This window comes from Kitasatospora sp. NPDC093102, from assembly GCF_040683915.1.
GTDB lineage: Bacteria > Actinomycetota > Actinomycetes > Streptomycetales > Streptomycetaceae > Kitasatospora.
In genome coordinates, this window is the sequence record NZ_JBFBFA010000011.1 from 1 (window position 1) to 214,991 (window position 214,991).

Here is a 214,991-nt window from a genome sequence, read left to right on the forward strand (position 1 = left end):
CCGCCTCCACCGCACCCGGAAACGCCAGATCCGGGTAGTAGGTGAGGTACGCCGCACTCACACCCTCCAGCGCCCCCTCCCACGTCCCCTCGTCATGCCAGTCGAACGGCACCGCACCCGAACGCGAACCCACCCGCACCTCGTAGCCCCGGGCCGCCAGCCGGTCCGCCACCCGACGACCCGTCTTCCCCGTCCCACCGACCACCAGCACGACACCGGACTCGACCGCGAGATCCACCACACCAGCCATCACAAACACCCTCACTCGGAGTAGGAACCTGTTCTCGGATCGTCGGACCCGCCGGGGTTCCGTGAACCCTGCGCGTCCGTCCTCGTGTCCACCAGTCAAGGCCACTCCGGGCCGGCGAACCATAGCCTCCGCACTCAGTTCCATGCGCGAGCGTCTACGCACCGCCGCGCCCCCTCCGCCCTCCACGAGAACACACCCAAGCCACCACGAACCACCCGACTCGACCCGGTCTCCAGCGGCCCTTGAGCACCCGGCCGCGGAGCGGAACGGTGAGGCGGGCGGTGTCGCGGGGCGCCATGCTCCCCGGCGATGACCACTCACGCTGCTCACAGAATGGGGGTCCCGTCCGCGAAGAGTGCGTGCTGATGCCCACTCACCCCGCGCACGGGAACGACTCCCGCCTCTCCCTCTGGCGGCGCGTACGCGAGTACGCCGTGCCGCCCTCCATGATCGAAACCTCCACCGCCCGCCGCCTGACCGGCGACTGGGCCGGGGCCTGCGCCGCCCCGCCCCGCCGCACGGTGGTCGGCCTCTTCCCGAGGCCGAGCCGGTACGACGAGGGCCGGGAGGACCACCGCCCGGACAGCCCGCCGGAGTGGGCCCGCGTGGTGACCATCGGCTGAGCGCCCGGTGCCGGCCGGGGCGTCGAGGAGTGGGGTGGTCGGCTCAGGGACGGGCGCTTCAGCGGAAGGCTGCGATGTTCTCGGAGACCCAGCGGTGGAACGGCCTGGCGCAGGCTCCGGTGACCCTTTCGACGGTGTCGCGCACCTCCAGCAGCCCCTCGTTGACATCCCCGCCCGTGACATCCAGCACCGCATCCGCGGCCTCCGCTCCCAGGACCGTGGACATCTGCCGGTGGGCCTCCTCCCGGCCGATCCCCGCGAGGGACACCTCCCGCCCCAGGGCCGCCGCGATGGCCTCCAGCTGCTGTCGGGCCGTCACCCGCTCCGGTCCGGTCAGCGCGTACGTCCGTCCACGGTGGCCGGGCTCGGTCAACACCACACGCGCCACCGCAGCGATGTCCGCGGGATGGATCGTGGGCAGCCCGGTGTCCGCGTACGGCACGCGGACCGTCCGGCGTTCGCGGATCGACTCCGCCCACCACAGGGCGTTCGAGGCGAACTGCGTCGGGCGGAGAACCGTCCACGCCATGCCGTCGTCCTTGAGCAACTGCTCGACGGTCGCGTTCTCGCGGGCCGGGCCCAGGTGCGGATGCGTCTGGACGGTGATGGACGACACCAGCACCACGTGCTCGACACCTGCCCGCCGGGCGGCGTCGAGGATGTCGGCGTCGGAGCCGATCCGCGACACCAGAAACAGCGAGCGCACCCCGTCGAGGGCGCGCTCCAGGGAGGCCGGGTCGGCGAAGTCGCCCTCGCACACCTCCACCCCCTCGGGGAACAGGGCCCGAGCGCCGTCACGGGTGAGGCCCCGGACGGGGCCCGCACCACACGTCGCCAGTTCCCCGAGCAGATCCCGTCCGATGTTCCCGGTGGCTCCCGTCACAAGAATCATGCGTCCAATCCCGCCATCTGATGGATCATCGGGAAAGGCTAGGACTTCAAGCGGAGTTGAGGTCAAGAAGATCGCGGAGGAGGACCCGGATGCAGCCGTGCGAGGATGGGGAAGGTGAAGGCCACTGGTCCTCCCTGGCCACGGCAGGACGGAAGAGGATACCTCGGTGACCGAGACAGGAACGGCCGACGCGGAAGGCTTCGAGCCGGACGAGCACGTGCGGTTCGCGCGGTACCGCCAGGCCTTCGCGGAGGTCTCGCCCGAGGACGCGGCGGGCCTCACCGCCCGGATCCTCACCGACCCCGAGTCCTCGATGGCCGGCAGCGCGGTCTGCGAGTACCTGGACCGGCGGGCGGCGGAGCTGCTGACGGACCCGGGCTTCCCGGCCTGGCACCGGGAGCTGGCGGGCGTCGTGGCGGCCGACGCCTTCTCCGTGCGGCGCCTGCGGGACTGGGCACTGCTGCGGGCGATGACCCTGGACGAGCCGTGGGAGGAGGGGCAGTTGCTCACGGCGGAGAACTGGCTCCAGGAGCACCTCGCCGAGAACTCGCCCACCCGGGCCGTCGTGAGCCTCCTCGCCGAGAGCGGCCGCACCCGGCGCAGCCGCAACATCGCGGCCTCCCGGCTGCGGAAGCTCCGGTAGTGCGGGCGGAGGAGGCCGGCAGCCCGGACTCCTCCGCCCGCGACGGGGTTCAGCGGACCATGGCCGCCAGGACGCTCCGCCAGTCCTCGCCGGGTTCGGGGGCGAGTGGGCCGGCCAGGGTGTCCGCCCGGTAGTGCCAGGGGCGGCGGAGTTCCTCGTCGGCGTCGGAGGTGGCGCCGACCGGGCTGCCGGAGCCGAGCAGACGGACCAGTTCGGCGGTGAACTCGGCCCAGGAGACGTGTCCGCTCACCGCGTTGACGACCCGGCCGGCGGCGGGGTGGTCCGGGGAGAGGCAGGCCGTGAGGGCGCGGGCCAGGGCGGCGGCGTGCACCCAGGAGGCGCCGCACCACTCGTCGGCGGCCGGCAGGCCGATCGGTCGGCCGGCCAGGGCGGCCTGGTAGAGGGCGCCGGTGGAGCCCCAGCGGAGCTGGTCGCGCAGGCGGTGGTGCGGGCCCCAGACGATCGGGGCGCGGACGGCGGTGGCCGGGCCGCGGCCGGCGGCGGCGGCCTCGAAGAGGATCCGCTCGCAGTCCAGCTTGGCCTGCCCGTACGGGGTGACGGCCGCGCCGCTGGGGCTGCCCTCGGCAACCTCGGTGCCCGTCGGGCGGCCGTACGCGTCGATGCTGCTGACGAAGACGAACGGGCCGCCCCGCCAGCCGTCGACCAGCGCGCGCATCGCGGCGAGGTCGGTGGCGTGGTCGGTGAAGGTGCAGGCGGAGTGGATGACGGCATCGGCGCCCTCGACCGCCCGGCGCAGGCTGTCGACGTCGCCGAGGTCGCCCTCCACCACCTCGGCGCCGTTCAGCGCGGGCAGGTGCGCGGACTCGGGCCGGACCAGCACCCGGACCGGCCGCCCCTGGGCCATCAGCTCCTGGAGCACGGCCGCACCGACCCCGCCGGTGGCGCCGGTGAGCAGGACGGTGCCGGTGCGGGCACCGGTGGCCTGCGGCCGGGCGCCGGCCCGGGCGAGCGCGGCGCGGCGCTCGTCGGCGCGGATGGCGAGCAGGACGGCCAGGGCGCGCGGGGTGCGCTGTTCCAGGATGTCGAGACCGGTGAGCGGCAGCCCGGTGCGGGTGCGCAGGCGTTCGGCGAGCTGGACGGCGACCAGGGAGTGGCCGCCGAGGGCGAAGAAGTCGCCGTCGGCGGGCGGGGTCGCGCCGAGCAGTTCGCCGAACGCCTTCCGTACGGCGTCCAGCGGGCCGTCCTGCGGCGGGGCGTCGTTTCGGAGGCCGTCGCTCCGCGGGGCGGCGCCGGGCAGCCGGTCACGGTCGGGGGATCCGTCGGGGCGGCGGGGCAGCCGGTCCACCAGGGTGACCGCGAGCGGCAGTTCGGCGGCCGGGAGGAGTCCGCGCAGGGCGGCCCGCAGGACGGCGCCGCTCGGGGCGGCCGGCCCGCACACCACCGCGTAGGCGAGCGGCGGGCCGTCGGGGTTCTCGACCACGGCCGCCTCGATCACCGCCGGGTCGGCCGACAGGGCCGCCACGACCGGGTGTTCGACACCGGTCAGCCGCTCGCCGGGCAGGTCGGACAGCGGCCGGTCCGGGTCGCCGGCCACGGCGGTGAGCACCGCGGCGAAGGCGTCGGCGAGCCGGGCGGCGGTGGTCTCGTCCAGCACGTCCCGGTCGTGCTGGACCAGGACGCGCGGCTTCGGACCGTCCTCCAGCAGCAGCGCCAGGCCGAACTTGGCCAGCCCCAGGTCGAGTTCGACGCTCTCGGCGGCCAGGCCGGGCAGCGCGAGCGGCTCGACCGGGTGGACGAGGTCGCAGCTGACCGAGAGCAGCGGGGTTCCGTCCGCCCCGCGCGAGGCCGCGCCGAGCCGCTCGACCACGAGGTCGAAGGGCACCTCGTGGTGCTGCTGGGCGTCGAGCAGGGCGGTACGCACCAGTGCGAGCAGCTCCGCGAAGGTCGGGTCGCCGACCGGATCCGCCCGTACGGCCAGGGTGTTGACGCCGAGGCCGACGGTCCGCCGCAGATCGGGGCGGGCCCGGTGGCCGCTGGCACAGCCGAGGACCAGGTCGCCCTGCCCGGAGGCGGTGCGCAGCACGGCGAACGCGGCGGCCAGCACGACAGTGAACAGCGTGGCGCCGTACCGCGAGCCGAGGGCGCGCAGCTCCGTCACCACGGCGGGGTCCAGCACGGCGGCGTGCAGGGCGGCGCGGCGCTCGCGCGTGCCGGGCGGGACGGGCCGCAGCAGCGGCAGCGGGCGGGCTCCGGACAGCCGGGCGGCGAGGATGTCGGCGGCGGCCGTCAGCTCGGCTTCCCGGGCGCGCTCCTGGCGCGCGTACTGCGCGTACGAGGTTCCAGGCGGCGGGAGTTGGGGCTCGGCACCGTCCCGTTCGGCGCGGTACAGCGCGGCGAGGTCGGCGGCGAGCACGGGCAGCGATCCGCCGTCTACGGCGATGTGATGGATCGTCAGCAGCAGCGTGTGATCCTCCGGCCCGTGCCGTAGCAGCAGGGTGCGCAGCACCGGGCCGGCGGCGAGGTCGAACGGGCGCGCCGCCTCGGCGGCGAGCTGCTCCGGGGCGGCGGCGTCCAGCACGGGCAGCGGCACCGGGGCGACCGGGTCGATCTGCTGGTACGGCTGGTCGCCCAGGCGCGGGTAGCGGGTGCGCAGGACGGCGTGCCGCTCGGTCAGGCCGGTGATCGCGGCGGCAAGGGCTGCATGGTCGAGCGGGCCGCGCAGCCGGGTGGCGAGCGGCACGTTGTAGAGGGCGCCGCCCTCCCCGAGGTGGTCCATCAGCCACATCCGCTGCTGGGCGTGCGAGAGCGGGGCCGGGCCGCTGGGCACGGTGGGAGCGGCCTCCGGCGCGGGAGCAACGGCGGTGGCGGCACGGCGGTTGCGGGCGCGGCGCAGCAGGTCGGTCTGGTCGACGGTGCTCATCGGTCGCCTCCCGGGGTGTCGTCGGCGGCCCGCAGGGCGCGCTCCAGCAGCTCGGCCTGGGCGGCGACGGTCGGGTGGCCGAGGAAGTCGGCGAGCGACAGCTCGACCCCGAGGTCCTCGCGCAGGTCGTCCACCACCCACATGGCGAGCAGCGAGTGGCCGCCCTCGGCGAGGAAGTCGGCGGCCGGGTCGGTGATCGGGCGTTCCAGGGCCCGGCTCCACGCCTCGGCGACGACCTGTTGGATCGGGCCGAGCTCGGCGTCGGCGGACGGCTGCGCCTCGGCCGGCTCGTCGGCGGCCAGCGTCCGCCGGTCCACCTTTCCGCTGCCGGTCAGCGGCAGCGTGGCGAGCACGGTCCAGGCGGTGGGCACCAGGTGGGCGGGCAGTTGCTCGGCCAGACGGGTGCGCAGTGCCTCGACGGCCGGGCGGGCGCCTTCGGCGAGCACCAGGCAGGCGGTGAGGGCGGCGTCGGCCTGCCCGGCCCGGCGGACCACGACCGCCGCCTCGGCGACCTCGGGCAGCTGGAGCAGCGCGTGCTCGACCTCGCCGGGTTCGATCCGGAAACCGCGCACCTTGACCTGGTCGTCGGTGCGCCCGTGGCACTCCAGTGAGCCGTCCGGCAGCCGGCGGACCCGGTCGCCGCTGCGGTAGGCGCGGCCGATGCCCGGCAGCTCGCGGAAGCGGTCGGCGGTCAGCTCCGGCCGGCCGAGGTAGCCGAGGGCCAGCCGGTCGCCGGCGATCCACAGTTCGCCGACGATGCCCGGCGCCACCGGCGCGAGTTGCTCGTCCAGGACGTACGCGCGGGCGCCGCCGAAGGTCCGGCCGATCGGGACGGAGCCGGCGCAGTCGGCCTGGGTGACCCGGTGCAGGGTGGTGAAGGTGGTGGCCTCGGTCGGCCCGTAGACGTTGACCAGTTCGAGCCAGGGGAAGGCCCGCAGCACGGTGCCCGCGTGCTCGGAGGAGATCGCCTCGCCGCCGACGGCCAGGGTGCGCAGCACGCCGAAGACCCGGGAGCGCCGGGCGGCCAGGTGGTGGAAGAGCGCGGTGGTGAGGAAGACGGTGGTGACGCCGAAGCGCTCGATGTCACGGACCAGGTCCTCGGCACTGGGCCGCTCGCTCGGGGAGACGGCCACGGCGGCGCCGCGGGCGAGCGGGGCCCACAGTTCGAAGGTGGCGGCGTCGAAGGAGACGGTGGAGTGGAAGAGCACCCGGTCGCGCGGGCCGAGGGCGATCGCGTCCTCGGCGGTGACCAGGTCGGCGACGGCGCTGTGCGGGACGAGGACGCCCTTGGGGCGGCCGGTGGAGCCGGAGGTGTAGTAGAGCAGGGCGGGCGCGGCCGGGTCGGCGGCTTCGGGTGCCGTGCCGTCGGTGGCCTCGGTGCCGCGCTCGGTCAGCACCAGGGTGCGCTCCTCGGGGAGCCCGGACTCGGCGAGCAGGCCCTTGTCGCCGAGGACGAGCCGGACGTCCGCGTCGGCGGTCATCTCGGCGATCCGCGGGCGCGGGTAGGCCGGGTCGAGCGGGACGACCAGTGCGCCGGTCCGCCAGACGGCGAGCTGGGCGACGACGAGCCGGGTCGAGCGGGCGCACAGCAGGCCGACGGCGTTGCCGGGGCCGATCCCCCGGGCAGCCAGGACGGCGGACAACCGGTTTGCGGCGTCGGAGAGTTCGCGGTAGGTCAGGGCGGTGGAGCCGTCGGTCACGGCGAGCGCGTCGGGCCGGATTTCGGCCTGCCGGGCGATCAGGGCGGGCAGCACGGGCAGGGCCTCGGCGGTCCGGTCGGACGGGGTCGCGGAGGCCGCGGGGTTCGTGGTGGTCGCGGGGTTCGTGGTGGTCGCGGCGGACGTGGTCGCGGCGGACGTGGTCGCGGTGGTCATGGTGGTTCCCTTCCGGGCGCCCCGGCCGGGTGGGCCGGGGCGCCCCGCTGAGGAGGTTGGGACGGGCTCAGGCGGTCGCGACCAGGGCGGCCACCCGCTCCTCGACCAGCCGGACGACGGCCCGCAGGTCCGGCTGGCGCAGCACCAGGGGGGCGCGCAGCCGTACGCCGTACTCGTTCTCCAGGGCCTCCAGGAATCTCGCCGCGGCGAGCGAATTGCCGCCCGCGGCCAGGAAGTTGTCCTCCGGGCCGAGGTCGGTGCGGCCGATCAGCTCGCGGCAGAGCTTCAGCACGGTGCGCTCGACCAGGGTGCCCCCCTCGCCCGTCGGGGCCTCCTCGCCCGGGTCGGCCGCCGCCGCGTCGGCCAGCAGGGCCTGGCGGTCCACCTTGCCGTTGGCGTCCAGCGGGAAGCGCTCCACCAGCCGGACGACGGAGGGCACGGCCTGCTCGGGCAGCCAGGGGCGGACGGCGTCGAGCAGCGCAGCGGGATCGGCACCGCCCTCGGCCTGGACGAAGGCGAGCAGCCGGGCCCCACCGGTCGGCGCCTGCTCGGCGGCGACCACCGCCCGGCGCACCGCCGGGTCGCGTTCGAAGGCGGCCTCGACCTCGGCCGGCTCGATCCGCACGCCGCTGACCTTGACCTGGTCGTCGAGGCGGCCGTGGAACTCCAGCACGCCGTCCGGCCGCATGACCACCCGGTCGCCGGTACGGTAGACCCGGTCGGTGCCGACCACGCCGGCGGGCGCGTCGACGAAGCGGCGAGCGGTCAGCTCGGGGTCGAGGTACCCGGCGGCCAGGCCGCGGCCGCCGATCCGCAGCTCGCCGGCCGTGCCGCGCGGCACCGGGCGGCCGTCCTCGTCGGTGACCAGGACGACGGCGCCGTCGATCGGCAGGCCGATCGGCGGGGCGCCGGCGCCGTGGTCGCCACCGGGGGGCATGGTGTGCGTGGTGGTGGTGACGGTGGCCTCGGCCGGGCCGTAGGCGTTGTGGACGGTCGCGGTGACGTCGGGCCCGGGGGCGCGGCGCAGCCGGTCTCCGCCGATCACCAGGTGGCGCAGCGCCAGGCCGGCGGGCCAGGGCCGGCCGAGGACGGGCTCGGCCAGCGGGGTGGGCAGGATGGACACGGTGACGCCGGCTTCGTACCACCAGTCGGTGAGCGCGCCGGTGTCCCAGCGGACCGCCTCGGGAGCGACGACCAGGGCCGCGCCGGAGGTGAGGCCTGCCCACAGCTCCAGGACGTGCGGGTCGAAGGCGACGCCGATCAGCAGGCTGTGCCGCTCGCCCGGGCCGAGGCCGGTCAGTTCGCGGTACCACTGCAACAGTGCGCCGAGCGCGGGCTCGGTGACGGCGACGGCCTTCGGGGTGCCGGTGGAGCCGGAGGTGAGCACCGCATAGTGGGTGCCGACCGGGACGTGCACCTGCTCGCCGGGGGACAGGGTGGCCACCACGCCGCCGGTGGGCAGGTCCAGCGGCAGCCGCTCGCCGCCGGGCGGCAGCAGGTCCGGCTCGCCGACCAGGCAGGCCGGGCGCAGCTGCTCGGCGACGGCGCGCAGCCGGCGCTCGCCGGGGCGCGGGCCGAGCGGCAGGTGGACGGCGCCGAGCTTGGCGGCGGCCAGGGTGACGGCGGCCAGCGAGACCGAGTGGCCGAGGCAGACGCCGAGCAGGTCCCCCGGGCCGACCTTGCCGCGCAGGGCCTCGGCCACGGTGTCGGCGAGGCGGTCGAGTTCGGCGTAGCTGTGGACCTGGTCGCCGTCGATCAGGGCGGGGGCGTCAGGGGTTCGGTGCGCCCAGGCGGTGAACAGGTCGAGCACCGCGCCGTCCTGGTGCGGACGGCCGTATCCGATGCTCGGGTTCTCCGCGCTCCGGGATTCCTTGTCAAGGTGTTCCATCATCATCTCCAGAAAGGTGACGAACCGTCAGTTCAGGCCCATGGAACGGGCGATGATCACCTTCTGGACCTCCGAGGTCCCCTCGATGATCGTGGTCATCCGGACGTAGCGGTACAGGAACTCCAGGGGGTGTCCGCGCACCCAGCCGGTGGCCCCGTGCACCTGGAGCGAGCGGTCCACCGCGCGCACGGCGGTCTCGGAGGCGGTGAGCTTGGCGAGCGCCGCGTTCTCGGGCGACTCGGTGCCCTCGTCGACCAGCCGGGCGCAGGCCAGGGTGAGCAGCTTGGAGGCCTCGACCTCGGCCCGGGTGGCGACCAGGTGCTCCTGGACGTGCTGGTACTCGCCGATCACCCGGCCGAAGGCACGGCGGTCCTTGGCGTACTCGACGCCGATCCGCAGCGCGTGTTCGGCGATGCCGTTGCACATCGCGGCGACCACCAGGCGGCCGCGCGAGAGGCTGTCGATGGCGAGGGCGGTGGCCGCGCCGACCCCCTCCTCGCCACCGATCACGGCCTCCGGGCCGACGGTGACCCCGTCCAGCAGCAGTTCGAACAGCGGCTCGCCGGACATGCCCTCGTAGCGCTGGCCGATCCGCAGCCCGGGCTGGTCCATCGGCAGCACGAAGGCGGTGGCCCCGGCCGTGGGGCCGGCCCCGTCGCCGAGGTCGGTGGCGGCGACGACCAGCGCGATCCCGGCGTGCTCGGCGTTGCTGACGAAGGTCTTGCGACCGTTCAGCACCCAGCCGTCGCCGGTGCTCACGGCGGTGGTGGTGAGGCGGAACGCGTCGGAGCCGGCGTGCGGCTCGGTGAGGGCGAGGCAGCGGGTCTGCTCGCCGCGCACCAGCGGGACGAGGTGGCGCTCGATCTGCTCGGGGGTGCCGTGGCGCAGCAGCGGGCTGGGCCCGTCGGAGCCGGCCAGCGCGTACGGGGCGAGCACGCAGCCGCTGCGCCCGGCGGCGTGGTGCAGCAGGACGACGGCGGTGAACGGCATGTCGGCGCCGCCGAGCTCCTCGGGGTAGTCGCCGGCGTAGAAGCCGAGTGCGGCGGAGCGCTTGCGGACGTAGGCCCGCAGGTCGGCCGGGACCTGGTCGACGGTCTCGGGCAACTCTGCAGCCAGCGGGACGAGTTCGCGCCGCACGAAGCTCTCGAAGGCCTCGACGAGTTCGCGGTGGCCGTCCTCCAGGACGGCGGAGGGGGCGGTCATGCTCCCACCTCGCCGCGCTCGGCAGGGGCAGTCGCCCGTGCGCACCTCTCGGTGGTCCTCTCCCAGCCTTCGGCCGGGGGGACCGCCATGCTTCGCTCGTTCACTTGGCGTCTCCTGCGGTGAGGGCGCGGGCCTGGTCGGCCAGCACGGCGTGGCGGAACAGGGTGCGCAGCGGCGGGCGGCTGCCGAGGTGCGGTTCCAGGTAGGCGGCGAGCTGGGCGGCGAGCAGCGAGTGGCCGCCGACCTCGAAGAAGTGCGAGTCCGCGGTGAAACGGTCGTGGCCGAGCACCTCGCGCCAGGCGGCCGCGATCAGCTGCTGACCGGGGTCGGTGAACTCGCTCGGCGCGCTCTCCTGCGCCTCGGGAGCTTCCGGAGCCTCCGCCGCCAGGCGGGCGAGGGCGGTCCGGTCGGGCTTGCCGCCGGGCAGGGTCGGCATCTCGGCGACGGCCGTCCAGCTCGCCGGGACGAGTCCGCCGGGCAGCCGGCGGGCGAGCGCCTCGTGCAGGGCGGCCTGGTCGGGGCGGTCGGCGCCCTCCAGGAAGCCGACCAGCCGGGGGCCGGTCCGCGGGTCGGTGTGCAGCAGCACCGCGCAGGAGCGGCCGCCGAGTTCGGCGGAGGCGGCGGCCTCGATCTCCTCCAGTTCGATCCGGTGGCCGCGCAGCTTGACCTGGTTGTCGGCGCGGCCGAGGAAGCGCAGCCGCCCGTCCAGGTCGCGGTAGCCGCGGTCGCCGGTGCGGTAGACACGGGCGCCGCCGAGCGCGGGGACGGTCACGAACCGGGCCTCGGTCGGCTCCGGCAGGCCCAGGTAGCCCTCGGCCAACAGGGCTCCGCCGACGGCGAGTTCGCCGACGCAGCCGGGGGCGAGCGGGCGCAGTGTGTCGTCCAGGACGTGGATGCGCACGCCGTCCAGTTCGGCGCCGAGCGGGATCTCGCCGTCCTCGGCGACGTCGGCGGCGGTGACCTCGTACACGGTGGAGGTGACGGTGGCCTCGGTGACGCCGTAGGCGTTCAGCACGGTGGTGGCCTCGGTCAGGCCGGCCAGTGCCCGGGCGGGCAGCCGCTCACCGCCGAGCACCAGCAGCCGGGGAGCCCAGCGGCCGTCGCGCAGTGCCTCGCACAGGTCCTCGCGGACGGCGAGCAGGTAGCTGGTCGGCAGGTTGGCGACGGTGACGCCGCGGGCGGCCAGCACGGCCACCAGCTCGGGCCCGGTGGGCACCTCGCGCTGCGGCACGACGAGGGCGGCGCCGGCCGCGAGGGCGGGCAGCACCTCCTCCAGGGCCACGTCGAAGGACGGCCGGGCGAACAGCAGCACCCGGTCGGCGGTGGTGAGTCCGTAGCGTGCGGCGATCGCGGCGACGTACCCGGCGAGGGCCTCGCGGCCGACCAGGACGGGCTTGGGCACGCCGGTGGAGCCGGAGGTGTGGATCACGTAGGCGGCGCCGTCCAGTACGGCGGCGGGCTCGGCCTTCGGGAAGGCGGGGCCGTCCAGCAGCGCCGGGGTCACGCCCTCGGCGGGCAGCGCCAGTGTGCTCTGCCGGGTGGCCAGGACGAGCGCCGGGCTCAGCCGCTCCAGCAGCAGCCCGAGCCGGGCGGCCGGGTCCTCGGTGGACAGCGGCGCGTACACGGCGCCGTGCCGCAGGCAGGCGAGCAGGGCGACCACGCTGTCCGCGCCGCGCGGCAGCACGGTGGCCACCGGCTGGCCGGGGGCCACCCCGGCGGCGCGCAGCCGCTCGACCAGCTCGGTGACCCGGCGGTCGAGTTCGCCGTAGCTGATCCGTTCGGTGCCGGCCAGCAGGGCGAGCGAGGTCGGGTCGTGGGCGGCGGCCGGGTCGAGCGCGGCCGGGGTGACCGGGGTGGCCGGTGCGGCCTCGGGCGTGGGGGCGAGTTCGGCGATCGGCGTCTGCGGGCGGTCCAGGTAGCAGCGCAGCAGTTCCAGCAGCCGCTCGGACAGCAGCACCGCCTCGGACTCGCGGAACAGGTCGGCGTCGTAGTCCCAGACCAGGGTCATTCCGGCGGCGCCGTGCTTCTCGCCGACGACCCGGCGGTCGTCGGGCAGCAGCACCAGGTCGAGGTCGAAGCGGGTGGTGCCGGTGTTGAAGCCCTCGTACAGCGAGACCTCCAGCCCGGGCGCCTGGACGTCGGGCAGCGCCGCGTCGTGCGCGCTGAACATCACGTTGAACAGCGGGTTGTCGGCGCCGGTGGTGTGCAGTCCGAGCCGGCGGGTCAGTTCCTGGACCGGCAGGTCCTGGTACGGCAGCGCGCGCAGCAGGACGTCGGTCACCTCGTCCACGGCCTCGGTGCCGGGGGCCTTCGGGTCGAGCCGCAGGCGCAGCGGGACGGTGTTGACGAACATGCCGACGGTGCCCTCGAAGCCCTCCGGGCGGTTTCCGACGGCGGTACCGATCACCAGCTCGCGGTGGCCGCTGTGCCGGCGCAGCAGTTCGGCGAACAGGGCGAGCAGGGTGCTGAACGGGGTGTGGCCGTCCGCCTTGCTGCGTTCGCGCAGCCGCTCGGCCAGGTCGGCGCCGATCGACTGGCGCAGCTGGCCGCCGCGGTGGCGCCGTTCGGCGCCCGGCCGCGCCAGTCCGGGCAGGGTGACCTCGCGCGGCGCGTCGGCCAGCTCCGTGGCCCAGAAGTCGAGTCCGCGGTCCCGGGGGAGGTCGGTGGCGGCGCGGGCGTGCTCCTCGTACGAGGGGGCTGCGGGCAGCTCGTAGGGCTCGCCGAGGACGGTGGCGCGGTAGACGGTGAACAGGTCGCGCAGCAGGATCGCGAAGGAGTGGCCGTCGTGGACGAGGTGGTGCTCGACGTGGATCAGCCGGTGGTGGTCCTCGCCGAGCCGGACCAGGTGCCAGCGCAGCACCGGCGCCCGCCCGGTGTCCAGGGGCTCCTCGGCCTCGGCGGCGAGGAGCCGGCGGAAGGCTGCCTCCGGGTCCTGCTCGGTGGCGAAGTCGCTGTGGCGAAGCTCCGGTTCGCAGCCTTCGGCGACCCGCTGGCCGGGCAGCCCCTCCGGCCTGGGCACCAACTCCAGCCGCAGACCGGGGTGGTGGGCCAGCACGGCGGCCAGGCCGGCGTGCAGGGCCTCCCGGTCGAGGGTGCCCCACAGGTCGAGGACTGCGGTGAAGTTGTAGGCGCGGCTGCCCGGCAGCATCTGTTCGTGCAGCCAGACGATCTCTTGTGACGGGGAGAGTGCGAACATGGTCAACTCCCTTGTGTGGTGGGCGTGTCGGCACTGCGTTGGCCGGAAGCGGGTGTGGGGTCCTCCCGCTCCGGCCGGTGGGCCGGGCCGCACCGGGGTGAGGTGCGGCCCGGAGCCCGGGGGGCCGTCCGGCGGCGTGTCGGACGCGCGCGGACGGGCGTGGTGGATCCGTCGTGGTGGATCCGGCGTGGGAGTTCGGGGCCCGCGGGTGCTGGCGCGCGGGCGCGGGTGTACGGGAGCGAGCGGGTGGTCAGGGGGTGGTCGAGGGGGGTGAACCGGCGGTCGGCGCCTGTTGCCGACGACGTGTTCAGGCCTGCGGGGCCAGGCTCGGCCGGGCGTGCAGGTGGTGCCGCAGCACGGCGAGCAGTTCGCCGAAGGCGGCCCGGGCGTCCGCCTCGGGGAAGCGGTCGCGGTCCCAGGCCAGCCGGATCAGCAGCTCGTCGCCGTGCGAGGCGGAGACGGCCAGCGGCGCGGCGAGCGGACGCCCGTCCAGGTGGGTCTCCCGGCCGGAGGTGCCGCCGAGCACCAGCGGCGGGCGACGGTGCAGGTCCTCCAGGGTGAGCAGGGCGTCCAGGGCGCCGGACCATGCGGCCCCGGCGGTGCGGGCGGCACGGACCACCTCGTCGAAGGGGGTGCCGGCCTGGTCCAGGTCGTCCCACCAGGCGTCCGCGAGGGCGTCCAGGTCCGCGGCCGGTCCCGAAGTGGCCGGGTGCACCAGGGTGTTGAGGAAGCAGCCGAGCGCAGCGGGAGCACCGGCCGGCCGGCCGCCCCATGGGTAGCCGAGCGCGAGCGGCCCTCCCCCGGCCTGCGGCCCGGGGGAGCCCGACGTCCGGTGCAGCCGGTGCAGGGCCGAGCCGACCGCATCCAGCAGGGCCGGGAAGACGGCGCCGCGGGCGGCGCCCCCGGCGGCGGGCAGCCGCTCGGTGAGCATGCCGGTGGACGTGGCCGCGCCGCCGCCCGCCCCGGTCAGGCCGCCCAGCCGGCGGCCCCAGTGGGCCTGCGCGGCGGGGCCGCCGGCGGCGTCCTCGGCGGCGAGCTGCAGTTCGACGGCCTGCCGGTAGTCGGCCAGCGCCTGGGGTGAGGGCCCGTCCGTCGGCGGCTCGTCCTGCTCGTACGCCGCGCTGAGCTCGGCGGTGAGCACGCCGAGCGACTGCTCGTCGCAGGCGGCGTGGTCCAGTGCGAGGGCGAGGAGTTCCTCGTCCCCGTCCGGGTCCGCGGCCACCAGCAGGCGCAGCGCGGGTCCGTCGGCGGGCCAGTCCAGCAGGGCTTCGCGCAGCGCCGCGCGCGCGGTGCCGCCGGGGGCGACGGCGATCCGCGCCGCCTCGGCCGAGGGACCGCCGGTGCGCAGCACGGGCGTGCCGCGCACCGTTGCGAAGCCGCCGCACAGCGCCGGGTGGTGGGCGGCCACCGCGGCCGCGGCGCGGGCCAGCCGGTCCAGGTCGAGGGAGCCGCGCGGGTAGGCGAAGAACAGCGGGACGACGTCGGTGCGGCTCTGCGGCGCGAGCCGGCGGGTGATCAGGAACCGTCGCTGGGCGCCGGTCAGCGGGTGCAGCTCCACCGGGGATTCGGCGGCGGCTGAGCGGTACCGGGCGAGGTAGGCGGCGGTGATGCTGGCGTGCACGGGAACGGTCTCCGGTTTCCGGTCGCGGCTCGAATCGGGGATCGGTCGGGGGATCGGCCAGGGCCTTGCCCGGTCCGGGCGGTACGGGGCCCAGTCCGGGCGGTACGGGGCTCGGTCCAGGTGGTACGGGGGCTCGGGTCCGGGTGCTACGGGCCGGCGGCCCGGTCAGGACCCGGTGGGGCTCACGGCACTCTCCTCGTCGGCGGCGTCCTCGCCCGCGGCCTGCCCGGCCGCGGGGTCGTGGCCCGGCAGCTCGCGCATCCGCCGCAGCGGCGAGAGCAGCAGCGGCAGCGGCACCAGCAGGAAGCCGGCGGCGCAGAGCCAGAGCGCGGTGCGCGGCCCGGCCGCGTCGGCGACCGCGCCGCCGACCAGGGCGCCGATCGGCAGGGTGCCCCACACCAGGAAGCGCATGGTGGCGTTCATCCTGCCGAGCAGCTCCGGCGGGCAGACGCTCTGCCGGAAGCTCACCTGGGCGACGTTGTACGCCACCGCGCCGAACAGCACCACCCCGGAGGCCAGGCCGAACAGCACCACGCCCGCGCCGCGGCCGGACAGCGGCCACAGCAGCGCGAACGGCGCCGTCACCACCGTGGACAGCCAGATCAGCCGGGCCTGCCCGATCCACCGGGCGAGCTGCCCCGCACACAGCGCGCCGGCCAGCCCGCCGACGGCGGAGACCGACAGCAGCACGCCGATGGCTCCCGGCGACAGGTCGAGCACCCGCACCCAGAACACCGTCTGCACGGCGGTCAGCACGGCGGAGAACAGGTTGGACGTGGCGGTGGCGGTCGCGATCGCCCGCAGCAGCGGGTGGCCGAGGACGAACCGCACGCCCTCCCCGACCTCGGCGCGCAGCGAGCGCCCCGGTTCGGGCTCCGGCCGCGGCTCCTCGGCCTTGATCCGGACGAGCAACAGCGCGGAGGCGAGGTAGCCGCAGGCGTCGGCCACGATGGCGAGCGGCGCCCCGAGCAGCTGGACCAGTCCGCCGCCGAGGCCCGGCCCGGCGATCTGCGCCGAGGAGCGGACCGTCTCCAGCGCGCCGTTCCCGCCGATCAGCTGCTCGCGCGGCAGGACGGCGGGCAGGAAGGACTGGTGGGCGACGTCGAAGAACACCGTCGCCACCCCGGTGACCAGCGCCACCAGATAGAGCTGCGGCATGGTCAGCACCCCGAACGCGGCGGCCGGCGGGATCGACCCCACGGCCAGGCAGCGCACCACATCGGCCCGGATCAGCACCGGCAGCTTGCGCATCCGGTCCAGCCAGGCGCCCGCCGGAAGGCCGACGAGCAGGAAGGCGGCGGTCTCGGCGGCGGTCAGCAGGCCGACCTGGAACGGCGTGGCGTCCAGCACCATCACCGCTACCAACGGCAGGGCGACCAGAGTGACCTGGCTGCCCGTCTGGGCCGCCGCGGCTCCGGTCAGCAGGAGCCGGAAGTCGCGGTGGCCGAGCAGACGGGCCTGGCGGGGGCGAGGCTTCTCGTTCATCGGTGCGACTCTCGGTCACCCCTTCGACACGGGGCAAGCACCAGGTTCGTTTCCGGACGGACCGCAGGTCGGCGGAATCCCGCCACTCCCCCGGCCTGCCCTTGCGCGCCCCTTACGGCCGTTCCCGGCACTGCCGCACCGTCCGCAACGCCCGTCGGCCAAGGCGGCACGGCCCGACGGGCACCCTGATCGCCTCCGGGTCCGCCGGTCCATTTCGCCGTCCGGTATCCGGACTCCGTCTTTCCAGCCACCGGACGGCGGCGCTCAACTTGACCGGATTCCATGAAGTGCAGCCCGACCGTCACCTCATCGTGATATCGGCGTGACCCGAGCGCGCCGTAGAAGGGGGTCCCGGGCGGGATGCGCGCCACCCCCGGACCGGCCCGGTCCGCCGCCCCCCGCCTCAGGCCCTCCGGTGATCCGCGTCCCAGGCCGGCTCCGGATCCGGCAGGCGTCGACCGTCAGCCGTCAGTCCGCTTCCGCCGCCTCTGCCCGGTGGGTGATCGCCAGCACCGCCATGTCGTCGTCCCTGGGCCCGCCGGTCCACCGCTCGACGTCCGCCACCAGCGCGTCCAGCACCTCCCCCGGCCCGGAGAACGGCCCCAGCGGGGCCAGGCCGAGCACCGGGTCGTAGAACTCCCCGGCCGCGTCGCGGGCCTCGGTGACCCCGTCCGTCACCAGCAGCAGGGTGCTCCCGGCCGGGAACGGCCGGCTCTCCGGCGCCGGACGCGTCACGCCCAGCCCGCCCATCCCCAGCGGCAGCCCCGGGTCCGCCGCGTCCAGCCGGCGCACCCGGGGCCCGGCCCCGCCCCGCCGGTACGGGCCGAGCAGGTACGGGCCGGGATGCCCGCAGTCGAGCGTGCGCACCCTCTCCTCGCCCGGCGGGAACTCCACCAGCAGCGCGGTGACGAACCCCTCCAGCCGCAGCTCCTCGCTCATCCGCTCGCTCTCCCGCCGCAGCGAACCCTCCAGCGCGTCCGCGAGCGCGGCCAGGTCCGGCAGGCGGTGGGAGTCCTCCCGGAAGGCGCCCAGCAGCACCGAGACCACCCCCACCGCGTGCAGCCCCTTGCCCCGCACGTCGGCGATCAGCCCGCGCACGCCGTACGGGGTGACCTGCAACGCGTACGCGTCCCCACCGATCAGCGCCTCGTCCTGGGCGGCCCGGTAGCAGGCCGCGACCGACAGCCGCCCCACCCTCGGGGGCGGCTCCGGCAGCACCGCACGCTGCGCCGCCTCGGCCACCGACCGCACCCGCGCCAGCCGCCGTCCGTGCCGGGCGATCACGCGGTTCACCCAGATCCCGAGCAGCGCCGCGAACACCGTGTTCGCCAGCTCCAGGTGGCCGGCCCGGGTCCCGATCGACCCGTCCTGGGTGGACAGCACCAGGATGCCGAGCACATTGGCCACCCCCACCGCGACGGTGTCCCGCAGCGCCAGCAGCGCCCCCGCCAGCACGGCGGCCGCTGCCAGCAGCGGATCGCCCCAGTAGTCGGTGGGATCCAGCGCGTTCCACGCCAGCCCGGCGGCGGTCAGCAACCACGGCGCGACCCGCACGTACGGCGGCCACTGCACGGACCTCGGGGCCATCGGAGACCTGACTTCCGTCTCACCACCATCCGGAAGGGCTTCTTCCGATCGTAGTCACGGGCCCCCGAAACCCGCACGACGGCCGCCCGGCCGCTCGTTAGGCTTCGGCCGCACCCGTCCGAGCCCCGAGGAGAACCGGATGTCCATCTTCGCCACCTGGCTGTACTTCGGCGACGACGACAGCGACGCGCCCGCCCCGAGGATCTACCAGGGCTCACACGTCAGCCCCGCCGACGACGACCGCCGCGGGGGCTGGCTGGAACTCGGCGTGATCCCCAACCACTGCCATCCCGACGTCCGGTTCGGGGACGCTCCCGAGCCCGAGGGCGGTTGGTCCCTCCCGGTGGAGTACCTCCGGCTGGGCCTCGGCCGGCCCGCCGAGGACCGCCCGGAGGGCACGGACGGCACGGACAGCCCGGACGGCACGGACAGCGCCGCGAACGGCGCGGGCTCCCGAGCGACGGTGATCCTGGACCGCGCCCAGGCCGAGCTGTTGCACGCCGCCCTCACCCAGTGGCTGAACACCGACCGCCGGTAGCGCACCGCGCGCGCCCGTCCACCGCTACGCACCGTCCGCCGTGAACCGTCCCGCGCCGGGCCCCGCCAGCAGGCCCTCCGGCAACCGGCGCCCGTACGCGAGCAGCAGCAGGTGCTCCGCCCGCCCCGCCACGGTGAGCGGCCCGTGCCCGTGGCACCAGTCGGCGTCCGTCGCCTCCAGGCGGACTCCGTCGAGCCGGGCCCCGAAGAACCGCAGCGTGCGGGGTGTGACTCCGGCCAGCAGGGCCGTCGTGCGGGCCACCGGCAACCGGGCGGGCAGACCGAGCGCCACGGTGATGTCCAGACCGTGGACGGCGTCGTGGGCGAGGGCCGCGATGCGGCCGCCGACGGGCGGGCGCCAGGGGTGGTCGGCGTGGTCGGCCATGGCGGCGACGAGTTCGCGCCCGGTCATCGCGGCGGCGTCGCGGCGGGCGATCCGGTCGGCCATGCGGTGGACGTTGCCGCCGGAACGGGCGAGTTCGAGGACCGTACGCGCCGTCGAATGCCGGAAGCCGGTGCTCATGTGCGCGGCCACCTCGCGGACCCGCCAACCCCCGCACAGCGAGGGCGAGTTCCACTGCTCCTGGGTGAGGGAGGCGAACACCTCGGCGAGTTCGCGGCGCTCGGCCGCGATCTGCTCGCGGATCCAGTGGATCTGCCCGGTGTCCTGGTCCTGCGGCACGGTTTCCATGCGTCCAGCCTGCGACCGGAACCGCACACCCGTCCAAGGCCGGGAATTTCTGGCACCTATGATCAGGAGTTATGGAACTGCGGCAGCTCCAGTACTTCGTCACCGTCGCCCAGCACGGCAGCTTCACCCGGGCAGCCCAGCTGCTGCACCTGACCCAGCCCGGGGTGAGCTCCCAGATCCGGCAGCTGGAGCGGGAACTGGGCCACCGGCTGCTCGACCGCTCGGGCCGCACCGTGCGGCTCACCCCGGTCGGCGAGGCGGTGCTGCCGCATGCCCGGGCGGCGCTCGCCTCCGCGGCCGCGGCCCGCCACACGGCCGAGGAGTTCGGCGGGCTGCGGCGCGGGCACGTGCGGCTGGGCATGGTCGCCGGCGCGGCCCTGACCCCGCCCTCCGAGCTGGGGACCTTCCCCGGGCTCGCCACCACGCTGGCCGCCTTCCGCCAGGCACACCCCGGAATCGACTTCTCGCTCACCGAGGACACCACCGCGCGGATGCTCGGCGCCCTGCGCGACGGCCGACTGGACCTCGCCGTCATCGGTCTGCCCACCCCCGCGAGCGGGCGGGAGGGCGACGACGGCTGGTCGGCCCTGGCCGGGCTCGCGCTGCACACCGTGCTGGAGGTCCCGCTGGTCGCGGCCTGTGCGGAGCGGCATCCGCTCGCGGACGGCCCCGGCTCCGGCGACTTCCCCGGCTCCGGCGACTTCCCCGATCCCGGCGACTTCCCCGGCTCCGGCGACTTCCCCGATCCCGGCCGGAACGCACTCCCGGTCGCGGCGCTCGCCGGGCACACCCTGGTGAGCACCCCGCGCGGCACCGGTCTGCGCACCGCGCTGGAGTGCGCGCTGGCCGAGGCCGGTGTCGATCCAACGGTCGGCATCGAGGCGGCCGCGCCACCACAGTTGGCCGAACTCGCCGCACACGGCCTGGGCGTGGCTGTCCTGCCGGACCCGGGCCCGGTGCCCGGTCTGCGGGTGCGCCCGCTCGCCGACCCCGTCCCCCGGGTCCGGATAGCGCTGGCCTGGCCGACCGGGCAGCCCGCCTCGCCTCCGACCGCCGCCCTGGTGGCCCACCTGCGGCAGGCCTACCCGGGGCCGGCGGCCGCTCAGTCCCCGGCCGGCACCGCCGCGCCGTCGGCGATGTGCAGCAGCGCGACCGCACCGTCGAGCACCTCCCGGCCGAGCGGGAAGTAGCCCTGCCGCGGGACGGTGTCGGTGCGCGTACGGGCGTCGGCCGGCAGCGCGATGTCCGTCAATTCCCAGAGCGCACCCCGTTCCTGAAGGTGAGCCTCGTACGTCCCCGGCGCCGGCTCGGCCAGCCCGATCGCCTCGCTGCGCCCCAGGCTCCCGGCGACGAAGGCGTACCGCTCGCCCAGCAGGGTGCCCACGATGCGGCCCGCGCCGGTCCACCGGCAGTCCAGCTCGCCCAGCGCCCAGGCGCCCGGATTGTGTTGCAGGTGCAGGTTGTGGGAGAAGACCAGGGTCGGTCCGCGCCGGGCCTCGATCGCGCGGATGTCGAGCAGGTTCTGCGCCATCAGCGCGTCCCGCACGCCGGACAGGGCGCTGATCCGGTCGCTCGGGGTGAGGCCGCGGACCGCCGACTGCGCGTGGTAGCGCAGCAGCCCGATCCCGGCGGTCAGCCGGGTGCGTACGGCGAACCACTCGGCGGACGAGGTCGCGGCGACCAACTCCGGTGCGTGCATGTGGAGTTGGAGCAGGAGGTCGTCGGCCAGGCAGCGCAGTCGCACGGCTTCGGCGGTGCCGCCCGGCGACTGGGCCGGATCCATCACCGCCTCCGTGCGGCTCCAGCGCTCGTCCTCGCCCGCCACAGCGGCCAGGTCGAGGTCGAGCCCCAGGTAGTCGCGGGCGTGTTCGAGGTAGCGGCGCGGGCTGGGGGCGCTGGTGGTCTCGCTCGGGACGTCGAAGCCGTGGAAGGCCAGCCGCTCGCCGGGCGGCCGCTCCTGGTTGAACTCCCGCATCCAGGCGACGAGTCGGCGGTTGGGCTCGAGTTCCCCGAAACCGTGGGTGAAGCCCTCCCCCATCGCCGAATCGAGGGTGCCGACACCCTCCCGGACGTAGGCGTCCACGGCGGACGCGGCCACCCGGTCGGTCTCCAGGGCGATCGACCGGAAGCCCCGGTCGACCAGCCGGGCGAACAGCTGATTGCGGACCCACCCGAACGCCGGCTCCTGGTGCGTCGGTTCCCCGAGGCCCAGAAGCTCGCACGCCGGGGTGACGAAGTCATGCATGTCCTGGTTCATGGGCCTCAAGCGTATCCTTGAAAGAACGGTTGAGACTTTTCCCTCCACTGCCGCTCAGCCGCCGCCGAAACCCTCAATCGACCCTCAAACCGCCGATCAGCTCCGAACACTCACCCGGCCCGGAACGGGAGACGACCATGCGCCCCGCCGACCTCGCGCGCGAGCACGGCATCTCGACCCAGGCGATCCGCAACTACGAGCGTGCCGGCTGCCTCCCGCCCGCCGAACGCACGCCCGCCGGGTACCGGATCTACACCGAACTGCACGCGTCCGCCCTACGCGCCTACCTCTCCCTCGTCCCGGCGTACGGGCACGCGACCGCCGGCTCGGTCATGACCGCCGTCCATGCCGAGCGGCTCGGCGACGCCCTCACCGAACTCGACCGGGGTCACGCCCAGTTGCTGCGCGACCGGGAGACCCTCGCCGCCGTCCGCGAGGCCGTCTGCCACCTCACCGACGGCGCCGCCACCGGAACCGGCCTGCCCGCGCTGCCCGGCCCCCGGTCCGTCGGCGAGGTGGCGCACCGGCTCGGCGTCACCCCCGCGACCCTGCGGGCCTGGGAGGCCGCCGGCATCCTCGCCCCCGCCCGGGACCGCGCCACCGGCCACCGCCGTTACCTCCCGGCCGACGTCCGCGACGCCGAGCTCGCCCACCTGCTCCGCCGGGGCGGCTACCCGCTGGACCGCATCGCCACCGTGCTGCGGCAGATCCGTACCGCGGGCGGCACCGGTGAGCTGGCCGCCGCCCTCGACGGCTGGCAGCAGCGCCTCACCACCCGGGGCCTGGCGATGCTCACCGCCTCGGCCCGCCTCGCCGACTACCTGACACTGCGCCCGAGGAGTCCCGACGGGCTTGACCTCAAGGGAACTTGAGGCCACAGAGTGATCCGCATGAACACCAAAGACGCAGCGAACGAGCCCGCAGACACCGAGCACGCGGACATCTCGGCCATCGAACGGGTCGTGGCCGCCGTCGAGCGCGCCCAGCGCGCCAAGGACCCGGACGCCTTCCTCGCCCTGTTCCACCCCGAGGCGCTCTGGACCACCGCGCGCGGCAAGGTCCTGATCGGCCTGGACGCGATCGCCGAGTTCACCCGAGCCGTCCTGCCCGCCGCGACCTGGGACGGCAATGTCACCTACGAGCCGGTACACATCCGGTTCCTCCGCCCCGACGTGGCCGCCGTCAAGGTCCGCCAGGTCTACCACTCGACAGCGGGCGACTCGGAGGGGGCACCGCTGTACGTCATGACCAGGCAGGACGACGGACGGTGGCTGCTGCACGCCTGTCAGAACACCGGCGTGCTCGCCGAGTAGCCACCGGTTCCGTCGCTGCCGGGCAGGCCCGGGCGCGCGCCGTCGTCGTGGCAGCGCGCCCGTCTCTCGCCGTGCACCCCGCCCCGGATCTGCCGGGCCCTTCGACGGCCGCCCCGGTCAGCCGACCCGGGTGAGGCGGGCGGGGCGGGCGCCGGCTCCGTCGGCGAGCGCGCCGGGCTGCTCCTGGTCCGACCGCTCGGGACCGGCGAGCAGGATGGAGCGCTGCAGTCGGCGCAGTGCCGCGGACGGCTCCATGCCCAATTCCCGGACCAGGGTGTTCCGCAGGCGCTGGTAGGCCTCCAGTGCCTCGCCCCGGCGGCCGGAGCGGTGCAGCGCCATCATGTACTGGCCGTGCAGGCTCTCGTGGGTGCGGTAACGGTCGACCAGGACGGTGAGTTCGGCGAGCAGCACCCGGTGCCGGCCGAGCCGCAGGTCGGCCTCGATCCGCTGGTCCAGCGCGCAGAGCCGGGTCTCCTCCAACCTCTTCGCCTCGACGGCGAGTTGGCCGCCGACTGGGACGTCCGCGAAGGCCGGGCCGCGCCACAGCGCGAGCGCGTCGCCCAACTGTCGGGCGGCGAGCGGGAAGTCGCCCCCGTCCATGGCGCGGTAACCGTGCCCGGCGAGGCGGTCGAACTCCTGGAGGTCGACCAGTCCGCCGCCGCTGTTCAGCATGTAGCCGCCGGCCGAGGTGACCAGGACGTCCTTCGCGCAGGATGCCCCCGGGCCGCCGTCGCCCTGGGCGAGCGCCCGGTCGATGAGGTCGCGCAGTTGGAGCACATAGGTCTGCACGGTGGTTCGGCTGCTGCGGGGCGGGCGGCCGGACCACAGCTCCTCGGCGAGGACACTCGCCGGGACGACCTGGTCGGCCCGTAACGCCAGCAGGGCGAGCACCTGCCGCGGCTTCGGCGCCGACGGCACCACCGACACCCCGCACAGTCGGACCCCCAAGGCCCCCAGCACCCGGATCTCCACGACGACCACCCCAAATCCAGACGGATCGGCGGCCCCGACGGCCGCCGGCCGGGCGGGCGCTCCGCTGCTCACCGTCCACGCAGGTCCACTGGACGGTCGATCGAGCACCCGGCACCATCCAAAAACAGGTCAGACGGTTTGTCAATACAAAACCGAACGCACTGTTTGTTTTTAGGCGATGCAATCCCCTGCAGAGCCGGACCCTGGACCGCCCGTCCGATCCCGAACCGGCCCCACAGAGGCCGCCCGGCCGCCCGGCCCCCCGAGGCCCGTCCGGCCCGCCGCGACTCAGGCCGGGCCGGCCCCGTCCGCACCTGCTCCGGTCACCCCGCTCGCGCCGGCCTCCGCCGCCGTCGGCTCCGCCGCCCGGGCCGCCGCCAGCTCCGCGACCACCCGGGCACCCCGGTCCGCCGCGAGGTCGAGCGTGGCCAGCACCCCGGACACTGCGATGCTCGGCATCAAGTGCTGGTACAGCGAGGCGATCCGGCGCTCCAGGTCCGCCCGGCCGGACATCTTCTGGGACTGGATCTGCACCCCCGTCCAGGCCCCGGTGACCAGCCACGCCGTCTCGGCGGGCACTACCTGGGGCAGCAGCTCACCGCGCCGACCGGCCGTTTCCAGCACGATCTCGGCCCGCTGGATCCAGCCGGGGGCCGCGCCGCCGCTGAAGTCGCCGAACATGTCCTGGCCCAGGGAGAGCCGCGCGCCCGCGCTCAGCACCGGGTCACGCGGCATGAGGTGGGCAACCACCATCCCGAGGTCCACGAACTCCTGGAGCTTGCAGTGCCGTTCGGGGATCTCGTCCCGGCCGAACTGCTCCTCCACGACCCCCTGGGCGAGCTCCCGCTTGGAGGCGAAGTGGAAGTACACCGCACCACGGGTCACCCCGGCACGGGCCACGACCTCACCGATCGTCGCCCCCTCGTACCCGTACTCGTCGAAGACCGACGCCGCCGCCTCCAGGATCAGCCGACGCGTTCGGACCGCCCGCTCCTGCCGCACCACCGCAACCACCCCACCCGAAACGCTCGGCAAACAAAACCAAACACCCCGTATCTTACCCGCCGAGGTCGGCCGGGATCCTTGCGTCCCAGGTCACATGGGGCCACCTTCGAGCGAGCCAAAACCGCGTGGACGGTATGGAACGGGCAGATGACCGACGCCTCACCGCCGGCCTTCATAACCGGAACAGCGACTCCCACTTCTCACTGGCAGGCCAACGAACGACCATGCCGCAGCAATGAACCTGCCAAGCACAGCCGCCGACGTTCTCACAGGTCAAGAAGCTTTACCAAGGGAGCCCGATCTCCGGCCCACGCACCGCGCCCACCCACCGTGCCCACCCGACCACGCTCGGCCGCCGACGAACCTTTGTTCTGGCTCCTTGAAAACCAAACCGGTAGGTACGTATCTTACGAGCCCTGAGCAGCCCACCCCGCCCGTCACGGCCCTTCGGAGCGCTCCCCATGACTCTGCTTGCCTTCCGCACGCCTGCCCCCGCCCTCGCCGCCGGCACGGACTCCGGGACGATCCCCCGCCCGGCCGCAGCAGCAGCCCCGGCGCCTCGTCTGACCAGCACCGTCGCCAAGGAGTACGTCCACCGGGCCTGCCACGCCGAGGTCTTCCTCACCGGCAGCGAGCAGCTGACCGACACCACCTTCGCCGTCACCGCACAGTGGCCGCGGGCGCACACCTTCTTCAGCACCCCGGACGGCACCCGGCACGACCCGATCCAAGCTGCTGAAACGATCCGCCAAGCCGGGCTCTACCTCGCCCACACCCGGTTCGGTGTACCGCTCGACCACAAGTTCATGATGTGGAACCTCGACTACACCACCCGGCCGCGCCAGCTGCTGATCGGTGCGGCACCGACCGACCTCACCCTGGAGGTCCGGCTCCTCGCCCAGCCGCGCCGGACCGGCACCACGATCGACTTCACGCTGGAAACCGTCGTGCGACGGGGCATTCAGCCGGCCGCAACCGGATACGCCCGCTTCACCACCGTCCCCGACTCCACCTACCAGCGGCTGCGCCGGGGACGCCACGACGCCGGGCAGCCGTCGGCGCCGGCCCTGACCGCCGAACCGCTCCCGCCGGCCCGGGTCGGCAGGCTCCGCCCGGGCGACGTCGTGCTGACCCCGGCGGACGCCCCCGGCAGCTGGCACCTCACCCCCGACTTCTGGCACCCGATCCTCTTCGACCACGCCAACGACCACATCCCCGGCATGGTGCTGCTGGAGGCGGCCCGGCAGGCGGCCAACGCGCTGAGCAGCCCGGTCACCGTCACACCGACCGCCGCGGCCACCACCTTCCACCGGTACGCCGAGCACGACGCACCCACCATGATCACCGCCCGGCACACCCCCGGCGAGGACCCGGACGCCCTCACCACCACCGTGACCGGCCACCAGCACGGCGAGCCGATCTTCACCACCGTGCTCACCGGCCACCCGGACCACCGCTGACCGGACGACCGCCGCCGCACCGACCGGGCGGCCGGTTCGACCCGAACAGCTCCCACGCTCACAGCGGCCCGCTCCCACCACCCCGCCGGCGGCCCCACCACCGGTCGCACCACCCGAACGGCCCGCCCGACCATCCCGGTCCGGCGGGCCGTCCGCGTACGGGCGGGCCGTCCGCGTGCCGACGACACTTCGCGGTGCGGCGCCCGTTCCTGGCACGTGCCGTTTCCCCGGGGCCGGCCACGGCCGGAACGCACCGGTTCCGGGCTGGCACCGGGGCGAACACCTGCGCGAGGATGTCAGCCCCTGAATCCGCGCTGCCCACAGGAGCACGCCGTGAGCGAAGTCGCTTCACAGCAGAACGAGTTGATAAGTCTGACCGACCGCCCCGGCACCGACGACGCCCCCGGCTGTGCCGGGCGGAGCGGCGGCCGGAACGTCCGGGTACGGGTACTCGGACGGCACGCACCGGGCTCCCTCCTTGGACACGACTGGCTGGACTGCGAAATCACCGTCACCGCGGACTCGGTGCGCGGACAGTTCGTCACGCTGGTGACCGACCGCCATCTCAGACAGTGGGAAACCGCCTTGGACCGACTCGGACGCGGTTCAGCCGTCCGGTGGCTGGACGAGGAACACGGCCCGGAGCTGCGGATCGAACCCGGACGGCCGGGCGGCCTCTGGGTGACCGTCTCCGACGCGGAGGAATCGGGCGTCACGCTCCGGGTCGTGCTCTCCCCCGCGCCGGGCTGGCTGGACGAGCAGCGCATCCTGCTCGGACTCGTAAGGAACGCCTATCCGTCCGAGGTCGTCGAACTGTCCCCGGGCGTCCACTCCTGGCGCGGAGAGCCGGCCGGCTGAAAGGTCCTCACGGGAGCCGCTGAGGATGTGACCGCCGGGTTTGTCGCTCGTTGGCCGGTGGGCGGGGAAGAGGGTGTCTCCTCGGTGGATCGTGTCGCACGAACTGCGGGGGCTGATCGAGCCGTTGCTGCTGCCGGAGCCCCCGAAGCCCCAGCCGGGCCGCCCGACCGGGCCCGCAAGCGGATCGAGCCCGGTCGACCGCGCGCGGCCGGTCACCGAGCAGTCGGTGACCGGCCGCCGAGGAGTTCCGCACGACTCCGACTTCGGAGCCGTGCGGTGGCTCGTCGAGCGGACCAACGCCCCGGGTCGACGGGTTCCGACGCCTGCGGGTCAGCTGGGACATCCGCCACGACATCCGCGAGGCCGGCTGTCATCACTGCTGTGGCAACGGCCTTCCCAGCCGGGCGAGCGAACGGTCGGGCAGGGTGAGGAGGAAGAGCAGAGCCGCACCGCCGAGCATGAACAGCGCGAGGTGGTGCAGCCCGCCCGTGGTGGCACCGTGCGGGAAGAAGGCCGCGTTCGCGGCCGAGGCCGCCATGGCACCGAGGTACATGAAGGTGCGCAGCAGCCCGGCCGCGGAGGCGATGACAGCCGGATCCGCCTGGTGGTAGAGGGCGCTCTGGGTGCCGAGCCCGATCAGCCCCTGCGAGACGCCCGCCAGCGCGCCGACCGCGATCAGCAGGGCGCCCGGGCTGCTCGCGTGCACCAGCAGCAGGGCGGCGCAGGCAGCGATCTGGCAGGCGGAGCCGACCAGCAGTTTGCCTCGCACGCCCGGACTGCGGCCGGTCGCCCCGGCGACCGTGAGCGCGGTCAGTGACAGCGGCAGCAGCACGAGTCCGGCGGTGGTGGCCGACAGGCCGCGCCCTTCCTCCAGCCACTGGGTGTAGCCGTAGAGGAAGGCGTAGATGGCGGTGTAGCCGAGGACCTGGCGCAGGTAGGTGGCGATCAGCGGGCGGTTTCCGGCGAGCGCCCGCAGGTCGATGAAGGGGGTGCGGGCCCGCCGCTCGCGGGCGACGAAGGCGACGGCCGCCAGGACCGCGAGCACCGGCAGGTACCAGCGCGCCGGGTCGGGCTTCATCAGGAACAGCATCAGGGCGATCAGGAGGACCGCGAACAGCGCGATCCCGGCGTGGTCGAGCCGGTCCGGGCGGCCTGGGTGGTCGCCGCGGTCGATGCGGTCGATGCGGTCGATGCGGTCGCCGCGGTCGATGCGGTCGCCGCGGTCGATGCGGTCGATGCGGTCGATGCGGTCTGAGTGATCGCCGCTGTCCGGGAGGTCGATGCGCTCGGAGCGCCGCTCGACGACGGGCAGCCGGACCGCGCCGAGCGCCAGGCAGGCCAGTGACAACGGGACGTTGACGGCGAAGACCGTCCGCCAGCCGCCCGCGCCGATCAGCAGACCGCCGAGGGTGGGCCCGACCACCGCGACGGTCTGGTTGGCGACCGCCAGCACCGTCAGTACTCCGGCGGGGCTGGACTGCCCGGTCCGCTCGGCCTCGCTGCGGGTCAGGTGCATCGCGGCGGGGTAGGCCGCGGAGGTACCCAGCCCGAGCAGCACCCGGGCGGCGATCAGCAGCCCGAGGGACGGGGCGAGCGCGCCGAGCAGTCCGGCGAGGCCGACCAGGGCCGTCCCCGCGAGGTAGAGCGGGCGCGGGCCGTGGGTGTCCACCAGCCGCCCGATCACCGGCTGGCCGACGGCGGTGGCCAGGTAGAGCGCGGTGACCAGCCAGGCGGTCTCGGCGGGTGGCGCACCGAAGGCGGTGCCCACGGGAACCAGGGCCACCGCGATCATCGACGAGTTGATCGGATTGAGCACCGAGCCGAGCACCATCGGTGCGATCAGCCGACGGTTGAACCCGCCGTCCACAGCGGGCTGCTGACGCCCGGACCGGATTCGGGCCAGCAGGGCGGCCGGGCCGGTCATCACCGGTTCAGCCGGTCCATCAGGGCCAGCGCCTCCAGCACGGTGGCGCGCTCGGCCTCCGTGTAGTGCTCCGTCATGGCACGGGTCAGCCACTCCTGGCGGGCCTGGCGGCTGTCCGCGACGTGGTCCAGGCCGGCCTCGGTGAGGCTGACCACCTGGCGGCGCCCGTCCTCGGGGTCGGGGCGGCGCCCGACCAGTCCGCGCTGTTCCAGCGCGGCGAGGGTGGCGGCCATGGACTGCGGGCGGACCCGCTCGGCGGCGGCCAGCACGCTGGCGGAGGCCGGACCGTCGTTGATCAGCCGGCTGAGCACGGCGCTCTGGGAGGGTGTCAGGTCGCTGGTGCCGCTCGCCTCCCGAAGGGTGCGGCGCAGCCGGCTGAACACGGCGCGCAGCTCCCGGGCGGCCAGCGCCGCGGTGGCGGGGACCACGGAGCCGACGGACCCCGCGGCGTCGGTCCGGGCCCCGTGGGCCGCGGTGGCGGCGGCGCGGGCTGTTCGCTTCTCGGTCATGGTTCCACGGTAATTTCGACAGGCTGAACTGTCCAGTCTGGACTGAAGTTTTTCCGAGGGCGGCCGGTCGCCTCCACCACCCGCGCCCGAGGAACGGCGGACGCGCCCGGATAATGACGTCATGATCGACAAGCAGCTCCGCGTCGTCCTCGCCGAGGACTCGGTGATCCTCCGGGACGGCATGGTCGAACTCCTCACCGCCCGCGGGTGCGCGGTGGTCGCCACCGCCGGGACGGCGCCCGAGCTGATCGCCGCCGTCACCGAGCACCGGCCCGACGTGGCCGTGGTGGACATCCGGATGCCGCCCACGCACACCGACGAGGGCATCCGGGCCGCAGTGGAGATCCGTCTCGCCCTGCCCGAGATCGGCATCCTGGTCTTCTCCCAGCACGTCGAGACCACCTGGGCAGCCCGGCTGCTGGCCGGTGGCGCTGCCGGCATCGGCTACCTGCTCAAGGAACGGGTGGCCCGCACCTCGGAGTTCGTGGACGCCCTGCACCGGATCGCCGCGGGCGGGACGGCCCTCGACCCGGAGATCGTCAACGGCCTGATGCACGGCGGGCGACGCAGCCGGGTCGACACGCTCACTCCGCGCGAGCGGGAGGTACTGGAGTTGATGGCACAGGGCCACTCCAACCGGTCGATCGCCACGCTGCTGGTGGTGTCGGAGCGGGCAGTGGAGAAGCACGTGGCCGCCGTGTTCGGGAAGTTCGACCTGCCGGCGACCAACGCCGACAACCGGCGGGTCAAGGCCGTGCTCGCCTACCTCGCGGAGAGCGGCGCCTCCTGAGGCGGCAGCCCCGAAGGCTCTGACACGACTGTCAGTCAGAGTCTCCTGGGCAGTTCGGCACTGACCTCCGTCGGCCCGCCGGCTGGGCTGTCCACCCGCAGTGTCCCGTCCACCGCCGCGAGCCGCTCGGCCAGGCCGGCCAGCCCGGTGCCCGCGCCGATCGCGGCGCCGCCGCGGCCGTCGTCGCGCACGGTCAGCCGGACCCTCCCGTCGACCGCGCTCACGCTCAGCTCCGCCGACCGCGCGCCGCTGTGCTTCGCCACGTTGGTCAGCAGCTCGGCAGCACAGAAGTAGACGGCCCGCTCGATCACCTCCTGCGGACGCTCCCGCAGATCCAGCCGGACGTCGACCGGCACCGGCGAGGTGGCGATCAGTCCCGGCACCGCCTCGGCCAGTCCGCCGTCCAGCGCCACCGGGTGGATGCCCCGGGTCAGCCGGCGCAGGCCGGTGATGGTGTCGTCGGCCTGCCCGCGGGCCCGGTCGACCAGGGCGCGCAGCCGCCTCAGGTCGGGCCCGCCCGAGCCGGCCGGTCCACCCTCGGTCGGCACGTCATCGGCCGGAACACCCTCGGCGAGTACGTCGTCGGCCAGCGACAGCGTGATGGCGAGCGCGACCAGTTGCGCCTGGGTGCCGTCGTGCAGGTCGCGTTCCAGACGCCGCAGCCGATCGGCGTTCTCGGCCAGCAGGGTGGCCCGGGCGTTCTCCAGCTGACGCACCCGCTGCTGCGAGCGCACCGGTCCGAGCAGGGTACGGGCCGACGAACGGTTCGCTGCGCCGAGCGCCCGCACCACGGCGGGGACGACGGCCAGCACCCCGAGGCCGATCGGAACCGCGCCCAGGTCCAGCAGGCCGAACGGCCGCGGGCCCGGCTCCATCATCCGGACCCAGAGCGGGAAGCCCACCAGCCAGACGCTGCTGAGCGGAAGCCCGACCACGGCCAGGAACCCGAGCACCCCCAGCGGCAGCCGCAGGAGGAGGTAGAGCAGCGCCCGCCAGGCCACCGGGTCGGTCAGCACCACCCGGCCCCGGGCGAGCACGCCGGACGGGCGCGGCAGCGGCTGCGGAGCGGGCACCTCCTCCCCGAGCAGCCGCCCGACCAGCCACCGGTGCAGCCCGCCGAGCCTCCTCGCCCCGAGCAGCGCGGCCACCACGAACGGCAGGCCCAGCACAGTGAGCGAGAGCAGCGCCCCCGCGTAGAGGACGGCGACGGCGTATGCCCCACCGAGCGCCCCGAGCGGCAACCCGAGTACCCCGAAGGCCAGTTCACCGCCGCGCACCGACCAGTACCGCCGCCGCTCAGCCACCGTCCACCTCACCACTCATCCTCCGCCCGGCCCCCAGCATCCACCAGGCATCACTGGAGCCGCCGCCCCCACCTGCCCTTCCGTCCGGACAGCCCGTCGGACAGCCCGTCGGACAGCCACGGCCTCGACCTGCGGCCCGCCGGGCGTCGACGCCTGCCGCTCCTTCCCTCCTCTCACCCCCGTTCCCCGCCCGGCGACTCCACCGCCGAGCCGCCGACCGCCCACAGCCCCGTGCCCACGATCCCCGGCACCGTGAGCACCGCCGCACCCAGCACCACCCAGGCGCACTGCGGCCCCGGCACCACCGGCACCACCGATCCCGTCACCGCCAGGCTGAAGGCCGCCGAAGCCGCGGCCGCGACCGCCGCGCCCAGCAGCACACCGATCGCCGTGGTCAGAGCCGCCTCCACGGAGAGCATCCGCAGCAGCTGCCGCCGCGTTGCCCCGACCAGGCGCAGCAGCGCGAACTCGCGGCGCCGGTCGGCGGTCAGCGCCACCAGGGTGTTGACCGTGGAGACCGCCGCGAAGCAGACCAGCAGCCCGAGCTCCATCTCGCGCAGCCAGACATCGCTCGCCTTGGTGACGCTGGTCGCGGCACCCGTTTCCCGGGCGGCGTGCTCGGCGGTGCTGGTGAGGATCAGCATGGTGCCGGAGAGCCCGACCAGCAGCGCGACCGGCACCACCGCCGAGGAGAGCCGGGCCGCGTAGCCGCGCAGATTGGCGTCCGCCAGCCAGCCCGCCCGTGGCACGAACGCCCTCGCAGGGGCGCCGAGCACGGCTGCCAGGACGCGCGCCGCCACCGGCCCCAGCAGTCCGACGGCGACCAGCAGCACCAGCGAGCCGAGCAGCGAGGCCTGCCCTGCCTTGTCCAGCTCTCCGGCCGGCCGGCTCGCCGCCAGTCGCAGTAACAGCCCACCGCCCACGAGCACCGCCGCCCCCGTCAGCAGCCGCGTCACACCCGTGCGCCGCGGCCCGCCCGCGCCTTCGGTCAGCACGACGGCCGGGGCGGGCCGGGTGATCCGGCGGGCCGCCACGGCGGTGGCCGCCAGGCCGATCAGCAGCGCCACCGCGAGCGCGACCAGCGCCGGCACCGGCGTGCCGGGTATGTGCAGCCCGGGTGCGGCCATGCCACGCCGCTGGAGTGCGGCGAGGAAGGCCCTGGCGGCGAGAAAGCCCACCAGGCCGCCCGGCACGGCCACCAGCAGGGTGGTCGCCACCACCTGCGCGCGCACCACCCGCCGTACCTGACGGGGCGTCGCCGCGACGGTGCGCAGCAGCGCCAGATCACGGTGCTGCTGCCGCAGGGTGAAGCCGAGCGCGTTGACCACGACGAACAGCGCGACCAGAACGGCGATCTCGCCGAACGCCCCGGCGATCACCACCAGGCCCGGGCCGGACACCGCCGCTCTGGTCACCGCGGCCGGCGCCGTGATCTGCGCGGCGACCAGCGAACCGAACGACGTCACCGCCGCCACCGCCAGGAACAGGGCCGTCCCCAGCCCGGCGAAGGAGGCCGGGCGGCGGCGGATCTGCCCCGCGGACAGGCTCAGCACCGGACTGCTCATCGCGCTCACCCGCCCAACCGGCTCAGCCGCTCGCCGACCTGCGCGGCCGTCGGCCTGGTGAGCTCGTCCACCAGCAGGCCGTCGGCCAGCAGCAGCACCCGGTCCGCGTACCCGGCGGCGACCGGGTCGTGGGTGACCATCACGCAGGTCTGCCCGTCGGCGTCGACGCCCGCGCGCAGCAGGTCGAGGATCTCCTGCCCGGTGGCGCGGTCCAGCGCGCCGGTCGGCTCGTCGGCGAACAGCACCTCCGGCCGGCAGACCAGTGCCCGGGCTATCGCCACCCGTTGCTGCTGACCGCCCGACAGCTGTCCCGGCCGGTGCCGCTCGCGCCCGGCCAGACCGACCCGGGCCAGCGCCTTGCGAACCCGGGCCCGTTCCGGTGGCTGCCCGGCCAGCCGCCCCGGCAGCTCGACGTTCTGCGCGACGGTCATCGCGGGCATCAGGTTGAAGGCCTGGAACACGAACCCCACCCGGGCGCGGCGCAGCTCCGCCAGCCGCCGCTCGGGCAGCCCGGACACCTCGGTGTCGCCCCACCGAACGGTGCCCCTGGTCGGGCGGTCCATCCCGGCCAGGCAGTGCAGCAGGGTGGTCTTGCCGGAGCCCGACGGCCCCATCACCGCAGTGAACGTCCCCGGCGCGAAGCCCACCGAGACCCCGCGCAACGCCCGCACGGCCGCCGCGCCGAGCCCGTACTCCCGGTGCAGCCCGGCCGCACTCAGGGCCGCGCCCGTCACCCCGTCGTACGCCGCCGTGACGGCGGTTGTCGTCATCCCGTTCATGTCCACCATCGTGGGCGTCCGGGGCCGGGAGATCGATTGTGCTGGCACCCGAATCCGGGGTTCGGAAAACCGAACCCCACAGGTGGTGCTACGTCTCCTCGTGGAGGTCGCGGTGCTGCCGGACCCGGGGCCGGACCGCGCTCGCCCCCACCCCGGTTCCCCGTTCACCCACCCGACGGGGAATCATGATCCGGTGACCATCGACCTGCTGCCCGGCCGCGGCGTTCCTCTGCCCGCCCCGGGCCACAAGCCGCGCCGTGAGGAGCCGTTCGCCTTCGACTCCGCCTCCCCCCGCGCGCCCGACCCGGAACCCGTCCGACCTGTCCGCCCCACCGAACCCGCCGAGGCCGCCGAATGATCCCGCTCCCGACCGGCACCGCCACCGGTCCGCACGACGCCGCCTTCCTCCCCCGCCGGCGGCTGTCACCGCGCCCGGCCGAGCAGCCGATCACCGCGCCGGTCCCCAAGCTCGGCGGCGAGCCGTGCTGGCTGGCCGAACCCACCTGGCCCCTCTCCCCCAGTACGGGTGAACCCCTGGTGTTCATCGGGCAGTTCCCCGTCCCGGGCGAGCCGGGTCGGCTGGCGTACCTCTTCCTGGAGGAGGACGGCGAGCTGATGGGCGGCCTCGACCCGGAGCGGGGCGACGGCCTGCTGCTCGTCCAGCCCGGCGGCCGCATCCCGCCGTTCGCCGTACTCGGCCCGCCCGGCATCCGGGGCCGTACGCTGTGGTGCTGCGAGCCCGACGGTGAGCGGACCCCGGTCGAGTGCCACCTGGACGTGGTGCCGCTGTCGGACGGCGTCGACCGGGCGATGGACCAGCGGGCCGCCTTCCAGCGGTACCTGCGCGACGAGGGCCCCGAGGTCCCCTTCCCGGACGGCGACCACGAGCACGACCACCTCGGCGGAGACCCGTCCTACCCGAACGGCCGGGCCCGGGTCCCGGCGCCCTGGCAGTTCCTCTTCGCCCTCGCGGACGCCTCGGACGAGGGCGATCCGTACTTCCTCAACTTCGGTTACGGCGGCGGCTTCGGCTTCCTCAGCCCGGACGGCCTGGAGGGTCGGTTCTTCTGGGAGGCCCCGTAGCCGCGCCCTCCGCTTCCCCATCCCTCACTCACCCACGGGAGTCACCATGACCACCACGCCCCTGACCGTCGCCGTCCTCGGCCCTGGCGGCGTCGGCGGACTGATCGGCGGGCTGCTCGCCCGCGACGGCCACCGGGTCGTCTGCCTGGCCGGCGAGGAGACCGCGGCCGTCATTGCACGGGACGGACTGCAGGTCCGCAGCGCCCGGTTCGGCGAGTTCACCGCCCGGGTGGAGGCCGCCACCGAGCTGCGCGAGCCGGTCGACGCGGCCTTCGTGACCGTCAAAGAGACGGCGCTGGCCGCCGCGCTCGACCGGATGCCCCCGGAGTCGCTCGGCGCCGGGATCGTGGTGCCGCTGCTCAACGGTCTGGACCACATGGCGCTGCTGCGCGAGCACTACCCGGCCGGGCGGGTGGTGGCCGGCACGATCCGGGTCGAGGCCACCCGGACGGCTCCCGGGCGGATCGAGCACACCAGTCCGTTCGCCGCCGTCGAGCTCGGCGCGACCGCCCGACACGCCTCCCCCGTAGCCGAGTTCGCCGAGCAGCTGCGGCATGCCGGGCTGGACGTCACGCTGTGCGAGGACGAGACGGCGATGCTGTGGAGCAAGCTCTCCTTCCTGGCCCCGTTCGCCCTGCTCACCACCCGCCACGCGAGCGGGATCGGCACCGTGCGCACCGAGCACCGGGCCGAACTCCTCGCCGTGCTGGACGAGATCAGCGCCGTCACCCGGGCGGTCGGCGCGCCGGCGGACGCGCAGAGCCTGCTCGCCTCCTTCGACCGCATCCCCGGAACGATGAAGTCCTCGATGCAGCGCGATGTGGAGGCCGGCCGACCGACCGAGCTGGACGCCATCGGCGGCGCCGTCCTGCGGGCGGCCGAGGCGCACGCGGTGGCCGTCCCGACCATCGCCCGTCTGGTCAGCGACCTGTCCGAATCCTTCGACCGGTAGTGCTCGCACGGGCGTTCACCCCGCGCTTGGCAGGCGCGGGGTGAACGCCCACCTGACTCTCGGATCAACTGACGGAACATCATCTCCCGTTACTGGAGAAGACTTTCCCGACAGTTCACGGAATCCTCCGGAACCTCCGCACGACACATCGACGTTGACACGACGGGAGGGATAGAGACATGACAAGGAAGCCGTACCGTCTGGCCGCCACCACGCTCGCACTGCTCCTCACGGCCCCGTTGTTCACCGCGTGCGACGCCGACCAGGCCCTCGACTGCGGAAAGCGGGCGATCAGCCTCACCGGCGATGTCCAGGACCTCGCGGATTCGGCGATCAACGTCGGCCAGATCACCGACGAGAGCCGCCGCAAGCACACCGTCGAGGCCCTGAAGAAGGTCGCCGACGATGCCAAGAAGATCCGCCAGGACGGCGGGGACAAGATCGACGCGGCCGCCGACAGGCTCTCCAAGGCCGTCAACAACGCCATCGACCGGGTCACCAAGGGCAAGCAGCCCGACGTCAAACCGATCACCGATGCCGCCGCCGACATAGGGAAGGCCTGCGCCGACGCCTGACGCACCGGCGCGCTCACCGCTTCCCACACCGCCCGTTGCCCACTCCACCCGCTCCCGCCCCGGGCGCCGGCCCGGGGCGGAAGCACATCCCCCGCCCCGGGTCCCGGCCTGTCGCAGCCGCACCCGCACCTCCGGACGATAGGAATGGCACCGGACCGAGCCGCACCTCGGAGGCACCGGTGAACCACCCGATCCTCGACCAGATCCAGGACCTGCGCGCCGAATTGGCGCCCGGCGACACCGCCCCCGCGCTGGTCACCGCGCTCGCCGACGGCACCGCGCCACGCTCGGCGCTGGCCGAACTCGCCGCCCAGCAGCACCGGATCATCCACTCCGACCGCCGCAGCCTGCTGCTGCTCGCCAGTCGCTGCGCGGACCGGCCGGTCGGCGCCTGGTTCGCCGCCCTGGCGGAGGGCGAGAGCACCGCGCTGCGCACCCTGCCCGCACTCGCCACCGCCGGCCTCGACCGCGGCACACCGGAGTCCCGCCCGCCACTGCCCGGCTGCCAGGCCTACCCGCACTACCTCGCCTGGCTCGCCCTGAACGGCGAGCCTGCCGCTACAGCCATCGGTCGCCAACTTCGCGGCCTGGGATGAATTTACAGGCTTCCACCTCGATCCTGCCCAGCGGAAACGCGAACGGCTCGCCAGCTACGCGCTCGTCGCATGAGCCAGGAGACCCCGCTCCGCCGGTCTTCCGAGCGAACAACGTCATCGCGCACCAGAAAGCAGAACCTTTGCCGACAGTCAGGCTCAGGTGGCCGGACCGGGGGTCTGACCACCACGGGTCAGGCCGTCGCCGTCCCAGTGGGGCTGCCGGCGGCAGAGGACGACTCGTCGGCGCGCCACGCCGCAGCGGTCAGAGCGGTGGCGCCCATCGCCGCAAAGCCCGCGAACGCGTAGAGGGCCAGGATGACGACCGCGCACCAGAAGTAGCCGACATCGGCCCAGGAGATGTCGTCGGAGCCGAAAACCGCGAGCAAGGCGTAGATGAGCGTCGCGAGGACGGCGAACAACAGCAGTAGCCCCGCCGACAGGGCCGGCAGGACGGCGGGCAGGATGCCGAGCACCGAGGTCATCTCCCGGTTGCCGGTGACGGTCAACGCGTACGCCGCCACCAGGAGCAGCGAGCAGCCGACGGTGTAGTAGCCGTTGACGCCGCCCCACCGGAGCAGATCGTGCAGGTCGCCGACCGGCGCGCCGCCGAACATGGAGCGCACGTTGGCGACGAGCACACTGATAAAGAAGTACGTCCCTGCGAGCCAAAGGGCCTGCAGGACGAGGACCGCCAGGGTCGTCAGGCTCGCGTAGAGCTTCTGGTGCCCCGGGATACGGCCCAGGTGACGGGCGCTGAAGCGGGCGGCGGCCACGACGGTGCGACCACCGGCCCGGGCCGCCCGGTAGCCCTCCCGCCCCGCCAAGTACCACATCCGCACCGCAATGAGGGTCGCGGTGACGGTGGCCGCCACGCTGCCGACGCCGAACCACGAGGTGAGGACGTCACTCACGACATCCCAGAACTGGGGAGCGCCGGGCAGGAGGCTGTCGTTGTCGGCGAGGGTCGTCACCTGGATCTCCACACATCGGTTCGGGGTCCGTCCGCAGACGGCCGGATCATCGGCTTCCGGTCGGCCGGCCGCAGCCCGGCTCGTTCACTGCGCGTCGGCGCGGCCCTCCGCCTCGGTACGGCAGCGGGGGACGGAACTCATCGGAACGCGCGGCGCGCGTGCCACGCGCCACCAGTGCCGAGCAGGACGGCGCCAGCGACCGCGAAGGCCGCCGTCACCGCCGCGGGCCAGTCTCCGTGACCAGCCCCGCGAGCGAACAGCCACCCCACCGCGGCACCGGCCCCGGCCAGACCGGCTATCTCGAAGACCGCTCCCGGCCGTCCCCCGTCCCCACCGCTCCAGCGCCGGATGATCACCGCGGGCAGCGAGACCGCCAGCGTGGCGAGCAGGGCGATGAACGGCCCCTGAACGTGCTCGGCCAGCGGGAGCGTGAACCCCAGCGTCTGCACCGCGGTGAGCGCCATGAGCAACCCCCCGATCACGGAGGTCTGCACGAGCGACAGGTACTGCTGGTGACTCTGAAGGCGCTGCGTGGCCGACTCGGTCGCGATGCGGGCCGCTTCCTTGACGCGCTCGCGCTCGACACCGAAGGTGAAGGCGTCCTCCTCCAGGACGTCCGCCAGGCGCGTCGCGCACTGCACGTCCGCGAACAGGGGACGGGGACTCGGGTCGGTGGGAGTGCTCAACGCGGCCGTCATCGCGGCGGAATGGACCCCGATCGTACGGCCCATAGTGCGCAGCTTCAGCTCCTTGTCGGCGGCCATCCCGTCCTCAAGCAGCAACCGGTGTGCCCGCTCCGCCAGTTCCTCCCAGCGGGCCAGCTCCCGCCGTGCGGCACGCCTGTGGTAGCCGCTCATCGAGAGCAGCCGGTGACAGTCCAGGAGCAGGAGCTGCCCGTCCTCCCGCAATACGGTCCTACGCCGTGTCAAGCCCGGGTCCGCGGCTTGACGGATCCGGTACTGGTCCCGGACGGCGGCGGCGTGCAACAGGTATCTGGTGACCGGCGCCATCGGGCTGCGGACGTCGAACCACGACCACGTGTCCAGCGAGGCCTCGTCGGCATCGGTGGCCCTCGTGGTGGCGACGAACGTCCGATCCGCGTGGTCCTCCCCGGCCCCTCGGGACACCACCTCCCGTATGGACAGTTCGGCCGGCAACGACAACCGTTCGGAGATCCGGTCGGTCCTGTCCGCCACGGCACCCGGCACGATCCCGGCGAGTCGGCCGACCACGACATCGGGGTCGAGGGCCGCGCCGGGACTCGCATCGGCGAGGGCTCGGAAGATGCGGACGCTGCCGATCAGCGGGTTCACAGGCCCTTGCGCCGGTGGCGTGTAGGCGCCGTCCCATGCCCGCTCCAGGTCGGCCCAGATCGTTGCCGTCTCCGCCATGCCGTGCGAGGCGCCGGTGTCCGGCGGCGCGAGCATCACGACGAGGCCCGCGATCCCGCCGAGCACGTACACCCTGGCCTCGAACACGCCGGGCCCACTGCCCCGCCGACTGCGTACGGGGCGGAAGCTCGAGCACGCGTCAATCGTGTGGGGCAGGACCATATCACCAGTCGACGGAACCGGTCGGTCCATCCCGATCCGCCCGCACGCGGACCAGAGAGCGTCCAGCACGGTCCGGCCCGGGCCGGTGAGTTGCTGAACGTCCATGAAGTAGTGGAGTTGCAGAGCCTCCCGCGCGAAGCGGACCTCAGTGCTCATCCGCGTCGTCCTGCGAACTCCCGCCCCCGTCGGCGTCCTCCAGCGTCCGGATCAGCACCCCGTGGGCTTCGAGGAGCTGCGGCGGCATGGGCTCGTTCTCCCCCTCGGCCATTGACCGGGGAGCCCGCCAGACGTCGACGAGGTCGGAGAGCCGCCCGGTCGCACGCCTGAGCGCCGTCGGGTCGCCCGCTTCGGCACCGGCTTGGAGGGCCGCCAGGCACTCCCCCACCCGGGACCACCCAAGGGTGGAGAGCCGCCACGTCGGCGCCTCGGACAACAGATCAACGGCCTGCCGACGGACCGCCCGCATGTCGTACGACATGCACCCCCCTCACCCATGAGCTCCTGATCGCCCCACAGGATAGGGCACCAACGGGCGGGCAGGCGCGGTGTACTGACGAACACTAAGATTTGCTCACTCTCCCCGAGACAGGGGCGAGAAATCGGAGACGCTCACGATGGACGTCTGGCCACGCCGACACCGGTTCTCCGTGGAACGGGGGTGGGTGCTGTTCAACAGGTACGCGGTGAACGCCGACGAGGCGCTCTTCGAGGAAGCCGTCGCGCTCTGCTCCAGCGGGCTGAGCAGATGGCGAGCCTCGCCAGATCCGGCGGGCAGCCTGGAGGTCGGCGTCCAATGGCTCCGGCTCGTCGGCAGACTCCGGCAATTACGGTACGAATTGCGGGGCCGTCTCGATGATCTCAGAAGGGCGCACGACGCCTTGGAGGAGGCTCTCGGACTGACGGTCTCCACTCAGCCGAGGAGCCGCGCTGACGTGCAGTACCACCTCGCGCAGGTTCTCCTCCACGAGTTCGACGCGTCGCTGACGTCCGACCTCACCGTGCCCGAGCGGCTGGCGCGCGAGTCGTTGGCCGTCCAGGTGCCGAGCGACCAGGACTACGGTCTCCATCTGCACCTCCATGCCGATGTACGGCGCCGACAGGGCCTCCAGACGGAGGATTCTGCGATCCTTCGGGATGCGGTGCGCCTCCTCCAGGACGCGGCGAAAGCGACGGCGACGCTTCCCTCGTTCCACTGGCAGGCTCTGAACACCCTCGCCGTGGCGCGAATGCAGCTGTATCTCGCCACCGGCGACCAGGACGAGTTGCCGTCCGCCGTCGCCGACGCCAAGCGGGCGATCACATCGGCCTCCACCCAGACGCTGTCCACCGACAACAGGGTGCGACTGTCCTCCACACTCGGCGATATCGAACGGCTCCAGTACGAGGCGACCGGTGACCCCGCACTCCTGCGCCAAGCGCTGCTCCACACGCGCGAGGCCGCGGAGGCCGCCTCCCCCGACACGGCCGCGTGGAGCACGGCCTTGTCCAACCACGCCAACGTCGTGAGCCTCTCGGATCGCCCGCAGGACCTCCGTGCGGCAGAGCAGATCCTTCGGCAGGCCATCGCAAGGAGCCGTCTCCCCGGGCTCCGCGCCCTCCTGTCGCACAACTGTGGTGTCGTCATGAGTCGCACCGCGGAGCTGACCGGGGACGGAGTGCTGATGGCGGAGGCCATCGGCCACCTGGAAGACGCGATCAGGGTGGCCGATCCCAGCGACCTCCATCAGGTCTCCTTCCAGCGGAACCTGGCCCACGCGTTGGTGAGGCTCTGGGGCATCACGTCCGATCCGGGGGCCCTCGACCGCGCGATCGACATCGTCGCCCACGCCCTCGTGGAGACTTCGCGAAGCGCCGTGCACCGTCACACGCTTCACAACCTGCAGGCCTCCCTCCTGATGGCACGGTTTCGTGACGGCCGAGATACGGACGACCTGGCCGCCGCATGCAGGGCCGCGCGCAGGGGGCTCGCGCTCGTTCCCTCCGACCACGTGACACGCCCCGCGCACCACACGCAGTACGGCGAGGCACTTTTGGCCTGGTCCGTTCACGGGAATCAGCCGGAGGCAGCGGCGGAGGCCTACCACCACTTGCGGAAAGGACTCAACGGAGGCGAGGACTCGCCCGACTGGGTGAAACGGGCGATCTTCCTCGCCGACGCGCTGGTCTCCAGCTCATCCGACTCCTCTCGTAGGGCCCGCAGGGTGCGCAAGGCAATGCGAGCCGAAGCACTGGCGCTCTATCAGCGTGCCGCCACGCACCGCTTCGGTTCACCGGCCGGACGCTGGGCGGCGTCCCTCGCCTGGGCTCATCTGATGGCCGAGGGGCAGGACGTGGACGGCGCCCTCGAAGGTCTGAGTGCGGCGATCGAGGTACTGCCGCAGCTCGCCTGGCCGGGCCTGTCCAGAGAGGACCGGCTGCGCCCGCTGGGCGGCAAGTCCGAGGCCGTCTGCGACGCGGCAGCGTTGGCCATCCTGCTGGGGAAGCCCCAACGCGCGGTGGAGCTCCTCGAACAAGGCCGGGCGCAACTCCTGTCGCACGCCCTCAACATGAACGCGGACCTCGAGGACGTCCGCGTGCTCGATCCCACGCTCGCCGAGAACCTGGAGGCCGTCCGCCGCCAGCTGACCGACAACGGCCCGTTCACCTCCGACCGGCATCTCACCGCGGAGGACGCCTTCGCCCACGACGGCCGGAGGCGTGAGCTCCACCTGCGCTGGACGGACCTGGTCGAACGGGCCCGCCGACTTCCGGGAATGGCCGGGTTCCTACGCCCGCCGTCGTTCGACGAGCTGGTTCACGCAGGCGATCACGGACCTGTCGTCCTCTTCAACATCAGCGGCGTGCGCTGTGACGCGCTCGTCCTGACGCAGGGGACCGTCGTCGTGGTGCCCCTTCCCGCGTTCGACCGTGAGAAGGCCGAGGCCCGGGCCGAGGCGCTGGCCGCGCTGTTGGAGGCGGCGGACTCCCCTATCGGCGGCGGCGTCGAGGAACTGCGGGAGTACCTGGTCGATCTCCTGGGATGGCTCTGGCAGAGCCTGATCCGGCCGGTGATGGACCGCCTCGGGAGCAGCGGGTCGCATGACGGCCGCTCTCGTCCGCCGATGCGCCAGTGGCTCTGTCCGACGGACGTCCTCAACCGCCTGCCCCTCCACGCCGCCGGCCTGCTCCCCGAGGATCCGTTCGACGGCGAGTCCGCTCCCCCCGACCTGCTCGTGGACCGCGCCATCTGTTCCTACGTCCCGACCCTCCGTTCCCTGTTGTCCGCACGAGAGGGCGGCCCGAACCGGCCCGCTCGCGCTCCACGTCTGCTGGCAATCAGCGTCGGCGGACTGGAAAACGGCACGGCCGGGCTGAGGCCCCTCACACACGTCTCCAGCGAGATCGACGCGGTCGTCGCGCGGTTCCCGGGTGCCACGCCGTTGAGAGAGCAGGAAGCGACCCGGGAGGCGGTGCGGCATGGAGTTCACCCAGCCAGCCGAGCGCGAGCGCACCTCCGGCGACCAGGGCCCCGAATTCCTTCCGGCTCAACCGGAAATGGAGACAGACGTCGGCAGAGCGCACTCGGCCCAGATGATCTTGCCCTCTGTCGTGAAGCGGGTGCCCCAGCGGTGGGCGAGTTGGGCGACGATGAACAGGCCGCGGCCGCCCTCGTCGGTGGTACGGGCATGGCGGAGGCGAGGTGCGGTGCTGTCGGTGTCGAAAACCTCGCAGATCAGGGCAGAGTGCCGGATCAGGCGCAGGCGAATCGGGCCGGGGGCATAACGGATGGCGTTGGTGACCAGCTCACTGACGATCAGCTCCAGTGCCAACTCGAGTTCGCCCAGGTCCCACTGGGCGAGTTGAGTGGTGGCGAGGGAGCGGGCGTCGGAAACGGCCGAGGGATCGGGAGACAGGTCCCAGGCGGCGACATGACTGGGCCTCAGGACCCTGGTGCGTGCTAGGAGCAGGGCGACGTCGTCGATGGGCGGTCCGGGCGGCAGGCTGTCGATCACCGTGGCGCACAGCTCGTCCAGCGGAAGATCGGTCCGGGCGAGGGTACGGCCCAGGCGGCCGAGATCGATGTCGCGGTCGAAGGTCTCGATGAGGCCGTCGGTGTACAGGGCGATGATGCTGCCCTCGGGGAGTTCCACCTCGGCGCACTCGAACGGTAGCGACCCGAGGCCGAGCGGCGGGCCGGCAGGCAGTTCGTAGAAGGTGACGGTGCCGTCCGGGGTGACCAGGGCGGGCGGGGGGTGCCCGGCTCGGGCCATCGCGCACCGCCCGGTGACCGGATCGTATACGGCGTACAAACAGGTGGCGCCCAGGACGGCTGTGGCGGCGGCCTCGTCCTCGGGCTCTTCCTCGATCAGGCGGATGACCAGGTCGTCGAGGTGGGCGAGCAACTCGTCGGGTTGCAGGTCCATGTCCGCGAGCGTGTGCACGGCGGTACGCATCCGGCCCATGGTGGCGGCTGCGGTGATGCCGTGGCCGGCGACGTCGCCGACGACGAGCGCCACGCGGGCACCGGAGAGCGGGATGACGTCGAACCAGTCGCCGCCCACGCCGCCCGCGCCACCCGGGATGCTGGTGGGAACGTAGCGGGAGGCCACCTCCAGGGCGGGGCCGCTGCTGAGGGCGTGCGGGAGCAGGCTGTGTTGGAGGGTGAGGGACGCGGTGTGCTCGCGGGTGTAGCGGCGGGCGTTGTCGACGCATACGGCCGCGCGGGTGGCGAGCTCTTCGGCGAGCAGGAGGTCGTCGGGCTCGAACGGGGCCGGGTTCAGCGATCGGACGAACGTGGCCAGGCCGAGTGTGACACCGCGCGCCCGCAGAGGTGCGACGATGAGCGAGTGGAGCCCGAACTCGCGGATCTTCGCCCCTCTGGCCGGGTGCTCGACACTCCATGCGTTCTCCTCGGCCGGGTCGAGGACCGGGACCAGCAGTGGCTCGCCCTGGACCAGGTACCGGCCACCCCGGAACGGCGGCAGCACGTTGATGGGCTCCCCGACGGCGGCGACCGCTTCGGGGCTTCCCTCACGGACCGACCGCAGCCCGGCCCGCCTCATCGCGGGCCTGATGGTGACCGACCCCGGAGCGGGCTCCTCCCCCCGGAGGACCGATTCGAGCAGGTCGACTGCGGCGAAGTCAGCGAGGCTCGGTACGGCAAGGTCGGCCAGCTCTTGGGCGGTGTGCACGATGTCCAGGGTGCTGCCGATGCGGGTGCCGGCTTCCTTGACCAAACCAAGGCGTTCCCGGGCCTTCCAACGGTCGGTGACGTCCACGGCCATGTAGCACACACCGAGCAGGTTGCCGTCGGCGTCGACCAGCCGGAAGAACGAGGTCGAGTACGCGTGCTCGCGCCGGGGTTCCGCAAGCGTCCATCCACGGTACTCGTAGTCGACAACCGGCTCACCCGTATCGAGCACCCTCCGCATCCGGGCTTCGAGCGCCTTGGTGTCCAGGCCGGGCAACGCGGTCTTCATTCGGTGCCCCAGCCGCTTGGCACGGGCGACGCCGCCCCAGCGCTCCAGGGTGTCGTTCATCCAGACGTACCGCAGGTCCGGGTCGAGCACCGCCATGCCGATCGGCGAGCGGGTGAGGAGACCTTCGAGGACCTGCCCGTTCACCGCCCACGACGGCGGCCGGGCGAGGTCGACCGCAGAGGCGAGGAAGCACTCGTGGGCGTCCAGACCGAAGGGCGGTGAGACGCGTAGTTCGACGTCGATCCGCCGCCCGTCGCGGTGCCGCAGTGCGACCAGACCGCCCCAGGTGCGGCCCGTACGGCATTGCGCGGCGGCCCGAGTCGTCCTCGAGACGTCCTCCGACGTCGCCAGCAGATCCACACCGGGCCGGCTGACCACGTCGGCTGGGCGGTAGCCGAGGAGTTCCTCGGCGGCCTGCGTCCAGCCGATGACCACACCGGTACCGTCGAGCACCGCCGTTGCGGCGCTCACCAGATCGGAATGACGCGCTGCCGCCGAGTCAAGGCCATTCGTGGGCGGTATGTCGTTCATCTCCGTGCACCACCTCTCCTCATCATCCCGCACCGTTCCGCCCAGTGCTGGACGTGCCATGAAGGGGGTGGCCGGGGTCAGTACGGTGCGTCCCGGTGGACCGCGAACGCGGCGGTGTCGTGGTCGGTGCCCACGTTGACCCAGCCGCTGTTCGCGGCCAGGTCGTAGACCCCGCAAGGGACGCCTTCCCCAACTCCCTGTCGGGGAAGGCACGGGCCAAGACCTGAACCGGTTGCCCCGCCGGCAGCCACTGCTGTCCGGCGTTCTTGTAGGCGCCGACCAGGTCCTTCTTCTTCGTGTCCACGCTGACCACCGGCTCTCCGGTGGCGATGTACCGCCTGGCCTGCTTGTTGATATAACTGAACTGCGCGTCCCGATCCGGGTGTTGGCGGCCCTCAATCGACTTGGCGTTGGCCCGCAGGCTGAAGCCCTCCCCCAAACTCGAGCTCGCCCACCGGAAGGTACGAGTTGCTGCCCTGCAAGCCCTTGACTACGCGGCATTGGGGTGCTTCATCGGTGCTGCCATGGCAGAGGTCCGGTCCCCTTCTCATGGCCCATGAGGTCATCTCCGGCAACCTTCCGCACGTTGGAGGAACCTCAACTCGACGACCATCACAGGGTCACTCGGGAAGGCACGCGCCCTCCACGTTCCCTCGGAAGCGATCCAAAGGTCTTGAGCATTGCTCGCTCGTTCGTAGCGGCTGGTGAGCCGAGGAATGACAACGACGTACCGATACACCGTGGCCGAGTTACGCGGGCAGCTGTGGCAGCCGATTCCGATCGGGGCCGTGATCGCACCAAGGCGACAGATTGGCCAGAAGGTCCACCATCCCTCGCCCCATTGGGTGATTTGTACAAAACGCAAGATCTTCACGCTGGTATTACTTTAATTTCAACTAAACTTTTACCTAGTGGATGATCTGGCGTCCGTGATAGAGATCAGGCGATCGACTCCTGGTGACGCCATAGGCCTCTTCTTCATTCAGCCGGACGCCGACGCCACTGCCGACCGGCCCACTTCCGTGACCTCGGCGAAGCCCGCGCCTTCCCCCAAGCCCAAGCCTGTAGCGGTCGGCGAGCAGGCCGAAGTGGGGCGTGATGTCGCAGAGGTCGAGGCCGAGCCCGTCGCCCGGGCGGGGCCCTGACGGCATCGGCGACAGATTCGGCTGGACCTGTCCGATGGCGCCAACGGCATGGACGAGCTGGTGGCCTTCTACGATTTCCCGGCCGAGCACTCCTCCTCGCCAGACCTCTCGCCAAGGGCCTCTGCCGCCCTGGGGAGAGGACCCGAAGCGCCGCCTCACCCTGCCCCGGATTCGGCGCGGGTTTCGCGACTTCGACGCAAGGGCCGCCCGTCCGGACCTTGGCCGTGCCGTCAGTGGGGGCGAGCTGAACAGCGCCGACAGCCCTGCGCCCTCAGCCCGCCCCCATCCGCACATCGCATGACGAACGATCTGTCGCCACCAGCAACCACCCGTCAGCGAAGCGCCGAGATCCGTCACCATGAAGTGCTGAAGTCAGTGTCTGTGGGGCGGGGCGGCCCCGACGGCTTCCGGATCGTACTGGGCGTCGGCGGTGAGCCCGCGCAGGAGAACCGGCGAAGGCTCTCACCCCGGCGGGATGTCCTCCCGCCTGACTTGGCAACGCTTCGCCCGCGTGCCGTCCCGACGGCACGCAGGTCCGGCGGACATGATCGGGACGACGTGCATCGCCCGATAACAAGCGAGAGGAGGAGGTTCCTGATGGCTGCTGCCGGATTGTCCTTCGACGTGGTGAGCATCGAGAAGCCCGATGACGTGAATGTGATCATCGGTCAGTCGCACTTCATCAAGACCGTGGAGGACCTGCACGAGGCAATGGCCGGGGTGGGCCCGCACCTGCGCTTCGGAATCGCCTTCTGCGAGGCGTCCGGCGCCTGCCTGGTCCGCCGGTCCGGCAACGACGGCGAGTTGGTGCCGCTCGCGGTACGCAACGCGCAGGCGATCGGGGCCGGCCACTCCTTCGTGATCCTGCTGCGCGGCGGCTACCCGGTCAACGTCCTCAACGCCGTCAAGCTCGTGCCCGAGCTGTGCGGCATCTTCTGCGCGACCGCCAACCCGGTCGATGTCCTGCTGGCCGTCACCGATCGGGGCCGCGGCGTGATCGGCGTGATCGACGGCGTACCACCGGTCGGAGTCGAGACCGACGAGGACGCCACGGACCGCCACAACCTGCTACGCCAGATCGGCTACAAGCTCTGAGCTTGACGTCCTGCCTCCTGCCCAGTCGTACGCCTTCGGCACCTGTACCTGGGCCCGCTGAGTGCCGCCAGGCTTCTGTCACGACATGGACGGATACTTCGGTGCTGGCAGAGCCTCTCGGCGACAGGTGGGATCTGGTCCACCCATCGCCGGGAAGCGGCTGTCGGGTGTCCCGATCTGCCGTTGGTACTGCGATGCCGGTGAACTTCTTCGTCCCGCCCCGCTGTCAGCGGTCGCTGAACCTGGGTTCTGGATCACTTTCCGGGCTCTGTCGCTGATTGAGGGGTTCCTCCTTGTTGATCAAGGTGACAGGAGGATGCGGCGTCGCAGGAGGTCGAAGTTGGCCCGGCCGTACATCTGTCTCTTCAGTAGTTTGATCCTGGTCACGTTGCCCTCGACAGCACCCGAGGTGAAGGTGGTGGTCAGGGCGGCGAGGACGGCCGCCCGGTCGCGTCGGATCCCGCCGGCCAGGGTGCGGAGTTCTCGTTGTCCGTCGAGGCGGACGTCGGCGAGCCAGACGTCGAGGGCCAGGTGCTCGCTGCGGCGCTCGCGCACCATGGTGGCCAGGCGCCGGGCGTACTCGGTGATCGTGGCCAGCGCGGGGCTGCGCTCGCACAGCTCATCGAGGCACTTGCGTTCGGTGTCGTCGAGCCGGTCGGGTCGGCGCATGATCCAGTCCGTGACGCGGCGCACAGTCAAGTGAGGAAGCGGGGTCTCTGCCGGGATCGCTCCGTTGCGGTAGGGCCTCAGGTGCCGCTGGACGGTGTTGACGTCACCGCGGTAGCCCAGCTGCTGGATCTCCCGCGTGAGCGCGGCGGCGTTCGTGCAGCCCTCCATCCACCGGTGGTGCAGGTAACGCCGGTAGTCGTCGACCAGGCTGGGGCGGTGGGTCGCGGCGACGAGGAGTTGCTCGACGTCGGCGGCTCGGGCGAAGCGCAGGACGGTGCCACGGCTGAGGCGGAGTTCGCGGGCGATGGCACGAAGGCTGTCGCCGCGTTCGATGCGTTCGTGGATCTGCTGGTGGCGCTCACGGGTCCGGGCGACCAGGGGACGCGGCCTGCCGTGGATGTCCAGCTCGTTGAGGGTGGTGGCCCCGGAACGGGACACGTCATCGTGGTCGTCTCCGATGGTGAGGGGTTCGCGCAGGTCGGCGCGGTGGCGGCCGACGACGCGTTCGACTGCCTCGGCGAGGTTGTGCAGCAGGTGCCAGGCGTCGGCCACCTGTTGGGCTTGTGGCGCACCAGCACGGGCGCCGTCGCGGAAGGAGCCGGCACGGTCTCGGCAGATGATCCGTACCTCGGGGTGGTCGCGTAGCCAGGCGGCGAAGGTGTTGGCGGTGCGGTCCGTGAAGGCGTCGACCGGGCGGTGGGTGTCCATGTCGATGAGGATCGTCGCGTAGGTGCGACCGCGGCGCACGGCGAGCTCGTCCACACCCAGACGCGGGACGAGGCCCGATGATGGGAGGGGCAGTGCTCGGATGAGGCGGAGCAGTGTGTCCCTGCAGGTGGTCATGGCCAGGCGTCCCGAGAGCCGGGCTCAGGCCCGCCCTCCCAGGAACAGGGCGATGTCAGTGAGTTGAGCGGTGAGGGCGGTCGTGCGGCGAACGTTTCGGGACGTCAGATCCGGGATCTGCTCGGCGAACGTCCCCTGCCCGCACCGGTCGTTGCCGCACGCCAGACGCCGCGCTCTCAGCTCCAGGCGCACCCGCCTGCCGGCTACGGGGCGATCTGCCAGTCGCCGCTTGTAGTAGCAGTGCAACCGCGACGATCTGTGCTCGCATCCCGGACAGGCGGCCGACGCCGCCACGGACCGTACGGCAAGGCGAACCTCGCCCTCCCCGACAATCATCTCTTCGATCTCCACCCCGACACCCGGGAAGAGCAGGTCAGCGACCCGAACTCCATCAGCCACGCCCAGGTGATGCCCACCCATCTGCGGCCCAGCGCGAACCCCTCAATCAGCGACAGAGCCCGGAAAGTGATCCAGAACCACGTTCAAAGAGCGCGGACAGACGCGTCGGCCCCGTGCTCACGGGGATTGCTCATGGAAGGTGGTGCCTACCTGCTGGTGGTCAAGGGCAACCAGCCCGAACTGCACCGCCGGCTCCGGTCGTTGCCCTGGAAGGACGTCACCGCACGCCGCTACGACCGCGAGACCGGCCACGGCCGCAAGGAGACCCGCGCGACCAGAGCCCTCACCGTCACCGACCTCGGTCTGGACTTCCCCCACGCGGTCCAGGCCGCACGCATCCTGCACTACCGCACCGACCCAAAACCGGCGCGGTCAGCCGCCAGACCATCCCAGGCCTCGCTCCAGCGCCTTGGCCAACTCGCCAGGTCGCAATGAACCATCGAGAACCGGCTGCACTTCGTCCGCGACACCACCTTCGCCGAGGACGCTCCCCCAGCCTTCGGCCGGGAGGCACCCCCACGAAGATCCGTACCGGCCGTGGACCCGAGAACATGGCGACCCTGCGGAACCTGGCAATCAACACGCTGCGGCAGCACGGGCACCGCAACATCGCCGCCGGCCTCCGGCACGCCTCCTACGAACCCTTCAGCCGCCCGCTCGACCTCCTCGGCATCGCCTGACCAGCACACTCACAAAATCACCCGACTTTGCAACAGCCCTGGCCCGAGCAGGCAGGCCTCAGCTCTCATAAGCAGACGCCGCTGCCGCTCGTCGAGATGCGGAAACAACACCTCGAACTCAGAGCGAGTTGGTCCCTGATCTCCTCTGCGATCCCCGTACCAGATCAACGAGCCGCAGGCCGGGAAGCAACACGGTGATTCTCTTCGAGCCCTTAGGCGTCTACCGCGCCTCCGGGGGAAGCCGCTGAAAGCTGGTAACAGCAAGCGACTTCCCCCGACACGAGATCTCTGAACGCGTCAGCGGCTAGGCATCCGTCAAGCGAGACCAAAAGTCAGCGACTGGTTGTGGGACAGGGGCTCCCACAACCAAACCAGCCAGCAAGGTCTCCGGAAGGACCATTCGACGGTAGAAGGTCTTGGGCCGACCGGCCGTCGCCCGGTGTTCTTGCCGAATGACACCAGATGCCTTCGCTGCTTCGATAACTCGAGGCCAAGCAGGCGTGTTGGCGATCACACTAATCGTGCCACTGTCGTCAACGCAGAGCATGTTGGAGCGCGAGTAATGCCGGGCGATCTTCTCCACCACAGCAAGCACATCTTCATCGATCTCTCTCGTATCTACTTCACGCGCATCGATTCCAAGGCCGCAGTCCTGGAGTCGGTTCAGCATTGACGAGGCACCGAAGTCTTGCTCGACACGGCCTTGGCCGTCTGCCACTCGAAGTCCGACGAAGTCCACGGAGGTGGCACCGTCGATCCCGAGCCGGGTCGTATTTGGGTCGATCAACACCAGGTGCCACGTGACGCCCTGCGCAACGCACGACTCAAATCGGGTGTTTCGTAGGTCCGAACGCTCGAAGCGGGTGTTCACAAGAGAAGCGCCGTTAACCGTGATTCCCGACGTTTCGGCGTCCGCGAACGTGACGTTCTGAACCAATAGATCCTGTTCGGCGGTGCCGCGCAGCCGTAGAACTTCCGCTGCGAGCGTGCCAGCATTGCGACCTACCACTTCCGCGAAAGAATCATTGGGGTCAACAGCCTGCGCGAGTATCGAGAGAATGCTTTGGCCGCTGGCACCAGACTCAATGACTCCGCTGACTGCTGCCCTGGCGGCTTCCACCGGAAGGTTGGCACGGCGCAGGATTGAGGCAGTCTCATGACTTCCACGAACCAGAGCCTCCTCTATTGGCTTGGCCAGGAAGAACCCGAAGAACAGGTCATGCTCGAAGGCCACGGTGCCAGGCTTGGTTCCCAACTTGAGCATGGCGCGGCTGGGCGCGGCATCGATGAGATTCTGCTGGGCTTCGGTTGGCAATTCGTGCAGTTGAGCAAAGAGTGACACTAGATCATGGAGCGTGGCCCGGTTGAGTTCGCGGGTCTTCTGTCGCCACATCTCAATGGCGATCTCTTCGAGCAGTTCGACATACTGCTCACTGCTGAGGTACTGGCCATGCTGGCCAACCAGCTTGCTGCTGACCTCTCGCTGAACATAGGCGCCTACAAGCTGTGCAAGCAGAGGGCGTCCGGTGTCGATGGACTGGTTCTGCTCCATCAGCTCGCAGGTTCGAGCGAGAAACAGCGGCTTATCCAGCAGCTGGCCTTCCACTCCGGGGCTGCGACGAAGGCGCTGCACCCGGTCTCGCACTTCCGGCGAGAAGTGCTGAAGGTACCTGTCGGACTCCGTCGTGCCCCACGGCCGCATCTCAACCGGTACCAGTGACCAAAGCAGGGTGCCGAGCTCGGAACTGCTGTTGGTCCTGGCGAGGAACTCTTGCTCGTAGTAAACACTGCGAGCGGCAGCAATCACCGAACCGCGCCCATCCAACTCCTCGATGAAGCCCGCGAGGGAACCGAACGCCTCCTCGTAGGTTCCCTGTCCGCCAATCAGCTCGTCGAAGCCATCGACGATCAGGCGTAGCCGGCCGTGCCGAACCAGCCGAGCCACCGAGTGGTATGTCATCCTGGCACGCAGGTCCTGGAGTTCGGTGGCTAGGGCCTCATTGAGCCGTGCCAGTCCCCGACCCTGGGCACTGACGTTGAGGTACAGGTAGTCGGTTTCGCCTCGCAGGTAGCGAGCCGCAGCATTGTAGGTGAGCTCGTGGAGCATTCGCGACTTTCCGGCGCCCGCGTCGCCGGTGACAAACACGATTTTCGTCGGGTCATTTTCGGGCGTAGAAGCACGCTCCACAAGCGTAGCAGCATCCTCATCTGCACTACCCGAGAGGCGGGCCCGGCCTGCGACATATCGGTCGTTGTCGCGGCCACGACCGAGGACTGTGACCATGTTCTTGGCCAGGGCCCGCAAGTCGGCAAGCTCGGGTCCAGCAACGAAGGACGCGTAGTCCATGCGCTTGCCGCCGTGCTCCACAATCCACTGCCCACGGACGCGGTCCCAGTTGACCGAGGCGTCTCGTTCATCAAAGTCATGGAACCAACGGGCGATGAGTTCGCCGTTGCGGGCCGTGATGACTGGTTCCGTCCCCGGATCCACGAAAGTCAGAAGGTCCGCCCGCATCTCCTCGGCGAACGCGGCGGTTTCGTCGTTTACCATGTCGGCCATCCTGATGCGTGACAGATCGTAATGTTCGGGTGCAGCTTGAGCCATTCATCGTTGCAAGATCCACCAAGTGGGCGCTTCCGGATCCACATCATCGTGCGCGTCGACCGGTCGGCTGCGGCCAGCAACCCGGGCAGCACGTCGTCATCGTCACTGACGAGGATGGTCGGCTTTCCTTCCAGGCTGTAGCGCAGGGAGTCGGCGACCATAAGGCCGTCAACCATCTTCTGTGCAGCCCTGTTCGGTTCCGACGCGTCGGCCTCGTACGCGGCACGAAAGGTGCCTAGGATGCGGGTACCCAGTCTCCAGGCCGAGGAATCAGCCAACTCTGGCTCAACCCGCAGACCATCGCGCCGGGTACGGAAGGCAGCAAGGTGCACCAGCGCCCACTCCCAATGCCGGGTAGACCGCCCATTTCGGGCTATCCATCCACCGTAGAGGCGGAGTTGTAAGTCGGTGATGTGGGGCCAGTGCGCCTTCAGTGCTTCGCGCACTACCCGGTCGACGGCGTCCAAGCCGTTGTACATGTCCGTATCCGAGCGCGGCCCGGGGCATAAGTTGCTGAAGTCAACAATAGCAACTGCGGACGACTCCTTGTCAGGCTGCGGAACGGCGGCCACGGCACTGCTGGTCACGGTCCGGTTCCCCTCTGCACACACCTGTTGGGCGACCCATGACCTAAGTGACGGCCTGGATGCGTGGCAACCCTCGCGGCAGCCAAATAGCAGAATAGCGCCCGAACGTCTGGGCTGACGGCCTTTGAGAGGCGACGCAAGAGTCGACCGCGGGCGCGCCAGCGGTAGCCTCACCGCCGACTTCGGCGAGCAGCATGTCCGTACGACCAATTTCGACGACGGCACAGTACCGCTCCACAGCAACGGCGGCGTGGACGGCTCACCGCCCTGCGCGAGGGCCAGGAGGAACTGGGGCTCAACCTCGCCGCTGAGAACCCCGCGGCCATCGCCAGGCGGCGCCTGGTCGCCGTCATCCACGAACAGGCCGGCACCGAGTACCCCGTGCCGGTCTGCGGTTACGTCTTCGACGGCGGCGTCCTCACGCCCGAGCAGCAGGCCCGGATCCGACTCGATCCCACCGAGCACACCGAGTGGCGGTTCGAGAGCGCCCACGACTGGCGGCAGTTCATGGAACCCGCCCGCTACCAGTGGCTCCGGCAGGTGCTGCGCGCCCACCGCTCCGGCGTCCCCCTCTACCTGGAGCGCCCCACCCCGGCCGACGACGACTTCGAGGGCGTCCTGGTCTTCGTCACCGACCCCGCGGGCCGGCTGCTGATGCACCAGCGTGAAGACAAGCCTGGCATCGCCTGGCCGGCTACCGGACTCCGATCGGCGGCTGGCGCGAGGCCGACGAGAGCGCCCGGGAGAGCGCAGTGCGCGAGGTCCGCGAGGAGGGCCGTCATCGACATCACCGGCCTGCGGCCCCTCCCCGACCCCACCACGACCTCGGCCTCCCGCTCACCCGCGTCTTGTGCGCCGCCTGGGACGGCCCCGAGACGACCTGCGGCTCGGCGACGAGGGCCTTGCCGTGCGCATGGTCCCCCTCGACGAAGTGCTCGACCTGAAGGTCCCGCCCTACATGCAGCACCACCTGCCGATGCTCGCCAAGGCAGTCGGCCTGCCGTCCGGGCAGCGAACCGCGAGCTGACCAAGACCATCAATTAGGAACCCGGGGGGACTGCATGACCAGCCGCTACGGCAGCGTCGTCGATGTCTACGTGCTGCTCCGCAGGGCCGACGGCTGCGCGCTCCTCATGGAACGCGCCAACACCGGCTACGCTGACGGGCAACTCTGCCCACCGAGCGGACACCTCGAAGAAGGAGAGTCGGTGATCGCCGGCGCTATCCGCGAGGCCACCGAGGAAGTCGGCATCGAGCTCGGCGAGACGGTGCTCGGCTTCGCCCACGTCGTCCATCATCGCAGCCCCGAAGGGCAAGGACGCATTGGATTCTTCTTCCTCGCGGACAACTGGAACGGCGAGCCCCTCAACCGCGAGCCTCACAAGTGCGCGCAGCTTCTGTGGGCAGATCCCGCAAACCCCCCGGAGAATACGGTCCCTTACACGGCCGCTGCACTCGCGCAGATCGCCAAGAACCAGCCGTTCTCCCTCGACGGCTGGGACCGCTCATTGACTGCGCAGTGACACCTTCCACCACACCTGTTGCAGAAGGCGAGCAGAGAATGCAACCTCCTGAACTGGGCAAACCCAGCACACCATCGACAGAAAAGCCTACCGAGCCCCAGAGAAGCTGGTGGCCGCTCAACGAACTCCCGAGCAACACCGTGCCCTACACCGTCCATGCCCTCGGCGAGATCGCCTTCGGCAGCATCCTGTCCACCATCGACTGGCCGGCATGACCGCACCCCACCTGCCCCAGGACTCCGACCGGCTGCTGCGCGAGACGGCAGGACGCTACGAGCTGCTGGGCGTGCGCTCCCACGACCGCGCCGGGCAGCCGAGCGTCTGGGAGGTCGTAGACGCCGACGGGCGCCGCCTGTTCGCCAAGCGCCACAAGAACACGCGCATGCCCAAGCGGGAAATCGCCGCCTACCGGCTGCTCGTACCGACCCTCGGCGAAGGCCGGTCCCCGTCCCTTCTGGCCGCCGACACCTCCTCGCTGCTCGTCATAACCACCGCGCTGCCCGGCACCCCGGTCATCAGCACCGACCTCACCACCTCCGAGGAGCAGGCAGATCCCCTGCAAGTACGACGGACCCCGCTACTTCGCCCGCACCCACGTGGACAGCGAAGTCGATATCGGCCTGCTCGTCCACTGCGGCAGGACCACTGCGTCCATCTACCAGAACGCAGACATCACCGAGCTGCTGGGCAACACCCTCATCCAGGCCGCCGAGTCCTGCGCCACCACCCAGGAGATCGAGCGCGTGCGCCATGAGGAAGCCGACGCAGCACGACAACTCGGCAAGTTGGAAGCCGCCCGGCAGGCCGGACAGGCCTACCAGCGCGGATACCCCTGCCTGGCGGCTGGCCGCTCGACCTGGCCCGAAACCTTCCCACAGCCCGTCCTGGCCGATGTCCTCACCACCCCAACGCCAGCCTTCGCGGACACGATGCTCCCTCAGAGCGGCACTACGGGACCGCGAACGCGCCTTGGGATCGTGGTGCGCTGGCGCCGTCTTCGGTGCCGGCCCTCGAGGGCCGGCCCGGCGCATCAGGCGTGCGACCCTTCGCCGGCCGCACCGGTCGGCGTCGCCCTGCAGGACGGCGTGCACGCGCGGAGCTCCACAGGTGCCGCGCGAGGTCGCGTGGACCTCGGTGATCTTCTCGGTCAGCTCCGCGTCGCGGACCGCGCGGGAGCCGGGGGTGGCGGTTCGGCGGGCGTAGAAGGCGGCTCGGGAGACCTTGAGCAGTTCACACGCCCGTTTGACGTTGTGGCCTGCCTGCTGCTCCGCCTCGATGAACGGGTGCACTGTCACCGGGTCTCCGTCGCGAAGAAAGCCGTCGCACGCTTGAGGATGTCCACGTCCTCGCGCAAGCGGCGGTTCTCCCGCCGCAGCCTGGCCAGTTCCCTGCGTGTTCTTCGACTTCTTCGCCCAACCCGCGCCCGAGCTGGAGCAACAGGCCGCCGACGCGCTGGGCCCGGACCGGCTGGACGAGCCGACCCTGGCCGCCGCACGCGAGTACGGGCTGCTGCTCCGGGCCTACGAGCACCTGTTCTGGGACACCCTGGGCGTCATCGACGCCTGAGGCCGAACCGTCCCGGGACCGAGAGGACTCAGGCCTGCCAGTGCGGCTTCCCGCTGACCATCCGGCAGTAGATCACCCGGCCACCGGCCTCGTGGGTGCTCTTGCCCAGGTCCGCGTTGCGGCAGAACTGCCCGGCCTCGTAGCAGTTGCCCGCGTTCGAGCGGATCTCGCACCCGGTGCCGGCGCCGGCCGCCGCGGGGGGTTCCGGGTCGGTCGGCGGCTGAGCGGTGGTCACCTTCGGCTGCGGCGCCTTGGTGACGGGCGGATGCGGCTGGGCGCCGGGCTGGGCCGGAGTCGCGACGGGCGGGGGCGTGGCCGCCGGCTCGGCCGGCGCAGTGCCGACCGGGGCCGGGGCCGGTGCGGCGGACGTCGCGGGCGGGGTGGGCGCCGCGGTCGTGCCGGCGGCAGCCGTGGTGACGGCGACGGTCGGCGTGGCCGAGGCGGTGGCACCGCCATCGGCCGCCGACGGGTCGCAACCGGTCAGCGCCAGGCCGACGGCGAGGACGAGTCCGGCGAATCCGGCCAGGCCGGCCCGGCGCCGACCGGGTATCCGTGAAGGCATGGGAGGAGAACGCTCCGTTCCGTTTGGATGAGTCGTGCGATTCAAGCAGGAACCGCACACGCACCGTCCACGGAATCCCCACTCGTTGGCAGATCGAGACCTTCCGGCCACCGAACGTCGCCGCCCCGCATTCACCGGCCGCCCTCACCACCCGGTCCTCGGCGCCCACGACCTGACCCTGGCCACCCGGCCGACCCCTGCCGGCCACCACCGGCCGACCCCGCCGACCCGCCGTCAGCGCAGCCCCGCCGTCCGGCCCTCGAACACCTCGGGGCGGGCGGTCTCCAGCGCCGTGGAGACCGCGCCGAGGATCACCGCCTCCTCCCCCAGGAGGCTCGGTGCGAGCGTCGGACGCATCGGGGCGAGCCGGTGCAGGGCCTGCTCCAGCGGCTCCAGGAGCAGGTCCGCGCTGCTGCCGATCCCGCCGCCCAGCACCACCAGGTCCGGATCCAGGACGGCCGACAGCACGGCCACCGCGTAGGCGAGCCGCTCGGCCTCCCACTCCACCGCCCGGACCGCCGCGGCCTCCCCGGCCCGGGCCCGCTCGAACACCTGCTTCGCCGTCAACTGCCGTGCCGCGGACTCCTCGTCCAACCCGAAGTGCCGGGCGGCACGCACCACGGCGTCCGCGGCCGCCTCCTGCTCGATGGTCGCGGCCGGTTCGCCGGCCCGCCCGGGCAGCGGGACCAGACCGATCTCGCCCAGCGCGCCGTGCGCACCGAGCAGCAGCTCGCCGTCCTTCACCACGCCCAGGCCGAGCCCGGTGCCGACCAGCAGGTAGGCGAACATCCGACTGCCCCGCCCCGCACCCAGGGTGTACTCGCCGAGCGCCGCCAGGTTGGCGTCGTTGGCCACCGAAACGGCCGTCCCCAAGCCCTCCCCGATCCGGTCGAACAGCCCCGGCTTGCCCCAGCCGGGCAGGCTGCTGGCGTAGCGCACCCCGCGCCGCTGCTCGTCCCACACCCCGGGGGTGCCGATCACCGCGTGCACGATGTCTTCAGCAGTCAGACCCGCCTCGGCGGTCGCCTCGTGCGCGGCGGCGACCACGGCGTCCGCGACGGCGTTCGCCGAGCGGCCCCGGTTGGCCACGTTCCGGCGGGCGACCACCGTCCCGGCCAGGTCCGCCACCGCCACCCGCAGCCGGGCCCGGCCGATGTCCACGCCGAGCACGTGCCCGGCCGTCGGGTCGACCTCGTACAGCACGGCGGTGCGGCCGCGCTCGGGGGCCAGCCGCCCGGCCTCACGGACCAGGCCGGCCCGCTCCAGCTCGGCCAGCGCGGCCGAGACGGTCGGCTTGGACAGGCCGGTGTCCCGGGCCAGCTGAGCGCGCGAGGAGCCACCGCCGGTGCGCAGCAGCTCCAGTAGCAGCCACTCGTTGTTGCTGCGCAGCCGCTGCCGGTTCCACGGCACCCCGGGGGCCCCGGCCGCCGGGCGACTGGTCGGCTGGTGGGGGCTCATCGGGTTCCTCCGGTCTGGATCTTCGGGCGCGGGCCGGGGCCGGTACGGCCGGGTGGGCCCGGCCCGGCCTGCGGCGTCCGGGGCCGGGCGCCGCCGCCCAAGTATGACCGGTGATCATCCGGCGTCCGCCTGCCGTATCCGTACGGCCCCGCAGGCGACCCCGTGGACGTCACGGGGAACGCCGCGCGGAGCCGGCCGCACCTCCGTTACAACACTGTCTCCGGCCAGTCAACGTTTCACCCGGGTGTGGGCGTGCCGCGCCCGGGCGCGTGATCATGGGCGTATGCACTTCCGGCACGGCAACCGAGCGAAGGACCCGCGGCCCGCGGCACCGGACTCCCGGTCCCTGGCGGCCACCGCGGCGGCCCTCGCCGCACGGCTCGGCGCGATCACCGGCGGTGACGGCGACGACGACCCGGAGCGGCTCCGCGAGGTCCTCGCCACCGCCCCGATCGGCATCGCGCTGCTCGACGAGCGGCTGCGCTGGCAGTACCTGAACGCGGCCTTCACCGCCGCCACCGGGCTACGCCGCGCGGATCTGCTCGGCCGGGCCGCCGGGACCACGGCCTTCGCCGGGGCCGTCGGCATCCTGCGCCGGGTCCTCGCCGACGGGCTCGCCCGCGAGCACGCCACCGGCGGCCCGGACGGCGCGGGCGCCCCCGTACCGCCCGGTCTGCGGGTGCGCTACCGGACACTGCGGCGCTCCGGGCGGACCACCGGGGTGATCGTCGTCGTGCTGGACGACCCCGACCCGGCCCGCGATCAGCTGCGCGAGCTGGAACAGGCCCGGGCCCGGCTCGCCCTGCTGGACGCCGCCGCCGAGCGGGTCGGCACCACCCTCGACATCGGCACCACCGGCGGCGAGCTCGCCGCCTTCGTCGTGCCCCGGCTCGCCGAGCTCGCCACCGTGGACGTGCTGCCGCCGGAAGCCGAACCCGCCCGGTCCGGCAACGGCGCGCCCCAGCGGCTGCACCGCGCCGGCGCCCGGTCCGCGCCCTCGCTGACCGCCGCCCTCGCCGCGCTGCCCCGGCCCGGCGAATCGATCCGCCACCGGGAGGGCTCGGCCGCCGCCCGCAGCCTGGCCGGCGGCATCGCCGTGCTCACCGAGCCCGGGCCCGAGGACGCCTGCCCGACCGGGACGACCTCACTGCTGGTCCTGCCGCTGGCCGCCCGGGGCCGCCTGATCGGGCTGCTGACCCTCGGCCGCACCGCCGCCACCCCGGCCTTCACCCCGGACGAGGCCGCCCTGCTCGGCGACCTCGCCGCCCGCGCTGCCACCACCCTCGACAACGCCCGCCGCTTCGCCCGTTCCCAGGGCATCGCCCTGGAACTCCAGCGGGCCCTGCTCAGCGAGCCCGGCAACCCGCACCAGAATCTCTCCCTCGCCTCCCGCTACCTGCCCTCCGGGAGCACCTCGGTGGTCGGCGGCGACTGGTTCGAGAGCGTCCGGCTGCCGTTCGGGCGCACCCTGCTGGCGATGGGCGACGTCATGGGGCACGGGGTCGAGGCCGCCGTCGACATGAGCCACTACCGCTCCGCGCTGCGCGACCTCGCCGGGATGGACCTGCCCCCGCACCGGATCCTGCGTCAGCTCGACAGCATCATCTCGGCCGACGACTCCGCCCGCCCGGCGACCTGCCTGCTGGCCCTCGCCGACCCGGGCCGCGGCCGCTGGACCCTCTCCAGCGCGGGCCACCTGCCGCCCGCCCTGATCGCCTCCGGCCGCCCGACCGAGCTGCTGCGCGTCCCCACCGGCCCGCCACTCGGCACCGGCCTCGGCGGCTACGAGCCGACCACCCACCCGCTCCTGTCGGGCGAGACCCTGCTGCTCTACACGGACGGCCTGGTCGAACGTCGGGGCGAGGACATCGACGTCTCCCTGGAGCGGCTCGCGGCCCTGAGCCTGCCTGCCACCGGCGACCTCGACGACCTGCTCGACGCCGTCCTCCACTCCCTCGTACCGCCCCCGGCCCCGGCCGCCGAGGACGACATCGCGCTCCTGGTCGCCCGGCCCCGGCAGCGCTGACGGGGGCCCGGCGCACCCGCGTACGGCACGTTCCGGAACCGGTGGCAGCTGCCCGGGTCCTCGTGCCCGCCCTGGCGGCTCCCGCTGAACTCACCCCTTGGGCTCACACCTTCGCCAGCGCCCGCTGCACGTCCGCCCAGATGTCCTGCGGGTGCTCGATGCCCACCGACACCCGCACCGTCCCCGGGCCGATGCCCGCCGCCGCCAACTCCTCGTCCGACAGCTGCCGGTGGGAGGTACTGGCCGGGTGCAGCACCAGGGTGTGCACGTCGCCCAGGGACGGGGCCAGCGAAGCGAGCCGGACGGACTCGGTGAACGTTCCGGCCGCCTCGCGGCCGCCGGCCAGGTCGAAGGCCAGGACGCCGCCGTGCCCGTCGGGGAGCAGGCGGCGGGCGAGGTCGTGGTCGGGGTGGGTGGGCAGGCCCGGGTAGTGGACGGCGGTGACCGCGGGGTGGGCGACGAGCCGGCCGGCCAGGTCGAGCGCGGTCTCGCACTGGCGACGGACCCTCAGTGCGAGGGTCTGCATGCCGCGCAGGGTCAGCCAGGCGGCGAACGGGTCGGCGGAGGCGCCGAGTTCGAGCGAGCGCTGCCAGACGCGGTGGTGCAGCTCCGGTTCGGCGAAGACGGCGATCCCGCCGAGGACGTCCGAGTGGCCGCCGAGGTACTTGGTCACGGAGTGGATCACGATGTCCGCGCCGTGCTCGATCGGGCGGCACAGCAGCGGGGTCGCGAAGGTGTTGTCCACCACGCTCACCACCCCGGCCCGCTTGGCGACGGCGATCAGCCCGGGCAGGTCGGTGACCCGGGTGGTGGGGTTGGAGACGGTTTCCAGGAGCAGCACCCGGGTGCCCGGCCGCAGCGCGGCCGCCACCCCGGCGGGGTCGTCACCGCTGACGTACGTGACCTCGACGCCCCAGCGCTCGGTGAGGTCGGTCAGCGCGCCGATGGTGCCGCCGTACAGGCTGCGCTGGGCGATCACGTGGTCGCCGGCGCGCAGCAGTGCGAGCAGCGCGGTGTTGATCGCGCCCATGCCGGAGGCGGTGGCGAGGGCGCCGGTTCCGCCCTCCAGTCCGGCGACGGCCTGCTCCAGCGAGCGGACGGTGGGGTTGCCGAAGCGGTTGTAGAAGAAGGCGCCGTCCGGTCCGCCGTGGGCCCCGGCGAGCGCGTCGCCGGTGTCGAAGGCGAACAGGTGGCCCTGGTGCAGCGGCACGCCCAGCGGACGGCTGCCGGTGACCTCGGCGAGCGGCGGGTGGACGACCCGGCTCTCGGCGCGCAGCTCGTCGTTCGTACGGGGGGTCGCGTGCGGGGCCCCATCGGGGTGGAAGTCGTTCATGGCACTCATCCTCGGGCGGCCCCGGCACCCCGACCAGGGCCAATCGCCGTCAAGTGGCCCGCCCCGGGCGGTCGTTCCGGCTCCACCGCCCGGAAGGCGGCGGCGAACGCCCGGGTCGCGGCCGTGCCCGGCCGACCCCGGCGGCCTACGGCTGCGAACGGCTACTTGCGACGGCTGAAGATCCGCTTGACGGCGTAGATGATCCCGACGATCAGCAGCACGACGAACAGGATGATCAGGATGATCATGACCAGCAGGAACTTGCCCAGCTTGGCGAAGAAGCCCGTTTTCTTCTTCTCGTCCTTGGCCAGGTGCGCGGCGTCGGCGGCGGACGCGGCGCGCGCCTCGGTGCGGACCTCCCGGTCGGCATTCGCGGCAGCCGCGCCCGTGCCCGGCGTGCCCGGGTTCGCGGCGGCGGCCGCGACGGTTCGGGGTGCGGCCACCGCCGCCGCCCCCGATGCCACGGCGGTGAGGCCGACGGCGGCCAGCAGGGCCACCAGGGCGCCGGCTATCGAGCGTGCGATCCGATCAGTCATCGTGCTCCCTCTGCACTGGTGCGGAGCAGCGCGGACCAACCGATCTGACCAATTTCTCATGGTCTGACCAGCTGGTTTTCTCATTCGCGCCTAGTATGCTCCACTGAAGTTCTACAGCGGTGTAAAAGTTTAGCGCGGGCCCTGCCCGGATCGGCCCCGGCCCCGGGCCACGCGAGCCCACCGCTTCGCCGGGGGCTCGCGTGGCAACTGTGGAGGATGACGACGTGTCTGGCCGCAAGGGTTCCCCCGAAGCCGAGAATTCGCCGCACCGGGCGGGCGGGCGCCGGGCCGCCGACCGGAGAAGCGGCAGGAACCCGGACCCTACGGACATAGCGGACGGCCGCGCGGCAAGCCGGGCCAAGAGGAAGCCCAAGCGCAGCACCAAGGAGAAGGTGCTCTGGGCGACCGCCGGCTGCACCGCCCTCGCCGTCCTCGGCGGCGGTGCCCTCTACTACCGGCTGAACAGCAACATCAGCACCTTCGACGGCGACGCCCTCAGCAAGGACCGGCCGGAGGCCTCGGCGCCGGACGCCCAGGGCCGCACCCCGGTCAACGTGCTGCTGATCGGCTCGGACAGCCGCGGCAACGGCAACAGCGACCTGGGCGGCGGCGGGGACGGCGGAGCCCGCTCGGACACCGCGATCCTGCTGCACGTCTACGCCGACCACAAGCACGCCGTCGGCATCTCCATCCCCCGCGACTCCCTGGTCACCCTCCCGCCGTGCAAGCTCCCCAACGGCAAGTGGACCAAGGAGCAGACCAATGCGATGTTCAACAGCGCCTTCTCGGTCGGCGACAGCGACCAGGGCAACCCGGCCTGCACCCAGAACGCCGTCGAGAAGCTGACCAACCTCCGCGTCGACCACACCATAGTGGTGGACTTCAACGGCTTCGCCTCGATGACCACGGCGGTCGGCGGCGTCGAGGTCTGCCTGCCGACCGACATCCACGAGGGGGACCTCAACCCCAACCTCGGCCACAAGGGGAAGCTGCTCTTCGCCAAGGGCAAGCAGAAGGTCGAGGGCCAGTCCGCACTGGACTACGTCCGGGTCCGGCACGGCATCGGCGACGGCTCCGACATCGGCCGCACCAAGCGCCAGCAGGCCTTCCTCTCCTCCCTCATCAAGGAGGTCAAGTCCCGCGGCATGGACCCGACCACGCTGCTGCCGCTCGCCGACGCGGCCACCCGGTCGCTGACCGTCGACCCCGGCCTCGGCTCGGCCGCCAAGCTGCTGTCCTTCGCCATGTCGCTCAAGGACGTGGACCTGCACGACATCAAGTTCCTGACCGTGCCCTGGCGTTACGAGGGCCCGCGGGTCGCCCTGGTGCACCCCGACGTGGACCAGCTGTGGGCAGCGCTCAAGGCCGACCGCACCATCGACGGCCAGGACGCAAGCGCGCCGGCCACCGCCGACCCGGCCGCCCCCACCACCACGCCCGCCGCCACTCCGCCGGCCACGGCCGTGCCCGACCCGACGCCCGCCTCCGCCGCCAAGGCCGCCGACGTGAAGGTCTCCGTGCTCAACGGCACCGGTGAGACCGGGCTCGGCGGCCGGGCCGCGGAGACCGTCAAGGGCGCCGGCTACACCGTCGCCGGCGTCGGCAACGCGGCCGGCAAGCCGCGCGGCACCACCGTCGTCGAGTACGGCACCGGCGAGCGCACCGCCGCCGAGGCGGTCGCCAGGCTCTTCCCCGGTGCGACCGTGCAGCCCGGCGGCCGGGGCGTCAGCGTCGTCCTCGGCCACGACTTCGCCGCCGCCAACCCGGCGAGCGCCACCGCGCCGGCGACCGGCGGTACCGCCACCGCCCCGGCCCCGCTGCCCCCCAGCGTCAGCGGCGCCGCCCGATCGGCCGACGACGACCCCTGCGCCAACCTCTCGTACGGCTGACCCGGACCCCGCCCGCACGACGGCGGGGCGCCTGCGGACCGTGGCTCCGGGGGCGCCCCGCCGCGGTGCGGGCGAGCGGTGTCAGCGCCTCGTCCCGCAGGACGGGCAGAACGCGGCACCGTCCGGGACGTCCTTGTGGCAGCTCGTGCACTGGACGGGCTGCGCCAGCCGGAAGCCGCAGCCCGGACAGAACGGCGTGCCGTGGGTCTCGGTGTGGCACTGCGGGCAGACCAGCTGTCGCGGCGCGTTGACGTCGAACTCGGCGCCGGACTGCTGACCGGACTTGTACGCACGCTCGGTGACCGTGTCGTTGAGGCCGCGGTGCTGGGCCGCCACCGCCTCGGCCGCGGTGTCCGGGGCGCAGTTGTGGCAGAGGCCCTGGGCCGGGTTGAAGCACTGGCCGCAGACGTAGTGGGTGCACCGGGCGCAGCGGTTGAAGTGCGTCTGGGCGTTGGCGATCGCGCGCTGGAACGCGGCGTCCCGCGAGGTGCCCCAGGTCTGGCCCGCCAGTCCGTCGGCGGCGTTGCTGATGGTGTTGGCGTTGCCGCCGATGAGGTTCCAGGCCGCGCTGACGCCCTTGCCTATCCAGCCGGCCATCTGACCGGTCCGGAACGGCTCGAACGGCGAACGCCAGGTGTCCGAGCAGCGGTAGCAGTAGAACTCGAACTGGAAACCCGCGCCGGTGCCGTGCTGCTCGCACAGGTCGCGATGGTTGCTGCTGAAGTAAATCTCCGAAGTCACGTCGTCCCCGGTCGCTAAGTGGCCTGTCAGCGGTCGCTCCCAGGGACGATAGGGCCCGCTGAACGGTTCCGCCAAGAAACCGCGACCGACCGGATCAGAGCCCCGAGACCGGCAACAGCAGCACCCGCGACGGGTCGAACCGCTGCCAGAGCGCGGGCTGTCCGCTGCGGCCGATCCGCAGCCGGCACCAGCGCTGCCCGGCGGCATCCTGCCACCATCCGCTGATCCGGCCGAGCGCCCAGGCGCCGTCCCCCAGGTCCACCTCGACCGGCTGGTAGACCCACTGGACGTCCCGGTCCGCCGGTTCCGTTCCCGCCGGACCTCCGGCGCCCTCGGGACTGCACTGACTCTCCATCACGGCTCCGCCTCCCGACTCCGGATCCGGCCGCCCGGCCGCCCGCTCGGGGCGACCGGGCGGCCGGGGGTGCAGCTCACCTCCTGAACTCTACAGGCGTGTAGAGTTCAGCGGGAGGAGTTCCATCGAAGACGATCGAACCGGGCCGGTCCGTCGGAGTGCGGGGGTGAACCGGCCTCAGCGGTCCTGCCGCGTCCGGGCCTTGTACGCCGATGCCGTGCGCACCGACTCCTCGCGCGCCGACCGCCGCCGCTGCCACAGGGCGAGCGGCACGATCCCGGCCAGTGCGGCGGACGCCGGCGCAGGCGGCGCCTCGAACGGTGCACCGGCCGCGCCCGCCGCCCCGGCCGGCACCTTGTCGAAGGTGTCCGGGACCGGCAGCGTGGACCAGTCGGACACCGGCCAGGCGACCACGAAGGCCCGGCCGACCACGTTGTCCACCGGCACGAAGCCGTCGCCGCTCTCGTTGTGGTGCCAGCGGGAGTCCCGCGAGTTGTTGCGGTGGTCGCCCATCACCCACAGCTTTCCCTTGGGCACGGTGACGGTGCCGACCGGGTCGTTGTCGCAGGGTGTCGAGCCGGGGAACAGGTACGGCTCGTCCAGCGCGACGCCGTTCACCTTCAGCGGCGCGCCCGCCTCGCAGACGACGGTGTCCCCGCCGACCGCGATCACCCGCTTGATCAGGTCCTTCTCGTCCGCCGAGGGCATCAGCCCGACGGTGCTGAGCGCCTTCTGGACGGTGCCCATCACGGAGCCACCGGTGGTCGTCGGGGTGCCCTCCAGCCAGCCGCCCGGATCGCGGAACACCACCACCTCGCCACGCTCGGGCTCGGCGCCGAACCACGGGGTGAACTTGTCGACCAGCACGCGGTCGCCGATCGCGAGGGTCTGCTCCATCGAGCCGGAGGGGATGGAGAAGGCCTGCACGAAGAAGGTCTTGATGCCGAGCGAGAGCACCAGCGCGATCACCAGCAGGATCGGTAGCTCCTGCCAGAACGGGCGCTTCTTCCGGGGGCGCTCGGCCTCCTCGCCGGTCTTGCCGGGAGCACCGGCGCCCGCACCCGCGGCCTCCGTCACCGCGGTGCCCGTACCCGACTGCGCCCGGCCGTCCCCGGCCTCCTCGCGCTCCCCGGCTCCGTCACTCTCGCCGGACTCCGTGCTCTGCTGCACACTCATTTCCTCGGCCCCTCCCGACGGCCTGGCGGGAGCCGGAACGAAGACCCCCTGTCAGGAACGAACCTACCGAACAGAGGTTCCCGGCCGCGCCCTGACGTGGATGCGCTCGCCCTGCGGTCCGAACAGGCTGAGGAACTCCACCGCCTGCGGGCCCGCGTTGCCGAAGGCGTGCGGCGTTCGGGTGTCGAACTCGGCGGCCTCACCGGCTGTCAGCACCAAATCGTGCGCGCCGAGCACCAGCCGCAGCCGTCCGGACAGCACGTACAGCCACTCGTACCCCTCGTGGACCTTCAGTTCCAGTTCGGGCCCGGTGTTCCGGCCCGGCGGCACGATGTGCTTGTAGGCGTGCAGCCCGCCCAGATGACGGGTGAGCGGGACGATGGTCTGGCCGTGCCTGGTCACCGGGCGCGGGTGGATCCGCGGGTCACCGGTGGCCGGGGCGCCGACCAGTTCGTCCAGCGGCACCCGGTACTCCCGGGCCAGCGGCAGCAACAGCTCCAGCGTCGGCTTGCGCTGCCCGGACTCCAGCCGGGACAGTGTGCTGAGCGAGATGCCGGTGGCGGCGGCCAGTACGGCGAGCGTGGTGCCGCGCTCCCGGCGCAGCGCCCGCAGCCGCGGGCCCACCGTGGTGAGGACGTTCTCGAACTCTTCGTCAGCCATGCCTGCCATTTGCCGCTACGGCAAGCATCGTTGTCAATCCGGCACACGGGTGAGGCCCCCGCCGTCACCCCTGCGGGTCACGGCCGCCCGGGCGCGCCCACGGGCCGGGCCTATCCTCCCGTCATGCTCATCCTCCTCACCCGGGACAGCGTCGCGGCCGGCGACGACGCCGACGCCCCCCACGCCGAGACCGTCACGCTCCCCGACGGCCTGGACACCCCGACGGCACTCACCGCCCTCGGGCTTCCCCGGCCCCGGCTCCCGCTGATCGGAGGCGGCCGCGCCACCTGGGTGGTGCGCGGCGCCGACGGCACCCCGCTGGCGGTCCTCGCCCAACAGTGGGCGCAGCCCCGTCCGCTCCCGGCCGGCCACGGCCCGCTCGACCGCCTGGCCGGCGCGGACGGCACCGTTCGGCTGCACGTCGAGTACCGGCGCCAGCTGGACCCGGACACCGAGTACGAGCGGCTGCTCGGCTGACCGCGGCTCAGGGATGCCGGTCCTTCCCCCGAGTCGTCACCGTCCGGTGAGGAACGGGGACCGCCTGGCGGCCCGCCTGCCGGTACGCACGCGGCCGCCCGGAAGTCGGCCCTCCGGGGCCCGGCCTACAGCCAGTCCCGCTTCTTGAACACCAGGTACAGCCCCGCACACACCAGTGCCATCAGCCCGACCGCGAACGGGTAGCCGAAAGCCCACCTGAGCTCCGGCATCTCCTCGAAGTTCATCCCGTACACCGTGCCGATCAGTGTCGGCGCGAAGAGGATGGCCGCCCAGGAGGAGATCTTCTTGATCTCGTCGTTCTGCGCGTGCCCCGCCTCGGCGAGCTGCTTCATCTCCTCGTTCTGCCGCTGCGAGACCAGCGTCGCGTTGACGGTCAGGATGTTCTGGAGCATCTGCCGGAAGCCGTCCACCCGCTCGGCGGCGTAGGTGGCGTGGTCGGCGACGTCGCGCAGGTAGCGCTGGAGCTCCTCGTCGGTGCCGTACTTGCCGAAGCCCGCCTCCAGGCTCCTCATGATCTCCAACAGCGGGCGGGTGGCCCGCTGGAACTCGATCACCTCGCGGGACAGCTCGTAGATGCGGCGGGAGACCTGCGGGTCGCCGCCGAACACCTCGGTCTCGATCTCGTCGATGTCGTGCTGGAGGCCGGCGATCACCGGCGCGTAGCCGTCCACCACGGCGTCCAGCACCGCGTACAGCACCGCCTCCGGGCCGAGCGCCAGCAGCTCCGGGTCGCCCTCCAGACGGCGGCGCACCGCCGACAGGTCGGGGGCCTGGGAGTGGCGGACGGTGAGCACGAAGTCGGGGCCGACGAAGAGGTGGATCTCGCCGAAGTCGACCTCCTCCGCCTCGTCCAGGTACCGGGCGGCGCGCAGCACCACGAACAGGGTGTCGCCGTAGCGCTCCAGCTTCGGCCGCTGGTGGGCGACGATGGCGTCCTCGACGGCCAGCTCGTGCAGGTCGAACCGGTCGGCGGCCTCCAGCAGCTGCGCCTCGGCGGGGCGGAAGAGGCCGATCCAGGCCATCGTGCCGGGCCGGTCGGGCAGCTTGCGGTAGATGTCGGCGAGGTCGGTGGGCGCCTCTATCCGGAGACCGTCCCGGTAGACCGCCGCGTCCACGACGGAACGTTCCAGCGTCACCGGCTCCACGGGCTGGTCCGGGCGCGGGTCCATCGAGTGCTCGGGCGCCGGCTGGGAGTCCACCGGCCGGACGACGGAACGGGAGAACGGACGCTTGCTCGCGCGCACGGCGCGCACACGCCAGTCGGACATGGCGGAGACCTCCACAGTGGATGCCCGGCCGACGTACGGGACACGGCGGACCGGAGGCGCCCGGCCGGCCGCCACGCGCACGGCGTGACCGGCGGCGCCTCGCCGGGAGGACGAGATCAGTGCCGCGCGGGAGCCGTACGGGAGGAGGTGTGCCGGGGGCCGCGAGTGGTGCGGGACAACCGGGGGCGGGGCCGACTTCGGCCCGTACTACTGCACTCCACGGCTCTCACCTCCTCGCCTCCACGCGCTCACGCACCGGGAGAGGCGCCAGCACAACCCCGTCGAGTCTAGTACCCGCACGCCCCGGGCTCGACCGGGGCCCTGCCGACACCCGTCCGGGCGGCTTCAGCCGCACGACCGCTCCTGGCCGAGATCGGCCGGTGCCCCGGTTTCCGCGTCGACCAGCACGATCCGCTGCCGACTGCCACCCTGGGCGGCGCCCTGGGGCGTGGGCACGAGTAGGGGCGCTCATGCCCACGCCCGGGGACGTCAACGGCCTTCCTGCCGGCGAGTGTTCGTCCGGAGCGAAGTGATCACGCGGAGGCGATCGCGCCATTACGCTACGTGCCATGACTTCTTCGGACGGGGCCCCGGGGCGGGGTACCGCGGTGGTGATCGGCGGCGGGCTCGCAGGGTTGGCGGCCGCATGGGCGTTGCGGGGGTTCGCCGAGCGGATCGTCGTGGTGGAACGGGACCGGTACCCGGCGGGGGCGGAGTTCCGGGCCGGGGTGCCGCAGGGCCGGCACGCGCACCTGGTGCTGGAGGCCGGGCACCGGCTGCTGGAGGAGATGATGCCGGGCATCAACCAGGAGCTGATCGCCGCGGGCGCGCGGCGGGTGGCCGCCTCGGACGTCAGGTGGCTCAGCTCCGCCGGGTGGCTGGCCGAGTACCCGGCGCGGACGGGCTTCCTCTCCTGCACCCGGCCGCTGCTGGACGCGTTCGTGCTGGACAGGGTCCGCGCCCATCCCGCGATCGAGTTCCTGGAGGGGACGGACGCGGTCGGGCTGCTCGGCTCGGCGACCGCGGTGACCGGGGTGAAGGTCCGCGAGCGCGGCCCGGAGCGCAGCGAAGTCCGTGAGATACCGGCCGAGTTGGTGGTGGACGCGACGGGCCGCTCAACCTCCGTGCCGAAGTGGCTCGCCGAGCTGGGCTGCCCGCCGGTGCCCGAGGAGCGGGTCGACGCCGGCGTCGCGTACGCCTCCCGGATGTTCCGCCGCCCGGCCGGATCCGAGCTCGGCGACCAGGCGGTCTACCTCCAGACCAAGGCGCCGGACGCGCAACGGATGGGCGTGTTGCTGCCGGTCGAGGGCGACCGCTGGATCGTCAGCCTCGCCGGGATGCGCGGCGCCGAACCAACGGCCGGCGAGAAGGGGTTCGCGGAGCACCTGGGCCTGCTGCGCGACCCGCTCCTGCGCGAGGTGCTGCGGGACGCCGAACCGGCGGGCGGGGTGCGCGGCTTCCTCCCCGGCCCGGGCGTGCGCCGACGCTACGACCGCGGCGGCCCGGACGGCCTGGTGGTGGTCGGCGACGCCGCGAGCACCTTCAACCCGGTGTACGGACAGGGTGTGACCGTCGCCCTGTTCTGTGCCCGGGAACTGCGTCGCACCGCGAAGCGGCACGGCGGCATCGGGCCTGCCACGGCGCGGGCCGCGCGGCGCGCCGTGGCGGCGGCGTCCAAGCTTCCGTGGATGATCTCCTGCGCCGAGGACGCCCGCTTCGGCGCCACCACCGGTGCACCCTCCGGCACCCTGATCGGGCTCCAGCACCGCTTCTTCGACAAGGTCCTGGCCGCCAGCACCCGGGACCCGGCGGTCACCGAGGCGTTCCACGAGGTGATGGCGCTGGTGCAGCCGCCGACGCTGCTGTTCCGGCCTTCGGTGCTCGCGTCGGTCCTGCGGGACTGAGGGGGCCGGGGTCGCCACCGGGGCGGCCGGGGGCGCTCCGGGGCAGCCCCCGGCGCTGCCGGGGCGCTGCCGGGGCGCTGCCGGGGCGCTGCGGATGCTACTCGGCGAGGTGCGCGGCGACGTACGGCAGCGCCACCTGTTCCAGGCCGCGGCGGCCGAAGGCGGGGTGGACGTTGACCTCGAAGACCACCCCGCCGCTCTCGGCGGCGAGGTCGACGCCGGCGAGGTCGAGCCCCAGGGACGCGGCCGCCGCGATGGCCGTCTCCGCGAGCCCGTCCGGCAGTTCGGTGTAGTCGAGCAGGGTGGAGACGGCGCCCCGGCTCTCGTTGCAGGGCGCGTCCGGGTCCGCCTGGACGTGTTCGACCGCCCGGACCACGCGCCCGTGCAGCACCACCACCCGGTACTGGTGGCGGCGTCCGTCCGGGAGGAGGTTCCGGGCGTCGCGGGCGATCAGCCAGTCCGTCCCCACCCGCGCGTAGTGCCGCGCAGCGGCGTCGAGCTGGCCGCGGGTGGTGATGTGGAAGACGTCGTCGCCGCCCATCCCGATGCAGGGCCGGGCCCAGACGTCGCCGCCGAGTTCCGCGAAGGCCTCGGCGGCGGCCTCCGGGCTCGGCTCGGAGAGCACGATGCTGGGCATGTGCGGCACGCCGTCCCTGACGAAGCGGGCGACGGTGATGTCCTTCTCGGTGGCCGCCCGCCACGCCTCGGCGTCGGTGCCGAGCGAGCGGGCTCCGCATCCGCGCAGCCGACGCTGACAGTCCTCGAAGGCGCGGCGTCGGTGTGGCGGGATCTCGTAGACGATCACCGTGTCGGCGGTCACCGTCCGGCCGCCCGCTTCCAACCGGAACCCGCCCGAGTCGTCGGCCTCGATCAGGCCGTTGCCTCCGGCCATGAAGTGCCGGGCGTCCAGGTGCACGGGTTCCCGGCCGGTCAGCGTCCGCGCGGCGGCGGCGAGCACCTGCCGGCTGCCTTCGGTCGAGCCGTGATCGGTCAGGAGTACGAGGTCACGTCGAGCCATGCGGACATGCAAGCGATTGCGACGTGACCACGACAAGATGGCCTCGTGCGCCAATCGCCGCGCGACGTGGCCGAAACCCCGTTGCCGGTGGGACCGCCGCCCTCCGGTCCTGCCGCCACAAGGCAGGAGTCGCCAGGGCTGCACGACCGCCCGGTCCTGTCTTCTCGGCGAGGTAGAGCTCCTGGCCGATCTGGCGGTTCGTCCTGCCCTCCCCCACCAGGGCGAGGATCTCCCGCTCGCGCGGGGTGAGCCCGGAGAGCGCGGCGTCGGTCTCGTTCTCCTCGTGGCGGCACAGGCTCTCCATCAGCTTGCGGATGGTGGCCGGATCGAGCCTCGACCGGCCGGACGCCACCGTGCGGACCGCGGCGAACAGGGCGTCGTCGTCGAAGGAGGTCGGCATCAGGCAGGCCGAACCGGGCAACGACGGTGATCGGCATTGCGGCCCGGGCGCGCGGAGGACCATGCTGAGAAAGGACCACTTGCCCGACGACCACGCGTCCGGAGCCCGCGATGCCGACCAGGATTCTGCTGGAGGGCCGCCCCGGCAGCGGGAAGACCACCGCGATCCGCCGCCTCGCGGCGCTGCTGCCGACCCGGCAGGCCGCCGGCTTCACCACGGAGGAGATCCGTACGCACGGCACCCGGGTCGGCTTCGCGCTGGAAACGCTGTCGGGTGAGCACGCCGTGCTCGCCCATGTCGACTTCCCGGGGCCACCACGGGTCGGGCGGTACGGCGTCGACCTGCGAGTCATGGAGCGTCTGGCCCTGCCGTCCCTGGTGTGGACGGCGCGCACGCTCGTGCTCATCGACGAGCTCGGACGGATGGAGTTGGCGTACCGACCGTTCGAGGACGCCGTCCGGGCCCTGTTCGCCGCCGAGGTCGACGTCGTGGCCACCGTCCAGGCGCAGCACGGCCCGTTCACCGACGCCCTCAAGCGCCGCGTCGACGTCGAGGTTCTCCGGCTCACCATGGCGAACCGGGACGCCCTCCCCGAAGGGCTGGCGGCGCGGCTGGCGTCGGCGAGACGCTGATCCCGTACGAGAGGATGCATCCGATGGCCCGCCTCGGTGGCACCGCCTCCGCGCTCACCCGACGACACGACGACCTGCTGCGCGCCTCGGCCCGATGGTCCGGGCGGGCCGAACGCTGCGCCCGCTGGACTCGCCGGGGCGTCGAGCGCTGCCGCGGCTGGGCACGCGAGGGCGCCCAACGGCCCGGCGAGCTGGCGCCCCCCTCCTGGTTCGCCATCGCCCTCCCGTTCGGCATCGCCTGGTACCGGGCCCTCGGCGGTACGGCACGGGCATGGTGCCGGATGAGCAGCGGGTCGTACCGGATCGCCGCCCGCGCGCTGAGCGGCCCGGCGCGGACCGATGGCTGAGCGGGGCGACGAGCGGCGCGGCGGCGCGGTGCGCAGAGTGGAGGTCAGTACGGCCCGAAGCGTGCGGTGATCCCGTCCGTCTCCCAGTTGCAGGGAACTTCACGCCCGCAGGGGTGACGCCGGCGCAGCCGCTGCGAGCCCTCCTGGGGCCGCACACCCCGTGGCCGCTCCACGAGGACGTCGAGCTCACCGGTGCGGACAGAGCCTTCGTCGGGGCCCGCGCCCTGGCCAGGTAGCCGACACCCACACCGGGATGACCAAGGTATGCGCCATCGCCATAGGGGTGGCACTCCGGCGACCATAGCGTGTCACGCACTGGACCTCAGTGTGGAGGAGTGGACACGGTATGTGGAGAAACGGACGTGGCAGGCGAAGAGGATTGGGCTGGGTGCTCGCGGGCGTGCTGGCGCTGATCGGTGCGGCCGTCCCGTCGGGGCCGGCCGCCGCCGCGGTGCCGTCCAACCTGACCCTGGAGGCGACCTACAGCAGCGTCGCCAACGGCTGGGACCGTGTCGAGCGGTACCTCGACACCACCCCCGGCTTCCGGCAGGAGCAGTACCCGCCGGACGGCCGCGGCAACCAGGACGGCCAGCGGCTCACCTTCTTCGGTGGCGTCAAGCAACCCTTCTCCGGCCGTTTCCTGCTCTACTCGGCCCCGGGCTGGAACACCGGCGCGCACCAGGTCCCGGTGCTGCTGGTGCACGGCGCCAACGACAACCCGGACCGGGCCTGGGCCAACCCCGGCGAGTCCGGCGGCTACGGCTGCGGCGCCGCGTCCTGCCCGAACACCGGGCTGATGCAGAAGCTGGCCGGGCAGGGCTACCGGGTCTTCGCGATCGGCTTCGCGCACAAGCAGGGCGACAACCTGATGCAGGCCCAGGAGGTCGGCGACGCGGTCGCGCTGATCCGTGCCAAGCTCGGCGTCCCGCAGGTGGACGTGGTGGGCTGGAGCAAGGGCGAGATGTCCGCGCGGGCCTACGTGTCCTCGGTCAAGCCCGCCTGGGGCCGCCCGTACGCGGGCGACGTGCGCAAGCTGATCACCCTCGGCGGCCCGAACGGCGGCTACGACTACCCGTTCGCGCACGGGTGGGCGCACGACTTCTCGATCTGGCCGCAGTGCGGCGGTGCGATCAACGCCCCTTCTCCGCACCTGCACATGACCTGCTACGGGACCTACACCGCGCACCCGGAGTTCTCCTTCACCTCCGCGAGCGGCTACGACAACTACCCCGGGCAGCGGCAGATGCTGGCCCGCTGGGACTCGGTGTTCGGCGTCGACCAGACCCAGCAGGACTGGTACACGACCTACTACGGCGGTCAGGGCTTCTACACTGACGGCGGCGGCATCCAGGCCGCGATCAACGCCGGCTCGCTGATCGGCCCGCTGCATCAGGCCGGGGTGCCCTCCTCGGTGACGGCGTACCTCCTGGCCGGCGGCACGCCCAACATCCTCGGGATCTTCAATGAGAACCGCGGTCCCAGCGACGGCGTGGTCTTCGTGTCCAGCGCGCTGGACACCACCGGCTTCGGCACCGTCGGCGGCACCGCGCTGATCGCCTTCGCCAACCACCTGGAACTCGGCTGGGACAGCGCGGCAAGCGCGCAGGTCGCCGGCTGGCTGAACTGAGGACACCCGGATGATCACCGATCGACTGATAGCAACCGACCGACTCACCGTGAACCACGCCGAGATCGAGGGCCGCACCGGGGAACCCGTGGTCCTGGTGCACGGCAACGTCTCCTCCGGCGTCTTCTGGCACTCGACGATGACCGAACTCCCCGCCCGCTACCGCCCGCTGGCACCCGACCTGCGCGGCTTCGGCGGCACCGAGCCGCTGCCGGTGGACGCCACCCGGGGTCTGCGCGACCACAGCGAGGACCTGCTCTCCTACGTCCAGGAGCTGGCACTCGGACCGGTGCACCTGGTCGGCTGGAGCATGGGCGGCGGTGTGGTGCTGCAACTGCTGCACGACCACCCGGAGCTGGTCCGCTCGCTCACCCTGGTCAACCCGGTCTCCCCCTACGGCTTCGGCGGCACCCACGGGGTGGACGGGCAGCTCAACTCGCCCGACGGCGCGGGCTCCGGCGCCGGCGGTGCGGCCCCCGAATTCGTCCGGCTGCTGCGCGAGGGCGAACTGGGCGCCGAGTCACCGTTCGCGCCGCGCTCGGTACTGAACACCGCCTACGTCAGCGAGCCGCTGGCCGAGCCGGACCACTACGTGAGCGCAATGCTGACCACCCGGACCGGGGAGGACCACTACCCGGGCGACAGCCGCGCGAGCGACGCCTGGCCGGGCTTCGGTCCCGGCGAACGCGGGGTGCTCAACTCGATGGCACCGACCCACTTCCGGATCGACGACCTGGAGCTGGTCGAGCCGAAGCCGCCGATCCTGTGGATCCGCGGCACGGCCGACGTGATCGTCTCCGACACCTCGCTCTTCGACCTGGCCCACCTGGGGGCCATCGGCGCCGTCCCGGGCTGGCCCGGCGCGGACACCTGCCCGGCACAGCCGATGGTGGCACAGACCCGCGCCGTCCTGGACCGCTACGCCGCCGCGGGCGGGCGGGTGCGCGAGGTCGCGGTCGAAGGAGCCGGGCACAGCGTTCAGTTGGAACGGCCCAAGGAGTTCGTGACGGCGCTGGTGGAGGCGCTGGACGGAGCCTGACACAGGGGCGGCGCCTGGTGATCGACACTCAGCGTCAACACTGCCGGCCCTCAGCCGGCCATCGCCAGGCGACCGTCGGCCCCCGGGATCAGTCCACTCGTCCCGGATTGGCCGTGGTCGACCGCATTGTTCCGTCGGTACGGTCCGACTCATGCGCATTCGAATCGTCGACGCCTTCACCGACCGCCCCTTCTCCGGCAACCCGGCCGGGGTCCTGCTCCTCGACCGCGACTCCTTTCCTGCGGACTCGTGGCTCCAGCAGGTGGCCGCCGAGGTCAACCTCTCGGAGACCGCCTTCGCTCACCCCCTCCCGCCGGGTGGCGAGGCGGACTGGGCGCTGCGCTGGTTCACCCCCACCACCGAGGTCGGCATCTGCGGCCACGCCACCCTGGCCGCCGCCCACGTCCTGCACACCATCGATGCCACCGCCGGCACCGTCCGGTTCGCCGCCCGCTGCGGTCTGCTGGCCACCACCGCCGAACCGGACGGCACGATCACCCTGGACTTCCCGACCTCACTCCTGACGCCCGTTCCGGTGCCGGACGGTCTGGCCGGGGCCCTGGGCACGGAGCCGGTCGCCGTCCACGACACCTCCGCCGACATCGGCGACCTGGTGGTCGAACTCGCCGACGAGACGACCGTTCGAAACCTCTCCCCGGACCTCGCGGCCCTGACCACGCCCGCCCTCCGCGACCGGGGGATCGTCGCGACCGCCGTCGCGGACAACCCCGACGGCACCTACCAGTTCGTCTCGCGCTGCTTCTTCCCCGCCATCGGCATCGACGAGGACCCGGTCACCGGGAGCGCCCACACCGCGCTCGCCCCCTACTGGTCCGCCCGCCTCGGGCGCGACGACCTGACCGGTCTCCAGGGCGGCACGCGTACCGGCCTCGTCCGCACCCGGCTGCGCGGCGAACGCACCCTGCTCACCGGCAGCGCGATCACCGTCATCGACGGCGACCTGCACGCCTGACAGCGTCATCGGGTTGACGATGGCGGAGGATCAAGAAGTCCGGCCTCGCCGACATCCCAGAGGGGATGGTGCTCTACGGACTCCGTCACTTCTTCGCGTCGAACTGCCTGGGCAACGGCATACCGATCACGGACGTGGCGGAATGGATGGGCCACGCCGGCCACCCCCTGGAGGGCGTGGCCGGCGCCGGTGAGCCGGAGCGGAGCGAATTCAGGTCACGGAAAATTCGATGGCGACCGAAGTGGCGCGGGAAATTTCGGTGATGCGGCGGGCAAATTTCCGATCAGGACCTGCTCCGCCGGTTCGTCAGAGGATCTGGATGGAGTTGACCTTCGGCGGGCGGTTCGGGAACGTGATGTCGGTCCAGCGGTTGATCCTCACCGAGTCGCCGTTGGCGTCGGAGTAGACCAGGTCGTTGTTCCCCGTGGAGATCCGGTCGACCCACCACCCGCCGAAGCCGATCGTCCCCCCGTTCGCGTAGCAGTCGACGCTGTCACGGCCGTCGAGGTGCGACCAGATCTTCAGGAAGTCATTGCGGCTCCCGTCACACTGGACGTGGTCGATGGCGAAGGCGTTGCCGGACGGCACGGCCACGGTGAGCGTGGCCGCCGCGGCGAAGGCCATGGCCATCGAGCTCACGACCTTCTTCGCTTTCGAGATCATGGATTCTCCTCAGTCGGATGAAATGTCGAATCGGAGTCCGCTTCGCAACGAGTTTCGGTTGCGTCGTGCTCGATCAGTATTCATATGGCCTTTGCGGGGGTCAATCGAACAGACCTTGACTTGACTTGTTCTCGGTCATTTCCATCCGAACTTTCGGCGAGGCGTGGGGCGCGTTGTTCTGGTGTGTCGCGAGTGGTTCCGGGGTCGGGCGGATGGACCGTTGACCGAGGGGTGTCCACTGGCCGCTCTGACGTGGGGCGATGGTCGGATCGCCGACCGCGCGCGACAGGTGTTGGGGTCACCTGGCTGGGAGAGGGGGGTGGGGCTGGCGAGTTCGCGCATGACGTGTCGCGTGTTGCCGCGAGAGGGCGGGGTGGCGTCCTCGCGCCCCGGCCGACCACCGGGGCGCGAGGATGAATCGGTCAGGCGGTGAGGTGGTCGAACTCGCCGGCCTTGGCGCCTTGGATCCAGGCGTGGAGCTTGGTGCACGTGGTGGTGATGACGGTGGTGGGGTCGTCGGACTCGCGGATGTGGACGAGGTCGCCGTCGTGCCCGGCCGGGAATCCGTACGCGCGGGGGCTGCGCAGACGCAGATGCGCGTCCTGGAAGTCCGTGGGGTCTAGCCGGCCGCAGGCCCGTTCGGCCGCGGCCCGCCGTACGTGGCGGCACAGCACAGCGATCGTCAGATCGAGGTCCGGCTCCGCGCCATGTGTCCTCCCCCTCGGTGGTCCCGAAAACCGGTACTCCGCGCCGGTACGCCCGGGCGAGGATAGCGCCATGGCGAACGATCCGGTCCCCGCGTCCCGCTCGGCGCGGTGCCGCGACCGGGCCCGGGCGCCGTGCCCACGGCCTTTCCATCGTCACTGCCGTGACCCGGCCCGGGCGTTGTGCCCAGAACGCTTCTCCCGCCCGTTCCCCGCCTGCCCCGACGCCTCCCGACTGCCGCTCACCCCAACGCCCCTGTGGAGACCCTGACACCATGGCCCAGTCCGCCCTCGGCCGTTTCTACGACGACTTCGCCGACGACTACCACCTCCTCTACGCCGACTGGAACGCCTCGCTCGCCCGCCAGGGCGCCGCGCTGGACTCCCTGATCCGCGCGGGCCTCGGCGACGGCCCCGCCGAGGTGCTGGACTGCGCCTGCGGCATCGGTACCCAGGCGATCGGCCTGGCCTCCCTCGGCCACGACGTCACCGGCACCGACCTCAGCCCGGTCTCCGCCGCCCGCGCCACCGCCGAGGCCGCCGAGCGCGGCCTCCGCCTGCCCACCGCCGCCGCCGACATGCGGGAACTCCCCTTCCCGGACGGGCGGTTCGACGTCGTCGTCTGCGCCGACAACGCGCTGCCCCACCTGCTCACGGCATCGGACGTGCGCGCCGCGCTCGGTGAGATGCGGCGGGTCCTGCGCCCGGGCGGACTGCTGCTGATCACCACGCGCCCGTACGACGAGCTGCGCCGCACCCGGCCCGGCTCCACTCCGCCGCAGACCGCCGAGCACGGCGGTCGACGGTCGGTCCTCTTCCAGCTCTGGAAGTGGCACGACAACGGCGAGCGGTACGACCTGGAACTCTTCCGGCTCCTGCCGGACGACTCCGGTCAGTGGCAGGTCGCCGTCCGCCGCTCCACCTACTGGGCACTCACCCAGGACCAGCTGAGCGACTTCGCCACCGGGGCGAGCCTGACCGACATCCGCTGGGAGCAGCCCGCCGACACCGGTTTCTTCCAGCCCGTCCTGATCGCCCGGGCACCCTGACCTCCACCGGCGAGGCGGTCCGGGGTCGCCGACCGCTGCCGGGGATCAGCCCCGCCGTATCCGGGCGCGGATGCGGCGGGGCTCTTTGCGGCCATGTTTTTGCCGACGCAGCGGCCCGTTCCCCGCCTCCCCTACCGGCCCAATGCCACCACCGCCTCCGCGACCCGGCCCGCGCCGTCCTCCTTCGCCATCGCGCGTGCCGCCTCCTGCGCCCGGTCCCGCAGCCGCTGCTGCTCGACGGCCTGACGGATGGCCTGCGCCAGCCGGTCAGCGGTGAGGTCGGCGAACCGGACGGGAGCGGTGGCGGCACCGAGCCGGGTGAGCCGACCGGCCCAGAACGGCTGGTCCGCCGTCACCGGGACCGGGACGCTCGGCACGCCCGCGCGCAGCGTCGCGGCCGCCGTGCCCGCACCCGCGTGGTGCACGACGGCCGCCATGCGGGGAAACAGCCGCGCGTGCGGCAGTTAGCCGACCGTCAGCACGTCGCCGCCCTCGCCGGCGATCCCGGCCCAGCCGGACTGCACCATGCCCCGGACGCCCGCCCGCCGCAGGGCCTCCACCGCCAGGGCGCTCAGCCGCTCGCCCTGCCCCGCCGCCATGCTGCCGAAGCCGATGAACACCGGCGGCGGCCCGGCCCGCAGGAAGTCCTCGACCTCGGCCGGGAGACAGTAGTCCTCCGCCATGTGCGGCCACCAGTTGCCGACCACCCGCAGCCCCTCCCGCCAGTCGGCCGGGCGCGGTACGACGGTCGGACTGAAACCGTGCAGCACCGGCCAGTGCGCCCGCTCCACGGCCCGCCGGCGCGCGGCCTGGGAGAGCGCCGGGAGCCCCAGCCGCGTCCGCAGCCGACGTGCGGTCTCGGCGTGCAGGCGGTCGACGACCCGCTGGCCGAGCGCCCCCGCCGCCCGGCTGCCCCAGCTCCCCAGCGAGCGGCCGCCCCCGACGACCGGCGGGAACTCCCGGGTCGGCAGCGTGGGTTGCAGGTAGACCCCCATGCTGGGAGCGTCCATCGCCTCCGCGAGGTGCCAGCCCAGCGGCGCGGTGGTGGTACTCAGCAGGAGCAGATCGGCGCCGGGCTCCGCGGCGTCCGCGAGCCCGTCGCCCAGCTGCCCGATGAACACCGCGGCCCGGGCGAGCAGTTCGGAGCGCCCACCCGTCGACTCGGTGCCCGCCCCGCGCGGATCAACAGGGAGCGGGCGGAAGTCGAGGCCGCTGCCGGCCACCAGCTCGCGGAAGGTCTCGGGCGCCGCGAGCGCGACCTCGTGCCCCGCGCGGCGCAGGTGCGCCCCGAGACCGGTGTAGGGGGCGACGTCGCCGTGCGATCCAGCGGCCATGACGAGGATCCTCATCGGGCCACCTCGTCGAGGTCGCTCTCGTTGCGCCGCTCGGCGTTGGCTCCGATGGCCGCACGGAGGTAGCCGGCCAGGCCCGGGCGCTGCTCGGCCGGCGGGACGACGAGGGCGAAGGCCCGGGCGTCCGCCTCGTAGTCGTCGGCAATCCGGCAGTGCATCTCCGGTGGGCAGGGCGTGAACCACCGGGTGATGTGCTGCCGGTGCTGCTCGGCGAGGTCCAGCACCGTCGGGTGGTCGAGCGGCAGCCCCTCGTCGAAGGCCTCCAGCAAGCGGCCGCGCCACTCGGCGGCCTCCGCCATCAGCTGCTGCCAGTCCTTCTTGGAGTGGGTGGCGGCGCGGGCCAGGGCCTCCTGGTGGCTGTCCCGCTCGCCCCACTTGAGGTGGGCGTCGGCCGCGTAGCTGAGGTCGAAGACCACGTCCCCGAAGACCTCGAAGCGCTCCTCCGGCGTCAGATCGACCCCGGTGCGCTGGACCTCGATGGCCCGTTCGGCGACGTCGACCAGCTTCTGCAATCGGGCGATCTGCTCGCTGAGGGCCCGTCGTCTCGCCAGTAGGTGGTCGAGCGCGTTGGCCTGCGGATCCGCCAGGATGTCGGCGATCTCGTCGAGTGGGAAGCCGAGCTCCCGGTAGAAGAGGATCTGTTGGAGCCTGGCGAGGTCCGCGCCGTTGTAGAGCCGGTACCCGGCCGGGCTGCGCTCACTGGGCGAGAGCAGCCCGGACCGGTCGTAGTAGTGCAGGGTCCGGATCGTGACCCCGGCGAAGCCGGAGACCTGGCCCACCGACCAGCTCATGCGTCCCTCCGATCGTCCGTGCGTTCGCTGCGGCCCCACCGTGCGGCCTGACGTGGGGTAAGGGTCAACACGCGCAGCTCAGGGGCCTGGTCCGGATGCCGAGGGGCGCCTGCGATCAGGTCTCGCGCTGCGGGTGGTAGGCGCTCTCGGGTATGCCGAAGGTCCAGGCGACCCCGGCGCGCGCGGTGCGGGTGCTCGGGGGGACGCGCAGCCAGTAGGTGCGGTGGGTGCCGTCCGGCTCGGGGGTGGAGTTGACCACCTCGACCATCACCACCGGCTCGTCGTCGGGCAGGACGATCCGCCAGAGCACACCGGTCTCGTCCCGGTGGACGGGCTCGGCGCCGGAGTCGGCCAGGTAGCGCTCGTAGCCGTAGTGCTCCAGCAGGACGCGGCGCAGCTCGGCGTTCTCCTCGGTGCGGATCCGCTCGACGGTCACCTCGGCCAGGCCGGCCAGGAACTCCGGCGGGACGGGCATACCGCGCCAGGCGTGCAGGGCGAAGCCGTCGGCGTACTCCAGGGCGGGCCCGTCCGCCCGGTCGAGCCGTCCGGCCTCGTCGCGGTGCAGGGTGGTCGGCCGCTCGCTGAGCAGGGCCACCTCCCGGTACGGCCACCACCAGCCGACCTCCCGGGCCAGTTCGGCGAGCGGTGCGACGGCGTCGGCGCTCGCCCCGGCGGCCTCGAAGGCGGCGAACCACGGCGCGTCGTGCTGGCCGCGCACGGCGTCCAGCAGTGCGAGCCGGACGGTGGTGCGACGGGCCCGGGCCTCCTCGGCCACGGCGACGTCGGCCTCCCGGTCGGCCTCCCGGTCGGCCTCGGGGGCGAGCCGGTCGAGCACGGCGTTGCGCAGTCGGTCGGCGAGCGGGGTGGTGACCGGGCCGAGCTCCCCGCCGGTGAGCGCCCAGTGGCCCGCCCACCCGGTGGCGCCGACCCGCTCGACGGCCCGTCGCCGGGCCTCCTCCCAGGGCCGGGTGCGCACGGCCTCACGTACGCTCTCCGCGCCGGCGGCCCGCAGCTCCAGCGCCGCCTCGGTCGCGGCGAGCGGCGAGCCGAACCAGCGGATCGCCTCGGGCCCGGGCAGCCCTGCCGCCCGGTAGGCGGCCCGGACAGCGTGCTCGGCCGCCGCCCGGTCGCCCGCCCCGATGGCCGCCGCGGCCGCCCGCCAACGGGCCGTCACCTCGGCCGGCCCGGGCAGCTCCCGCGCCTCCGTCCGGTCGCCGTGGACCCCGTCGTGAATCACCGTCTCCATCCCTGCTCCGTTCCCGGCCGGGCTCCCCACCCGGCCGTCCGTTCCCGTTCCGTGCCGCGGCCCCGGCCCCGGCCGCGCTCCGCCTTGATGCCCCCATCGGCCACCGCCCGCCGATCCGTCCGGTGGGCGGAGCGGTCGTCAGTCCGCGACGACGCGCACCGCGCCCGGCACGTACTCGCGCTGGCGGACCACCCGGTACCAGCCCTTGGGCAGCGGTATCGCCGCGTGCTCCTCGTGCACCACCCGGCCACCCTCGGACAGGTGCAGCCAGCCCGCGCCGAACGGTCCGGTCTCGCGGCGCAGCTCGCCGGGGCCGACCACGGCGTGCGCGTGCCCGGTGACCTCGCCGAGTGCCAGCACCATCCGGCCCCGCGCGTCCCGGGGCTGCACGGCCAGCCCGGCCACCCGCGGCGGCACCGTGCTCTCCTCGACCGGCACGATCAGCACATCGCCCTGGCGGTACATCAGTCCTCCCTCGCCGTACGGCCGGACCCCGGCGGACACCGGAACCCACGGCTCCGCCGCGCCTGCTGCGGTCACTCTCCGGAGCCAGGACCCGAACATAGAGCAAGGGTCTGACAACGCGCCCGGGCGGCGACCCGGCCACCGGATTGTCAGTCCCGGCTGGTAGACAGTTGTTCGGCCCAGACCCCAGAGGAGCAGCGCAATGACTGTCAACGAGCACATCGAGCGGTTCCACGGTCTCCCCGTCTTCGACTTCGTGGAGGCCTTGGAGGAGGCCGAGGAGAAGGGCGGATCCGGCGCCGTCCAGCTGCCGGACGCGGCCTCGGCCGCCTGGCGGATCAAGCTCGACTACGAGTCGGAGGCGACGTTCGTCGAGCGCTGGGAGCAGTTCCTCGACACCGTCGACTCGGAGCGGGTCACCGCCCTGGTGATCGGGCAGTGGGCCCCGGAGGAGCCGGACAGCTTCCGGGAGCCGATGGACGCGATCACCGCCGCGGCCGGCCGGCTGCCTGCCCTGCGCGCGCTGTTCGTCGGCGACATCACCTACGAGGAGTGCGAGATCTCCTGGATCCAGCAGTGCGACATCACGCCGCTGCTGACGGCCTTCCCGCAGCTGGCCGAGCTGGTGGTGCGCGGCGCCTCGGAGGACTGGGACGGCAAGGGCGGTCTGGCCCTGGAGCCGCTGCGGCACGAGGCGCTCAGGGCACTGCGCTTCGAGGCCGGCGGCCTGCCGGGATCGGTCGTGCGCTCGGTGGCCGGCTGCGACTTCCCGGCCCTGGAGCGGCTGGAGCTCTGGCTGGGGGTGGACAACTACGGCGGCGACGCGACGATGGCCGACGTCGCGCTGTTCCTGGACGGCACCCGCTTCCCCGCGCTGCGCCACCTCGGCCTCCAGAACAGCGAGTTCCAGGACGACATTGCGGCCGCCGTGGCGCACGCGCCCGTCGTCGCCCGGCTGGAATCGCTCAACCTCTCCATGGGCGTGCTGACCGACCAGGGCGCCACCGCCCTGCTCGAGGGCCAGCCGCTCACCCACCTGCGCTCCCTCGACCTGCACCACCACTACCTGAGCGACGCGATGCAGCAGCGCCTGCGCCAGGCCCTGACCGGAGTCGAGATCGACCTCTCCGAGCCCGGCAAGCCCGACGACCAGTGGCGCTACGTGGCCGTGGCCGAGTAGCCGTCACCTCCCGCGCACACCCACCCGACCACTCGACCCACCAGGATCCGCCATGGCCGTCTCCCGCCACATCGAACGCTTCCACGAGCTGCCGATCCATGAGTTCACGCCCGACGACGCCGGGCCGCGGCCCGCCACAGGCGCCGTCGCCTGGCGGCTGTCCCTGGGGTACGGCTCCAAGCAGGACTTCGTTCAGCTCTGGCAGTCCTTCCTGGAGAAGGTCGACCCGGCCGGCGTCCGCGCCGTGGTGATCGGTGCGTGGTGGCAGAACGACTACACGTCCGTGCGCACCGCGGTCGAGGCCGTCACAGCCGAGGCGCGGCGTCTGCCCGTCCTGGAGGCGCTGTTCCTCGGTGAGGTGACGTTCGACGAGTGCGAGATCTCCTGGCTGGAGATGGACGACGTCACCCCGTTGCTGAACGCCTTCCCCGAGTTGCGGTCGCTGGCCGTGCGCGGCGGCATGGACCTCGCCCTGGAGCCGCTGCGGCACAACCGGCTGACCAGCCTGCGCTTCGAGTCCGGCGGCCTGCCGGCCACCGTGGTGCGCGCGGTGGCCGGCTCCGAACTGCCCGCGCTGGAGCGCCTGGACCTCTGGCTCGGCGTGGACGAGTACGGCGGTGACGCGAACCTCGACGACCTGGCGCCGTTCCTGGACGGCTCCCGGCTGCCGAAGCTGCGCCACCTCGGGCTGGCCAACAGCGAACTCCAGGACGAGATCGCCGCCGCCCTCGCCCATGCCCCGGTGGTCGCCCGGCTGGAGTCGCTCGACCTCTCCATGGGCGTGCTCTCCGACGAGGGCGCCACCGCGCTGTTGGAGGGCCAGCCGCTCACCCACCTGCGTGCCCTCGACCTGCACCACCACTACCTGAGCGACGCGATGCAGGAGCGTCTGCGCCAGGCCCTGCTCGGGGTCGAGATCGACCTCAGCGAAGCCGAGGGGGACGACATGGACGACGAGGACGACCGCTACGTCTCGGTCGCCGAGTAGCCGGGTGGCGGAGACGATGACCGTGCAACTGACCGTCCTCGGCAACCCGGGGCACCGACGGGTGACGCTCTTCGCGGCCGCGGCCCGAGCCGCCGGGCTGCCCGAGCCCGCCGTCCTGCCCTGGCTGGACGTGCTGCGTGGCCGGTTCCGGCTGCCCGAGGGCGGCCTGCTGCGCATCGAGTCGCCCGGCGAGGAGCCGGAGGTCGACCGGCTGCTGCGCGGCCCGGCGCTCGGTCCCGGCTACGCACCGACCAGGGTCGAGGGCACGGCCGTCTGGTACACGGGGGTCATGGCCGCGCTGCGCGGGTTGGCCGCCCGGCCCGGCGTCCGGCTGCTCGGCGATCCGGAGGAGATCGCCGTGATGTTCGACAAGCGTCGGGCGCACGCGCTGCTGGCCGGGGCCGGGGTGCCGGTGCCCAGGGCGCTCGGCGGCGAGGTGACCGGCTGGGAGCACCTGCGCGAGCGCCTCGCCGAGGCCGGCCTGCACCGGGTCTTCGTCAAGCCCGCGCACGGCTCCTCCGCCTCCGGGGTGATCGCCCTGGAGTTCGGGCCGCGTGGCCAATTGCAGGCCACCACCTCGGTGGAGCTGGCCGACGGCCGGCTGCACAACTCGCTGCGGGTGCGCCGCTACCGCAGCGAGCAGGAGGTCGCCGCGATCGTCGACGGCCTGGCGCCGGACGGGCTGCACGTCGAGCAGTGGATCCCGAAGGCCTCGCAGTCCGGGCGCTCGGCGGACCTGCGGGTCGTGGTGGTCGCCGGCCGGGCCACCCACGCCGTGGTGCGCACCAGCACCCAGCCGATGACCAACCTGCACCTCGGCGGCGCCCGGGGCAGTATCGAGCAGGTCCGGGAGGCCGCCGGTCCGGCCTGGCCGGCCCTGCTGGAGACGGCCGAGCGCGCGGCGGCCTGCTTCCCCGGATCGCCGATGGTCGGCGTCGACGTCCTGCCCACGGCCGGCTGGCGGCGCGCCCTGGTCGGCGAGGTGAACGCCTTCGGCGACCTGCTCCCCAACCTCACCGGCCTGCCCGGCGGCCCCGCCGAGGGCCTCGACACCTACGGCGCCCAGCTGGCCGCGCTCACCGCCCTCTTCCCGTCGTCGCCCGCGGCGACGGGCCACCAGATCACGGAACCCGCTCGATGAACCACCAGACCACCGTCCCGGCCCCCGACATGAACGCCGTCGTGGGCACCCACGACCTGCTGCTCGTCACCCTCGACACGCTCCGCTTCGACGTCGCCGAGGAGCTGGCCGCCGCCGGCCGCATCCCGAACCTCGCCGCCGTCCTCCCCGACGGCCGATGGGAGCGCCGGCACTCGCCCGGCAGCTTCACGTACGCCTCCCACCAGGCGATCCTGGCCGGTTTCCTGCCGACCCCGGCCTCCCCGGACGGCCCGCACCCGCGCCTGTTCGCGGCCCGCTTCGCCGGCTCCGAGAGCACCGCCCCGCGCACCTGGGTCTTCGACGCCACCGACCTGCCGACGGCCCTGGCCGCGGCCGGGTACCGCACGGTGTGCATCGGCGGCGTCGGGTTCTTCAACAAGCAGGGCCCACTGGGCTCGGTGCTGCCCGGCCTCTTCCAGGAGAGCCACTGGGCGCCAGAACTGGGCGTGGCTTCGCCGACGTCCTTCGAGGAGCAGGTCGCACGGGCCGAGCGGGTCGCCGCCGAACAGCCCGCCGACCAGCCGCTGTTCCTGTTCCTGAACGTCTCGGCGCTGCACCAGCCGAACTGGTTCCACCTGCCCGGTGCCACCCGCGAGCACGGGGACTCCCGGGCCAGCCACGCAGCCGCCCTGGAGTACGTGGACGAGCACATCGGCCGGCTGTTCGCGGCGATGAGCGCCCGCCGCCCCTGCTTCGCGATCGTCTGCTCCGACCACGGCACGGCCTACGGCGAGGACGGCTACACCGGGCACCGGATCGGCCACGAGGTGGTCTGGACCGTCCCGTACGCGCACTTCACCCTTCCCGCCCGAGCAGCGGACGCCACCGCGACCTCCGAGGAGCGCGCATGACCACCGCACCCCCGCGCCCGGACTCGCCGTACCAGTCGTACGTCTACGCGTACCCGCACAAGACGGCCTACCGCCCGCTGACCGGGCGCCCGCCGCTGCGCGAGCTGTGGGCCGGCGAGGCGCAGCACGCGCTCTCGCTCTACCTGCACATCCCGTTCTGCGAGGTCCGCTGCGGCTTCTGCAACCTGTTCACCCGGATCGGCAGCCCCGAGGGCCTGACCACGGCCTATCTGGACGCCCTGGAGCGCCAGGCCACGGCGGTTCGCGCGGCGCTGGCCGAGGGGGCGCGGTTCGCGCTGGCCGCGTTCGGCGGTGGCACCCCGACCTATCTGACGGCCGTTGAGCTGGAGCGGCTGTGCGACATCGCCGAGCGGCGGATGGGCGCCGACCTGCGGGCGATACCGCTCTCGGTGGAGGCCTCGCCCGCCACCGCGACCGCCGACCGGCTTGAGGTGCTGGCCACCCGGGGCACCACCCGGCTGAGCCTGGGCGTGCAGTCCTTCGACGACGCCGAGGCGCGCTCCGCCGTCCGCCCGCAGAAGCGGGCCGAGGTGGAGGCCGCCCTCGGCCGGATCCGCGCGGCCGGGTTCCCGGTGCTCAACATCGACCTCATCTACGGCATCGACGGCCAGACCGAGGCGAGCTGGCTCCGCTCGCTGGACACCGCCCTCGCCTGGCAGCCCGAGGAGCTGTACCTCTACCCGTTGTACGTCCGCCCGCTGACCGGCCTGGCCCGGCGCGGCGAGCAGGAGAGCCGGTCCGCCTGGGACGCGCGCCGGCTCGCGCTCTACCGGGCCGGCCGCGACCACCTGCTCGCCCACGGCTACCGGCAGGTGTCGATGCGGATGTTCCGCCGCGCCGCCTCCCCGCAGGCCGGGGCGAGCGAGTACGCCTGCCAGACCGACGGCATGGTCGGCCTGGGCTGCGGCGCCCGCTCCTACACCTCACGGCTGCACTACTCCTTCGACTACGCGGTGAACGCCACCGAGGTGCGCGGCATCATCGACGACTACGTCGCCACAGAAGACTTCCACCGCGCCGAGGTGGGCCACTGGATGGGCGGCGCGGAGCCGCGCCGGCGCCACCTGGTGCAGTCGCTGCTCCAGGCCGAGGGCATGCCGCTGGCGGACTACCGTGCCCGGTTCTGCAGTTCACCGGCCGAGGACTTCCTGACGGAGCTGACCGAGTTCGCCGAGCGCGGCTGGCTCGCCGAGGGCGACGCGGAGTTCCTGCGGCTCAGCCCGGAGGGGCTGGCGCACTCGGACGCCGTCGGGCCGATGCTGTTCTCGCCCGAGGTCCGGTCCCTGATGGCGGCGTACGAGGCGAAATGACCTTCCTCGGTATGCCTTCCGCCTCACCGCTTCCGGAGGACGGCGCGCGGGACCTCACCCTGCTCTACCGCGGTCCGCTCGCCTCCTGCGACTACGACTGCCCGTACTGCCCGTTCGCCAAGCAGCGCGACAGCCTCGAACAACTGAGGGCCGACCGGGCCGCGTTGGAGCGCTTCACCGACTGGGCCGCCGGGCGCGCGGGTACCGGCGACACCCTGTCGCTGCTGTTCACCCCTTGGGGCGAGGGACTGGTACGGTCCTGGTACCGCCGCGCGTTGGTCGAGCTGAGCCGTCTGCCGCATGTCCGCCGCGTCGCGATCCAGACCAACCTCAGCTGCCGCACGGGCTGGCTCGCCGAGGCGGATCTCGACGCCCTCGCCCTCTGGGTCACCTTCCACCCGGGCCAGGTCACCCGCGACCGCTTCCTCGCCAAGTGCCGTGAGCTGGACGCACTCGGTGTGCGTTACAGCGTCGGCGTGGTCGGCCGGCCCGAGCACCTCGCCGAGGCCCGCCGGTTGCGCGCCGAACTCGTCGAGGACGTCTACCTGTGGGTCAACGCCGCCGAGGGCCTCGGCTACACCGACGCCGAGGCCGCGCAGTGGACCGCGCTCGACCCGCACTTCGGCTACAGCCGGCACGCCCACTCCAGCGCCGGGCTCCCGTGCCGCACCGGGGAGTCCGTGCTGTCGGTGGACGGCGACGGCACCGTGCGCCGCTGCCACTTCGTGCGGGACGTCCTCGGCAACCTCTACGACGGCAGCTATCGCGCCCGACTGCGGCCGCGTGCCTGTCCGTTGCCGGTCTGCGACTGCCACATCGGCTACGTCCACCTGGAGAGCCTGCCGCTGTACGAACTGTTCGGCGCGGGGGTACTGGAGCGCGTTCCGCACGGCTGGCCGGGGGGCCGGTGATAAATCGGTTGCCGACCAGCCACTCTGTGTGAAAGCGTACGAACAACCGCGCAGGACCAGCTGGTTCGGAAGGGAGGCCCGCAGATGATCAGTGGCATACGGCTCGCCGTCGTACCGGGCCTCGTACTCGGTGACTCCCCGGCTCGCGCTTCGACGCGTGAGCCGCACCCGGTCTGACGCCCGCGCCCGCCGCACCGGCAGGCCATCGCCCGACGCGCCCGCTGCTCACCTCCTCGTCGAAGTGCTCTTCGTGCCCCCTTGCACGTTCGACCACGAGGAGGCCCGGTGTCCGACACCCACCGGCCCAACATCGTCACCCTGCCCACCACCTCCGCCCTGCCCGCACCCTGGCACAGCGAGAACGGCACGCCCCCGCCACGCCGTCTGATCGCAGCCGGCAACACCTTGCGCGCCGAGGCCGCCTATCGGCTGGCCTGCGAGGGCACCGCCCTGCTCTGGCAGGGCGACTACCCCGGCGCACTCCGTCTCCTGCAGGCCATGCGCCGCCGCGCCGAGCGGCGCCGACCCCGATCCGCCCCCGGCTCCCCGGCCGAGGCCTTCCGGCAACACCGACGGGAGCGCGCCCGCCTCGCGCGCGTCCTCGGCATGCTGCTGGTGCCGCTCGGCGCGGATCATCGCGCCCGGCTCCACCGGGCGCCCGACGTCCGCGAGGCCTGTCTGGCGGCCTACGGACCGCTCCTTGACAACAGAATCGTGTCCCTTCGCGAGCTCCTCGGTGTGATCGGCGCACACCAGTGGCGCACCAGGGGCGTCGAGGTTCCGGCCCTCGGCGCCCGCATCCACCCCCACTACGGGGTCTTCTCCCCCGTCCGCGGCGAGTACGTCGACCTCGTCGCCCGGGCGCCGCTGCCACCTGCCGCCCGTGCCCACCCCACTGCCTACGACCTCGGCACCGGCACGGGAGTGCTCGCCGCGCTCCTCGCCCGGCGCGGCCTGCGCAAGGTCCTGGTCACCGACACCAATCCGCGTGCCCTCGCCTGCGCCCGCGACAACGCCCACCGCCTCGATCTCGCCGACCGCATCGAGACCGCCGGCACCGGCCTCTACCCTCCCGGCCGCGACCGAGCCGCCCTGGTCGTGTGCAATCCCCCGTGGCTGCCAGGCCGTCCGAGCTCCGCCCTCGACGAGGGCGTCTACGACCGGGACAGCCGCATGCTCCACGGCTTCCTCGACGGCCTGGCCGGCCGTCTGTTGCCCGGCGGCGAGGGCTGGCTCGTCCTCTCCGACCTCGCCGAACACCTCGGCCTGCGGTCCCGCGCCGACCTGCTCGACGCCGTTTCCGGAGCCGGACTACGGATCACCGGGCGCCTCGACACCGTCCCCCGCCACCCTCGGGCCACCGCCCCCGACCGGGCCGACCCCCTCCTCCGGGCCGCCCGCGCCGCCGAGGTCACCTCGCTCTGGAGACTGGCTCCCGCATGAACCCCGGCGAGCTCCCACCAACCGGGCCGGTCGCCAGGCGGCTCCCGGAACCGTCCGTCAGCCGGTCGCGCCCGGTACGCCCGTCTCACCCACTGCGCCGCACCCTTCGGACGCGACGCCGCTGCCCGGCCCACTCGTGCGGAGCGGACCGGGCAGCGGCGGCAGGTGCCAGGTGGCGAACCCGCAACAGGCGGACCGGTCGGTCAGTCGTCCGTCTCGTCGTAGCGGCCGCGGCCGAGGCGGCGCAGGTCGAAGGACCAGATGCCGCGCCCGAAGGTGGCGGCGTAGAGCTTGCCGTCCGGGCCGGTCTTCAGCTGCTGCACCGCGGTGGTGGGCAGGTTGCGGCCGAGGACCCGCCAGTCGGTAGTGCCCGGCGCACGGTAGAAGGCGGCGAGGTCGCTGCCGAGGGCCAGGCTGCCGTTCGGCAGGATCTTCACCGAGGTGGCGGGGACGTCCGGCAGGTTAGCCGAGACGTCGCTCCAGGTGGCACCACCGTCATGGGTCTCGAAGAGGTGGCCGACGCCCGCGCCCGGGCCCTCGGTCCAGGTCCGCGAGAAGCCGTTGAAGGCGACGAAGACGTGCTGGGCGTTGTTCTCGTCGACCGCGAAGGAGGAGATGTAGCGGTTCGGCAGGGTGCCGTCGACCGGCAGGTTGAGCTGGTGCCAGCCAGTGCCGTCGGTCTTGCCGACCGCGATCCCGCGGCTGAAGCCGACGTTGTTGCACGGACCGCACCAGCCCGCGTACACCGTGCCGTTGACGGTCGCCACCGCCGTAGCGACGTGGCCGGCGCCCAGGTCGTAGGCGCTGGTCCACTCGCTGCCGCTGCGGATCGCGTAGCCCTTGTGCTGCACCCAGACGTGCTGGCCGCCGGCGATCCAGGTGTTGCCGTCCTTCGGATCGGCAGTGATCGGCGCGATGAAGCGGGCGGCGCTGGTGTCCTTGTCCGGCGGGGCGACCTCGTAGGAGGTGGCCTTGCTCGGGTCCTTCGTCCAACTACCGTCGTTGGTCGCACAGTTCTGGGTGACCCAGATGTCGAGGTAGACGTACTCCTCGGCGATGTTGCAACCGTTGGCCGGGTCCACGATCGTGTCGGCGCCGTCTCCGCCGAAGTTGGAGCCCATCACCTTGTCGTGGGCCCGCAGGATCGACTCACCGTTGTCCTGGAGACCGCCGCTGACGATCATTCCCCGCCCGGAGCGGTCCGCCGGGTCCTTGCCGATGCCGACCGAGTAGTACTGGAGGGTGTCGATGGTGCCGTCGTTGAGCGGCGTCCAGTCCTTGGCGTGCCCGTACGCGTCCAGCTGGCCGTTGCCGGGGCGACGGTAGATGCCGCCGTCGTTGCCGACGTAGACGTTGACCTTGCCCTGGTAGCTACCGAAGGCGACGGCATGCTGGTCGGAGTGGGTGGTGGGCGAGCAGTTGCCGGTCTGCTTGGCCGGGTCGATGCTCCAGCACGGGAAGCCGTTGTTCCAGTACGGCCCGACGGTGGCCCACTTGGAGCCGCCGTCGGTGGTCTCGAAGACCTCTTCGAGACCCGCGTAGACGTGGTCCGGGTTGGCCGGGTCGACCTGGAGGAACTGGTTGTACCAGGCCTGGATGCCGGGCTGGTATCCCTCGTCCTGGAGGGCGGAGCCGGAGTTCTTCAACTTGTCCTTGTCCGCGATCTGAGTCCACGGGCCGAACGGGGAGCCGGACTTGGAGACGTAGATGCCCTTGAGGCCGGTGTCCGGGTCGTTGGCCATGACCTCCGGGGACTGGTCGATCGCGTAGTAGCGCGAGCCGTCCGCCGAGCGTGCGAAGGTCACGTTGCCGACGTTCGCCGCGTCCGCCGGCAGGTCGCCGAGCGAGCCGACGCGCTGCCAGGTGCCGTCCGCCGCCTTGCTGTAGAAGCCGTTGTAGCTGTCGCCGCTGCGCCAGCCGACCGCCAGGACGACCTTGCCCGGGTCCTTGGGGTCGATCGCGATGTCGTTGGCGATGTTCTTGTACGGCGCCGCCGGGTCACCGGCCTTCGCACCGCCCGGCAGGTACTCCGGGTTGGGCGCGAACTCCAGCGCCCACGGGCCGGACAGGTCCGTCGTGGAGTGGCTCCACACGCCGCGGCTGGTGGCCGCCCACACCTTGCCGCCGCCGAAGCGCAGCGCGTGGATGATGGTCGACTCCAGCTCGGCCCCGCCGACCCGGTTGCCGGGCTGGAACTCGCCGTGCTTCGGGTCCGCGAGCACGTACACGCCGGTGCCGACGTACGAGGTCGCGCCGGTGTTGGACTCACCCGTGGCGTACCAGAGCCGGCCGCCCTCGTCGAGGTTCAGGGTCCCGGTGGACAGCGTGGGCAGTTTGTCGGCGATCGGCTCCCAGTGCCCGCCGCCGGTGCGGGAGCGGAACACCCCACCGTTGGCGCCGCCCGCGTACACGTAGCCATCGGCGTCGGCCGCGAGGCCGGTGATCCGGCCCGTCACCAGGCCGGAGCCGCCGCTGGAGTTGGAGTTGACGTCCCGGTAGCGAGGGTCGTCCGAGTTGTAGGGCTTGTCTGTGACGTGGTCCCAGGTGCCGCCGGTGCGCGGCATGGACTGCAACTGCGCCCAGGCAGCGCTGTAGGCGCCCGGCGCGACCACGCCGGGGGCGGTGCGGGCCTCGGTGTACTGCGCAGTGCCCTCGGCGGAGTTCTCCGCCTCGTCCCCGCCCTCCCCGGCCTCCGTCTCGACCTTAGGGCTGAGACTCGGGGCTGCGGTCGCGCCGGCGGCGCTGCGGACCTTCTCGGCGTGCCCCTTCCCGATGTCCGCCTGATGCCGGACCTGCCATGGCTGCGGTTGCGGCGGCACCGACGGCGCGGCAAGCGCCTGGGTGCTGGTCAGTCCGATCACGGTGAGCGTGACGGCGCTCATGAGCAGCCGTCGTCGTTGCCTGGTGGGCACGGTGGCGATCCTCCCCTGGAGCCGGTCGCGCGGTCGCGCGCATCGGCGGAAACAGGGGGTCAGCCTGCTGGGCCCACCCGGGCAGGGGGAAGGGCCCTACCGTAAGAAGACGGTAATAGTCCTACGGTTTCGAACAGTTGGCATTCACCGAATGCCGGATCGCCGCCACGCGGGCGGCCGACTCGGGCCGCTCGTGAGTTCGGCGCCGCACACCGTCACGCTCGGCCTGGCACCGTCACGCGCCGCCGGTCATCTTCACGAGTCGCCGGTCACCGCCCGCGAACCCTCCGCCAGAGCATGCACGCTGAGGCGGCCGGGTCGAAGGAGCCCGGGCGGTCCCGGGTCAGCGGATAGCAGGCGAACCCGATCAGCGCCGCTGTGAAGTGGCCGATGCTGGTGTAGTCCCGGCTCTGCTGCACGCCCAGCCCGTAGACCACCAGCACTCCTGCCGCGTACAGGTACCGCCAGGGCCGCACGATCAGGTAGGTGAGTACCGCGACCACTCCGGCCAGCGCATAGCTGACGCCGTAGTCCAGGGTGTAGACGGCCCTCGGCGGGGCCAGCCCGTGGCGGATCGCCCAGCCGAGCACGGCCTCACTGAGGTAGGTGGCGCCGACGTGCGCGAGCGCCGCCACCGAGATCCAGCGCAGCGTGCCGAGCCATCGTTCGGCGGGCACGTGGAAGAGGTTGTACAGCACGAAGTAGGAGAGCCAGCCGCCGCCCGCGATCCACAGGGCGCTGGTCACCAGGACGCTGAGCGGCGAGACCTGGAGGTGGTGGAGGTTGGTCGAACGCCGTCGCAGGATGTGGTCGGCGGTCACCGGGTCGACGTGCCGGATCACCTGCGTGGTGACGAGCAGGATCGCCAACCAGATGTAGGTGCCCGGCGCCCGCCGGACGTAGGCCCACACCGCGCGGGCGGCACGCGCCCACCAGGGCCGCCGGTGGGTCTCGGGCCCCTGGGCGGTGCTGCCGGCCATCGACGCCTCCTCGACATTCCTCCCCATCACCCTCACCCTCGCCCGGCCCCACCGCCACCTGCCGCCACCCGCCACCCGCCACCCGCCACCCGCCACCCGCCACCCGCCACGGCGTAGCCGTACAAGGGATCGCCTTCCTTCCCGCACACCCCACCTCCGGGCCCGACGGCCATCCGGCCGTTCGCGTACGCTGGCGCTCCGACCGTCCGGCCGCAGTCGCCCGGCCACGTACCGGGCGAGCCGGTCCCGGGAACCGCCGAGCAAGGGCACCAGGCACGATGAGCGATCGCCTCGCAACGAGGACACCGACCGACCCCGCTGCTTCCCGGCACCCGGCGCTGAGAGCCGCCGCCCGACTGCGGCTCACCACCGCGTACGTCCTGCTGCTGACCGTGACGGCCTCCTGGCTGGCGAGCCAGGGCCATGCCGAGCGGGCCCGGTTCGTCCGGCACAACAGCAGCAACGTCCACCACATGGAGGTGGGCAAGTGGTGGACGCTGTTCACCAGCGGCCTGGTGGTCGACGGAGTTCCGGCCTGGGCGGGCATCGCGGCGGTCGCCGTCGTCCTGGGCCTGGCCGAGTGGCGCTGGGGTCCGGCCCGGGCCGGCGCGGTCTTCGTCTTCGGGCACCTGGGCGCCACGCTGCTCACCGAGGGCGCCATGTGGGTGATGGTGACCGCCCGCATCCCGGGCGCACTCTCCCACGCCCGGGACGTGGGCATCAGCTACGGCCTGGTCGCGACCGGCGCCTGCCTCCTCGCCCTCGGCCCGCACCCGCTACGCCGCTACGGCCTATCGGCACTCGCCCTGGCCCTAGCCGCCGCTTGGGCGCTGGACCAGCAGCTGGCCGACGCCGGCCATCTGGCCGCCCTCGGGCTGGGCGCCCTCGCCTCCCGTACCGCCTGGCTGCGCACCCGGGCACCCGCCCGGGCCTCATGATCCACCCCAACCATCCGCCCGTCCAAGCGAGTTGGCCGAATCATCGACGGCGCGCGACGCCCCGGTAGACCCCCGTCGCCACTCAGTCTTTCGTATGCTCTTGCATTACTCTGCAAATCTATGCCAGAGTTCGGGCATCGGATCGATTAGGCCGAATCCCGTTACACATCGCTAGATCAGGGGCCCGCTTCACGCGGGTCAAGGGTGCATCCATGTCGAAGGTCTTGAGCAAGCTGCCGGTCGGTGAACGGATCGGCATCGCATTCTCCGGTGGGTTGGACACCTCCGTCGCCGTCGCGTGGATGCGCGAGCACGGTGCCCTCCCCTACGCCTACACGGCCGACATCGGCCAGTACGACGAGCCGAACCTCGCCGACGTGCCGGCCCGGGGCCGCGCGTACGGCGCCGAGCAGGCCCGGCTGGTCGACTGCCGGGCCGCGCTGGTCGAGGAGGGCCTGGCCGCCCTCGCCTGCGGCGCCTTCCACATCCGCTCCGCCGGGCAGACGTACTTCAACACCACCCCGCTCGGCCGCGCCGTGACCGGCACTCTGCTGGTGCGCGCCATGCAGGAGGACGGCGTTTCCATCTGGGGCGACGGCTCCACCTACAAGGGCAACGACATCGAGCGGTTCTACCGCTACGGTCTGCTCGCCAACCCCAACCTGCGGATCTACAAGCCGTGGCTGGACCAGGCGTTCGTCGACCAGCTCGGCGGCCGCAAGGAGATGTCCGAGTGGCTCGCCGAGCGGGACCTGCCCTACCGGGACTCCGCCGAGAAGGCCTACTCCACCGACGCCAACATCTGGGGCGCCACCCACGAGGCCAAGCGGCTGGAGTACCTGGACGCCTCCCTGGAGATCGTCAGCCCGATCATGGGCGTGGCCTTCTGGGACCCGGCAGTCGAGATCCAGACCGAGGACGTCACCGTCGAGTTCGAGTTCGGCCGCCCGGTCCGGATCAACGGCCAGGAGTTCGCCAGTGCCGTTGACCTCGTCCACGAGGCCAACACCATCGGTGGCCGACACGGTCTGGGTATGTCGGACCAGATCGAGAACCGCATCATCGAGGCCAAGAGCCGCGGCATCTACGAGGCCCCCGGCATGGCGCTGCTGCACATCGCCTACGAGCGGCTGCTCAACGCCATCCACAACGAGGACACCCTCGCCACCTACCACACCCAGGGCCGGCGGCTCGGCCGGCTGCTCTACGAGGGCCGCTGGTTCGACCCGCAGTCGCTGATGCTCCGGGACAGCATGCAGCGCTGGATCGGCCACCCGGTCACGGGCAGCGTCACCCTGCGGCTGCGGCGCGGCCAGGACTACTCGGTCATCGACACCCAGGGCCCGAACTTCAGCTACCACCCCGAGAAGCTGTCGATGGAGCGCAGCGTCGACGCCGCGTTCGTCCCGGACGACCGCATCGGCCAGCTGACCATGCGCAACCTCGACATCGCCGACTCGCGCAGCAAGCTGGAGCAGTACGCGGTGCACGGCCAGCTGGCGCCGTGGAGCGGCCTGATCGGCGAGCTCGCCCCCGGCGGCGCGGCTCCCATCGCCGCCGGTACCGGTGCCGAGGGGGGCTCCACCGCGCTCGACCACGCGGCGATCGAGTCCGGCACCGACTGACGCACCTCGCGCCCGCGCAGGGCCGTCGCACCCCAGTGGTGCGGCGGCCCTGCGCCGCTCCCCGCCCGCCCCGGCTCCCCTTGCCCCACCCAGCCTCCCCCTGCCCCGCCCCCCACGCCCGCCCTCACCCGAACGGCGGCGCCGGCCGTGCGGCACCCATCCGCTGGTGGCTGAATGGCGGATGGCGCCCGGCGACGGGAAGGCAGGTCCGGGGATGGGTGAGGCGATCGGCCCGATGCTGGCCTCCGCGGTGGCGGTCGCACTCAGCCCGCTGCCGCTGATCGCCCTCCTCCTGATCCTCGTCTCAGCGCGCCGCCGGGCCAACGGGATCGCCTTCACGGCCGGCTGGCTGCTCGGCCTGGCCGTGCTGGTGGCGGCCGTCGTGACGGCGGGCACCGTGCTGAGCCCCGCCCGCGCCACGCCGGCCTGGCCGTCCTGGCTGAAGCTCGCCCTCGGCGTCGTCCTCCTCCTGTTGGCCGCCCGGCAGTGGCGCGAACGGCCGCGCCCCGGCCGGGTCACCGCACCACCGGTCTGGCTGCTCTCGATCGACCGGCTGACCGCCGCCCGGTCCGCCGGCCTCGCTGTGATCCTGGTCGTGGCCCAGCCGAAGACCCTGGTCCCGGCCGTCGGCGGAGCCGCCTCCATCGCCGCCGCACCGGTCGGCGTCGGGGAGAAGGCGGTGGCCGCCGTCGTGATGGTGCTGCTCGGCTCGCTGGGAACCCTGCTGCCCCTGGTGGTCCACCTCCTGGGCGACGACCACGCGCGGCATGCCCTCGGCGAGTGGCGGGCCTGGACGGCCACACACAGCGCCGCAATCATGATCACCGTCCCGCTGCTGCTCGGCACCGAGTACGTGGGTGCCGCCGTCTCCGGGCTCACCTGAACTCCCCGGCCGCCGAAACCCTCCCACCCCGGCCCCGATCGGCCCGATCCAACCCCCGCCCCGCCTGGCGCCCCCGTCCCCGCCACCCCATCCCCTTCACCGAATCCGCACCACCCCCCGCCCCCGCACCGCCCGGACCCCCAACCGCCCGGGGTCCGCCCTCGGTCGCGCCGCCACCGCCTCCCGCACCGTCAGCAGGATCTCGCCGTCGTAGCGCTCGGCCAGCGCCCGCGCCAGCTCTGCCGCCCCACCCGGCCCGACGTCGGGCGCCAGCTCCGGCAGCCGACCCGGGGCACTGAGGTCCTGGGCCTGGGCGGCCCAGCGGGCCGCGTCACGCCGCTCCCCCTCGGCGGTGTAGTGCACCGCCAGACAGTGCACGGCCAGCTGGTCCCCGTACTGGGCGGCTATCCGCCACCAGAAGACGCCGTCCGCCGTGCGGCCCATGCCATACAGCAGGCAGCCGAGGGTGCGGAAGGCGGTCTTCTCGGCAAGTTCGAGGTCCAGGGCCAGTTCCCCCGGCTCCACCGCGCCCGCCACCCCCGTGCACAGGTGCCGCAGGTCGCGCCGCAGCTCCGCCCGCCCCCCGGCCCACCGAGGCTGTCCCGGGACCGCCCCCGGGCCGGCGCCCGACCCCGGACCGGAACCGGCGCCCGCCCCCGCTCCCGTGCCGAGCCCGGAGCCCGCCCCCGCTGCCGCTCCCGGGCTCGGCCCCGAGGCCGGAGCGTGCGGCGGCCGGGCACCGGCGGGCGGCCGGGCGGGGCGTTCACGCACCGTCGAAGCGGGCCGTCGGGAGGCGGCGAGCCGCTCGGCCAGGCGGCGCGTGAAGTCCACCGGATCGTGGTCGTCGAACTCCCGCTCCAGCTCGACGGCGTGCGCGCGCAGCAGGTCCACGACCCTCATGTCCGCGCCCCGCCGTCGTCCGGGTGCTCCAGCAGGTATTCCAGGTGGCGCCGCCCGAGGCTGTAGTAGGTGCGGGCCGTGGTGTGCGCGATACCGAGGGACCGTCCGATGTCGTGGTACGACAGTCCCGCCTGGCGCAGCCGGACCACGTCGGCCTGGACCGGCGCGGCCCGCGCGAGTTCCTCCATCGCCCAGTCCAGGGCGTCCAGCTCGGCGAGCTCGTTCAGATCGTCCTGGCTGGTGTCGGGACGGCGCTGGGCGATCACCCGCTGCCGCTTGCGTTCGGTGCGCCGGCGCTCGCGCAGCACGTCCACCACCGCGTCCTTGACGATCTTGAAGGCGAAGGCCTGCGGATCGGGACTGGCCAGGGCCCGGCGCCAGTTCTTGTAGAGCGCGGTGCCCGCGTTCTGGACGGCGTCCTGGGCGTCCTCACGGTGCCGCAGGCGCTGTTGGGCGTAGCGGAGGTAGCCGGAGTTCTCTCGGGTGAAGAAGGCCTCGAAGTCGTTCGGCAGGTCGCCGAGCGGGTCGGCTCGCAGGCCCCGCTCCTCGCCCGGCCCAGGAGTGGTCACGCGGGCCCCCCTTTCGTCGGTCAGCTGGCCGGCCCGCCTGGTGGCACGCCGACGGCCCCTTGGGGGCTCGTGGTGTAACCGTCCGGGAGGTCCGGGATGTTGACCGGATCGGGCAGACAATTGCCGAACGATTCCGTTCACTTATGAACAGCACCGCTGACCTGCCGCTTCGCCCTCACGAACCCGACCGGCACATCCGCAACGTGACCCAGATCACAGCGCGCACACTGGTGGCTCGACAAGCCCCGTGGCGCCACCCCGGCACACCCACATCCCCCCGGACCCACCCCGCACAGCCACCCCGGCGACCCCGCCCCCTCGGAATCACCCCGCACCCCTACGGCCCCGCACGCGCACAACCCTGCGGCCCTGCGACCCGGCGGCTGCGACCCTACGGCGCCGGCTCCACCTCCGCCGCGTCCAGCGCGGCGGTCACCCGGTCCAGCAGCCCGCGCAGCGCGGCCAGGTCCTCGACCGGCAGGCCGGTCGCCGCGAGCAGCCGGCGCGGGACCTGCCCGGCCCGCTCGCGCAGCGCCGACCCCTCGGGAGTCAGGCGGACGGTGACCGAGCGCTCATCCTCCGAGCTCCGCTCGCGGCTCACCAGCCCGGCCGCCTCCAGGCGCTTGAGCAGCGGGGAGAGCGTCCCGGAATCCAGCCGCAGCCGCTCGCCGATCCGCTTGACGGGCAGCCCGCCCTCCTCCCACAGCACCAGCATGACCAGGTACTGCGGGTAGGTCAGTCCAAGGTCCCGCAGCAGCACCCGGTACACGCCGCCAAAGGCGCGGGAGGCCGCGTTGAGCGAGAAGCAGATCTGCTGGTCGAGGCGGAGCAGTTCCTCGTCCGCCATGTCGGAGTGGGTGGTCATGGGCCCATGGTACCGATCGCCATCACGCCATTGAGTTGTGCGCAATTGAATTGCGTGCTCTACTTGTCACAGCGCAGCGACGCCCGAGTGGCCGCCGCGAAGCGCATCGGACCGGCAACCGCCGGGACGCCCGATCGCAGGAACACCCAGGACCCGAAGGGAAGCCACCATGGACGCGCTCTACACCGCAGCCGCCACCGCCAACGGCCGGGAGGGCCGTGCCGTCAGCTCCGACGGACAGCTGGACCTCACGCTGGCCATGCCGCCCGCGCTCGGCGGCAGCGGCCAGGGCACCAACCCGGAGCAGCTCTTCGCCGCCGGCTACGCCGCCTGCTTCGCCAGCGCCCTCGGCCTGGTCGGCCGGCAGGCCCGGGTGGACACCAGCGAGGTCTCGGTGACCGCCGAGGTGTCCATCGGCAAGGACGAGGCCGGCTTCGCCCTCGCCGTCGTGCTGCGCGTCGAGCTGCCCGAGTCCCTCGCGGGCGAGACCGGCGAGCTGCTGGTCAAGCAGGCGCACGAGGTCTGCCCGTACTCCCGCGCCACCCGGGGCAACGTCCCGGTCGAGCTGGTCGTCGAGTAACCATCCCGCCGACCGGTCACCGGAGCCCCCACCGACGGACCGGGCCCGCCGCGCGCGAACCGCGGCGGGCCCGGTCCGTCGTGCCCGGGTCAGTCGCCGCCGCCCGGCCCGTTCGCCGAACGCAGCGTCTCCAGTCGGTGCCGGTACTCCTCCGCGTCGATCTCGCCCCGTGCGAACCGCTCCGCGAGCAACTGCTCCGGGCTCACGCCCTGGCTCCCCTGCCCTACCTGGCCCCAGCCCCGCGGGCCGTCCCGCCCGGAATCCCCGGCGCCCGGAGCCGTCCGGCCGGGCGGATTCGGGTGCCGCGAGCGCGATATGTAACGGAACAGAGCCACGGCCAGGAGCACGAGGATCACCAGGAACAGCAGCATCGCGAACGCCATCAGCCCCGCGCCCCAGCCACCAACGACGTGGCCGTGTCCGTGCCAGTACCTCATCAGGACCTCCTCCGACCCCGTCAGGGCCCGCCGAGGCGAGCAGCGCCTTACCACCATCGTGCGCCCGTCACCGGTGAAAGCGGTGTGAGGGAAGCCTGAGAAAACGGTCCGGCGCTCGACCCGGCGCTCACCGGGGTAGCGTGCCGCTCGTGACCCACCACCCGCCGCCGCCCACGCCCCATCCCCAGCCGCGCACGCCCCATCCCCAGCGGCCCACGTCTCAGCAGCCGCCCATGGCCTTCCACCCGCCGGACGACGACCGCTCCCCCGAGCAGCTCGTCGCCGCCGGGGTGCTGCGGCGACACCCGGACCCGCGCCCCCACCCGGCGCTCGGCCACTCCCCGATCGGCTATGTCGCCACCGCGCTCTGGGCCGAGCTCACCGCCCTCGCCATCGCACCGGCCGCCGCCGAGAGCACCGCCACCGCGCTGCTGCGCGCGATCGCCGACCACGCCGTGGACGCGGCGCTCGCCCCGGGCAACGAACGCGCCCCGCGCGACGACCTGTATGTGACCGACCCCGCCCACATCGGCCCGCACCGCCGGGCGGTCTGGTTCCAGCGTTCCGGCCCACACAACCCGCACGACCCACACAGCATCCACGGCCCGCACCGGCCACACGGCCCCCGCGACCCCCACGACCCCCGAGGCGTGCTCACCCCGGTCGACCCACTCGGCGGGTACGCCCCCCGCGGCCCGATCACCGCCGCGTTCGCTCCCCACGAGCCGTAGCCACCCGCACCGCCGGACCGCGCACGCACGCCCGCACGCTCAGCGGGCGACCTGGAGGCCGTGGCACACCCAGCTCAGCCGGTCCGGCCCGCCGTAGGGCGGCCGGTCGTGGTACGTCCCGTCCGCCACCGACATGTTGACGATCAGGTACGCGTGCCACGCGGACCCGACCCCGTGCAGGTCCGCGTAGACCAGCTCGTCCTCCACGTACCAGTCCACGGAGTTCACGCCGAGCACCACCCGCATGCCGAAGGTCGCCCCCGGACCGATCCCGGCGCTCGCGCCGTGCCAGTACCGGTAGCCGCCCCGGACGTGGTTGGAGATCTCCAGCAGGTCCGGGTTGTCCGGATGGTACTCGAAGACGTCCACCTCGTTGCCGCCGTCCCGCCAGGTCCAGATGGCCGGCCAGGCGCCCAGCTCGACGGGCAGCGTCACGCTCGCCGTCAGCACGTCCCCGGCACGGAGCTGAAAGCCGTCCGGACTGCCCTCGGTGGTCAGCAGGTTGCAGTTCCACAGCCCGCCACTGTGCCGCCTGGTCGCGGTGAACACCCCGTCGGGGCAGTAGTCACGGCTGAGGTAGTCGAGTTTGTGGTCGCTCCGGTTGGTCGGCCCCATCCGGGGATAGGCGCTGCTGCGCCCGGCGATCCACTGACTGGTCGAAGTGAAGTCCGCATCGAACACGACTGCCACGGCAGCCTCCCCGAAGCTCCGGCGTCCCGGCGGTCCGCACCACTGGGCACACAGAGTGAGTTACCCGATACCCTCCGCAGTATGCGGAGCGGATCGTTCGACCCGGGACGAACGTGCGATCCGCGGACGGCGCGGCCGGTCAGCCGACGGGCGCCGCTCCCCCGGCCCCGAGCCGGTCGGTCACCGAGACCACCCCGTCCACCGAGCGGCACAGGTTGAGCACGATCGGCACCAGGTGCGGCTCCGGCACGCTGCCGCTGAGCACCACCCGCCCCTGGTTGACCTCCACCCCGACCTCCGCCGGGCTGACCCCGTCGATCCGGCCGAGCACCTCCTCGACGATCTCCCGCCGGATCACCATGTCCTCGCGCAGGAAGACTCGCAGCAGGTCGCCGCGGCTGACCACGCCGATGACCCGCCCCTCCTCGTCCAGCACCGGCAGCCGCTTCAGGCCGTGCCGGCTCATCAGCCGGGCCGCCGCGACCACACTGGTGTCGGGCATGGTGCAGACCGGCTGCGCCGTCATCAGGTCGGCCGCGGTCACCTCGCCGTCCGGGCCCGCCTGCGCCGACTCGGGCGCGGGCAGCAGGCTGGCCGGGTCCTCCTGCGCGGCCAGGGTGCGCAGCAGGTCGGCCTCCGAGACCACGCCGAGCGGCCGCCCCTCCGGGTCCACCACCGGTACGCCGGTGATGTCGTACTCGCTCAGCAGCGCCACGATCTCCCGGAACCCGGTCTCGGGCGAGACCAGGACCACGGGGCTGGTCATCACGGATTCGACGGTGGCATGCTGCACGCCGGTTCACCTCGTCCAACGATGCTGGTCCGACCCGGCACGAACCGGCCGGTACCGGCAGCATCGCTCGCGGCGGCCGCGATCGCCAGGGGCCAAGGGGCCGAACGGGTGGGACCTTGGGCCCTGACCTGCGAACACGCCCCGTACCGGACCGCACCCCGGCCGTCGAGCGCCCCGCCCGGGCGAGTGCCCAGGTGGAGGCGCTGCTCGACAACGGCACCCGGCTCGGCCCACCGCGCCGAGCCCACGCGTTCAGCCCGTGACCTTCGGACGGCGGGACGGCTCCCGCTCGTAGTCCGGCAGTTCGACGCTGCTGACCTGCTTGCCCAGCTCCAGCATCTTGTCCAGCGCCCAGCGCCGGTTGAGCAGCGCGTTGCGGAACCGCAGCCCCGTGGCCGTGCGCGGCGCGAGGAACGGCCCCGTCCGGTCCCCGCCCTTCTGGCAGCCCTGCGCATAGCCGCGCAGCAGCTTCTCGTAGCGCTCGAACGCGGCCCGGTGGTCGCCGCGCGCCCGGGCCAGCTCGCCCGCCAGGACGTACGCGGCCACCACCGCCGTTCCGGTGCCCATGCCGCCGATGGTCGCGCCGAAGGCCGCGTCACCGATCAGGGCGATCCGGCCGGTCGACCAGGCGGGCACGTCGGCGCGGCTGATCGAGTCGAAGTACAGCCCGGGAGCGGCGTCCAGGCTCTCCAGCAGCTGCGGCACCCGCCAGCCGAGGCCCGCGAAGGCGGCCCGGATCAGCGCCTTCTGCTGTGCCGGGTCGTGGCGGTCGTAACGCAGTTCGGGCGAGGCGAAGAGGCAGAACGCACCGGCCCGGGTCGGGTCCCGGTGGGCGGAGCCGACGGACATCAGCCGGCCGGGGACGTTGAGGCCGACCCCGCCGACCGGCAGTCCGAGCTCGTTGGGCAGCTGCCAGGTCGCCGCGTAGTAGCCGAGGTGGCGGACGTAGCGCCGCTCGGGGCCGAAGGCGAGCCGGCGGACGTTGGAGTGCAGTCCGTCGGCACCGACCACCAGGTCGAACTCGCGCGGCGCTCCGCGCCGGAAGGCGACCCGGACCCCGCCCGGGGTCTCCTCCAGCGCCGTGATCGAGTCGCCGAAGACGTACTCGGCGCGGACGCTGCTGTGCCGGTGGAGCAGCTGGGCCAGCTCGCCGCGCGGGACCTCCAGGTCGCCACCGGCGAACTCGGCGGGCAGGTGCAGCAGGCGGCGCCCGTCGGGGCCCACGAAGGTCATCGGACTGCCGCCGGTGCCGAGCGCGCGCAGTTCCTCCAGGAGGCCCATCCGCTCCAGCACGGTCAGGTGGGTGCGGCCGCGGAAGTCGACGTCCTGACCGCCGTCGCGCAGTGCGGGGGCCAGCTCGACCACGGTCACCTCGAAGCCGTACCGGCCCAGCCAGTGGGCCAGCGCAGGGCCGGCGATGCTCGCGCCCGAGATCAGGACCTTGGTGCTCACGGAAACCACTCCGTCCGAGGGCTGGGAAACTGTGTCTGGCGGACACTGTTCATTGCTGTGTACGGTAGACACAGTTGGATCGGGAGGGCAACCCCCAGGTGGAAACCCCGGGGCGGAGACACAGCCGGCAGCCCGGGACGGAACCTGGACGTGGCCCCGGGACGGGAGCGGATGATGGCCGAGGCGGCGAACGACACGGTGCGGCTGCTCTGGGGGCCACCGGCCAAGCCCACCCGGGGGCCGAAGCCGGCCCTCAGCCTGGAGCGGATCGCCGCAGCCGGGGTCGAGGTCGCCGACGCGGAGGGGCTCGGCGCAGTCTCCATGCAGAAGGTGGCCGGGCAGCTCGACTTCACCAAGATGTCGCTCTACCGCTATGTCCCCGGCAAGGCCGAACTGATCGCCCTGATGGTCGAATCGGCCGTCGACACGCCCCCGGTGGCGCCGGAGGGCACCGGCTGGAGGGAGCAACTCACCGTCTGGGCGCACCGCCTGGCCGAATCCTTCGCCCGGCACCCGTGGCTGCTGGACGCCACCGTCGGCGCGCGGGCGCTCGGCCCGAAGGAACTCGCCTGGCTGGAGCAGGTGGTGGCGGCACTCGACGGCCACGGGCTGACCGGGCCCGAACGGATGGACGCCGCCGTCCTGCTCACCGGGCACGTGCGCGGGATCGCCGCGCAGTCCCGCGCCGCCGGCCCGGCCGGCAATCCGGAGGCCGAACTCCTCGCCGCCCTCGGCACCGTGGTCCAGGAGCACGCCGACCGCTTCCCCGCCGTCGCCGCCGCCATGTCCGACCCGGGCGGTCGCGACCAGGCACTGGAGTTCGGCCTGGAGCGCATCCTGGACGGACTGGCCGCCCTGATCGAGCGCCGTACGGAAGCCGCCTGACCCGCGGAGCCGCCCCGGCGGGTCACGTCCCGGAAAAACCGCTCGGACCGCCGCCCGGCCGCTCGCTAGGATCGCGCCCCATGGCGATGTTCGTGCACCTGACCGCCGCGGCGAACGCGCCGCGCATCCGCCGCGCCGGAATCCGCGCCGACAGCCAGGGCCAGGGCGGCGTGCGCGGGGTGTACTGCTTCCCCGTGCTGCCCTCCTACACGCTGACCCACCAGTGGCTGCGCGAGCTGGCCCGGTTCGGACCCAAGGGAGCACTGATCGCGGTGCACCTCCGGCTGGACGACGAGCAGGAGGTCCTCACCGGGCACTACCGCGACCGCGCCCGGGACGCCCAGCAGCCGCTGCGGGCCGCCCAGGCGGTCCGGCGGATCGGCGCACTGGCCGACCCGCGCGGCTGGGAGGTGTTCCTGCCACGCGCGGTCGGCGCCCGCGAGGTGCACCGGATCCGCGCCGTGCCGCAGGTCACCGGCTGGCGCTACCTCCCGGGCGCCCACGGCACCCGGCCCTGTACCTGTTTCGGATGCCGCATCTACGGCGAGTACGGCAGCCGCCGTCTTCGCGAGCGCCATCCGCACCCGCTGGACGGCCCGCCGCCGCCCGTCCCCGTGCTGCTCGCGCGGATCGCGGCAGCCGGCGAACCGGGCGATCCCGCCGAACTGCGCTCCGCGCTGCACTGGTTCGGTCTGCGCCGACGCGGCCCGGTGGACCGCCTCGCCCGCCTGGCCGCCCACCCGGACCCGGAGGTGCGGAAGGACCTGGTCTGGAGCGTCGGCCGCTGGTCCACCCCGGGCGTCGCCGAACTGCTGGACGGCTTGGCGGGCGATCCGCACCCGGAGGTCCGCGCTGCCGTCGCGGCGGTCCGGGGTGACTGAGGCCCCGGCCGCCGTCAGGTCGTGCGCCGGCGTCAGGAGACGCGCTTGAGCTGCCAGGAGTTCTTCTCGAGGCTCGGCACCGCGGAGTAGTTGCAGCCGGCGCTGTAGTAGCTGCTCACGATCGTCCAGCCGGCCGGCGGCCAGGTGGAGGCGCAGGCGTTGACCACGGTGCCGACCGGGTAGCCGGTGAGCTGCATGATCTTCTTGGTGTTCGGGTTGAACCCGGAGCCGCAGCCGGCGCTGTTCCACCACTGGACGTCCACGTAGCCGCCCGGCGTCAGCGAGGAGGAGCAGATGGTGCTGGTGTCACCGGGCGCGGCCTGGGCCGTCCCCATGGTCAGGGTCAGTGCGGCGGCGGTACAGCCCAGGGTCAGCGCGGCGGCGCGAAGGCGAATCACGGGGTTCGGCTCCTCTCGGCGACGCGGCGCGTCCGCGTCCCGCCCATTCCTATCCGTGCCGCTGCGTCCACGGACAGCGACTTTCCGGCCCGACCCGCGGCGCGTTCTCGCCCCTCGCCGACGGCCCGGCCCACCATCACGCCGCTGAGCTGCGCGATCTCCTGTCGACGTGCCCGTTCGCCCGATCCGGGTGATCATGGGACGAACCGCGTCATCGGCGATTCGGCGCACCGGGCCGTCGGCCCGGGGAGCGCCCGGAAGGTGGACCGCGATGTTCCAGCTCCTGTGGATTCTGCTCATCGGCTTCGTTCTGGGCGTGATCGCCAAGCTGATCCTGCGCGGACCGCAGTCGATTCCCTGGTGGTTGACCATGCTGCTCGGCGCCGCCGGGGCCTGGCTCGGCAACGCCGTCTCCGGCTGGATCGGCGTCCGCCACACCTCGGGCATCGACTGGATCCGCCACATCCTGCAGCTCGTCTTCGCCGTCGCCCTGGTGGCCTTCGTCTCCCCCGCGTGGAGCAGGTCCCGCCAGAACCGCTGACCGGCCGGGGCCGGATCGCCACCGGCCGGAGTGGTGTCAGGGCTGCGTGCAGGACTCCCGCCAGGACCCGCCGGACGGACGGGTCGCCGGGTGCCTGCTCCACGTCCGTGACGGCCGGGCGGCCTCCGCCGGCCGGACGAGCCGTTCGCGGACGACGAGGGCTGATGCGGCCGCGCCGTTCAGCCCACGTGCACGGCCGGGCGGCGTGAGCGGTCCGGTTCGGCTTCGCGCAGTACCTCACGGGTGACGGGGGCGATCTCGCCCTGTCCGAACAGGAAGAACCGCAGGAACTGGGCGAAGGGGTTGCCCTCGGTCCACTCGAAGTAGATGTGCGGCTGTTGCCCGGTGAGGTCGCGGACCTGGAGCAGCAGGGCGGCCAGTGCGTTGGGCACGCTGGAGCTCTCCAGCGTCAGCACCCGGTAGCGGTTGTGCAGCACCTCGCCGCGCACGGTCAGTTCGGCCTCGAAGTCGGACGGGTCGAGCACGGTGACCTCGACGAAGACCAGGTCGTCCTCGGCCGGGATGTCGTTGTCCCGCCGGATCTGGTGGATCTTGTCGCGGTACTCGGCTAGGTCCCGGCTGTTCGGCTCGTTGGCGATCAGCCGCAGCGGGCGGTGGGTGTAGTCCCGGACGAACCGCTCGGCGACGTCGTCCAGCACCACGTCCGTGACGCGCAGTTCGAAGGCGCGCTTGAGCCGGGAGAGGAAGGAGACCAGCATGATGCCCGCGATGAAGCAGGCGCCGATCTTGACGCCGTCCGGCCGCTCGGCGATGTTCACCGCCGTGGTGTAGAGGAACACCGCGGCGATCACCGCGAAGCCGGTCCGCCAGCGGCGCCCGGCCCTGTGGGCGGCGATGGTGACGGCGATGGCGGCCGAGGAGATCAGCACCAGCACGCCGGTCGCGTACGCTCCGCCCTGGGCGTCCACGCTCGCGTCGAAGATCCAGGTCACCAGGAAGGCGATCAGGGTGAGCACGATGACGGTCGGTCGCACCGCGCGGGCCCAGTGCGGGGCCATGCCGTAGCGGGGCAGGTAGCGCGGCATCAGGTTGAGCAGCCCGGCCATCGCGGAGGCCCCGGCGAACCAGAGGATGGCGATGGTGGAGAGGTCGTAGACGCTCCCGAAGGCGCTGCCCAGGTACTCGTGGGCGAGGTAGGCGAGCGCCCGCCCGTTGGCCTGGCCGCCGGCCTTGAACTGGTCGGCCGGGATGAGCAGCGTGGTGATGAAGCTGGTGGTGATCAGGAACACGCTCATGATCGCGGCGGCGGTGGTCAGCAGCTTGCGGGCGCCGCGGATGCGGCCGGTGGGCTTCTCCTCGGTGTCGTCCGGGTCGCCCTCGATGTGCGGCATCACGGCGACGCCGGTCTCGAAGCCGGACAGGCCGAGCGCCAGCTTCGGGAAGACGATGAGCGCGACGCCGATCATCGCGAACACGTTGCCGTGCTCCACGACCAGCGCGTCCGTCCAGGCGCTGAACACGTGCGGGGCCTTGAGCACGTGCCACAGCCCGTTGACCACCACCACCACGTTCAGTGCGAGGTACACCGCGACCAGCACCACGGCCAGGCCGATCGCCTCACTGAAGCCCTTGAGGAAGACCGCGCCGAGCAAGGCGATCATGATCATGGTCAGCGTGATCTGCCTGCCGGTCAGGGCGCTGTGCAGGTGCGGGTTCTCGACCAGGTGCGCGCTGGCGTCGGCGGCGGACAGGGTGATGGTGATCATGAAGTCGGTGGCCGCGAAGCCCAGCAGGGTGAGCACGAAGAGCTTGCCCTGCCAGAACGACAGCAGCCGTTCCAGCATCGCGATCGAGCCCTCGCCGTGCGGGCTCTCCTGGGCGACCCTCCGGTAGACGGGCAGTGCGCCGAGCAGGGTGACGACCACCAGCACGATGGTCGCCAGCGGCGAGACCAGGCCGGCCGCGAGCGCGGCGATGCCGGGCTGGTAGCCGAGCGTGGAGAAGTAGTCCAGGCCGGTCAGGCACATGACCCGCCACCAGCGCTGACCCTTCTCCCGCGGCAGTTGGGCGTGCGGGCCGGGGTGCTGTTTGGCCATGTCGGCCAGGCCTTCCAGCATCCAGGCCCGGAACCGCTCGCGCCGGGAGGACGGCCCCCTCCCCGGTTCGGCCGACCCCGACGAAACCACGTGCACCCCTGTCCACGACTCGGCCGGGCGCGCACCGCTCCGGCCCCCCTGTGGCCGCCGGACGGCGGGCCTGGTCAGGCTAGGGGACGGGCTCGCCGGGGCCGGGCAACCCGGCGGGCCGACACGCCCGGGTGCGCCCGTACGGCCCTCCCCGGTGGCGGGCCGTGCCCCGCCGTCCGCATCGGGCGCACGCGCCGGCCGCACTTCCCGGCCACCGAGTGTGTCCGACCACGCCAGACCGTGCCCGACGACGCCCGCGCCCCCGGCCCGGCGCGGCGCGGCGGTCTGCACGGACCTCGTGAAACACGCGAGGATGTCCGCGCGGCCGACGCACCGGGCCGGCGCACTCCAGCGCGCCACCGGCCGGGTCGACGCGCCCACGGACACGGGCCGGGCCCAGGAACGCCCGGGAACAGGGAAACAGGGAGGTCGCGGTGGCGGAGCCGAGCCGGCGGAGGATTCTGGGCCTGGGCCTGATGGCGGCCGCCGTCACCTCCTGCGGCCCCGGTCACCCGCCCACCGCACCGGCCGGCTCCGCGCCCGGCACCGCCGGCCCGGCCGCCGATGGGCACACCGGTCCGAAGAGCGAGCGTTCCCTCCCCGGCAACCCCGACTGGGAGATCACCGACCCCGGCCCTGACGGCGCCGTCGAGGGCTTCGCCGACCGGGTCAGCGTCCTGCCCGGTGAGACCTTCGGCCTGCACGTCTCCACCCCGGCCGCCGCCTTCACCGTCTCCGCCTACCGGATGGGCTGGTACGACGGCGCCCGCGCCCGGCTGGTCTGGCGCCACGAACACGTCCCCGGTGGCCGGCAGGCCGCCCCGCACGTGGACCCGGCGACCCGCACCGTGCTGACCGGCTGGCAGCGCACCCTCGCGGTGGACACCGCCGGCTGGCCCGAGGGCGCCTACCTGCTGCGCCTGGACGCCGAGGACGGCTCCGGCCGGCGCTACGTCCCGCTCACCGTCCGCTCGGCGAGCACCGCCGGAAAGACCGTGATCATGAGCGCCCCGGCGACCTGGCAGGCCTACAACGAGTGGGGTGGCTACAGCCTCTACAACGGCCCGACCGGCGGCCTGGCCACCCGCTCGCTGAAGGTCGTCTTCGACCGGCCGTACGACTACGACCACGGCGCCGGACTGTTCCTGGTCTACGAGGCGCCGCTGGTCGCCCTCGCCGAGCGGCTCGGCCTGCCGCTCGCCTACACCACCGGCATCGACGTCGCCCGCGAGCCCGGTCTGCTGGCCGGGGCGAGCGCCGTCCTGTCACTGGGCCACGACGAGTACTGGTCCCCCGAGCAGCGGGCCAACGTGGTCGCGGCCCGCGACGCCGGAACCAACCTGGCGATCCTGGGCGCCAACTGCTGCTTCCGCCGGGTCCGCTTCGAGCCGACCGACCTCGGGCCGGACCGCACCGTGGTCTGCTACAAGGACGCCTGGGCGCAGGACCCGGGCCACCGGTCGGGTGCCCCGGCGACCACCGACTTCCGGGTCGGCCCGGGCGCCGACCCGGAGAGCTCGATGCTCGGCGTCATCTACGACGGCTACCCGGTGGACGCCCCGTACGTGGTCACCTCGCCCGGGCACTGGGCCTTCGAGGGGACGGGGGTCGCGGCGGGGGCGTCCTTCCCGCACCTGGTCGGGGTGGAGTACGACCGGGTGGACACCGGCTTCCCCACCCCGCGCCCGATCGAGGTGATCGCCCACTCCCCGGTGGTCTGCGAGGGCCGCCGCTCCCACTCCGACACCGCCTACTACACGGTGCCGAGCGGAGCCGGGGTGTTCGCCACCGGGACGATGCGCTGGGTCGAGGCGCTGGAGGCCCGCGGCCCCGGCGGCGGCAAAGCCGACCACGGCATCGACTCGCACGCCGGGGACCTGGTCCGCCAGGTCACCGAGAACGTCCTGCGCGCCTTCGCCGCCGGCCCGGCCGGCCGTACCCGCCCGGCCCTGGACAACCTTGCCGACGTCTACGGCACGGCGTAGCGGGCCCGGCTCAGCCGGCCGTGATCTGCCGTTCCGGGCGGAGGCGGCCCGTCATGGTACCGGATCGTGACCGAACGGACTTCCGCCCCCCGGCCGGGGTGAGGGACGCACCGCGCCGCCGATACACTCACACGGTTCAATCAGTGCAGGTGATCAGGAAATCCGACCGGTGTGGCACCATGCCGCCGGCGAGGCACGAGGGAAACAGAACATGGTCGAGGCCTCCCCCAAGGTCGTTGTGGTCGTCCCCACGTACAACGAGCGGGAGAACCTCCCGGTCCTCGCGGGCCTGCTCGCGGAGCTTCCGGTGCCCAACCTGCACCTGCTGGTGGTCGACGACAACTCCCCCGACGGCACCGGCGAGATCGCCGACAAGCTCGCCGCGGACTCCGGCGGCACCGTGGGCGTGCTGCACCGCACCGAGAAGGACGGCCTCGGCCGCGCCTACCTGGCCGGCATGGCCAGGGCCCTGGACGAGGGCGCCGACGTCGTGGTGCAGATGGACGCCGACCTCTCCCACCCGGCCTCGGCGATACCCGCGATGGTCGAGGCGCTGCTCGCCGACGACACCGCCGTGGTGCTGGGCTCCCGCTACGTCGACGGCGGCTCGACCGCCGAGGAGTGGCCCTGGCACCGCAAGGCGCTCTCCGCCTGGGCGAACCTCTACGTCAACGCGATCCTCAGCCTCGGCGTGAAGGACGCCACCGCCGGCTTCAAGGCCTGGCGGGCCGACACCCTGCGCGCCATCGACCTGCCGACCGTCCGGAGCAACGGCTACTCGTTCCAGGTCGAGATGAACTACCGGGTCGTCAAGCAGGGCATGACGATCCGCGAGGTGCCGATCCGCTTCGAGGAACGGATCGAGGGCGCCTCGAAGATGAGCGTGGGCGTCCAGGTCGAGTCCGCGCTGGCACCCTGGAAGCTGCGCTTCAACCGCGAGAACTGAGGCGGGTCCGGCCGACACGCCTCAACGGGCACGCGGCCCGTTCCGATCCGGCCCGATGCGGTCGTACGGGTGGCCGGACGGCCCCGGGAGCGGTGCGAGCGGTGGCTGCGGGGAAAGAAGGGCGACATGGTCCTTCCTTCGGAGACACTCGCGGACCTGGTCCGCCGCAGCGCCCGGGAACCCTTCGTGGTCCAGACCGTCCGGGCCACCGTCGCGGCCACCATCTCCTATGCGGTGGCGACGCAGCTGAGCAGCGAGCCCGCCCCGCTGACGGCACCGCTGACCGCGCTGCTAGTCGTGCAGGTCACCGTCTACTCGACGCTCAAGACCAGCATCCGCCGGGTCACCTCGGTGGTGGTCGGAGTGCTGATCGCGATCGGGTTCAGCGCCGTGGTCGGGCTCTCCTGGTGGAGCCTGGGGCTGATCATCCTGGCCTCGCTGGTCGTCGGCCGGTTCGTCCGGGTCGAGGAGTTCGTCCAGGAGGTCGCGATCAGCGCGATGCTGATCCTGGGCGTGACCAAGCTTGCCTCGCAGGCCTGGGACCGGGTGCTGGAGACGCTCATCGGCGCCGCTGTCGGCCTGCTGTTCAACCTGCTGTTCGCGCCGCCGGTCTGGGTGGACACCGCCGGGGAGTCCATCGAGGACCTCGCCCGGCGCGCCCGCCAGCTGCTGCTCGACATCTCCGAGGAACTGGGCCGCCCCACCCCGGTGGCCCGGGCCGCCGAACGGCTGCACGAGGCCCGCCGGCTGGACCAGGCGATCGCCGACGTGGACGCGGCGCTGCGCCAGGCCGAGGACAGCCTGCGGTTCAACCCGCGGATCAGCGAGGGGCTGCTGTCCCGGCTGGTGCTGCGCACCGGGCTGGACACCCTGGAGATCTGCGTCGTCGTGATCCGGGTGCTGGCCCGCTCGCTGACCGACCTGGCCAAGCGGCGCGGGCCCGGGGAACGGCTCTTCCCGCCGGACGTCGCGGTGGGGCTGGAGGAGCTGCTGGCGCACATCGGCGGCGCGGTGGTGAGCTTCGCGGTACTGGTGACGACCCAGGTGAGCAGCAGCGCCGAGGAGGCGGAGGAGCGGCTGACCTCCGAGCTGGCGGCGGCCTGGGCCTGCCGGGAGAACGTCGCCCAGGTGCTGTTGCGCAGGGTCCGGGAGCACCCGGAGGCCTGGCAGCTGCACGGTTCGATACTGGCCGAGGTGGACCGCATCCTGGACGAGCTGGACCTGGAGCACCGCAGTCGGCGGCTGATGGAGGAGCTGGACCGGGCCTCGGTGGCGAACCGGGAGCGCTTCTCCCGCTACGCCGGACTGCGCCGCCTGGTGCGCGGCGAGCGGGCCCGCGGCGACCGGACGCCCGTCAAGGCGAAGCGCCCGGCGGCGTAGGCCGGGCGCCGTTGCGAAGCCGCTGTCGGGGCTTCGGAAGTCAGGAGGTCAGGGGTCGGGGCCACCAGGTCAGAGGCCCCGGGGTCAGGGCATCAGCCAGGGCTGCTGCGGCAGCGGGTGGCCGGTCTCCAGGTAGGTCTTGAGGTTGGCGAGCACCGCCGACCAGCCCTGTTCGGCGTCCGCCCGCGCGGCCTCATCGGCGAGGTTCTCGTGGGTGACGGTGAGCCGGGTGAGGTCCTGCCAGCCCTGGATCTCGAAGGTGACCCGGGAGGGCCAGCCGGCGCGCTGCTCCTGCGGCCCGGCCCAGGTGGTGACCAGCCGGTGCGGACGGTCGACCGCCTCGACGGTGCCGATGACGTCGGCGATGCCGGAGCCGTCGGCCCGCTGGTGCTCCCAGGGCGCCCCGGGCAGCCAGGTGGAGACGTTGCGGTGGCCCCAGTAGAGGCCGGACTCGTCGGCGTTGGTGAGCGCGTGCCAGACCCGCTCGGGGGTGGCCCGCAGGTAGGTGATGCCGCGGTGGCCGAGGGCGGTCACGGCCTCACCCCTCGGCCGCGGCGAGCAGCGGCCGGATCTCGATCTTCCGCATCCGCAGCATGGCCGTCATCACGCGGCCCGCCTTGGCCCGGTCCTCGTCGGCGATCAGGTCGAGCAGCACCCGCGGGGTGATCTGCCAGGAGAGGCCGTAGCGGTCCTTGAGCCAGCCGCACGGGCCCTCCTGGCCGCCGTCGGCGCTGAGCTTGGCCCAGAGTTCGTCGACCTCCCGCTGGTCGTCGCACTCCACCTGGAGCGAGATCGCCTCGGTGAAGTGGAACTCGGGGCCGCCGTTGAGTGCCACGTACTCGCGGCCGGCGAGCTCGAACTCGACGGTCATCACCGAGCCGGCCGGACCGGGGCCGGCCTCGCCGTAGCGGGTGGTCCCGGTGATCCGGGAGTTCGGGAACAGGGTGGTGTAGAAGGCGGCGGCCTCTTCGGCCTGGTCGTCGAACCAGAGGAAGGTGGTGATTTTCTGCATGCGCCCGACGGTAGCCGCGGGCTGCGACGGGGCGGCCGAGCCACGGCCGGGGATCACCGGATCGGCGCCCCGGGGCCCGTCCTCGGGCTCCCGACTGCGGGAGTCCGAGGACGGGCCCGGTGCCGGCGGCGTCGCGTCAGTACAGCCGGCCCGCGTAGCGCTGGACGAAGCGCTGACCGGTGTGGGCGGTCACGACGACGTCGTAGCGGCCCTGCTTGTCCAGCGGCCAGGCCAGGTTGGCCTGCTTGCCGGGCTTGACCCAGACGGTCTGCGCGGTGCCCGCGAAGTCGTTGGGCGCGGCGGTGAAGGCCAGGTCGGTCATCCCGTCGTTGGCCACCTGGAGGGTGAGCTTCGAGTTGCCGTGCAGGTCGGCGGTGACGATCGGCACGCCGATGTCGTTCTGGCCGTCCTGCCCGTCGCGGACCACCGTGCCGGCGAACCGGCGGACGAAGCCGTCCGGGCCGTGCACGGTGAAGTCGTAGCGGCCGTTGGTGGCGGCGGCGTCCCAGACGTACCGGGCGGTGGCGCCGGGCGCGACGGTGTACGGGGTGCCGGCGAACGGGAGCAGGATGTTCGGGTAGACGGTGTACGGGAAGGCCACCGAGCCGTCGTTGCTCATCGTGCAGGTGACCTTGCCGGTCTTCCGGTCCACCTCGACGTCGGCCCACGGCTGGTACGGCAGCGGGCGGTGCGGGCGCTCGCCCCGCTCCTGGACCGGCATCGCCTGGGCACCGACCGGCGGCAGCGCGACGCCGGGCAGCCGGGTGCCCGCGTCGGCCCTGGCCATCAGGGCCTTGGTGTCGGGCAGCGCCGGGATGGAGTGCTCCGGGGCGGCGAAGTCGAAGCAGCTGGTGAGGTCGCCGCAGACGGCCCGGCGCCAGGCCGAGATGTTGGGCTCGGCCACCCCGGTGACCAGCTCCATGAAGCGCAGCACCGAGGTGTGGTCGAAGACCTGGGAGTTGACCCAGCCGCCGCGCGACCACGGCGAGATGACCCAGAGCGGCACCCGGTTGCCGAGGCCGATGGCCCGTCCCTGGGTGAACTCCTCGGGGGTGCCGGGCTCGGGGGTGGGCGGGACGACGTGGTCGAAGTAGCCGTCGTTCTCGTCGTACATCACCAGGAAGACGGTGTGCCGCCAGACCTCCGGGTTGGACATCAGCGACTGCAGGGCCTGGTCGACCCAGTGCGCCCCGTAGGCCGGGCCGGCCTCCGGGTGCTCGGAGAACAGGTAGGGCGCGACCAGCCAGGAGACGGTCGGCAGGGTGCCGTCCTTGCAGTGGCGGTCGAAGTCGGTGGGGTCGAACTTGGTCATCGCGTTGATGTAACGCGGGTCGTCGTGCGGGAAGTTGTGGAACTGCTTGAAGTAGGAGAGCGCGTTGTCGTCGTAGTCGCCGGTGCGGTCGTCCTTGCTCGGGTTGTGGTAGACGCGCCAGGTGACGCCGGCCGCCTCCAGGCGCTCGGCGTAGGTGGTCCAGTCGGCGACGGGGTTGTCGGTGACCGGGGTGTTGTCGATCCACGGGCCGGTGGTGCCGTCGCGGCCGGGGCCGGCGGTGCCGGTCCACAGGTAGAGCCGGTTGGGGTCGGTCGGGCCGGCCAGCGAGGTGAAGTAGGCGTCGCAGATCGTGAACGCGTCGGCCAGGGCGTACTGGTAGGGGATGTCGTCCCGGGTGAAGTAGCCCATGGTGCGCTCGCCCTTGGCGGCGATCCACTTGTTCATCGCACCGTTGTTGATGGCCTGGTGGCCGGTGGCCCAGTCGTGCGGGAGGCCGCCGGCGTTCTGCGCGTTGTACTTGGCGGTGTCCATGCGGTACGGCAGCATCACGCCGCCGTCGCTGCGCCGGCTGTCGGGCTGGCGGAAGACGTCGGTGCCGTCCGGGAACTGGAGCGCCTGCTTGTCGCCGAAGCCGCGGACGCCGGCCAGGGTGCCGAAGTAGTGGTCGAAGGAACGGTTCTCCTGCATCAGGACGACGACGTGCTTGACGTCCTTGATGGTGCCGGTGAGCGGGGTGCCGGGCTTGGCACCGACGGCGGGGGCCGGGGCGGCGGCGGCCTGGGCGGCCGTCAGGCCGGTCAGGGCGGTGGCGCCGGCGGCCGCGGTGGCGCCGACGAAGGTGCGGCGGGAGAGTTCGGACATGACGAACTGGCCTCTCGGGGCTGGAGGTTGGGGAGCCGGTGCGCTCAGAGCTGGAAGGTGGCGACCGCGGCGGCGGTGTCGGAGGGCCACTCGTTGGCGGCGGAGCCGGGCTCGGGCTGCGGCCAGTCGGCAACCAGGGTGTGCGCCTCGACCAGCTTCAGCGGGCCCGCGTACTGGACGTAGTCGATGCGGTCCTGCGGCTCGGGGCGGTCGCCGCGCCGCTTGCGGGTGGGCGACCAGGTGGCGCCCGGGGCCTTGACCGGGTCGCGGTTCTCCTCGCGGAAGGTGTCGGTCAGTCCGGCGGCCTGGAGCGCCACGGTGACCGGCCAGGCGAGCGCGCCGGCCCCCTGGTGCGCGGCGGCGGTGGCGGCCGTCCAGTCCCGGTGCGAGGGCGAGGAGAGCGCGCCGGCCAGCACCACCGGGGTGCGCCGGGCGATGTCCGCACGGACGGCGGCGGCCAGCGCCTTCGCCTGCCTCAGCCGCAGCGAGCCGTTCTCGGCGGCCTCCACCTCGGCGGCAGTCCGGCCGTCCTGGACGGCGTACGGGCCGTAGCCCGCCTCGTCCAGGTGCGCGGCCCAGAAGCGGACGCTTCGACCGCCGGGCAGCCGCACGGTGGCCGCGACGGCAGGCAGCTCCGCGGTCGGCGGGGTGACGTCGGTGAGCGGGTGGCGGCTGAGGATGCCGACGCTGCCCGGGCTCTGGTAGGCGTACCAGCCGAGGGCGTCGGCCAGGGTCTTGGCCCGCTCCCCCGCGGTCTCCTGGAGGGCGAGCACGTCCAGGCCCTGGGCGAGGACCACCCGCAGCTGCTTCTCCAGCGCGTCGGTGTGGGCCGAGCCCGCGTCGTGCAGGTTCCAGCTGGCGGCCTTGAGGCGCAGCGGGGCGGCCGGGTCCACCACCGGGACGAGGACGGTGACGGTGTCGGTGGCGCCCGCGCTGTCCTTGACGCCGACGACCACCGGCTCGGGGTTCTTGCCGGGGGCGGCGGGGGCGGTGCCGGTGAGCGTGCCGTCGGCACCGACCGAGGCCCACGCCGGGCCGCCGACCTTGCGGTAGGTGGCGGAGCCGGCCGGGTTGCCGGCCGGGCGGGACCAAAGGCCGCCGAGCCTGACCGTCACGGCGGCTCCCGGGGCGACGGGCGTGGCCGTGAACGCGTCGACGGCGGCGTGCGGACGGACGACGGCGGGCTTGGGACGGAAGCTGAACGGCTCGGTCCGGGCGAGGATGCCGTAGCCGTCCTTGGCGAGCAGATAGGCGGTGTACGGGCCGCCGGTCAGCGCGGAGGTGTCGAGCTGGACGTCGCCCGAGGTGCCAGGGGTGTACTTCCACAGCAGCGAGCCGCCGTTGCCGGGCTGGCGGCCGCCGTCGTAGATGCCGACCCAGTTCTTGGCGTCGGGGGCGTCGGTGGTCCAGTGGAAGGTGAGCCGGTCGCCTTCGGTGGGGTTGGGGGAGGAACTGATCGTCAGGGCGCTGCCTGCGGCCACGGTTGTCCTGTCCGCCGCCCGGGCCCGGGGCCGCCGGGGGACGGCGCGCCGGTGCCGGGTACGGCTGGTCACGGAGACTGGGAGAAAGAGAGCGCACGCAGTTGGCTGTACAACTGCGGGCGGCCCTCATTCACCCGAAGACCGGCGACCGACGCGTGAACGACGCATGACGCAGCGTCGGGCGGTACGGGAACTTCCGCAGGCACCTGCGCGGGAACCTCCACGGGCGCGCGACGGGGGCCGCAGCGGAGGAATCCGCCGCGGCCCCCGTCGGACCACGATCCCGAGGGGAGTGCCGCCGATCAGGCCAGGGCCAGGAAGAGCTTCTCCAGCTCGGCCTCGCTCATCGGCGGGGCACCCTCGTCGGCGGCGGCCATGCACTGGCGCATGCCGCTCGCGACGATCTTGAACCCGGCCCGGTCGAGGGCGCGCGAGACGGCGGCGAGCTGGGTGACCACGTCCTTGCAGTCCCGGCCCGCCTCGATCATCGCGATCACTCCGGCCAACTGGCCCTGCGCGCGGCGCAGCCGGTTCAGGACCGCGCCGACCGCCTCCTCGTCCACCTGCATGTCGGGCCGCCTTTCACATCGACTGTCGATGGACAAGTGTACCCGGCGGGGTATTCATTCCCGGATGGAGCGGGCCGTGCCCGGCCCGCTCCTCCCCCGGCGCGGCTCAGCGGCGGGCCAGGCGGCGCTCCCCGCCCGCGCCGGTCGCGTACGGAAGCCCGTAGTGCGCGAACACGGCGGGCTCGTCCTCGGCGGGCAGCACGTCGTCGGTGCCGATCGACGGGGCCTGCTTGACCTGGTTGCGCGGGTACACCACCCGGAGGTAGTCCGGTCCGGCCACCGCCCCGTCCAGCGGGACGAACACCAGGCGGCGGCGTCCCGCGAAACCGACCGTGACGGTGGCGAAGAACGGCTCGTCGCTGGCCGTCTCCACGTAGACCGACTCCAGCGAACCGATGCGGCGGCCCTTCTCGTCGACCACGGCGCGGCCGCGCCACTCCCGGATGTCCGCCATGGCGATTCCCATGACCCCACCTCCCGTCCCCGGCCGTTCCACTGCCCGCTCCCATCCTGCGCCGGGAGCGGCGGGAACGCACGGCGGGCCCACCACCTTCCCGGCCCGACGAAAGGGACATACGGGGGTGACCCGACCAACCGGCACCAGGGCCGTGACCTGGGCTTTAGGCTGTCCGCCAGCAAGGCCACGAGTGGATTGTTCAGTGGTGTCCGGGCGGAGGAGACGGCAGCGGTGGGATACAAGAACATGTGGGAGTCCGACGAAGCCGGGGTCGCGGCCGACCTGCGGCCCGACATGCCGCACCCGGCCCGGATGTACGACTACTACCTGGGCGGGAAGGACAACTTCCCCGCCGACCGCGCCGCCGCCGAGAAGGCGCTCGCCGCCAACCCGGAGTTCCGCTCCACCGCCCGCGCCAACCGTGGCTTCCTCACCCGCGCGGTGCGGTGCGTCGCCGGCCTCGGCATCGACCAGTTCCTCGACATCGGCACCGGCATCCCGACGGCCGGCAACACCCACGAGATCGCCCAGGCGGCCAGACCGGGCGCGCGGGTCGTCTACGTGGACAACGACCCGATCGTGCTCAGCCACGCCCGCGCCCTGATGGCCGGCTCGGGCCCCGGCCGCACCACCGTCATCCAGGCCGACCTCCGCGAGCCCGCCGCCCTGCTGGACGCCGTCCGGGCGGTGGAACTGCTCGACTTCTCCCGCCCGGTCGGACTCGTCCTCGCCGCCGTCCTGCACTTCCTGCGGGACGAGGACGAGCCCTACCGGGCCCTCGCCACCCTGCTGGACACCCTGCCCTCCGGCAGCCACCTGGTCCTCTCACACGGCACCGCCGACTTCATCCCGGCCGAGATCCGCGACCGGGTCACCGGCGTCTACGACAAGGCCACCGCACCCCTCGTCGGCCGCTCCCGCGACGAGGTCCGGGCCTTCTTCGACGGTCTCGACCTGCTCGACCCCGGCGTCACCACCGTCCCTCTCTGGCGCCCCGACACCGCCCCCGCCCCCGGCGCCGACCGCGTCAGCATGTACGGCGCCGTGGCCCGCAAGCCCTGACGACCACGACACGGGTGGGGCGCGCCGGCCGGACACCGTGCCGGCCGGTCCACGAATTCTGCCTACTGGTCCGGACCACCTTGAACGGAGCGGGCCGTTCGATGAAGGATGGGTGGTTCGAACACGTCGGTGACGGCGGTTCCGGGGAGAGCCGCGTGATCGGGGAGGCCGTGTGATCATCGCCCGCGAGGTGGAGTTCGACCGCGACGAGGTGTTCAAGCTGTACGACGCGGTGGAGTGGGAGGGCTACACCAGCGACGTCGACAAGCTGATGCGGGGCCTGGCCAACTCCCACCTGGTCGTGACCGCCCGCGACGAGTCGGGAGAACTGCTCGGGCTGGCCCGCACCATCTCGGACGACGAGGCGGTCTGCTACGTCCAGGACGTACTGGTGCATCCGCGCCACCACCGTAAGGGCGTGGGCCGCGCGCTGATGGAGCACCTGATGGACCGCTACGCGCACTGCCGGTTCTTCCTGCTCTCCACCGACCACGAGTCAACCCCGGAGGGCGTGCGGAACCATGCCTTCTACCGCTCGCTGGGCTTCCTCTCCTACCAGGAGAAGGAGATGTCCGCCTTCGGGCTCCCCAGGGTCCGCCCGCCGCGCCCGGGCGCGGAGCGGGCCCAGGGCTGACCCGATCGCGCGCGGAGTGCTCAGGCCGGGCGGCCGGGCGGGACCAGGCCGGTCTGGTAGGCGATGGCGACGAGCTGGGCGCGGTCGCGGGCGTCCAGCTTGGCCATCGCCCGGTGGACGTGGGTGCGGACGGTGAAGGGGCTGACGAACATCCGCTCCGCGATCTCCTCGTTGGTGAGGCCCGTGGCGGCCATCGACATCACCTCGCGCTCACGGACGGTGAGGACGGACAGCCGCTCGCTCGTGGGGGCGGCGGACGCCAGGTCGGGCTGGGCGAGGAACTGGTCGATCACGGCCCGGGTGGCGGCGGGCGAGAGCAGTGCCTCGCCCGCCGCGACGGTCCGGATGGCGGCGAGCAGTTCCTTCGGGTCGGCGCCCTTGCCGAGGAAACCGCCGGCGCCCGCGCGCAGCGCCTGGGCCACGTACTCGTCTATCTCGAAGGTGGTGAGGATGAGCACCCGGGTGCCGGACAGCTCCTCGTCGCCGCAGATCTCGGCGGTGGCGCCTAGGCCGTCGGTGCCGGGCATCCGGATGTCCATCAGCACGATGTCGGGCTTGGTGGCCCGGGCGAGCGCGACGGCCTCCCGGCCGTCGGCGGCCTCGCCGACCACCTCCATGTCCTCCTCCGCCTCGATCAGCAGGCGGAAGGCACCGCGCAGCAGGGCCTGGTCGTCGGCGAGCAGTACCCGGATGGTCATGCGTGGTCCTTGTCCTCTCGGACCGCGACGTCCGCTCGGGCGGCGCGGTCCTGTCCTTCGGCTGGTGTCGGGCGATCGCCACGGGCGGTGCGCGCGAGCCGGGCGGCCCGGGCGACGTCGGCAGTGGTGAGGGCAGCCACGGTCTCGGGGCCGTCGTCGCGGACGCCGGTGCGCAGCGGGAGCTCGGCGGTGACCAGGAAGCCGCCGTCCGGCCGCCGGTCGGCGCTGAGCCGGCCACCGACCGCGCCGGCCCGCTCGCGCATGCCGATCAGACCGAAGCCGCCCTCGCTCGGCGGCTGCTGGGGCAGTGGGACGGCACGGCGGCGACCGCTCGCGGTCGGGCAGCCGTTGGCGACACTGACCGCGACCCGGCTGCCGCTGTAGGCCAGGGTGATCTCGGCGTCGGCGCCGTGGGCGTGCTTGGCCACGTTGGTCAGCGACTCCTGGACGATCCGGAAGGCAGTGAGGTCCACGCCGGGCGACAGCGGGCGGGCCTCGCCCTCGACGATGAGCCGGACCGGCAGGCCGGCCCGCTCGAAGGTGTTGATCAGATCGGGCAGCCGGTCGAGGCCGGGGGTGGGTTCGAGCGGGGCGGGTTCCTCGGCGCGGCGCAGCAGGCCGACGGTGGCGCGCAGTTCCTGGAGGGCCGAGCCGGTGGCGTCGGTGATGTGGCTGAGCACCTCGCGGGCCTGGACGGGGTGGCTGTCCATGAGGTGGACGGCGATGCCGGCCTGGGCGTTGGCGAGGGCGATGTGGTGCGCGACCACGTCGTGGAGGTCGCGGGCGATCCTGATCCGCTCGTCGGCGACCCGTCGGCGGGCCTCCTCCTCGCGGGTGCGCTCGGCACGTTCGGCGCGTTCCTCGATGGCCGCGAGGTGGGCGCGCCGGTTGCGGATGGAGTCGCCGAGGGCGCCGGGCAGCAGGGCCCAGGCGAGGACGCCGATCCGTTCGCCGATCGGGCCGCCGGGACCGAACAGCAGGGCGATCCCGGTGAGCAGGACGGCGGTGACGATCGAGGCGCGCAGCGCGGTGGCGCGGTCGGTGCGGACGGCGAGGAAGTAGAGCGAGAGCAGCAGCGGGGTGGCCAGCATCGGGGTGAGCCGGGGGCTGATCAGGGCGAGCACCATGGTGCACAGCAGTGTGACGGCGACCACCGCACGCGGGTGGCGGCGATGGGCGAACACCGCGACGGCGGAGGCCAATGCGATCACACCGGTGACCGGGTCGAATCGGGTCAAGCGGCCACCGGTCTGATCGAGGGTGGCGCCGAAGGCGGTGGCCGTGATCAGCGCCACGCCTCCGGCCGCGTCGAGCAGCCGCGGGTGCTCGCGGCGCAGGCGCTGCCAGGTGTCGCTCATGGTCGTGGTCTCCGGGTCGGGGCCCTGGCCGCGCCCTCGCCGGGCAGCGCCAGTTGGTGCGCGCCGACCCTGGTGGGGGCGGGCCGGCCGGGCCGGAGGCCTCTCCGTAGGCGGCGGCCTCCGACAGCAACGGTAACGGTTGGGCTCGAACCTGCGTCCGAGCCGACCTGTGGCGGACCTGGCCAGGTCGGGGCCGGGCCGGGTCCGAAGCGGCGCCTGGCCCGGCCCCGCCTGCTGGTGGGGCCGGGCCAGGCGGTAGCCGGTCTAGACGGTGACCGACTCCCGGGCCGGGGCCGACTCGGGGGCGGCGGTCGCCAGCTTGCTGCCCTCGACGTCCACGTCCGGTATCAGCCGGTCGAGCCAGCGCGGCAGCCACCAGGCGCGGCGGCCGAGCAGGGCGAGGACGGCCGGGACGATGGTCATCCGGACGATGAACGCGTCGAAGGCGACGGCCGCGGCCAGGCCGAGGCCCATCATCTTGATCATCGGCTCGCTCATCCCGATGAAGCCCGCGAAGACGGCGATCATGATGAACGCGGCCGCGGTGACCACCCGGGCGTTGTGCCGGAAGCCGGTGACGATCGCCTCGCCGGGCTGCTCGCCGTGGACGAAACCCTCACGGATCCTGGTGACCAGGAACACCTCGTAGTCCATGGCGAGGCCGAAGACCACACCGATCATGAAGATCGGCATCATGCTCATCACCGGGCCGGTCTGCTCCACGCCGATCAGGTTCGCCAGCCAGCCCCACTGGAAGACCGCGACCACGGCGCCGAGCGCGGCGACCACCGAGAGCAGGAAGCCGAGCGCCGCCTTCAGCGGGACGAGGACCGAGCGGAAGACCACCAGCAGGAGGATGACCGCGAGGCCGACCACCACGGCGAGGTAGGGCAGCAGCGCGTCGCTGAGCTTCTGCGAGACGTCGATGTTCATCGCAGTGGTGCCGCTGACCAGGACCGTCGCCTCGGTGGCCGACTTCAGGCCGGCGGCATCGTCGCGGATGGCGTGCACGATGTTCTTGGTCTCGGCCTCGCTCGGGCCGGTCGCCGGAACGGCGTTGAGCAGGGCCGTGTCGCCCTCCTTGTTGAACATCGGCGGCGTGACCGCGATGACCCCGTGCACACCGGAGACCTTCTTGGCGACCTCGCTCGCGGCGGCCTTCGGGTCGGCGGCGCCCTTCGCGTCCACCAGGATCGTCAGCGGGCCGTTGAAGCCGGGGCCGAAGCCCTCGGAGAGCAGGTCGTAGGCGCGGCGCTGGGTGGTGGAGGTGGGCTTGGCCTCGTCGCCCGGCAGGCCGAGCCGCAGGTCGAGCGCCGGGGCGGCGAGCACCCCGAGGCCGATGACACCGCCCAGCAGCACCGCGAGCGGGCGGCGCAGCACGAATCGGGCCCAACGGGCACCGCCGTTCTCCTTCGCGGCCGGGGCCGCCGCGCCGTGGGCCTTACGGGCCTTGCGGGGCAGCACCTTGCGGCCGATGAAGCCGAGCAGCGCGGGAACCAGGCTGAGCGCGACCAGTACGGCGATGACGACCGTCCCGGCGGCGGCCATGCCCATCTTGGCCAGGATCGGGATGCCGACCACGGAGAGGCCGGCGAGCGCGATCACCACGGTGAGGCCGGCGAAGACCACCGCGGACCCCGCGGTGCCGACGGCCCGGCCGGCCGCCTCCTGGGGCGTGCGGCCCTCGGCGAGCTCGGCGCGGTAGCGGGAGACGATGAACAGCGCGTAGTCGATGCCGACCGCCAGGCCGAGCATCATGGCGAGCGTGCCGGTGGTGGCGGAGAGCCCCAGCGTGCTGCCGAGCGCGGTGATCAGCGACATGCCGAGGCCGACGCCGACCAGCGCCGTGAGCAGCGGCAGCCCGGCCGCGACCAGCGAGCCGAAGGTGATCACCAGGACGACGGCGGACAGTGCCATGCCGATCGCCTCGCTGCTGCCGCCCGCCTCACCCGTGGCCATCAGCGCGTTGCCGCCGATCTCGACCTTGAGCCCGGCGTCCCGGCCGTGCTGGGCGGCCCGCTCCAGGGTGTCGGTGGCGCCCTTGGACACCTCTCCCGCCTTGGCGGAGTAGCTCACGGTCGCGTACGCGGTGGTACCGTCCGCGGAGACGGCGCCCTGCATCTTGAACGGGTTCACCGCGCCGGTGACCTGCTCGGACCCGGCGACCTCGTCGACCGTCCGCTCGACCGCCTGCTGGTTGGGCGCGGCGGTGATCTTCTGGCCGGAGGGGGCGACGAACACCAGCCGTGCCGAGGCGCCGTCGGCGTGGCCGCCGGGGAAGCGCTCGTTCATCAGGTCGAAGGCCTTCTGCGCTTCCGTGCCGGGCATCGCGAAGCCGTCGTCGGGTGCGGCGGGCGCCTTGGCCGCCAGGACCCCGCCGACCGCCAGCACGGCGACCCAGAGGAAGGTCACCAGCCGGCGCCGGACGAAGGCCCATCGGCCCAGACGGTAGAGGAACGTGGCCACGGGAGAGCGGACTCCTTCGGATGCGGTTCTCGGAAACGGACGCGCCACGGCTGGCCGGGCGTCCTGGTGGACGCGGTCCGCCGCAGCATGACCCATCCTCGATCGCCGACCCCCGCTCCGTCGTCGTCCCTGCGCAGGCCGTTTGCGTACTGCGGACGCAGTAGTGCCCTCCCCCGCACGGAGGAGCGCACGCCCCACGCCGGAAGCAGTGCCCGGACCTGCAGCGGAAGCAGATCCGGTCACCCGTGCGGGCGGCGACCGCGGGCCGCGGACCGGTGGGCGAAGTAGCGTGATGTGCCTGACCCGTCCGCTGACGTGCGGTTCGGGAGTATCCGACCCAATCGGTGCTGCTTTCGCAGCCCGCCGCCGGAGGTGCCCCATGGGCGTTCCAGCCGCCCGCATCGTGTTCGACCAGAGCGACCGCGCGGCAGTCGCCGAAGCGGTGACCGAGATGCTCACCACCGGCGCGCTGACCCTCGGTCCGTGGACCGAGCGCTTCGAGCAGGCCTTCGCCGCCGAGCACGGCGCCTCGCACGCCGTCGCGGTGAGCAGCGGAACGGCGGCGCTGGAGGTGATCCTGCGCAGCATCGACGTCCGGGGCCGCGACGTGGTCGTCCCCGCCGTCACCTTCTACGCGACCGCCGGCGCGGTGGTGCACGCGGGCGGGCGACCGGTCTTCGCCGACGTCGACCCGGCCACCCTCGCGCTCTCCCCCGAGACCCTGGAGGCGGCGCTTACCCCGGACACCGCCGCCGTCGTCCTGGTGCACATCGGCGGGCTGGTCGGCCCGCAGGTCGACGCCGTGCGCGCGCTGTGCGACCTGCGCGGCGTCCCGCTGGTCGAGGACGCCGCGCACGCCCACGGCAGCAGCTTCGACGGACGCGCCGCCGGGACCTTCGGCCTGGCCGGGGCCTTCTCCTTCTACCCGACCAAGGTCACCACCAGCGGCGAGGGCGGGATGATCCTCACCGAGTCGCCTGACCTGCGCGACGATGCCCGGGTCCACCGCGACCAGGGCAAGGGCTCCTTCACCACCAACCACCACGTGAAGCTCGGCTACTCCTGGCGGATGAGCGAGCCGCACGCCGCGATCGGTGCGGTGCACCTGCGCCGGCTGAAGGAGTTCATCGAGACCCGCCGCGCCGTCGCCCGCCGCTACGACGCCGCCCTCGCCGGGCTGGACGGCCTCGACCCGGTGCTCGAACCGCCCGGCTGCCGCGGCAACTACTACAAGTACGTGGCGCTGCTGCCGTCCGGCGTGGACCGCGCGGAGTTCAAGCGGGCGGTGGCCGAGGAGCACGGGGTGCGGCTGTCCGGCGAGGTCTACGACCTGCCGCTGCACCTCCAGCCGGTGCTCGCCCCGTACCGGCGCGGGCCGCTGCCGGTGGCCGAGGACGTCTGCGCGCGGCAGGTCTGCCTGCCGGTGCACTCCGACATGACCGAGGACGAGACGCAGCAGGTGATCGACGCCGTCTCCGCGGTGTACCGGCGGCTGGCCGGAGCGAAGGGAGCAAGATCGTGAGGATAGCCGTCACCGGGGGCTGCGGGTTCATCGGCTCACACGTCGTGGACCACCTGATCGCGGCCGGCCACGACGTCCTCGCGGTGGACACCACCGACAAGTACCTCAACCCGGACGCCGAGCACGCGCGGCTCGACGTCCTCGACCTCAAGGCCCTCACCGCGGCGCTGGCCGGCAGCGAGGTGGTCTACCACCTGGCCGCCATGGCCGACGTCGAGCAGGTCTTCGCCGACCCGGTCCGCGCGGTGCGGACCAACATCGACGGCACCGAGGCCGTCCTGGAGGCCGCCCGGCGCAGCGGCCTGAGCCGGACCGTGCTGGCGAGCACCGTCTGGGTCTACGGCGCCGCCCTCGCCGACGGGCAACTCGACAGCGGTGAGCAGGAGCTGGACGAGCACGTGCCGATCGAGCTGGAGCGCAGCGGCCATCTGTACGTGGCCACCAAGCTCGCTGCCGAGATGCTGGTGCACAGCTACCACGAGCTCTACGGGCAGCACTTCACCATCCTGCGCTACGGCATCCCGTACGGCCCCCGGATGCGGGACGAGCTGGTCGTCGCCCGGTTCGTCCAGGCCGCGCTGGCCGGGCGGCCGATCACCATCGCCGGGGACGGCCGGCAGAGCCGCAACTTCGTCTACGTCGAGGACCTCGCGGACGCCCACGTCCGGGTCCTCTCCCCCGCCGCCGAGGACCGGACCTTCGCGCTGGAGGGCGCGACGGCCGTCTCGGTACGGGACATCGCCGACACCGTGGACGGCCTGCTGGGGCCCGTCACCATCGAGCACATCGACGGGCGGAAGGCCGACTACGCGGGGCGGCGGATCTCCTCGGCACAGGCCAAGCGGCTGCTGGACTGGTCTCCGAGCACCCACTTCACGGACGGCGTGCGGCGGTACGCGGACTGGTACCGGGCCACCGTCGGCTCGGCCGCCGGCGCCTGACGGGGCCGTCCGATGCCGCACGCCCTGCTGGTCTCCGGCTCGCTCGGGCAGGGCCACGACGTGATGGCGCAGGCCTGCGCGGACACCCTGCGGGATTGCGGCTGGACCACCCGCACCGTCGACGCCATGGCCCTGCTCGGGCGGCGCTCGGGCGCGGCCGGGGAGGCCGTGTTCCGCCGGCTGCTCGAGCTGCCCGGGGTGTACGACGCCTTCCACTTCTCGGCGCTGCGGCCGGGCGCCCGGATCGCCCTGCTCGCCGACGCGGCGGCCCGCAACCGGCTGGTCCCGGCGCTGCGGGAGCTGATCGGGGCACAGCGCCCGCAGCTGGTGGTCTCCGTGTTCGCCACCGCGGCCTCGGCGGTCAACCGGCTGCTGCGGCAGGCACCGGAGCGGGAGTTCCGGCACTTCGTGTTCTGCACGGACGTGACGCCGCACCGGCTCTGGGTGCAGGAGGGGACGGACCTGTTCCTGGTCACCTCGGAGGTCGCCGCGTGTGCGGTGCGGCGGTACCGGCCGGACGCCGACATCGCCGTCGTGCCGGCGCCGCTGCGGCAACCGTTCTACCGGCCGCCGGAACGGGCCGCGGCGCGCGCGGAGCTGGGCGTGCCGGCGGGCGCCGCGTGCGTACTGCTGATGTCGGGTTCCTGGGGGCTCGGCCCGCTCGCCCGCACCGCCGCCTCGCTGGCCGCCGCCGGACCGCACGTGCTCGCGGTGGCCGGGCACAATCGGGAACTGGAGCGCCGGCTGCGGGGTGCCGCGCACCGGGAGCCCCGGCTGCACCCCTTCGGCTACACCGACCGCGTCCCCGCGCTGATGGCCGCCGCCGACCTGGTGGTCACCAGCTCGGGCGACACCTGCAGCGAGGCCCGGGCGCTGGGCCGGCGGCTGCTGCTCCTCGACATCGTGCAGGGGCACGGGCGCGACAACCTCCAGCACGAGCTGGAACTCGGCCACGCCGACGTCGCCACCGCCCGCCCGGCCGAGGTGGTCCGCAACGCCCTGGCCGCGCTCGGCCGCCCCGAGCCCCCGCCGTCCGCCGGGGCGACACCGGCGGCCTGGCAGGAGGGGTTCGGGGCGGCGCTGCGGCGGATGGGGCTGGGGTAGCCGAAGCCGGTGAGGCCGGGGTGGCCGAGGGTTCGGTGCACGCCGATGGTGCCCGAGCGGGTGAGGGCGCCGGTCACCGTGCCGGTGCGCTGGGGGCGCCGGTGTCCGGTGATCCTGACGGCGCGTCCGTCACACCGGCCGGTTCCCGCCGACGGACGGCGGCACCCGGTGGTCGCGGAGGGGGCCGAGGGTCAGCCGGTGGGTGCGGCAGTGGTCGGCGATCAGCGGGAGCGCCGCGAGGGTGGCGCGCCAGGAGTCGGGGGCGGAGGTGCAGTCGGAGTCGTGCAGGAGGAGGGTGGCACCGCCGGTGAGGCCGGGACGGGCGGTCGCGTAGACGGACTCGCCGGTGGCCCCCGTCTCCCAGTCGCGGCCCCAGGCGGTCCACAGCACGCTGCGCAGGCCGAGACGGCGGGCGGCCAGGGCCGGGCCTGCGGCCAGGACACCGTACGGCGGGCGGTACCAGAGCGGACGGGCCCCGCAGAGTTCGGTCACGGCCTCGGCGGCACGGCGCAGTTCGCGCAGGTCGCGGGCGGGGGCCGGGTACCACTGCGGCCGGTGGTGCCAGCCGTGGACGGCCACCTCGTGGCCGCGCAGCACCAGTTCGCGGCCGAGCGCGGGGGCGCGCTCCAGCATCGCGCCGAGCAGGAAGAAGGTGGCGCGGGCGCCGAGTTCGTCCAGCGCGTCGAGGACGTACGGGGTGCTGCGCGGATCGGGGCCGTCGTCGAAGGTCAGGGCGACGTGGCCCGGCGCGGTGCCGTGGCCGGCGGTGCGACGGGCCAGGGTGCGGCGCAGTGGCGGCAGGCGGACGGCAGCCGGGGCGAGGTGCAGGAACTCGACGCCGGCCGCGACGGCGAGGGCCGTGGCGGCGATCGTCCCCGGGCGCGGGGCGGCGGTGCCCGGCCGACGCACGGCGGTGGGGCTCACCCGGTGTGCGGCCGCGGCGCTCAACCGGCGCTCACCCGAAGCGCGAGGCCATCCGGCGGAACACGCCCGGGGCCGCGCCGTGGATGCGGGCCGGGAAGCCGAGCCAGTGCGGGACGTAGAGCCGGTCGCGCTCGGTGGTGATGGTGGCGACCACGACGTCCGCGACCCGCTCCGCCGAGACCGGGCGCGGCCGCTCGCGCTGGTACGGGGTGCCGCGGCGGTCGAAGAACGGGGTGTCCACCGCTCCCGGGAGCACCAGGCGTACCCCCACCCCCGTGCCGCGCAGCTCGTACCAGAGGCTCTCCGCGAACATCGTCAGCCCGCCCTTGGTGGCGGAGTACGCCGCTTCGTCGCGCACGCCGACCTGGCCGGCCATCGAGCCGATGAGCACGATCCGGCCGTGGCGGCGCTCCAGCATGCCGGGCAGCAGCAGGCGGACCAGGCGCAGCGGGGCGGTGAGGTTGACCTCGATCATCCGGTCCAGGGTGTCGGAGGGCGTCTGCGCGTACGGGCCGCGCCAGCCGAGGCCGGCGCTCGCGATCAGGGCGTCCACCCGGCCGGTCACGGCCACGGCGGCCTCGGCGAGTCGGGCCGGGCCGTCGGGCCTGCTCAGGTCCTCGGGCAGGGCTCGGCCGCCGGTGCGGCCGGCGAGTTCGTCGAGGCGGGTGCGGTCGGTGCCGGAGAGCAGTGTGTGCCAGCCGGCGTCGGCCAGGCGGGTGGCGGTGGCGTGGCCGATCCCGGAGGAGGCGCCGGTGATCAGCGCGACGGGGCGGTCGGTCGGTTCCGTCGGGCTTGTCGGCCCCGTGCGGGTCTCGGGGGCCGTGGCCCCCTTCGCGGGGTCCTTCGGATCCGACCGCCGGGGTCGGGAGTCGGGCTCCTCCGCCATCGGGCACCTGCCGCTCTGTGGCCGTGTCGCCGTCCGTTTTGTCCGGCAAGTCACCTTCGCATGGCGGAACCGTCCGGGCTACCGGGGCGGACGGAGGGCTCCGCGCCGGCGTCCCGGTGCCGGGCGGACAGCTCGGCGGACTCGCCCTCCAGCTCGCCGAAGCGGGACAGCACGAAGGTGCCGCCCACCGCCACCAAGAAGCCCGTCAGCGCGCACCACTCGAACCCGGGGCGCGCGGCGTCCCCGAGCGCGAGCACGCCGACCAGCGCCGGGCCGAAGGTCTCGGTCACCGTCCCGGCGGCGGTCGCGGCCGTCACCGTGCCACGCTGCAGGGCCAGGGCGTAGGCGAGGTAGCCGCCGAGGCCGCCGACGGCGAGGGCGTAGGCGGCCGGGTCGGTGAGGACAAAGAGCAGGCCGGATGCATCCAGGACCCGCACGGCCAGGCTGGTCACGCCGAAGCCGACCCCGGCCAGCAGCCCCAGGCCGGCCGCGGCCGCATCGCCCTGCCGGCGCACCAGGACCACGGTGGCGAGCACCATGACGGCGGTGGTGGCGAGCAGTGCCCAGTGGAAGTCGGGAGCGGCGTGGTCGCGGCCCTCCTGGCCGGAGCCGAGTGCCAGCAGGGTCAGGCCGACGACCACGGCGAGGATGCCCGCGAGGTCGCCCCGGCGCAGCCGCGCGCCGAGCAGCCGGACGGCGGCCACGGCGGTGACGGCCAGGCTGGAGTTGGTGACGGCCTGGGCGAGGAAGAGCGGGAGGGTGCGCAGGGCGACGATGCTCAGCGCGAAACCGGCGATGTCCAGCAGCGTGCCGAGAATGAACTGCCAGGACCGCACCAGCGCGGCCAGCAGGCCCGCCCGCACCCGGTCGGCGCGCGGGGCCGACCGCGCCCCGCGCGCCTGGAACACCGCCCCGAAGCCGAAACAGACGGTCGCGGCCGACGCGGTGGTGAGTCCCAGCAGCATGCCTCTCCCAGCCTCGCGGGGCAGCATCCATCCACCACCAGTCTGTGCCCGGCGGGACGGGGCCGCACGGGTGGGACGAAGGGGGTGAGGGGCATCGGTGGGACGGCTCTGCGGGCCAGGGCGGCCCGCAGAGCCGGATGCGAGCCGTCTGGGAGCCGGGCCCGGGCGGCAGGAGCCCGGTACGACCGGTGCTAGCCGAGCGCACCCGCGAGCAGCGTGGCCGTCCGGGCGACCAGGGGTTCGTCCATCGGGGCCGCCTCCTCCGCCGGCTTGGTGGTCAGCACGGCGAGGAGGACGGGGGCGCCGGCCGGGGTCCAGGCGATGCCCACGTCGTTGGTCGTGCCGTAGCGGCCGGTGCCGGTCTTGTCGGCGAGGGCCCAGTCCGCCGGCAGGCCCGCGCGGAAGCGGCGGGCACTGGTGGTGTTGGCCCGCAGCCAGGCGGTGAGCTGGTCCCGCTTGGCCGGCGGCAGGGCGCTGCCGAGCGCGAGGCGGCCGTAGGTGCGGGCGGTGGCCCGCGGGGTGGTGGTGTCGGTGCGACGGTCCGGCTCGGCGCTGTTGAATCGGCCCGGGGGTTCACGGCCGGACGGCCACCGCCGCGTACGCCGAGGCCTCCGAGAGGGCGACGGGGGCCTCACCGGGCGCGGGCCGCCACTGCGGGGTGGGGACGACGCCCGGGTCGAGCAGGGTCCAGCCGGCGAAGAAGCGGGCGATCTCCGACCGGGTGCGGGCCTGGGCGGCGGTCCCGGCGGAGGAGTAGACGCGGACCAGGCTGGCGATGTCCTCGGGCGCGAACTCGGGGGTGACGTGGGTCATCACCAGGGCGCTGCCGGGGGCGAGGGCGGACTTGAGGTGCTCGACCAGCCCGTACGCGCCGCGGGCGTCGGGGACGAAGTGGAGCAGGGCGTTGAGGGAGAGCGCGACGGGCCGGGCGAGGTCGATGGTCTCGCGCAGGCCGGGGGCGGCGAGCAGCCGGGCCGGGTCGGTGACGTCGGCCTCGACGTAGGCGGTGCGTCCCTCGGGGGTGCCGGTGAGCAGGGCCTGGGCGTGCGAGAGCACGATCGGATCGTTGTCGGCGTAGACCACCCGGGCGCCGGGCCGGATGGTCTGGGCTATCTCGTGCAGGTTGGGCGAGGTGGGGATGCCGGTGCCGATGTCGAGGAACTGGTCGAAGCCTGCCTCGGCGAGCACCCGGGTCGAGCGGTGCATGAACGAGCGGTTGACCCGGGCGCCGGTGCGCAGCCAGGGCGCCACCGCGAGGGCGTGCCCGACGGCCTCGCGGTCGGCGGCGAAGTTGGTGAAGCCGCCGAGGAAGTAGTCGTACATCCGGGCCGAGTGCGGCACGTTCAGTCGCAGGTCCACCCCGTCGTAGAGGCCCATCGCACTCCCCCTCCGCTCCGCTCCCGATCGATCGTTTGCTGCCCGCGACGGGTGGGGGCCAATCGCGCATCACGCGGCACCCGACGGTGCCCACCGACGATCACAGCCCATGAGATGACAATCTGTGTTCGGATTGCAGCCTGGAGTGACAGGCCTGATGGAATGAGGATGGGCGCAGACAGCCCGACCCTCGGGTGGCCCGGCGAGCAACCGACGGCCACGGAAAGCAGGCTCGATGACGATCGACAGGGGTGCCCACGTGCGCGGGCTTCGGGGCGGGACGGCCGTGGCGTGCACCGGCGGGACGGGGCCACAGTGGCCGGCCGGTCCGGAGTCCGGTCTCCGCCCCGAGTCCGGCCTCCGCCTGGACCTCACCTATGCCGCCTTCTGCGAGACGCATGAACCCGCTTGGCACGCCCTCGCGTTGACCCGGATAGGCAACCAGTCCGACGCCGCGCTGGTGGTCGGGGCGGTGAAGTCCGACCTGGCCCGCTGCTGGCCACAGGTGCTGCGGTTCGAGGAACCGGCCGCGTACGCCTGGCGGTTGGCCAACCGGCACGTCTCCGACTGGGTGGCCGGCGAGGAACCGGTCGAGGTGGAGGCAGTCACCTTCGCAGCGGTGATCGGCGCCTTCAAGCAGGTGGCGAAGGGGCTTCTGCACAGCGAGGCGGACGAGGTGCGGCTGTACGCGGCGATCCTCGAACTGCCGGATCGTCAGCGGGACGTGGTGATCCTGCGGTACCTGCTCGGCCTTCACGTCAAGGTGATCGCGGCGTACCTGGGGCGACCGGTGGCAACGGTGCACTCCAACCTGCGGCATGCCCGGGACCGGCTGGCCCGCCGACTCGGGGTGGGCGAACTCCCGGACGGCGGAGGCGATCTGTGACGGCGAGACCGGGAGAAGGCGCTTCGTCCGGAGCAGGTCCGGCCGACGGCGGGCGCGCGGTGTTCCGTGTCCCGCGGCCCGAACGCGCCCATGCGGAGCGGATCGCCGCCGTACGCCAGGCCCGACTCACCGCCGCACCCGCCCACCTGCCGTCGGAGCACGAGCAGGCGGCCTTCGAACTCGGCGTGGTGGTGGCCCTGGTGCTGGGGGCGCCGGACGCCTCGCGCGGGCTCGACCTGCTGGTGAACGCCCGCCGGATCGAGCCGGAGGGGGCCGAGGTGTTCGGCGCGCTGCTGTACGCCACCGGCAAGGAGGAGGGCGCCGAGTTCTGGTGGCGCTTCGCGGCCGGATCGGGCAGCGGGACGGCCGCGTACTGCCTGCACCTGCACCACCTGATGCTCGGCGAGACCGACGACGCCGACTGCTGGCGGGCCTGGTCGGATCAGCTGGCGGCGGCCGAACACCCGCCCGGGCCGCGGGCGTTGCGGATGAACCGCCCGCTTCTGCCGGACGACGTGCGGCGGGACATCATCTCCCGGGTGCACCGGGGACTGGCCCCGCAGCTGCCCCCGGCACTGGTCGCGGTGATCGACCGGCTGCCGGTGCAGGACGGCGACGAGGAGGAGGTGCCGAGCCCGTGGGGACTCACCTCGGGGGCGACCTCCGCCTGCTCCTGGGAGGACCTTCCGTGGGGAGCGGTGGACGGTCACGACGAACCGTGGGGGTGAGTGCCGCGCGGGCCAACATGATCATCCCTTCAGGTGAGCGCGGACAGCCGGGCGAGGACGACCGGTGGTCCAGGTCGACCGCGCCGGTGTCGAGCAGGACCGGCGCGTCCTGCGTGAGGGTGCCGACGTGGTCGATCAGGGCGGCGCGCCGGCGGTCGGCGGAGAGCACCAGCTCGTGCCGGCCGGCGCGATGGGCGACCGGCCCGGAGGGTGCCGAGGTGCCGTCTGGCACCGGCCGGACGGACTCCTTGTTGATCTGCTCGGGGGCACCAGCGCCCGCACGAGCTGGTCCGGACCAAAGGAACTGCCCACCAAGCCGTCCCTGCCCGCGCTCCCGCTGCTGTACGGCCTGGTGGTGCCGGCGCTGCTGCGGCGGCACGAGCCGAGCATCATGCGGCGGTGCCCCTGCCCCGGGGCCGCTGCGCGGGGCCCGGCCGGGCCGCCGCCGGTAAAGTGGGGAACGACCTGTGGTGCGAGTCGTGCCGCGCGCGACGGGGATCGCGCGGCGGAGGAAATGTAGCCGCCCATGGACGAGTTCGCGTTCCGCCCCACCCACGCCGCCCCACCGGACGGGATGTCCTCCTGGGCGACGCCCGACCCGCGCCCGGCGCTCGCCGGGGCCTGGGGTGTGCTTGCCCACTACCGTGCCCTGCTGGAGGACCTCGCCACCGGCGCCCTCGACCTGGAGTCCTTCCGGGAGCGCACCCGCGGCCTGCGGATCGGCCTGGTGGTGGACGGCGAGGCGTCCAGCGCCGAGGCGATCCGGAGGGCGAGCCGGACGGCTGTCTCACCCTCGCACTCACTGTCGCCCTCGCACTCGCCCTCGCACTCGCTGTCGCCAGGAGGGAGCCGTCCGCCATGAACGCAGTGAGCCAGGTCTTCGCCGTGGTGGCCGCGGCGATCCACCTGATCGTCTGGCCCCTGGAGAGCTTCCTCTACGGTCACCCACGGGTGCGGCGCCTGCTGACCGGCGGCACGGCGGACGCCCCGGAGGTCCGGCTGTGGCGCGTCAACGTCGGCTTCTACAATCTGTTCCTGGCGCTCGGCCTGGTCACCGGCCTGGTCCTGCTGCACAGCGGGCACCCGGGGGCCGGACGGGCCGTGGTGCTCTACATCGCCGCGTTCATGGTCGCGGGCGGGACCACCCTGTTCGTCTCGGAACCGAAGCTGTGGCGCGGCGCACTCGGTCAGGCCGTCCCGGCGGCCGTCATCCTTCTGGCCGAGGCCTTCTGACGTTCCGGCCACCGACTGTTCCGAGCCGGGCCGCGCCGGCCCGTACCCGCGCCGCCCGCGCCTCACCCCCCGCCGGCGCCCGGCGTCCCGCCCGCCGGCGCCTCGCCGCGGTGCCGCACGCGGGTGGCGAGCAGGGCGCCGAGCGCGCCGGTCAGCAGTCCCCATCCCGCCGCGAGCGGCACCGCCGTCCAGAACACCAGGCGCAGGGTGAGGTTGCCGCCGCCCAGCCCGGCCAGCGGATTGTTGCCGCCGAGCACGACGCCCAGCAGGTCGGCCAGCCCGCCCTGGCCGAGGCCGACGCCGAGCACGGAGAGCCCGTAGTCGGCGTCCACCCGGGTCCACAGGCCCACCAGCAGCACGGTGACGGCGGTGGCGAGCGCGAACCGGACGGCGTGCTGCCAGAGCCGGACGGCGCGCGGCGAGCGGCGGGCCGCCAGGAAGGCGGCCGCGAGCAGCAGGACGGCAGCCAGCGGCAGGAGCCACCAGACGCGCGCGTCCCGCTCCGCGAGGGCGCCGAGGTCGACGGTCGCCTGCCCGCCCCCGGGGGTGCGCAGCACGGCACTGAGCGGTTTGGGGACGGGCAGGCCGAGCACGCCGACCAGCCGTCCGTGCCACTCGGCGCCGAGCCCGACGCCGAAGGCCAGCCAGGCCAGGTTGGGCAGCGCAAGCAGCACCACGGCCAGGGTCTGGCGGGCGTTTCCGTGCACGATCGCGGTCAGCACCCCGGCCGCCAGACCGATCGCCAGGTACGCCAGCAGGACCAGCCAGAGTGCGAACGCGGCCGGGCGGACCGCCAGTTGGTAGCGCACCAGAGCGGGCGGCAGCGGGGCGCGCCGGGACACCGCGAAGGTGACCGCGAGTACCAGGAGCAACCAGGCCAGCCCGATGCCCACGGTGGTCGGGCCGTAAGCGTGGAAGCCGACCTCCGGGGTGAGCCCGAGCACGCTGCCGATCGTCTGCGCCAGGTCGCCACTGAGCGGGACGACGAAGCTGTGCTGGGCGCCAAGGGTGAGCAGCACCAGGGCGAGCAGCCAGAGCAGCGCCGTCCGGCCGATCCTTCCGAGCAGTTCACCGCCACCGACGACCGCACGGAAGCCCAGCTGGCGCAGGAACACCTCCGCCATCACGACCGCGCCGGCCACCGAGACGCTCAGTGGCATGGCGCTGATCCCGGCCCCGACGGCCGCGAAGTCTCCCGCGCCGCCGTCGAGTCGGACGGTGCCGCCGACGGCGAGCGCGAGCGTCGCGGCCAGCACGGCGGGGAAGCCCCCGTCCGGGAGGTCGTCGGCGCCGGCCAGCCAGAGGCCGAGCACGGCCACCGCCGCCATCGCGACCAACCCGGCCAGCACGACGACGAGCGCGTCCAGCCAGGCGCGGACGGCGCCGGGCGGGCCCGCGGCCGGGGTGGTGGGCTGCTGCATGCCGTCTCCTCGTCGCTCGCGGGGTGCTCGGGGCCCGGCCGGGGCCAGGGGCCGCTCGGCACCCGGCCGGCCCACGGTGGTTTCCGGTGGGTGGGTTTCCAGGGTGGCCGACGGCCGGTGGGCACGCTCGGCGACGCCCCGGGCACCTGCTGTTGCGGCGAGCGGGGCAACGGGAGAGAAAGGAAGACGAGTGGCAGGAGCTTTCCGGGTCGGCCGTGGCCGGCCGGCCGCCTGCGAAACGGAGCCTCGATGACCTCCCAACCGCCTCCGTCCGGCCCGCCCACCGAGCCTCCGGACGGTCGGCCGTCCGGACCCCCGTCCGGGCCACCGGCCGGTCCGCCGTCCGGCGGGGGTGCAAGCGGGCCGGGCGGACCGGGCGGTACCGGCCCGCCGTCGTCCGGCGGGCCCGGGCGCGGGGCCCGCAGGCCGTGGTGGCGCTCCGGGAAGGGGCTGGCCCTGGCGGCGGGCATGGTGGTGGTGGCCGTGGTGGCCGCGGTGCTGATCGCCGGCCACCAGGGCGGAAACAACCCGGCCGTGCCGGCCGTGAACGAGGTCGCCCTGCAGGCCCCGGCCGATCCCGGGCCGGACCCGTTCACACCGTCGGTGGAGACCCGGGGGGTGAGCGCCCCCACGCCGGCCCCCGTCACCCCGACGGCGCAGCAGCCGGGCGGCGCCTCGCCCAGGGGCGGTTCGCCGGCCGTGTTCCACATCGTCGAGGGCGGCTCCGCCGGGCTTTACGCCGGGACGATGGGCAAGCCGAGCTGCGACACCGAGCGCCTGATCGGGATGGTCTCGACCGGGGACACCGGGCGCGCCTGGGCCTCTGCCGCCGGCATCGCGCAGGCCGAGATCCCCCGCTATCTGCGCTCGCTGACCTCCGCCTACGTGCGGGTGGACACCCGGGTGACCAACCACAACCACAAGAGCGGCGCGGTGGTCGACTACCAGTCCGTGCTCCAGGCGGGCACCGCCGTCCTGGTGGACGACCGGGGCGTGCCCCGGGTGCGCTGCTCCTGCGGCAACCCGCTGAAGCCGCCGTTGCTGGTGACCAAGGCCAAGTACACCGGGACGGCCTGGGCCGGCTTCCAGCCGACCGCACTGATCGTGGTGGCGCCGTCACCGCAGACGGTGACCCAGCTCGTCCTGGTGGACATCGAGACCGGCGGGTGGTTCTCCCGGCCGATCGGACGGGCCGAGATCGTGGACCAGCGCGTCGAACCGCCGACGGAGCCGCTGGCACCCGGCATCCCGCCGCCGAGCCCCTGGCAGCCGTCCACGCCCTCCGGCTCGGCGACGGGCTCGGGGGCCACGTCCCCGGGCGCGACGAGCCCCGGAGCGGGTTCCTCGGGTGCGACCGGTTCCGGGGCCACGTCCTCGACCGCCTCGGGCACGACCGCCTCGGGCACGGCCGCCGACTCGGCAACCGGCACCATCACCGGCCCGGCCGCGGGGGCAGCCGCCCAGAGCTGACCCGACGCGCCCGCCCCCGGTTGCCGCCGGCCACCCCCCGGCCGGTGGCAGCGGCACGCCTCAGGGCAGCAGCACCCTCGCGTCCTCGGGCCCGAGGACGCGGCCGTCCGCCGAGCGCACCTCGACCGGCGCGACGGGCGCGCCGGACTCGCGGTCCACCAGGCGCGCCCGGGGCTCGTCCTCCTCGAAGAACCACTGGTCGCCCCACTGCCGCAGCGCCGTGATCACCGGGAACAGCGCCCGGCCCTTCTCGGTGAGCACGTACTCCTGGTACGGGCTGCCGTCGGCGGCCGGCGCGAGGTCGAACACCCCGTTGGCGACCAGGTTGGCCAGGCGGGCCGACAGGATGTTCTTGGCCAGGCCGAGGTTCTTCTGGAACTGCCCGAAGCGGCGCAGCCCGTCGAAGGCGTCACGGACGATCAGCAGCGTCCAGCCGTCGCCGACGACGTCGAGCGGACGGGCGACCGGGCAGGCCGATTCCTCGTGCGTGATGCGTTTCGGCACTTCTCCCACCTCTCAGCGCTCACCGGTCGACGCCCAGCGTACCGATCAGAACGCGGTTGCTTATTGAAACCAGGATATGCCATGGTTCGGCGGTGGCACTTTGAAACCACCATGCCCTTCGAGGGAGTCCCGCCCATGACCTCTCCCGCCCGCGCATCCGCCTCCACCACGACCGCCGCCGACCCGGCCGGCGCCCCCACCGGGGCACCACCGCGCGGCCTGTCACCCGCCGCCGCCTGGCTGCTCTCCGTCGCCTGCGGCCTCGCCGTGGCCAACGTCTACTACTCGCAACCACTGCTCGACCTGATCGCCCGGGACCACGGCATCGACCCGGCGACCATCGGCCTGGTCGGCACCCTCACCCAGACGGGCTACGCCCTGGGCCTGCTGCTGCTCGTGCCGCTCGGCGACCACGTCAACCGCCGCACCCTGATCACCTCCCAGCTCGGCCTGTCCGTCCTCGCCCTCCTCGCCGTCGCACTCGCCCCCTCCGCTCCGCTGCTGCTCCTCGCGATGGCCGCCGTCGGCGTCCTCGCGGTCGTCGCCCAGGTGGTCGTCGCCTACTCCGCCCAACTCGCCGCCCCGGGCGACCAGGGCCGGGTGGTCGGCACCGTGACCAGCGGCATCGTGGTCGGCATCCTGCTCGCCCGCACCGTCGCCGGAACCATCGGCGACCTGGCCGGCTGGCGTGCCGTCTACGTCGCCTCCGCCGTCGCGACCGCCGTCATGGCCCTCGCCGTCGCGACCGCCGTCCCGTCCGAACGGCACCGAGCGGCCGAACGGATCGGCTACCCCCGCCTGGTCGGCTCGGTCTTCGTACTCTTCGCCCAGGAGCGCGTGCTCCGGGTCCGGGCTGTCCTCGCGCTGCTCAGCTTCACCTCCATCACCGTGCTGCTCACCCCGATGGTGCTCCCGCTCGCCGCGCCTCCCTTCCACCTCAGCCACACCCAGATCGGACTCTTCGGCCTCGCCGGTGCCGCCGGAGCCCTCGGGGCCGGGTACGCCGGCCGCCAGGCCGACCGCGGCCGGGCCGAACGCACCGCCGGGATCGGCCTGCTGGCCATGCTGGCCGGCTGGCTCCCGGCCGCACTGCTCCCGCACTCGGTCTGGTGGCTGGTGCTCGCCATGGTGGTGATCGACTACGGCCTGCAGTCCGTCCACGTCGCCAACCAGCACCTCCTCTACCAGGTCCGCCCCGAGGCGCAGAGCCGCCTGACCGCCGGCTACATGCTGCTCTACTCCGCCGGGTGCGGCGCGGGCGCGATCCTGTCCACCGTCGTCTACGACCACGGCGGCTGGACGGCCGTCTGCCTGCTCGGTGCCGCCACCAGCCTGACCGCGCTCGGCTACTGGTGGACGGCGGCCCGCCACTGACGAACGGCCGACTTCAGGCCGCTCAGCTCCCGGCCACCGGCGCGTCCGCCGACGACGCCGTGGCGAGGATCTCCCGCAGCGCCCGTATGCCCTCGCGCCAGGCCGGACCGCTCTCCGTCTCGTCCCACAGCTCCGCGAGCTCCGACTCCTCCGCCACCACCCGGTCCAGCGCCGCCACCGCGAGCGGGCGCAGTTCGGCGGAGAGCGGCGGCACCGGCTCCTTCGGGCCGTACGCGCTGGTCACCGCCGCCCCGCCCGGGCACTGCGCCGCCACCAGCGCGGCGGCGGCGACCGCCTCCACCGCCTCGTCGGAGTCCAGGTACTCCTCCGCCCGGGCGGCGCACCGCAGCGCGGACCGGAGCATCGCCTCCCGCTCGCCCGGCGCCACGTCGTCCAGACCGCCGCTGAAGTCCGCCGCCGAGTCGTTGTCGAAGTGTCCGATGTCCCAGGTGCCCATGCCGATCCCCTCACGCCGGTCGTGTTCGTGTGCGACGGATGCTTGCACACGCGACCGACAATCCGCCGGGCCGACCGATATTCGCTGGTCGGCACGGTGACGGTAGGGCAGAGTGCGGCCATGACCACCACTCAGGGACTGGACCGGGACGGCTGCATCGCCCGGGAGGGCTCGCTCGACCGCGTGCCGCCGGCGTTCGCGCCGGTGGTCGCCGCCGCCCGCGAGCGGATCGCTGCGGCCTTCGGCCCCGACCGGCTGCACAGCGCCTACCTCTACGGCAGCATCCCGCGCGGCACCGCGACCCCCGGTGTCTCCGACCTCGACCTTCTGCTCGCCCTGCACCACGGGCCCACGGCCGCGGACCGGGCGGCGGCCGGCGCCCTCGAAGCGGCGCTCGACGCCGAGTTCGCCCAGGTGGACGGCGTCGGCGTGCTGCTCTTCGACACCGGCACACTGCTCAGCGAGCTGGAGCGGCACGACCTGGGCTGGTTCGTCGCATGCCTCTGCACCCCCCTGCTCGGCGAGGACCTCGCCGCCCGGCTCCCCCGCTACCGCCCCACCTCTCTGCTGGCCCGGGAGACCAACGGAGACCTCGCCCTGGCCCTGCCCAGGTGGCGCGAACGCGCGGCCACCGCGGGTACGGACGCCGAACTGCGCGCCCTCGTCCGGGCCGTCTCCCGCCGCCTGGTCCGCACCGGCTTCACCCTGGTCATGCCCCGCTGGGGCGGCTGGACCAGCGACCTCGCCGCCTCCGCCGAGGCCTTCGCCGGCTACTACCCGGAGCGCGCCGACCAGCTGCGCCTCGCCGCCGGCACCGCCCGTACCCCCACCGCCGACCGGGCCACCCTGGCCGCGCTCGTCGACGACCTGGGCCCCTGGCTCGCCGCCGAGTACGCCGCCGTCCACGGCGTGAAGGCGCCCCGCCCGTGACGGCGCCGGAGCACCACCCGCCGCTGGTCCGCGAGGTCTTCCCGGACCTGGTCCGCGAGCTGGTCGACCTCCTGGAGGGCGAGGGCGAGCGCGAACTGGCCGTCGCCGCCCGGGACCTCCGGCTGGTCGCGCGGTGCCGCTGCGGTGACGGCTTCTGCCAGAGCTTCCAGACGGAGCCGCATCCGGACGGTCAGCCGTTCGGCCCGGACCATCGGTGCGTACCGCTCTCACCGGCCGACGGCATGCTCGTCCTGGACGTCGTGGACGGGCGGATCGTGTACGTCGAGGTCCTCGACCGAGAGCCCCTCACGGACGTCCGCCCCGGCCCGGACTGACGGCGCGGCGGGCCGACCGCCCCACCTCCGGGGATCTCAGTCCACGCAGGGAATCCCGCCCGCCTTCACCGCCGGCCCCTGCATCGGCAGCCCTCCCGCCGGGTCGGCGGAGGGGTCGGCCGACGGCACGGCGGCCGATGTCACGGCGGCCGACGGCACGGCGGCCGATGTCACGGCCGTCGGGCTCGGGGAGCGGGAGACGGCAAGGGTGAGCAGGATGCGGCCCGCGGGGACCGTCGTCGAGGAGAACGCGTTCACCCCGTAGCGGGCGGCGAGCTGCTGCGCGTCCGCCTTGGCCCCGGACCCGTACGCGACCGTGGTGGCCCGGGTCCTGGCCGGGGCGTCGCCGAACCGGCCCGCCTGGTAGCCGAGTTCGGCCAGCGCCCTGGACTCGTTGACCGCCGCGCCCGCCCCCGCGGCCGCGTTGACGTCGACCACCGCCTTGGCCGCCACGCTCGGGGTGGCGGAGGGCGACGGAGCCGGTTCGCCCGGCGCGCCCCCGGGCGTGGCGGCCGGAACGGCCACCACCGTCCCGTGGTTGAAGAGCTGCCGGACGATCTTCCTGATCAGGTCCGGGTTGACGGTGTTGACCTCCTGCCCGCCGACCGTCTTGAAGCCACTGATCGGCAGGGTGTTGAACTCCACGTTGCCGCCGGTCAGGTTGGGCGTCTGCTGGGCGAAGTCGAGGATGTTCCACTCGTTGTCGATCACCACGTCCTTCTTCACCACCGCGAACAGCTTCTGCATCTGCCCGAGGTCGTTCAGGATGCCCTGCTGCTTGAGCTTGTACTCGACGGAGGAGAGGAACGCCTGCTGCCGGTGGGTGCGATCGAGGTCGCCGTTGGTGAGGTGGTGGCGCTGGCGGACGAAGGAGAGCGCCTGCGCGGCGTTCAGGGAGCTGATCCCGGCCGGGAGCCTGAGGCCGGTGCCGCCGCCCTCGTGGGTGGCGGTCCGGGCGGTGATCGGGTCGTCCACCGGGTGGTTGAGGCAGACCTGGATCGGCTCCACCGCCTTGGCGACGTCGTAGAAGCCGATCAGGTTCACCTCCGCGAAGTGGTCGATCGGGATGTCCAGGAGGCTCTGCACGGTCTGGATGGTGGCCGAGCGGCCGGCCTCGCGGCTCTGCCGCTCCAGCTCCGCCCTGGAGAGCCCCTTGCCCGCGAGTTTCTGCTCGGCCGCCCCCTTGGCGATGCCGTACGCCTCCTTGATCTTGTGCATCTTTCCGTCCGCACCGACGGTCTGCACGTAGTCGTCGCGCGGGACGGAGAGCGCGGTGACCCTGCCACCGTCGGCCGGGATGTGCAGCACGATCAGGGCGTTGGTGTTGTACCCGCCGATCTCGCTGGAGCCGGCGTGCAGTTCGGCCTCCACGAACTGCTTGGGCAGGGCGTTGCCGTCCATGTCCTTGCGGCTGTCCAGGCCGATCAGCAGCAGGTTGACGGACTTGTCGAGGTGCGGCGGGGCGTTCTTCCTGGCCTCGCTCAGAGCGGTGGACTTGATCATGCCGTCGTCCAGGCTGCGGTACTCGTACCAGGTGAATCCGCTGGCGCAGAGCACGGTGGCCGAGACGGTGCAGGCCAGGGTGCGCCCGGCGACGGTCAGCGGGGCGGCGCCGTGGCGCGGGACGTGGCCGCGCTGACCGCGGCCGCCGGTACGGCTGTTGCCGCGCTCAGCCACGACGGCTCCTTCCGGCCGGGGCAGGCGTCCTGCCGGTTCGTCCGCGCTCCGGCACCGCCCGGCGGCGGGCCGCCACGGCGCGGGCCGCGACCACCGCGAGCGCCACCGCCACGGCCACGGCCATCACCGGGAACGCTCCGACCACCCAGCGCAGCACACCGGTGCCGAGGTTCTTCCCCTGGTAGTTCCCGGGGTGCGCCAGGTACTCGACGCCCGAGACGGTGAGCAGCACCACGACCGGGACGGCCGTCACCACCCACCACCGGCCCGCCCGGCTGCACAGCATCGCCGCGGCCGCCGTTCCGAGCACCGAGCCCACCGCGAAGAGGATGCCGACGCCCGGCCCGTCGAGTTCGTCCGCGACCGCCCCGAGCAGCGGCAGCCCGACCGCCGAGAGCGCGGCCGCCGCCCCACAACGACGGCGCGCCTGCTGGCGACGGCGGGCGGCCCCGGGGCGCGGCGCCCGAACCTGCCGGGGCACCCCGGCGCCCGCGACGTTCCCCCGTGCGCCTGCGGCTCCCGCACCGACCGCCCGGGAGCGCTGGGCGGGCAGGGCACGGTCCTCGGTGCGCGGTCCCGCGTCCTGGTACGGCGTTCTCGCCCGCTGACCGGCCATGCGCACTTCCCTCGATCGTTGCGGCTGCGGCGGCGCGATCGCACCGCCGCGCGTGCCGGGACGCCATCGGTCCTGGTGGGGATCCATCCTCTACATCACTGTAGAAGTTGGTCCGGAGCATACGAACCCATTTCAGCAAAGTCATCCGCCGCCACCCGGCAGCGACGGACCGTCTGGTGGCCCGTCGTTAGGATGGTCATGATCCCCGCCACGTCGGCACACCATCAGGAACGCATCAGAGGAGCAGAGCGTCACCATGTTTGAGAGTCTGAAGAACATCGCGGACAAGGCCACCGACCTCGCCCGCGAGCACGGCGACGTGATCGGGCAGGGCCTGGACAAGGTCGGCGACGCGATCGACGACCGCACGGACGGCAAGTACAGCGGGCAGATCGACACCGGCGTCGAGAAGGCGAAGGACTTCCTGCGCAACCTCGACGGCGACCGGAAGCCCACCGAGTAACCTGCCGCAGGGCACGATCAGTCGCACGGCGGTCGAACGAGCGCACGGGCGAACGGGGAGGGGCGGCAGCGGTGAGCGAGGAGAAGAAGGGGTCCGGTCCGGGGCGCTGGCTGGTGATCGGCGTCGTGGTGGTGGCCGGACTGGGGCTCGTCCGCGGCACCGGCCACGACGGCGCGGCCTCTGCCGACCCCTCCCCGACCGCCGCCGCCCCGTCCGGCCCCTCCTCGGGCACCGCGCCGTCGGCCGGCTCCTCCGCGCAGCCGTCGAAGCCGTCGAAGCCGTCGGGTCCGTACGACCCGGCCGACTACGCGGCGCCGGTGCGCCAGTACGCCGCCGAGGCCGGGGTCAACCCGCAGCTGCTGATGGCCATCCTCTACAACGAGTCGTACAAGCCGCACGACCCCGAGCTCGAACGGGCCTGGCAGCGCAACAAGCCGGACGCCTCGTTCGGCATCGCCAACATGCACCGGGCCGCCTTCGACGACACCAAGCCCGGCCGCCCCTTCGCCTCCCGGCAGTGGGAGGAGCTCCCGGACGACCGGAACCTGGCCGTCCAGGCGGCTGCCTGGCACCTGCACGACCTCGCCGCGCAACTGCCCGCACGCCCGGGCGTGTCGCTCAGCCGGGACGAACTGGTCGCCCTCGGCTACAACGCGGGCGCGGGCAACATGCTGGCCTTCGCCCGGGGCGTCAAGATCGGTTCCCAGGCGCAGTCCTACCTCGACCGGCTGCGCGACAACTGGTCGAAGTCCGGCGAGGCCGTCAAGTAGCGCCTCCCGGCGGTCAGCTGACGCCGAGCCGGGCGGACCAGATCCTCCGCCAGGCCAGCGCGTCGGCGACCCCCTCGGCCAGGCCGCGCCGCGGCTGCCAGCCGAGCAGGTCCCGTGCGGTGTCCACGACGGCGTAGCAGCCGATCACGTCCCCGGGCCGCGGCCCCGCCTCCCGCACCTCGAGACTGGTGCCGACGGCCTGTTCGAAGGCGGCGACCAGTTCCCGCACGGTGGTCCCGTCGCCGGTGCCGACGTTGATCACCCGGTAGCGGTCCGCCACGCCCGGGGCGATCACCTCGTCGAACCGGAGCAGCGCCGCGACGTGCGCCTCGGCGAGGTCCTGGACGTGGACGTAGTCGCGGATGCCGGAGCCGTCGCGGGTGGCCCAGTCGGTGCCGGTCACGATGAACGGGGTGCCGGTGGTGTGCGCCTCGATCAGCTTGCCGAGGGCGTGGGTGGGGTGGAGGTCCTGGAGGCCGGTGCGCAGCTGCGGGTCGGCACCGATCGGGTTGAAGTAGCGCAGGGCGATGACGCGCTGCCGCCCGGCGTCCTCGCCCCGGGTCCAGTCCTGAAGGACCTGCTCCATCATCTGCTTGGTGCGCGCGTACGGGCTGCCGGCGTCGACCGGGCTGCTCTCGTCCACCCGGGCGTCGGGGGTGGGGGCGTAGATCGAGGCGGAGCTGCTGAAGACGACCCGGGTGCAGCCGTGGCGCTGGAGGGCGTCCAGGAGTTCGACGGTCTTGGCCACGTTCTCCCGGTAGTAGTACAGCGGCTTGGCCACCGACTCGGGTACGACGATCTTCGCGGCGCAGTGGACGGTGGCGTCGATGTCGGGATGCTCGGCGAAGATCCGGTCGAGCAGGGCGGCGTCGGCGATGTCGCCCCGGTAGAAGACCCTGTCCGCGACGAACTCGGCCCGTCCCCGGGAGAGGTCGTCCAGCACGACCGGGGTGATCCCCCGGTCGAGCAGGGCGGAGGCCACGGTGCTGCCGATGAATCCCGCACCACCGGTGATCAGGACCTTCTTCATACGCGGATGCTCCCTTGCGATCGCCCGGGCACCCGGTGGCGCCCGGCGACCGGAAGAGACGTCGGCCCGCACCCGGCCGGTTCCACGGCCGGGTCGTCCCCGCGAACCGGGCGGGCGGTTCCGGGCGGCTCAGCCCCGGTGGCGGCGCAGCCAGAGCCCGGTGGCGACCAGGACGACGGCCGCGCAGGCGGTGCCGATGGCCGCCCAGGTGGTGGCGTCGGAGGTGGTCGCGTGGACGCGGCCGGGCGAGGCCTCCCGGGCGGAGACGGGGGCGGCGGTGGTCCCCGTCGCGGGGAGGGTCTCCCGGAGCGGGGCAGGGGTCACCTCGGCGGACCGCGGTGCGGCTTCGGACAGCGCCGGGCCTCCCGTCCCCGGGGACGCCGGGTCGGTGACCGCGACGGTGTCGACGTCGAGCTCGCGCTCCCCGTGCCCGGGGGCGGGGAAGGCGCAGTCCACCGTCACCCGCCAGTGCCCGACGGGAAGGATCTCCCGGGTGGTGTACGTCCCCGGGTGACCGGGGGCGGTGACCAGGCGCCAGGGGCCGACGGTGCGGCCGTCGGAGGCCGTCGCCGCGAGCGTGCCGGCGAACTCACCGGTCACCGGGTCGTGGTCGTCCTCCCAGGTGGCGACGGTGCTGACGCGGCCGTTCTGCTGGCCGGTGACGTCCAGGTGGATGCTGTCACCGTGGGCGACGGCGGGTGCGGCGGTGGACAGCACGGCCGCGGCGGCGAGGGCGAGGGCGGCGAGGTGGGGGCGGGTTCGCATGCGGGAGGGTCCTCGGGGCGGTGTGGGGGCAGGGACGCGGGGAACGGCCGGCGCCGGGAACGACCACCACCGGGTGGGCGGCGGCCGTTCCCGGCGCGACGGGCCTCCGGGCCTTCGGGTGTCGGGGCCCGCGGGCGTCGGCGGCTCGGGTCGAAGGGTCCGGCCGGCGTACGGGCCGACCGGTTTCACGGACTCACAGGAACAGCCTTACCCCGAACGGCTCACGAGGCCTTCATCCACGACCGGTTCCGGTGAGGCCCGCCGGTCGGCCGTTGCGACTCCGGCGGCCGGCCGCCGTGGGCGGCGGGGCGACCGGACGGCCCGGCGGCGGTGCCGGTCCGCCGGTGTCCCCCGACCCGTCGTCCCCGACCACCCCGGTCGGCGAGCCCGTGCGCCTGCCCGGGGTGAGCCTGCGGCGCCTGCCGCGGTGCCCCATCGCGTCCCTCTCCTCGTGCGACGGCCCGCGCCCCGTGGCGTGACGGGCGCGGGCCTTCCGACACTCCGGAGAGCGGAGGGGGCGACCGGGGATAACAGAAACCTCTTGCGGAATTCCCGGGACAGCTCGACCTGGCGGGGCCGGGGGCACCGGAAACGGTCCCGGGCAGGGCGGAGCCGGGCAGCGCACTCGGGGGGGTGCGCGCTCCCCGGCAGGGGTGGTGGCGGCCCCCGGCCGGAGTCCCGGGGCGCATGACACCGTCGGCCGTGACGGAATGCCAGACCCGTCGGCGGAGGCCGACCAGTTCCCTGACCAGGAGATTTTCCGCCCCGGACATGCCATTGCCCCTCGGCATGTGACGTATCGTCAGAACGGGCGGAGAATCAGACCGCGGAGGATCAGGCCGCGGGGAATCAGGCCGCGACCCTCACCGGCTCCGCCCCGAAGGCCGCCGCGCCCGCCCCGGACCGCACCGCCGTCACGGAGCCGGCGCCACAGCCCCCGTGCAACCGGGCCAGCCCGGCCACGAGGGCGACCCGGTCCCCGGAGAGCCAGAGCCGCAGGGCCGCCGAGAGCGCGGCGCTGGCCGGGCCGACCGCGGGACCGCCGGTCCGCACGAGCCGCTCACCGAGCAGCGGCAGCAGGTCCGCGACCGGGGCGGGCAGCCACAGGGTGAGCGCGAAGGGCGCCGGTCTGGCCAGAACGCGCAGCAGCGGCAGGACGCACGCGTCGTCGTGCAGTACGGGGATGACCTCCAGCAGCCCGTCCACCGCCACGCCCGAGACGTCGCCGCCGTACCCGCGCGCGAGGTCCCGCAGCAGCGCGCGCTCGGCGGCGGTGATCCGGACGGTCAGCATGACCTCGTCGCAGTCCATGGTCCCGGTCCCCTGTCGTGGAGATGTCGTGGTGTGGTCGTCTCGCGGTGGTGTCAGTCCCGTGCCGACAGGGTTCCTGCCCCGATTCGGCCGTCCGATACCGGCGCTATCAGGCCGTAGTGGCCGTCGAAGCGGCGGTAGAGCACCCGCGCCCGGCCGTCACCGGCGTCGGTGTAGTCGACGAACGGGCGGCCGGTGATCCAGAGCAGGCGGGCCACCTCGGCGAGGTCGAGCGGCGGCACGGCGCCGGTGCCGGTGCCGACGCCGACGGAGCACAGCTCCACCGTGCCGCTCGGCGAGCAGCGGTGGACCAGGCTGTCGCGCCCGGTCACGGCGTCCGCGAAGAGGTGGAACCGCCGGTCGAGGGCGAGCAGTTCGAGCGCGGCCTGCTCGGGGGTGCGGTGGGCGAGCACGACCGCCTTGTGCCGGGCGATCCGCCGCTGGGCGAGCGGACGGTCGGCGAACTGCGGGCGGTAGGCGCTCTCGTAGGCGGCGGCGAAGCCGATGTCGCCCTGCTCGCGCAGCCGGCCGGCCCGGCCGGCCAGCGTGCCGAGCACCAGGTCGACGGACTCCCGCGCGGTGCCGGTCGCGAGCTGAACCCGGACCGGGCCGACGCCCGCCAGCTCGACGTCCGCCTGGGCCAGCGCGGGCCGGGTCACCGACCGGTCGCGCGAGCGGGTCAGCCGCAGTCGCAGCGCGTGGGTGTCGGGTCCGAGCGCCGCGGCGGTGTCCAGCGCCCGGGCCCGGGCGTACTCGGCGTCCTCACGCGGCAGCTCGCCGCGGATCTCCACCCGGACGTCGAGGGCCGGCCGGTGGCGCAGACGGGTCATCAGGTTCCTCCTTCTTCGCAACCATGCTGTCCCTCGCACGCCCGTGCGGCGAGGGTCCAAAGACCCTGCGTGCGGACAGGCCCCGAATCACCCGGCCGGACGCATCCGCGCAGGTCAACACCGATCTTCGAGCACTCACGAAAGGGTCGATCCAATCGGCCGTTGGAGTGATCCCCGCATATTCGGCGCAACGCTCGGGAAACCGGCGCGTTTGCCAAACGTGCGCCCTCCCGCCGGGGGCGCGCGCGGGGCCCGCGCTGGGCGGTCCCCCGCCTCCCGGCCGGCCCGCCGCTGCCACCCGGCATCGCCCGCACCGGCCACTCTGGTGAGAGGTAGTGTCATGTCCCTGCTGACCGAAACGCGGAAGCTGATCGTCCCCCCGAGAGCCGCACCCGGTCCGTCCCCGCTGGCCCGCGCCGCCGTCCCCCCGCTGGCCCCCGGCGCCCTGCCCGGTCTCGGGCACGCCGGCGCCCTGCTGCGCGACCCGCTCGGCTTCCTCGGCTCCCTCGCCCGCCACGGCGGGGTGGTCCGCATCCGGCTGGGACCGCGCACCGTCTGCGTGGTCACCGACGCCCGGCTGGTCCACACCCTGCTCGTCGCACTGGCCCACGACTGCCCGCGCGGCGCCGTCCAGGACACCCTCAAGACGGCCTTCGGCGACGGCCTGCTGATGTCCGAGGGCCAGGCCCACCGCGACCGCCGCCGGATCATCCAGCCCGCCTTCGGTCCGGACCGGATGGGCGAGTACCTGGCCGTGATGCAGCAGGTCACCGAGGAGCGGGCCGGACGCTGGCGCCCCGGCCAAGTCCTCGACGTGGCCAAGGAGATGAACCACCTGGCGCTGGAGATCGTCACCCGCTCGCTGTTCGACGCCCGGCTCAGCGAGGACGCCACCGTCGCCTTCCACCGGGCGCTGCCGGACCTGGTGAAGGGCCAGATCGTCCAGTCCCTCTACCCGAACCCGGCGCTCGCCCGGCTGCCGCTGCCCGTCAACCGGCGCTTCGACGACGCCGTGCGGGTCCTCAACCGGGTGGTCGACCAGGCCGTCAACGGCCGCGCCGCGACCGCGACCGCCGAGGAGGGCCGGCGCACCCTGCCCGCCCTGCTGCGCGCCGCGACCGACCCGGCCACCGGGTGCCCACTCACCGAGGCGGACGTGCGGTCCGAGGCGATCACCATGTTCGGCGCGGGCACCGAGACCGTCTCCACCACGCTCACCTGGCTGCTGGACGAGCTGCTGCGCCACCCCGAGGTGGAGGCCCGGATCCTCGCAGAGCTGGACGAGCACCTGCCCGCGGGCACCGTCCCCACCCCCGAGGCGCTGGCCCGGCTCACCTACACCCGCAGCGTCACCCAGGAGGTGGTGCGGCTGCACGCGCCGAACGCCTTCCTGATGCGCACGGCCCAGGTGCCGGTCGAGCTCGGCCCGTACCGCATCCCGGCCGGCACCGAGCTGCTGTACAGCCTCACCGCACTGCACCGCGACCCGGTGCGCTACCCGGAGCCGACGAGCTTCCGGCCCGAACGCTGGCAGGACGCCGGCGGCACCGGGCGGCCGTCCTTCCTGCCGTTCGGGGCGGGCAAGCACAAGTGCATCGGCGAGGCCTTCGCGTGGGCGGAACTGACCGTCGCGGCCGCGACGATCCTGCGCCGCTGGCGGACGGTGGCGGTGCCGGGCGCCCGGGCCCGCGAGGTGGTGTGGACGACGGTCCAGGCACAGGGCCTGCGGGTACGGCTCGCGCCGCGCGGCGCGCGCTCCCCGCGCGGCGGCGCCGCGGCGGCCCCCCGCGAGGGCGATGCCCCCTCCTCACCGGAGGGCACAGCGCCCTTCCCGCCCGCCGAACCGCCGCCGGGCCGGTGCCCGCTCACCGGCGCCACCCGCGCGACCGCCCCCGCGGCGCCCATGGCCGCCGCCGCTCCGGCGGGCCCCCGCCCGCCCCGTGACCTGCGCCTCGCCGCCGACCGGCACGCCGACTGGGCACTCCGCCGCGGCCTGCTCACCCCGGCGGAGCTGCCCCGCTACCGGGCCTACGCGCTGCACGAGCTGATCGGCCACGCCTTCCCCCGCGCCCGGGGCGCCGAACTCGACCTCCTGGTGGACGTGCTGGGCTGGTTCACCATCCTGGACGACTGCTTCGACGGTTCGCCCGGCCGCCACCCCGCCGAGGCCCGCGCCCTGGTCGACCCGCTGATCGCGGTGCTCGACGGAGCCCGCGGCGCGAGCCCCTCCGAAAGCCGACTCCTGTTCTCCTGGCGGGAGTTGTGGAAGCGGCAGACCGCGTCGATGTCCCCCGAGTGGCGCGCCCGGGCGGCCCGGGAGTGGCGGGCCTGCCTGGCCACCTTCCCCGCCGAGGCCGACCACCGCGCCCGCGGCACCGTGCCCGCCCTCGGCCTCGACCTGGGCGACACCATGCGGCTGCGCCGGCACGGCAGTTGCCTCTACCCGTTCATGAACATACTGGAACGGGTCCACGGCGCCGACGCCCCGGCCGCGCTGCACGCGGAGCCCGCGCTGCACCGGCTGCGCGCCAACACCGCCGACGCCGCCACACTGATCAACGACCTCTACTCACTGAAGCGCGAGGAACGACAGGCCGGGGCCGCTTTCAACACCGTACTCACCCTCCAACGGGCGCACGGCTGCACCCGCGGCCGCGCGGTCCACGCGGTGCGCACCCGGGTGGTGCGGCTGCGGCAGGAGAGCGAGGAGCTGCGCCGCGACCTGGCGCGCCGCCACCCGGCCGGGCGCTGGTACCTGGACGGCACCCGGGAACTGGTCACCGGCGTGCAGGCCTGGACCAGCACCAGCGACCGCTACCTGGTGCCGGACCGCGGGCCGCGCCGGTGAGCCGCCCGTCCCCGCCGCGCTACTTCCGGCCGCCGAGCGCGAACAGCAGCAGCACGAAACCGGCGAACAGGTGCGTGGCGAAGATGTAGATGCCCGCGCGGATCAGCATCGCCTTGCGGCGCCGCTTCTCCTCACTCGTACCGTCGTCGCTCGTGCTGTCGCTCATGGTGGTGCTTCTCCTCGGATCGGGCGGACGGGCCGGGCGCGGCTCAGCGGGGCCGAACGCCGGAGGCGCGCAGCTCGGTGAGCAGCGCGCCCTGGTCGGCGATCAGCTCGGTCAGGATCCGCCGGGCCGCGCTCAGCAGCTCGGCGACGTCCGGGGTGCTGAGCGCGTACACCACGGTGTTGCCCTCGCGGGTCGCCGTGACCAGCTGGGTGCGGCGCAGCACCGCGAGCTGCTGGGAGAGGTTGGACGGCTCGACCTCGATCTCCGCCAGCAGCTCGCGCACCGGCCGCGGGCCGTCCTGGAGCAGCTCCAGGACCCGGATCCGCACGGGGTGGCCGAGGGTGCGGAAGAACTCCGCCTTGGCCTGGTACAGCGGTACCGGCATCGTCCGCGCTCTCCCTCTGGTCCGGCTCGATGGTCGTCCGGCCGGGCGGGGATCGATGCCGCGGCCGGTAGGCATCATCGCGACAGATGAAGATTTCTTCAAGTCGTCACAGTGCGTCGCCATGGCGCTCCGAAACCCGGCATGCCCCGGCCGGGCGATCCGCCGCGCGGTCGCACCCCGGCCGGGGCATGCGGACGCCGAGCCCGGAATGCTGCCAACTCCCGGGCTCGGCAGTCACGGTGACGTGCCGTCAGCAGGCTACAGGCACATCCACCGTGGCCGGCACCTGGCCGCTCCAGAACCCCTCGACGTCGAAGGACACGTGCACGGTCGACCCGCACGGCACGGTGGCCGAGATGCCGTCGACGCGCACCGTGGACACCTGGAACACGGTGCGGCCGCTCACCGTGCCGAGCGAGGCCCCACCGGCCACGTTGGCCGACAGGTGGGTCACCAGCTCCTTCGGCGCCGGCGGCCACGGGGTGCCCGGGGACGGCGGGCCGGCCAGGCCGATCTTGCCGTAGATCGCGACGCTGTCACCGGTCACGTCGGCGCAGGCGTAGGTGGCCAGGCCGGCCTGGAGGCTCTGGTACCCGCAGGTGGTGACGGTGGTGGTGGCAGCGGCCGGGGCCGCGGCGAACGCGGGGACGGGGGCCGAGAGCAGGGCGGCGGCGCCGACGGCGCCGGCGGCGATCCGGGTGATCCGGTTCATGGGTTCCTCCTTGAAGGGAACGGGGACGGACAGGGACAGGTGGTGTGGCACATATGACATTTCATAGGCGCACGACAGGAACTTTGCCATGCGATTCCGATGCCCTGACCCCGATTTGCCCTTCGAACCGAACCCTCGTCCGAAACCAGATCCTCAATGGCGCAATCACCCTCGACAGGCCGAACGGGTGCACCTTCTCAGGCAACGCCCGAGTTGAGCCCGGGTGAACCGCACCCGAACCACCGCCCGGGCGGAACCTCGGCGCCCGCTGCCGGACGGCGTCGGCAGTCCGCCGGGGCTCAGCCCAGCGAGCCCCGCAGGGCGTCGACCCGGGCCACCGCGTCGGTGAAGGCGTGCCGGTCCAGGCGGCCGTCGTCCAGGGCGGCGGCCAGCGCCTCGGTGGCGTCCTCGGCCTGCTGCGGGTCTCGGGCGGAGCAGAGCAGCAGGTCCATCCCCGCCCGGGCGGCGGCCAGCGCACGGTCGCCGGCACCGCCGTACGGGGCGAGCGCCTCGGCCTCCAGGGCGTCGGTGACGGTCACGCCCTCGAAGCCGAGCCGGCCGCGCAGCTCGCCCTGGATGATCGTGGGCGAGAACCCGGCCGGGCGGTGCGGGTCCAGCGCGGGGTAGACCGCCCAGGAGGCCATCACCAGCCGCACACCCGCCGCGATGGCGGACCGGTAAGGGGCCTCGCCGCGGGCGCGGAGCTGCGACAGCGGGATGTTCAGGGTGACCGGGCGCTCGTCCGTGTTCCCACCCCGGGGCGCGGCGCCGAGACCGGGGAAGTGCTTGGCGGTCGCGGCCACGCCGAGACCCTGCTGGGCGGCGAGGAAGGCGCTGCCCAGCTGCGCCACCGTGGCAGGGTCCTGGCTGTAGGAGCGTTCGGGGTGGTCGATGAAGTTGTCCGGCTCGTCGTAGACGTCGAGCACCGGGGCGAGGTTGAGGTTCAGCCCGGCCTCGGCGAGGGTCCGGGCGGCGCCGGTCCCGGACTCCGCCGCCGCGGCGACCGGGTCCGCCGCCGATCCGACGCGGCGGGCGGAGAGTTCGGGCGCACCGGGCAGCCGGCGGACCTTGCCGCCCTCCTGGTCGGTCATCAGCAGCAGGGTGCGCGGATGCGGCGCCTCGGCCGCGGCCTGCTTCAACTCGGCGACCGACTCGGCGAGTTGCTCCGGGCTGGTGACGTTCTCGCCGAACAGGATCACCCCGGCCGCCCGCCCCTCCCGGAGCGTCTGGAGCACCCCGGCCGGCGGTGTCGGGCCCGAGTAGGACAGGACGATGCGCCGCCCGGCGAGCACCCGGGAGTCCTCCTGCTCCTGGCCGGCCATCGCCGCGCTCCTCTCGCCCTGGGCACCGTGCGGCGGGGCGGGCGAGCCGAGCGGCACCGGCCCGAGCACGGCCCCCATGACGGCCAGCACCACCCCGAACTGGGCGACACTTCGGAACGGGGCCATCACGCCTCCCGGGTCGGCATTTGACTTCGGCATGTCAACGTACCCAGGGGCGTGACGCGGCACTCCCCCCCTGCACCGGATTCATCCGACAGCTCAACTTTTGCACCACAGAAGGCCGCGGCGGTCATACGCCGGGCGGACCCGCGACACGCCTCAGGGCGAACGGCGGACCAGGCGGCCCAGGACCGCCAGGCCCTCGGCGATCTCGGCCACCGAGCCCGCCGCGTAGCCGAGGACCAGCCCGGGCGGGTACGGGAGCCGGGCGTGCCAGGACAACGGCTGCACCTTGACCCCCTCGGCCAGTGCGGCCGCGGCCAACTCGGTGTCGGTGCGGCCGGGTTCCTCCGGAAGCGTCAGCATCAGGTGGAGGCCCGCCGCCGCGCCGTGCACGGTGGCTCCCGGCAGGTGGGTGCGAATGGCGGCGATCATGGCGTCCCGGCGACGGCGGTGTCGGCGGCGCAGCAGCCGCAGGTGGCGGTCGAGGTCGCCGGACTCCATCAGCCGGGCGAGGACCAGCTGGGGCAGCACCGGGTTGCCGAGGTCGGCGAAACGCTTGGCGTCCAGGACGGCGTCCCGCAGCCGGGCCGGGACCAGCAGCCAGCCGGTGCGCAGAGCGGGGGCGAGCAGCTTGGAGATGCTGCCCGCGTAGCAGACCCGGTCCGGCAGGGCGGCCCGCAGAGCCGGGACGGGCGGTCGGTCGTAGCGGTGCTCGGCATCGTAGTCGTCCTCGATGACCAGGCCGCCCTCGCCCGCCCAGCGCAGCAGGTCGCGCCGTCGGTCACCGCCGAGGACGACGCCGGTCGGGTACTGGTGGGCGGGGGTGAGCAGGACGGCCGGGGCACCGGTGGCGCGCAGCGCGTCGACCCGGACGCCCTCGCCGTCGACCGGGACGGGCGGGGTGGCGGCGAGCCAGTGGGCGAGGTGCTGCCGGGCACCGAGAGAGCCCGGGTCCTCGACCGCGACCTCGTCGATGCCCACCCGGCCGAGGGCGCGGCCGAGCAGGGCCAGGGCCTGGGCCGTGCCGGCGACGATCAGCACCTCGTCCGGGTCGGCGCGGATGCCCCGGTTGCGGGCCAGCCAGTGGGCGACGGCCCGGCGCAGGGCCGGGGTGCCGCGCACGTCGCCGTAGCCGAGGTCGGATGCGGCGAGGCCGTCGAGGACGGCCCGCTCGGCGCGCAGCCAGGCCGCACGGGGGAAGGCCGCGAGGTCGGGCACGCCGGGGGTGAGGTCGATCCGGGCGGGGGTGCCGCGCAGCAGGTCGAAGACCTCGGGTTCGGGATCGTCCCGGAACAGCGCGGGCGCCGGGCGGGGCGCTTCCGTCACGGGCACCTCCCCCGGTACGGCGGGGGCCGCGACCACGACCGTGCCGCCGCGCCCGCGGCCGGCGACCTGCCCCTCCTCGGCGAGGCGCCGGTAGGCGTCGGTCACCACCCCGCGGGAGACCCCGAGTTCGGCCGCCAGCACCCGGCTCGCGGGCAGCCGACTGCCGGCCGGGAGCCGCCCGTCGGCGACCGCCTCGCGCAGCCGGCGGGCGAGCCAGTCGGTGAGGCCGCCGGACGGGGCGTCGGCGGTGTCGAGCTGGAGGAAGTCGGCCCCGGTCTCTTTGGACCGGTCGGATGCCTCGGCTTTGGACCTGTTCACCGGACCATAGTGACGGCGAGGGTGGGGCCATGACCACGCAGACGACGGCGCCCGCGGATGCGGCAGCACCGGGGCACCACCACGACTACGTCCACGGCTACTCGCAGGCCGAGGCCCAGCGCCTCGGCGACCAGGCCGACACCCTCGCCGAACTGCTGCACGCGGGCACGGCGTACCCGGCGGGCAGCCGGGTGCTGGAGGCGGGCTGCGGGGTGGGCGCGCAGACCGTGCACCTGCTGGCCGCCAGCCCGGGCGTGCGGCTGACGGCGGCGGACCTCTCGGCGCAGTCGCTGGCGCAGGCCCGGGCCCGGGTGGCCGCGCAGGCGCCCGCCGCGGACGTCACCTGGCACCACGGCGACCTGCACCGGCTGCCGTTCCCGGACGGCTCGTTCGACCACGTCTTCCTGTGCTTCGTACTGGAGCACCTGCCCGACCCGACGGCCGGGCTGGCGGCGCTGCGCCGGGTGCTGCGGCCGGGCGGAACGATCACGGTGATCGAGGGCGACCACGGCTCGGCGTTCTTCCACCCGGAGAGCCCGGCGGCCCGCCGCACCGTCGACCACCTGGTCCGGCTGCAGGCCCGGGCGGGCGGCGACGGCCTGCTCGGCCGCCGCCTCCACCCGCTGCTGACCGCGGCCGGCTTCGCGCGGGTGTCGGTCCGCCCGCGCACGGTCTTCGCGGACGACGCCCGCCCGGCCCTGGTGGAGGGCTTCACCCGGCGGACCTTCGTCGCCATGGTCGAGTCCGTCCGGGCGGAGGCGCTGGCCGCCGGGCTGACCACCCCGGAGGCGTTCGACCGGGGTGTCGCGGAGCTGCGCCGCGCGGCGGAACCGGGCGGGACGTTCCACTACACGTTCTTCAAGGCGGCGGCGGTCAGACCGTAGGCGCGAACCGGTCCGGGACGGGCACCGGCCGGAACGGAGCCCGCGGGCGGGGTCGTGGACGGGGGTCACGATCGCGTCCGCGGGAACCGCTGCCCGGCCGGACGCGGGGCGGACGCCGGCCCGACTACTCCCCGAGGTCTGTCAGCAGGGCGCGCATCGCCTCGACGAGCGCGGTCCGCTGCGCCTCGTCGAGGCCCGCCAGCAGGCGGTGCTCGGTGGCGAGGTGGTCGGGCAGCGCCCGGTCGATCAGGGCGTGCCCCTCGGGGGTGAGGGCGACCTCGCGGCTGCGGCCGTCCTGGTCACTGCGGGTGCGGGTGACCAGGCCGCGGGCCTCCAGCCGGTCCAGGCGCTGGGTGATGGCACCGGAGGTGACCATCGCGGACTGCATCAGGCCGGTGGGGGTGAGGCGGTAGGGCGGGCCGCTGCGCTTGAGGGTGGCGAGGACGTCGAACGAGGCGGCGTCCAGCCCGTGCTCGGCGAAGGTGCGGTTGAGCGCCGCGTCCACCAGCCGGTAGAGGCGCTTGAGCCGGCCGAACACCTCCATCGGGGAGACGTCCAGGTCGGGGCGCTCGGCACCCCACTGCGCGACGACGCGGTCCACATGATCTGCCACGGGTTCAGGGTAGCGATCCCGATCGGATTCCTTAGCGGTGAGGTAACCGTGAGCCACGTCACTCACCCGATGCGGTGAATGATGCCTTAGCGCTGAGATACATTGCCTTAGTGCTAAGAAATCGCCTCGCCCTCGTCCTGGTGACGGCCCTCGCCCCTGCGGTCTGGGGCACGACCTACCTGGCCACCACCGAACTCCTGCCGCCCGGCCGCCCGCTGCTCGCCGCCGTCCTCCGCTGCCTGCCCGCCGGACTGCTCCTGATCGCCGTCACCCGCCGCCTGCCGCAGGGCAGTTGGTGGTGGCGCTCGCTCGTCCTCGGGGCGCTCAACATCGGGGTGTTCCAGGCCCTGCTCTTCATCGCCGCCTACCGTCTGCCCGGCGGCATCGCGGCCACCGTCGGCGCCGTCCAGCCGCTGATCACCGCCGGGCTCTCGGCCCTGGTCCTCGGCGACCGGCTCACCCTGCGCACCGTGCTGTCCGGCATCGCGGGCGTCGCGGGCGTCAGCCTGCTGGTGCTGCGGGCCGACGCCGAACCGGACACGATCGGGGTGGTCGCCGCGCTCGGCGGCGCCGTGGTGATGGCCGCCGGCATCGTCCTCTCCAAGCGCTGGGTCTCCCCCGCACCGATGCTCGCCACCACCGGCTGGCAGCTCACCGCCGGCGGACTGCTGCTGGTACCGGTCACGCTGCTCACCGAGGGTGCGCCGCCGTCCCACTACACCCTCGCCAACGTGCTCGGCTACGCCTACCTGTGCCTGATCGGCGCGGCCTTCACCTACGCGCTCTGGTTCCGGGGCCTGCGGGAGCTGCCGCCGACCTCGGTCTCCTTCCTCGCCCTGCTCAGCCCGGTGGTCGCCACCCTGCTCGGCTGGCTGGCGCTCGGCCAGGACCTCAGCCCGCTCCAGGCGCTCGGAGCACTGGTCGTGCTCGGCTCGCTGCTCGCCGCCCAGACCCAACGGCCGCGCACCGCACCGCGTTCGGCACCCGCGGCCGAACCGGCGGCCACCCCGCGGTCCGTCCGCGAGAACGCCTGACCCCGTCCCACGACCGTTCCCACCGCCTTCGGGGAGTACCCCATGCGCATCACCGTGTTCGGCGCCACCGGCAACGTCGGCAGCCGGGTCGTGGCCGAGGCCCTGGCCCGCGGCCACCAGGTCACCGCCGTCGTACGGGACCCGGCGAAGCCGCACGGCCTGCCGTCCGCCGTCACCCTGGTCGTCGGCGACGCCCGCAACCCCGAGGACGTCGCCCGGATCGCGCCCGGACAGGACGTGGTGGTCACCGCCACCCGTCCGGCGCCCGGCAGCGAGCACGAGCTGGCCATCGCCACCGAGGGCCTGCTCGCCGGGATCGCCGGCACCGGCGTGCGGCTGCTGGCCGTCGGCGGCGCGGCCGGCCTCCTCGTCCCGGGCGGCGGCGGGACCACCCTGGTCGACAGCCCCGGCTTCCCCGAGGAGATCCGGCCGATCGCCCTGGCCTGCAACGAGCAGCTCGACCTCTACCGCGCCGCCGGCCCGGACGTCGACTGGACGTACCTGAGCCCTGCCGCGGTGCTGGAGCCCGGCACGCGCACCGGCCGGTTCCGGATCGGCCACGACGACCTGCTGGTCGACACCGAGGGCAACTCGGCGATCTCCATGGAGGACCTCGCCGTCGCGCTCCTCGACGAGGCCGAACAGCCCGTCCACCGCCGGGCCCGTTTCACCACCGCCTACTGAGCGCCCGGGCCACCCGGACCCCCGCCCCGGCGGGGGTGTACCCAGCACCACCCCGAAGACGGCAGCGAGGGTGATCGATCATCAGTCCGGGCTCGGACAGGATCGCTTCCGTGACCAAGACCGAAGCCCGGAACACCACCGCCCCCACCACCTCGGCCCGGCGGACCTCGGCCGGCGCGGCCGGGCGCGCGCCCCGAGCCCGCCGCGCCGCCCTGGCCGTCGCCGCCGCCGTCCTGGCGGGCCTGGCCGTGCCCGCCACCGCCGATGCCGCCACCGGCCGCGACCCGGGCGACGCCGACCCGGCGCCCGCCCGCTACACCCACCAGACCCTGAACTGGCAGCCCTGCGCCCGACAGCCCGCCCTGGACTGCGCCACCATGACCGCCCCGCGCGACTGGCACCACCCCGGTGTCGGGGCCGACCTGACCATCGCCGTCTCCCGGCACCGCGCCACCGACCCGGCCAAGCGCCGGGGCACCCTGCTGATGGCCGCCGGCGGCCCCGGCGGCAGCGGCCTGCTGCGCCCGGCCGGTCTGGCCGCCGGCGCCCCCGCGGTCGGCGCCGCGTACGACGTCGTCGGCTTCGACCAGCGCGGGGTCGGCGAGAGCACCAAGGCGGTCTGCCAGACCCCTGAGGAGTTCCAGGAGTTCCTGGCCGGCGACTACCGCGACCAGTCCCCCGCCGCGATCGACCGCGTCATCGCCAACTCCAGGAAACTCGCCGCCGGTTGCCAGGAGCGCAGTGGCGACCTGATCCCGTACCTGACCACCGAGCAGACCGCCCACGACATCGACCTGTTCCGCGGCCTGCTCGGCGAGCGCAGGCTCAGCTACTACGGCCCGTCCTACGCCTCGATGCTCGGCGCCTACTACGGAACGCTGTTCCCGCACCGGGTCGAACGGATGGTGCTGGACAGCAACATCGGCTTCGACGGCACCTGGGAGACGTTCGAGCTGGGCCAGCCGATGAGCTTCCAGCGCCGTTTCGACGAGGACTTCGCGCCCTGGCTCGCGGCCCGGGACGCCACCTACCACTGGGGCTCGACGCCGGAGCAGGTGCAGGCGCACTGGGAGCAGCGGCGCGCCGCGCTGCACGACTCCCCCGTCGTCGAGGGTTCGGTGACGATCGGCCCGAACCAGCTGGACAGCCTCGCCATGTCGGCGATCTACCGGGCGTCCGACTTCCCCGCTCTGGCCCGGATCCTGGCCACCCTCGACGACTGGCAGGGCGCCGACCCCGCCGTCCGGGCGGCGGCCGCGAAGGCCTTCAACAGCTACCTCAGCCCGGAGTTCCTCGCCGAGTACTTCGCGGTGACCTGCAACGACACCCCGTGGACCAGGGACCTGGACACCTGGATCGAGCGGGGCGCCGCGAACACCGCCCGGCGGCCGCTGGCCGGCGCCCGGACGCTCGCCTTCAGCGCGGTCTGCGCCGCATGGCCCGTCGCCCCGGCGCCCAGGGTCAAGGTGACCGGCGCCCACCTGCCGACCACGCTGATGCTCAACTCGGTGCACGATCCGGCGACCTACTACGAGGCCGCGCTCGGCGCCCACCGCGCGCTGCGCGGCTCCAGGCTGGTCACCGTCACCGGGAACGGCGACCACGGCCAGTACCCCACGTCCAACACCTGCGTCAGCCGGGCGGTCGAGCGCTACCTGCTGGACGACACCGCGCCGGACCGCGACCTCACCTGCCCCTCCCCGCAGGCCGGTTGACCGGCCGGTTGCTCAACTCCGGGGCCGCGACCGCAGCCTGGTCCGGAGCCAGGCGAAGCCGACCGCCAGCCCGGCGAAGCCGCCGACGGCGAGCTTGATCCCGGCCTTGGCGACGATCCAGCCGATCCACGGCACGGACCACCCCAGCCAGTGGAACACGGCCAGCAGCACCGCGGCACCGGACACCGCCGCGAGCACCGTGACCACGACGGCGGCGGCCCGCGAGAGTTCCTGCGGGCCGTCGGCGTGCTCCCCCGCGGCCGTGCCGCTCGGGCCGGCGGTCGGACCGTTCACCACCTCGTTCGTATCCCCCTCAACCATGAGGGTGATGATACGACTTCAGCGGTAGGCGTGATGGGTGTCCCCGAGATACTCGCCGGTCTCGCCGTCGGGAAAGCTGACGGCCATGGTGACGCGGTACTCGTGGATGTCCTCCCGGTGCCCCGGCACCCGCGCCCAGGCCAGCGAGTGCACCTCGGCCCCGGGCGCCTGGCGGCACCAGGCAGCGGCCTCCTCCAGGGTGCGGGCGGCCGACCGCCCGGTGCACACCACGGCGGTGTACGCGGCGACCGCGACGTCCGCACCGGCGCGGCAGTCGCGCGACACCGCCCGGACGGCCGCGGCGGCCTGGGTCAGGTCCCGGGCCAGGTCGTCCACCACCCGAGGGGGAGCCGGCAGGACGACCGGCCCCTCGGCGACGGTCTCCGGCAGGTTCGCGCTCACGGTCCGGACCTCCATCCGCATCATCACGCGGCACAGCATGCCGGGCAGCGATTCCTGGCATGCCCATTTTCACCGGAACGTCACCCGTCCAGGGCCGAGTGGGGCCGCACCCTGGCGTCCCGGCGTCCGCCCTGGTAGGGGGCACCGAGTCCGGCGTCCGACGTTCCGGCAGGTCAGGAGGGTCGGCAGCAGGCGGCGCCGGGGGCCCGAAACGCCGCGCACGCACCACCCCCGCGCTCCGAACCGCCGGTCCGGCGCCTGGGAGCGCCCGTCCCACCACAGTTGGCCTCTCGCTCAACTTTCCGTACCGGAAGAAGAGTTGACACCGCGCGACGACCGGGGAGGGGCGAGCGGCGGACGCCCCGGGACGGCACGGGGCCCGGCCGCACCCCCGCTGAGGTGCGGAGTTAACCCCTCGGAGGGCCACCGTCCGCCTCCCGGTCACCCTGTCCCTGTCAGATCGTCGTGATACTAATCGTCCCGGCGACGGGCCCTGTCCTCAGCTGGACGGGCACTATGACGACAACTCAACCGTTCCGGGAGGGTCCGGGCGGCAGCGGGGAGGGGTAGCGGATGACGGTGCGGATCGGCAAGGCCAAGGGCGGGCGGAAGCTCCGGATCGGCAAGCGGCTCACGGGCACGGCGGCGGCCTTCGCCGCGCTGGCCGCGCTGACCGGGTCTCAGGTCACGGGCATCGGGCTCGCCCCGGTCGCGGCCGCCGACGCCGGTCCGACGAACGGCTCGGCCGACCGGGGCGCCGGCGGCGGCCCCTCGTCGGGCGTCCCCGGCACCTTCGGCACCGGTGCCCCGGCCGACGGCGGCGGCACCGTCCAGCTCCCGCAGCCCCCCGGCACGCTGCCCGGCCTGCCCTCGGCCGGCCCGTTCGCGGCCACCGGGCCCGCGCTGCCCGCCACGGTGTTCGCCGCCTACCGTCAGGCCGAGGCCTCGCTGGCGCAGCGCTCGCCGGGTTGCCACCTGCCCTGGCAGCTGCTCGCGGCGATCGGCCAGGTCGAGTCCGGTCAGGCCAACGGCGGCCAGGTGGACGCCGCGGGCACGACCCTGACCCCGATCCTCGGCCCGGCCCTGGACGGCAACGGCTTCGCCGCGATACCCGACACCGACGGCGGCCGCTTCGACGGCGACGCCCGCTGGGACCGCGCTGTCGGGCCGATGCAGTTCATCCCGTCCACCTGGGCCTCCTGGGGCGTGGACGCCAACGGCGACGGCAAGGCCGACCCGAACAACGTCTTCGACGCCGCCGAGACCGCCGGCCGCTACCTGTGCGCGGGCGGCCGCGACCTCGCCGACCCGGCGCAGCTCGACCGGGCGGTGCTCAGCTACAACAACTCGGGCGAGTACCTGCGGACGGTGCGCAACTGGATGGCACACTTCGGCAGCGGCACGGTGACGACCGTCCCGAACCGGCCCGGGTCCCCGGTCCCGCCCACCTCGCTGCCCACGCCGTACCCCCCGGCCCTCCCGACCGACGGTGCGGGCACGGGGGCCGGCAGCACGCCCACCACGGAGCCGCAGCCCACCACTCCGGCCGCGCCGGCTCCGGAGCAGTCGCCGAGCGCCCGGCCGACGACGACCCCGAGCGCCACCGCCACGCCCACGCCCGGCGGTTCGACCTCGCCCTCCGCGACGCCGACGACCACCCCGAGCGGCGGCGCCTCCCCGACGGCGACCCCGACCGGCACGCCCACGGGCACCCCGACGGGCACGCCCACCACCTGCCCGGAGCCGACGGCCACGCCCACCGGCACGCCCACTCCGACGGGCAGCCCGTCCCCGACCGCCACGCCCACCGGCACCCCGACGGCAACGCCCCTCCCGGGCTGCCCCACTCCCGCCCCGACCGCGACGGACACCCCTGGCAGCGCGACCGGCACCACCCCCAGCGCCGCATTCTCGCCGTCGGCCGCCCCGACGAAGTGACCCGACGGGCGCGGTTCCTCCCGGGGAACCGCGCCCGCTCGTTCGGCTGACTGCCCGCCGGGCCGGCCCGCTACTGCGCCTGGGCCGCGCGGTGCTCGCGCCAGCGGCCCAGCATCCCGTGCAGCTCATCGATCATGAACTCGAAGAAGGCGGCGCTCTCGGCCAGCCGCTCCCCCGCCACCGTGCCGGCGCCGACGGTGGCTTCGCCGTCGCGCAGCACCCGGATCCAGCGCAGCATGAGCTCGTCGCGCCGGGTCAGCGACTCGAACCAGGCGTCGTCGAGCACCCGGTAGCGGTCACGCCGGGAGCCGGGCTCACGCTCCTTGGCGACCAGGCCGATCTGGATCAGGTACCGCATCGCGCCGGAGACGGCGGCCGGGCTGATCCGCAGGCGCTCGGAGAGCTCGGCGGAGGTGAGCACCCCACTCTCCTCCGCCATCAGGCAGGAGAAGATCCGGGACGGCATCCGGCCCATGCCCGCGACCACCAGCTCCGCCGCGAAGCGCTCGACGAACTCCGAAACCGCCGTGTCGTCGCTCCCCTGCTCCGGGTTCCCGGCTTCCTTCGCCCCCTGCACCACGCTGCTCCCCTTTCCGATGGCCGCTCATCGCCGATCGAATTTTAACGTCTTCCCAATCTTCACGTTTTTCTGAATCCACGGTAGCTTCACAGGCATGACCAAGGCCATCACCCTGTCCGGCCTGCGCAAGACCTTCGGCCGGACCACCGCGCTGGACGGCCTCGACCTGACCGTCGAGGCCGGCGAGGTCCACGGCTTCCTCGGGCCCAACGGGTCCGGGAAGTCCACGACCATCCGCGTCCTGCTCGGCCTGCTGCGCGCCGACGGCGGCAGCGCCCGGATGCTCGGCCGGGACCCGTGGCACGACGCCGTCGAGCTGCACCGCCGCCTCGCCTACGTGCCGGGCGACGTCGAGCTCTGGCCCAACCTCACCGGCGGCGAGGCCATCGACCTGCTCTCCCGGCTGCGCGGCCGGCTCGACCGCCGCCGCCGGGACGAGCTGATCGAGCGCTTCGACCTCGACCCCACCAAGAAGGGCCGCAGCTACTCCAAGGGCAACCGGCAGAAGGTCGCCATCGTCGCCGCGCTCGCCTCCGACGCCGAGCTGCTGCTGCTCGACGAACCGACCTCCGGCCTGGACCCGCTGATGGAGGTGGTCTTCCAGGACGTCGTGCGCCAGGCCAAGCACGAGGGCCGCACCGTCCTGCTCTCCAGCCACATCCTGGACGAGGTGGAGAAACTGGGCGACCGGGTCAGCATCATCCGGCACGGCAAGGTGGTGCAGAGCGGCACCCTCGGCGAGCTGCGCCACCTCACCCGCACCACCGTCGAGGCGGAGACCCTGCGGCCGGTCGCCGGGCTGGACACCCTGACCGGCGTGCACGGTCTGCGCACCGAGGGCAACCGGGTCCACTTCGCCGTGGACGGTGCCCGACTCGACGCCGCCGTACGGGCCCTGAGCGCGGCCGGGCTGCGCAGCCTGGTCAGCCACCCGCCCACCCTGGAGGAGCTCATGCTGCGCCACTACGGCGACGAGCTGGCCGCCAACGGGCACCACGTCGAGGGCGAGGCCCTGCAGTGACCGCCACCGCCGCCGGGTCGGCCACCGGACGGGCAGCCGCACCCCGCCGCCCGGCGACCCGCACCACCGTGGCCGGCACCGCCGTACTGCTGCGCTTCGCCCTGCGCCGCGACCGGTTCCGGCTGTCCGCCTGGGTGCTCGGCCTCTGGCTGCTCACCCTGGCCACCGCCAACAGCGTCCACACGGTGTACCCGACCGCCGCCGACCGCGCCTCCATCGCACACGGCTCGGACAACCCGGCGCTGCTCGCCATGAGCGGTCCGGCCCACTACCTGGCCGACTACACCTGGGGCGCCATGCTCGGCCACCGGATGCTCGGCCTGCTGGCCGTGCTGGCCGGCCTCATGAGCATCCTGACCGTCACCCGGCACTCCCGGGCCGAGGAGGAGAGCGGCCGCGCCGAACTGGTCCGCTCCGCAGCCGTCGGCCGGCACGCCCCGCTCGCCGCAGCTCTGGCCACCGCCGCCGTCGCCGACCTCGCGCTCGGCCTGCTGCTCGCGGCCGCCCTGCCCGCGCTCGGCGTCCCCGGCCTCACCGCCGCCGGATCGGCGCTGTACGGCGCCGCGACCACCCTCGCCGGGCTGCTGTTCGCCGCGGTGGCCGCCGTCACCGTCCAGCTCAGCGCGCACGCCCGGACCGCCTCCGGGCTGGCCCTCACCGTGCTCGGCGCCGCCTACGCGCTGCGCGCCGCCGGGGACGCCGGGTCGGGCACCCTGTCCTGGGCCTCCCCGATCGGCTGGCTTCAGCGCAGCTACCCGTTCGTGGACGACCGCTGGTGGCCGCTGCTGCCCGCACTCGCCCTGACCGCCGCGACCGGTGCCGCCGGGTTCGCGCTCAGCAGCCGCCGGGACCACGGCGCGGGCCTGCGCGCCGCCCGCCCCGGCCCGGCCATCGGCAGCCCGGCCCTGGGCACCCCGCTCGGTCTCGCGCTGCGCCTGCACCGCGGCCTGCTCGGCGGCTTCGCGGCCGCCCTGCTCGTGCTGGGCGCGATGTACGGTTCGCTGCTCGGCAACGCCGACTCGATGCTCAAGGACGTCGGGCAGATCCGGGAGGCGCTGGCGCGGCTCGGCGGGCACACCCTCGCCGACTCCTACGCCGCGCTGACCATGCTGGTGGTCGCGGTGGTCGGCGGCATCCACGCGGTGCTGGCCACGCTGCGCCCGCGCGCCGAGGAGAGCGCCGGACGGGCGGTGCCGGTGCTGGCCACCGGCGTGTCGCGGTCCGCCTGGCTGGGCGGGCACCTGGCGGCGGCCCTGCTGGGCTCCACCGCCGTGCTGCTCGCGGCAGGCGTGGGCTTCGGCCTGGCCGGGGCGGCGTCCAGCGGCGACGGGGGCGCGTTCCTGCGGCTGACCGGCGCGGCGCTGGCCTTCGCCCCCGCCCAGTGGGTGACCGTGGGTTTCGCCGCGGCCGTGTACGGCTGGCTGCCCCGGGCCACGCCACTGGCCTGGCTGGTACCCGCGTACGCCTTCGTGATCGGCTACCTGGGCCCGCTGCTCGACCTCCCCGCGGGCCTGGACCGGCTCTCCCCGTACGGCCAGGTGCCCCGGCTCCCCGCGGCCGCGATGGACTGGACGCCGCTCGCCGGGCTCACCCTGGTCGCGGCCGCCCTGATCGCCCTGGCCCTGGCCGGGTTCCGGCGCCGCGACGTCGACTGACGCCGGGCGCCGGGCCCGCGCCGGGGGGAACCGCTTATGAACACCCTCACTGTCAGAGGTGCTTGACGAGCTCCGGCATCAGGTCCTGGAAGGTCCGCCCGCCGGCCGGCTGGCCGATCGCCGTCATCTGCCAACCGGTCGCCGTGCGCTGCACCTTGGCCATGATCTGCGCGGTGTACGGGCCGCCGCCGGTGAGCGTGTAGCGGGCCAGCTCGGTGCCGGTGGTCTCGTCCACGAGCCGGCAGAAGGCCGCCTCGACCTCCTGGAAGGTCTGCCCAGTGAAGGAGTTGACGGTGAAGACGATCTGGTCGACCTCGGCGGAGACGGCGGTCAGGTCGACCGTGATCGACTCGTCGTCGGTCGCGTCGCCCGCGCCGCCGACCAGGTTGTCCCCGCTGTGCCGGACCGAGCCGTCGTTGCTGTTGAGGTGCTGGAAGAAGACCACGTCCACCGGCCGTCCCTGGGCGAACAGCACCGCCGAGGCGTCCAGGTCGATCTCCCGGCCTGCGGCGAGCAGCTTGGCGAGGAAGCCCTTGCGCTCCGCCGCCTTCCAGCCGAGGCCCATCCGAACCAGGCTCAGCTGCCCACCCCCCGGCTTCTCCAGGCTGATCTTCTGCCCCTTGGCCAGCGAAACGCTCATCGCGTCCTCCTCGTTCTGCCACCGCCCGTGCCGCGAATCTACAGCACTGTAGAGAATTTATGATCATCGACGGTGCCCTGCCAGCACCTGTACCCCGTACTCCCACGGACCTCACCCCGACAACGGTCCGCACACTGAGGGAACCGGCGCTCCGACGTCTGACGTAGCCGCGGACCGCAGCCGGACGACCGGGGCGGCGCACGGTCTAGGGTCGGCCCCGAGGCGGCGCCCGGCTGCACCGGCGCACCGTCCACGCACCGATCGCAGTGCTCACGACCGTTCCCGGGCCGTGCCGAAGCACGTCGGCCCACTCACGCTGGGGGGACCACCATGCCCGAGCAGCACGAAGGAACCGAACAGCACGCAACACCGGAACGACCGGGGGGATCGCGCCTCGGCCGCCGGCGGCTGCTCCGGGCCGGCCTCGGCGCGGGCGGCGCACTGGCCACCGTCCGGCTGCTGCCGGGCGGCACGGCCTGGGCGGCCGCGGCGCCGGACACCGACCACGGCACCGCCCAGTACGACGGCACCTGGCCCACCACCACGCGGGCCGCCGCCCCGCGCACCACCGCCTCCGCCCAGACCTGGCCGGACTGGGCCCGCTACGCCCGCGTCGCCGACGGCACCTTCAACGAGCCCGCCGACATGCAGAGCGCCGTGGACGCCCTCAAGGCGCAGGAGGTCAGCGTCATCGAGCTGGACACCCTGCTCTCCGACTGGCTCACCGACGCCCAGTTCGCCGCCCACATGGCCGAGGTGAAGACGTTCACCGGCCTGGCCCACGCCGCCGGCCTCAAGGTCGTCATGTACTACCCGTCCCTGGAGCTGATCTCCCCCGGCGGTGAGAAGGGCCGATCCTTCTACAAGAACGACCAGGGCAAGAACTGGGTCCAGCGCGACCTCGCCGGCAAGCCCAACGTGTTCTACGGCAGCGTGGTGGTCTGGGTCGACCCGGGCGACGAGAGCGTCTGGCTCAGCCCCAACTCGCCCTGGCGGGACTACTACCTCAAGCGGATCAAGGGTGTGGCCGCGACCGGCGTGGACGGCATCTGGCCGGACGTCCCGATCTACTTCGACGGCGTGCTCTCCTGGTGCGACGCCTCCACCTGGGGCGCGGCCGCGTTCAAGGCCGACACCGGCCTCGACCTGCCCAAGGCCGCGAACTTCGCCGACCCGGTCTTCCGCCGCTACGTCGAGTGGCGCCACCGCAACCTGCTCCGGTTCCAGCTGGACATCGCCGACGCGGGCCGTTCGGTCAACCCCGACCTGGTCACCTTCGTCGAGACCGTGTCGATGGACTACCGCTACGCCACCTCGATCGGCCTGGACGGCGGCTACCTGCGCCAGGCCCCCGGCGCCGTCAGCCAGGTCTGGGAGGTGGACATCCTCGGCAACTACGACGGCATGCGGCACGCCACCGCCTCCGACTGGGTCTGCCTGATCTCCATGTACAAGTACGCCCGCGCCGCCAGCGGCACCAAGCCGGCCTGGGCGTTCTCCTACGGCTGGCAGGCCGACGACGCCTCGCTGGTGATGTCCCAGCTGATCGCGGCCGGCTGCAACCCGTACGAGGTCAAGACCCCGTTCAAGAACGACACCGTGGACGCCGCGATGCGCACCCGGATGTACCGCTTCGTGCGCACCAACCAGACGAAGCTCTACGACCCGGTCTCGATCGCGCAGGTCGGCGTCTACCACTCCGCGCCGTCCCGGGACTACGTCGCCCCGGGCGAGGGCAACGGGATGTACGTCAACGCCACGGCCCCGGCCGGGATCACCGACTGGTGGGGCGGCGACGACCCGCAGATGAGCTGCGCCTCGATCCCCTGGCTCGGTGAGTTCCGGGGCACCGTCAAGGCGCTGGTGTACGCCCACGTCCCGTTCGACACGGTGCCCAGCCCCGGTCTGACCGCCGACGACCTGGCCCGGTTCAAGGTCCTGCTGCTGCCCAACCTCCAGGCGGTCTCGGACGCCGAGGCATCGCTGCTGCGCGGCTTCGTCGCGGCCGGCGGAACGATCGTGATCACCGGCCCGGCACCCACTGCGCTGGACGAACTGGGCGGCCAGCGCGCCGAGTTCGCGCTCTCCGACGTGCTCGGCCTGCGCAGGGCCGACCCGCTGCCCGCCACCAGGCAGAACTCCTACGGCAGCGGCAGCTGTTGGTACGTCAAGGCGCTGCCCGGGCTGAGCTACCTGACCAAGACCGACCAGGCCTCGGCGGACCAGCTGCTCGCCGCCGTCCGGCAGTCCGCCTCGCCGGCGGTCATCCTGGCCGGGGACCGCCGGATCTTCCTGGACGCCCGGCGGCTCGGCGCGGACACCGTCGTCCACCTGGTGAACTTCACCAACTTTGGCGACACCCCGGCGGCGTTCCGCAGCACGCCCGCCAACTGCACGCTCTCCTACGCCCTCCCGGCCGGGGCGAGCGTCACCGCCGTCACCGTCGCCGGCCCGGACGGCACCGACCCGGCGCCCAAGGCCGTCCCGTACACCGTCACCGGCGGGACGGTCAGCGTGCCGCTGACCGTCGCGCAGTACTCGGTGGTGACGATCACCGTCGGCTAGCGACGGCCTCGTGGGGCACCGGGATGCGCCAGAGGGCGGCGGGGTCGGCCTCGCCGCCCGGGGCGGACTCGAAGGCGATCCACTGCCCGTCCGGGGACCAGCTCGGCGCACCGTCGTAGGCGGTGTCGTCGCGGGTCACCCGGACGGGAGGGGCGCCCGAGGGGCCGCCGTCCGCCGGGACCACGAAGACCTGGGCGTTCGGCAGGTCGCCCAGGTTGGAGGAGAAGACCAGGAACCGGCCGTCCGGGGACCAGCTCGGATCGGTGTGCTCGCCCGGCGCTTCGGTGACCCGCCGCAGTCCGCCGCCGTCCGCGTCCACCGTCCACAGCGACCAGTCCTCACGGCCCGCGCTCCGCCGCTGGAAGACGATCCGGTCGCCCTTCGGGGACCAGTTCGGCTGCCGGTTGTCGGTGCCGGTGCCCCGGCCGTCCACCAGCAGGACGGGCGCACCGCCGCTGCGGCGGACCTTCCAGAGCGAGCCCTGCCCGGCGGTGTCGCCCTGCCCGGCGGCGTGCTCCGGCTCCCGGCTCTGCTGGAAGACGATCCACTCGCCGTCCGGGGAGAAGCTGGGCTCGCTGTAGCCGCTGCCGTCGGTGTGGCTGGTCACCCGCTCGGGGGCGCCGCCCGGCCTCATCAGCCAGACCTCGTCGTGCTCGGACCCCCGGTCGGTGGCGAAGGCGAAGGCGCCGGCCGCGGCATTCCAGCTGGCGCCGGGGAGGTTGACGGCCGCCTTGTCGGGATCCTCCAGCACCTTGCGCGGCGCGCCGCCGTCCAGCGGCAGGATGCCGAGGGCGGCGGCGCCCTTGTTGTAGCCCTCGCTGAACTCGGTCAGCAGCACCGAGCGGCCGTCCGGGGCGAAGGCCGGGTTCTGCGCGCTGTGGCCGCCCCCGGCACGGTAGAGCAGCTGGGCACCGTCGGCGCGGCGCTCGGCACCGGCCGGGGTGGCGTCGGCCGACGGCGCACCGGTCGCGGCCGGGCCGCTCGGCGACGGGCCGGTCGGGGACGGACCGGCCGGCCCGGGCCCCGGCCGCTCCTCGGCGGCGGAGCCGGAACCGGAGCCCGAGCCGCTGCATCCGGCCGACAGCAGCACGACGACGGCCAACGCCGCCGGTAGCATGCGAATCCTCATGCCCCACAAGCTAGTTGACGCAGTGTCACGTGTCGTACGCCGCCAGGCGGATCAGTCGTCGCCGTCCAGCAGGTGCTGCCGCACCTCGTGGAAGGTCCAGGCCCCGCCGGCCGGCCGGGAGAAGGCCCAGACCAGGTCGAACCGGTCCGGCCAGGCGGCGGGCACACCGCTGCCGGCCGCACCGAGCGCCTCGACGATGCGCGGGATCCGCGAGTGCTCCCAGCAGATCAGCACCGGCTGTTCCCAGGCCAGTACGGAGCCGGCCAGCGCGGACTCCTGGGACTCGGCGTACGCGGTGTTCACGGTCAGCCCGAGCCGTCCGGCCAGCGGGGTCACGGTCTGGCGCATCCTGTGCGCGCCGGCCAGCGGGCCCCGGTCGGCGGCGGCGAGGATCCGGGCCGGGGTGCGCAGGCCGGGCACGGGCGGCACGAACAGCGCGGGCAGCGCATTCGCCCGGGACCAGCCGGCCCCGGTGAGCGACTTGCCGTCCGGCCGGCCGCTCTCGTCCAGCCCCGGATGGCCGCCGTCGGGCTTCTCCCCGTGCCGGATCACCATCACGAAGGCCTCACGGCCCGGGTCGCTCGGCTCGGGCGCGGCGGTCCGCTCCGCCTTCCCCGCCGAGCAGCCCGCCAGCCCCAGCGGCGAGGCGGCCGCCAGCGCCCCGAGCACGGCCCGTCGGCCGGGCCGGTCCGTCATCCGGCGCTCCGCTCCAGCCGCACCAGCGCGTCCACCGCGACCCGGCCGCCCGCTGCTTCCCCACCGGCCTCACTTCCCTTGCCGCCCTCGCCGCCCTTGTGCCCGGGCTCGCCGCCCACCGTGCGGTGCACCCGCTCGGCGCGGACGGTGCGCAGCCCGCGGTCGGCGAGGTCGGCCAGGACGTCCTCCGGGGTGAAGAGCACGGCCGGGTCCTGCGGGCCGCCGACGCCCTCGGTGAGGTTGCTCAGGTCGTGTCCGATGACCAGCAGGGTGCCGCCGGGGGCGAGCGCGTCGGCGGCCAGGCGCAGCGCGGCCCGGCGGTGCGCGGCGGGGATCTGCAGGTAGGCGACCAGGACGAGGTCGTAGCCGGCGGCGGGAGCCTCCAGCTCGCGGGCATCGCCGTGGCGCCAGGTGAGCCGGTCGGCGACCTCGTCGGGCAGGTCGGCGGTGAGCCGTTCGGCGCGCTCCAGGGCCACGGCGGAGAAGTCCAGCCCGGTGACCTCCCAGCCCTGGGCAGCCAGCCAGATGGCGTTGCGGCCCTCTCCGGCGGCCAGGTCGAGGGCACGGCCGGGGGCCCTGCCCTCCAGTTCGCGGACCACCCACTGGTTGGGCGCGGCTCCCCACACCAGCTCGCTCGCGGCGTAGCGGTCGTCCCAGTCCTGGCTGTCCATCGCGCCTCCTCCGTTCGACGGGCCTGCTCGTTCCGGCCAACCTACCGGGCCGCCGCCACCCCGGCCGCCGCCACCCGGGCCGGAGGCGGTCCAGCGGGCGGACACCCTTGACGACGAATATTGGTCCAGTCCAATCTGTTCAGTCGTGACGTGCACGGGTCGGCCGCCCGGCGTGTCCGCGCACCACTCGTCAGCACGCGTCACCAGCCCGCGCGCCCCCACTGCGCCCGGGCCGGCTCCCCTCGGCCCGTCCGGGCCACCGCACCGCCGGAACCCCCACACATCCGGAGGACCCACCGCATGCACGACCGTGTCCTGCCCGCAGCTCAGCCCGCCGGGGAGCGCGCCGGCCGCCGGGCCGCCCAGCGCAGAAGAGCCACCGCACGCCGCTCAAGGGCAACTTCAACCAGCTGCGCCAGCTGAAGGCCAAGTACCCGAACCTGCGCTTCACCATCTCGATCGGCGGCTGGACGTACTCCAAGTACTTCTCCGACGCGGCGGCCACCGACTCCTCCCGGAAGTCCTTCGTCTCCTCGTGCGTCGACATGTTCCTCAAGGGGAACCTGCCGACCGGCGTGGCGGGTGACGCCTCCGGCGGTCCGGCCTCGGCCGCGGGCCTCTTCGACGGCATCGACCTCGACTGGGAGTACCCGGGCTCGGCCGGCGGCCACACCGGCAATCACTTCTCCGCGGCCGACAAGCAGAACTACACCCTGCTGCTCAAGGAGTTCCGCACCCAGCTGGACGCCCTCGGCGCCGCCCAGGGCAAGCGGTACCTGCTGACCGCCGCGCTGCCGAGCGGCCAGGACAAGGTCGCCCAGCTGGAGACCGACAAGATCGGCGCCTACCTGGACTACGCCGATGTGATGTCCTACGACATGCACGGCGCGTGGGACGCCACGGGGCCGACCAACCACCAGGACCCGCTGCACGACAGTCCGGCCGACCCGACCACGCCGATCACCCCGGGCACCCGCAAGTACAACGTGGACACCACGCTCACCGCGTACACCACCGGGCTGCCCGAGTACGGGATCCCCGGCGGCTTCCCGGCGAACAAGATCGTGCTGGGCATCCCGTTCTACTGGCGCGGCTGGACCGGCGTCCCGGCCGGCTCCGGCTACGGCCTGTACCAGAGCGCGACCGGCCCGACGGCGAAGAAGCCGCTGAGCCAGGAGTCCGGCCTGGCCGCCTGGAAGGAGCTCAACCCGATCGCGGCGCAGACCCACTGGGACCCGGTCACCGAGAGCAGCTGGGTCTACGACGGCACCAACTTCTGGACCGGCGACACCCCGCAGGCCGTCCAGGCGCGCGGGACCTACGCCAAGAGCAAGGGCCTGGGCGGACTGTTCGCCTTCTCCCTGGAGAACGACGACGCCTCCGGCACGATGCTCAACTCGACGGACAGCAGCCTGCGTTGACGATTTGTCAGGATCTCGCCCGGAACGGACTGCGACGGCCCGCACGGAACCTCCGCGCGGGCCGTCCGCGGCTCAGCGCGGCGGCACCGGGTCCGCCCCGCCCGCGCCCGGTCGGCAGCGCAGCAGTCGTCCGGCCGTCAGCCTGGCCCCGCGCAGCGCGCCGTGCCGGTGCAGCGCCTGCACCGCGTAGGTCGAGCAGGACGGCGTGTACCGGCAGCAGGCCGGGCGGCGGGGGCTGACCTCGGTGCGGTAGTAGCGCACCGCGCCGTACAGCACCCCGGCCGCGAACCCGCGCGGGGCGGGGGCGGACGGATCGGCCGTGCGGTGCCCGCGCGCCCCGGTGAGGGCGAAGCGGACGCCGGAGACCATCATCACCGGGATCAGGGCGATCAGGCAGGGGTCGGCGAACTCGCAGCAGCCGTCGACGCAGCAGTCCGCGGACTCGTTCCGGATGTGCTTCTTCCGCTGGGCCCTGGCGTGGTCCTCCTTGCGGTAGCGCTCCCGATAGTCCTCCCAGGCCCGGCGCTGCTTCCTCCGCCGGAGCCGCTCCGAGTCGGGCAGCCACCACCAGGCGCGCTCCGGGCGGGCCGGCGGGAAGTGGGCACCGAGATCCGGCGTCGGGTCGGACACGGCTGACGATCTCCTCGCTCGCTCCGCCGAGGGCCGACCCCCGACGATCCGGGCAAGATTATCCGAAGATCATCTGCCCGGATCCGCCCCCGCCCCGTTCAGCCGCCGAGGTTGAGCGAGGGGAAGAGGTCCTCGAACGGCTGGGTGGTCACCGAGACGGTCCGCGAGAACGGATTGTCGAAGTCCCAGATCATGAACAGCAGGAAGGCGATCAGCGCGCTGAAGCAGAACGCCAGGATCAACTCCCGCGACGTTCGCCGGATCTGGAGCGCGAACAGCATGCCGACGGTCACCACCGCACCGCCGATCAGGCCGAACCAGACCACCCCGGGCATCGTCGGCCCGGCGTTCTGGCCGCGCGAATTGCGGGCCTCGGAGGCCTGACCGACCCGGTCCATGATCGACTGGTAGGCCTGCGACTCGAGGTCGGAGGCGGGCGACCGGGTGGCGACGTCGTCGTGGAGCTTCCGGAGCAGCTGGTCACCCTTCTCGGTGATCGCACCGTTCTCCTTCATGTAGTCCCACTCGGTGTTCACCACGTACGTGACGTAGGCGTCCACGTCGGCCCGGACCTGGTCACGGAACTCCACCGGGTAGATCACCGCACGGTCGCTCACCTCGCGCAGCGACTGCGCCTCGCGGAACAGGTCGTCCTGGGCGGCGCCGCGCGCCTCCCAGACACCCGCGATGGCGAGACCGAGGACGATCGCGTAGACCACCCCGATCATCATCGTGATGTACTCGATGACGTCCGGGGTCTCGTCGGTGCTCCCCTCCACGATCGGCCGGCGCTGCCTCAGCAGCACCACCGCCACCACGACGGCACAGGCCGACGCCATGGCGATGATCAACGCCACCCACTCGGACATGGGAACTCCCTTCTCTGGCTTGGCTTGTGACGGAACGGGCAGGTCGACGGGGTGAACCCCGGCCCGGTTCGGGTCGGCTCTCCCGGGTTCTGCCCGGCCGGGCGGCGGGCCGGGACCCACTGCCCGGCCGGGACATCGGTCGACGGAGCGTCGGGGAACGGTCAGGAGGAGCTCGAACGGCCGGCGCGTCCCCGGCCACCACCGCCCGGCCGCAGGGCCGCCGCCGCGATCACGGCGGGGACGGTGACCAGCAGCATCGTGGTGGTCACCGAGATGCCCTGGTGGTGCCGGGCCACGGACATGGGTTTCGTCGCCGGGGCGTGGAACACCGCTCGCGCCGACGGGGTCGGCGGCAGCGGGCTCGGACGCGCCGGGCTCGGCGAGGCTGCGGGGCCGGACACGGCCGGGCTCTGGGCGGCCGGCGCGGGGGCCGCCGGAACCGGGGCGGGCACGGCCGGTGCGGGGGCGGCAGGGGCCCGGGCAGGCGGCGGTGCGGGCGATGCCGGGGGCACGGGCGATGCGGGCGACGGGGTGGGGTCCGGCGTCGTCGGGCTGGGGGACGCCGACGTCGGTGACGGCGTGGGGGTGGGAGTCGGGGTCGGACTCGCCGTCGGCGTGGGGGTGGGCGTCGGACTCGGAGTGGGCGTCGGGGTGGCCGTGGGCGTGTGGCAGGGGTGATGGTGCCCGTGCGGGGGCCTGGGCCTGTGGTGCCCCGGGCCGGCGCTCGGCACGACGCCGACCGCGACCTGAACGTCCACGTCCACGCCGACGCTCACCTGCCCGCCCGGCCGTACCGACATCGACACGTCGGTCTCGCTGCACACACAGGTGTCCACCACCGGGCCGTGCGGGTGTCCGCCGGGATGCACGGCACCGGAGGCCGTCGCACCGCCGGCCAGCGCGCAGATCGCGACCACGCCGAACGTCGCGCCGATCAGCCGCACCCGCCGCCCGGGGACCGCGCTCCCACCACCGCCGGACGATATCCGGCGGATCTGCCGACGCTGGGGCATGGGCTCCACACACCTCTCGGATCGTCCGGGGAGGACGGAACGGGCTCGGGCCGAACGGCCGCGCGGGAAGGGGCAGAACGGGCAGAAGCGTCGGATGAGGTCGCATTCCCAACCGGGATTGCATCGGTGCAACCGGAAATGATCGGACATGGCCGGGCGGACGGCCCGCCCCCGGGGCGGGCCGTCCGCCATCAGATCAAACGATCTTCGAGCCGACCGGTCACGGCCCACGCTCGCCGTTCTGCGCGCTCAGCTGCGGCGGTGCGCGATCTCCACGTTCTCCAGCACGCCGACCGCGTCCGGCACCAGGATGGCGGTCGAGTAGTAGGCGCTGACCAGGTACGAGATGATCGCCTTCTCGTCGATGCCCATGAAGCGGACCGACAGCGACGGCTGGTACTCGTCCGGGATGCCGGTCTGGTGCAGACCGATGACACCCTGGTTGTCCTCACCGGTCCGGATCACGAGGATCGAGCTCGTGTTGTCCTTGGTGATCGGGATCTTGTTGCACGGCAGGATCGGCACCCCGCGCCAGGCCGGCACCTGCTGCCCGCCGAGGTCGACGTGGGTGGGGTACAGCCCGCGGGCGTTGAACTCCCGGCCGATGGCGGCGATGGTCCGCGGGTGGGCGAGCAGGTAGTCGGGGTCACGGCGGCGGCTGAGCAGCTCGTCCAGGTCGTCCGGGGTGGGCGGGCCGGAGTGGGTCTGGATGCGCTGGTCGAAGTCGGCGTTGTTGAGCAGGCCGAACTCCGGGTTGTTGACGATCTCGTGCTCCTGGCGCTCGCGCAGGGCCTCGATCGTCAGCCGCAGCTGGTGCTCGGTCTGGTTCATCGGCTGGTTGTACAGGTCCGCGACGCGGGTGTGGACCTTCAGGACGGTCTGCGCGACGCTCAGCTCGTACTCGCGGGGCTTGAGCTCGTAGTCCACGAAGGCGCCGGGCAGTTCGTACTCGCCGTGGTGACCGGCGGACATGGCGATCGCGGCCTCACCGCGCTCGTTCTGCGCCTGGAGCGGCAGGGCCAGGAAGGCCTGGAGGTGCTCCTGCAGACTGGGCGCGTTGTCCCGGATGGCGGCGAAGTCCGCCCGGGTCAGCGTCAGGGCGACACCGGCGGTGGCGGTCTTGGCCGTGAACTCCCAGGCGGCGTCGGGGTTCAGCAGCGCGTCCTCGCCGAAGCGGTCGCCGTCGCCGGCCACACCGACCACGGTCTCGTCGCCGTACTTTCCGGTGCCGATCTTGTTGATCTTGCCGTGCGCGATCAGGAAGATCTTGTCGGCGGCCTCGCCCTGGGTGGTGAGCACCTCGCCGGGGCCGAAGTCCCGCTGCTGGCAGCGGTCGGCCAGGGCGGTGAGGACCTCGTCGTCCTCGTAGCCGCGCAGCAGGGCCAGCTCGCCCAGCTCGGCCGGGATCACCCGGACCTGGGAACCGGTCTTGATGAACTCCACCACGCCGTTGCCGACCGTGTAGGTGAGCCGGCGGTTGACGCGGTAGGCGCCACCGGCCGCCTGGACCCAGGGAAGCACCTTGAGCAGCCAGCGGGAGGTGATCTCCTGCATCTGCGGGGCGGACTTGGTCGTGGTGGCAAGGTTCCGGGCAGCAGCCGTCGCAAGACTCTGCTGCTTGGCCTGCACTGCCTCCGGGCTCGTGTCCACGGTCATCGGCAGGGCTCTCCATTCCTGTGATCGGGTCACGCGTCCAGGGGCATACCAGTCGGCCCTGACGAACGCATGTCATGACGGATCATCAGATCCGCTTACCGGTGGGGGCATTGGCGAATTTCGCGAAGTGCGACCACCGTCTCCCGGCGGCCCATCCGGAACCCTAGATCACCAGGACCCGGCCGAACCCGAACGGAGGCCGACTACCCCCCGATAGGGTGAATCTCGCCCGGTCCGCCCCCGCCGCCCGGCAAACTCCGGAAACATCCGTTCGCCCCTGTGGCCCCCGCGCCGCCATCGGCTTTCCCGCCCCGGCCGGGGCCCTGCCGAGGCCCGGAGGCCGTCGCCCGGCGTCCACCCGGCGCACCGTCCCGGCGGCGGACACCCGCGCGGCGCAGCGGCCGGGCTCCGGCGACCGGCCGCGGGGACACGAACGGCCCGTCAGGTGCCGGCACGGGGAAGCCGGCACCTGACGGGTGGACGGGGGGTGCGCAGTGGGGGTCTGCACCGGGGAGGACGGCACACCTGCGGCGTCCTCCGACGGTACCGGCGGTACCGATGGGTCAGGCGCAGGCGACCTGGGTGCCGGGGATGCCGACGATGCCCGAGTTGTTGGACTCGCCGCCACGGTACTCGTAGTACAGGTAGGAGTAGAAGTCGATCCGGGTGTCGGGGCCGCAGGCCGAATCGGGGGCGACGGTGTACGTCACCGTGAAGGCGCTGCTGGCGCCGGGGGCGAGTGGCACGTCGTAGCGGGCGATGCCGCCGTGGACGTTGTCACTGCACCCGTTGGTCTGGGTGCCGCAGGCGGTCGCGGTGAACTTGAGACCGGTCTCCAGGCTGGTGCCGTAGGTCTCCTGGACGCTCTGGTAGACGAACTGGATCGGGGTGTCGTACGGGTTGGTGAGCGTCAGGGTGAGCGTGAACTCGCCGCCCCGGACGGTCGTCTGCTTGTCGGAGACGGCCGTGAGGGGCAGCCTGCTGTCGGCCCGGGCGGCCGGGGCGGCGGAGAGGAGCAGACCGACGACGAGGGCCGGACACGCGGCGAGCGCGGCGCGGCTCAGATGTGTTCTGCGCATGACCATGGAGCGTAGGCGCCGCCTCCGCCGGGGTTGCACTCCTCGGCCCCGGTCCGTACCGACGCAGGAGCAGCGAGCGGACACCGCGCACCCGCCGCTCGCGTTCCGCCCCCACGGACGCGTCCGGGGGCCTATGCTTCGCCGGCCCTCCCGACGTTCCGGATCCGTCCTCACGCACACGGCGGCAGGATGTCGCAGAGCGCGTCGAGCGCCGCCGGGTACGCGTGGTCCGGCGGCGTGGCGTAGCCGACCACCAGGCCGTCGACGGCGGGCATCGCCTCCTCGCCGATCGCCGGGTGCCGGTAGTCGGCGAGCCCGTCGACGGCCAGGCCCCGGTACGCGGCGGCCTTGATCACCGAGCGCTCGGTGCCCGGCTCCAGGCGCAGCACCGCGTGCAGCCCGGCCGCGATGCCGGACACCTCGACGTGCGGGGCGCGGGCGGCGAGCGCGGCCACCAGCTGGTCGCGGCGGTCCCGGTAGCGGCGGCGCATCCGGCGCACGTGCCGGTCGTAGCCGCCGGAGTCGATGAACTCGGCGAGGGTCAGCTGGTCCAGGGCGCTGGCCCAGCCCTCGCGTTCACCCTTGGCGGCGAGCGCCCGGTCCACCAGGTGGTCGGGCAGCACCATCCAGCCGAGCCGCAGCGCGGGGGTCAGGCTCTTGCTGGTGCTGCCGAGGTAGACCACCCGTTCGGGGTCGAGCCCCTGGAGGGCGCCGACCGGCTGGCGGTCGTAGCGGAACTCCCCGTCGTAGTCGTCCTCCAGGACCAGCCCGCCGCGCCCGCGCGCCCAGTCGACCACGGCGGCGCGGCGGCGCGGATGCAGCGGGCCCCCGGTGGGGAACTGGTGGGCGGGGGTGAGCAGGGCCGTCCGGACGTCCGGGCGCTGCGCCAACTCGCCGGTCCGGGCGCCCCGTTCGTCGATCGGCAGCGGCACGGCGGTGATGCCCGCGGCGGCCAGCAACCCGCGGTGGAAGCCCAGCCCGTACGCCTCGACGGCCAGCGGGCCGTGCTCGGCGGGCGGCAGGACGGGCGCGGCGCCGTCGAAGAGCAACCTCAGCGCGTGGGCGAAGCCGGAGCAGACCACGATCCGGTCGGGGTCGGTGCGCACCCCCCGGGCGCGCGCGAGGTAGTCGGCGAGGACGGTGCGCAGTTCGCGCCGGCCCTGGGGATCGCCGGGCCCGAAGGCCTCGTTGGGGGCGGCGATGAGCGCCCGGCGGGCGGCGGCGAGCCAGGCGCTGCGCGGGAAGGAGGCGGCGTCGGGCTGGCCCTGGCGCAGGTCGTGGCCGGGACCGGGGCGGCGGGAGGGCCGGCGGGCCCGGGCGCGCGGGACGGGTTCGGCGCGTTCGGCGACGGCGGTGCCGGAGCCCTGACGGGCGGTCAGCCATCCCTCGGCGACGAGTTCGGCGTAGGCCTCGGCGGCGGTGTTGCGGGCCACGCCGAGGTCGGCGGCGAGGGCGCGGTAGGGCGGCAGCCGGGTGCCGGGGGCCAGTCTGCCGCTGCGGATCGCCTCGCGCAGGGCCGCCATCAGCGCGGCGCGGCGGCCGCCTCCGGCGGGGAGGTCGAGGTGCAGGTCGTTGCCGGTCGGGTGGGCGGGCTCGGAGGGGTGCGTGCCCCGCGTGTCCGTCATGGTCACGCACCCTACCGGCCGCCCGTCCACGACCCGGCGGCCGGTCCGTCGCGGGCGCCGACCGGGTGGCCGCCGGACCGCCGTGCGACGGACCGGCGGCCAGGGGACCGCCTACGGCCGCTGTACCAGCTCCAGGCTCCTTGCCTTCTGCTGCCGTTGGGCGTGCCGCGGGTCCACCAGGATGCCGGCGCCCGCGCCGGGCTCGTCGTTCCAGCGGCGGATCTTGTCCGCGACGGCCTTCAGCCGCTGGTCGCCGGGCGGCACGTCGATCTGGAAGTGCCCCTGGTCGACGGGCTTGAGGTCGCCGCCCCAGCGGACGACCCCCTCGCAGTCGGCGAGGATGTCCCGGAGCACCTCCAGTTGGTGCGCGAAGTAGCCGTCGGTCGCGCCGAGCGGGTACCAGTCGGGGCGGATGTCCACTGCCGTCCCGGAGGCATGGTTGCTCTCGTGCCGCGTCGGAAAGCTTCCCGGCTCACGGTAGCCGATCACCTCGTCCGGCCCGAGCATCGCGATCTCGTAGTTGAAGCGCCTGATCACGTGCGTCAGGACGGTCGCCACGTCGCCGGTCCGCAGAGCCACGGTGACGCCGCTTCCGGCGATCGGTTGGGTCCACACCGACCCGTGGTCGTCGACCACGTTCTCCATCTCCCAGCCGTTCGCGCTGGGTTTGCCCGTCTTCACCCGGGCCTGTTCCTTGCGCAGGGCCTCCGGCACCGGGGCGGAGCCGCCCGGCTCGCCGGCCGTGGGCTCCGCCTGTGCCCCGACCGCGAACGCCGACCCGCCGCCCGATGCGACGACCATTCCGATGCCCAGACCGGCGGCCCGTGACAGGACCGTCCGGCGAAGGATGTCAGCCACCTTCTCGCCTCCCTATTCGAGGTGATCGCCGTGGGGCGCCCGGCCCGGGCCCGCTCAGTTCCATCCGAACCCCGACCAGAGGTCGGGCCGGACGAGCGCGGGCACGGGCAGCACCACCACGGCGATCAGCCAGTACGTCACCCTGTTCGTCTTCAGGGCAGCAGCTACCAAGAGGTTGACCAGCAGGAAGAGCGCGAGGACCGGGACGGTGGTCAGGCCCGTCAACAGGAACGAGCCGAAGGGTCCGTCGTCGACGTCCGATGGGTTCGCCGTCGTCCAGCCGAGCCGGGCGAAGACGAAGTCCGACAGGAAGCGCCATCCGGTCCGCAGCGGCACGATGCTCAGGACGGCCAGCACCCCGTTGAGCACCAGGGCCACCGAGCAGCCGAACCACGTGTGCGAGCGCCAGGAGCCTCGCCCCTGCGCGACACTGCTGGTCATCGAACCTACCCTTCTACAGGTTTCGCATGGGTGCCTGATACTTCTCGAACACCCGGTAGACGTCCAGCCGCTTGCGTGCCTCGACCATCGCCTCCGGCGTGGTCCCCTGGTAGCGCGCCAGGAGGTTCAGCACCTCCGTCTCGGTGTAGTCGAGGTCGGGCCGGCGCTGGGGGATCAGACTGGCGTGCCACATGTGCACGTACGGGACGGTTCCGACGGTGAACGCGTTGTCCTGGTTGAGCTTCTTCCAGATCTCCCACTGGTCGGCGTCGTTGTCGAAGTCCTTGATCACGTCGTTGAGGACGCCCTGGCGGACCGCGTAGTTGCGCGCCGCGATCGCGGTCGCGCCGAAGATCTGGGCGAGTCCGGTACTGGAGTCACGGGGGGTGCCCGGCGTCCCCTGGAGGAAGTGCGAGGCGACCAGGTTGTCGGCGACGTCGTCCTCCAGCGAGATGTTGCGCATCTCCCAGAGGACGGGAACCTGCAGGAGCGCCTTGCGGATCCTCAGGTTCCTTGCCAGCGAGGTGAAGAGCAGGTCGTAGTGGAGGACCTCGTCGACGCACGCGGTCGTCGAGAAGTTCTTCCCGAAGCTGGTCTCCTCGTAACCGTAGGCCTTCAGGCAGGCCTGGATGTCCGCCAGCAGCGCCGCCCGCATGCTCAGGTCGAACCGGACGTCGAGGCGCTGGCCGCTGGGCACCGCGTCGAACGTGTTCTGCCCGTTGTCCCGGCCCGAGGCGATGTCATTGTCGATCACGATCTGCCCCGCGCCACTTCCCACCGTGATGGTGGAGATCTGGTCGAAGGCCCAGTCCGGCGGCATGGAGAACCCCAGGTTCCCCGAGAAACCGGTCGACATGTCGGACACGAAACTCGCCGTCGTCAGCCCCGCCCCGGCGACCCGCGAACAGATGTTGCGCGGACCGTAGACGCCGATCTGGTAGCGGTCCCCGAGGTAGGACATCATGTCCTTGATGGCCCGGAAGTGCGGGATGATGTTGTCGGTCACCTGATAGTCGAGCGCGTCGAAGTCCACGGCGAAGTAGATCCGCGTGCCCCGCTTGAACCCGTACTCGCTCGCCGCGTCGACGGCCGCCAGTGCGTCGGCGCGCCCCTGCTCGGGCCTGAAGTAGTTCGCCGAGCCGCCGTAGGTCTGGTAGATCGGGAAGATCCGCAGGCCCTTGCCCGTGATCACGTCCAGCTCGCCGGGCTGGATCTTCTTGTTGAGCGTGGTGCCGGCCACGTTCGAGAGGTAACGCCCCACGATCTGGTACCCCGCGGCCTTGAGCGCGTCGGCCCGCTCCGGCGTGATCTGGGTGACGCAGTCCAGCGCGGTCCCCTGACGGTTGGGATCACCGGTGGACACCAGCAGCGACGCCCACGTCTGGTAGTCCCCCTGGCCGCTCTCCGGGAGCTTGAGGAACGACTGGAACTGTTTCACCGACCCCTGGAGACTGGTCGTGTAGGTGCTGTCGAATGCGACCCGGCGGCCGTTGAACACCATGGCTGCGGTGAACAGTTGGACCCAGGTGCCGGAGGAGCCCACGGAGAGCGTGTTGCTCTGGATCCCGGCCTTGGTCCCGGGGCCGAAGGCTCCGTTGGCCACGTCGTCGCTCATGCCGATCTGGTACTGGATGGCCAGCATCAGCGCCTTCTGGACGTCCCGCGAGAAGTGCCCGTCACACGGGATGATGAAGAAGTTCCGGCGGTGGACGTACTGACCGTTCATCCACTGCTGGATGGCACGGACCTCGGCGGTGCCGTCCGTCACGACGACGTAGGGGTCCATGGTGAGGAGCGCTTTGAACATCTTCGGCGTGAGGCCGTCACCGGCGTATACGCCGTCGACGCCCATGTGCTGCTTCAGCTTGACGACGGCCGCGGAGACCCGGGAGTTGTACACCCCGTCGATCTCACCTCCGTCGTACCCCTTGCAGTAGAGCCCGGACTGGACGATCCGGTTGATGTTCGCGTTGTTGTTGCTCCGGTCGATGACCGGATACCGCGACTCCAGGACGGAGAGCGTCGTCGGACCGAAGGTGTTGGACAACGGCGTGATGTTCAGTTCGTACTGAAGTGCCCGGGTGAGGGCGTACATCACCGTCCACGACGTCTTTCCGTCTTCTTCCAGCTTTGGTATGTCCGGCACAGCGGCATAAGCGGTGTTGATGAACTTCTGTGCTCGCAGCACCATCTCGTCAGCCATGGCACCCTCCTCCGTACGGCCATCCGGTCACTTCTCGACGGAACCCGCGGGTTCTCCTGGGAAATCCTCAGCCGACCCCCGAAGCCGCTTTGACGACCAGGGCGTTGGCGTCCCGCGCCTCGGTGAGCGCGAGCTGGTTCCCCCCGATGAGGTCGTTCTGAATCCGCGTCTCGACCTCGAACCAGGTTCGGGTGAGGTCGGATTCCTGCTTGCAGTCGACGTCCGCCACCGCCGTGGCGATCTCCTCCGGTGAAACCGTCCGCGATCCACGGTTCTTCAGCTGCTCGTTCACGGTCAGCGGACTCGCAGCCGTGTAGCCCTTGCCCTTCATGCAACTGCTCCAAGCCGCGAGCGCCTGAAGCACCGCCGGGTCCGACTGGGAGCGTTCGAAGCTGTCGCCGTTGAGCTGGTTCACCAGCGTCTCGTCCAGGTTTCCGACCTTCCGGTCGGACTCCCCCAGGCAGCCACCTTCGGGAATGCGCGGGTCGGCCGGCTTCTCGCCGTTCGGGCCCCTTCCCTTCAGCGCCACGCCGGCCGCCGGTCCGGGCTCGAACAGCGGCGGCTCGCCGATGTCGTTCGCCAGGTGGTACCCGAACTTCTCAGCCTCCGCGGGAACGCTGACCCCGTACCGGCGTGCCATGTTGGCGCCGTCGAAATTGGGCGGTGGATAGCTGCCCGGCTGCGGTGGAGCGAATTCGAAGCCGAGGCTCTTCATGCACTCGCGCTGGACCCGCACCTTCGACTGCTGCACCACCAGCCGGCTCGGGTAGCCGACCATGAACGCCTGGAGGGGGAGCACCTTCCCCTTCATCAGCCCGGTCTCCACCGTCGCACTCGGTGCCCGCCCCGCACCCGGCGCGGGCGCGCCCCCACTCTCTGGTTCCGAGTCTTTTCCGCAACCCGCCGCACCGACGGCCAGCACGGCGATCGCCGTGATGGCCGCGGTGCGGCGCGCCCTGCGGAGCCCTCGGGACTCCCGTGACTGCATCAGCCGTTACGCCGGTGCGAAGCGTTGTTGTTGTGCAGCTTGGAGATGAGGTTGCCGCCCGAGTTCGGGCTGAAGGTCTGCGCCGTTCCGTTGAAGTTCGAGTTGTAGAAGACGGTGTAGCTGGCCCAGGCGTCGCCGTTCACCACGGACGCCGCGTTGTTCTTGAGCGCCTGGCCGCTGCCCGGGGCATTCTCGCAGTGCGATCCGCCGAGGTTGCTCCGGATCCACTGGCCGGAGTAGCCGAACTGGTAGAGCGTGATGATGTTCCCGTTCGGGGAATTGACCCCGTAGTGGTCGTCGATGCTCATACTCGACAGGTAGCAGGGGCTGGTGGAAACCCCTCCCGCGTTCGTCGAGTTGTAGAAGATCGCGAAACAGTAGGACTTGTCCCCGTACTCGCAGGTGTCGGACTTGTACTCGATGGCGTGCGCCGGGACGATCGACGCCACGGTCGCCAGCGCGGCGGCTCCCGTGGTGAGCGCGGCGGCCAGTCTGCGATTCATGCCACTCCTTCCGAGACGTTTCTTCCGGCTTCGCGCCGGCGTTTCCAGGAACCGAGGAGACGGCATCAGAAGAGATCGGGGGTGATTCGCACCCGATATCAACTGGCCTGCCGGTTCAGTCACATGACGAACCGAAGCGACATCCCCCCGGGTTGGCCAAAGGACATGCTTGCTTCAACCCAAGAGATCGTCAAGAGTGGCGCAGATCACATGATTGCTTCCCGCCATTGCTCTGCTGACGGAAGGTCAGGAGGCGTAGGGTCCATTTCCACACCGCCCGACGGCCGCTCATCAGGCCGGTCGACCCGAAGTCTTCGCACCGATCTGCATCTCGATGGATGCCACATCTGTCCGGTTTCCGCGCTTCTGTGCTTCGGCGTCCTAGCACCGCATCCCGCTTTTCCCTGCCCGAGACCGACCCGTCTGTTCGCCTGCCCACCGACCCACCCGACGAGCCGTTTCGGCCTCACCATCGAAAGAAGCCCATGCCCGCCAACTCGCGTCGGCGATCCGTCCTGATCGCCACCGCGCTGGTCTCGGTCGTGCTCTCCGGAGCTGGTGCCGCGGCCTCGCTGGTCATCAAGTCGCCGGCACAGGCCGCTGCCGAGACCGGGCCGCCGGCGCCCGACGTCCTCACCGCACGGGTCGAGTGGCGGGTGCTGACCTCGACGGTGGTCACCCGAGGCCAGGTGACCGCCGGCCGGTCCGTCGACGTGGCACCGGTCGGAGCCGGCACGGGCGCGGGCGCCATCCCGGTCGTGACCAGACTGCCGCTGAAGGCGGGCGCCGAGGTGACGGCCGCGACCCCGGTGCTCGAGGTGGCCGGACGGCCGGTCTTCGCCCTCCAGGGAGAGCTTCCGGTCTACCGGGACCTCAAGCCCGGCACCAAGGGCCCTGATGTGAAGCAGCTTCAGGAGGCCTTGGCCCAGGCCGGGTTCCCGTCTTCCGACGACGTCCCGGGTACCTTCGGCGCAGCGACGAAGTCCGCGGTCGCGGGGTTCTACGCGGCCCGTGGCTACGATCCTCTTCCGTCGTCCCCGGACGGTGACGCCCGTGTCACCGCCGCCAAGGACGCCGTGACGGCCGGGGAGCGCGTCCTGTCAGACGCCAGGGAGGCCTTGGCGTCCGACAGGACGGTGAGCGGGACGGGCTCCGCTCCGCCGGCCGGAGCCGGGGGCCGCGCGGGTTCCGGGCGGCCCTCCGACGGGGTCGGACCGGAGCCGGCCGCCGCCACCAAGCAGGTCACCCGGGCCGCAGAGGACCTGACACGTCTGCGGGCCAGACTGGCCGAGGCCGAGGCGGCCCGGGGCCCCATGGTGCCGGCCACCGAGCTGGTCTTCCTCCCGAGCTTCCCGGCCCGGGTCGAGAGCGTCGCGGGTCAGGTCGGCAGCATGGTCAGCGGCAAGGTGCTCGCGCTGTCCGCAGGCGCGCTCGTCGTCCGGGGAAGCCTGACCGCCTCCGATCGAGGACTCGTCCAGCCCGGCCAGAAGGTCGAGATCCTCTCCGAACTGACCGGGGCCAAGGCGTCCGCCACCGTCACCTCGGTCGCCGACAGCATGGACGGTCAGCCGGAGGCCGGGGCGGGCGGTACGAGCGGCGGGGCAGGCGGCGCGGCCGGGTCCAAGCCGGCCGCGGGTCCGGCGAACACACCGAGCGGCCCCGGGTTCCAACTGATCGTCCAACCCGATGAACCGCTCGACTTCAAACTGGCCAACCAGGACGTCCGGTTGACGATCGTGGCCGCGTCCTCGGCCGGCCCGGTGCTGACGGTGCCGCTGTCTGCCCTGTCCGCCACGGCCGACGGCAGGACGGTGGTCACGGTGTCCGACGGCGGACAGCGCCGACGGGTGGAGGTGAGCACCGGCACCGCGGGCGGCGGCAACGTCGAGGTACGCCCGATGTCGGACGGATCGCTGCGGGAGAGCGACCAGGTGATCGTCGGGGTCAAGGCGCCGGCGGCCGGGCCCGGGGCCGGTGCGCGGTGACGGCGCCCGCCGTCGAGTTCCGCGGCGTCGGGCTGACCTACGACGGCTCGCCGCCGGTCGAGGCCTTCAAGGCCTGCGACCTCGTCGTCCGCCACGGCGAGTACGTCACCGTGACCGGCCCCTCCGGTTCCGGCAAGTCCACCTTCCTGAACATCGCCGGTCTGCTGGACACCCCGACGACCGGCCGGTACCTGCTGGCCGGCATCGACACGGCGGCCCTGTCGGACCGCGACCGGACAGCTCTTCGCGGCAGCCGGATCGGCTTCGTGTTCCAGTCCTTCCACCTGTTGCCGCACCGCTCCGCCACCGAGAACGTCGCCCTCGCCATGCTCTACACGAGGGAGCACGGTCACCAGGCCCATGCCGCCCGGCACGAGCAGGCCCGCGAAGCGCTCGTCCGGGTGGGTCTCGGCAGTCGTCTCGACGCCCTCCCGGGAAAGCTGTCGGGTGGCGAGCGCCAGCGTGTGGCCATCGCCCGGGCCCTCATCGGACGTCCCTCGCTGCTCCTGTGCGACGAACCCACCGGGAACCTGGACACCGTGACGGCCGAATCCGTGCTCGGTCTCATCGACGAGCTTCACTCCCATGGAATGACGATCATTCTCATCTCCCATGATCCCGAGGTGGCGGCCCGCGGTCAGCGCACCCTGACCATCCGCGACGGCGCGCTGACCGAACCGGCCGCCCGATGAGCCCGCGTGCGCGGCGCCACGCGCTACGTGTCTGCCCGCCGTCCCGGCTGTCCGCGCGGGACCTGTTCTCCGAGGCGCTCGCAGGGCTGGTCCAACGCCCGGCGCGCGCCGTGCTCACCGGCCTCGGCACCGTGTTGGGCGTCGGGACGTTCGTGGCCGTCCTCGGCCTGGCCGCAACCACGTCGTCCCAGGTCGACGCGCACTTCAACGTGCTGACCGCCCCCGAGGTGTCGGTCGAGGACGTCGGAGACGCCGCCGAATCCACGCCCCTGTCGTTTCCCGCCGACGCGGACGCCCGCATCCAGCGCCTGAACGGGGTCAAGGCCGCCGGGGTCTTCTGGAACGTACGGCTGGCCGATGCCACCGTGCGTTCGGCACCGGTCGGCGACGCGGCCGGCGGAGAGCGGGTCCAGGTGGTGGCGGCCTCGGCCGGGGTACTGACCGCCGCGGAACCCCGAGTCGCCCAGGGCCGTACCTTCGACTCCTGGCACGACTCGACCGGACAGCCGGTGGCCGTGATCGGCGCCGGCATCGCCGACCGGCTGGGCATCACCACGCTCGACGTCCAGCCGGCCGTCCTCATCGCCGGCAAGCCGTTCACGGTCATCGGGATCGTCGACGACGTCCAGCGCAAGAGCGATCTCCTGCTCTCCGTCGTGGTCCCCCGTGGAACCGCGGCGATGCTCTGGGGACCGCCGGTCGGCGAACGGGCCAAGATGATCATCTCCACGCGGATCGGCGCCGCCCAGCAGATCGCCCAGGAGACCGCCCTCGCCCTGGATCCCGCCCGCCCGGAGCACTTCAAGGTCGTCCCTCCCCCGGACCCGAGAAACCTGCGCACCTCGGTGACCACCGACCTCGGCCAGCTCTTCCTCCTGCTGTCCGGGATCTGCCTCGTGATCGGCTCGGTCGGGATCGCCAACACCACGCTGGTGGCCGTGCTCGAACGCACGGGGGAGATCGGCCTGCGCCGGGCGCTCGGTGCGCGCGGCCGCCACATCACCGCCCAGTTCCTGACCGAGTCGGCCTGCCTCGGTCTGCTCGGCGGACTGATCGGCACCTCACTCGGGGTGCTCACGGTCATCGGGGTCGTCCTCGCCCGGGACTGGACCCCGGTCATCGAACCGGTCACCTTGGTGCTGGCGCCCCTCGTCGGGCTGCTCACCGGCCTCCTCGCCGGGGCGTACCCCGCCTGGCGCGCCGCCCGTATCCAGCCCGTCGAAGCGCTCCGGCGCTGAGGGCCGGGCCGGGCCGACACGGCCCGGCCCGGCCGCGGGCTACGGCACGACGGTGACCGGCCAGCGGCCGGCCTTCACCAGCCGGACCGCCACCGAACCGATCACCTTGTGCCCGGCCTGCTCGGAGACGCCGACCACCACGGCGTCGGCGCGCAGCTCGTCCGCGAGCTTGGCGAGGCCGGTGTACGGGTCGCCGCGCATGGTCAGGAAGCGCCACTCCACCTTCCACACCTCACGCACCCGGTGCTCGGCCTCGCGCAGCGCGGTCAGCAGTTCCTCGGCGATCTCCTGGGTGGTCTCCGCCACCGCGGCCCCGGCCAGGGCGGTCGCGGCGCCGAGGATCGGCTGGATGTACGCCACCGCGAGGACCGCGCCCTGCCGGCGGGCCAGTCCGGCGGCGTAGGCGGTGGCGCGCCAGGAGGAGTCGGAGCCGTCCAGACCGGCCAGGACCACCTTGGGGCCGTCGGTGCCGAGCTCGAAGCCCGTGGGCGCGGCCGCGGCCTCGTACTCCTCGGCGCCGGTCGGCGCCCCCGCCGCGGCAGCCCCTCCTGTGCCGGCCGCCGCCGCCCCACCCGTACCGGCGGCCGCCTCTCCCGCGTCCGCCGTGTCCGCTGCATCGCTGTCGTTGCTCATGGGGCCGAGGCTATGCCCGCCACCGGGAGTGGGGGCAGGGGGCACTCCGGGTGAGGGCTGTGGTGCGGGCCACCCGGGCCGGCGGCCGGGGTGACGGAATCGGCACCGGCGGCCGGGGTTCCGTCACGCGCTGTCGACCGTGTGGGCGGCCTCACAGCGGTTCGGGGGGCGGCGGCCTCGTCGCGTTCCGCCGGAGGCGCCCTGAACGCCCACGAGGTGTACGCCGGGGTGGGGTCCGTACCGGTCTCCGATCCGGAGGAGCCGGCGATCCCCGGCCCCGATCCGGTCGGCTGACAGGCCGTCGGGAACGTGCGACCGTCAGGACGGCCGCGGCGGAAGCGGCAGCGGGACGGCCGGCAGGCCGTCGATGCTGGTGCCGACCAGCGGCTTGCGCTCGCAGTAGGCGCCGAACTCCTCCTCGTCCTTGCGGTCGAAGTACTGGGCGTGCAGGTCACGGTCGGCGCGGTAGTCCATGAACGGCACCGCGTACCCGCAGGAATCGCTGACCCGCTCGGCCCTGACCAGCACGATCGCCCGCAGGCCGGAGCCGTCCGCGGCCGGGTCGAAGTGGCCGAGCAGTCCGGCGAACCTCGGGTCGTCCCGGAAGACCGGCTCGCCGCGCCCGTGCACCCGCACCACCGTCGGCGGGCCCTCGAAGGCGCACCACATCAGGGTGATCCGGCCGTTCTCCCGCAGGTGGGCGACGGTCTCGGCCTGCGAGCCGCCGAAGTCAAGGTAGGCGAGGGTGAGTTCGTCGATCACCGCGAGCGTCCCGGAGCGCCCCTTGGGCGAGAGGTTGACGTGCCCGTCGGCGTCCAGCGGGGCGGTGGCCACGAAGTACACCGGCTGGCGTTCGATGAACCGGCGCAGCCGACCGTCGATGCATTCGTACTGCTTTCCCATGTGCGCGATTGTGCCCGCATCTCGACCGGCAGGAAAGAAGGATCCGGCCCCTGAGACAGCCCGTCACCCGGGGTCGCACGAAGCCTCCCGGAGGCCGGCCGGCGCCGCCTACCATGGCCGGTGCATGCCACCCGCCAGGCCGAGCAGGGGAGTTGCGATGACCCGGAACACGCTCCCCACCACCTCGCCCGGGACGGTCCTCGGCACCCCCGCCGCGCCGCTGCGCGGGTACGTCCTCGGCTACCGCGGCTACCGGCTGGCCCTGCGGCAGCCGCTGCGACGGCTGGAGGTGCCGACGGACGTGGTCACCGTGGCACCCGCCTTCGAAGGCACGATGAGCCTCACCGACGCCGTCTCCCCCGCTCCCGCCGCCGCCTTCGGCTCGGTCGCGGCCGGACTGCGCCGCACCGCGACGATCGCCGAACACGCGGGCGTGCTGCACGGGTTGGCCGTCTCGCTCACCCCGCAGGGCGCCTTCCGGGCGTTCGGGCCGCCGGCCGGGTCACCGACCGGGTCACCGGGCGGGTGACCAGCACCGGGGACTGAGGCCTGCACCCCCACAGGCGTGCGCATTCGTACAAGACGCACCGGTGCCCCGCCCGGCACGCTCGAAGGGCCCGGCCGGTACGGGGGACCGGCCGGGCCGGAAGCGGGCGCGGACGGGGCGCGCGGGGCGTCAGCCGGTCACTGCTTCATGTAGACGCTGTCCATGAACTCGATGATCTGCTGATCGGTGAGCCGCTGGCCGTCACGGTGGCCCATCGCCAGGTCGGCCTCGCTGATCATGCCCACCAGCCGGTCCCCGTCGATCACCGGGATGCGCCGGATCTGGTGCTGCTCCATCTTGCGCAGCACCACGTCCATGCTGTCCTCGGCGCGCACGCAGTGCAGGTGGCCGGAGAGCTCCATGGCCGTCATCTTGGCCGGGTTCTTGCCCTCCGCGATACATCGCAGCACGATGTCGCGGTCGGTGATGATGCCCTTCAGCTTCTGGTCGTCGCCGCAGATCGGCAGCGCGCCCACGTTCTTGTCGCGCATCATCTGCGCGGCCTCGGCCAGCGTCTGATGGGCGCCGATGCACTGGGCACCGGTGTGCATGATGTCTCGGGCAGTGGTCACGGGGACTCCTTCGTCGATGGTTCCCCCCGGCTGGCCCCCCGCATCCCCCCGGCGGCGCATCCGGGCTCCCGCCGTCGGAGCGGAAGCGGTGTGACCGCGCCCTCACCATAAGCAACCCCGTCTCCGTCCGCGACCCCGGCCGGTCGCCCGCTCCCCGGAGGCGGCCGGTGGAACGGCTGCGCGCGCTGTGCCCGGCGCTGCCTGACGTCGAGGAGCGGGTCGGCCTCGGGGAACCGGGGCAGACTGGCTGCGGGGGCCACCCACCGGAGGCGTCGGAGGCGGACCGTGCCGCAGATGACGGTGGACGGGCGCACCCTCGCCCTCTCCCACCTCGACAAGGTGTACTACCCGCGCACCGGCACCCCCAAGGGCGAGGTGCTGCGCTACTACGCCGCCGTGCACACCGCGCTGCTCCCGCACCTGCGCGACCGCCCGGTCTCCTTCCTGCGCTGCCCGGACGGCGTCGAGGCGGAGGTGTTCGTCGCCAAGAACCCGCCACCCGGCACCCCGGACTGGGTGCGCACGGTCGACGTGCCGAGCAACACCGGCGAGCTGCGCCAGGTGGTGCTGGCGGACGGCGCGGCCCTGCTGGCGGTCGCCAACCTCGGCTGCCTGGAACTGCACGTCCCGCAGTGGCACGCGGCCGCGCCCGCCCTCGCCGACCGGCTGGTGCTGGACCTCGACCCCGGCGAGGGCGCCGACGTGCTGACCTGCCGTACGGTCGCGCTGCTGCTGCGCGAGCGGCTCGCCGCGGACGGCCTGGCGGCGTGGGCGAAGACCTCCGGCTCCAAGGGCCTGCACCTGCTGGTCCCGATCGAACCCACCCCGAGTGCCCGGGTCTGCGCGTACGCGAAGGCGCTGGCCGCCGTCCTGGAGGCCGAGCACCCGGACCTGGTGGTGCACACCATGGCCAAGGCCCGCCGCCGGGGCCGGGTGCTGGTCGACTGGTCGCAGAACAACGCCAAGAAGACCACCGCCGCGCCGTACACCCTGCGGGCCCGGCCGTTGCCGACCGTCTCCACCCCGCTGGCCTGGGCAGAGCTGGAACGGGCCGGCCGCGAGCAGGACCTGGTCTTCACGCTCGCCGAGGTGCCCGACCGGCTGGCCGTGCACGGCGACCTGCTCGCCCCGCTGCTGGACCCGGAACGGGCCCGGCCGCTGCCCGGTGCGCCCGCGGCGCCACCGCCGCCGGAGCCGTCGCGCCAGGTGCTGCGCCCGCCCGTCGAGGTGATGCGTCCGGCCGCCGTGACCGCCGTCCCGCCCGCCGACGGCCTGGGCGGCGGGGGCGTGCAGTACGAGCTGAAGCTGGACGGGTTCCGCTGCGTCGCGTTCGCCCGGGGCGAGCGCCTCGCGTACCTCCAGTCCCGCAGCGGCCGCGACCTCGCCCCCGAGTTCCCGCCGATCGCCGCCGCCGTCGCCCGGCTGCCGGAGGGGCTGGTGCTGGACGCCGAGCTGGTCGCCTGGCGCGGCGGCCGGTTCGCCTTCGGCGAGCTGCTGCGCACCCGCCAGGCCCGCGCCGCCGCTCCCGAGGTGGCGCTCGGCCTGATCGCCTTCGACCTGCTGGCGCTGCCCGGCCGCGACGTCCGCCGGCTGCCGCTCACCGACCGCCGCCGCCTGCTGCTCGCGGCCCTCGCCGACGTCCCGCCGCCGATCCAGCCGGTCATGGCCACCACGGACCGGGCGGAGGCGCTGGAGTGGATGGAGCAGCTCGCCGGCACCGGGGTGGAGGGCCTGGTCTGCAAGGCCGCCGCCGCCCCGTACCGCCCGCGCGGCGCGGGCCGCGTCTGGGTCAAGTACCGCCGCAGCGACACCCTCGACGCCACCGTCCGCGCCGTCACCGGCCCGGCCGCCCACCCGCAGGCGCTGATCCTCCAGCTCGACGACGGGCGGGTGTTCCTGACCACCCCGCGGCTCACCCCGGTCCAGTCCCGCGAGGTCGCGGAGGTCGCCCGCCCCCTGCTCGGCCCGCCCACCACGGACCCCGACCACGGCCCGGTCCACCCGCTGACCTCGCCCCTCCGCGCCGAACTCACCCTCACCGGCCGCCCGCCCACCGCCACCTTCGTCCGCCTCCGGGGCGACTGACGGCCGGCTGCGGTCGCGCGGTGTCGCCGGCGTTCACGTCGGCCGCTTCGCCGCAGCGTGGGCGAACTCCGTCACGAAGGCGTCGTCGAACAGCGGCAGGTCGTGCGGATTGCGACTGGTGACGAGCGGGCCGGGCCCGTCTCGGCAGACGTGGACCGGCTCGTCCACCCAGTGCGCGCCGGCGTTGACCAGGTCGGTGCGCAGGCTGGGCCAGGAGGTCAGGGTGCGGCCGCGCACGGCGTCGGCCTCGATGAGCGTCCAGGCCGCGTGGCAGATCGCCGCGACCGGGCGGCCGGCGGCACAGCAGGCGTGCACGAAGGCGACCGCCGGGCGGTCCAGGCGCAGCCGGTCGGGGTTGGCGACGCCGCCGGGAAGGACCAGCCCGTCGTAGTCGGCCGGGTCGGCCCCGGCGACCAGGGCGTCCACGGCGAAGGTGTCGCCCGGCGTCCGGTGCCGGACTGTCCGGACCCGCCCCTCGGCGGTGGACAGCAGCCGTGGGGTGCCGCCGGACTCGGCGACCGCCTGCCAGGGGTCGGTCAGTTCGACCTGCTCGGCCCCGTACGGAGCGACCAGGAAAGCGATCGTCCGGCCGGTGAGCGTGGTGGACGGCCAGCCCATGGCACGGTCGCTCAGCGCGGGTGCGGGGCGGTCAGGTCGACGGCCGCGGGCGGGGCCGAACTGAGCCTGGCACGCGGGCAGTCGAGGTGGACGACCCGGTCGAGGTGGTCGAGCCGGGCGACCAGTCCGGCCGACACGAGCACCCGGGTGCCCCGCACCCAGGGCTCGGCGTCGACCAGCAGGTGGTCCCCGGCATCCTGTTCGACCCGGCCGACCGGGCCGTCGGTGGCATGCACCTCGTACCCGACCAGCGTGAGGTCGGCGGCGGGATGGGAGCCCGGGCGGTACTCCCACAGGTCGGTGGTCATCACGTCACGCCTCCGGACGGTCCCAGGGGCGCCGCTCCCGGCGTTCCCGGGTCTCCGCCGGGTCCGCCGCGTCGGTGCGGCCGCGGGCCGTGCGCCGACGGCGCAGCAGCTCCGAGGCGGCGATCGCGGCCGCCACCGTGGCCACCCAGACCACGCCGAGCGCGACCAGCACGGCGGTGACCGGGGTCCGTACGCCCACGCCGAGGCAGATCGCCGTCATCACCAGGACGGTCAGCACCACCCCGGCCGAGATCCTGCGCCCGAGGCCGCGAAGCACGCCCCGGACCCGGCTGGGCGGCTTGGCGCCCATCGTGCTCAGCTTCCGGTCGAGCCGTGTGTCCTGGCGCAGATCGGACTCGATCTCCTCGAGGAGCCGCCGCTCCCATCCGCTCAACGCGGGTCCGTCCATCTTGGTCACCTCCGACACTTCGGGTGACGTGTTCACACCCGGCGGTTGCCCGGTAAGGGCTGGTGCTAACCGTTCGGGGCGCCGCCTGTTGCGGCGCCGGCGGGCCCGAAGGCCCGGGGGCGGGCGAGCAGGCTGTCGTCCAGGACGCTCAGCAGTGCGGCGGCGTCGCGGTGCACCTCGGCCGCGCCCTCCGCCCGCAGCTCCTGGCCGGTGTCCCGGCCGACCGCCAGGGCCACGCACGGCACCCCGGCCCGCCGCGCCGCCCGTACGTCGCGCACGCTCCCGGCGACGGCCACGGCGTGCGAGGGTCTGCCGTCCACCAGCTCCAGCGCGGCCCGCAGCGGGTCGCCGCCGGGATCGGCCACGGTCAGCGCCGGTGCCCCGGCCGGCCCGGGGCCGGTCAGCACGACCGTCCACCCCCGGGCGGCGCACTCGCGCAGCAACTCGGCACCGCCGGGCAGCGCGGGCTGCCACCAGTCGGTACCGAAGAGAGCCGCCGAGATCACCGTCATGGTCACCGCTCCGTTCGCGGGCGACGCACCGAACGCTTCTCTCCAGGTTAGGTCGCTCCCCCGCCACGCGCGCAGCCTGCGGGTCACGGACTTCCGAGGGGGCGATCCGCCCGCGACCCGCGGAGGTCCGGTGGTGTACCCGGGAACGTAGGCCGGAAGACCCTCCGTCGGCACGGGCCGACACCGGGGCAAAGGCCTGCCCGACCGGGCCTGGCACCCGTCCGAGCAAGCCGGGATCGGGCCATCGAACCGCCGCACGACGACATTCCGTTGTTGCCCCTGAGATCGAACCCGTCCAGAGCAGGCCCTTCGCCCCCGGCGGTGAACTTCCCGCCCTTGGGACCGTCATGTGAGGATTCGTCATGTCTGCTGCCCCTGCCGCGTGGTTCTCCGGTCTGTTCAGGTTCGGTTCTTCGGGCCGGGACCTGCCGTCGTGGTGGGCGGCGTTGATGGGTGCGGTGTCGGGGGCGTCGTATCCGAAGGTGGACGCGGAGCGGCTGTTGACGGGCGCGGGGGCGCTGCGGCGCACGGCCGTGCTGGTGGACGAGGCGGGGGTGGAGATCGAACGGCATGCGACCGCGTTGCCCACGAGCCTGCCCGGAGCGGGAAAGGAGATGGCACGGACCCTGGCGGACGTCGGAGAGAGCACCCGGCGCGGCGCGGCGACCCTACGGGAGGGCGCAGGGGCACTGGAGGAGCAGGCCGGACAGGTCGACTACGCGCAGCGGTCGATGGAGCTGACGGCGGCGATGACGCTGTGGACGGTCGCACAGTTGGTATGGGCCATGGCCACGACAGCCGGCGCGTCGGCGGCCCTCGTCCCCGGAGTCCTGGCGGGCGGGCGCCGCTCGGTGCGCGAAATCCTGGCGGAATTCCTCAGGTTGGTGTGCTCGGGGGCGGTCTTCGGGGCCGGGCAGGATGCGCTGGTGCAGGCTTCCCAGCTCGGTGAGTACCGCCGCGGGCTGGATGTGACGTCGTTGCTGGTCGCGGGGGTGGGCGGCCTGGCCGGGGGGCTCGGAGACCCGGCCGGGCACGCCCTGGGGGCCCGGATGCCGGCACCCGCCCTGCTGCGCAAGGCTGTGGGCGGGGCTGTGGGCGGAGCGATCGGAGGGGAGGCCGGGGCGGTGGTCTCCACCGCCTGGCAGGGCGGCGAATGGGACCCGACCATGTTCGGCCTCGCCGCGGCCGCCGGCGCGGGTACCGGTGTGATCGGTGGCGCACTCCACCACTACACCCAGCTCAAACACGTCCGGAATCCGCGCCTTTCCCAGGACCCCGTCGGCGTCCGCGGCACCGACCACTGGACGGCCCCTGCCGCCCACGACCGGCAGCCGGCGGCCGAACTCCCGCCACCGGCCCTCACGGGCACCCCCGAGCCGGTGTCGCACGAGGCCACCGCACCGGCACCGCGTGAATCGGGGGTCGCGCGGCCCGAGGCCGGACGAGCCACCGTGGAAAGGCTCGGGCACGTGGAAGCGGCCGTCTCTTCCACGGCCTCGGACGCCCGCCCCGGCGGCCCCGATCCGGCCGGCGCCGAGCGCGACCTGAGCACGACACCCACCCGTCCCGCACCGACGACGACCGGAGACCACCCGGCGCACGAGCACGCGGTCCGGACCGCCGACACGCCTGCCCGCCCCCTCGAACCGCTCTACGACCGCCGGGACTGGCGCAGCCACCAGGCGAACTGGCTCGAAGCCGTCGCCAAGGCCCAGAAGAACCCCCTCGTGCGTGAGGTCCAGACCATCCCGGCCGACCGACTGCACACCTGGTGGAACGCCCTGCCCGAACTCCACCGGCGGCAGCTGAATGCCGAGCTGAACGTGCTCGTGGCCCCGGCCGACCGTCCCGCACCCGCCGCGAGGATCCCCGAACCCGCCGCAGTCGTCAGGCTACGCGCCGCCTTCGCCGGCGAACTCGCCACCCACCGCCTGACCGACCCGCACACCACCACCGACCAGATCCTCGACAGGACACCCGGCCACCCGACCAACCACCCCGCCACCCCCGACGACCACTCCCGCCAGACCTTCCTCCACGCAGCAGGCCTCCAGGCCACCGCCGCCGACCGACGCGCCGGCATCCTCCCCGGCGGCACCCGCCCCAAGGAGTCGGTCGTGACGCCCGATGCCGACTCCGCGGCCGCGAGCAGCGCCACCTCAGGTCCTTCGCCGGTCAGCCGCAGTCCTGCCCCACGTTTCAAGCGCCCCGCAAGCTCACCGTCCGGATCCGACCCCCAGCCCCACGGGGAACTCCCCGGCAAACGGCTACGCGCCACCGGCCCCACCCACTCCGTCATCGGGGGCACCCCAGTTACCACGCCCACCGACCAGACCGTCACCACCGCGCTCACCCGGCTGGCCCAGGAGTTGAAGGAGCGCGAGGTCCTCGCCCTGCGGAACGGCACCTTGGAACAGCTCGCCCGCTACACCCTGCCCGGGAAGGACCAGGCACAGCTTCGAAAAGCCGCCCGCACCACCCTGTCCCTGCGTCCCGGCGAGCCCCTGACCACCGCCGGCCTCCAGCTCGGCCACACCCTCGACCGGCTCCTCACCGACCCCGCCCACACCACGGCCCGGTGGAGGAAGCGCGCCTCCGAGTACGCCGACTTCCTCGACCGCCACGGCCTGCCGCTGGATCCGGACCACCTCGACATCCTCACCAGCCTCGATACCCTCATCCCGGTCCCGAAGACCGGAGCCGCCACCACCGCTCGGTTCGACCGCCTCGTCACCACGGTCAGCCCGGAGGTCTCCGCCCCCAGCCGTGTCGACCGCCTCCGCCTGATCACCGACGCCCTCGCCCTTCGGCGCGAGAACCGTCCCGTCACCGTCGACACCCTTGGGCGCGCCGCCAACGAACGGCTCGTACACGCGATGGAATGGACCCCCACCACCCCCGACCACGACACCACGGCCCGCCCCGATCGCGCCCCGGACGCCACCGGCCACAGCACCAATGCGCTCAACGGCGTCGGCGACGAGGCGATCAGGTTCGCCATCACCTTGATGAAGAAGCGCGGCGATCTGCCCTTCAAGGAAGGTGTGCCCGAGGCCGAGGACCCCACCGTCCGCAAGATCGCCATCTACTACGACGTCTCCTACAAGGTCCTGGCCCGCACCGCAGCCGCCGAGGCCGCCGCCACCACCTACGCCGACGAGATCGCCGGCCGACACACCCACACCGCAGCCGGCGCCGGAACGCCCCCACCTCTTCCGGAGGCGTTCCTTCCCAAGGAGCCGACGGTGCGGGCGGCTTACCTCGAATTCCTCGCCGTCGCGCACAAGAGCTTCCCCGCGGAGGTGCCGCCGAATCTGCGCACCTACGCCGCGACCCTCGGTCCCGCCCCCGCCGACTCCGTCTTCCGCGGCTGGAAGCCCAAGCGCGTCGGCACGTCCTTCCAGACGCACTACAGGAAAGCCAAGGCGATCACGGGGAATCTGTCCGTCCTGAAGAGCGGCTACCGTGGGGACTTCCAACCGAAGCTCACAGCGGTGGCCTGTCTGCTGGCCGACAACGGCACGCCCCAGAAGACGATCAAGGCTGTCGTCGGTGTGGGATCCGACACCTTGTCCAACCTGCTGACGCATGCCCCCAGTCACCGGCCATGGACCGACGAGCGGGTCGACCGCCTCGTCCGGGAATGGATCGACGGACACCAGAACAGCACCACCCTGCTCACGTATCTCCGGGCCAGCACCCCGTACGTCCCCGTCGAACAGAGCCACGGCACGGTCGAGCACCCCGAGTTCGCACGCCCGGTCTTCGTCCGCGCCGACAAACTGCTCCAGGCCGCCGAGTCCAGACCGGATCCGGCGGAAACCGCCAGGAAGCTCGGCATCGACAGAGCGACCCTCGACGCGTGGGTGGCGGACACGGTCCCCGACCTCGGGACGGATCCGGGCGCCCCAGCCACCACGGCCGCGGATCACATCCCCTTCCAGCCGCGTGTCGTCCTCCCCGACGATCCGAACGTGCGGGTCCTCTACGACGAACTCCTCGCCGTTCTCCACGAGGAACACCCCGAGCAGGTCCCCCGGCAGCTGCGCGCCCACGCCGCCGCCCTCGCCCCTGCTGGTCGGGACTCCGTCTTCCGCGGCTGGAACCCCGAGAACAAGACATCCACCTTCAACAGCCACTACAAGACGGTCAAGAGAATCGCAGCGGACACCGATCTGCTGAGGAGCAGGCACGACGACGACTACCAGCAGAAGATGACCGCGGCGGCGTGCCTGCTGGCCGACCGCGGCACCCAGACTTCCGTGATCACGAACCAGCTCGCCATCAAACGGGGGCGTGTGCCCGACTTGGTGAAGCACGCCCCCAGTCAGCACCCCTGGACCCCTGAGGAGGCCACCCGCCTCGTCCAGGAATGGATCGAACAGCGCCAGAACGGCGTCACCCTGCTCGCCCACCTCCAGGCCAACACCCCCTACGCCCCCGTCACACCCAGCGATGGCAGGATCAACCACCCCAAGTTCGCTCACCCGGTCTTCCTCCACGCCGAGGCCTTGCTCAAACCCACCGGGGCGAGCCGGGCGGACATCGCTGCGGAACTCGGGGTCCACTTGGACACCCTGAAGAACTGGGCGGCGGGGGCCGCGGCCGACAGGAACGATCCCGCCACCACCGAGCGGCCGATCACCGCGGAAGATCCCGCCACCACCGAGCGGCCGATCACCGCGGAAGATCCCGTCGCCACCGTGGGGCCGGCCACGGATCCCGACCCGTTCGTGCCCCGTCTGATCCTCCCCGAGGACACGGGCGTGCGGTCCGCCTACGACGAACTCCTCGCCGTCCTCCACCAGGAGAACCACTCCGACCAGATCCCCCCACGGCTGCGCGACCACGCCGCCACCCTCGCCCCTGCCCGTCAGGACTCCGTCTTCCGCGGCTGGAACCCCGAGAACAAGACATCCACCTTCAACAGCCACTACAAAACGGCCACGAACAGCGCGACGGCGGCACCCCTCTGGAGGCAGGACGGCGTCCTCTCCACATATGGCACGCAGGCGGCGGCAGTGGCCTGCCTGCTGGCCGACAACGGCACCCCGGCACACGTGACGATCAAACACCTCGATTCAGTACCGGCGAACCTGCCTGCACTGACGCGACACGCCCCCAGCCAACAGCCGTGGACCCCTGAGGAGGCCACACGTCTCGTCCGGGGATGGATCGACCACCACCAGAACCGCGTCACCCTGCTCGCCCACCTCCAGGCCAACACCCCCTACGCCCCGGTCATGCACGGCAGCACAGTCAGCCACCCGAAGTTCGCCCACCCCGTCTTCCTCGACGCCTACGCACTGCTCCGAACCACCACACCGTCCCCTGCGGACATCTCCCGGAAGCTGGGCGTGGCCCAGCACATCCTGCGCCAATGGCTTGAGAAAGAGAGCCCGGCCAGCCACCGGAACGCGCCGGCCGCCCGCCCCGTTGGCACAAGCCCGGTCCCGCGTCGGCACGCCGAGCGCGTTGCCCCCCTCGGTGGTGCCCCGTCCCCGTCCGAACGCCGCGCCGACCCGACCACCGCGGCAGTAGCTGCGGTCCGGCCGGCGAAGGCCCCAGGGCTCCACAACGCTTCCGCCATGACCGGCGCGAGGCACCCGGCTGGTGTCCGGCCTTCCGGGAACACGGCCGACAGGTCAGGCACCCCCACGGCACGGCGGTCTTCCCCGGCACCCGAGCCCTCCCCACCCTCGGGGCCGAAGCGCACGGCCGCTCCACCGCTGAGGTGGACGACGACCGCCGCGGGGCTGCGGGTCCCCGTCCGCCCCCGCACAACACCGGGTGTTGGTGCCTCGACGGGAAGTGGGCCTGCTGCCGCTCCCCACCCGAAGACCGGTTCCGTCTTCCACGCCACCACCCCGGCCCATCGGGCCACCACATCCGGCCCGACCCCGGTAGCCGGTACCGTCCACGGCAGCAGCGCGACCGTCGACTCCCCCGGTCGCCTCACACCGCCCCGGGACGGTGTTCTCGAAGTACTCCCGATCACGTCGCCGACTCGGTCCGGCGACGAGGAAGCCGCCTTCGGCCACGGCTCCGGTCCGGGCCGCACGGGCCCCTTCGACGACGCGGACACCCACCTCCCGGACGTGGACGAACTGTTCGGAGACGAGGGCTACGGCCTGACACCGTTGGTTCTCGATGGGGAGGGCACCCTGAGCACCGGCATCGGAGCGGACTCCAGCACCGTGACGCACGACCACGGCGGCACGCCCACCGGCTCCACGGGTGTCGGCACCTCGGACATGACGGATCTTTTCGCCGCCACCAGCCTGAGCGACGCGATCGACGGCTCCCCGGCGGCACCGGCGCCGCCCACGGTCGTCGCCGAGAGCCCGGAACCTCCAACGGTGAGGGTGGACACCACGACCGACGGCGGAACGGGCTTCGCCGCCAAGGTGACGATCCCCGAGGACGGCTTTCCGCTCGAAGTGCCTCCGTCTCCCCTGTACTACGCCGAGAGTCCGCCCGCCCACGACGACTTCGACGCAACCAGCGCCACCGATGACACTCCCGCCAGGGACGAGACCATGGACGTCGACGCCGTACGCGACACCGCCGCCCCGTCGCCCTCCGTTTCCGCCGGTCGAGCCCCCGTCGCCGGCACCGCACCGACCGGTCTCCGCCCGGACAGCGACCCGTTCGTCCCCCTGGACGACCTCATGTCCGTCGACATCCCCGGAGACGTGGCTGTCGTCCGAACCGTGGATGAGCTCGCCGACAGCGGGCTGGACCGCCTGCTCCGCCTGCACGACTTCCCCGAAGCCGAATCGCGGGAAGCGAGCCCCTACGATGCCGACCTGGTCGCCAACGGCAAGGGCTTCGCCGCCGGCGTCGCGGTCCGCGGCATCACGCATGCCCTCGACGCCGTCCGCACAACCGACACTGACATGGCCGACGCCTCGTTCTCGCCTTACATCGGCACTCCCCCTTTCACACCGGGCACACCCCCCGCCATGTCTCCGCGCGCCATGACGCTTCCGCCGATCGACCTCCCGGATCTCTAGAAAGGCCGCCGGGCCTTCAGTCCGCGAACGGGTCGGAGGCCAGCCGGGCGTGCAGGTGCTCGTCCACGTAGACGCCCCCGCCGTAGGTGTAGGAGCCGCGCAGGGTGCCCTCGTACGGGAACCCGGCCCGCGTCGCGACGCGACAGGAGTCCTCGTTGGCGACGGCGTGGTAGAGCTCGATGCGGCGAACGTCGGCGTGCTCCACCGCCCAGCGGGTGACGGCCGTGGTGGCCCGGGTGGCCAGGCCCCGGCCGCGGGCGGCGGCGAGCAGCCAGTAGCCGATCATGGCCACCCCGTCGTCCCGGTTGGTCCACCCCAGATAGGCGTTGCCGCACAGGCTGCCGTCGGCGGCGTCGACGACGGCGAAGGACGCCGCGGTGCCGGCGGCCCAGCGCTCCTCGCAACGGCCGAGGTAGGTGTCGACGACCACCGGGCCGGCGGCGCCGAGCGGGCTCCAGCGGGCGACGGCCGGGTCCGCCGCGGCGGCGGTCAGGGCGGGCACGATGCCGCCGGGCACGTCGAGGGCGCGCCCCCACGGGCGCAGCAGGACGTCACCGAGGTCGAGGACGGTGGGGCGGAAGACGCGCTGGTCGGTGCCGGGATCGCTGGTGGTCATCCCGCCTTCCTATCCCCCGCTCCCCGGACCCGCCAACGAATATTCCGGCGCCTGCCCCCACCGGGCGGGCGGAGCAGGCGCCGGCACAGCGGGGTCAGATCCGGGCCAGGTACCCGTTCTCCACCAGCCAGAGCACGTTCAGCCTGGCCGGACCGCCGGGCAGCAGGGCGCCGTCGAGCTGGTACTGGAGGCCCCAGCCGGGCTGGTTGAACCAGGGCGCGATCGGGCCGGCGTGCACCGTGAAGGCCTTGACCACCTTGTAGTCGTGGTAGTTGCAGGCGGCCGGCGGGTTGCCGTCCAGGCTCTGCGGCGGGATCGCACGGTTGGCATAGGGCAGGCCCTCGGGAGCGAGGAAGGCGCCGTACTCGCTGCCGTAGCGGTCGATGTTCTGGTTCGGGTAGAGCGTCAGGTCGAACTCGATCGGGCTGCCGTCGGGCAGGGTGACGTAGCCGTCGGCCGGCGGGTAGGTCCAGCCGCCCTTGCCGCCGTTTCCGGCCGGGTCGTAGTACCTGGCCAGGAAGTCCTGGTCGCTCGCACCGCCGGTGCGCTGGTAGCCGATGAGCTGGCGGCCGACCGGGCCGGTGGTCGGGAGGTCGGCGGGGCCGAGGCGGGCGTCGTCGTGGCGGAAGGCGGCGGAGCACTGGTCGGAGGGGGTGGCCGCCGGGGCCGCGACGGCGGCGGGGATGCTCAGGGCGGTGAGGGCGGTGGCCGCGGCGAGCGGCGCGACGAGCAGGCGAAGGCGAAGGCGCACGGTGTCTCCGTCGAACGGGTCAGCGGTCGAGAAAGGAGCCACGGAGGGTCGTCGTGCTCACCCTCCGTGGCTGGTTCGACACCAGGCAATCGGATCCACTGATCATTCGTCAACACGATCCGTGCGACTGCGTGTTCGCCTCCGCGAATTCGGCCGAACCCGGGACACCGTGGCCGCCCGTCCATCACGATGAGCGGTCCGGTGCGGCCGGGTCACCTCCCCGGGGCGACCCGGCCGAGCAGGTGGAGCAACCGGTCGAGGGCGTCCTTGGAGTTGGGCTCGGTCAGGTTGACCATCAGCCGGAACGCCACCTTCAGCAGCGCCGGTTGGCCGAGTCCGGCGGCCCCGGCCGCGCCGAGCAGCTTCGGGCGGCCCAGCAGTTCGGCGGCCAGGCGGCCGAGCGCGAAGTAGCCCGCGTAGGCGGAGCGCAGCGCCTGCGGGTAGGCGCGCAGGGCGAGTTCGCGGCCGCGGTCGGTGCGGCGGGCGAGTGCCTGGACGATGGTCTCGGCGGCGTAGCGGCCGGACTCCATCGCGTAGGCGATGCCCTCGCCGGTGCCCGGGCTGACCGTGCCGCCCGCGTCGCCGACCAGCAGCAGGCCGTCGGCGTAGTGGGGTCGGCGGTTGAGGCCCATCGGCAGGGCGGCGCCGCGGATCGGCTCGGTGACCCCGTCGGGGGTGTAGCCGTACTCCGGCGGCAGGCCGTCGCACCAGCGGCGCAGCAGTTCCCGCCAGTCCACCTCGGCCTTGGCGGTGTCGAGGATCCCGAGGCCGACGTTGGCGGTGCCGTCGCCCATGCCGAACACCCAGGCGTAGCCGGGCAGCACGCGCCGGGCCGGGTCGGTGGGACTGCGCAGGTCGAGCCAGGCCTCCAGGTAGCGGTCGTCGTGGCGCGGGGTGGTGAAGTACGTCCGGTACGCGACGCCCATCGCACGGTCGGTGCGGCGGTAGCGCTTCATCGCCACCGACAGCCGGGTGGAGTTGCCGTCGGCGGCGACCACGATCGGGGCCCGGTAGGCGACCGGTCGGCGCTCCTCCCCCAGTTTGGCGGTGACGCCGGTGATCCGGCCGGTCCGCTCGTCCAGCAACGGGCCCGTCACATTGGCGCGTTCGACCACCCGGGCACCGGCCGAGGCGGCCTTGCGGGCGAGCAGTTCGTCGAAGTCGGCGCGGCGCCGGACCAGTCCGAATCCGGGGAAGGCGGAGAGCTCGGGCCAGTCGAACTCCAGCGAGCGGTGCCCGGAGATCAGCCGCAGGCCCCGGTTGTGCAGCCAGCCGGCCTCCTCGGAGACGTCGATGCCGAGGTCGGTCAACTGCTTGACGACGCGCGGGGTGAGGCCGTCCCCGCAGACCTTCTCGCGCGGGAAGGCGGACTTCTCCAGCAGCAGGACGTCGAGTCCGGTCCGTGCGAGGTGGGCTGCCGCGGTGGAGCCGGCCGGGCCGGCGCCGACCACGATGACGTCGGCGCTCCCCCCGGCCTTCACGCTCTCCCCGGCCTGGACGGTCTCCTCGGCGCTGACGGACCCCTCCCCCCTGACGGACCCCTCGGGCCGGACGGGCACCCCGGCCCGGGCGGTCCCCGGCCGCCGCTCGCGGGCCTGTCGTCCATCGGTCTCTTGCCCACCGGGCTGTTGCCCGCCGGCCTCGCCGGTCGGCTCCGGGACGGTCTGCTCTGGGCCGGGCATCGCACTCTCCCACGGGTCGGATCGGCTGTACACGCAGCGGAGGCCGCGGACTGGGCGGTCCCGGACGGACGATAGAGAACCCCGGCACCGGCCCGCCGCCCGACACGCAGTCCGCCACCGCGAACCGGTCAATACCGGCCACCACGGCCGTCCGGGAACACCTGCCGGACCGGAGAGCGGAGTTGACCGCTCACCAGGGTCGAATACGCACGAAGTCCCGACAATCGGGTGATCAGATCGTTATGACGGACTAGTCGGACCAATCACCTTCAGCGATGCATTTCGGCCAAACCTCCCTTGCGTCACGTTTCCCGCTGCGGGAACTCTTGTGCCTCTCCCGTCGCACGACACCGGCTCCTGCCGAACGGCCGACCGGAGGCTCCCTCCCGCCGCGCGGGCCCGCCCCGGCCTGCCGTACCCGATGGAACTCCAGATGCACCTCCGCTCCACCGCCGCGCGCTCCCTGGTGGCCGTCCCGACCGCCGCCGCGCTCATGCTGCTCGCCCCCGCCGCGCACGCCGTTTCGGGCGGCAAGGGCGGCGCCCCCGGCAACAACGGCACCGTCAAGATCCACGACGCCGCCACCGGCCAGGAGGACGTGCGCAACGAGCCCAAGGTCTGCACCTTCTACCTGGACTCCTTCGGCTTCGACGCCAACCAGGACGTGATCTGGGCGATCGCCACCGTCGGCCCCAAGGGCGAGACGCTCGCCGCGTGGGGCGACCTCCCGGTCGACCCGCACGGGCACGTGCGGACCGAGGACATCCACCTGCCGGACGGCCACTACAAGCTCTACTGGCAGTCGGTCGAGCTGGTGGACGGCAAGCTGCCCAAGGAGCCGGACCTCAACAACCCCAAGCACAAGGTGTTCAAGGTCGACTGCGGCGGGCAGTCCCCGGCCCCGACCGGCAAGCCCTCGGCGACCGTGCCGCCGACCCCGGTGAAGACGCCGTCGGCGAGCCCGACCTCGGTGCCGTCGCACAGCCCGTCGGCCCCGGCGACGCCCCCGGCCACGACGCCCGCGACCACCCCGGCGACGCCCCCGGCCACGACGCCCGCGACGACGCCGGCCTCGCCGAGCGCGAGCACGCAGCCCACCGAGACGCCGAAGCCCCCGGTGCCTCCGACCACCACCCCGACCAGCCCGGCGGCGACCGCTCCGGCCACGACTCCGGCCACCACCCCGGCCACCGAGGAGCCGACCATCGCGCCCAGCGGCGCCCCGAGCCCGGCCCCGTCCGGCGCGCCGACCGCCACCGTGCCGGTGCACGTCCCGGCCACCGAGACCCCGGTCAACCCGGAGCAGCCGCTGATCATGCCCGACAAGGTCAGCGTGCCCACCCCGATCCCGGGCGCCGCGGACGGCAAGAAGCTGGCCACCACCGGTAGTGACGGAACCCTGCTCTACGCCGGCGCCGGCACCGTGCTGCTGCTGGGCGGCGCGGGCGCGGTGGTCTACACCCGCCGTCGCCGCACCGAGTCCTGACGCACCCGCCCGGGCCTTCCCGGGCGGCATGCCGCGACTGAGCCGCGGCGCCACCGAGCCCCTGGTCCCGCGAGCAGCTGCGGGACCAGGGGCTCCCCGTCGTTCCACGGCGCGCACCCCCGCGGGGTTCGCCGGCGGTCGCACCGGGATCGACGAGGGGCCCTGGCCAATCCCCTTCACCCGCACAAGCCGATGTCACAGCCCCGCACGGGCGCGCCGCACACCCCCCGTAAGGCACTAGTTAGGGCCGTGTAAGAGCCGTTCGCAGGATGGGAGTATGGAGCCCATCGTGAGTCAGAACGTCCCCGCTGCCTCCGGCCTACCCGTCGGCCAGGACGTTCCCATTGCCGTAGTAGGACTCTCCTGCCGACTTCCCCAGGCGCCTCGCCCTGAGGTTTTCTGGAGCAATCTCCGTGACGGGGTGGACGCGGTTGGCGAGACTCCGAGGGACCGGTGGGATGCCGAGGCGTGGTACGACCCCGACCCCACCGCGCCGGGCAAGGCGCTCACGCGCCGTGGCGGCTACCTCGACCACGTGGACCGGTTCGATGCCGCGTTCTTCGGGATCTCCCCGCGCGAGGCCGCGGCCATGGACCCGCAGCAGCGGCTCATACTGGAGCTGAGCTGGGAGGCTCTGGAGGACGCCGGGGTGGTGCCCTCGGCGGTACGGGACACGCGCACCGGTGTCTTCATCGGCGCCATCGGCGACGACTACGCCGCCCTGCTGCGGCACGGCGGGGCCGGGGCCATCGGCCGACACACCCTGACCGGGCTGCAGCGCGGCATCATCGCCAACCGCGTCTCCTACACCCTCGGGCTGCACGGGCCGAGCGTCACCGTGGACACGGTCCAGTCCTCGTCCCTGGTGGCCGTGCACATGGCGTGCGAGAGCCTGCGGCGTGGCGAGTCCATGGTGGCACTCGCGGGCGGCGTCAGCCTCATCCTCGCTCCCGAGAGCACGGTGAGCGCCGCAAAGTTCGGCGGCCTGTCGCCGGACGGCCGCTGCTACACCTTCGACGCACGCGCGAACGGCTACGCCCGGGGCGAGGGCGGCGGTCTGGTCCTCCTCAAGCCCCTGGCGGACGCGCTGCGCGACGGCGACCGGGTGTACTGCGTGATCCGCGGCAGCGCCGTCAACAACGACGGCTCCACGGACGGTCTGACGGTTCCCAGCACGAGCGCCCAGGAGGACGTGCTGCGCCTGGCACGGCGGAACGCTGGGGTCTCCGCTGGGGAGCTGCAGTACGTCGAGCTCCACGGCACGGGCACCCCGGTGGGCGACCCCGTCGAGGCCACGGCGCTCGGCTCGGCGCTCAGGGGCGAGCGCAACGCGGATTTCCCCCTGCCCGTGGGCTCGGCCAAAACGAACGTCGGTCACCTGGAGGGTGCCGCAGGCATCGTGGGCCTGCTGAAGGTGGCGCTCAGCATCAGCCACCGGATGCTGCCCCCGAGCCTCAACTACGCCTCGCCCAACCCCCGGATCCCGCTGGCCGACCTCAACCTCCGGGTGCAGACGGAGCTGGGCCCCTGGCCGCACCCGGACCGCCCACTGATCGCGGGCGTCTCCTCGTTCGGCATGGGCGGGACGAACTGCCACGTCATCCTGGAGGAGGCCCCGGCGACGAGCGGTACGGGCGAGGCCACCGGATCCGCCGAACCTGCCGAGCCCGGAACCCCGCTGTCCTGGGTGTTGTCGGCGAAGGGCGACAACGCGCTGCGGGACCAGGCACACCAGCTCCACGACCACCTGACCCACAACCCCGACATCACCATCACCGAGGTCGCACGCGCCCTGGCCCTGACCCGCACCCACTTCCCCGACCGCGCCGTCATCACCGGCACCGACCGCGACCAACTCCTCGACGCCCTGGCCACACTCTCCCGCGGGGAACCGGCCCCGGGCATCATCCAGGGACACGCCGACAGCAACGGACCCCTGGCCTTCCTGTTCGCCGGACAGGGCAGCCAACACACCGGCATGGGCCACGAGCTCCACCAGACCTACCCGGTCTTCGCCGACGCCTTCGACGCCGTATGCGCCGCCACCGACCCCCACCTGCAACACCCACTACGCAAAGCCGTCTTCGAAGACGATCACCTACTCGACCGCACCGAGTACACCCAACCCGCGCTCTTCGCCCTCGAAACAGCCCTCTACCACCTGATCACATCCTGGGGCATCACCCCCCACCACCTCACCGGCCACTCCATCGGCGAAATCACCGCAGCCCACGTAGCCGGAGTCCTCAACCTCACCGACGCCGCCACCCTCGTCACCCTGCGCGGCCGCCTCATGCAACACCTCCCCCCAGGCGGCGCCATGATGGCCATCCACGCCCCCACCACCCACATCCAACCCCTCCTCGACAACCACAACGCCACCATCGCCGCCGTCAACAGCCCCACCAACACCGTCATCTCCGGCACCCGCGACGCCCTCACCCACATCGCCCAGCAACTCGGCACCGACACCAAAACCCGATTCCTCAACGTCTCACACGCCTTCCACTCCCCCCTCATGGAACCCATGCTCGACGAGTTCCGACAGGCCCTCCACACCCTCACCTACCACCCCCCGACCATCCCCATCATCTCCACCCTCACCGGCACCACCGCCACCACCGAACAACTCACCGACCCCGAACACTGGATCAACCACGCCCGCCAAGCCGTCCTCTACCAACCCGCCATCGAAACCCTCCACAACCTCGGCACCACCACCTACCTCGAACTCGGCCCCGACACCACCCTCACCACCCTCACCCAACAAACCACCACCACCGGCCACTTCATCCCCACCCTCCGCAAGAACCACCCCGAACCCCACACCACCACCAACGCCCTCGCCCACCTCCACACCACCGGCACCCCCATCAACTGGCACACCCACCACGGAACCACCACCCACACCACCCCCCTCCCCACCTACCCCTTCCAACGCCAACGCCACTGGCTCGACACCGACTTCGCTGCCACACCGCACGAGGTCGCTCCCCTGCCCACCCGGAACGCGGACGAGAGCGAGGGCGAGGGCGAGATGGCGCCCGCTGCCGGGCTTCCGCTCGCCCAGCGCCTCGCCGGGCTTCCGCAGGCCGAGCGCGAACGTGTCCTCCTGGAGCTGGTGCGGACGAACGTGGCCACCGTGCTCGGCCACGTGACGTCGAACTCCGTCGACCCCAGGCAGACGTTCAAGGAGCTCGGCTTCGATTCCCTGGGAGCGGTGGAGCTGCGGCAGCGGCTGAACTCCGCGACGGGAATGAACCTCTCGCCGACGCTGGTCTACGACCACCCGAGCCCCGCCGCGCTCGCCGAGCACCTGCGGGCATCGCTCACCGGCAGTCCGGCCGGGCAGCGGGACGTCATCGCCGCCGGGCTCTCGGACGAGCCGATCGCCATCGTGGGCATGGCCTGCCGCTACCCCGGCGGGCTCACGTCGCCGGAGGACCTGTGGCAGCTGGTCGACGAGGCGCGTGACGCCATCTCCGGGCTGCCCGTCAACCGCGGCTGGGACGTGGACGAGCTGTACGACCCGGTGCCCGGCCGCCCTGGCAAGACCTACGCCCGGCACGGCGGTTTCCTGCACGACGCCGACGAGTTCGACCCCGCCTTCTTCGGCATATCCCCGCGAGAGGCCGCGGCAATGGACCCGCAGCAGCGGCTGCTGCTGGAGACCTCCTGGGAGGCGCTGGAGCGCGCGGGCATCGCCCCGACCTCGCTCCGGGGGACCACGACAGGCGTGTTCGTCGGCGCGATGTCGCAGGACTACGGCCCGCGCCTGCACGAGCCCGCGGAGGGGTACGAGGGGTATCTCCTGACGGGCAACACGGCGAGCGTCGCTTCCGGACGGGTGGCCTACACGCTCGGTCTTCAGGGCCCGGCGGTGACCATCGACACGGCGTGCTCGTCCTCGCTGGTGGCCCTGCACCTCGCCGCGCAGTCACTGCGCCAGGGTGAATGCCGTATCGCCCTGGCCGGCGGCGCGACGGTGATGGCGACGCCGGGCATGTTCGTGGAGTTCAGCCGCCAGCGCGGCCTGTCGGCGGACGGCCGGTGCAAGGCCTTCTCCGCCGACGCCGACGGCACGGCCTGGGGCGAGGGCGTGGGCATGATCGCCCTGGAGCGGCTGTCGGACGCGGAGGCCAATGGCCACCGGGTCCTCGCCGTCATCCGCGGCAGCGCGATCAACCAGGACGGTGCCAGCAACGGCCTGACGGCACCGAACGGTCCCTCGCAGGAGCAGGTGATCCGGCAGGCGCTGGCGAGTGCCCGTCTGGAGCCCTCCGACGTGGACGTCGTCGAGGCCCACGGCACCGGCACCACACTGGGCGACCCCATCGAAGCCCAGGCCATCCTCGCCACCTACGGCCAGAACCGCCCCGCCGACCACCCCCTGCACCTCGGCTCACTCAAATCCAACATCGGCCACACCCAAGCAGCAGCAGGCGTCGCAGGCGTCATCAAAATGGTCATGGCCATGCA

General features: G+C 73.2%; 193 protein-coding genes and 7 pseudogenes. 87 read left to right on the top strand and 113 right to left on the bottom strand.

Features of this window, described 5'->3' with window-relative positions; translation table 11 throughout:
• Positions 1-250 (bottom strand): NAD-dependent epimerase/dehydratase family protein (locus AB0O11_RS17450; protein ID WP_363387105.1); only part of this gene is annotated, 250 nt, incomplete at its 3' end.
• 365 nt (positions 251-615) lie between these two features.
• Here AB0O11_RS17450 and AB0O11_RS17455 point away from each other — a divergent pair.
• On the top strand, positions 616-873 hold the full coding sequence (locus AB0O11_RS17455; protein WP_363387642.1) for a hypothetical protein: 258 nt from the start codon (positions 616-618) through the stop codon (positions 871-873).
• Positions 874-931: 58 nt separating this feature from the next.
• Here AB0O11_RS17455 and AB0O11_RS17460 read toward each other — a convergent pair whose 3' ends face one another.
• On the bottom strand, positions 932-1,765 hold the full coding sequence (locus AB0O11_RS17460; RefSeq protein ID WP_363387108.1) for an NAD(P)H-binding protein: 834 nt from the start codon (positions 1,763-1,765) through the stop codon (positions 932-934).
• A 166-nt stretch (positions 1,766-1,931) separates the two neighbouring features.
• Here AB0O11_RS17460 and AB0O11_RS17465 point away from each other — a divergent pair, with 166 nt between their 5' ends.
• Positions 1,932-2,408, top strand: coding sequence for a hypothetical protein (locus AB0O11_RS17465; protein WP_363387111.1), 477 nt, complete (start codon positions 1,932-1,934; stop codon positions 2,406-2,408).
• Between the two features lie 49 nt (positions 2,409-2,457).
• Here the strand turns inward: AB0O11_RS17465 and AB0O11_RS17470 are convergent, their stop codons facing one another.
• From AB0O11_RS17470 to AB0O11_RS17505, 8 genes are all read right to left on the bottom strand, one after another.
• Complete coding sequence (locus AB0O11_RS17470) at positions 2,458-5,289, bottom strand: condensation domain-containing protein (RefSeq protein ID WP_363387114.1); 2,832 nt, start codon at positions 5,287-5,289, stop codon at positions 2,458-2,460.
• Complete coding sequence (locus AB0O11_RS17475; protein WP_363387117.1) at positions 5,286-7,163, bottom strand: non-ribosomal peptide synthetase; 1,878 nt, start codon at positions 7,161-7,163, stop codon at positions 5,286-5,288. The genes AB0O11_RS17470 and AB0O11_RS17475 overlap by 4 nt, the downstream gene beginning before the upstream one ends.
• 67 nt (positions 7,164-7,230) lie before the next feature.
• Positions 7,231-9,057: a non-ribosomal peptide synthetase gene (locus AB0O11_RS17480; RefSeq protein ID WP_363387120.1), complete on the bottom strand. Its 1,827-nt coding sequence runs from the start codon at positions 9,055-9,057 to the stop codon at positions 7,231-7,233.
• 21 nt (positions 9,058-9,078) lie between these two features.
• Entirely contained in the window at positions 9,079-10,254 is a 1,176-nt protein-coding gene (locus AB0O11_RS17485) for an acyl-CoA dehydrogenase family protein (protein WP_363387123.1), read from the bottom strand.
• A 100-nt stretch (positions 10,255-10,354) separates the two neighbouring features.
• Complete coding sequence (locus tag AB0O11_RS17490) at positions 10,355-13,450, bottom strand: amino acid adenylation domain-containing protein (protein ID WP_363387125.1); 3,096 nt, start codon at positions 13,448-13,450, stop codon at positions 10,355-10,357.
• Between the two features lie 307 nt (positions 13,451-13,757).
• On the bottom strand, positions 13,758-15,071 hold the full coding sequence (locus AB0O11_RS17495) for a non-ribosomal peptide synthetase (RefSeq protein ID WP_363387128.1): 1,314 nt from the start codon (positions 15,069-15,071) through the stop codon (positions 13,758-13,760).
• A gap of 165 nt (positions 15,072-15,236) precedes the next feature.
• Positions 15,237-16,556, bottom strand: coding sequence for an MFS transporter (locus AB0O11_RS17500; RefSeq protein WP_363387131.1), 1,320 nt, complete (start codon positions 16,554-16,556; stop codon positions 15,237-15,239).
• Between the two features lie 468 nt (positions 16,557-17,024).
• On the bottom strand, positions 17,025-18,143 hold the full coding sequence (locus AB0O11_RS17505; protein ID WP_363387134.1) for a PP2C family protein-serine/threonine phosphatase: 1,119 nt from the start codon (positions 18,141-18,143) through the stop codon (positions 17,025-17,027).
• 139 nt (positions 18,144-18,282) lie between these two features.
• Between AB0O11_RS17505 and AB0O11_RS17510 the strand changes: the two genes are divergently transcribed.
• The gene (locus AB0O11_RS17510) at positions 18,283-18,681 is read left to right on the top strand and encodes a hypothetical protein (protein ID WP_363387137.1); all 399 of its coding nucleotides are present in this window, start codon (positions 18,283-18,285) and stop codon (positions 18,679-18,681) included.
• A gap of 24 nt (positions 18,682-18,705) precedes the next feature.
• On the opposite strand, the gene AB0O11_RS17515 is transcribed toward AB0O11_RS17510, so the two are convergent.
• Positions 18,706-19,371: a maleylpyruvate isomerase family mycothiol-dependent enzyme gene (locus tag AB0O11_RS17515; RefSeq protein WP_363387140.1), complete on the bottom strand. Its 666-nt coding sequence runs from the start codon at positions 19,369-19,371 to the stop codon at positions 18,706-18,708.
• 71 nt (positions 19,372-19,442) lie between these two features.
• Between AB0O11_RS17515 and AB0O11_RS17520 the strand changes: the two genes are divergently transcribed.
• Positions 19,443-20,561, top strand: a complete 1,119-nt coding sequence (locus tag AB0O11_RS17520) for a LysR family transcriptional regulator (protein WP_363387143.1) — start codon at positions 19,443-19,445, stop codon at positions 20,559-20,561.
• Here the strand turns inward: AB0O11_RS17520 and AB0O11_RS17525 are convergent.
• Positions 20,474-21,628 carry an erythromycin esterase family protein gene (locus AB0O11_RS17525; RefSeq protein WP_363387146.1) on the bottom strand — a complete coding sequence of 385 codons (1,155 nt, stop codon included), beginning with the start codon at positions 21,626-21,628 and terminating at the stop codon, positions 20,474-20,476. The genes AB0O11_RS17520 and AB0O11_RS17525 overlap by 88 nt on opposite strands.
• A 137-nt stretch (positions 21,629-21,765) precedes the next feature.
• Here AB0O11_RS17525 and AB0O11_RS17530 point away from each other — a divergent pair, with 137 nt between their 5' ends.
• On the top strand, positions 21,766-22,500 hold the full coding sequence (locus tag AB0O11_RS17530; RefSeq protein WP_363387149.1) for a TioE family transcriptional regulator: 735 nt from the start codon (positions 21,766-21,768) through the stop codon (positions 22,498-22,500).
• 18 nt (positions 22,501-22,518) lie between these two features.
• Entirely contained in the window at positions 22,519-22,941 is a 423-nt protein-coding gene (locus tag AB0O11_RS17535; protein WP_363387152.1) for an SgcJ/EcaC family oxidoreductase, read from the top strand.
• A 117-nt stretch (positions 22,942-23,058) separates the two neighbouring features.
• On the opposite strand, the gene AB0O11_RS17540 is transcribed toward AB0O11_RS17535, so the two are convergent.
• Entirely contained in the window at positions 23,059-23,913 is an 855-nt protein-coding gene (locus AB0O11_RS17540; protein WP_363387616.1) for an AfsR/SARP family transcriptional regulator, read from the bottom strand.
• Positions 23,914-24,201: 288 nt separating this feature from the next.
• Positions 24,202-24,918: a ScbR family autoregulator-binding transcription factor gene (locus AB0O11_RS17545; protein WP_363387154.1), complete on the bottom strand. Its 717-nt coding sequence runs from the start codon at positions 24,916-24,918 to the stop codon at positions 24,202-24,204.
• A gap of 461 nt (positions 24,919-25,379) precedes the next feature.
• On the opposite strand from AB0O11_RS17545, the gene AB0O11_RS17550 reads away from it, so the two are divergent.
• Together AB0O11_RS17550 and AB0O11_RS17555 are read left to right on the top strand one after the other, a co-directional pair.
• The gene (locus AB0O11_RS17550; RefSeq protein WP_363387157.1) at positions 25,380-26,378 is read left to right on the top strand and encodes a ScbA/BarX family gamma-butyrolactone biosynthesis protein; all 999 of its coding nucleotides are present in this window, start codon (positions 25,380-25,382) and stop codon (positions 26,376-26,378) included.
• 333 nt (positions 26,379-26,711) lie between these two features.
• Positions 26,712-27,236: a DUF5959 family protein gene (locus tag AB0O11_RS17555; RefSeq protein ID WP_363387160.1), complete on the top strand. Its 525-nt coding sequence runs from the start codon at positions 26,712-26,714 to the stop codon at positions 27,234-27,236.
• Between the two features lie 373 nt (positions 27,237-27,609).
• Here the strand turns inward: AB0O11_RS17555 and AB0O11_RS17560 are convergent, their stop codons facing one another.
• On the bottom strand, positions 27,610-29,160 hold the full coding sequence (locus AB0O11_RS17560; protein WP_363387163.1) for an MFS transporter: 1,551 nt from the start codon (positions 29,158-29,160) through the stop codon (positions 27,610-27,612).
• Complete coding sequence (locus AB0O11_RS17565; protein ID WP_363387166.1) at positions 29,160-29,669, bottom strand: MarR family transcriptional regulator; 510 nt, start codon at positions 29,667-29,669, stop codon at positions 29,160-29,162. Before AB0O11_RS17565 ends, AB0O11_RS17560 begins: the two co-directional genes overlap by 1 nt.
• Positions 29,670-29,790: 121 nt before the next feature.
• On the opposite strand from AB0O11_RS17565, the gene AB0O11_RS17570 reads away from it, so the two are divergent.
• A complete protein-coding gene (locus AB0O11_RS17570) occupies positions 29,791-30,459 on the top strand; it encodes a response regulator transcription factor (RefSeq protein ID WP_363387168.1) in 669 nt (222 codons plus the stop codon).
• A 35-nt stretch (positions 30,460-30,494) separates the two neighbouring features.
• Here the strand turns inward: AB0O11_RS17570 and AB0O11_RS17575 are convergent, their stop codons facing one another.
• The 3 genes from AB0O11_RS17575 to AB0O11_RS17585 all read right to left on the bottom strand — a co-directional run bounded on the left by AB0O11_RS17575 (position 30,495) and on the right by AB0O11_RS17585 (position 34,107).
• Positions 30,495-31,763: a sensor domain-containing protein gene (locus tag AB0O11_RS17575; protein WP_363387171.1), complete on the bottom strand. Its 1,269-nt coding sequence runs from the start codon at positions 31,761-31,763 to the stop codon at positions 30,495-30,497.
• 173 nt (positions 31,764-31,936) lie between these two features.
• Positions 31,937-33,328, bottom strand: a complete 1,392-nt coding sequence (locus AB0O11_RS17580; RefSeq protein ID WP_363387174.1) for an FtsX-like permease family protein — start codon at positions 33,326-33,328, stop codon at positions 31,937-31,939.
• A 5-nt stretch (positions 33,329-33,333) separates the two neighbouring features.
• Positions 33,334-34,107, bottom strand: coding sequence for an ABC transporter ATP-binding protein (locus AB0O11_RS17585; RefSeq protein ID WP_363387177.1), 774 nt, complete (start codon positions 34,105-34,107; stop codon positions 33,334-33,336).
• A gap of 193 nt (positions 34,108-34,300) precedes the next feature.
• Between AB0O11_RS17585 and AB0O11_RS17590 the strand changes: the two genes are divergently transcribed.
• From AB0O11_RS17590 to AB0O11_RS17610, 5 genes are all read left to right on the top strand, one after another.
• A complete protein-coding gene (locus AB0O11_RS17590) occupies positions 34,301-34,465 on the top strand; it encodes a hypothetical protein (protein WP_363387180.1) in 165 nt (54 codons plus the stop codon).
• Positions 34,462-35,190, top strand: a complete 729-nt coding sequence (locus tag AB0O11_RS17595; RefSeq protein WP_363387182.1) for a hypothetical protein — start codon at positions 34,462-34,464, stop codon at positions 35,188-35,190. Before AB0O11_RS17590 ends, AB0O11_RS17595 begins: the two co-directional genes overlap by 4 nt.
• A gap of 46 nt (positions 35,191-35,236) precedes the next feature.
• Complete coding sequence (locus AB0O11_RS17600) at positions 35,237-36,142, top strand: 2-dehydropantoate 2-reductase (protein WP_363387185.1); 906 nt, start codon at positions 35,237-35,239, stop codon at positions 36,140-36,142.
• 179 nt (positions 36,143-36,321) lie between these two features.
• On the top strand, positions 36,322-36,717 hold the full coding sequence (locus AB0O11_RS17605; RefSeq protein ID WP_363387187.1) for a hypothetical protein: 396 nt from the start codon (positions 36,322-36,324) through the stop codon (positions 36,715-36,717).
• 179 nt (positions 36,718-36,896) lie between these two features.
• Positions 36,897-37,313: a hypothetical protein gene (locus AB0O11_RS17610; protein ID WP_363387190.1), complete on the top strand. Its 417-nt coding sequence runs from the start codon at positions 36,897-36,899 to the stop codon at positions 37,311-37,313.
• 191 nt (positions 37,314-37,504) lie between these two features.
• Here AB0O11_RS17610 and AB0O11_RS17615 read toward each other — a convergent pair whose 3' ends face one another.
• From AB0O11_RS17615 to AB0O11_RS17635, 5 genes and pseudogenes are all read right to left on the bottom strand, one after another.
• Positions 37,505-38,284: a hypothetical protein gene (locus AB0O11_RS17615; RefSeq protein WP_363387193.1), complete on the bottom strand. Its 780-nt coding sequence runs from the start codon at positions 38,282-38,284 to the stop codon at positions 37,505-37,507.
• Positions 38,285-38,421: 137 nt separating this feature from the next.
• A complete protein-coding gene (locus tag AB0O11_RS17620) occupies positions 38,422-39,993 on the bottom strand; it encodes a CATRA conflict system CASPASE/TPR repeat-associated protein (protein WP_363387195.1) in 1,572 nt (523 codons plus the stop codon).
• Positions 39,983-40,315 (bottom strand): CATRA system-associated protein, encoded by a 333-nt coding sequence (locus AB0O11_RS17625; RefSeq protein ID WP_363387198.1) that lies wholly within the window; start codon positions 40,313-40,315, stop codon positions 39,983-39,985. Before AB0O11_RS17625 ends, AB0O11_RS17620 begins: the two co-directional genes overlap by 11 nt.
• A gap of 3,046 nt (positions 40,316-43,361) precedes the next feature.
• Positions 43,362-45,827: a SpoIIE family protein phosphatase gene (locus AB0O11_RS17630; protein ID WP_363387202.1), complete on the bottom strand. Its 2,466-nt coding sequence runs from the start codon at positions 45,825-45,827 to the stop codon at positions 43,362-43,364.
• Positions 45,828-45,904: 77 nt separating this feature from the next.
• Positions 45,905-46,266, bottom strand: a pseudogene (locus AB0O11_RS17635) (hypothetical protein).
• A gap of 472 nt (positions 46,267-46,738) precedes the next feature.
• Here AB0O11_RS17635 and AB0O11_RS17640 point away from each other — a divergent pair.
• Positions 46,739-46,972: a hypothetical protein gene (locus AB0O11_RS17640; protein ID WP_363387205.1), complete on the top strand. Its 234-nt coding sequence runs from the start codon at positions 46,739-46,741 to the stop codon at positions 46,970-46,972.
• Positions 46,973-47,569: 597 nt separating this feature from the next.
• Positions 47,570-48,067 (top strand): adenosine-specific kinase, encoded by a 498-nt coding sequence (locus AB0O11_RS17645; RefSeq protein ID WP_363387207.1) that lies wholly within the window; start codon positions 47,570-47,572, stop codon positions 48,065-48,067.
• Between the two features lie 300 nt (positions 48,068-48,367).
• Here AB0O11_RS17645 and AB0O11_RS17650 read toward each other — a convergent pair.
• Both AB0O11_RS17650 and AB0O11_RS17655 read right to left on the bottom strand, forming a co-directional pair.
• Positions 48,368-49,588 (bottom strand): annotated as a pseudogene (locus AB0O11_RS17650) (ISL3 family transposase); the annotation flags it as partial.
• A gap of 15 nt (positions 49,589-49,603) precedes the next feature.
• Positions 49,604-49,999, bottom strand: coding sequence for a transposase family protein (locus AB0O11_RS17655; RefSeq protein ID WP_363387210.1), 396 nt, complete (start codon positions 49,997-49,999; stop codon positions 49,604-49,606).
• Between the two features lie 111 nt (positions 50,000-50,110).
• On the opposite strand from AB0O11_RS17655, the gene AB0O11_RS17660 reads away from it, so the two are divergent.
• Together AB0O11_RS17660 and AB0O11_RS17665 are read left to right on the top strand one after the other, a co-directional pair.
• A complete protein-coding gene (locus AB0O11_RS17660; protein ID WP_363387213.1) occupies positions 50,111-50,413 on the top strand; it encodes a hypothetical protein in 303 nt (100 codons plus the stop codon).
• A gap of 116 nt (positions 50,414-50,529) precedes the next feature.
• On the top strand, positions 50,530-50,658 hold the full coding sequence (locus AB0O11_RS17665) for a hypothetical protein (protein ID WP_363387216.1): 129 nt from the start codon (positions 50,530-50,532) through the stop codon (positions 50,656-50,658).
• 304 nt (positions 50,659-50,962) lie between these two features.
• On the opposite strand, the gene AB0O11_RS17670 is transcribed toward AB0O11_RS17665, so the two are convergent.
• Together AB0O11_RS17670 and AB0O11_RS17675 are read right to left on the bottom strand one after the other, a co-directional pair.
• Complete coding sequence (locus tag AB0O11_RS17670) at positions 50,963-53,209, bottom strand: NACHT domain-containing protein (RefSeq protein WP_363387219.1); 2,247 nt, start codon at positions 53,207-53,209, stop codon at positions 50,963-50,965.
• Entirely contained in the window at positions 53,203-53,850 is a 648-nt protein-coding gene (locus AB0O11_RS17675; RefSeq protein ID WP_363387222.1) for a hypothetical protein, read from the bottom strand. Before AB0O11_RS17675 ends, AB0O11_RS17670 begins: the two co-directional genes overlap by 7 nt.
• A 1,061-nt stretch (positions 53,851-54,911) precedes the next feature.
• On the opposite strand from AB0O11_RS17675, the gene AB0O11_RS17680 reads away from it, so the two are divergent.
• Both AB0O11_RS17680 and AB0O11_RS17685 read left to right on the top strand, forming a co-directional pair.
• On the top strand, positions 54,912-55,373 hold the full coding sequence (locus tag AB0O11_RS17680; protein WP_363387225.1) for an NUDIX domain-containing protein: 462 nt from the start codon (positions 54,912-54,914) through the stop codon (positions 55,371-55,373).
• A complete protein-coding gene (locus tag AB0O11_RS17685; RefSeq protein WP_363387228.1) occupies positions 55,370-55,588 on the top strand; it encodes a hypothetical protein in 219 nt (72 codons plus the stop codon). Before AB0O11_RS17680 ends, AB0O11_RS17685 begins: the two co-directional genes overlap by 4 nt.
• Before the next feature lie 312 nt (positions 55,589-55,900).
• Here the strand turns inward: AB0O11_RS17685 and AB0O11_RS17690 are convergent, their stop codons facing one another.
• On the bottom strand, positions 55,901-56,668 hold the full coding sequence (locus AB0O11_RS17690; protein ID WP_363387231.1) for an IS3 family transposase: 768 nt from the start codon (positions 56,666-56,668) through the stop codon (positions 55,901-55,903).
• 97 nt (positions 56,669-56,765) lie between these two features.
• Here AB0O11_RS17690 and AB0O11_RS17695 point away from each other — a divergent pair, with 97 nt between their 5' ends.
• Entirely contained in the window at positions 56,766-56,939 is a 174-nt protein-coding gene (locus tag AB0O11_RS17695; protein WP_363387645.1) for a hypothetical protein, read from the top strand.
• 28 nt (positions 56,940-56,967) lie between these two features.
• On the opposite strand, the gene AB0O11_RS17700 is transcribed toward AB0O11_RS17695, so the two are convergent.
• Together AB0O11_RS17700 and AB0O11_RS17705 are read right to left on the bottom strand one after the other, a co-directional pair.
• Complete coding sequence (locus AB0O11_RS17700) at positions 56,968-57,501, bottom strand: hypothetical protein (protein WP_363387234.1); 534 nt, start codon at positions 57,499-57,501, stop codon at positions 56,968-56,970.
• Between the two features lie 234 nt (positions 57,502-57,735).
• Positions 57,736-58,959: an ROK family protein gene (locus AB0O11_RS17705; RefSeq protein ID WP_363387236.1), complete on the bottom strand. Its 1,224-nt coding sequence runs from the start codon at positions 58,957-58,959 to the stop codon at positions 57,736-57,738.
• A 283-nt stretch (positions 58,960-59,242) separates the two neighbouring features.
• Here AB0O11_RS17705 and AB0O11_RS17710 point away from each other — a divergent pair, with 283 nt between their 5' ends.
• Complete coding sequence (locus tag AB0O11_RS17710; RefSeq protein WP_363387239.1) at positions 59,243-60,985, top strand: SpoIIE family protein phosphatase; 1,743 nt, start codon at positions 59,243-59,245, stop codon at positions 60,983-60,985.
• A 103-nt stretch (positions 60,986-61,088) separates the two neighbouring features.
• Here the strand turns inward: AB0O11_RS17710 and AB0O11_RS17715 are convergent, their stop codons facing one another.
• Together AB0O11_RS17715 and AB0O11_RS17720 are read right to left on the bottom strand one after the other, a co-directional pair.
• Complete coding sequence (locus AB0O11_RS17715) at positions 61,089-62,318, bottom strand: aminotransferase class I/II-fold pyridoxal phosphate-dependent enzyme (RefSeq protein WP_363387242.1); 1,230 nt, start codon at positions 62,316-62,318, stop codon at positions 61,089-61,091.
• 161 nt (positions 62,319-62,479) lie between these two features.
• Positions 62,480-62,854, bottom strand: a complete 375-nt coding sequence (locus tag AB0O11_RS17720; protein WP_363387245.1) for a hypothetical protein — start codon at positions 62,852-62,854, stop codon at positions 62,480-62,482.
• 224 nt (positions 62,855-63,078) lie between these two features.
• On the opposite strand from AB0O11_RS17720, the gene AB0O11_RS17725 reads away from it, so the two are divergent.
• Positions 63,079-64,743 carry an LCP family protein gene (locus AB0O11_RS17725; protein WP_363387248.1) on the top strand — a complete coding sequence of 555 codons (1,665 nt, stop codon included), beginning with the start codon at positions 63,079-63,081 and terminating at the stop codon, positions 64,741-64,743.
• An 81-nt stretch (positions 64,744-64,824) separates the two neighbouring features.
• On the opposite strand, the gene AB0O11_RS17730 is transcribed toward AB0O11_RS17725, so the two are convergent.
• The 4 genes from AB0O11_RS17730 to AB0O11_RS17745 form a co-directional block, all read right to left on the bottom strand.
• Positions 64,825-65,484: a zinc ribbon domain-containing protein gene (locus tag AB0O11_RS17730; protein WP_363387251.1), complete on the bottom strand. Its 660-nt coding sequence runs from the start codon at positions 65,482-65,484 to the stop codon at positions 64,825-64,827.
• A gap of 94 nt (positions 65,485-65,578) precedes the next feature.
• Positions 65,579-65,842 (bottom strand): hypothetical protein, encoded by a 264-nt coding sequence (locus AB0O11_RS17735; RefSeq protein ID WP_363387254.1) that lies wholly within the window; start codon positions 65,840-65,842, stop codon positions 65,579-65,581.
• Positions 65,843-66,016: 174 nt separating this feature from the next.
• A complete protein-coding gene (gene lepB / locus AB0O11_RS17740; protein WP_363387257.1) occupies positions 66,017-67,015 on the bottom strand; it encodes a signal peptidase I in 999 nt (332 codons plus the stop codon).
• A 63-nt stretch (positions 67,016-67,078) separates the two neighbouring features.
• Positions 67,079-67,675, bottom strand: a complete 597-nt coding sequence (locus AB0O11_RS17745) for an XRE family transcriptional regulator (RefSeq protein WP_363387260.1) — start codon at positions 67,673-67,675, stop codon at positions 67,079-67,081.
• Between the two features lie 123 nt (positions 67,676-67,798).
• Between AB0O11_RS17745 and AB0O11_RS17750 the strand changes: the two genes are divergently transcribed.
• Positions 67,799-68,152 (top strand): hypothetical protein, encoded by a 354-nt coding sequence (locus AB0O11_RS17750; protein ID WP_363387263.1) that lies wholly within the window; start codon positions 67,799-67,801, stop codon positions 68,150-68,152.
• A 125-nt stretch (positions 68,153-68,277) separates the two neighbouring features.
• On the opposite strand, the gene AB0O11_RS17755 is transcribed toward AB0O11_RS17750, so the two are convergent.
• Positions 68,278-69,441 carry a magnesium and cobalt transport protein CorA gene (locus AB0O11_RS17755; protein ID WP_363387266.1) on the bottom strand — a complete coding sequence of 388 codons (1,164 nt, stop codon included), beginning with the start codon at positions 69,439-69,441 and terminating at the stop codon, positions 68,278-68,280.
• 569 nt (positions 69,442-70,010) lie between these two features.
• Here AB0O11_RS17755 and AB0O11_RS17760 point away from each other — a divergent pair.
• Positions 70,011-71,345 carry an FAD-dependent oxidoreductase gene (locus AB0O11_RS17760; RefSeq protein ID WP_363387268.1) on the top strand — a complete coding sequence of 445 codons (1,335 nt, stop codon included), beginning with the start codon at positions 70,011-70,013 and terminating at the stop codon, positions 71,343-71,345.
• Between the two features lie 97 nt (positions 71,346-71,442).
• Here AB0O11_RS17760 and AB0O11_RS17765 read toward each other — a convergent pair whose 3' ends face one another.
• Both AB0O11_RS17765 and AB0O11_RS17770 read right to left on the bottom strand, forming a co-directional pair.
• Positions 71,443-72,363 carry an alpha-L-glutamate ligase gene (locus tag AB0O11_RS17765; RefSeq protein WP_363387271.1) on the bottom strand — a complete coding sequence of 307 codons (921 nt, stop codon included), beginning with the start codon at positions 72,361-72,363 and terminating at the stop codon, positions 71,443-71,445.
• A 157-nt stretch (positions 72,364-72,520) separates the two neighbouring features.
• Positions 72,521-72,784 (bottom strand): annotated as a pseudogene (locus AB0O11_RS17770) (LuxR C-terminal-related transcriptional regulator); the annotation flags it as partial.
• An 89-nt stretch (positions 72,785-72,873) separates the two neighbouring features.
• On the opposite strand from AB0O11_RS17770, the gene AB0O11_RS17775 reads away from it, so the two are divergent.
• From AB0O11_RS17775 to AB0O11_RS17800, 6 genes and pseudogenes are all read left to right on the top strand, one after another.
• On the top strand, positions 72,874-73,395 hold the full coding sequence (locus AB0O11_RS17775) for a nucleoside-triphosphatase (RefSeq protein WP_363387274.1): 522 nt from the start codon (positions 72,874-72,876) through the stop codon (positions 73,393-73,395).
• Positions 73,396-73,418: 23 nt separating this feature from the next.
• On the top strand, positions 73,419-73,742 hold the full coding sequence (locus AB0O11_RS17780) for a hypothetical protein (protein WP_363387276.1): 324 nt from the start codon (positions 73,419-73,421) through the stop codon (positions 73,740-73,742).
• Between the two features lie 388 nt (positions 73,743-74,130).
• A complete protein-coding gene (locus AB0O11_RS17785) occupies positions 74,131-75,369 on the top strand; it encodes a lipase (RefSeq protein ID WP_363387279.1) in 1,239 nt (412 codons plus the stop codon).
• A 10-nt stretch (positions 75,370-75,379) separates the two neighbouring features.
• Entirely contained in the window at positions 75,380-76,408 is a 1,029-nt protein-coding gene (locus tag AB0O11_RS17790; protein WP_363387282.1) for an alpha/beta hydrolase, read from the top strand.
• Positions 76,409-76,559: 151 nt separating this feature from the next.
• Complete coding sequence (locus AB0O11_RS17795; protein ID WP_363387284.1) at positions 76,560-77,381, top strand: PhzF family phenazine biosynthesis protein; 822 nt, start codon at positions 76,560-76,562, stop codon at positions 77,379-77,381.
• A gap of 20 nt (positions 77,382-77,401) precedes the next feature.
• Positions 77,402-77,536, top strand: a pseudogene (locus tag AB0O11_RS17800) (site-specific integrase); the annotation flags it as partial.
• A gap of 151 nt (positions 77,537-77,687) precedes the next feature.
• Here the strand turns inward: AB0O11_RS17800 and AB0O11_RS17805 are convergent.
• Together AB0O11_RS17805 and AB0O11_RS17810 are read right to left on the bottom strand one after the other, a co-directional pair.
• Positions 77,688-78,044, bottom strand: coding sequence for a beta/gamma crystallin domain-containing protein (locus AB0O11_RS17805; RefSeq protein ID WP_363387287.1), 357 nt, complete (start codon positions 78,042-78,044; stop codon positions 77,688-77,690).
• A gap of 422 nt (positions 78,045-78,466) precedes the next feature.
• Positions 78,467-78,718 carry a hypothetical protein gene (locus tag AB0O11_RS17810; protein WP_363387290.1) on the bottom strand — a complete coding sequence of 84 codons (252 nt, stop codon included), beginning with the start codon at positions 78,716-78,718 and terminating at the stop codon, positions 78,467-78,469.
• A gap of 305 nt (positions 78,719-79,023) precedes the next feature.
• Here AB0O11_RS17810 and AB0O11_RS17815 point away from each other — a divergent pair, with 305 nt between their 5' ends.
• On the top strand, positions 79,024-79,797 hold the full coding sequence (locus AB0O11_RS17815) for a class I SAM-dependent methyltransferase (protein WP_363387293.1): 774 nt from the start codon (positions 79,024-79,026) through the stop codon (positions 79,795-79,797).
• A 131-nt stretch (positions 79,798-79,928) separates the two neighbouring features.
• Here AB0O11_RS17815 and AB0O11_RS17820 read toward each other — a convergent pair.
• The 4 genes and pseudogenes from AB0O11_RS17820 to AB0O11_RS17835 all read right to left on the bottom strand — a co-directional run bounded on the left by AB0O11_RS17820 (position 79,929) and on the right by AB0O11_RS17835 (position 83,651).
• Positions 79,929-81,146, bottom strand: a pseudogene (locus AB0O11_RS17820) (glycosyltransferase).
• The gene (locus AB0O11_RS17825) at positions 81,143-81,940 is read right to left on the bottom strand and encodes a MerR family transcriptional regulator (protein WP_363387295.1); all 798 of its coding nucleotides are present in this window, start codon (positions 81,938-81,940) and stop codon (positions 81,143-81,145) included. Before AB0O11_RS17825 ends, AB0O11_RS17820 begins: the two are co-directional and overlap by 4 nt.
• A gap of 115 nt (positions 81,941-82,055) precedes the next feature.
• Positions 82,056-83,186, bottom strand: a complete 1,131-nt coding sequence (locus AB0O11_RS17830) for a DUF6745 domain-containing protein (RefSeq protein WP_363387298.1) — start codon at positions 83,184-83,186, stop codon at positions 82,056-82,058.
• A 138-nt stretch (positions 83,187-83,324) separates the two neighbouring features.
• The gene (locus AB0O11_RS17835; protein WP_363387301.1) at positions 83,325-83,651 is read right to left on the bottom strand and encodes a hypothetical protein; all 327 of its coding nucleotides are present in this window, start codon (positions 83,649-83,651) and stop codon (positions 83,325-83,327) included.
• 202 nt (positions 83,652-83,853) lie between these two features.
• On the opposite strand from AB0O11_RS17835, the gene AB0O11_RS17840 reads away from it, so the two are divergent.
• The 7 genes from AB0O11_RS17840 to AB0O11_RS17870 all read left to right on the top strand — a co-directional run bounded on the left by AB0O11_RS17840 (position 83,854) and on the right by AB0O11_RS17870 (position 91,517).
• Positions 83,854-84,831 carry an STM4015 family protein gene (locus AB0O11_RS17840; RefSeq protein WP_363387304.1) on the top strand — a complete coding sequence of 326 codons (978 nt, stop codon included), beginning with the start codon at positions 83,854-83,856 and terminating at the stop codon, positions 84,829-84,831.
• A gap of 52 nt (positions 84,832-84,883) precedes the next feature.
• Positions 84,884-85,819, top strand: a complete 936-nt coding sequence (locus AB0O11_RS17845) for an STM4015 family protein (RefSeq protein ID WP_363387307.1) — start codon at positions 84,884-84,886, stop codon at positions 85,817-85,819.
• Between the two features lie 16 nt (positions 85,820-85,835).
• Positions 85,836-86,960, top strand: coding sequence for an STM4014 family protein (locus tag AB0O11_RS17850; protein ID WP_363387309.1), 1,125 nt, complete (start codon positions 85,836-85,838; stop codon positions 86,958-86,960).
• Positions 86,961-86,989: 29 nt separating this feature from the next.
• Complete coding sequence (locus AB0O11_RS17855) at positions 86,990-87,832, top strand: STM4013/SEN3800 family hydrolase (protein WP_363387619.1); 843 nt, start codon at positions 86,990-86,992, stop codon at positions 87,830-87,832.
• Positions 87,829-89,163, top strand: a complete 1,335-nt coding sequence (locus AB0O11_RS17860) for an STM4012 family radical SAM protein (RefSeq protein ID WP_363387312.1) — start codon at positions 87,829-87,831, stop codon at positions 89,161-89,163. Before AB0O11_RS17855 ends, AB0O11_RS17860 begins: the two co-directional genes overlap by 4 nt.
• 11 nt (positions 89,164-89,174) lie before the next feature.
• The gene (locus AB0O11_RS17865; RefSeq protein ID WP_363387315.1) at positions 89,175-90,074 is read left to right on the top strand and encodes an STM4011 family radical SAM protein; all 900 of its coding nucleotides are present in this window, start codon (positions 89,175-89,177) and stop codon (positions 90,072-90,074) included.
• A 285-nt stretch (positions 90,075-90,359) separates the two neighbouring features.
• Positions 90,360-91,517: a class I SAM-dependent methyltransferase gene (locus AB0O11_RS17870; RefSeq protein ID WP_363387318.1), complete on the top strand. Its 1,158-nt coding sequence runs from the start codon at positions 90,360-90,362 to the stop codon at positions 91,515-91,517.
• A gap of 203 nt (positions 91,518-91,720) precedes the next feature.
• On the opposite strand, the gene AB0O11_RS17875 is transcribed toward AB0O11_RS17870, so the two are convergent.
• Together AB0O11_RS17875 and AB0O11_RS17880 are read right to left on the bottom strand one after the other, a co-directional pair.
• On the bottom strand, positions 91,721-94,429 hold the full coding sequence (locus AB0O11_RS17875) for a glycosyl hydrolase (protein WP_363387321.1): 2,709 nt from the start codon (positions 94,427-94,429) through the stop codon (positions 91,721-91,723).
• A gap of 269 nt (positions 94,430-94,698) precedes the next feature.
• Complete coding sequence (locus AB0O11_RS17880; protein ID WP_363387324.1) at positions 94,699-95,409, bottom strand: rhomboid-like protein; 711 nt, start codon at positions 95,407-95,409, stop codon at positions 94,699-94,701.
• 278 nt (positions 95,410-95,687) lie between these two features.
• On the opposite strand from AB0O11_RS17880, the gene AB0O11_RS17885 reads away from it, so the two are divergent.
• From AB0O11_RS17885 to AB0O11_RS17895, 3 genes are all read left to right on the top strand, one after another.
• Entirely contained in the window at positions 95,688-96,347 is a 660-nt protein-coding gene (locus tag AB0O11_RS17885; protein WP_363387327.1) for a rhomboid-like protein, read from the top strand.
• Positions 96,348-96,559: 212 nt separating this feature from the next.
• Positions 96,560-97,972 (top strand): argininosuccinate synthase, encoded by a 1,413-nt coding sequence (gene argG, locus AB0O11_RS17890; RefSeq protein ID WP_363387330.1) that lies wholly within the window; start codon positions 96,560-96,562, stop codon positions 97,970-97,972.
• Between the two features lie 214 nt (positions 97,973-98,186).
• Positions 98,187-98,855, top strand: coding sequence for a GAP family protein (locus AB0O11_RS17895; RefSeq protein WP_363387332.1), 669 nt, complete (start codon positions 98,187-98,189; stop codon positions 98,853-98,855).
• A 96-nt stretch (positions 98,856-98,951) separates the two neighbouring features.
• On the opposite strand, the gene AB0O11_RS17900 is transcribed toward AB0O11_RS17895, so the two are convergent.
• The 3 genes from AB0O11_RS17900 to AB0O11_RS17910 all read right to left on the bottom strand — a co-directional run bounded on the left by AB0O11_RS17900 (position 98,952) and on the right by AB0O11_RS17910 (position 101,189).
• Positions 98,952-99,755, bottom strand: a complete 804-nt coding sequence (locus tag AB0O11_RS17900) for a hypothetical protein (RefSeq protein WP_363387335.1) — start codon at positions 99,753-99,755, stop codon at positions 98,952-98,954.
• Positions 99,752-100,324, bottom strand: coding sequence for a sigma-70 family RNA polymerase sigma factor (locus tag AB0O11_RS17905; protein ID WP_363387338.1), 573 nt, complete (start codon positions 100,322-100,324; stop codon positions 99,752-99,754). Before AB0O11_RS17905 ends, AB0O11_RS17900 begins: the two co-directional genes overlap by 4 nt.
• 391 nt (positions 100,325-100,715) lie before the next feature.
• A complete protein-coding gene (locus AB0O11_RS17910) occupies positions 100,716-101,189 on the bottom strand; it encodes a MarR family transcriptional regulator (RefSeq protein WP_363387341.1) in 474 nt (157 codons plus the stop codon).
• A gap of 169 nt (positions 101,190-101,358) precedes the next feature.
• Here AB0O11_RS17910 and AB0O11_RS17915 point away from each other — a divergent pair, with 169 nt between their 5' ends.
• Positions 101,359-101,769, top strand: a complete 411-nt coding sequence (locus tag AB0O11_RS17915) for an organic hydroperoxide resistance protein (RefSeq protein ID WP_224282204.1) — start codon at positions 101,359-101,361, stop codon at positions 101,767-101,769.
• 89 nt (positions 101,770-101,858) lie between these two features.
• On the opposite strand, the gene AB0O11_RS17920 is transcribed toward AB0O11_RS17915, so the two are convergent.
• The gene (locus tag AB0O11_RS17920) at positions 101,859-102,206 is read right to left on the bottom strand and encodes an SHOCT domain-containing protein (protein WP_363387344.1); all 348 of its coding nucleotides are present in this window, start codon (positions 102,204-102,206) and stop codon (positions 101,859-101,861) included.
• A 233-nt stretch (positions 102,207-102,439) separates the two neighbouring features.
• On the opposite strand from AB0O11_RS17920, the gene AB0O11_RS17925 reads away from it, so the two are divergent.
• Entirely contained in the window at positions 102,440-102,937 is a 498-nt protein-coding gene (locus tag AB0O11_RS17925) for a hypothetical protein (RefSeq protein ID WP_363387347.1), read from the top strand.
• Positions 102,938-102,976: 39 nt separating this feature from the next.
• Here AB0O11_RS17925 and AB0O11_RS17930 read toward each other — a convergent pair whose 3' ends face one another.
• Positions 102,977-103,627: a beta-glucanase gene (locus AB0O11_RS17930; RefSeq protein WP_363387350.1), complete on the bottom strand. Its 651-nt coding sequence runs from the start codon at positions 103,625-103,627 to the stop codon at positions 102,977-102,979.
• Between the two features lie 139 nt (positions 103,628-103,766).
• Entirely contained in the window at positions 103,767-104,420 is a 654-nt protein-coding gene (locus AB0O11_RS17935; protein WP_363387353.1) for a CBS domain-containing protein, read from the bottom strand.
• 116 nt (positions 104,421-104,536) lie between these two features.
• On the opposite strand from AB0O11_RS17935, the gene AB0O11_RS17940 reads away from it, so the two are divergent.
• The gene (locus AB0O11_RS17940; RefSeq protein ID WP_363387356.1) at positions 104,537-104,683 is read left to right on the top strand and encodes a hypothetical protein; all 147 of its coding nucleotides are present in this window, start codon (positions 104,537-104,539) and stop codon (positions 104,681-104,683) included.
• Here the strand turns inward: AB0O11_RS17940 and AB0O11_RS17945 are convergent.
• On the bottom strand, positions 104,673-105,872 hold the full coding sequence (locus AB0O11_RS17945) for an FAD-dependent monooxygenase (protein WP_363387358.1): 1,200 nt from the start codon (positions 105,870-105,872) through the stop codon (positions 104,673-104,675). The two genes, AB0O11_RS17940 and AB0O11_RS17945, sit on opposite strands and share 11 nt — an antisense overlap.
• Positions 105,873-106,022: 150 nt before the next feature.
• Here AB0O11_RS17945 and AB0O11_RS17950 point away from each other — a divergent pair, with 150 nt between their 5' ends.
• Positions 106,023-106,757 (top strand): TetR/AcrR family transcriptional regulator C-terminal domain-containing protein, encoded by a 735-nt coding sequence (locus tag AB0O11_RS17950; protein WP_363387361.1) that lies wholly within the window; start codon positions 106,023-106,025, stop codon positions 106,755-106,757.
• Between the two features lie 80 nt (positions 106,758-106,837).
• Positions 106,838-107,638 (top strand): HEAT repeat domain-containing protein, encoded by an 801-nt coding sequence (locus AB0O11_RS17955; protein WP_363387364.1) that lies wholly within the window; start codon positions 106,838-106,840, stop codon positions 107,636-107,638.
• Positions 107,639-107,670: 32 nt separating this feature from the next.
• Here AB0O11_RS17955 and AB0O11_RS17960 read toward each other — a convergent pair whose 3' ends face one another.
• A complete protein-coding gene (locus AB0O11_RS17960; protein WP_363387367.1) occupies positions 107,671-108,036 on the bottom strand; it encodes a hypothetical protein in 366 nt (121 codons plus the stop codon).
• Between the two features lie 271 nt (positions 108,037-108,307).
• Here AB0O11_RS17960 and AB0O11_RS17965 point away from each other — a divergent pair, with 271 nt between their 5' ends.
• A complete protein-coding gene (locus AB0O11_RS17965; RefSeq protein WP_363387370.1) occupies positions 108,308-108,577 on the top strand; it encodes a GlsB/YeaQ/YmgE family stress response membrane protein in 270 nt (89 codons plus the stop codon).
• 179 nt (positions 108,578-108,756) lie between these two features.
• Here the strand turns inward: AB0O11_RS17965 and AB0O11_RS17970 are convergent, their stop codons facing one another.
• Positions 108,757-110,634 (bottom strand): amino acid transporter, encoded by a 1,878-nt coding sequence (locus AB0O11_RS17970; protein WP_363387372.1) that lies wholly within the window; start codon positions 110,632-110,634, stop codon positions 108,757-108,759.
• 566 nt (positions 110,635-111,200) lie between these two features.
• Here AB0O11_RS17970 and AB0O11_RS17975 point away from each other — a divergent pair.
• From AB0O11_RS17975 to AB0O11_RS17985, 3 genes are all read left to right on the top strand, one after another.
• Complete coding sequence (locus tag AB0O11_RS17975; protein WP_363387622.1) at positions 111,201-112,709, top strand: N,N-dimethylformamidase beta subunit family domain-containing protein; 1,509 nt, start codon at positions 111,201-111,203, stop codon at positions 112,707-112,709.
• Positions 112,710-112,920: 211 nt separating this feature from the next.
• Complete coding sequence (locus AB0O11_RS17980; protein WP_363387375.1) at positions 112,921-113,655, top strand: polyprenol monophosphomannose synthase; 735 nt, start codon at positions 112,921-112,923, stop codon at positions 113,653-113,655.
• Positions 113,656-113,781: 126 nt separating this feature from the next.
• Positions 113,782-115,035, top strand: coding sequence for an aromatic acid exporter family protein (locus AB0O11_RS17985; protein ID WP_363387378.1), 1,254 nt, complete (start codon positions 113,782-113,784; stop codon positions 115,033-115,035).
• Between the two features lie 84 nt (positions 115,036-115,119).
• Here the strand turns inward: AB0O11_RS17985 and AB0O11_RS17990 are convergent, their stop codons facing one another.
• The 6 genes from AB0O11_RS17990 to AB0O11_RS18015 form a co-directional block, all read right to left on the bottom strand.
• Positions 115,120-115,569 (bottom strand): SRPBCC domain-containing protein, encoded by a 450-nt coding sequence (locus AB0O11_RS17990; protein ID WP_363387381.1) that lies wholly within the window; start codon positions 115,567-115,569, stop codon positions 115,120-115,122.
• A 4-nt stretch (positions 115,570-115,573) separates the two neighbouring features.
• Positions 115,574-116,047, bottom strand: coding sequence for a VOC family protein (locus AB0O11_RS17995; RefSeq protein ID WP_363387384.1), 474 nt, complete (start codon positions 116,045-116,047; stop codon positions 115,574-115,576).
• Positions 116,048-116,183: 136 nt separating this feature from the next.
• Positions 116,184-118,181: a phosphocholine-specific phospholipase C gene (locus tag AB0O11_RS18000; protein WP_363387387.1), complete on the bottom strand. Its 1,998-nt coding sequence runs from the start codon at positions 118,179-118,181 to the stop codon at positions 116,184-116,186.
• A 44-nt stretch (positions 118,182-118,225) separates the two neighbouring features.
• Entirely contained in the window at positions 118,226-119,662 is a 1,437-nt protein-coding gene (locus AB0O11_RS18005; protein WP_363387390.1) for an endonuclease/exonuclease/phosphatase family protein, read from the bottom strand.
• Between the two features lie 302 nt (positions 119,663-119,964).
• Positions 119,965-120,231: a metal-sensitive transcriptional regulator gene (locus tag AB0O11_RS18010; protein WP_359827563.1), complete on the bottom strand. Its 267-nt coding sequence runs from the start codon at positions 120,229-120,231 to the stop codon at positions 119,965-119,967.
• 106 nt (positions 120,232-120,337) lie between these two features.
• Positions 120,338-120,697, bottom strand: a complete 360-nt coding sequence (locus tag AB0O11_RS18015; protein WP_363387393.1) for a PRC-barrel domain-containing protein — start codon at positions 120,695-120,697, stop codon at positions 120,338-120,340.
• A 222-nt stretch (positions 120,698-120,919) separates the two neighbouring features.
• Here AB0O11_RS18015 and AB0O11_RS18020 point away from each other — a divergent pair, with 222 nt between their 5' ends.
• Both AB0O11_RS18020 and AB0O11_RS18025 read left to right on the top strand, forming a co-directional pair.
• Complete coding sequence (locus tag AB0O11_RS18020; RefSeq protein WP_363387396.1) at positions 120,920-121,750, top strand: SAM-dependent methyltransferase; 831 nt, start codon at positions 120,920-120,922, stop codon at positions 121,748-121,750.
• A gap of 172 nt (positions 121,751-121,922) precedes the next feature.
• Positions 121,923-122,384: a GNAT family N-acetyltransferase gene (locus tag AB0O11_RS18025; RefSeq protein WP_363387399.1), complete on the top strand. Its 462-nt coding sequence runs from the start codon at positions 121,923-121,925 to the stop codon at positions 122,382-122,384.
• Positions 122,385-122,404: 20 nt separating this feature from the next.
• Here AB0O11_RS18025 and AB0O11_RS18030 read toward each other — a convergent pair whose 3' ends face one another.
• The 3 genes from AB0O11_RS18030 to AB0O11_RS18040 all read right to left on the bottom strand — a co-directional run bounded on the left by AB0O11_RS18030 (position 122,405) and on the right by AB0O11_RS18040 (position 126,906).
• On the bottom strand, positions 122,405-123,082 hold the full coding sequence (locus AB0O11_RS18030) for a response regulator transcription factor (protein ID WP_363387402.1): 678 nt from the start codon (positions 123,080-123,082) through the stop codon (positions 122,405-122,407).
• Positions 123,079-124,440 (bottom strand): histidine kinase, encoded by a 1,362-nt coding sequence (locus AB0O11_RS18035; RefSeq protein ID WP_363387405.1) that lies wholly within the window; start codon positions 124,438-124,440, stop codon positions 123,079-123,081. The genes AB0O11_RS18030 and AB0O11_RS18035 overlap by 4 nt, the downstream gene beginning before the upstream one ends.
• A gap of 264 nt (positions 124,441-124,704) precedes the next feature.
• Positions 124,705-126,906, bottom strand: a complete 2,202-nt coding sequence (locus tag AB0O11_RS18040) for an MMPL family transporter (RefSeq protein WP_363387408.1) — start codon at positions 126,904-126,906, stop codon at positions 124,705-124,707.
• A 379-nt stretch (positions 126,907-127,285) separates the two neighbouring features.
• Between AB0O11_RS18040 and AB0O11_RS18045 the strand changes: the two genes are divergently transcribed.
• Genes AB0O11_RS18045 through AB0O11_RS18055 form a run of 3 tightly spaced genes read left to right on the top strand, consistent with a single transcriptional unit; the run spans position 127,286 to position 130,473 of the window.
• The gene (locus AB0O11_RS18045; protein WP_363387410.1) at positions 127,286-128,428 is read left to right on the top strand and encodes a DegT/DnrJ/EryC1/StrS family aminotransferase; all 1,143 of its coding nucleotides are present in this window, start codon (positions 127,286-127,288) and stop codon (positions 128,426-128,428) included.
• The gene (locus tag AB0O11_RS18050) at positions 128,425-129,369 is read left to right on the top strand and encodes an NAD-dependent epimerase/dehydratase family protein (RefSeq protein WP_363387413.1); all 945 of its coding nucleotides are present in this window, start codon (positions 128,425-128,427) and stop codon (positions 129,367-129,369) included. Before AB0O11_RS18045 ends, AB0O11_RS18050 begins: the two co-directional genes overlap by 4 nt.
• A 12-nt stretch (positions 129,370-129,381) precedes the next feature.
• Entirely contained in the window at positions 129,382-130,473 is a 1,092-nt protein-coding gene (locus tag AB0O11_RS18055) for a hypothetical protein (RefSeq protein WP_363387415.1), read from the top strand.
• Between the two features lie 129 nt (positions 130,474-130,602).
• Here AB0O11_RS18055 and AB0O11_RS18060 read toward each other — a convergent pair whose 3' ends face one another.
• The 5 genes and pseudogenes from AB0O11_RS18060 to AB0O11_RS18080 form a co-directional block, all read right to left on the bottom strand.
• Positions 130,603-131,343 carry a polysaccharide deacetylase family protein gene (locus AB0O11_RS18060; RefSeq protein WP_363387625.1) on the bottom strand — a complete coding sequence of 247 codons (741 nt, stop codon included), beginning with the start codon at positions 131,341-131,343 and terminating at the stop codon, positions 130,603-130,605.
• 85 nt (positions 131,344-131,428) lie between these two features.
• Positions 131,429-132,283 (bottom strand): SDR family NAD(P)-dependent oxidoreductase, encoded by an 855-nt coding sequence (locus AB0O11_RS18065; RefSeq protein WP_363387418.1) that lies wholly within the window; start codon positions 132,281-132,283, stop codon positions 131,429-131,431.
• 50 nt (positions 132,284-132,333) lie between these two features.
• Positions 132,334-133,248: a hypothetical protein gene (locus AB0O11_RS18070; protein ID WP_363387421.1), complete on the bottom strand. Its 915-nt coding sequence runs from the start codon at positions 133,246-133,248 to the stop codon at positions 132,334-132,336.
• 191 nt (positions 133,249-133,439) lie between these two features.
• A pseudogene (locus tag AB0O11_RS18075) lies at positions 133,440-133,805 on the bottom strand (serine hydrolase); the annotation flags it as partial.
• Positions 133,806-133,821: 16 nt separating this feature from the next.
• Entirely contained in the window at positions 133,822-134,625 is an 804-nt protein-coding gene (locus AB0O11_RS18080) for an SAM-dependent methyltransferase (RefSeq protein ID WP_363387423.1), read from the bottom strand.
• Between the two features lie 235 nt (positions 134,626-134,860).
• Between AB0O11_RS18080 and AB0O11_RS18085 the strand changes: the two genes are divergently transcribed.
• The 5 genes from AB0O11_RS18085 (at position 134,861) to AB0O11_RS18105 (ending at position 137,472) form a co-directional block, all read left to right on the top strand.
• Entirely contained in the window at positions 134,861-135,511 is a 651-nt protein-coding gene (locus tag AB0O11_RS18085) for a sigma-70 family RNA polymerase sigma factor (RefSeq protein ID WP_363387426.1), read from the top strand.
• Between the two features lie 59 nt (positions 135,512-135,570).
• On the top strand, positions 135,571-136,239 hold the full coding sequence (locus tag AB0O11_RS18090) for a hypothetical protein (protein WP_363387429.1): 669 nt from the start codon (positions 135,571-135,573) through the stop codon (positions 136,237-136,239).
• A gap of 64 nt (positions 136,240-136,303) precedes the next feature.
• Positions 136,304-136,759, top strand: coding sequence for a hypothetical protein (locus AB0O11_RS18095; protein ID WP_363387432.1), 456 nt, complete (start codon positions 136,304-136,306; stop codon positions 136,757-136,759).
• A gap of 6 nt (positions 136,760-136,765) precedes the next feature.
• Complete coding sequence (locus AB0O11_RS18100) at positions 136,766-137,101, top strand: hypothetical protein (protein ID WP_363387435.1); 336 nt, start codon at positions 136,766-136,768, stop codon at positions 137,099-137,101.
• Positions 137,098-137,472, top strand: a complete 375-nt coding sequence (locus AB0O11_RS18105; RefSeq protein WP_363387438.1) for a DUF1304 domain-containing protein — start codon at positions 137,098-137,100, stop codon at positions 137,470-137,472. Before AB0O11_RS18100 ends, AB0O11_RS18105 begins: the two co-directional genes overlap by 4 nt.
• Positions 137,473-137,534: 62 nt before the next feature.
• Here AB0O11_RS18105 and AB0O11_RS18110 read toward each other — a convergent pair whose 3' ends face one another.
• Positions 137,535-138,893, bottom strand: a complete 1,359-nt coding sequence (locus tag AB0O11_RS18110; protein ID WP_363387440.1) for a streptophobe family protein — start codon at positions 138,891-138,893, stop codon at positions 137,535-137,537.
• 468 nt (positions 138,894-139,361) lie between these two features.
• On the opposite strand from AB0O11_RS18110, the gene AB0O11_RS18115 reads away from it, so the two are divergent.
• Positions 139,362-140,363 carry a DUF6777 domain-containing protein gene (locus AB0O11_RS18115; RefSeq protein WP_363387443.1) on the top strand — a complete coding sequence of 334 codons (1,002 nt, stop codon included), beginning with the start codon at positions 139,362-139,364 and terminating at the stop codon, positions 140,361-140,363.
• A 60-nt stretch (positions 140,364-140,423) separates the two neighbouring features.
• Here the strand turns inward: AB0O11_RS18115 and AB0O11_RS18120 are convergent, their stop codons facing one another.
• The gene (locus tag AB0O11_RS18120; RefSeq protein WP_363387446.1) at positions 140,424-140,867 is read right to left on the bottom strand and encodes a helix-turn-helix domain-containing protein; all 444 of its coding nucleotides are present in this window, start codon (positions 140,865-140,867) and stop codon (positions 140,424-140,426) included.
• A gap of 135 nt (positions 140,868-141,002) precedes the next feature.
• On the opposite strand from AB0O11_RS18120, the gene AB0O11_RS18125 reads away from it, so the two are divergent.
• Positions 141,003-142,241 carry an MFS transporter gene (locus AB0O11_RS18125; RefSeq protein WP_363387449.1) on the top strand — a complete coding sequence of 413 codons (1,239 nt, stop codon included), beginning with the start codon at positions 141,003-141,005 and terminating at the stop codon, positions 142,239-142,241.
• 22 nt (positions 142,242-142,263) lie between these two features.
• On the opposite strand, the gene AB0O11_RS18130 is transcribed toward AB0O11_RS18125, so the two are convergent.
• Positions 142,264-142,698 (bottom strand): DUF4259 domain-containing protein, encoded by a 435-nt coding sequence (locus tag AB0O11_RS18130; protein ID WP_363387452.1) that lies wholly within the window; start codon positions 142,696-142,698, stop codon positions 142,264-142,266.
• Between the two features lie 120 nt (positions 142,699-142,818).
• Between AB0O11_RS18130 and AB0O11_RS18135 the strand changes: the two genes are divergently transcribed.
• Both AB0O11_RS18135 and AB0O11_RS18140 read left to right on the top strand, forming a co-directional pair.
• Positions 142,819-143,628 carry a nucleotidyltransferase domain-containing protein gene (locus AB0O11_RS18135; RefSeq protein ID WP_363387455.1) on the top strand — a complete coding sequence of 270 codons (810 nt, stop codon included), beginning with the start codon at positions 142,819-142,821 and terminating at the stop codon, positions 143,626-143,628.
• Positions 143,625-143,963 (top strand): hypothetical protein, encoded by a 339-nt coding sequence (locus AB0O11_RS18140; protein ID WP_363387457.1) that lies wholly within the window; start codon positions 143,625-143,627, stop codon positions 143,961-143,963. The genes AB0O11_RS18135 and AB0O11_RS18140 overlap by 4 nt, the downstream gene beginning before the upstream one ends.
• Before the next feature lie 36 nt (positions 143,964-143,999).
• Here the strand turns inward: AB0O11_RS18140 and AB0O11_RS18145 are convergent, their stop codons facing one another.
• Complete coding sequence (locus AB0O11_RS18145) at positions 144,000-145,640, bottom strand: LCP family protein (protein WP_363387460.1); 1,641 nt, start codon at positions 145,638-145,640, stop codon at positions 144,000-144,002.
• A complete protein-coding gene (locus tag AB0O11_RS18150; protein ID WP_363387463.1) occupies positions 145,633-146,256 on the bottom strand; it encodes a DUF6542 domain-containing protein in 624 nt (207 codons plus the stop codon). The genes AB0O11_RS18145 and AB0O11_RS18150 overlap by 8 nt, the downstream gene beginning before the upstream one ends.
• 256 nt (positions 146,257-146,512) lie before the next feature.
• Here AB0O11_RS18150 and AB0O11_RS18155 point away from each other — a divergent pair, with 256 nt between their 5' ends.
• The gene (locus AB0O11_RS18155; protein WP_363387466.1) at positions 146,513-146,719 is read left to right on the top strand and encodes an antitoxin; all 207 of its coding nucleotides are present in this window, start codon (positions 146,513-146,515) and stop codon (positions 146,717-146,719) included.
• Positions 146,720-146,844: 125 nt separating this feature from the next.
• The gene (locus AB0O11_RS18160; RefSeq protein ID WP_363387628.1) at positions 146,845-147,489 is read left to right on the top strand and encodes a transglycosylase SLT domain-containing protein; all 645 of its coding nucleotides are present in this window, start codon (positions 146,845-146,847) and stop codon (positions 147,487-147,489) included.
• 13 nt (positions 147,490-147,502) lie between these two features.
• Here the strand turns inward: AB0O11_RS18160 and galE are convergent, their stop codons facing one another.
• The 4 genes from galE to AB0O11_RS18180 form a co-directional block, all read right to left on the bottom strand.
• Positions 147,503-148,519 (bottom strand): UDP-glucose 4-epimerase GalE, encoded by a 1,017-nt coding sequence (gene galE / locus AB0O11_RS18165; protein WP_363387469.1) that lies wholly within the window; start codon positions 148,517-148,519, stop codon positions 147,503-147,505.
• A gap of 129 nt (positions 148,520-148,648) precedes the next feature.
• Positions 148,649-149,284: a hypothetical protein gene (locus tag AB0O11_RS18170; protein ID WP_363387472.1), complete on the bottom strand. Its 636-nt coding sequence runs from the start codon at positions 149,282-149,284 to the stop codon at positions 148,649-148,651.
• 849 nt (positions 149,285-150,133) lie between these two features.
• Positions 150,134-150,595, bottom strand: a complete 462-nt coding sequence (locus AB0O11_RS18175) for a hypothetical protein (protein ID WP_363387475.1) — start codon at positions 150,593-150,595, stop codon at positions 150,134-150,136.
• Positions 150,596-150,648: 53 nt separating this feature from the next.
• Positions 150,649-151,425: a sigma 54 modulation/S30EA ribosomal C-terminal domain-containing protein gene (locus AB0O11_RS18180; RefSeq protein ID WP_363387478.1), complete on the bottom strand. Its 777-nt coding sequence runs from the start codon at positions 151,423-151,425 to the stop codon at positions 150,649-150,651.
• A 340-nt stretch (positions 151,426-151,765) separates the two neighbouring features.
• Here AB0O11_RS18180 and AB0O11_RS18185 point away from each other — a divergent pair, with 340 nt between their 5' ends.
• Positions 151,766-154,273 (top strand): cytochrome P450, encoded by a 2,508-nt coding sequence (locus tag AB0O11_RS18185; RefSeq protein ID WP_363387481.1) that lies wholly within the window; start codon positions 151,766-151,768, stop codon positions 154,271-154,273.
• 19 nt (positions 154,274-154,292) lie between these two features.
• Here the strand turns inward: AB0O11_RS18185 and AB0O11_RS18190 are convergent, their stop codons facing one another.
• The 5 genes from AB0O11_RS18190 to AB0O11_RS18210 form a co-directional block, all read right to left on the bottom strand.
• On the bottom strand, positions 154,293-154,439 hold the full coding sequence (locus AB0O11_RS18190) for a DUF6126 family protein (RefSeq protein WP_363387484.1): 147 nt from the start codon (positions 154,437-154,439) through the stop codon (positions 154,293-154,295).
• A gap of 43 nt (positions 154,440-154,482) precedes the next feature.
• Positions 154,483-154,824: a metalloregulator ArsR/SmtB family transcription factor gene (locus tag AB0O11_RS18195; protein WP_363387487.1), complete on the bottom strand. Its 342-nt coding sequence runs from the start codon at positions 154,822-154,824 to the stop codon at positions 154,483-154,485.
• Between the two features lie 250 nt (positions 154,825-155,074).
• Positions 155,075-155,536, bottom strand: coding sequence for a hypothetical protein (locus tag AB0O11_RS18200; protein ID WP_363387490.1), 462 nt, complete (start codon positions 155,534-155,536; stop codon positions 155,075-155,077).
• Between the two features lie 299 nt (positions 155,537-155,835).
• Entirely contained in the window at positions 155,836-156,984 is a 1,149-nt protein-coding gene (locus tag AB0O11_RS18205; RefSeq protein WP_363387493.1) for a glycoside hydrolase family 3 N-terminal domain-containing protein, read from the bottom strand.
• Positions 156,985-157,137: 153 nt separating this feature from the next.
• Positions 157,138-158,625: a PLP-dependent aminotransferase family protein gene (locus AB0O11_RS18210; protein ID WP_363387495.1), complete on the bottom strand. Its 1,488-nt coding sequence runs from the start codon at positions 158,623-158,625 to the stop codon at positions 157,138-157,140.
• 29 nt (positions 158,626-158,654) lie between these two features.
• Between AB0O11_RS18210 and AB0O11_RS18215 the strand changes: the two genes are divergently transcribed.
• Positions 158,655-159,509, top strand: a complete 855-nt coding sequence (locus AB0O11_RS18215) for a methyltransferase domain-containing protein (protein WP_363387498.1) — start codon at positions 158,655-158,657, stop codon at positions 159,507-159,509.
• 124 nt (positions 159,510-159,633) lie between these two features.
• Here the strand turns inward: AB0O11_RS18215 and AB0O11_RS18220 are convergent, their stop codons facing one another.
• On the bottom strand, positions 159,634-160,122 hold the full coding sequence (locus tag AB0O11_RS18220) for a MarR family transcriptional regulator (RefSeq protein WP_363387501.1): 489 nt from the start codon (positions 160,120-160,122) through the stop codon (positions 159,634-159,636).
• Between the two features lie 110 nt (positions 160,123-160,232).
• Here AB0O11_RS18220 and AB0O11_RS18225 point away from each other — a divergent pair, with 110 nt between their 5' ends.
• The 3 genes from AB0O11_RS18225 to AB0O11_RS18235 all read left to right on the top strand — a co-directional run bounded on the left by AB0O11_RS18225 (position 160,233) and on the right by AB0O11_RS18235 (position 163,555).
• A complete protein-coding gene (locus AB0O11_RS18225) occupies positions 160,233-161,156 on the top strand; it encodes an EamA family transporter (protein ID WP_363387503.1) in 924 nt (307 codons plus the stop codon).
• Between the two features lie 42 nt (positions 161,157-161,198).
• Positions 161,199-161,840 carry an NAD(P)H-binding protein gene (locus tag AB0O11_RS18230; RefSeq protein WP_363387506.1) on the top strand — a complete coding sequence of 214 codons (642 nt, stop codon included), beginning with the start codon at positions 161,199-161,201 and terminating at the stop codon, positions 161,838-161,840.
• 110 nt (positions 161,841-161,950) lie between these two features.
• Complete coding sequence (locus AB0O11_RS18235) at positions 161,951-163,555, top strand: alpha/beta hydrolase (protein WP_363387509.1); 1,605 nt, start codon at positions 161,951-161,953, stop codon at positions 163,553-163,555.
• Positions 163,556-163,567: 12 nt separating this feature from the next.
• Here AB0O11_RS18235 and AB0O11_RS18240 read toward each other — a convergent pair whose 3' ends face one another.
• Both AB0O11_RS18240 and AB0O11_RS18245 read right to left on the bottom strand, forming a co-directional pair.
• Entirely contained in the window at positions 163,568-163,876 is a 309-nt protein-coding gene (locus AB0O11_RS18240) for a hypothetical protein (protein WP_363387512.1), read from the bottom strand.
• An 18-nt stretch (positions 163,877-163,894) separates the two neighbouring features.
• Positions 163,895-164,278, bottom strand: a complete 384-nt coding sequence (locus AB0O11_RS18245) for a hypothetical protein (RefSeq protein ID WP_363387515.1) — start codon at positions 164,276-164,278, stop codon at positions 163,895-163,897.
• Positions 164,279-164,851: 573 nt separating this feature from the next.
• Between AB0O11_RS18245 and AB0O11_RS18250 the strand changes: the two genes are divergently transcribed.
• Complete coding sequence (locus tag AB0O11_RS18250; RefSeq protein ID WP_363387518.1) at positions 164,852-166,216, top strand: lytic murein transglycosylase; 1,365 nt, start codon at positions 164,852-164,854, stop codon at positions 166,214-166,216.
• A 70-nt stretch (positions 166,217-166,286) separates the two neighbouring features.
• Here the strand turns inward: AB0O11_RS18250 and AB0O11_RS18255 are convergent, their stop codons facing one another.
• Positions 166,287-166,796 carry a MarR family transcriptional regulator gene (locus tag AB0O11_RS18255; RefSeq protein WP_363387521.1) on the bottom strand — a complete coding sequence of 170 codons (510 nt, stop codon included), beginning with the start codon at positions 166,794-166,796 and terminating at the stop codon, positions 166,287-166,289.
• A 94-nt stretch (positions 166,797-166,890) separates the two neighbouring features.
• Between AB0O11_RS18255 and AB0O11_RS18260 the strand changes: the two genes are divergently transcribed.
• Together AB0O11_RS18260 and AB0O11_RS18265 are read left to right on the top strand one after the other, a co-directional pair.
• Positions 166,891-167,817 (top strand): ABC transporter ATP-binding protein, encoded by a 927-nt coding sequence (locus tag AB0O11_RS18260; RefSeq protein ID WP_363387524.1) that lies wholly within the window; start codon positions 166,891-166,893, stop codon positions 167,815-167,817.
• A complete protein-coding gene (locus tag AB0O11_RS18265) occupies positions 167,814-169,472 on the top strand; it encodes an ABC transporter permease (RefSeq protein WP_363387527.1) in 1,659 nt (552 codons plus the stop codon). Before AB0O11_RS18260 ends, AB0O11_RS18265 begins: the two co-directional genes overlap by 4 nt.
• A 52-nt stretch (positions 169,473-169,524) precedes the next feature.
• On the opposite strand, the gene AB0O11_RS18270 is transcribed toward AB0O11_RS18265, so the two are convergent.
• Positions 169,525-170,112, bottom strand: coding sequence for a TerD family protein (locus tag AB0O11_RS18270; protein WP_363387529.1), 588 nt, complete (start codon positions 170,110-170,112; stop codon positions 169,525-169,527).
• A 330-nt stretch (positions 170,113-170,442) separates the two neighbouring features.
• Between AB0O11_RS18270 and AB0O11_RS18275 the strand changes: the two genes are divergently transcribed.
• Entirely contained in the window at positions 170,443-172,677 is a 2,235-nt protein-coding gene (locus tag AB0O11_RS18275) for a hypothetical protein (protein ID WP_363387532.1), read from the top strand.
• Here the strand turns inward: AB0O11_RS18275 and AB0O11_RS18280 are convergent.
• Genes AB0O11_RS18280 through AB0O11_RS18290 form a run of 3 tightly spaced genes read right to left on the bottom strand, consistent with a single transcriptional unit; the run spans position 172,664 to position 175,173 of the window.
• The gene (locus AB0O11_RS18280) at positions 172,664-173,806 is read right to left on the bottom strand and encodes a hypothetical protein (protein WP_363387535.1); all 1,143 of its coding nucleotides are present in this window, start codon (positions 173,804-173,806) and stop codon (positions 172,664-172,666) included. The two genes, AB0O11_RS18275 and AB0O11_RS18280, sit on opposite strands and share 14 nt — an antisense overlap.
• A gap of 51 nt (positions 173,807-173,857) precedes the next feature.
• Positions 173,858-174,502: a hypothetical protein gene (locus AB0O11_RS18285; protein WP_363387538.1), complete on the bottom strand. Its 645-nt coding sequence runs from the start codon at positions 174,500-174,502 to the stop codon at positions 173,858-173,860.
• Positions 174,499-175,173: a class I SAM-dependent methyltransferase gene (locus AB0O11_RS18290; protein WP_363387541.1), complete on the bottom strand. Its 675-nt coding sequence runs from the start codon at positions 175,171-175,173 to the stop codon at positions 174,499-174,501. Before AB0O11_RS18290 ends, AB0O11_RS18285 begins: the two co-directional genes overlap by 4 nt.
• 221 nt (positions 175,174-175,394) lie before the next feature.
• Here AB0O11_RS18290 and AB0O11_RS18295 point away from each other — a divergent pair, with 221 nt between their 5' ends.
• Positions 175,395-176,594, top strand: coding sequence for a glycoside hydrolase family 18 protein (locus AB0O11_RS18295; RefSeq protein ID WP_363387631.1), 1,200 nt, complete (start codon positions 175,395-175,397; stop codon positions 176,592-176,594).
• 72 nt (positions 176,595-176,666) lie between these two features.
• Here the strand turns inward: AB0O11_RS18295 and yidD are convergent, their stop codons facing one another.
• Complete coding sequence (gene yidD, locus AB0O11_RS18300) at positions 176,667-177,224, bottom strand: membrane protein insertion efficiency factor YidD (protein ID WP_363387544.1); 558 nt, start codon at positions 177,222-177,224, stop codon at positions 176,667-176,669.
• Positions 177,225-177,322: 98 nt separating this feature from the next.
• Entirely contained in the window at positions 177,323-178,093 is a 771-nt protein-coding gene (locus AB0O11_RS18305; RefSeq protein WP_363387547.1) for a hypothetical protein, read from the bottom strand.
• Between the two features lie 243 nt (positions 178,094-178,336).
• Here AB0O11_RS18305 and AB0O11_RS18310 point away from each other — a divergent pair, with 243 nt between their 5' ends.
• On the top strand, positions 178,337-178,771 hold the full coding sequence (locus AB0O11_RS18310; RefSeq protein WP_363387550.1) for a hypothetical protein: 435 nt from the start codon (positions 178,337-178,339) through the stop codon (positions 178,769-178,771).
• A gap of 584 nt (positions 178,772-179,355) precedes the next feature.
• Here the strand turns inward: AB0O11_RS18310 and AB0O11_RS18315 are convergent.
• From AB0O11_RS18315 to AB0O11_RS18350, 8 genes are all read right to left on the bottom strand, one after another.
• On the bottom strand, positions 179,356-180,762 hold the full coding sequence (locus AB0O11_RS18315; RefSeq protein ID WP_363387552.1) for a family 2B encapsulin nanocompartment shell protein: 1,407 nt from the start codon (positions 180,760-180,762) through the stop codon (positions 179,356-179,358).
• A 563-nt stretch (positions 180,763-181,325) separates the two neighbouring features.
• On the bottom strand, positions 181,326-181,841 hold the full coding sequence (locus AB0O11_RS18320) for a hypothetical protein (RefSeq protein ID WP_363387555.1): 516 nt from the start codon (positions 181,839-181,841) through the stop codon (positions 181,326-181,328).
• A gap of 170 nt (positions 181,842-182,011) precedes the next feature.
• Positions 182,012-183,466: a PLP-dependent aminotransferase family protein gene (locus tag AB0O11_RS18325; RefSeq protein ID WP_363387558.1), complete on the bottom strand. Its 1,455-nt coding sequence runs from the start codon at positions 183,464-183,466 to the stop codon at positions 182,012-182,014.
• A 111-nt stretch (positions 183,467-183,577) separates the two neighbouring features.
• A complete protein-coding gene (locus AB0O11_RS18330) occupies positions 183,578-184,324 on the bottom strand; it encodes a M15 family metallopeptidase (protein WP_363387560.1) in 747 nt (248 codons plus the stop codon).
• 54 nt (positions 184,325-184,378) lie between these two features.
• Positions 184,379-184,765: a hypothetical protein gene (locus AB0O11_RS18335; RefSeq protein WP_363387563.1), complete on the bottom strand. Its 387-nt coding sequence runs from the start codon at positions 184,763-184,765 to the stop codon at positions 184,379-184,381.
• 13 nt (positions 184,766-184,778) lie between these two features.
• Entirely contained in the window at positions 184,779-186,968 is a 2,190-nt protein-coding gene (locus AB0O11_RS18340; RefSeq protein ID WP_363387565.1) for a glycoside hydrolase domain-containing protein, read from the bottom strand.
• A 67-nt stretch (positions 186,969-187,035) separates the two neighbouring features.
• The gene (locus AB0O11_RS18345) at positions 187,036-187,794 is read right to left on the bottom strand and encodes a hypothetical protein (protein WP_363387568.1); all 759 of its coding nucleotides are present in this window, start codon (positions 187,792-187,794) and stop codon (positions 187,036-187,038) included.
• A gap of 161 nt (positions 187,795-187,955) precedes the next feature.
• A complete protein-coding gene (locus AB0O11_RS18350) occupies positions 187,956-188,459 on the bottom strand; it encodes a hypothetical protein (protein ID WP_363387571.1) in 504 nt (167 codons plus the stop codon).
• A gap of 485 nt (positions 188,460-188,944) precedes the next feature.
• On the opposite strand from AB0O11_RS18350, the gene AB0O11_RS18355 reads away from it, so the two are divergent.
• The 3 genes from AB0O11_RS18355 to AB0O11_RS18365 are packed head-to-tail and all read left to right on the top strand — an operon-like array spanning position 188,945 to position 192,374.
• Complete coding sequence (locus AB0O11_RS18355) at positions 188,945-190,444, top strand: peptidoglycan-binding protein (protein ID WP_363387574.1); 1,500 nt, start codon at positions 188,945-188,947, stop codon at positions 190,442-190,444.
• Positions 190,441-191,136 (top strand): ABC transporter ATP-binding protein, encoded by a 696-nt coding sequence (locus AB0O11_RS18360; RefSeq protein ID WP_363387576.1) that lies wholly within the window; start codon positions 190,441-190,443, stop codon positions 191,134-191,136. The genes AB0O11_RS18355 and AB0O11_RS18360 overlap by 4 nt, the downstream gene beginning before the upstream one ends.
• Positions 191,133-192,374, top strand: coding sequence for an ABC transporter permease (locus AB0O11_RS18365; protein ID WP_363387579.1), 1,242 nt, complete (start codon positions 191,133-191,135; stop codon positions 192,372-192,374). The genes AB0O11_RS18360 and AB0O11_RS18365 overlap by 4 nt, the downstream gene beginning before the upstream one ends.
• Before the next feature lie 39 nt (positions 192,375-192,413).
• Here AB0O11_RS18365 and AB0O11_RS18370 read toward each other — a convergent pair whose 3' ends face one another.
• Both AB0O11_RS18370 and AB0O11_RS18375 read right to left on the bottom strand, forming a co-directional pair.
• Positions 192,414-192,827: a universal stress protein gene (locus AB0O11_RS18370; RefSeq protein WP_363387634.1), complete on the bottom strand. Its 414-nt coding sequence runs from the start codon at positions 192,825-192,827 to the stop codon at positions 192,414-192,416.
• A 498-nt stretch (positions 192,828-193,325) separates the two neighbouring features.
• A complete protein-coding gene (locus tag AB0O11_RS18375; protein WP_363387582.1) occupies positions 193,326-193,910 on the bottom strand; it encodes a pyridoxamine 5'-phosphate oxidase family protein in 585 nt (194 codons plus the stop codon).
• Positions 193,911-194,067: 157 nt separating this feature from the next.
• Between AB0O11_RS18375 and AB0O11_RS18380 the strand changes: the two genes are divergently transcribed.
• Entirely contained in the window at positions 194,068-194,439 is a 372-nt protein-coding gene (locus tag AB0O11_RS18380; protein ID WP_363387585.1) for a hypothetical protein, read from the top strand.
• Between the two features lie 155 nt (positions 194,440-194,594).
• Here the strand turns inward: AB0O11_RS18380 and AB0O11_RS18385 are convergent, their stop codons facing one another.
• Positions 194,595-195,029, bottom strand: a complete 435-nt coding sequence (locus AB0O11_RS18385; RefSeq protein WP_363387587.1) for a CBS domain-containing protein — start codon at positions 195,027-195,029, stop codon at positions 194,595-194,597.
• 294 nt (positions 195,030-195,323) lie between these two features.
• On the opposite strand from AB0O11_RS18385, the pseudogene ligD reads away from it, so the two are divergent.
• Positions 195,324-196,193: pseudogene (ligD, locus tag AB0O11_RS18390) on the top strand (non-homologous end-joining DNA ligase); the annotation flags it as partial.
• A 66-nt stretch (positions 196,194-196,259) separates the two neighbouring features.
• Complete coding sequence (locus AB0O11_RS18395; protein WP_363387637.1) at positions 196,260-197,114, top strand: DNA ligase; 855 nt, start codon at positions 196,260-196,262, stop codon at positions 197,112-197,114.
• A gap of 33 nt (positions 197,115-197,147) precedes the next feature.
• On the opposite strand, the gene AB0O11_RS18400 is transcribed toward AB0O11_RS18395, so the two are convergent.
• The 4 genes from AB0O11_RS18400 to AB0O11_RS18415 form a co-directional block, all read right to left on the bottom strand.
• Positions 197,148-197,732 (bottom strand): type 1 glutamine amidotransferase domain-containing protein, encoded by a 585-nt coding sequence (locus AB0O11_RS18400; protein WP_363387590.1) that lies wholly within the window; start codon positions 197,730-197,732, stop codon positions 197,148-197,150.
• A gap of 11 nt (positions 197,733-197,743) precedes the next feature.
• Positions 197,744-198,040, bottom strand: coding sequence for a PRC-barrel domain containing protein (locus tag AB0O11_RS18405; protein ID WP_363387593.1), 297 nt, complete (start codon positions 198,038-198,040; stop codon positions 197,744-197,746).
• 4 nt (positions 198,041-198,044) lie between these two features.
• Positions 198,045-198,449: a hypothetical protein gene (locus AB0O11_RS18410; RefSeq protein ID WP_363387639.1), complete on the bottom strand. Its 405-nt coding sequence runs from the start codon at positions 198,447-198,449 to the stop codon at positions 198,045-198,047.
• 65 nt (positions 198,450-198,514) lie between these two features.
• The gene (locus tag AB0O11_RS18415; protein ID WP_363387596.1) at positions 198,515-198,961 is read right to left on the bottom strand and encodes a hypothetical protein; all 447 of its coding nucleotides are present in this window, start codon (positions 198,959-198,961) and stop codon (positions 198,515-198,517) included.
• A gap of 362 nt (positions 198,962-199,323) precedes the next feature.
• Here AB0O11_RS18415 and AB0O11_RS18420 point away from each other — a divergent pair, with 362 nt between their 5' ends.
• The gene (locus AB0O11_RS18420) at positions 199,324-205,977 is read left to right on the top strand and encodes a hypothetical protein (protein WP_363387599.1); all 6,654 of its coding nucleotides are present in this window, start codon (positions 199,324-199,326) and stop codon (positions 205,975-205,977) included.
• 16 nt (positions 205,978-205,993) lie between these two features.
• Here AB0O11_RS18420 and AB0O11_RS18425 read toward each other — a convergent pair whose 3' ends face one another.
• The 3 genes from AB0O11_RS18425 to AB0O11_RS18435 form a co-directional block, all read right to left on the bottom strand.
• Positions 205,994-206,593: a GNAT family protein gene (locus AB0O11_RS18425; protein ID WP_363387602.1), complete on the bottom strand. Its 600-nt coding sequence runs from the start codon at positions 206,591-206,593 to the stop codon at positions 205,994-205,996.
• Between the two features lie 94 nt (positions 206,594-206,687).
• Positions 206,688-207,344 (bottom strand): TNT domain-containing protein, encoded by a 657-nt coding sequence (locus AB0O11_RS18430; RefSeq protein ID WP_363387605.1) that lies wholly within the window; start codon positions 207,342-207,344, stop codon positions 206,688-206,690.
• A 212-nt stretch (positions 207,345-207,556) separates the two neighbouring features.
• The gene (locus tag AB0O11_RS18435) at positions 207,557-209,026 is read right to left on the bottom strand and encodes a geranylgeranyl reductase family protein (RefSeq protein ID WP_363387608.1); all 1,470 of its coding nucleotides are present in this window, start codon (positions 209,024-209,026) and stop codon (positions 207,557-207,559) included.
• 433 nt (positions 209,027-209,459) lie between these two features.
• Between AB0O11_RS18435 and AB0O11_RS18440 the strand changes: the two genes are divergently transcribed.
• Positions 209,460-210,512 carry an LPXTG cell wall anchor domain-containing protein gene (locus AB0O11_RS18440; RefSeq protein ID WP_363387611.1) on the top strand — a complete coding sequence of 351 codons (1,053 nt, stop codon included), beginning with the start codon at positions 209,460-209,462 and terminating at the stop codon, positions 210,510-210,512.
• Between the two features lie 289 nt (positions 210,513-210,801).
• On the top strand, positions 210,802-214,991 hold a 4,190-nt coding region (locus AB0O11_RS18445), incomplete at its 3' end, for a beta-ketoacyl synthase N-terminal-like domain-containing protein (RefSeq protein ID WP_363387614.1).

Excerpts from the sequence above, each read along its gene's own strand:
- AB0O11_RS17455 (WP_363387642.1), top strand. The coding sequence starts at position 616 with ATGCCCACTCACCCCGCGCACGGGAACGACTCCCGCCTCTCCCTCTGG.
- AB0O11_RS17460 (WP_363387108.1), bottom strand. The coding sequence starts at position 1,765 with ATGATTCTTGTGACGGGAGCCACCGGGAACATCGGACGGGATCTGCTC.
- AB0O11_RS17470 (WP_363387114.1), bottom strand. The coding sequence starts at position 5,289 with ATGAGCACCGTCGACCAGACCGACCTGCTGCGCCGCGCCCGCAACCGC.
- AB0O11_RS17475 (WP_363387117.1), bottom strand. The coding sequence starts at position 7,163 with ATGACCACCGCGACCACGTCCGCCGCGACCACGTCCGCCGCGACCACC.
- AB0O11_RS17480 (WP_363387120.1), bottom strand. The coding sequence starts at position 9,057 with ATGATGATGGAACACCTTGACAAGGAATCCCGGAGCGCGGAGAACCCG.
- AB0O11_RS17485 (WP_363387123.1), bottom strand. The coding sequence starts at position 10,254 with ATGACCGCCCCCTCCGCCGTCCTGGAGGACGGCCACCGCGAACTCGTC.
- AB0O11_RS17490 (WP_363387125.1), bottom strand. The coding sequence starts at position 13,450 with ATGTTCGCACTCTCCCCGTCACAAGAGATCGTCTGGCTGCACGAACAG.
- AB0O11_RS17500 (WP_363387131.1), bottom strand. The coding sequence starts at position 16,556 with ATGAACGAGAAGCCTCGCCCCCGCCAGGCCCGTCTGCTCGGCCACCGC.
- AB0O11_RS17505 (WP_363387134.1), bottom strand. The coding sequence starts at position 18,143 with ATGGCCCCGAGGTCCGTGCAGTGGCCGCCGTACGTGCGGGTCGCGCCG.
- AB0O11_RS17510 (WP_363387137.1), top strand. The coding sequence starts at position 18,283 with ATGTCCATCTTCGCCACCTGGCTGTACTTCGGCGACGACGACAGCGAC.
- AB0O11_RS17515 (WP_363387140.1), bottom strand. The coding sequence starts at position 19,371 with ATGGAAACCGTGCCGCAGGACCAGGACACCGGGCAGATCCACTGGATC.
- AB0O11_RS17520 (WP_363387143.1), top strand. The coding sequence starts at position 19,443 with ATGGAACTGCGGCAGCTCCAGTACTTCGTCACCGTCGCCCAGCACGGC.
- AB0O11_RS17525 (WP_363387146.1), bottom strand. The coding sequence starts at position 21,628 with ATGAACCAGGACATGCATGACTTCGTCACCCCGGCGTGCGAGCTTCTG.
- AB0O11_RS17530 (WP_363387149.1), top strand. The coding sequence starts at position 21,766 with ATGCGCCCCGCCGACCTCGCGCGCGAGCACGGCATCTCGACCCAGGCG.
- AB0O11_RS17535 (WP_363387152.1), top strand. The coding sequence starts at position 22,519 with ATGAACACCAAAGACGCAGCGAACGAGCCCGCAGACACCGAGCACGCG.
- AB0O11_RS17550 (WP_363387157.1), top strand. The coding sequence starts at position 25,380 with ATGACTCTGCTTGCCTTCCGCACGCCTGCCCCCGCCCTCGCCGCCGGC.
- AB0O11_RS17560 (WP_363387163.1), bottom strand. The coding sequence starts at position 29,160 with ATGACCGGCCCGGCCGCCCTGCTGGCCCGAATCCGGTCCGGGCGTCAG.
- AB0O11_RS17565 (WP_363387166.1), bottom strand. The coding sequence starts at position 29,669 with ATGACCGAGAAGCGAACAGCCCGCGCCGCCGCCACCGCGGCCCACGGG.
- AB0O11_RS17570 (WP_363387168.1), top strand. The coding sequence starts at position 29,791 with ATGATCGACAAGCAGCTCCGCGTCGTCCTCGCCGAGGACTCGGTGATC.
- AB0O11_RS17580 (WP_363387174.1), bottom strand. The coding sequence starts at position 33,328 with ATGAGCAGTCCGGTGCTGAGCCTGTCCGCGGGGCAGATCCGCCGCCGC.
- AB0O11_RS17585 (WP_363387177.1), bottom strand. The coding sequence starts at position 34,107 with ATGAACGGGATGACGACAACCGCCGTCACGGCGGCGTACGACGGGGTG.
- AB0O11_RS17595 (WP_363387182.1), top strand. The coding sequence starts at position 34,462 with ATGATCCCGCTCCCGACCGGCACCGCCACCGGTCCGCACGACGCCGCC.
- AB0O11_RS17600 (WP_363387185.1), top strand. The coding sequence starts at position 35,237 with ATGACCACCACGCCCCTGACCGTCGCCGTCCTCGGCCCTGGCGGCGTC.
- AB0O11_RS17605 (WP_363387187.1), top strand. The coding sequence starts at position 36,322 with ATGACAAGGAAGCCGTACCGTCTGGCCGCCACCACGCTCGCACTGCTC.
- AB0O11_RS17620 (WP_363387195.1), bottom strand. The coding sequence starts at position 39,993 with ATGAGCACTGAGGTCCGCTTCGCGCGGGAGGCTCTGCAACTCCACTAC.
- AB0O11_RS17625 (WP_363387198.1), bottom strand. The coding sequence starts at position 40,315 with ATGTCGTACGACATGCGGGCGGTCCGTCGGCAGGCCGTTGATCTGTTG.
- AB0O11_RS17630 (WP_363387202.1), bottom strand. The coding sequence starts at position 45,827 with ATGAACGACATACCGCCCACGAATGGCCTTGACTCGGCGGCAGCGCGT.
- AB0O11_RS17645 (WP_363387207.1), top strand. The coding sequence starts at position 47,570 with ATGGCTGCTGCCGGATTGTCCTTCGACGTGGTGAGCATCGAGAAGCCC.
- AB0O11_RS17655 (WP_363387210.1), bottom strand. The coding sequence starts at position 49,999 with ATGGGTGGGCATCACCTGGGCGTGGCTGATGGAGTTCGGGTCGCTGAC.
- AB0O11_RS17660 (WP_363387213.1), top strand. The coding sequence starts at position 50,111 with ATGGAAGGTGGTGCCTACCTGCTGGTGGTCAAGGGCAACCAGCCCGAA.
- AB0O11_RS17665 (WP_363387216.1), top strand. The coding sequence starts at position 50,530 with ATGGCGACCCTGCGGAACCTGGCAATCAACACGCTGCGGCAGCACGGG.
- AB0O11_RS17670 (WP_363387219.1), bottom strand. The coding sequence starts at position 53,209 with ATGGTAAACGACGAAACCGCCGCGTTCGCCGAGGAGATGCGGGCGGAC.
- AB0O11_RS17680 (WP_363387225.1), top strand. The coding sequence starts at position 54,912 with ATGACCAGCCGCTACGGCAGCGTCGTCGATGTCTACGTGCTGCTCCGC.
- AB0O11_RS17700 (WP_363387234.1), bottom strand. The coding sequence starts at position 57,501 with ATGCCTTCACGGATACCCGGTCGGCGCCGGGCCGGCCTGGCCGGATTC.
- AB0O11_RS17705 (WP_363387236.1), bottom strand. The coding sequence starts at position 58,959 with ATGAGCCCCCACCAGCCGACCAGTCGCCCGGCGGCCGGGGCCCCCGGG.
- AB0O11_RS17710 (WP_363387239.1), top strand. The coding sequence starts at position 59,243 with ATGCACTTCCGGCACGGCAACCGAGCGAAGGACCCGCGGCCCGCGGCA.
- AB0O11_RS17715 (WP_363387242.1), bottom strand. The coding sequence starts at position 62,318 with ATGAACGACTTCCACCCCGATGGGGCCCCGCACGCGACCCCCCGTACG.
- AB0O11_RS17720 (WP_363387245.1), bottom strand. The coding sequence starts at position 62,854 with ATGACTGATCGGATCGCACGCTCGATAGCCGGCGCCCTGGTGGCCCTG.
- lepB (WP_363387257.1), bottom strand. The coding sequence starts at position 67,015 with ATGAGTGTGCAGCAGAGCACGGAGTCCGGCGAGAGTGACGGAGCCGGG.
- AB0O11_RS17745 (WP_363387260.1), bottom strand. The coding sequence starts at position 67,675 with ATGGCTGACGAAGAGTTCGAGAACGTCCTCACCACGGTGGGCCCGCGG.
- AB0O11_RS17750 (WP_363387263.1), top strand. The coding sequence starts at position 67,799 with ATGCTCATCCTCCTCACCCGGGACAGCGTCGCGGCCGGCGACGACGCC.
- AB0O11_RS17755 (WP_363387266.1), bottom strand. The coding sequence starts at position 69,441 with ATGTCCGACTGGCGTGTGCGCGCCGTGCGCGCGAGCAAGCGTCCGTTC.
- AB0O11_RS17760 (WP_363387268.1), top strand. The coding sequence starts at position 70,011 with ATGACTTCTTCGGACGGGGCCCCGGGGCGGGGTACCGCGGTGGTGATC.
- AB0O11_RS17765 (WP_363387271.1), bottom strand. The coding sequence starts at position 72,363 with ATGGCTCGACGTGACCTCGTACTCCTGACCGATCACGGCTCGACCGAA.
- AB0O11_RS17775 (WP_363387274.1), top strand. The coding sequence starts at position 72,874 with ATGCCGACCAGGATTCTGCTGGAGGGCCGCCCCGGCAGCGGGAAGACC.
- AB0O11_RS17780 (WP_363387276.1), top strand. The coding sequence starts at position 73,419 with ATGGCCCGCCTCGGTGGCACCGCCTCCGCGCTCACCCGACGACACGAC.
- AB0O11_RS17790 (WP_363387282.1), top strand. The coding sequence starts at position 75,380 with ATGATCACCGATCGACTGATAGCAACCGACCGACTCACCGTGAACCAC.
- AB0O11_RS17795 (WP_363387284.1), top strand. The coding sequence starts at position 76,560 with ATGCGCATTCGAATCGTCGACGCCTTCACCGACCGCCCCTTCTCCGGC.
- AB0O11_RS17805 (WP_363387287.1), bottom strand. The coding sequence starts at position 78,044 with ATGATCTCGAAAGCGAAGAAGGTCGTGAGCTCGATGGCCATGGCCTTC.
- AB0O11_RS17815 (WP_363387293.1), top strand. The coding sequence starts at position 79,024 with ATGGCCCAGTCCGCCCTCGGCCGTTTCTACGACGACTTCGCCGACGAC.
- AB0O11_RS17825 (WP_363387295.1), bottom strand. The coding sequence starts at position 81,940 with ATGAGCTGGTCGGTGGGCCAGGTCTCCGGCTTCGCCGGGGTCACGATC.
- AB0O11_RS17830 (WP_363387298.1), bottom strand. The coding sequence starts at position 83,186 with ATGGAGACGGTGATTCACGACGGGGTCCACGGCGACCGGACGGAGGCG.
- AB0O11_RS17835 (WP_363387301.1), bottom strand. The coding sequence starts at position 83,651 with ATGTACCGCCAGGGCGATGTGCTGATCGTGCCGGTCGAGGAGAGCACG.
- AB0O11_RS17840 (WP_363387304.1), top strand. The coding sequence starts at position 83,854 with ATGACTGTCAACGAGCACATCGAGCGGTTCCACGGTCTCCCCGTCTTC.
- AB0O11_RS17845 (WP_363387307.1), top strand. The coding sequence starts at position 84,884 with ATGGCCGTCTCCCGCCACATCGAACGCTTCCACGAGCTGCCGATCCAT.
- AB0O11_RS17850 (WP_363387309.1), top strand. The coding sequence starts at position 85,836 with ATGACCGTGCAACTGACCGTCCTCGGCAACCCGGGGCACCGACGGGTG.
- AB0O11_RS17855 (WP_363387619.1), top strand. The coding sequence starts at position 86,990 with ATGAACGCCGTCGTGGGCACCCACGACCTGCTGCTCGTCACCCTCGAC.
- AB0O11_RS17860 (WP_363387312.1), top strand. The coding sequence starts at position 87,829 with ATGACCACCGCACCCCCGCGCCCGGACTCGCCGTACCAGTCGTACGTC.
- AB0O11_RS17865 (WP_363387315.1), top strand. The coding sequence starts at position 89,175 with ATGCCTTCCGCCTCACCGCTTCCGGAGGACGGCGCGCGGGACCTCACC.
- AB0O11_RS17880 (WP_363387324.1), bottom strand. The coding sequence starts at position 95,409 with ATGGCCGGCAGCACCGCCCAGGGGCCCGAGACCCACCGGCGGCCCTGG.
- AB0O11_RS17885 (WP_363387327.1), top strand. The coding sequence starts at position 95,688 with ATGAGCGATCGCCTCGCAACGAGGACACCGACCGACCCCGCTGCTTCC.
- argG (WP_363387330.1), top strand. The coding sequence starts at position 96,560 with ATGTCGAAGGTCTTGAGCAAGCTGCCGGTCGGTGAACGGATCGGCATC.
- AB0O11_RS17895 (WP_363387332.1), top strand. The coding sequence starts at position 98,187 with ATGGGTGAGGCGATCGGCCCGATGCTGGCCTCCGCGGTGGCGGTCGCA.
- AB0O11_RS17900 (WP_363387335.1), bottom strand. The coding sequence starts at position 99,755 with ATGAGGGTCGTGGACCTGCTGCGCGCGCACGCCGTCGAGCTGGAGCGG.
- AB0O11_RS17910 (WP_363387341.1), bottom strand. The coding sequence starts at position 101,189 with ATGACCACCCACTCCGACATGGCGGACGAGGAACTGCTCCGCCTCGAC.
- AB0O11_RS17915 (WP_224282204.1), top strand. The coding sequence starts at position 101,359 with ATGGACGCGCTCTACACCGCAGCCGCCACCGCCAACGGCCGGGAGGGC.
- AB0O11_RS17920 (WP_363387344.1), bottom strand. The coding sequence starts at position 102,206 with ATGAGGTACTGGCACGGACACGGCCACGTCGTTGGTGGCTGGGGCGCG.
- AB0O11_RS17925 (WP_363387347.1), top strand. The coding sequence starts at position 102,440 with ATGGCCTTCCACCCGCCGGACGACGACCGCTCCCCCGAGCAGCTCGTC.
- AB0O11_RS17955 (WP_363387364.1), top strand. The coding sequence starts at position 106,838 with ATGGCGATGTTCGTGCACCTGACCGCCGCGGCGAACGCGCCGCGCATC.
- AB0O11_RS17965 (WP_363387370.1), top strand. The coding sequence starts at position 108,308 with ATGTTCCAGCTCCTGTGGATTCTGCTCATCGGCTTCGTTCTGGGCGTG.
- AB0O11_RS17970 (WP_363387372.1), bottom strand. The coding sequence starts at position 110,634 with ATGGCCAAACAGCACCCCGGCCCGCACGCCCAACTGCCGCGGGAGAAG.
- AB0O11_RS17975 (WP_363387622.1), top strand. The coding sequence starts at position 111,201 with ATGGCGGCCGCCGTCACCTCCTGCGGCCCCGGTCACCCGCCCACCGCA.
- AB0O11_RS17980 (WP_363387375.1), top strand. The coding sequence starts at position 112,921 with ATGGTCGAGGCCTCCCCCAAGGTCGTTGTGGTCGTCCCCACGTACAAC.
- AB0O11_RS17985 (WP_363387378.1), top strand. The coding sequence starts at position 113,782 with ATGGTCCTTCCTTCGGAGACACTCGCGGACCTGGTCCGCCGCAGCGCC.
- AB0O11_RS17995 (WP_363387384.1), bottom strand. The coding sequence starts at position 116,047 with ATGCAGAAAATCACCACCTTCCTCTGGTTCGACGACCAGGCCGAAGAG.
- AB0O11_RS18000 (WP_363387387.1), bottom strand. The coding sequence starts at position 118,181 with ATGTCCGAACTCTCCCGCCGCACCTTCGTCGGCGCCACCGCGGCCGCC.
- AB0O11_RS18010 (WP_359827563.1), bottom strand. The coding sequence starts at position 120,231 with ATGCAGGTGGACGAGGAGGCGGTCGGCGCGGTCCTGAACCGGCTGCGC.
- AB0O11_RS18015 (WP_363387393.1), bottom strand. The coding sequence starts at position 120,697 with ATGGGAATCGCCATGGCGGACATCCGGGAGTGGCGCGGCCGCGCCGTG.
- AB0O11_RS18030 (WP_363387402.1), bottom strand. The coding sequence starts at position 123,082 with ATGACCATCCGGGTACTGCTCGCCGACGACCAGGCCCTGCTGCGCGGT.
- AB0O11_RS18035 (WP_363387405.1), bottom strand. The coding sequence starts at position 124,440 with ATGAGCGACACCTGGCAGCGCCTGCGCCGCGAGCACCCGCGGCTGCTC.
- AB0O11_RS18045 (WP_363387410.1), top strand. The coding sequence starts at position 127,286 with ATGGGCGTTCCAGCCGCCCGCATCGTGTTCGACCAGAGCGACCGCGCG.
- AB0O11_RS18055 (WP_363387415.1), top strand. The coding sequence starts at position 129,382 with ATGCCGCACGCCCTGCTGGTCTCCGGCTCGCTCGGGCAGGGCCACGAC.
- AB0O11_RS18065 (WP_363387418.1), bottom strand. The coding sequence starts at position 132,283 with ATGGCGGAGGAGCCCGACTCCCGACCCCGGCGGTCGGATCCGAAGGAC.
- AB0O11_RS18070 (WP_363387421.1), bottom strand. The coding sequence starts at position 133,248 with ATGCTGCTGGGACTCACCACCGCGTCGGCCGCGACCGTCTGTTTCGGC.
- AB0O11_RS18080 (WP_363387423.1), bottom strand. The coding sequence starts at position 134,625 with ATGGGCCTCTACGACGGGGTGGACCTGCGACTGAACGTGCCGCACTCG.
- AB0O11_RS18085 (WP_363387426.1), top strand. The coding sequence starts at position 134,861 with ATGACGATCGACAGGGGTGCCCACGTGCGCGGGCTTCGGGGCGGGACG.
- AB0O11_RS18100 (WP_363387435.1), top strand. The coding sequence starts at position 136,766 with ATGGACGAGTTCGCGTTCCGCCCCACCCACGCCGCCCCACCGGACGGG.
- AB0O11_RS18105 (WP_363387438.1), top strand. The coding sequence starts at position 137,098 with ATGAACGCAGTGAGCCAGGTCTTCGCCGTGGTGGCCGCGGCGATCCAC.
- AB0O11_RS18110 (WP_363387440.1), bottom strand. The coding sequence starts at position 138,893 with ATGCAGCAGCCCACCACCCCGGCCGCGGGCCCGCCCGGCGCCGTCCGC.
- AB0O11_RS18115 (WP_363387443.1), top strand. The coding sequence starts at position 139,362 with ATGGTGGTGGTGGCCGTGGTGGCCGCGGTGCTGATCGCCGGCCACCAG.
- AB0O11_RS18125 (WP_363387449.1), top strand. The coding sequence starts at position 141,003 with ATGACCTCTCCCGCCCGCGCATCCGCCTCCACCACGACCGCCGCCGAC.
- AB0O11_RS18130 (WP_363387452.1), bottom strand. The coding sequence starts at position 142,698 with ATGGGCACCTGGGACATCGGACACTTCGACAACGACTCGGCGGCGGAC.
- AB0O11_RS18135 (WP_363387455.1), top strand. The coding sequence starts at position 142,819 with ATGACCACCACTCAGGGACTGGACCGGGACGGCTGCATCGCCCGGGAG.
- AB0O11_RS18150 (WP_363387463.1), bottom strand. The coding sequence starts at position 146,256 with ATGGCCGGTCAGCGGGCGAGAACGCCGTACCAGGACGCGGGACCGCGC.
- AB0O11_RS18155 (WP_363387466.1), top strand. The coding sequence starts at position 146,513 with ATGTTTGAGAGTCTGAAGAACATCGCGGACAAGGCCACCGACCTCGCC.
- galE (WP_363387469.1), bottom strand. The coding sequence starts at position 148,519 with ATGAAGAAGGTCCTGATCACCGGTGGTGCGGGATTCATCGGCAGCACC.
- AB0O11_RS18170 (WP_363387472.1), bottom strand. The coding sequence starts at position 149,284 with ATGCGAACCCGCCCCCACCTCGCCGCCCTCGCCCTCGCCGCCGCGGCC.
- AB0O11_RS18175 (WP_363387475.1), bottom strand. The coding sequence starts at position 150,595 with ATGGACTGCGACGAGGTCATGCTGACCGTCCGGATCACCGCCGCCGAG.
- AB0O11_RS18180 (WP_363387478.1), bottom strand. The coding sequence starts at position 151,425 with ATGACCCGTCTGCGCCACCGGCCGGCCCTCGACGTCCGGGTGGAGATC.
- AB0O11_RS18185 (WP_363387481.1), top strand. The coding sequence starts at position 151,766 with ATGTCCCTGCTGACCGAAACGCGGAAGCTGATCGTCCCCCCGAGAGCC.
- AB0O11_RS18190 (WP_363387484.1), bottom strand. The coding sequence starts at position 154,439 with ATGAGCGACAGCACGAGCGACGACGGTACGAGTGAGGAGAAGCGGCGC.
- AB0O11_RS18195 (WP_363387487.1), bottom strand. The coding sequence starts at position 154,824 with ATGCCGGTACCGCTGTACCAGGCCAAGGCGGAGTTCTTCCGCACCCTC.
- AB0O11_RS18200 (WP_363387490.1), bottom strand. The coding sequence starts at position 155,536 with ATGAACCGGATCACCCGGATCGCCGCCGGCGCCGTCGGCGCCGCCGCC.
- AB0O11_RS18205 (WP_363387493.1), bottom strand. The coding sequence starts at position 156,984 with ATGGCCCCGTTCCGAAGTGTCGCCCAGTTCGGGGTGGTGCTGGCCGTC.
- AB0O11_RS18215 (WP_363387498.1), top strand. The coding sequence starts at position 158,655 with ATGACCACGCAGACGACGGCGCCCGCGGATGCGGCAGCACCGGGGCAC.
- AB0O11_RS18230 (WP_363387506.1), top strand. The coding sequence starts at position 161,199 with ATGCGCATCACCGTGTTCGGCGCCACCGGCAACGTCGGCAGCCGGGTC.
- AB0O11_RS18240 (WP_363387512.1), bottom strand. The coding sequence starts at position 163,876 with ATGGTTGAGGGGGATACGAACGAGGTGGTGAACGGTCCGACCGCCGGC.
- AB0O11_RS18250 (WP_363387518.1), top strand. The coding sequence starts at position 164,852 with ATGACGGTGCGGATCGGCAAGGCCAAGGGCGGGCGGAAGCTCCGGATC.
- AB0O11_RS18260 (WP_363387524.1), top strand. The coding sequence starts at position 166,891 with ATGACCAAGGCCATCACCCTGTCCGGCCTGCGCAAGACCTTCGGCCGG.
- AB0O11_RS18270 (WP_363387529.1), bottom strand. The coding sequence starts at position 170,112 with ATGAGCGTTTCGCTGGCCAAGGGGCAGAAGATCAGCCTGGAGAAGCCG.
- AB0O11_RS18275 (WP_363387532.1), top strand. The coding sequence starts at position 170,443 with ATGCCCGAGCAGCACGAAGGAACCGAACAGCACGCAACACCGGAACGA.
- AB0O11_RS18280 (WP_363387535.1), bottom strand. The coding sequence starts at position 173,806 with ATGAGGATTCGCATGCTACCGGCGGCGTTGGCCGTCGTCGTGCTGCTG.
- AB0O11_RS18285 (WP_363387538.1), bottom strand. The coding sequence starts at position 174,502 with ATGACGGACCGGCCCGGCCGACGGGCCGTGCTCGGGGCGCTGGCGGCC.
- AB0O11_RS18290 (WP_363387541.1), bottom strand. The coding sequence starts at position 175,173 with ATGGACAGCCAGGACTGGGACGACCGCTACGCCGCGAGCGAGCTGGTG.
- AB0O11_RS18305 (WP_363387547.1), bottom strand. The coding sequence starts at position 178,093 with ATGTCCGAGTGGGTGGCGTTGATCATCGCCATGGCGTCGGCCTGTGCC.
- AB0O11_RS18315 (WP_363387552.1), bottom strand. The coding sequence starts at position 180,762 with ATGACCGTGGACACGAGCCCGGAGGCAGTGCAGGCCAAGCAGCAGAGT.
- AB0O11_RS18320 (WP_363387555.1), bottom strand. The coding sequence starts at position 181,841 with ATGCGCAGAACACATCTGAGCCGCGCCGCGCTCGCCGCGTGTCCGGCC.
- AB0O11_RS18325 (WP_363387558.1), bottom strand. The coding sequence starts at position 183,466 with ATGACGGACACGCGGGGCACGCACCCCTCCGAGCCCGCCCACCCGACC.
- AB0O11_RS18335 (WP_363387563.1), bottom strand. The coding sequence starts at position 184,765 with ATGACCAGCAGTGTCGCGCAGGGGCGAGGCTCCTGGCGCTCGCACACG.
- AB0O11_RS18340 (WP_363387565.1), bottom strand. The coding sequence starts at position 186,968 with ATGGCTGACGAGATGGTGCTGCGAGCACAGAAGTTCATCAACACCGCT.
- AB0O11_RS18350 (WP_363387571.1), bottom strand. The coding sequence starts at position 188,459 with ATGAATCGCAGACTGGCCGCCGCGCTCACCACGGGAGCCGCCGCGCTG.
- AB0O11_RS18355 (WP_363387574.1), top strand. The coding sequence starts at position 188,945 with ATGCCCGCCAACTCGCGTCGGCGATCCGTCCTGATCGCCACCGCGCTG.
- AB0O11_RS18365 (WP_363387579.1), top strand. The coding sequence starts at position 191,133 with ATGAGCCCGCGTGCGCGGCGCCACGCGCTACGTGTCTGCCCGCCGTCC.
- AB0O11_RS18375 (WP_363387582.1), bottom strand. The coding sequence starts at position 193,910 with ATGGGAAAGCAGTACGAATGCATCGACGGTCGGCTGCGCCGGTTCATC.
- AB0O11_RS18380 (WP_363387585.1), top strand. The coding sequence starts at position 194,068 with ATGACCCGGAACACGCTCCCCACCACCTCGCCCGGGACGGTCCTCGGC.
- AB0O11_RS18395 (WP_363387637.1), top strand. The coding sequence starts at position 196,260 with ATGCGTCCGGCCGCCGTGACCGCCGTCCCGCCCGCCGACGGCCTGGGC.
- AB0O11_RS18400 (WP_363387590.1), bottom strand. The coding sequence starts at position 197,732 with ATGGGCTGGCCGTCCACCACGCTCACCGGCCGGACGATCGCTTTCCTG.
- AB0O11_RS18405 (WP_363387593.1), bottom strand. The coding sequence starts at position 198,040 with ATGACCACCGACCTGTGGGAGTACCGCCCGGGCTCCCATCCCGCCGCC.
- AB0O11_RS18410 (WP_363387639.1), bottom strand. The coding sequence starts at position 198,449 with ATGGACGGACCCGCGTTGAGCGGATGGGAGCGGCGGCTCCTCGAGGAG.
- AB0O11_RS18415 (WP_363387596.1), bottom strand. The coding sequence starts at position 198,961 with ATGACGGTGATCTCGGCGGCTCTCTTCGGTACCGACTGGTGGCAGCCC.
- AB0O11_RS18420 (WP_363387599.1), top strand. The coding sequence starts at position 199,324 with ATGTCTGCTGCCCCTGCCGCGTGGTTCTCCGGTCTGTTCAGGTTCGGT.
- AB0O11_RS18425 (WP_363387602.1), bottom strand. The coding sequence starts at position 206,593 with ATGACCACCAGCGATCCCGGCACCGACCAGCGCGTCTTCCGCCCCACC.
- AB0O11_RS18435 (WP_363387608.1), bottom strand. The coding sequence starts at position 209,026 with ATGCCCGGCCCAGAGCAGACCGTCCCGGAGCCGACCGGCGAGGCCGGC.
- AB0O11_RS18440 (WP_363387611.1), top strand. The coding sequence starts at position 209,460 with ATGCACCTCCGCTCCACCGCCGCGCGCTCCCTGGTGGCCGTCCCGACC.